The 230,686-nt window shown below is 69.1% G+C and carries 191 protein-coding genes and 5 tRNA genes (1 of these 196 running past the window's edge); 115 read left to right on the plus strand and 81 right to left on the minus strand.

Annotated elements, in window-relative coordinates:
* From ACAM42_RS02690 to ACAM42_RS02710, 5 genes are all read left to right on the plus strand, one after another.
* On the plus strand, positions 1-317 hold the 3' portion of the coding sequence (locus tag ACAM42_RS02690; RefSeq protein WP_062483056.1) for a thiol:disulfide interchange protein DsbA/DsbL. 328 nt of this gene lie to the left of the window's left edge; the window shows 317 of its 645 coding nt (coding positions 329-645); its start codon lies off the left edge, out of view; its stop codon occupies positions 315-317.
* A 121-nt stretch (positions 318-438) separates the two neighbouring features.
* Positions 439-1,158, plus strand: coding sequence for a lipopolysaccharide transport periplasmic protein LptA (gene lptA, locus ACAM42_RS02695; RefSeq protein WP_369631029.1), 720 nt, complete (start codon positions 439-441; stop codon positions 1,156-1,158).
* Positions 1,155-1,949, plus strand: coding sequence for an LPS export ABC transporter ATP-binding protein (gene lptB, locus ACAM42_RS02700; protein ID WP_369631030.1), 795 nt, complete (start codon positions 1,155-1,157; stop codon positions 1,947-1,949). Before lptA ends, lptB begins: the two co-directional genes overlap by 4 nt.
* Before the next feature lie 17 nt (positions 1,950-1,966).
* Positions 1,967-3,556: an RNA polymerase factor sigma-54 gene (rpoN, locus tag ACAM42_RS02705; RefSeq protein ID WP_354347981.1), complete on the plus strand. Its 1,590-nt coding sequence runs from the start codon at positions 1,967-1,969 to the stop codon at positions 3,554-3,556.
* A gap of 10 nt (positions 3,557-3,566) precedes the next feature.
* Positions 3,567-5,183: a phospholipase D family protein gene (locus ACAM42_RS02710; RefSeq protein WP_369631031.1), complete on the plus strand. Its 1,617-nt coding sequence runs from the start codon at positions 3,567-3,569 to the stop codon at positions 5,181-5,183.
* Positions 5,184-5,187: 4 nt separating this feature from the next.
* Here the strand turns inward: ACAM42_RS02710 and ACAM42_RS02715 are convergent, their stop codons facing one another.
* The 5 genes from ACAM42_RS02715 to ACAM42_RS02735 form a co-directional block, all read right to left on the minus strand.
* Positions 5,188-5,835, minus strand: a complete 648-nt coding sequence (locus ACAM42_RS02715; protein ID WP_307587626.1) for a LysE family translocator — start codon at positions 5,833-5,835, stop codon at positions 5,188-5,190.
* A 25-nt stretch (positions 5,836-5,860) separates the two neighbouring features.
* Positions 5,861-6,493: a YceI family protein gene (locus ACAM42_RS02720; RefSeq protein WP_307587789.1), complete on the minus strand. Its 633-nt coding sequence runs from the start codon at positions 6,491-6,493 to the stop codon at positions 5,861-5,863.
* Between the two features lie 38 nt (positions 6,494-6,531).
* Positions 6,532-7,116, minus strand: a complete 585-nt coding sequence (locus ACAM42_RS02725) for a YceI family protein (protein ID WP_095949693.1) — start codon at positions 7,114-7,116, stop codon at positions 6,532-6,534.
* Entirely contained in the window at positions 7,113-7,724 is a 612-nt protein-coding gene (locus ACAM42_RS02730; protein WP_369631032.1) for a cytochrome b, read from the minus strand. The genes ACAM42_RS02725 and ACAM42_RS02730 overlap by 4 nt, the downstream gene beginning before the upstream one ends.
* Positions 7,725-7,816: 92 nt before the next feature.
* A complete protein-coding gene (locus ACAM42_RS02735) occupies positions 7,817-9,643 on the minus strand; it encodes an ATP-binding protein (protein ID WP_369631033.1) in 1,827 nt (608 codons plus the stop codon).
* Positions 9,644-9,724: 81 nt separating this feature from the next.
* Between ACAM42_RS02735 and ACAM42_RS02740 the strand changes: the two genes are divergently transcribed.
* Positions 9,725-10,972 (plus strand): class I SAM-dependent RNA methyltransferase, encoded by a 1,248-nt coding sequence (locus tag ACAM42_RS02740; RefSeq protein ID WP_369631034.1) that lies wholly within the window; start codon positions 9,725-9,727, stop codon positions 10,970-10,972.
* Here the strand turns inward: ACAM42_RS02740 and ACAM42_RS02745 are convergent.
* Both ACAM42_RS02745 and ACAM42_RS02750 read right to left on the minus strand, forming a co-directional pair.
* Positions 10,969-11,283 (minus strand): multidrug efflux SMR transporter, encoded by a 315-nt coding sequence (locus tag ACAM42_RS02745; RefSeq protein WP_062480310.1) that lies wholly within the window; start codon positions 11,281-11,283, stop codon positions 10,969-10,971. The two genes, ACAM42_RS02740 and ACAM42_RS02745, sit on opposite strands and share 4 nt — an antisense overlap.
* 14 nt (positions 11,284-11,297) lie before the next feature.
* The gene (locus ACAM42_RS02750; RefSeq protein ID WP_070063742.1) at positions 11,298-12,230 is read right to left on the minus strand and encodes a DMT family transporter; all 933 of its coding nucleotides are present in this window, start codon (positions 12,228-12,230) and stop codon (positions 11,298-11,300) included.
* 121 nt (positions 12,231-12,351) lie between these two features.
* On the opposite strand from ACAM42_RS02750, the gene ACAM42_RS02755 reads away from it, so the two are divergent.
* Both ACAM42_RS02755 and ACAM42_RS02760 read left to right on the plus strand, forming a co-directional pair.
* Positions 12,352-13,263, plus strand: coding sequence for a LysR family transcriptional regulator (locus tag ACAM42_RS02755; RefSeq protein ID WP_369631035.1), 912 nt, complete (start codon positions 12,352-12,354; stop codon positions 13,261-13,263).
* A gap of 54 nt (positions 13,264-13,317) precedes the next feature.
* Positions 13,318-13,743 (plus strand): putative toxin-antitoxin system toxin component, PIN family, encoded by a 426-nt coding sequence (locus ACAM42_RS02760; protein ID WP_369631036.1) that lies wholly within the window; start codon positions 13,318-13,320, stop codon positions 13,741-13,743.
* A 16-nt stretch (positions 13,744-13,759) separates the two neighbouring features.
* Here the strand turns inward: ACAM42_RS02760 and ACAM42_RS02765 are convergent, their stop codons facing one another.
* Both ACAM42_RS02765 and ACAM42_RS02770 read right to left on the minus strand, forming a co-directional pair.
* On the minus strand, positions 13,760-14,665 hold the full coding sequence (locus ACAM42_RS02765; protein WP_062480302.1) for a hypothetical protein: 906 nt from the start codon (positions 14,663-14,665) through the stop codon (positions 13,760-13,762).
* Complete coding sequence (locus tag ACAM42_RS02770; RefSeq protein ID WP_369631037.1) at positions 14,662-16,362, minus strand: FMN-binding glutamate synthase family protein; 1,701 nt, start codon at positions 16,360-16,362, stop codon at positions 14,662-14,664. The genes ACAM42_RS02765 and ACAM42_RS02770 overlap by 4 nt, the downstream gene beginning before the upstream one ends.
* A gap of 69 nt (positions 16,363-16,431) precedes the next feature.
* Between ACAM42_RS02770 and ACAM42_RS02775 the strand changes: the two genes are divergently transcribed.
* The gene (locus ACAM42_RS02775) at positions 16,432-17,226 is read left to right on the plus strand and encodes a UPF0149 family protein (RefSeq protein ID WP_369631038.1); all 795 of its coding nucleotides are present in this window, start codon (positions 16,432-16,434) and stop codon (positions 17,224-17,226) included.
* A 367-nt stretch (positions 17,227-17,593) separates the two neighbouring features.
* On the plus strand, positions 17,594-18,781 hold the full coding sequence (locus ACAM42_RS02780) for a nitrate/nitrite transporter (protein ID WP_369631039.1): 1,188 nt from the start codon (positions 17,594-17,596) through the stop codon (positions 18,779-18,781).
* Here the strand turns inward: ACAM42_RS02780 and ACAM42_RS02785 are convergent.
* Together ACAM42_RS02785 and ACAM42_RS02790 are read right to left on the minus strand one after the other, a co-directional pair.
* Positions 18,771-19,094: a GNAT family N-acetyltransferase gene (locus ACAM42_RS02785; protein WP_070063748.1), complete on the minus strand. Its 324-nt coding sequence runs from the start codon at positions 19,092-19,094 to the stop codon at positions 18,771-18,773. The two genes, ACAM42_RS02780 and ACAM42_RS02785, sit on opposite strands and share 11 nt — an antisense overlap.
* Entirely contained in the window at positions 19,091-19,588 is a 498-nt protein-coding gene (locus ACAM42_RS02790; RefSeq protein ID WP_369631040.1) for a nuclear transport factor 2 family protein, read from the minus strand. Before ACAM42_RS02790 ends, ACAM42_RS02785 begins: the two co-directional genes overlap by 4 nt.
* Positions 19,589-19,784: 196 nt before the next feature.
* Here ACAM42_RS02790 and ACAM42_RS02795 point away from each other — a divergent pair, with 196 nt between their 5' ends.
* Together ACAM42_RS02795 and ACAM42_RS02800 are read left to right on the plus strand one after the other, a co-directional pair.
* Positions 19,785-20,549 (plus strand): LuxR C-terminal-related transcriptional regulator, encoded by a 765-nt coding sequence (locus tag ACAM42_RS02795; protein WP_369631041.1) that lies wholly within the window; start codon positions 19,785-19,787, stop codon positions 20,547-20,549.
* Positions 20,550-20,670: 121 nt separating this feature from the next.
* A complete protein-coding gene (locus ACAM42_RS02800) occupies positions 20,671-21,864 on the plus strand; it encodes a twin-arginine translocation pathway signal protein (protein ID WP_369631042.1) in 1,194 nt (397 codons plus the stop codon).
* Between the two features lie 15 nt (positions 21,865-21,879).
* On the opposite strand, the gene ACAM42_RS02805 is transcribed toward ACAM42_RS02800, so the two are convergent.
* Positions 21,880-22,407, minus strand: a complete 528-nt coding sequence (locus ACAM42_RS02805) for a CinA family protein (protein ID WP_095747412.1) — start codon at positions 22,405-22,407, stop codon at positions 21,880-21,882.
* Entirely contained in the window at positions 22,401-22,958 is a 558-nt protein-coding gene (locus ACAM42_RS02810) for a phosphatidylglycerophosphatase A (RefSeq protein ID WP_354347969.1), read from the minus strand. Before ACAM42_RS02810 ends, ACAM42_RS02805 begins: the two co-directional genes overlap by 7 nt.
* A gap of 162 nt (positions 22,959-23,120) precedes the next feature.
* Between ACAM42_RS02810 and ACAM42_RS02815 the strand changes: the two genes are divergently transcribed.
* A complete protein-coding gene (locus ACAM42_RS02815) occupies positions 23,121-24,581 on the plus strand; it encodes an MFS transporter (protein WP_369631043.1) in 1,461 nt (486 codons plus the stop codon).
* On the opposite strand, the gene ACAM42_RS02820 is transcribed toward ACAM42_RS02815, so the two are convergent.
* Both ACAM42_RS02820 and ACAM42_RS02825 read right to left on the minus strand, forming a co-directional pair.
* On the minus strand, positions 24,578-26,290 hold the full coding sequence (locus ACAM42_RS02820; protein ID WP_369631044.1) for an FAD-dependent oxidoreductase: 1,713 nt from the start codon (positions 26,288-26,290) through the stop codon (positions 24,578-24,580). The two genes, ACAM42_RS02815 and ACAM42_RS02820, sit on opposite strands and share 4 nt — an antisense overlap.
* 19 nt (positions 26,291-26,309) lie before the next feature.
* Entirely contained in the window at positions 26,310-27,326 is a 1,017-nt protein-coding gene (locus ACAM42_RS02825) for a tripartite tricarboxylate transporter substrate binding protein (RefSeq protein ID WP_095949682.1), read from the minus strand.
* A gap of 99 nt (positions 27,327-27,425) precedes the next feature.
* On the opposite strand from ACAM42_RS02825, the gene ACAM42_RS02830 reads away from it, so the two are divergent.
* On the plus strand, positions 27,426-28,325 hold the full coding sequence (locus ACAM42_RS02830; RefSeq protein WP_062482610.1) for a LysR family transcriptional regulator: 900 nt from the start codon (positions 27,426-27,428) through the stop codon (positions 28,323-28,325).
* A gap of 62 nt (positions 28,326-28,387) precedes the next feature.
* Positions 28,388-29,113, plus strand: a complete 726-nt coding sequence (locus ACAM42_RS02835) for a DUF3053 domain-containing protein (protein WP_369631045.1) — start codon at positions 28,388-28,390, stop codon at positions 29,111-29,113.
* On the opposite strand, the gene thiL is transcribed toward ACAM42_RS02835, so the two are convergent.
* Positions 29,114-30,070: a thiamine-phosphate kinase gene (gene thiL / locus ACAM42_RS02840; RefSeq protein ID WP_369631046.1), complete on the minus strand. Its 957-nt coding sequence runs from the start codon at positions 30,068-30,070 to the stop codon at positions 29,114-29,116.
* A 135-nt stretch (positions 30,071-30,205) separates the two neighbouring features.
* On the opposite strand from thiL, the gene ACAM42_RS02845 reads away from it, so the two are divergent.
* Positions 30,206-31,345, plus strand: a complete 1,140-nt coding sequence (locus tag ACAM42_RS02845; protein WP_369631047.1) for a helix-turn-helix transcriptional regulator — start codon at positions 30,206-30,208, stop codon at positions 31,343-31,345.
* 82 nt (positions 31,346-31,427) lie between these two features.
* Positions 31,428-32,213, plus strand: coding sequence for an SGNH/GDSL hydrolase family protein (locus ACAM42_RS02850; RefSeq protein WP_341889549.1), 786 nt, complete (start codon positions 31,428-31,430; stop codon positions 32,211-32,213).
* A gap of 18 nt (positions 32,214-32,231) precedes the next feature.
* On the opposite strand, the gene ACAM42_RS02855 is transcribed toward ACAM42_RS02850, so the two are convergent.
* Positions 32,232-32,861 (minus strand): isochorismatase family protein, encoded by a 630-nt coding sequence (locus tag ACAM42_RS02855; RefSeq protein WP_369631048.1) that lies wholly within the window; start codon positions 32,859-32,861, stop codon positions 32,232-32,234.
* Positions 32,862-32,966: 105 nt separating this feature from the next.
* Between ACAM42_RS02855 and ACAM42_RS02860 the strand changes: the two genes are divergently transcribed.
* Complete coding sequence (locus tag ACAM42_RS02860) at positions 32,967-33,944, plus strand: GlxA family transcriptional regulator (protein WP_369631049.1); 978 nt, start codon at positions 32,967-32,969, stop codon at positions 33,942-33,944.
* Positions 33,945-33,950: 6 nt separating this feature from the next.
* Here the strand turns inward: ACAM42_RS02860 and ACAM42_RS02865 are convergent, their stop codons facing one another.
* The 4 genes from ACAM42_RS02865 to apaG all read right to left on the minus strand — a co-directional run bounded on the left by ACAM42_RS02865 (position 33,951) and on the right by apaG (position 38,927).
* Positions 33,951-35,171: a YbdK family carboxylate-amine ligase gene (locus tag ACAM42_RS02865; RefSeq protein ID WP_062480995.1), complete on the minus strand. Its 1,221-nt coding sequence runs from the start codon at positions 35,169-35,171 to the stop codon at positions 33,951-33,953.
* The gene (locus ACAM42_RS02870) at positions 35,168-36,439 is read right to left on the minus strand and encodes a cation:proton antiporter (protein ID WP_062480997.1); all 1,272 of its coding nucleotides are present in this window, start codon (positions 36,437-36,439) and stop codon (positions 35,168-35,170) included. The genes ACAM42_RS02865 and ACAM42_RS02870 overlap by 4 nt, the downstream gene beginning before the upstream one ends.
* Entirely contained in the window at positions 36,436-38,409 is a 1,974-nt protein-coding gene (locus ACAM42_RS02875; protein WP_354347960.1) for a site-specific recombinase, read from the minus strand. The genes ACAM42_RS02870 and ACAM42_RS02875 overlap by 4 nt, the downstream gene beginning before the upstream one ends.
* Before the next feature lie 122 nt (positions 38,410-38,531).
* The gene (gene apaG / locus ACAM42_RS02880) at positions 38,532-38,927 is read right to left on the minus strand and encodes a Co2+/Mg2+ efflux protein ApaG (protein ID WP_095949675.1); all 396 of its coding nucleotides are present in this window, start codon (positions 38,925-38,927) and stop codon (positions 38,532-38,534) included.
* A gap of 60 nt (positions 38,928-38,987) precedes the next feature.
* Here apaG and rpe point away from each other — a divergent pair, with 60 nt between their 5' ends.
* The gene (rpe, locus tag ACAM42_RS02885) at positions 38,988-39,683 is read left to right on the plus strand and encodes a ribulose-phosphate 3-epimerase (RefSeq protein ID WP_062480999.1); all 696 of its coding nucleotides are present in this window, start codon (positions 38,988-38,990) and stop codon (positions 39,681-39,683) included.
* On the opposite strand, the gene ACAM42_RS02890 is transcribed toward rpe, so the two are convergent.
* Positions 39,673-39,906 carry a hypothetical protein gene (locus tag ACAM42_RS02890; protein WP_369631050.1) on the minus strand — a complete coding sequence of 78 codons (234 nt, stop codon included), beginning with the start codon at positions 39,904-39,906 and terminating at the stop codon, positions 39,673-39,675. The genes rpe and ACAM42_RS02890 overlap by 11 nt on opposite strands.
* A gap of 163 nt (positions 39,907-40,069) precedes the next feature.
* Between ACAM42_RS02890 and ACAM42_RS02895 the strand changes: the two genes are divergently transcribed.
* The 6 genes from ACAM42_RS02895 to ACAM42_RS02920 all read left to right on the plus strand — a co-directional run bounded on the left by ACAM42_RS02895 (position 40,070) and on the right by ACAM42_RS02920 (position 53,175).
* A complete protein-coding gene (locus ACAM42_RS02895) occupies positions 40,070-41,062 on the plus strand; it encodes a succinylglutamate desuccinylase/aspartoacylase family protein (RefSeq protein WP_307587680.1) in 993 nt (330 codons plus the stop codon).
* Between the two features lie 157 nt (positions 41,063-41,219).
* Positions 41,220-41,378 carry a hypothetical protein gene (locus ACAM42_RS02900; protein ID WP_369631051.1) on the plus strand — a complete coding sequence of 53 codons (159 nt, stop codon included), beginning with the start codon at positions 41,220-41,222 and terminating at the stop codon, positions 41,376-41,378.
* A gap of 29 nt (positions 41,379-41,407) precedes the next feature.
* A complete protein-coding gene (locus ACAM42_RS02905; protein WP_369631052.1) occupies positions 41,408-43,597 on the plus strand; it encodes a catalase in 2,190 nt (729 codons plus the stop codon).
* 226 nt (positions 43,598-43,823) lie between these two features.
* Positions 43,824-45,935 (plus strand): CHAT domain-containing protein, encoded by a 2,112-nt coding sequence (locus ACAM42_RS02910; protein WP_369631053.1) that lies wholly within the window; start codon positions 43,824-43,826, stop codon positions 45,933-45,935.
* 41 nt (positions 45,936-45,976) lie between these two features.
* The gene (locus tag ACAM42_RS02915) at positions 45,977-47,695 is read left to right on the plus strand and encodes a ShlB/FhaC/HecB family hemolysin secretion/activation protein (RefSeq protein ID WP_369631054.1); all 1,719 of its coding nucleotides are present in this window, start codon (positions 45,977-45,979) and stop codon (positions 47,693-47,695) included.
* A gap of 2 nt (positions 47,696-47,697) precedes the next feature.
* Positions 47,698-53,175 carry a filamentous hemagglutinin N-terminal domain-containing protein gene (locus ACAM42_RS02920; RefSeq protein WP_369631055.1) on the plus strand — a complete coding sequence of 1,826 codons (5,478 nt, stop codon included), beginning with the start codon at positions 47,698-47,700 and terminating at the stop codon, positions 53,173-53,175.
* Positions 53,176-53,188: 13 nt separating this feature from the next.
* Here the strand turns inward: ACAM42_RS02920 and ACAM42_RS02925 are convergent, their stop codons facing one another.
* On the minus strand, positions 53,189-54,055 hold the full coding sequence (locus tag ACAM42_RS02925) for a glycosyltransferase family 25 protein (RefSeq protein WP_369631056.1): 867 nt from the start codon (positions 54,053-54,055) through the stop codon (positions 53,189-53,191).
* Positions 54,056-54,102: 47 nt separating this feature from the next.
* Between ACAM42_RS02925 and ACAM42_RS02930 the strand changes: the two genes are divergently transcribed.
* The gene (locus ACAM42_RS02930; RefSeq protein ID WP_369632711.1) at positions 54,103-55,845 is read left to right on the plus strand and encodes a glycosyltransferase family 2 protein; all 1,743 of its coding nucleotides are present in this window, start codon (positions 54,103-54,105) and stop codon (positions 55,843-55,845) included.
* Here ACAM42_RS02930 and ACAM42_RS02935 read toward each other — a convergent pair.
* The 4 genes from ACAM42_RS02935 to ACAM42_RS02950 form a co-directional block, all read right to left on the minus strand.
* Positions 55,803-56,582, minus strand: a complete 780-nt coding sequence (locus ACAM42_RS02935) for a hypothetical protein (protein ID WP_369631057.1) — start codon at positions 56,580-56,582, stop codon at positions 55,803-55,805. The two genes, ACAM42_RS02930 and ACAM42_RS02935, sit on opposite strands and share 43 nt — an antisense overlap.
* A gap of 6 nt (positions 56,583-56,588) precedes the next feature.
* Positions 56,589-58,577, minus strand: coding sequence for an ATP-binding protein (locus ACAM42_RS02940; protein ID WP_235926898.1), 1,989 nt, complete (start codon positions 58,575-58,577; stop codon positions 56,589-56,591).
* Positions 58,574-59,581 (minus strand): ABC transporter substrate binding protein, encoded by a 1,008-nt coding sequence (locus ACAM42_RS02945; RefSeq protein ID WP_369631058.1) that lies wholly within the window; start codon positions 59,579-59,581, stop codon positions 58,574-58,576. The genes ACAM42_RS02940 and ACAM42_RS02945 overlap by 4 nt, the downstream gene beginning before the upstream one ends.
* A 226-nt stretch (positions 59,582-59,807) precedes the next feature.
* Entirely contained in the window at positions 59,808-61,715 is a 1,908-nt protein-coding gene (locus ACAM42_RS02950) for a hybrid sensor histidine kinase/response regulator (RefSeq protein WP_307697131.1), read from the minus strand.
* Between the two features lie 164 nt (positions 61,716-61,879).
* Between ACAM42_RS02950 and phnD (ACAM42_RS02955) the strand changes: the two genes are divergently transcribed.
* From phnD (ACAM42_RS02955) to ACAM42_RS03090, 28 genes are all read left to right on the plus strand, one after another.
* Complete coding sequence (gene phnD / locus ACAM42_RS02955; protein WP_369631059.1) at positions 61,880-62,929, plus strand: phosphate/phosphite/phosphonate ABC transporter substrate-binding protein; 1,050 nt, start codon at positions 61,880-61,882, stop codon at positions 62,927-62,929.
* 11 nt (positions 62,930-62,940) lie between these two features.
* Positions 62,941-63,960: a phosphate/phosphite/phosphonate ABC transporter substrate-binding protein gene (gene phnD, locus ACAM42_RS02960; RefSeq protein WP_369632712.1), complete on the plus strand. Its 1,020-nt coding sequence runs from the start codon at positions 62,941-62,943 to the stop codon at positions 63,958-63,960.
* A gap of 263 nt (positions 63,961-64,223) precedes the next feature.
* Positions 64,224-64,583 carry a DUF2628 domain-containing protein gene (locus ACAM42_RS02965; RefSeq protein ID WP_369631060.1) on the plus strand — a complete coding sequence of 120 codons (360 nt, stop codon included), beginning with the start codon at positions 64,224-64,226 and terminating at the stop codon, positions 64,581-64,583.
* Between the two features lie 11 nt (positions 64,584-64,594).
* Positions 64,595-66,877, plus strand: a complete 2,283-nt coding sequence (locus ACAM42_RS02970; protein ID WP_369631061.1) for a T6SS effector BTH_I2691 family protein — start codon at positions 64,595-64,597, stop codon at positions 66,875-66,877.
* Positions 66,874-67,908 (plus strand): DUF6708 domain-containing protein, encoded by a 1,035-nt coding sequence (locus ACAM42_RS02975; RefSeq protein WP_369631062.1) that lies wholly within the window; start codon positions 66,874-66,876, stop codon positions 67,906-67,908. The genes ACAM42_RS02970 and ACAM42_RS02975 overlap by 4 nt, the downstream gene beginning before the upstream one ends.
* A 182-nt stretch (positions 67,909-68,090) precedes the next feature.
* The gene (locus ACAM42_RS02980) at positions 68,091-69,227 is read left to right on the plus strand and encodes an MFS transporter (RefSeq protein ID WP_369631063.1); all 1,137 of its coding nucleotides are present in this window, start codon (positions 68,091-68,093) and stop codon (positions 69,225-69,227) included.
* Positions 69,228-69,549: 322 nt separating this feature from the next.
* Positions 69,550-70,881, plus strand: a complete 1,332-nt coding sequence (gene tssK / locus ACAM42_RS02985) for a type VI secretion system baseplate subunit TssK (protein WP_159278702.1) — start codon at positions 69,550-69,552, stop codon at positions 70,879-70,881.
* A 124-nt stretch (positions 70,882-71,005) separates the two neighbouring features.
* On the plus strand, positions 71,006-72,343 hold the full coding sequence (locus ACAM42_RS02990; protein ID WP_369631064.1) for a DotU family type VI secretion system protein: 1,338 nt from the start codon (positions 71,006-71,008) through the stop codon (positions 72,341-72,343).
* Positions 72,340-75,942 (plus strand): type VI secretion system membrane subunit TssM, encoded by a 3,603-nt coding sequence (tssM, locus tag ACAM42_RS02995; protein WP_369631065.1) that lies wholly within the window; start codon positions 72,340-72,342, stop codon positions 75,940-75,942. The genes ACAM42_RS02990 and tssM overlap by 4 nt, the downstream gene beginning before the upstream one ends.
* Positions 75,939-76,574, plus strand: a complete 636-nt coding sequence (gene tagF / locus ACAM42_RS03000) for a type VI secretion system-associated protein TagF (RefSeq protein WP_369631066.1) — start codon at positions 75,939-75,941, stop codon at positions 76,572-76,574. Before tssM ends, tagF begins: the two co-directional genes overlap by 4 nt.
* Before the next feature lie 745 nt (positions 76,575-77,319).
* A complete protein-coding gene (locus tag ACAM42_RS03005) occupies positions 77,320-79,230 on the plus strand; it encodes a protein kinase (protein WP_369631067.1) in 1,911 nt (636 codons plus the stop codon).
* Positions 79,231-79,290: 60 nt separating this feature from the next.
* Positions 79,291-80,874, plus strand: coding sequence for a murein transglycosylase A (locus ACAM42_RS03010; RefSeq protein ID WP_369631068.1), 1,584 nt, complete (start codon positions 79,291-79,293; stop codon positions 80,872-80,874).
* A 29-nt stretch (positions 80,875-80,903) separates the two neighbouring features.
* The gene (locus tag ACAM42_RS03015) at positions 80,904-81,653 is read left to right on the plus strand and encodes a hypothetical protein (protein WP_062482983.1); all 750 of its coding nucleotides are present in this window, start codon (positions 80,904-80,906) and stop codon (positions 81,651-81,653) included.
* A 27-nt stretch (positions 81,654-81,680) separates the two neighbouring features.
* The gene (locus ACAM42_RS03020; protein ID WP_369631069.1) at positions 81,681-82,811 is read left to right on the plus strand and encodes a hypothetical protein; all 1,131 of its coding nucleotides are present in this window, start codon (positions 81,681-81,683) and stop codon (positions 82,809-82,811) included.
* On the plus strand, positions 82,808-84,826 hold the full coding sequence (locus ACAM42_RS03025; protein ID WP_369631070.1) for a caspase family protein: 2,019 nt from the start codon (positions 82,808-82,810) through the stop codon (positions 84,824-84,826). Before ACAM42_RS03020 ends, ACAM42_RS03025 begins: the two co-directional genes overlap by 4 nt.
* A gap of 54 nt (positions 84,827-84,880) precedes the next feature.
* Complete coding sequence (locus tag ACAM42_RS03030; RefSeq protein ID WP_056584544.1) at positions 84,881-85,438, plus strand: type VI secretion system tube protein Hcp; 558 nt, start codon at positions 84,881-84,883, stop codon at positions 85,436-85,438.
* Between the two features lie 28 nt (positions 85,439-85,466).
* Positions 85,467-86,306 carry a type VI secretion system accessory protein TagJ gene (locus ACAM42_RS03035; protein ID WP_369631071.1) on the plus strand — a complete coding sequence of 280 codons (840 nt, stop codon included), beginning with the start codon at positions 85,467-85,469 and terminating at the stop codon, positions 86,304-86,306.
* Complete coding sequence (gene tssE, locus ACAM42_RS03040; protein WP_062481207.1) at positions 86,299-86,814, plus strand: type VI secretion system baseplate subunit TssE; 516 nt, start codon at positions 86,299-86,301, stop codon at positions 86,812-86,814. Before ACAM42_RS03035 ends, tssE begins: the two co-directional genes overlap by 8 nt.
* A 6-nt stretch (positions 86,815-86,820) precedes the next feature.
* Positions 86,821-88,713 (plus strand): type VI secretion system baseplate subunit TssF, encoded by a 1,893-nt coding sequence (tssF, locus tag ACAM42_RS03045; protein WP_369631072.1) that lies wholly within the window; start codon positions 86,821-86,823, stop codon positions 88,711-88,713.
* The gene (tssG, locus tag ACAM42_RS03050; protein ID WP_369631073.1) at positions 88,710-89,762 is read left to right on the plus strand and encodes a type VI secretion system baseplate subunit TssG; all 1,053 of its coding nucleotides are present in this window, start codon (positions 88,710-88,712) and stop codon (positions 89,760-89,762) included. The genes tssF and tssG overlap by 4 nt, the downstream gene beginning before the upstream one ends.
* Before the next feature lie 39 nt (positions 89,763-89,801).
* Complete coding sequence (gene tssH / locus ACAM42_RS03055; protein ID WP_369631074.1) at positions 89,802-92,495, plus strand: type VI secretion system ATPase TssH; 2,694 nt, start codon at positions 89,802-89,804, stop codon at positions 92,493-92,495.
* A 41-nt stretch (positions 92,496-92,536) separates the two neighbouring features.
* A complete protein-coding gene (locus ACAM42_RS03060; RefSeq protein ID WP_369631075.1) occupies positions 92,537-96,013 on the plus strand; it encodes a type VI secretion system Vgr family protein in 3,477 nt (1,158 codons plus the stop codon).
* A complete protein-coding gene (locus tag ACAM42_RS03065) occupies positions 96,010-98,631 on the plus strand; it encodes a DUF2169 domain-containing protein (RefSeq protein WP_369631076.1) in 2,622 nt (873 codons plus the stop codon). The genes ACAM42_RS03060 and ACAM42_RS03065 overlap by 4 nt, the downstream gene beginning before the upstream one ends.
* Positions 98,628-99,680, plus strand: a complete 1,053-nt coding sequence (locus ACAM42_RS03070; RefSeq protein ID WP_369631077.1) for a pentapeptide repeat-containing protein — start codon at positions 98,628-98,630, stop codon at positions 99,678-99,680. Before ACAM42_RS03065 ends, ACAM42_RS03070 begins: the two co-directional genes overlap by 4 nt.
* Positions 99,681-99,706: 26 nt before the next feature.
* Positions 99,707-100,366 carry a DUF3540 domain-containing protein gene (locus ACAM42_RS03075; protein WP_369631078.1) on the plus strand — a complete coding sequence of 220 codons (660 nt, stop codon included), beginning with the start codon at positions 99,707-99,709 and terminating at the stop codon, positions 100,364-100,366.
* 25 nt (positions 100,367-100,391) lie between these two features.
* Positions 100,392-100,787 carry a DUF4150 domain-containing protein gene (locus ACAM42_RS03080; RefSeq protein ID WP_369631079.1) on the plus strand — a complete coding sequence of 132 codons (396 nt, stop codon included), beginning with the start codon at positions 100,392-100,394 and terminating at the stop codon, positions 100,785-100,787.
* Between the two features lie 114 nt (positions 100,788-100,901).
* Positions 100,902-102,587, plus strand: coding sequence for a type VI secretion system-associated FHA domain protein TagH (gene tagH / locus ACAM42_RS03085; RefSeq protein WP_369631080.1), 1,686 nt, complete (start codon positions 100,902-100,904; stop codon positions 102,585-102,587).
* Between the two features lie 43 nt (positions 102,588-102,630).
* Complete coding sequence (locus ACAM42_RS03090; RefSeq protein ID WP_369631081.1) at positions 102,631-103,425, plus strand: PP2C family serine/threonine-protein phosphatase; 795 nt, start codon at positions 102,631-102,633, stop codon at positions 103,423-103,425.
* A gap of 71 nt (positions 103,426-103,496) precedes the next feature.
* Here the strand turns inward: ACAM42_RS03090 and ACAM42_RS03095 are convergent, their stop codons facing one another.
* The 5 genes from ACAM42_RS03095 to tssA form a co-directional block, all read right to left on the minus strand.
* Complete coding sequence (locus ACAM42_RS03095) at positions 103,497-103,997, minus strand: peptidoglycan-binding protein (RefSeq protein WP_062482201.1); 501 nt, start codon at positions 103,995-103,997, stop codon at positions 103,497-103,499.
* A gap of 88 nt (positions 103,998-104,085) precedes the next feature.
* Positions 104,086-104,565 carry a type VI secretion system tube protein Hcp gene (locus ACAM42_RS03100; protein ID WP_070063886.1) on the minus strand — a complete coding sequence of 160 codons (480 nt, stop codon included), beginning with the start codon at positions 104,563-104,565 and terminating at the stop codon, positions 104,086-104,088.
* Positions 104,566-104,717: 152 nt separating this feature from the next.
* Entirely contained in the window at positions 104,718-106,211 is a 1,494-nt protein-coding gene (tssC, locus tag ACAM42_RS03105; RefSeq protein WP_062482199.1) for a type VI secretion system contractile sheath large subunit, read from the minus strand.
* A 52-nt stretch (positions 106,212-106,263) separates the two neighbouring features.
* The gene (gene tssB / locus ACAM42_RS03110; protein ID WP_062482197.1) at positions 106,264-106,776 is read right to left on the minus strand and encodes a type VI secretion system contractile sheath small subunit; all 513 of its coding nucleotides are present in this window, start codon (positions 106,774-106,776) and stop codon (positions 106,264-106,266) included.
* A 49-nt stretch (positions 106,777-106,825) separates the two neighbouring features.
* The gene (gene tssA, locus ACAM42_RS03115; protein ID WP_369631082.1) at positions 106,826-107,857 is read right to left on the minus strand and encodes a type VI secretion system protein TssA; all 1,032 of its coding nucleotides are present in this window, start codon (positions 107,855-107,857) and stop codon (positions 106,826-106,828) included.
* 197 nt (positions 107,858-108,054) lie between these two features.
* On the opposite strand from tssA, the gene tssJ reads away from it, so the two are divergent.
* Complete coding sequence (gene tssJ, locus ACAM42_RS03120) at positions 108,055-108,447, plus strand: type VI secretion system lipoprotein TssJ (RefSeq protein ID WP_369631083.1); 393 nt, start codon at positions 108,055-108,057, stop codon at positions 108,445-108,447.
* 19 nt (positions 108,448-108,466) lie between these two features.
* Here the strand turns inward: tssJ and ACAM42_RS03125 are convergent, their stop codons facing one another.
* Together ACAM42_RS03125 and ACAM42_RS03130 are read right to left on the minus strand one after the other, a co-directional pair.
* Positions 108,467-109,582, minus strand: coding sequence for a type VI secretion system protein (locus ACAM42_RS03125; protein WP_139701552.1), 1,116 nt, complete (start codon positions 109,580-109,582; stop codon positions 108,467-108,469).
* A gap of 17 nt (positions 109,583-109,599) precedes the next feature.
* The gene (locus tag ACAM42_RS03130; protein WP_369631084.1) at positions 109,600-110,925 is read right to left on the minus strand and encodes a DotU family type IV/VI secretion system protein; all 1,326 of its coding nucleotides are present in this window, start codon (positions 110,923-110,925) and stop codon (positions 109,600-109,602) included.
* 253 nt (positions 110,926-111,178) lie between these two features.
* Here ACAM42_RS03130 and ACAM42_RS03135 point away from each other — a divergent pair, with 253 nt between their 5' ends.
* Positions 111,179-111,880, plus strand: a complete 702-nt coding sequence (locus tag ACAM42_RS03135; RefSeq protein WP_095743417.1) for a response regulator transcription factor — start codon at positions 111,179-111,181, stop codon at positions 111,878-111,880.
* A 9-nt stretch (positions 111,881-111,889) separates the two neighbouring features.
* Here ACAM42_RS03135 and ACAM42_RS03140 read toward each other — a convergent pair whose 3' ends face one another.
* Positions 111,890-113,122 carry an NUDIX domain-containing protein gene (locus ACAM42_RS03140; protein ID WP_369631085.1) on the minus strand — a complete coding sequence of 411 codons (1,233 nt, stop codon included), beginning with the start codon at positions 113,120-113,122 and terminating at the stop codon, positions 111,890-111,892.
* Between the two features lie 79 nt (positions 113,123-113,201).
* On the opposite strand from ACAM42_RS03140, the gene ACAM42_RS03145 reads away from it, so the two are divergent.
* Positions 113,202-113,879, plus strand: coding sequence for a phosphoglycolate phosphatase (locus ACAM42_RS03145; RefSeq protein ID WP_369631086.1), 678 nt, complete (start codon positions 113,202-113,204; stop codon positions 113,877-113,879).
* 16 nt (positions 113,880-113,895) lie between these two features.
* Here ACAM42_RS03145 and ACAM42_RS03150 read toward each other — a convergent pair whose 3' ends face one another.
* Complete coding sequence (locus ACAM42_RS03150) at positions 113,896-114,501, minus strand: chalcone isomerase family protein (RefSeq protein WP_095743420.1); 606 nt, start codon at positions 114,499-114,501, stop codon at positions 113,896-113,898.
* A gap of 334 nt (positions 114,502-114,835) precedes the next feature.
* On the opposite strand from ACAM42_RS03150, the gene trpE reads away from it, so the two are divergent.
* The 26 genes from trpE to ACAM42_RS03280 all read left to right on the plus strand — a co-directional run bounded on the left by trpE (position 114,836) and on the right by ACAM42_RS03280 (position 141,228).
* Positions 114,836-116,338 (plus strand): anthranilate synthase component I, encoded by a 1,503-nt coding sequence (trpE, locus tag ACAM42_RS03155; protein WP_369631087.1) that lies wholly within the window; start codon positions 114,836-114,838, stop codon positions 116,336-116,338.
* The gene (locus tag ACAM42_RS03160) at positions 116,335-116,727 is read left to right on the plus strand and encodes a GxxExxY protein (RefSeq protein WP_369631088.1); all 393 of its coding nucleotides are present in this window, start codon (positions 116,335-116,337) and stop codon (positions 116,725-116,727) included. The genes trpE and ACAM42_RS03160 overlap by 4 nt, the downstream gene beginning before the upstream one ends.
* Positions 116,724-117,308: an aminodeoxychorismate/anthranilate synthase component II gene (locus ACAM42_RS03165; protein WP_369631089.1), complete on the plus strand. Its 585-nt coding sequence runs from the start codon at positions 116,724-116,726 to the stop codon at positions 117,306-117,308. The genes ACAM42_RS03160 and ACAM42_RS03165 overlap by 4 nt, the downstream gene beginning before the upstream one ends.
* A 6-nt stretch (positions 117,309-117,314) precedes the next feature.
* A complete protein-coding gene (gene ltaE / locus ACAM42_RS03170; RefSeq protein WP_369631090.1) occupies positions 117,315-118,373 on the plus strand; it encodes a low-specificity L-threonine aldolase in 1,059 nt (352 codons plus the stop codon).
* A gap of 197 nt (positions 118,374-118,570) precedes the next feature.
* On the plus strand, positions 118,571-119,593 hold the full coding sequence (gene trpD / locus ACAM42_RS03175; RefSeq protein WP_095950914.1) for an anthranilate phosphoribosyltransferase: 1,023 nt from the start codon (positions 118,571-118,573) through the stop codon (positions 119,591-119,593).
* Between the two features lie 37 nt (positions 119,594-119,630).
* Entirely contained in the window at positions 119,631-120,431 is an 801-nt protein-coding gene (gene trpC / locus ACAM42_RS03180; RefSeq protein WP_369631091.1) for an indole-3-glycerol phosphate synthase TrpC, read from the plus strand.
* Positions 120,428-121,150: a uracil-DNA glycosylase gene (locus ACAM42_RS03185; RefSeq protein WP_095950912.1), complete on the plus strand. Its 723-nt coding sequence runs from the start codon at positions 120,428-120,430 to the stop codon at positions 121,148-121,150. The genes trpC and ACAM42_RS03185 overlap by 4 nt, the downstream gene beginning before the upstream one ends.
* Positions 121,151-121,244: 94 nt before the next feature.
* Positions 121,245-121,330, plus strand: a tRNA-Tyr gene (locus tag ACAM42_RS03190).
* Between the two features lie 65 nt (positions 121,331-121,395).
* Positions 121,396-121,469, plus strand: a tRNA-Gly gene (locus tag ACAM42_RS03195).
* Between the two features lie 42 nt (positions 121,470-121,511).
* A tRNA-Thr gene (locus tag ACAM42_RS03200) sits at positions 121,512-121,586 on the plus strand.
* A 73-nt stretch (positions 121,587-121,659) separates the two neighbouring features.
* A complete protein-coding gene (tuf, locus tag ACAM42_RS03205) occupies positions 121,660-122,853 on the plus strand; it encodes an elongation factor Tu (RefSeq protein ID WP_062478858.1) in 1,194 nt (397 codons plus the stop codon).
* 21 nt (positions 122,854-122,874) lie between these two features.
* Positions 122,875-122,950: transfer RNA gene (locus ACAM42_RS03210), tRNA-Trp, on the plus strand.
* A 101-nt stretch (positions 122,951-123,051) separates the two neighbouring features.
* On the plus strand, positions 123,052-123,435 hold the full coding sequence (gene secE, locus ACAM42_RS03215; protein WP_062479313.1) for a preprotein translocase subunit SecE: 384 nt from the start codon (positions 123,052-123,054) through the stop codon (positions 123,433-123,435).
* Positions 123,435-124,046, plus strand: a complete 612-nt coding sequence (gene nusG / locus ACAM42_RS03220; protein ID WP_062479316.1) for a transcription termination/antitermination protein NusG — start codon at positions 123,435-123,437, stop codon at positions 124,044-124,046. Before secE ends, nusG begins: the two co-directional genes overlap by 1 nt.
* Before the next feature lie 141 nt (positions 124,047-124,187).
* The gene (gene rplK, locus ACAM42_RS03225; RefSeq protein ID WP_056584627.1) at positions 124,188-124,619 is read left to right on the plus strand and encodes a 50S ribosomal protein L11; all 432 of its coding nucleotides are present in this window, start codon (positions 124,188-124,190) and stop codon (positions 124,617-124,619) included.
* The gene (rplA, locus tag ACAM42_RS03230; RefSeq protein WP_062479319.1) at positions 124,620-125,318 is read left to right on the plus strand and encodes a 50S ribosomal protein L1; all 699 of its coding nucleotides are present in this window, start codon (positions 124,620-124,622) and stop codon (positions 125,316-125,318) included.
* Positions 125,319-125,564: 246 nt separating this feature from the next.
* Positions 125,565-126,104 carry a 50S ribosomal protein L10 gene (gene rplJ, locus ACAM42_RS03235; RefSeq protein WP_056584633.1) on the plus strand — a complete coding sequence of 180 codons (540 nt, stop codon included), beginning with the start codon at positions 125,565-125,567 and terminating at the stop codon, positions 126,102-126,104.
* Between the two features lie 47 nt (positions 126,105-126,151).
* Complete coding sequence (gene rplL / locus ACAM42_RS03240; protein WP_070063901.1) at positions 126,152-126,526, plus strand: 50S ribosomal protein L7/L12; 375 nt, start codon at positions 126,152-126,154, stop codon at positions 126,524-126,526.
* 300 nt (positions 126,527-126,826) lie between these two features.
* Positions 126,827-130,951, plus strand: coding sequence for a DNA-directed RNA polymerase subunit beta (gene rpoB / locus ACAM42_RS03245; RefSeq protein ID WP_369631092.1), 4,125 nt, complete (start codon positions 126,827-126,829; stop codon positions 130,949-130,951).
* 21 nt (positions 130,952-130,972) lie between these two features.
* Positions 130,973-135,208: a DNA-directed RNA polymerase subunit beta' gene (rpoC, locus tag ACAM42_RS03250; protein ID WP_062479330.1), complete on the plus strand. Its 4,236-nt coding sequence runs from the start codon at positions 130,973-130,975 to the stop codon at positions 135,206-135,208.
* A gap of 115 nt (positions 135,209-135,323) precedes the next feature.
* Positions 135,324-135,923 (plus strand): lema family protein, encoded by a 600-nt coding sequence (locus tag ACAM42_RS03255; RefSeq protein ID WP_095743427.1) that lies wholly within the window; start codon positions 135,324-135,326, stop codon positions 135,921-135,923.
* Positions 135,924-136,017: 94 nt separating this feature from the next.
* A complete protein-coding gene (gene rsmB / locus ACAM42_RS03260; protein WP_369631093.1) occupies positions 136,018-137,406 on the plus strand; it encodes a 16S rRNA (cytosine(967)-C(5))-methyltransferase RsmB in 1,389 nt (462 codons plus the stop codon).
* Positions 137,407-137,458: 52 nt separating this feature from the next.
* A complete protein-coding gene (locus ACAM42_RS03265; protein WP_369632713.1) occupies positions 137,459-138,028 on the plus strand; it encodes a DUF4390 domain-containing protein in 570 nt (189 codons plus the stop codon).
* Positions 138,025-140,355 carry an ATP-binding protein gene (locus ACAM42_RS03270; protein ID WP_062480362.1) on the plus strand — a complete coding sequence of 777 codons (2,331 nt, stop codon included), beginning with the start codon at positions 138,025-138,027 and terminating at the stop codon, positions 140,353-140,355. Before ACAM42_RS03265 ends, ACAM42_RS03270 begins: the two co-directional genes overlap by 4 nt.
* Before the next feature lie 77 nt (positions 140,356-140,432).
* Complete coding sequence (locus ACAM42_RS03275; protein WP_062480363.1) at positions 140,433-141,134, plus strand: response regulator; 702 nt, start codon at positions 140,433-140,435, stop codon at positions 141,132-141,134.
* Positions 141,135-141,152: 18 nt separating this feature from the next.
* A tRNA-Phe gene (locus ACAM42_RS03280) sits at positions 141,153-141,228 on the plus strand.
* Positions 141,229-141,305: 77 nt separating this feature from the next.
* Here the strand turns inward: ACAM42_RS03280 and ACAM42_RS03285 are convergent.
* Entirely contained in the window at positions 141,306-141,734 is a 429-nt protein-coding gene (locus ACAM42_RS03285) for a low affinity iron permease family protein (protein WP_369631094.1), read from the minus strand.
* A gap of 278 nt (positions 141,735-142,012) precedes the next feature.
* On the opposite strand from ACAM42_RS03285, the gene ACAM42_RS03290 reads away from it, so the two are divergent.
* Positions 142,013-142,504, plus strand: a complete 492-nt coding sequence (locus ACAM42_RS03290) for a PA2169 family four-helix-bundle protein (RefSeq protein ID WP_369631095.1) — start codon at positions 142,013-142,015, stop codon at positions 142,502-142,504.
* 30 nt (positions 142,505-142,534) lie between these two features.
* Positions 142,535-142,861 carry a hypothetical protein gene (locus tag ACAM42_RS03295; protein ID WP_369631096.1) on the plus strand — a complete coding sequence of 109 codons (327 nt, stop codon included), beginning with the start codon at positions 142,535-142,537 and terminating at the stop codon, positions 142,859-142,861.
* On the opposite strand, the gene ACAM42_RS03300 is transcribed toward ACAM42_RS03295, so the two are convergent.
* The gene (locus ACAM42_RS03300; RefSeq protein ID WP_369631097.1) at positions 142,862-143,290 is read right to left on the minus strand and encodes a DUF1810 domain-containing protein; all 429 of its coding nucleotides are present in this window, start codon (positions 143,288-143,290) and stop codon (positions 142,862-142,864) included. It abuts the gene before it with no gap.
* A 4-nt stretch (positions 143,291-143,294) separates the two neighbouring features.
* Complete coding sequence (locus ACAM42_RS03305; RefSeq protein WP_369631098.1) at positions 143,295-145,553, minus strand: hypothetical protein; 2,259 nt, start codon at positions 145,551-145,553, stop codon at positions 143,295-143,297.
* Between the two features lie 148 nt (positions 145,554-145,701).
* Between ACAM42_RS03305 and ACAM42_RS03310 the strand changes: the two genes are divergently transcribed.
* Positions 145,702-146,064 (plus strand): hypothetical protein, encoded by a 363-nt coding sequence (locus ACAM42_RS03310; protein ID WP_369631099.1) that lies wholly within the window; start codon positions 145,702-145,704, stop codon positions 146,062-146,064.
* 129 nt (positions 146,065-146,193) lie between these two features.
* On the opposite strand, the gene ACAM42_RS03315 is transcribed toward ACAM42_RS03310, so the two are convergent.
* The 5 genes from ACAM42_RS03315 to ACAM42_RS03335 form a co-directional block, all read right to left on the minus strand.
* The gene (locus tag ACAM42_RS03315) at positions 146,194-146,949 is read right to left on the minus strand and encodes a winged helix-turn-helix domain-containing protein (RefSeq protein ID WP_095743453.1); all 756 of its coding nucleotides are present in this window, start codon (positions 146,947-146,949) and stop codon (positions 146,194-146,196) included.
* Between the two features lie 208 nt (positions 146,950-147,157).
* Entirely contained in the window at positions 147,158-148,141 is a 984-nt protein-coding gene (locus tag ACAM42_RS03320; RefSeq protein ID WP_369631100.1) for a fimbrial protein, read from the minus strand.
* Complete coding sequence (locus ACAM42_RS03325; RefSeq protein ID WP_369632714.1) at positions 148,138-150,732, minus strand: fimbria/pilus outer membrane usher protein; 2,595 nt, start codon at positions 150,730-150,732, stop codon at positions 148,138-148,140. Before ACAM42_RS03325 ends, ACAM42_RS03320 begins: the two co-directional genes overlap by 4 nt.
* A 98-nt stretch (positions 150,733-150,830) precedes the next feature.
* Positions 150,831-151,616 (minus strand): molecular chaperone, encoded by a 786-nt coding sequence (locus ACAM42_RS03330; protein ID WP_369631101.1) that lies wholly within the window; start codon positions 151,614-151,616, stop codon positions 150,831-150,833.
* 220 nt (positions 151,617-151,836) lie between these two features.
* Positions 151,837-152,394 (minus strand): fimbrial protein, encoded by a 558-nt coding sequence (locus ACAM42_RS03335; RefSeq protein ID WP_095743456.1) that lies wholly within the window; start codon positions 152,392-152,394, stop codon positions 151,837-151,839.
* 576 nt (positions 152,395-152,970) lie between these two features.
* On the opposite strand from ACAM42_RS03335, the gene ACAM42_RS03340 reads away from it, so the two are divergent.
* From ACAM42_RS03340 to ACAM42_RS03360, 5 genes are all read left to right on the plus strand, one after another.
* The gene (locus ACAM42_RS03340; RefSeq protein WP_369631102.1) at positions 152,971-153,507 is read left to right on the plus strand and encodes a fimbrial protein; all 537 of its coding nucleotides are present in this window, start codon (positions 152,971-152,973) and stop codon (positions 153,505-153,507) included.
* 65 nt (positions 153,508-153,572) lie between these two features.
* Positions 153,573-154,343, plus strand: coding sequence for a molecular chaperone (locus ACAM42_RS03345; RefSeq protein ID WP_369631103.1), 771 nt, complete (start codon positions 153,573-153,575; stop codon positions 154,341-154,343).
* 13 nt (positions 154,344-154,356) lie between these two features.
* Positions 154,357-156,969, plus strand: coding sequence for a fimbria/pilus outer membrane usher protein (locus tag ACAM42_RS03350; protein WP_369631104.1), 2,613 nt, complete (start codon positions 154,357-154,359; stop codon positions 156,967-156,969).
* 166 nt (positions 156,970-157,135) lie between these two features.
* Positions 157,136-158,140 carry a fimbrial protein gene (locus tag ACAM42_RS03355; protein WP_172438394.1) on the plus strand — a complete coding sequence of 335 codons (1,005 nt, stop codon included), beginning with the start codon at positions 157,136-157,138 and terminating at the stop codon, positions 158,138-158,140.
* A gap of 200 nt (positions 158,141-158,340) precedes the next feature.
* Positions 158,341-158,796 carry a hypothetical protein gene (locus ACAM42_RS03360; protein ID WP_369631105.1) on the plus strand — a complete coding sequence of 152 codons (456 nt, stop codon included), beginning with the start codon at positions 158,341-158,343 and terminating at the stop codon, positions 158,794-158,796.
* On the opposite strand, the gene ACAM42_RS03365 is transcribed toward ACAM42_RS03360, so the two are convergent.
* The 7 genes from ACAM42_RS03365 to ACAM42_RS03395 all read right to left on the minus strand — a co-directional run bounded on the left by ACAM42_RS03365 (position 158,787) and on the right by ACAM42_RS03395 (position 168,309).
* Positions 158,787-159,830, minus strand: coding sequence for a helix-turn-helix domain-containing protein (locus ACAM42_RS03365; RefSeq protein ID WP_369631106.1), 1,044 nt, complete (start codon positions 159,828-159,830; stop codon positions 158,787-158,789). The two genes, ACAM42_RS03360 and ACAM42_RS03365, sit on opposite strands and share 10 nt — an antisense overlap.
* A 269-nt stretch (positions 159,831-160,099) precedes the next feature.
* Positions 160,100-162,745 (minus strand): ATP-binding protein, encoded by a 2,646-nt coding sequence (locus ACAM42_RS03370; RefSeq protein ID WP_369631107.1) that lies wholly within the window; start codon positions 162,743-162,745, stop codon positions 160,100-160,102.
* Positions 162,746-162,773: 28 nt separating this feature from the next.
* The gene (locus ACAM42_RS03375; protein ID WP_070063911.1) at positions 162,774-163,511 is read right to left on the minus strand and encodes a response regulator; all 738 of its coding nucleotides are present in this window, start codon (positions 163,509-163,511) and stop codon (positions 162,774-162,776) included.
* A 182-nt stretch (positions 163,512-163,693) separates the two neighbouring features.
* On the minus strand, positions 163,694-164,542 hold the full coding sequence (gene nadE, locus ACAM42_RS03380; protein WP_369631108.1) for an ammonia-dependent NAD(+) synthetase: 849 nt from the start codon (positions 164,540-164,542) through the stop codon (positions 163,694-163,696).
* A gap of 28 nt (positions 164,543-164,570) precedes the next feature.
* Complete coding sequence (locus ACAM42_RS03385; protein WP_369631109.1) at positions 164,571-165,761, minus strand: phospholipase A; 1,191 nt, start codon at positions 165,759-165,761, stop codon at positions 164,571-164,573.
* Positions 165,758-166,216 (minus strand): hypothetical protein, encoded by a 459-nt coding sequence (locus ACAM42_RS03390; RefSeq protein WP_369631110.1) that lies wholly within the window; start codon positions 166,214-166,216, stop codon positions 165,758-165,760. Before ACAM42_RS03390 ends, ACAM42_RS03385 begins: the two co-directional genes overlap by 4 nt.
* Entirely contained in the window at positions 166,213-168,309 is a 2,097-nt protein-coding gene (locus ACAM42_RS03395; RefSeq protein WP_062476196.1) for an ATP-dependent helicase, read from the minus strand. Before ACAM42_RS03395 ends, ACAM42_RS03390 begins: the two co-directional genes overlap by 4 nt.
* A 149-nt stretch (positions 168,310-168,458) precedes the next feature.
* Between ACAM42_RS03395 and ACAM42_RS03400 the strand changes: the two genes are divergently transcribed.
* Positions 168,459-169,478 carry an AEC family transporter gene (locus ACAM42_RS03400; protein WP_369631111.1) on the plus strand — a complete coding sequence of 340 codons (1,020 nt, stop codon included), beginning with the start codon at positions 168,459-168,461 and terminating at the stop codon, positions 169,476-169,478.
* Between the two features lie 9 nt (positions 169,479-169,487).
* On the opposite strand, the gene ACAM42_RS03405 is transcribed toward ACAM42_RS03400, so the two are convergent.
* Complete coding sequence (locus tag ACAM42_RS03405; protein WP_223301482.1) at positions 169,488-170,138, minus strand: hypothetical protein; 651 nt, start codon at positions 170,136-170,138, stop codon at positions 169,488-169,490.
* A 276-nt stretch (positions 170,139-170,414) separates the two neighbouring features.
* Here ACAM42_RS03405 and ACAM42_RS03410 point away from each other — a divergent pair, with 276 nt between their 5' ends.
* Together ACAM42_RS03410 and ACAM42_RS03415 are read left to right on the plus strand one after the other, a co-directional pair.
* A complete protein-coding gene (locus ACAM42_RS03410) occupies positions 170,415-170,624 on the plus strand; it encodes a hypothetical protein (RefSeq protein WP_062476199.1) in 210 nt (69 codons plus the stop codon).
* A gap of 106 nt (positions 170,625-170,730) precedes the next feature.
* Positions 170,731-172,377 (plus strand): S41 family peptidase, encoded by a 1,647-nt coding sequence (locus tag ACAM42_RS03415; protein WP_369631112.1) that lies wholly within the window; start codon positions 170,731-170,733, stop codon positions 172,375-172,377.
* A gap of 22 nt (positions 172,378-172,399) precedes the next feature.
* Here ACAM42_RS03415 and priA read toward each other — a convergent pair whose 3' ends face one another.
* Both priA and hemE read right to left on the minus strand, forming a co-directional pair.
* Entirely contained in the window at positions 172,400-174,475 is a 2,076-nt protein-coding gene (priA, locus tag ACAM42_RS03420; RefSeq protein WP_369632715.1) for a primosomal protein N', read from the minus strand.
* 485 nt (positions 174,476-174,960) lie between these two features.
* Positions 174,961-176,070 (minus strand): uroporphyrinogen decarboxylase, encoded by a 1,110-nt coding sequence (gene hemE / locus ACAM42_RS03425; protein ID WP_369631113.1) that lies wholly within the window; start codon positions 176,068-176,070, stop codon positions 174,961-174,963.
* A gap of 142 nt (positions 176,071-176,212) precedes the next feature.
* On the opposite strand from hemE, the gene ACAM42_RS03430 reads away from it, so the two are divergent.
* From ACAM42_RS03430 to ACAM42_RS03475, 10 genes are all read left to right on the plus strand, one after another.
* Positions 176,213-177,814, plus strand: coding sequence for a GMC family oxidoreductase (locus tag ACAM42_RS03430; RefSeq protein ID WP_369631114.1), 1,602 nt, complete (start codon positions 176,213-176,215; stop codon positions 177,812-177,814).
* 70 nt (positions 177,815-177,884) lie between these two features.
* A complete protein-coding gene (locus ACAM42_RS03435) occupies positions 177,885-178,691 on the plus strand; it encodes an SDR family NAD(P)-dependent oxidoreductase (RefSeq protein WP_369631115.1) in 807 nt (268 codons plus the stop codon).
* Positions 178,692-178,706: 15 nt separating this feature from the next.
* Positions 178,707-179,507 carry a MoaF C-terminal domain-containing protein gene (locus ACAM42_RS03440; RefSeq protein WP_369631116.1) on the plus strand — a complete coding sequence of 267 codons (801 nt, stop codon included), beginning with the start codon at positions 178,707-178,709 and terminating at the stop codon, positions 179,505-179,507.
* A gap of 25 nt (positions 179,508-179,532) precedes the next feature.
* Positions 179,533-179,925, plus strand: coding sequence for a nuclear transport factor 2 family protein (locus ACAM42_RS03445; RefSeq protein ID WP_095743473.1), 393 nt, complete (start codon positions 179,533-179,535; stop codon positions 179,923-179,925).
* 46 nt (positions 179,926-179,971) lie between these two features.
* A complete protein-coding gene (locus ACAM42_RS03450; RefSeq protein ID WP_369631117.1) occupies positions 179,972-181,474 on the plus strand; it encodes an aldehyde dehydrogenase in 1,503 nt (500 codons plus the stop codon).
* 43 nt (positions 181,475-181,517) lie between these two features.
* On the plus strand, positions 181,518-182,783 hold the full coding sequence (locus ACAM42_RS03455; protein ID WP_369631118.1) for an ABC transporter substrate-binding protein: 1,266 nt from the start codon (positions 181,518-181,520) through the stop codon (positions 182,781-182,783).
* A 12-nt stretch (positions 182,784-182,795) separates the two neighbouring features.
* Complete coding sequence (locus ACAM42_RS03460) at positions 182,796-183,665, plus strand: branched-chain amino acid ABC transporter permease (RefSeq protein ID WP_369631119.1); 870 nt, start codon at positions 182,796-182,798, stop codon at positions 183,663-183,665.
* The gene (locus ACAM42_RS03465) at positions 183,662-184,732 is read left to right on the plus strand and encodes a branched-chain amino acid ABC transporter permease (protein WP_369631120.1); all 1,071 of its coding nucleotides are present in this window, start codon (positions 183,662-183,664) and stop codon (positions 184,730-184,732) included. The genes ACAM42_RS03460 and ACAM42_RS03465 overlap by 4 nt, the downstream gene beginning before the upstream one ends.
* Positions 184,729-185,436: an ABC transporter ATP-binding protein gene (locus ACAM42_RS03470; RefSeq protein ID WP_369631121.1), complete on the plus strand. Its 708-nt coding sequence runs from the start codon at positions 184,729-184,731 to the stop codon at positions 185,434-185,436. Before ACAM42_RS03465 ends, ACAM42_RS03470 begins: the two co-directional genes overlap by 4 nt.
* Positions 185,437-185,443: 7 nt before the next feature.
* Positions 185,444-186,151, plus strand: a complete 708-nt coding sequence (locus tag ACAM42_RS03475; protein WP_369631122.1) for an ABC transporter ATP-binding protein — start codon at positions 185,444-185,446, stop codon at positions 186,149-186,151.
* Here ACAM42_RS03475 and ACAM42_RS03480 read toward each other — a convergent pair.
* The gene (locus ACAM42_RS03480) at positions 186,148-187,080 is read right to left on the minus strand and encodes a LysR substrate-binding domain-containing protein (RefSeq protein WP_369631123.1); all 933 of its coding nucleotides are present in this window, start codon (positions 187,078-187,080) and stop codon (positions 186,148-186,150) included. The two genes, ACAM42_RS03475 and ACAM42_RS03480, sit on opposite strands and share 4 nt — an antisense overlap.
* A 232-nt stretch (positions 187,081-187,312) precedes the next feature.
* On the opposite strand from ACAM42_RS03480, the gene ACAM42_RS03485 reads away from it, so the two are divergent.
* Complete coding sequence (locus ACAM42_RS03485) at positions 187,313-188,233, plus strand: tripartite tricarboxylate transporter substrate binding protein (protein WP_369632716.1); 921 nt, start codon at positions 187,313-187,315, stop codon at positions 188,231-188,233.
* 4 nt (positions 188,234-188,237) lie between these two features.
* Entirely contained in the window at positions 188,238-189,536 is a 1,299-nt protein-coding gene (locus ACAM42_RS03490; protein WP_369631124.1) for a hypothetical protein, read from the plus strand.
* Between the two features lie 10 nt (positions 189,537-189,546).
* Here the strand turns inward: ACAM42_RS03490 and ACAM42_RS03495 are convergent, their stop codons facing one another.
* From ACAM42_RS03495 to ACAM42_RS03530, 8 genes are all read right to left on the minus strand, one after another.
* Complete coding sequence (locus ACAM42_RS03495) at positions 189,547-190,527, minus strand: helix-turn-helix domain-containing protein (protein ID WP_095743481.1); 981 nt, start codon at positions 190,525-190,527, stop codon at positions 189,547-189,549.
* 147 nt (positions 190,528-190,674) lie between these two features.
* Positions 190,675-191,982: an MFS transporter gene (locus tag ACAM42_RS03500; RefSeq protein WP_369631125.1), complete on the minus strand. Its 1,308-nt coding sequence runs from the start codon at positions 191,980-191,982 to the stop codon at positions 190,675-190,677.
* Positions 191,983-192,129: 147 nt separating this feature from the next.
* Positions 192,130-193,467 carry a type VI immunity family protein gene (locus tag ACAM42_RS03505; protein WP_369631126.1) on the minus strand — a complete coding sequence of 446 codons (1,338 nt, stop codon included), beginning with the start codon at positions 193,465-193,467 and terminating at the stop codon, positions 192,130-192,132.
* Positions 193,468-193,503: 36 nt separating this feature from the next.
* Positions 193,504-194,553, minus strand: coding sequence for a hypothetical protein (locus ACAM42_RS03510; protein WP_369631127.1), 1,050 nt, complete (start codon positions 194,551-194,553; stop codon positions 193,504-193,506).
* 27 nt (positions 194,554-194,580) lie between these two features.
* On the minus strand, positions 194,581-197,259 hold the full coding sequence (locus tag ACAM42_RS03515) for a type VI secretion system Vgr family protein (protein WP_369631128.1): 2,679 nt from the start codon (positions 197,257-197,259) through the stop codon (positions 194,581-194,583).
* Positions 197,260-197,494: 235 nt separating this feature from the next.
* Entirely contained in the window at positions 197,495-198,187 is a 693-nt protein-coding gene (locus tag ACAM42_RS03520; RefSeq protein ID WP_175497060.1) for a redoxin domain-containing protein, read from the minus strand.
* Positions 198,188-198,313: 126 nt separating this feature from the next.
* Positions 198,314-200,485: a protein-disulfide reductase DsbD family protein gene (locus ACAM42_RS03525; RefSeq protein ID WP_369631129.1), complete on the minus strand. Its 2,172-nt coding sequence runs from the start codon at positions 200,483-200,485 to the stop codon at positions 198,314-198,316.
* Positions 200,486-200,603: 118 nt separating this feature from the next.
* A complete protein-coding gene (locus ACAM42_RS03530) occupies positions 200,604-201,377 on the minus strand; it encodes an alanyl-tRNA editing protein (RefSeq protein WP_369631130.1) in 774 nt (257 codons plus the stop codon).
* A gap of 130 nt (positions 201,378-201,507) precedes the next feature.
* Between ACAM42_RS03530 and ACAM42_RS03535 the strand changes: the two genes are divergently transcribed.
* Positions 201,508-202,866 (plus strand): sorbosone dehydrogenase family protein, encoded by a 1,359-nt coding sequence (locus ACAM42_RS03535; RefSeq protein WP_369631131.1) that lies wholly within the window; start codon positions 201,508-201,510, stop codon positions 202,864-202,866.
* Positions 202,867-202,873: 7 nt separating this feature from the next.
* Here the strand turns inward: ACAM42_RS03535 and ACAM42_RS03540 are convergent, their stop codons facing one another.
* A complete protein-coding gene (locus tag ACAM42_RS03540; protein ID WP_369631132.1) occupies positions 202,874-203,914 on the minus strand; it encodes a LacI family DNA-binding transcriptional regulator in 1,041 nt (346 codons plus the stop codon).
* Between the two features lie 147 nt (positions 203,915-204,061).
* Between ACAM42_RS03540 and ACAM42_RS03545 the strand changes: the two genes are divergently transcribed.
* Genes ACAM42_RS03545 through ACAM42_RS03555 form a run of 3 tightly spaced genes read left to right on the plus strand, consistent with a single transcriptional unit; the run spans position 204,062 to position 207,606 of the window.
* Positions 204,062-205,438, plus strand: a complete 1,377-nt coding sequence (locus ACAM42_RS03545) for a uracil-xanthine permease family protein (RefSeq protein WP_369631133.1) — start codon at positions 204,062-204,064, stop codon at positions 205,436-205,438.
* 45 nt (positions 205,439-205,483) lie between these two features.
* Positions 205,484-206,896: an amidohydrolase family protein gene (locus tag ACAM42_RS03550; RefSeq protein WP_369631134.1), complete on the plus strand. Its 1,413-nt coding sequence runs from the start codon at positions 205,484-205,486 to the stop codon at positions 206,894-206,896.
* Positions 206,893-207,606, plus strand: coding sequence for a sulfite exporter TauE/SafE family protein (locus ACAM42_RS03555; RefSeq protein ID WP_369631135.1), 714 nt, complete (start codon positions 206,893-206,895; stop codon positions 207,604-207,606). The genes ACAM42_RS03550 and ACAM42_RS03555 overlap by 4 nt, the downstream gene beginning before the upstream one ends.
* Here ACAM42_RS03555 and ACAM42_RS03560 read toward each other — a convergent pair.
* Positions 207,598-208,191, minus strand: coding sequence for a GNAT family N-acetyltransferase (locus tag ACAM42_RS03560; protein WP_369631136.1), 594 nt, complete (start codon positions 208,189-208,191; stop codon positions 207,598-207,600). The two genes, ACAM42_RS03555 and ACAM42_RS03560, sit on opposite strands and share 9 nt — an antisense overlap.
* Positions 208,192-208,210: 19 nt before the next feature.
* The gene (locus ACAM42_RS03565) at positions 208,211-209,221 is read right to left on the minus strand and encodes a zinc-binding alcohol dehydrogenase family protein (RefSeq protein ID WP_369631137.1); all 1,011 of its coding nucleotides are present in this window, start codon (positions 209,219-209,221) and stop codon (positions 208,211-208,213) included.
* Between the two features lie 89 nt (positions 209,222-209,310).
* Here ACAM42_RS03565 and ACAM42_RS03570 point away from each other — a divergent pair, with 89 nt between their 5' ends.
* Positions 209,311-210,219 carry a LysR family transcriptional regulator gene (locus ACAM42_RS03570; protein WP_369631138.1) on the plus strand — a complete coding sequence of 303 codons (909 nt, stop codon included), beginning with the start codon at positions 209,311-209,313 and terminating at the stop codon, positions 210,217-210,219.
* A gap of 308 nt (positions 210,220-210,527) precedes the next feature.
* Here ACAM42_RS03570 and ACAM42_RS03575 read toward each other — a convergent pair whose 3' ends face one another.
* The 5 genes from ACAM42_RS03575 to pgaA form a co-directional block, all read right to left on the minus strand.
* Positions 210,528-211,325 (minus strand): SDR family oxidoreductase, encoded by a 798-nt coding sequence (locus tag ACAM42_RS03575; RefSeq protein ID WP_139701504.1) that lies wholly within the window; start codon positions 211,323-211,325, stop codon positions 210,528-210,530.
* Between the two features lie 120 nt (positions 211,326-211,445).
* Entirely contained in the window at positions 211,446-212,012 is a 567-nt protein-coding gene (locus ACAM42_RS03580; RefSeq protein ID WP_369631139.1) for a PgaD family protein, read from the minus strand.
* On the minus strand, positions 212,002-213,282 hold the full coding sequence (gene pgaC, locus ACAM42_RS03585; RefSeq protein WP_369631140.1) for a poly-beta-1,6-N-acetyl-D-glucosamine synthase: 1,281 nt from the start codon (positions 213,280-213,282) through the stop codon (positions 212,002-212,004). The genes ACAM42_RS03580 and pgaC overlap by 11 nt, the downstream gene beginning before the upstream one ends.
* Complete coding sequence (gene pgaB, locus ACAM42_RS03590; protein ID WP_369631141.1) at positions 213,279-215,345, minus strand: poly-beta-1,6-N-acetyl-D-glucosamine N-deacetylase PgaB; 2,067 nt, start codon at positions 215,343-215,345, stop codon at positions 213,279-213,281. Before pgaB ends, pgaC begins: the two co-directional genes overlap by 4 nt.
* A gap of 8 nt (positions 215,346-215,353) precedes the next feature.
* The gene (pgaA, locus tag ACAM42_RS03595) at positions 215,354-217,870 is read right to left on the minus strand and encodes a poly-beta-1,6 N-acetyl-D-glucosamine export porin PgaA (RefSeq protein WP_369631142.1); all 2,517 of its coding nucleotides are present in this window, start codon (positions 217,868-217,870) and stop codon (positions 215,354-215,356) included.
* Between the two features lie 337 nt (positions 217,871-218,207).
* On the opposite strand from pgaA, the gene ACAM42_RS03600 reads away from it, so the two are divergent.
* The gene (locus tag ACAM42_RS03600; protein WP_369631143.1) at positions 218,208-219,044 is read left to right on the plus strand and encodes a creatininase family protein; all 837 of its coding nucleotides are present in this window, start codon (positions 218,208-218,210) and stop codon (positions 219,042-219,044) included.
* 7 nt (positions 219,045-219,051) lie between these two features.
* Here ACAM42_RS03600 and ACAM42_RS03605 read toward each other — a convergent pair whose 3' ends face one another.
* From ACAM42_RS03605 to ACAM42_RS03650, 10 genes are read right to left on the minus strand one after another with little or no spacing between them, the layout of a single operon-like run.
* Entirely contained in the window at positions 219,052-220,020 is a 969-nt protein-coding gene (locus tag ACAM42_RS03605) for a threonine dehydratase (protein ID WP_369631144.1), read from the minus strand.
* 18 nt (positions 220,021-220,038) lie between these two features.
* Positions 220,039-220,671: a LysE family translocator gene (locus ACAM42_RS03610; protein ID WP_062480600.1), complete on the minus strand. Its 633-nt coding sequence runs from the start codon at positions 220,669-220,671 to the stop codon at positions 220,039-220,041.
* A 5-nt stretch (positions 220,672-220,676) separates the two neighbouring features.
* Complete coding sequence (locus ACAM42_RS03615) at positions 220,677-221,372, minus strand: VOC family protein (protein WP_369631145.1); 696 nt, start codon at positions 221,370-221,372, stop codon at positions 220,677-220,679.
* A gap of 13 nt (positions 221,373-221,385) precedes the next feature.
* Positions 221,386-222,309: a PhzF family phenazine biosynthesis protein gene (locus ACAM42_RS03620; protein WP_369631146.1), complete on the minus strand. Its 924-nt coding sequence runs from the start codon at positions 222,307-222,309 to the stop codon at positions 221,386-221,388.
* A gap of 5 nt (positions 222,310-222,314) precedes the next feature.
* Entirely contained in the window at positions 222,315-222,956 is a 642-nt protein-coding gene (locus ACAM42_RS03625; protein WP_369631147.1) for a glutathione S-transferase family protein, read from the minus strand.
* Between the two features lie 5 nt (positions 222,957-222,961).
* Positions 222,962-223,597 (minus strand): DJ-1/PfpI family protein, encoded by a 636-nt coding sequence (locus tag ACAM42_RS03630; RefSeq protein WP_369631148.1) that lies wholly within the window; start codon positions 223,595-223,597, stop codon positions 222,962-222,964.
* Positions 223,598-223,611: 14 nt separating this feature from the next.
* A complete protein-coding gene (locus ACAM42_RS03635) occupies positions 223,612-224,799 on the minus strand; it encodes a PLP-dependent aminotransferase family protein (protein ID WP_369631149.1) in 1,188 nt (395 codons plus the stop codon).
* 49 nt (positions 224,800-224,848) lie between these two features.
* Positions 224,849-225,256, minus strand: coding sequence for a VOC family protein (locus ACAM42_RS03640; protein ID WP_062471216.1), 408 nt, complete (start codon positions 225,254-225,256; stop codon positions 224,849-224,851).
* 11 nt (positions 225,257-225,267) lie between these two features.
* Positions 225,268-226,215: a DMT family transporter gene (locus ACAM42_RS03645; RefSeq protein ID WP_369631150.1), complete on the minus strand. Its 948-nt coding sequence runs from the start codon at positions 226,213-226,215 to the stop codon at positions 225,268-225,270.
* Positions 226,212-226,811, minus strand: a complete 600-nt coding sequence (locus tag ACAM42_RS03650) for a LysE family translocator (protein WP_070060269.1) — start codon at positions 226,809-226,811, stop codon at positions 226,212-226,214. The genes ACAM42_RS03645 and ACAM42_RS03650 overlap by 4 nt, the downstream gene beginning before the upstream one ends.
* A 130-nt stretch (positions 226,812-226,941) precedes the next feature.
* On the opposite strand from ACAM42_RS03650, the gene ACAM42_RS03655 reads away from it, so the two are divergent.
* From ACAM42_RS03655 to ACAM42_RS03665, 3 genes are all read left to right on the plus strand, one after another.
* A complete protein-coding gene (locus ACAM42_RS03655) occupies positions 226,942-228,363 on the plus strand; it encodes a PLP-dependent aminotransferase family protein (protein WP_307635988.1) in 1,422 nt (473 codons plus the stop codon).
* A 64-nt stretch (positions 228,364-228,427) separates the two neighbouring features.
* Positions 228,428-229,216 (plus strand): PhaM family polyhydroxyalkanoate granule multifunctional regulatory protein, encoded by a 789-nt coding sequence (locus ACAM42_RS03660; RefSeq protein ID WP_369631151.1) that lies wholly within the window; start codon positions 228,428-228,430, stop codon positions 229,214-229,216.
* A 49-nt stretch (positions 229,217-229,265) separates the two neighbouring features.
* Entirely contained in the window at positions 229,266-230,546 is a 1,281-nt protein-coding gene (locus ACAM42_RS03665) for an FIST C-terminal domain-containing protein (RefSeq protein ID WP_369631152.1), read from the plus strand.
* Positions 230,547-230,686 lie beyond the last annotated feature (140 nt).

Here is a 230,686-nt window from a genome sequence, read left to right on the forward strand (position 1 = left end):
GCAAGCTGGACGAGTACCACTCGAAGGTGTTCGCCGCCATCCACGCGCAGCGCCAGAACCTGAACGGCGACGCCAACATCCAGGCCTGGGCCGAGCGTGCCGGCCTCGACGGCGCCAAGTTCAAGGAAACCTTTGCGTCCTTCGGCGTGGCCAGCAAGGCCCGCCGCGCGGCGCAGCAGACCGAGGCCTACAAGGTCGCCGGCGTGCCGGCCCTGGCCGTGGCGGGCCGCTGGTATGTGGACGGCGAAACCGCCGGCAGCATGTCCAAGGTGCTGCAGGTCGCGACCTTCCTCATCGGCGAAGCCAAGAAGGGCTGACCGACCCGGCGACCTGCTTTTTGGTCGAATGCAAGGCCCGCTTCGGCGGGCTTTTTCATTGGCGGCGGTGGGCAATTGCCATCCCACGCATACAATGTTTCAGAGCAAGTTTCGTGCCTTTATGACATTGCCCTCCATCCCCACATTCCCCACCCTTCGTCGCCTCGGCCGCCTGGCTTTCGGTGCGCTGTTGCTGGCCGGTGCCGCCTCGGGCGCCCTGGCCGAAACCGCCGACCGCACCAAGCCGATGAACATCGAGTCCGACTCGATGCGCTACGACGACCTGAAACAGACCAGCGTGTTCACCGGCAACGTGCTGGTCACGAAGGGCACGATCATCATCCGCGGCGCGCGGCTGGACGTGCGCCAGGACGCCGAGGGCTACCAGTACGGCGTGGTCACGGCGGCGCCCGGCAAGCTGGCCTATTACAAGCAGAAGCGCAACGCCGGCGACGAGTGGATCGAGGGCGAGTCGGAAGTCATCGAGTACGACAGCCGCGCCGACAACGTCAAGTTCATCCGCCGCGCCGTCATGCGCCGGCTGATCGGCGCCACGGCCAACGACGAGAGCAGCGGCGCGCTGATCGTCTACGACCAGAGCAACGACACCTACACCGTCAACGGCTCCCTCGTGCCGCCGAACGCCGGCGTCTCGGCGGGCGGCGGCGGTCGCGTCAAGGCCATCCTCACGCCGAAGGCCACGCCGGCCCCGGCGGCGCCCGGCTCCGCACCCGCGGCCGGTGGCAAGAAGCCCGCGGCCCCGGCACCCACTCCCGCGCCCGGCGCCGGGCTGCGTCCGAGCACCACGCTGGGCGGCCCCGAAGGGGAAGGGCGCAAGTGATCGAAACCGCAGGAACCCAGACCGCCGACGGCATTCCGGGCAGCCGCCTCGTGGCGCGCGGCCTCAAGAAGAGCTACGGCAGCCGCACGGTCGTGAAAGACGTCTCGCTCGACGTGCAAAAGGGCGAGGTCGTCGGACTGCTCGGCCCCAACGGCGCGGGCAAGACCACCTCGTTCTACATGATCGTCGGGCTGGTGCGCGCCGACGCCGGCGAGATCACCATCGACGGCGAGCCCATCGCCCACATGCCCATTCACCGCCGCGCGCGCATGGGCCTGAGCTACCTGCCGCAGGAAGCCTCGATCTTCCGCAAGCTCACGGTCGAGGAAAACGTGCGCGCCGTGCTCGAGCTGCAGCGCGAGCCCGACGCCAACGGCCGCATGGTGCCGTTGTCGAAGCAGGCCACCGAAGAGCGACTGGCCGACCTGCTGTCCGACCTGCGCGTGGACCACCTGCGCGATTCGCCCGCGCTCGCGCTGTCGGGCGGCGAGCGCCGCCGCGTCGAAATCGCGCGTGCGTTGGCCACACAGCCGCGCTTCATCCTGCTGGACGAGCCCTTCGCCGGCATCGACCCGATCGCCGTGATCGAGATCCAGCGGATCATCAGTTTCCTGAAAGAGCGCGGCATCGGCGTGCTCATCACCGACCACAACGTGCGTGAGACGCTGGGCATCTGCGATCACGCGTTCATCATCAGCGACGGGCACGTGCTGGCACAAGGCACACCCTCGGAGATCGTCGACAACGCCGAGGTACGCAGGGTGTACCTGGGCGAGCACTTCCGCATGTAAGGGCGGGGGCGGTTCCTATGAAGCAAGGGCTGTCCCTTCGCGTTTCGCAGCATCTGGCCTTGACGCCTCAGCTGCAGCAGTCGATCCGGCTTCTGCAGCTCTCCACGCTCGAACTGAGCCAGGAGGTGGAGCAGATGCTGGACGAGAACCCGTTCCTCGAGCGCACCGCGGAAGAAGCGGCGCGCGAGGAATTCGGGCTGGACACGGCCGACGCGCCGGTGCCGCGCGACGACGCGGGCGAGGGCGAGGCCGAGTTCACGCCGTCCGCCGCCAGCACGTCCTCCACCTCCAGCGACACCACCACCTCGACCCCCGACACCGACGGCCCCGCCGCCGAGATCGCCGAGCGCGAGCCCGACTGGGAAGGCGACGGCACCGTCGACATGGCGCCCGACGACAGCGAGTGGGGCAGCGACGCGCCCGCGCGCCAGAACAACCTGGGCGACGACGAGCGTGCCGACGCCACCGAACTCGCGCGCAGCCAGGAGTCGCTGCAGTCGTTCCTGCACCGCCAGGCGCTGAGCCTGCGGCTCAATGAAAACGACTGCGCCGCGCTGCGCTTCCTGATCGAGTCGCTCAACGACGACGGCTACCTCGAAGACTCGCTGCCCGCATTGGCCTCGGGCCTGGCGGGCGACGACAACGACCAGTTCGACGACCTCGTGCACCACTTCCAGGTGGCGCTGGGCCTGCTGCAGAGCCTGGAGCCGGTGGGCGTCGGCGCGCGCGACCTCGGCGAATGCCTGAGCATCCAGCTGAAGGCGCTTGCCAGCGAAGACGAGACCGAGGCCGAAGCGCTCATCCGCAAGACCGCCATCGCGATCTGCAAGCAGCCCATGGAGCTGCTCGCGCGGCGCGACTTCAAGCGCCTGGCCACGCTCACGCGCACCAACGAAGACCTGGTGCGCTCGGCGCTGCAGGTCATTGCGCGGCTCGAGCCCAAGCCGGGGCGCCGCTTTGTCGACGTCGAACGCAACATCGTCATTCCCGACGTGATCGTCACCAAGACCGGGCGCGGCACCAACGTGAAGTTCCGCGTCATGCTCAACCCCGAGGTCATGCCGCGCCTGCGCGTGCACGACATTTACGCCGGTGCGCTCAAGTCGCACAAGGGCGAGGGCAGCCAGGCGCTGTCGCAGCGGCTGCAGGAGGCGCGCTGGTTCATCAAGAACATCCAGCAGCGCTTCGACACCATCCTGCGCGTGAGCAACGCCATCGTCGAGCGCCAGAAGAGCTACTTCGTGCACGGCGAGCTGGCCATGCGCCCGCTGGTGCTGCGCGAGATCGCCGACGAGCTGGGCCTGCACGAGTCGACCATCTCGCGCGTGACCACCGCCAAGTACATGGCCACGCCCTTCGGCACGGTCGAGCTGAAGTACTTCTTCGGTTCGGCGCTGGGCACCGAGACCGGTGGCAATGCGTCGAGCACCGCGGTGCGCGCGCTGATCAAGCAGTTCGTGAGTTCCGAGAGCATCAAGAAGCCGCTGTCCGACAGCCAGATCTCCGAGATGCTGAAAGAGCAGGGCATCGAGTGCGCGCGCCGCACCGTCGCCAAGTACCGCGAAGCGCTGCGCATCGCACCGGCCAACCTGCGCAAGGCTCTGTAGAAAGCCCACGATGACCCGTCGCCTGCTGTCGCGCTGGGGGCATTGGGTTCTTGTTGTGGCTGCGGCGCTGCTGTTCGCCGGCTGCGCCACGCTGCCCGACGAGGCACCGCGCCCGCCCACCAAGGCCATCGCCGTCTCGGCCGACACCGCGCTCGGCAAGATCGCGCTGGCCTCGCAGCCCGACCCCGACCTCAGCGGCTTTCGCCTGATGCCTGGCGGCGACTTCGCCTTCGACACGCGGCTGCAGCTGGCGCGCCGCGCGCAGCGCACGCTCGACGTGCAGTACTACCAGATCGAGAACGACGAGACCGGCCGCTACCTGCTGCGCACTCTGCGCGATGCGGCCCAGCGCGGCGTGCGCGTGCGCCTGTTGATGGACGACCTGTACACGTCCGGCGAAGACGAGCTGCTGCTCGGCCTGGCCGCCACGCCGAACGTCGAGCTGCGCCTGTTCAACCCGTTCCCGGCGGGGCGCGGCAGCCTGCTCAAGCGCTTCACCGCGTCGCTGTTCGACTTCAGCCGCGTCAACCGCCGCATGCACAACAAGCTCTTCATCGCCGATGGCGCGATGGCGGTGGCGGGCGGGCGCAACATCGGCAACCAGTACTTCCGCCGCACCACCGGCCCGAACTTCATCGACCTCGACACCTTCGTGACGGGTGCGCTGATCCCGCGCCTGGGCGTGCTGTTCGACCAGTACTGGAACAGCCCGCACGTGCGCCCGATCGGCGCGGTCGTGCACACCGACCTGCCGCGCGAAGAGCTGCAGCGCCGCTTCGACGCCGCCACCGGCCCCGACACCACGCCGCCGCCGCCCAGGCCTGCGCCCAACGACCTGCTCGGCTACAGCCCGGTGGCCGACGACCTCGACGCCGGCAAGCTGGGCCTGATCTGGACCACCGCCGAGGCTTATGCCGATTCGCCCGACCGCGTGATCGGCAAGACCGCGTCGTACGGCGGCGTGCCGCTGCTCGACGTGGACAGCGTGCGCTACAACGTGGTCGAGCAGATGCGCCGCGCGCGCAGCGAGGTGACGCTGGTCTCGCCCTACCTGATCCCGGGCGCGTCGGGGCTGGAGGTGATGCGCGAGATCCGCGGGCGCAACGTGAAGATCAGCGTGGTCACCAACTCGCTCGCCGCCACCGACGAACCGCTGGTGCACACCGCCTACCGCCGCTACCGCGCCGACATGCTCGCGTTGGGCGCCGAGCTGCACGAGCTGAGTTCCGCGCGCACGCGGCGCAGCGTGCGGCTGGGTTTGTTCGGCACGTCGGTGGGGCGGCTGCACGCCAAGTCGGCGGTGATCGACCAGCGCATCCTGTTCGTCGGCTCGATGAATTTCGACCCGCGCTCCGAGATCCACAACACCGAGATCGGCCTGTTCATCCGCAGCCCCGAGATGGCGCAGCAGACACTGAAGCTGCTCGACGTGCTCAAGCAGCAGGGCGCCTACCGGCTGCGCTTTGCCGAAGGCGGTAATGCGGGCGCAGTCGGCTCGCGGCGCATCGAATGGGTCAGCGAGGAAGGCGGCAAGACCACCGTGCTGCACGAAGAGCCCGACTCGGGCTTCTGGGACCGCACCATGCTCGAGCTGCTGTCGCCGCTCACGCCCGAGAGCCTGTTGTAGCGGCTCAGGTGCCGCGCACCGCCGACCACACCAGCCGCAGGCCCAGCAGGCCCATCACGCCACCGGCCGCGCGGTCGATCCAGGTCTTGTAGCGCAGGTAGGCCGCACGCGGCGCGGCCGAGGACAGCGCCAGCGCGACGATCGCGTACCAGCCCGTCTCGATGCAGAAGATCACGGCCGGCACCGCGAGCGCCAGCACCAGCGGCACCTCACGCGGAAGGAAGGCCGCGAAGATGCTCGCATACACCACCGCCGTCTTCGGGTTGCTGATCTGCGTGGCCAGGCCGAGCAGGAAGGTGCGTCCGCTGCGGCCCTGGCTTCGGGGCGAGGCGTCCGTGTCGGGCGTGATCGCGAGCGGCTGCCGCGCGCCGCGCCAGATGCGAAAGCCCAGGTAGATCAGGTAGGCGCCGCCGAAGGCCTTGATCGCGAGGTACAGCCCCGGCACCGCGAGGAAGGCCGCCTGCAGCCCGGCCAGCGCCGCGATCGAGAACGCCAGCCCGCCGGCGCCCATGCCCAGCGCCGCAGCCAGCCCGTCGCTGCGCGAGGCCACGGCCGTGCGCGCCACCATGACGAAGCTCGGGCCCGGGCTCATCGCGCCCACGGCCATGGCGCCGGCGATGCCGAGCAGGGACAGAAGGTGGGCGTCGGTCATGGGAAGGCTCCGGTGGGGAATGGGTTCATTGCACGTTCACGGCTTCGACCTGCACCAGCAGCTTCACCTTGTTCTCGAAGCCGAAGTTCAGGCCCCAGGTGATGCCCCAGTCGCTGCGCTGCACGGTGGCCTCGAAGTCGCCGCCGCAGACCTGGCGGTTGATGAGCGGGTTCAGGTAGCAGTTGAAGCGCACGGCCTTCAGCGTCACCGGCTTGGTCTGGCCCATGAGCGTGAGCGTGCCGGGCACGTCGGTCACCTTGTCGCCGCTGAAGTCGATGCGCTCGGCCACGAAGCGGCCGGTGGGAAATTCGGCCACGTTGAAGAAGTCCTTGCTCTGCACGTGGCGGTTGAGCAGGTCGACGCCGGTGTTGATGGAGCTGATGTCCATCGTGATGTCGACCTTGCCGCTGGCGCCGGTGCCGTCGATCTTCACCGAGCCGTCCTTGGTGCTGAAGCGGCCGCGGTTGGTGGTGGTGCCGTAGTGGCCCATCTCGTACATGACGAAGGTGTGGGTCGGGTCGATCACGTAGCTCGCATTTTTGACCGGCCCGCCCGCGGGCTTGGCGGCCAGCGGCGGCGCGGTGTATTCCTGGGCCGTGGCGGCCAGCGGCAGGGCCGCGCCCGCGCACAGGGCCGCGGCGAAGAAGAGCTTGTTCATGGCAAGGGAAGAAGGATGCATGGGAAATGAAATCGTCGTCACAGCGGCCCGAGGCCCGCGAGCGTCAGCTTGAAGCGCACCTGCACCTCGTTGCCGACCACCGAGGTGTCGGTCCATTCGCCGTCGCCCACCTTGTAGTCGAGCCGCTGGATCGTGAGCGTGCCCGTGGCGACCGAGTAGGCGCCGCCCGACGACACGATGCTCACGGGCACCGTCACGTACTTGCTGACGCCCTTGATGGTGAGCTTGCCGGCCATCTCGAAGCGGCCTTCGCCCAGCGCCTTGATGGCGCTCGAGCGGAAGCTGGCCTGCGGGAAATGCGCGGTGTCGAACCAGGTCGGCTTGGGCAGCTCGGCATCGCTCATGGGCACGCCGAAGCCGGCGCTGGCGGTGTCGATCTGCAGCACGACCGAGCCGCCCTCGGGCTTCTTCGGGTCGAAGGCGACCTGCGCGTCGAAGCGCTTGAAGCTGCCTTCCACCGGCACGCCCATCTGCTTGCTGACGAAGGCGATCTGGCTCTTCTCGGGCACCAGTTTGGCGGTGGTGGCCGGCAGGGGCTCGGCCGCGGCGTGCAGCGCGAGGCCGAAGAGGGCGGCGGTGCCCCACAAAAGACGGGTCGTCATCCGGCGGATTCCTTGCGTGGCGCGGGCCACATGCGTTGCAACAGACCGTCGTGGTCGATCCAGTGGTGCTTGAGCGCCGCCGCCACGTGCAGCAGCGTGACGCCGGCCAGCAGGAAGGCGCTGCGCTGGTGCAGCGGCTTGAGCACGGCCTCGGCGAAGTCCTTGTCGACCGCCACCAGGTCGGGCAGCGGCAGCAGGCTGAACCACACGACCGGCACGCCCATGCCCGAGCTGTAGGCCCAGCCGAACAGCGGGACCGCGAAGAACAGCAGGTACATCAGCGCATGGCTGATGCGGTGGGCGGCCCGCTGCCAGGCCGGCATGGCCGCCAGCACCCGCGCCGACAGCGGCGGCGGGCGGTGCGTGAGGCGCCACAGCAGCCGCAGCGCCGACAGCAGGAGAATGGTGATGCCGGCCCACTTGTGCCAGCTGTAGAGCTTCAGGCGCTGCGGCGAGAAGGGCAGGCCCGTCATGTAGAGCCCGACGCCGAGCGAGCCGACGATCATTGCCGCGAGCAGCCAGTGCAGGGCCATCGCGACCCGCCCGTAGCGGGGCTCGCGCAGGGCGGCGGCGCCAACGGCAGGAGCGGGAAGGGGTTCGACGGGCATCGGGGCAGGGGCGGCGGCGGCCTGTGCGCGGAGCATAGCTCGGAAGCGATGACACCGCAGCGGGGCCGGCCCCCGCCGGGAAGCACCGCGCGCTACGGCGATGACGGCGGTTGTTGCTGTTGCCGCTGCGCCCGCAGCAGCACGCGCCGCAGCGCGTCCGGCTGCACCGGCTTGCGCAGCGCATGCCAGCCGCGCGCGGCGGCCAGCTGCTGCGTGGCTTCGGTGATGTCGGCCGAGATCAGCGCGATCGTCAGCGAGGGCTTGCGCTGCGCCAGCCGCTCGGCCAGCGCAATGCCGTTGAACGCGCCGGGCAGGCGGATGTCGCACAGCGCTGCGTCGAGCGCGTCCAGGTCGGCCAGCGCGAGCGCCTCGGCGGCGCTGGCGTAGATGCGCGGCGCCACGTGCCAGTGCCGCAGCAGCGCCGAGAGGCTGTCGGCCACCACGATGTTGTCCTCGACCACCAGCACGGCGAGGCCGGGGCGCAGCTCGGCGTCGGCATCGGGCTCGTCCATCGTCACGGAGGGCGCGGGGGCCGGCACGGCCGCCGCACCGGGGCGGGCCGCCGGCAGCTCGAAGCTGAAGACCGAGCCCTTGCCCGGCGCCGAACGCAGCGCGACCTCGATGCCCAGCTGCCCCGCCAGCCGCCGCACGATCGCCAGCCCCAGGCCGTGGCCGTGCTGCAGGTTGCGCTCCACGTTGCCGACCTGCTCGAAGTCGTCGAACACGCGCGTCTGCGATTCGGCCGCGATGCCGATGCCGCTGTCGCGCACCTCGACGCGCCATGCGCGCCCGGTGTCGGTGTCGGGCCGGCGGCGCGCCCGCACGGCCAGCAGCACGCGCCCGCGCGGCGTGAACTTGAGGGCGTTGTCCAGCAGGTTGGAGAGCACGCGGCGCAGCGCCACCGCGTCGGTCCAGGCCACCGCCTCGGCCGGGCAGCGCACCGCGACACGGCCTTCGCCGGCCTGGCGTGCCAGCTCGTTCAGCAGCGGCGCCAGCGCCACCGCCGCCGGACGCAGCGGATCGACCGCGGCCTCGATGCGGCCGATCTCGAGCAGCTGGTTGGTCAGGCCCTCGAGCGCCTGCTGTGCGCGCGAGAGCGAGGCCACCGTGTGCTGCACGGCCGCGCTGTCGGTGCCGTGCTGCAGCTGCTGGCGCAGCACCTCGGCCTGCAACCCGATGGCCATCACCGGCTGGCGCAGGTCGTGGTTGGCCGCCGAGAAGAAGCGCAGCCGCTCGGCCTGGGCCTGCTCGGAGGCGCGCAGGCCGGCCAGCGCCTGTTCGCGCAGCGTGCGCTCGTTCAGGCGCAGGCCGATGTTCTCCTCGAGCTGGCGCGAATGGTCGGCCACCAGCTTCCACATCATCGCGGTCAGGCCGATGCCGATCACCGCGACGGCCATCATCACCGGCGCCCCGAGCCACAGGCCCGTGACGATCACCGGCGCCAGCAGCAGCGTGATGGCCAGCTGCGTGGCCGGCGTGTAGAACGACACCGAGAACGCCGACGACAGCGTCATGCCCATGAGGATGAGGCCCAGCAGCAGTTGCAGGTCGGGCCGCTCGGGGTTGAACAGCAGCCCGCCCGCCAGGCCGTGCGCCAGCTCCCAGATGGCCGTGCGCAGCGTGTGCTGGCGCTGCGCGGCGCGCAGGGTGGCGGGGGTGAAGGGCTCGGGCAGGCGCTGAGGAAAGAAGCCGCGCATCACCGTGACGCCGGTAACAAGCGCCAGCCACACCAGCGCGCGCACCGGCGAGAACTGCCAGGCGAAGAGCGCCGCCACGCCGCAGTTGAGCAGGTACTGCACCAGCAGCACCGGCCCGAGCGGGCGGATCGACAAGCGCAGCACTTCGCACTGGATCGCGAAGCGGTGGTCGCCGTCGCGGGCGTCTGCCGGGGGGGCCGCGGAGGCGGGGGTGGGCGTCATGGGCAAATCGACTATATAGAGAAGGCCCCAGCCCCGGCGACAATGGGGGCCCTTAGCGGGCTTCCCGATGGCCGACTTTCCGTGAACGATCTCTCATTTTTCCTGCCTTGCGCCGCCGGCGTCGAGGAATTCCTTGCCCAGGAGGTGCATGCCCTGACCGGCCGTGCCGGGCAGGACCTGCTCACCCTGCGCGGCGGCGTGCGCGTGCGCGCCGACTGGCGCGACGGTCTCAAGCTCAACCTGCACAGCCGGCTCGCGCAGCGCGTGCTGGTCGAACTGGCCCATGGGCCGTACCGCAACGAGAACGACCTGTACGCCATCGCCAACGGCGTGGCCTGGGAGATCTGGTTCACGCCCAAGCAGACCTTCAAGATCGAGACCACGGCCCAGCACAGCCCGCTGCAGAGCCTGAACTTCGCCACCCTGCGCATCAAGGACGCCGTGGCCGACCGCTTCCGCGCCAAGGCCAACGGCGTGCGCCCGAGCATCGAGACCCAGTGGCCCGACTGCCGCATCTTTGCGCACCTGACCACCGACAGCTGCACGCTGTACATCGACACCTCGGGCGAGCCGCTGTTCAAGCGCGGCTGGCGCCAGGACAAGGGCGACGCCCCGCTGAAGGAAACCCTGGCCGCCGCCATGCTGGCCGCCAGCGGCTGGTGGAACCCCGAGACCGGCGAGGTCGCCAAGGCCCCGCTGTACGACCCCTGCTGCGGCAGCGGCACCATCGCCATCGAGGCCGCACAGATCGCCAGCGGCATCGCGGCGGGCTCGCTGCGGCGCTTCGGCTTCGAGAAGCTGCTGCCGTTCCAGGCGCACGTCTGGGCGGCGATCAAGAATGAAGCCGCCAACGCGCAGCATGCGAGCGCCATCGCCGTCTTCGGCTCCGACGTGTCGCACCGCATGGTCGATTTTGCCGAGCGCAACGCCGAACGCGCGGGCGTGGCGGGCGCCATCGAGTTCCGCGGCGGCGACGCCCTGCAGCGCATGCCGCCGGCCGAGGGTGGCGTGATCATGCTCAACCCGCCGTACGGCGAGCGCATCGAGGTCGGTGGCGTGGCCCGCTTCGGCGCCCGCGAGGCCGCCCAGACCCCGGGCGACGGTGAAGGCGGCGACGGCGGCGACTTCTTTCCGCAGCTCGCCACCCACTGGAAGAAGAACTACGCGGGCTGGACCGCCTGGGTGCTCACGCCCGACCTGAAGCTGCCCAAGCAGATGCGCCTGAAGGAGTCGCGCCGCGTGCCGATGTGGAACGGCCCCATCGAATGCCGGCTGTTCCGTTTCGACATGGTGCGGGGCTCGAACCGGGCGGCGGCGCCAGACGCCTAGGACTGCAGCTTCAGGCCTGCAATGCCCAGGAAGATCAGCGCGATGCACACCAGCCGCAGCGGCGCCGCGCTCTCCTGGAAAAAGAAGATGCCGATCAGCGTGACGCCGATGGCGCCGATGCCGGTCCAGATCGCGTAGGCCGTCCCGACCGGCAGCGTCTTCATCGCGGCGGTGAGCAGCACGATGCTCGCCAGCGCGGCGCCCAGGCCCAGCGCACCGGCGCCGGGGCGCTCCCAGCCCGCCGCGGCCTTCAGCGCGAGGGCCATCACGATCTCCACCAGTCCGGCGGCAAGCAGAAGGAACCAGGCCATGGCGTTCGCTCCCTTCACAGCAGCTTGATGATGGCCACGCCGAGCAGCAGCACGGCCACGCCCGCCATGCGCAGGCCCGACACCGGGCGCTGCGGCAGCCGGAACCAGCCGTAGCGGTCGACGAACACCGACGCCACCTGCTGCCCCGCCACCGTCAGCCCGACCGCGGCCGCGGCGCCGATGGCCGGGATCGCCGTGAACACCGTCGTCACATAGGCCGCGCCCGCAAGACCGCCGAGCCAGCCCCACCACGGCATGCCGCGCAGCGCGGTGCCTTGCGGTGCCGTGGCCGCAGGCGCACGCCGGAACAGCGTGACCAGCAGCAGCGCCAGGGCCATCGCCAGCGTCGCCACGAAGAAGCTCACCGCCCCCACCGCGAACGGCGCGCCCAGGTCCTGCCGCAACAGGCCGTTGACCACGCCCTGCACCGGTAGCACCGCGCCGGCCAGCAGCGCCAGCACGATCCAGCCGGCCTTGCCCGCCAGCGCCTGGCGCAGGCTGCCGGCCTGCCCGGCGACGATGGCCCCGGCCCCGAGCAGCACGGCCAGCGTGCCGCCGGCCATGGCCGGTGTCAGCGCCTTCGGGGCCACGCCGAGCAGGCCGAAGGTGTCGAGCGCGAACGAGGCCAGCATCTGCCCCGCGATGAACAGGCCGACCGCCACCACCGCGCCCAGGCGCGGGAACAGCAGGATGGTCGAGACCACGTAGAAGGCGCTGGCCGTGCCGCCGATCACGTGCCACCACGGCACGCCCGGCAGGCCGGCCAGCGCCGTCAGCGTGCCGGTGGCGAGCGCCACCGCCAGCAGGGCCAGCGTGCCGACCGACAGCTGCAAGGTCGTGGCGGTGAAGGGGCTGCCCGTGGCCTTGGAGAGCTGGGCGTTGGCGCCGGCCTGCACCGCGAGCAGGCCTCCGGCGACGAGCGAGGCGGGAATGAAAAACGCGTCCATGGTGGGTCGACCTCCGTGTGGTGTGGATGCGGGGCGGGCGAATCGCGGCCCCTTGCGGACGACTGTAGGATCGGCACGTTTGCAAAGCCATTCGAAAAAATCGCATCCGGGGTATGCATAAATGCAGGACGCAGACTGGGATGACTTTCGCGTGTTCCTGGCCGTCGGCCAGGCCGGCTCGCTTTCCGGCGCCGCGCGCCAGCTGGGCGTGAACCACTCCACCGTGCTGCGGCGCCTGGGCGCGCTCGAAGCGCGCATGGCGGTGCGCCTGTTCGACCGCCTGCCCGCCGGCTACGCGATGACGCTGGCCGGCGAGGCGCTGCGCGAGCGCCTGCAGGGCGTGGGCGAGCAGATCGACGCCGCGCAGCGCCACCTCATGGGGCTCGACCTGCGGCTGACCGGCGTCATCCGCATCACCAGCACCGACACCTTCATGGCCGGGCTGCTCGGGCCGATCCTGGCGGACTTCCGGGCGCTGCACCCGGGCATCGAGCTGCAGGTGGTGATGAACAACCTCTTCCTGAGCCTCACCAAGCGCGAGGCCGACGTGGCGATCCGCCCGACCAACGCCCCGCCGGACCACCTGGTCGGGCGCCGGGCGGGGCGCCTGCAGACGGCGGTGTATGCGTCGAAGGCCTACCTCGCGAAGCACCCGGCGACGACTTCGTTGGCTGCGCACGACTGGGTCGCCCCCGACGAAGGCCTGTCGCACCTGCTGCAGGCGAAGTGGCTGCGCGAGCAGGTGCCGCCGGCGCGGATCGCGGCGCGCGTCGACAGCCTCGTCGGCATGACGCAGCTCGTGAAGCGCGGCCTGGGCCTGGGCATGCTCCTGTGCATGCTGGCCGACGCGGAAGACGAGCTGGTGCAGGTCGAGCCGCCGCGGGAGGCGCTGGACACGCAGGTCTGGGTGCTGACGCATCCCGACCTGAAGGAGGTCACGCGGATCAAGGCCTTCACCGACTTCGCCTACACGCGGCTCGTCGCCGACGCGAAGGTGCTGGCCATGCCCTCAGGGCGGCCGGCGGCCCGCTAGAAGCCCGGGCGCCGCATGGTGCAACATCGGCGATAGACAGATTTCACGCCACCCATGACCTTGCCTGCCTCCGACCTCGTCGTCATCGACACCAGCATCGCGCTGGACCTGCTGGTCTTCGAAGACCCGGCCTGGGCACCGCTGGTCGACGACCTCGCGCGCGGCGCGCTGCGCTGGCTGGCCACGCCCGCGATGCGCAGCGAACTGGAACGCGTGCTGGGCTACCCGCTGATCGCCCGGCGCATGGCGCAGCGGGAGCTGACGATTCCCGTCGTGCTTGCGGATTTCGATGCGCGCGTGCAGCTGGTGACCGAGGTGCCGGCGCGCGCGCCCTGCGTGTGCAGCGATCCGGACGACCAGGTGTTCATCGACCTGTCCGTGGCGCACGGGGCGCAGCTGTTCAGCAAGGACAAGGCGGTGCTGTCGATGAAGAAGCGGCTGGCGCTGCGCGGGGTGGCGGTGCGCTCGGCGCTGGCCTAGGCCACGCCGGTCCGTCTCAGGCCTTGTTCAGCTCGTACCACTGCCCCAGCAGGCGCGCGACGGCCCGCACGCGCTGCGTGTCCCGCCCCCAGCGCCGGCTGGCCGGCAGCTTCTGCGCCCACTTCATGCGCCGCGCCGCATTCGCGATGCGCTCGCGCACTTCCTCGTTCACGCTGCTCAGTGCCGCATGCCAGTGCTGGCCCGCGGCCTGCGGCGCGGCGGCCTCGAGCATCATGGCCGTGGAGTGCAGGTAGCTCAGCCAGTCGCGGGCCTGGCATTCGGCCAGGGTCATGACCTCGGAGGGGTCGTCCTCGAAATCGATGTAGCCGATCACGCCGTCGGGGCACTGCACGAGGTTGCGGTCGAAGGCCTGGCTCAGGTGCTGGCCGCACAGGTGCACGGCGGCGATGGCGGCCAGGCCCTCGCGCCACACGGCGAGCAGGGCGGCCGGGCCGGCGGCGGCCGCCTGGTCGATGCGCTCCTGCAGCACCACGGTGGCACGGCCGCTTTCGCCGAGGTCGGAAATCAGCAACCCGTCGGCCTGCTGCGCCAGCACGATCGGCACGCGCAGGCCCGCGGCGGCCAGTTGCTTGAGGCGCCGTGCCTCGGTGGCGATGGCGGCCTCGCCGCCCGGGTTGGGCACGGGCTTGATCACGTCGAGGCCGGCCAGTCGCGCGGCCAGCGCCATCACGCGGTAGCCCCACTTGCCGTGGCGCGGGCCGGCCTTCTTGAGCCAGACGCGTTCGCTGCCGAAGCGGTGGCTGGCCACGTTCTTGGCCTGCCTGGGCAGGGTGACGCGCAGGAACTCGGCGTAGTCGCCGGGCGCCGAACCCGGGGCGTCGTCGAGCGGCGCGGGCGCCGACGCGGCGCCCCGTTGGCTGTACAGGCGCGTCGCGGCGCCTCCTCGTCTCAGTGGATTCATGCGGCCATGGCGAAGCCCGGCGCCAGCAGCCCGTGCGGGCCCTGCGTCACGGGCTGGAAACTCTGTGCACTGGCCAGCGGCCAGTAGGTGCGGAAAACGGTGTGCTGGTTGTCCAGCGGCCCGAGCAGCGCGCCGGGCTGCACCTGCATCACCAGGTTGCTCAGCAGGCGCACCTCGGTGTCGGAGATGCGGCGCACGATGTGGTGCGCGGTGATCTGCTGCGGATGATCGAGGCCGGCGGCCTGCACCAGCTCCTGCAGCGCGTGCAGCGTGCTGCGATGGAAGTTGCGCACGCGGTCGGCCTTGGTCGGCACCACCAGCGCCTGCTGGCGCACCGGGTCCTGCGTGGTCACGCCCGTGGGGCAGTGGCCGGTGTGGCAGCTCTGGGCCTGGATGCAGCCCAGCGCCATCATGAAACCGCGCGCCGCGTTGCACCAGTCGGCGCCCAGCGCCATCATGCGCGCCACGTCGAAGGCGGTGATCACCTTGGCGGCGCAACCGATCTTGATGCGGTGGCGCAGGTTCACGCCGATCAGCGTGTTGTGCACCAGCAGCAGGCCTTCCTGCAGCGGCGCGCCCACGTGGTCGCTGAACTCGACCGGCGCCGCGCCCGTGCCGCCCTCGGCGCCGTCGACCACGATGAAGTCGGGCGTGATGCCGGTGGCCTGCATCGCCTTGACGATGCCGAACCATTCCCACGGGTGGCCCAGGCAGAATTTGAAGCCGGTCGGCTTGCCGCCCGAGAGCTCGCGCAGCTTCGCCACGAAATGCATCATCTCGGTCGGCGTGGAGAACGCGCTGTGCGACGAGGGCGAGACGCAGTCCACGCCCACCGGCACGCCGCGCGCCGCCGCGATCTCGGGCGTGACCTTGGCCGCCGGCAGCACGCCGCCGTGGCCCGGCTTGGCGCCCTGGCTGAGCTTGATCTCGATCATCTTCACCTGCGGGTCGCGCGCGTTGGCGGTGAAGCGCTCGGCGTTGAAGGTGCCGTCGTCGTTGCGGCAGCCGAAGTAGCCCGAGCCGATTTCCCAGATCAGGTCGCCGCCGTGCACGCGGTGGTGCTGCGAGATCGAGCCCTCGCCGGTGTCGTGCGCAAAGCCGCCCATCTGGGCGCCCTGGTTGAGCGCGAGGATGGCGTTGGCCGACAGCGCGCCGAAGCTCATTGCCGAGATGTTGAACACGCTCGCGCTGTAAGGCTGCGTGCAGACCTGCGCCGGGTTCGCATCGGCCGGCTGTGGCGTGCCACCGATCACGATGCGGAAGTCGTGGTTCGCCAGCTTGGTGGGCTGCATCGAGTGGTTGATCCACTCGTAGCCTGCGGCCGACACGTTCAGCTGCGTGCCGAAGGGCCGGTTGTCGGGCTCGCCCTTGGCGCGCTGGTACACCAGCGAGCGCTGGGCGCGCGAGAAGGGCGCGGCCTCGGCGTCGCTCTCGATGAAGTACTGGCGGATCTCGGGGCGGATGAACTCGAGCAAAAAGCGCAGGTGCCCGATGACCGGGTAGTTGCGCAGGATGGCGTGGCGAGCCTGGCGCAGGTCGTGCACGCCGGTGCCGGTGAGCACCGCGAAAGCGGCCAAGCCGATCCACGCGAGCCACAGGTGCGGCGAGGCCAGAACCAGCGCCAGGCAGGCGACCAGACCCAGCACACACAGGACGAACGCGCTGTAGCGTGCGGGAAACGGAATAATCGTGGGCATAGTCATCAGATGTCGGCTGGAGCCTGCTGCATCATAGAGGGCTGCCCCCAACCTGCCATGACTGCTGCCATGACGACCACACCCGACACCCCCGATACCCCTGACACCGCCCTGGCCGCCTCCTCGCAAGCGCTGGGCCCCGACGATTTCGACGCCCTCGACAGCGCGCTCGACGCCATGCGCGAGCACGACGAGGAAATTCCCCAGTGGGAGTTCTGCGAAGGCTTCATGGCCGCGCTGATCTGCACGCGCCGCCCCATCGACCCCACCGAATACTGGCCCGTGCTGCTGGGCGACCACTTCATGCCGGCCCAGCACATGGAGTTCGTCTGGAACTGGAAGCGCCGCTGGCGCGAGATCGAGGAGGGCCTGGACGCGCCCGTCGAATCGCTCGAGGACGAGCGCAGCTGGCAACCCGAGGTGCTCGACACGCGCGGCGCCATCGCCTCGCTGCCCGAGGAAGAGCGCGCCGAGATGGCCGCCGAAGAGATCCCTTCGTTCGCCCAGGTCTGGGCGCTGGGCTTCATGTATGCGGTCGAGAACTGGCCCGAAGACTGGGCCGCCCCGCGCGACAAGGAAGCCGCGCAGATGCTCGACGACGCGCTCGACAACATCGTCGCGCTGACCGAGGACGACACCGCCAAGCCCACGCTGTCGATGTACGACGAGAACGGCCCGCCCAGCGTGAGCCAGCAGCGCCTGGACGACTTCGGCGCCGCGATCTGGGCGGTGTACGACCTGCGCCAGCTCTGGAAGAGCCTGGGCCCGAAGGTCGAGACGATCCGCAAGGAGGCCACGCCCGGTCGCAACGATCCCTGCCCTTGCGGCAGCGGCAAGAAGTACAAGAAGTGCCACGGTGAGTGACTGGGTTGAGTCCCAGGCGTCCCGGACGGCTTGCCGTTCAGGGCGCGCTCCCGCCGACGGGGTACCTTGCTCCGCGAATGTCCCCCGGCCTTCGGCCTCCTCCTTGATTTCGCTGCGCAAGGCACCCCATCGGCGTGAGCGTTGGGCAGTGCGGTCGTTGATCGGCCGCGAACCAGCGGCGTGCCCTCGTGCGCAGGGCATTGGGTGCTCCCCGCAGCGAAATCAAGGAGGAGCCGAAGGCGGGGGACATTCGCGGAGGGGAGTACCCGATGTCCTGTGCACGCGCCCTGAATCACAGCAAGAACACTGACGCCTCATGAGCCCCACGCCTGCAGCACAGCCCCTGACACCCCGAGCCGCCTGGGTCATGGTCCTCGCCCTCTGCGCAGGGGTTGCGCTCAGCCAGGCCTTCCGCACCGTCGGCGCCATCATGGCGAGCCCGCTGCAGTCGGACTTTCATCTTTCCGCCCAGGCCCTCGGCATCTTCTCGGGCGCCTTCCACTTCGCGTTCGGCGCGATGCAGCTCTTCATGGGCATCGGCATCGACCTGCACGGCGTGCGCCGCACCGTGCTCGTGGCCTTTCCCGTGGCGATCGCGGGTGCGCTGCTGTCGGCCGTGTCGCCGAACTACCTCGTGCTGGTGGCCGGGCAGGCGCTGATCGGCGTCGGCTGCGCGCCGGCCTTCCTCGTGTGCACGGTGTTCATCGCGCGGCACTTTCCGGCCGCGCGTTTCGCCACCGTGTCGGGCCTGGTGCTGGCCATCGGCGGCCTGGGCATGCTGGCCACCGGCACGCCGCTCGCGTGGCTGGTGCAGGCGTACTCGTGGCGCGCAGGCTTCCTGGTGCTCGCGCTGGCGTCTGCCTTGGCCTGGCTCGCGATCTGGCGCTGGGTGCACGAGCCCGCGTCGGCCGTGCCGCAGAAGAAAGAGTCGATTCCCGAAGCCGTGCGCCAGTTCGGCGCGCTGTTCGCCATGCCGCACACGCTGGGCATCATGGTGCTGGGCGCGGTGACGTATGCGGCCTTCATCTCGCTGCGCGGGCTGTGGCTGGGGCCGCTGATGATGGAACGCCACGGCTACTCGCTGGTGCAAAGCGGCAACGTCGCGCTCGCCGTGTCGGTGATCGCGCTCTTCGGTTCGCCGCTGTTCGGCCGCTTCGATCGCGACGGCGCCGCGCGCCGCCGCTGGATCGTGGCTTACGGCCTTCTCTACGCAGGCCTGTTCGCGCTCATCGCCGTGGTGCATTCCGCGTGGCTGGACATCGCGGGCATGGTGCTCATCGGCGTGCTCTCGGGCTTCATCGTCTGGCAGTACGCCGACGTGCGCGTGGCCTACCCGGCCGCGCTCACGGGCCGCGCGATGGCCGTCTTCACCATGGCGATGTTCCTGGGTGTCGCGTTCATGCAGTGGGGCACGGGCGTGGCGGCCTCGGTGGCCGCGGCGCACGGCGGCGATCCGCTGACCGCCGTGCTGGCGGTCATTGCGGCGCTGCTGGTGGTCGGCATCGCGGCCTTCGCGTGGCTGCCCGCGCCGAAGGCGGCCTCCGTCAGATCTTGAAGGCGCGCTGGATGTCCGGCCGGACCAGGTCGGCGTACTCGCGGTGCTTGCGGATGTAGCCCGCGATGAACTGGCACACCGGAATCACATGCCGCCCGGCGGCGCGCGCCTCGTCGAGCACGTGCCTCGCAATGCCCGAGCCCACGCCCTTGCCTTCATGCTCGGGCAGCACCTCGGTGTGCGTGAACATGATCGCGTCGGTCAGCAGGTTGTACTCGGCATAGGCCGCGAGCTTGCCGTCGAGCGCGGCTTCGTAGCGGTGCTGCGCTTCGTTGTTCGTGAAGGTGAGGGCGGTCGAGGAAGAAGTGGTCATGAGGGTTGGCGTGCAAGAAAAGTGGCGAGGTTGGCGGCGGCGGTGGCGCGCACCTTGTTGCGCAGCATCGGCGTCCAGCCCAGCAGCAGGCCCGGCGTGCCCAGCGCCTGCCGCGACCAGGTCCAGAACGGAAAGCTGTCGCGGTGCGTGGCGATCAGGCCGTCGGGCGTGAAGGTGAAGCGCGCGTCGATGCTGTTGTCGACCAGGCGGCCGGTGGCGCTGAAGCGGTAGTGGGCGTCCCAGTGCGCGCTGCCCGTGCGGGCGTCGGCCTGCACGTCGCGCCAGCTCAGGCGCCACACGTCGGCGCCCTTGGCCTTCGTGGCGTCGCAGAGCATGCGCCACATGCCGCCGATCTCGCGCCGGCCGCGCAGCGAAAAGGCCTCGTCGTCGAACACCGCGTCGGGCGCGTAGCAGGCGGCCATGGTGGCGGCGTCGAGTTGCGAGAACGCGCTGTAGAAGCGCTCGATGGTCGGGGCGTGGGTGGCAGCGGTCATGGGGCCTCGGGATGGGTGGTGCCGGATCATCGCCGGGATGCGCCGTGCAAGGAAGTGCATGGGTGATTCCGGGTGTCCCGCATTAACATGCGCCCCGATGCCGGTCCTTGCAGGGCCGGCGCCCTGGCGGTGGGTGCAGAAAAAATAGTCCAACAGTCGCCCCCGCCCCGCGCACACAACCCAAGGGGACGCATCCATGGCCGAGGTGATCAACGACTGGCAGTTCGTCGAGGCCGTCATGGCCGCCCGCACGCTCGAGGAGGTCGCGCAGGTCAACCGCCGCGCGATGCGGGCGATGGGCTTCAACCACGGCGCCTACGTGCTCAAGCGCCCGGTGCCCGCGCCCCGTGCCGACACCCCCGCGCAGGACGCGCTGCTGTTCTTCCACGAGCTGCCCCCCGATTGGGCCCGCAGCCGCTACGAGTCGCTGCGCAGCAGCGCCGGCGAGCAGGCCGACGCCCGCGTGCAGCATGTGCGCGCCGGCATGCCGGCCACCGCGTGGAGCTGGCTCGGGCAGGTCAGCCACACGCGCGCCGACATCGGGCAGCGCGCCCGCGGCCTGCTGCGCAGCGCCGGCGAGCACGGGCTGAAGGCGGGGCTGACCGTGCCGCTGTGGACGCCGGGCATCGACTGGGCCTTCATGACCCTGACCACCGACGCCACCGCCGACCTGCGCGAACTGCGTGCGACGTTGGCGCCGATGAACTACTTCGCCTCCTGCCTGCATTCGACCGTGCGCCGGCTGCAGGGCGACGCGAAGGTGCCGGTGCTGAGCGCGCGCCAGCGCGAGGTGCTGCACTGGGTGGCCGTGGGCAAGTCGACCTGGGAGATCTCCGAGATCCTGCACATCAGCGAGCGCACCGTGTACTTCCACCTCGTGGGCGCCGCCCGCAAGCTCGACACGCAGGGCCGCACCGCCACCTGCGCGCGGGCCCTGGCGCTCGGCCTGCTCACACCCTGAGCCGGCCCACCTACCCCTGTCGGAAACGACAGGGGGCTGCGTGGCGCCGCGCGGCGCGGTGCTGCAATCGGCCACGGGCAGGCCGTGTGTCACGCGCCCGATGCTTCAACCGATCGAGCCCATGAGAGAACGCAGAAATTTCGTGCGCCTGCTGGGCGGCGGCCTCGCGCTGGCGGCGGGCGCCACGGCCCTGGCCACCTGGTGGCTCCACGCCGACGTGCCGGCCGCCGCCTTCGAGATCTGGAACGGCCCGGGCGACGAGCCCGACGTGCGCAAGCGCGCCGTCGCCTATGCCGTCACCGCGCCCACGGCCTACAACGGCCAGCCCTGGCGGGTCGACCTGCGCGAGCCCGACGCCATCGTGCTGCACGCCGACCGTGCCCGCGTGCAGCCCGCCACCGACCCCTTCGGCCGCCAGATGATGATCGGCCACGGCGCGTTCATCGAGCTGCTGGTGATGGCGCTGGTCCAGCAGGGCGTGCAGGCGCGCGTGCAGCTGTGGCCGCAGGGCGAACTGGTGGGTGATGCGCCGCAGCAGTGGCCCGACCTGCCGGTGGCGCGCCTCACGCTGTCGCGCGGCGGCACGCCCGATCCGCTGTTCGCGCAGGTGCTGCGCCGGCGCACGCCCAAGCAGCGCTTCGACACCGGGCGCGCGGTGTCGGCCGACATGCTGCAGGGGCTCACCGCGGCCGTGGCTTCGGCTTCAAGCGGGGGCGTGCAATCGGCGGGCACGGTCGACATGGCCCGCGTGCTGCCGCTGCGCAAGCTGTGTGCGGCGGCGGCGCGCGTGGAGCTGGTCACGCCCCACACCGCGCGCGAGAACCTGCGCCTGCTGCGCATCGGGCCGCAGGAAATCCTGGCGCACCGCGACGGCTTCTCGCTCAACGACCCGGCGCTGCGCATGGCGGTCGCGCTGGGGCGCTTCGACCGCGAGGTGCCGGCCGCCGAAGACAGCCTCTCCTTTCGGCAGACGCTGCGGATGTTCGAGGACCAGGCCCACACGGCGATGGGCTTCGTCTGGATCAGCACCGGCGGCAACAGCCGCAGCGAGCAGATCGCCGCGGGCCGCGCCTACGTGCGCCAGCAGCTGCGCGCCACCGACCTGGGCCTGGGCATGCAGCCGATGAGCCAGCCGCTCGAGGAGTTTGCGGAGATGGCGCCGCACCACGCGGCGGTGCACGACATGCTGATCGGCGCCGCGCCGTCGCGCCATGCGCGCAGCCCGACCGTGCAGATGATGTGCCGCCTGGGCTTTCCGACGGCGCCGGTGCCGCCCGCGCCGCGCCGGCCGGTCGGCGATTTCATGCAGGCCTGAACAGCCCGCGCGCGATCAGCGCGCCAGCAGCTGGACCAGCGTCTGCAGCGCGTAGTGCACCGTCGCCGCACGCACCGTGGCGCGGTCGCCGTCGAAGCGGCGGCGCTCGGTGCGCACCTGCCCGTCGACCGACCAGCCGAACCACACGGTGCCCACCGGCTTGTCGGGAGAGCCACCCGCGGGGCCGGCCACGCCGGTCACGGCCACGGCCGCGCGCGCCGGGGCGCCGCGGGCAATGGCACCCTCGGCCATCGCGCGCGCCACGGGCTCGCTCACGGCGCCGTGGGCCTCGATGAGTGCGGCGTCCACGCCCAGCATCTCGGTCTTGGCGGCGTTCGAGTAGGTGACGAAGCCGCGCTCGAACCACACGCTGGAGCCCGCCAGGTCGGTGCAGGCGCCGGCGATCAGGCCGCCGGTGCAGCTTTCGGCGGTGGCCATCATCCAGCCCCGGGCTTGCAGCCGTTCGGCCAGCGTCGCGACGAGCGCGGGCACATCCTGTTCGGCCAAGGCGGGGGAAGCAGAAGGTTCCATCGGGTTCACCATGCGCGCCACAGCGCAATGACCAGCAGCGTGCAGAAGGCCGCCACGAGGTCGTCCAGAAGAATGCCGAAGCCGGCGCGCCACCACTGCACCCGCGCGGGGTCGCGCGGCTTGAAGGCGGCGTCGGCCCAGCCCACCGGGCCGGGCTTGGCGGCGTCGAAGTAACGGAACAGCGCAAAGGCCACGACCTGTGCCCACAGGCCGGCCGGCGTCACCAGCCAGAGCACGAGCCAGAAGGCGACGACCTCGTCCCACACGATGGCGCCGGGGTCGGACACGTTCATGTTGCGCGCAGCGACCGTGCAGGCCCACCAGCCGATCGGCAGGCCGGCCAGAATGATCCAGCCGATGGTCGCGGGCGTGAACCACAGCTGCATCACCACGAACGCGGCCCAGGCCCACAGCGTGCCCACGGTGCCCGGCGCGAAGGGCGACAGCCCCGAGCCGAAGCCCAGCGCGATGAAGTGCGCGGGGTGCGAGAGCAGGAAACGCAGGGTGGGGCGACGCATCGGGGGACGGGGCAGGGCGCCGGTGGTGGCGGAAGAGGAATCCATCGAGGAAGAAGGGGAAGAAGAAACGGCGTGCATCGGTTTCGAAGTGTCGCGCATCCTGTACGACGGCATCGCGCCGAAGTTTCTATTTATCAAAGCAATAGCTTGTTTAATTGAGAGGCGCCGCCTAGTATCCAGGCTCCTTTGGCGTTCTCCTTCGTTCTCATGTCGTCCTCCTCCTCTTCCCTCGATGCCGCCGCCGTTGGCGCGCCGCCGCCCACCGCCGCCTGGCGCGAGCTGTTCAGCGGGCGCAACGGCTGGCGCGCGCTGGCGCTGACCGGCGGCGTCGCGCTGCACGCGGTCAACGTCCACATCGTGACCACCGTGCTGCCCTCGGTGGTGCGCGAGATCGGCGGGCTCGACTGGTACGCCTGGAGCACGACCCTGTTCGTGGTCGGCTCGATCCTCGGCGCCACGCTGTCGGTGCGGCTCTTGGCCGCGCGCGGGCCGCGCGGCGCCTGCCTCACGGCGCTGGCCGTGTTCACCGCCGGCTCGGTGGGCTGCGCGCTGGCGCCGGCCATGCCGTGGCTGCTCACGGGGCGCACGGTGCAGGGCCTGGGCGGCGGCCTGCTGGCGGCGCTGAGCTACGGGCTGATCCAGCGCGTGTTCGAACCCCGGCTGTGGCCGCGCGCGGTGGCGCTGGTGTCGGGCATGTGGGGCGTGGCCACGCTGTGCGGGCCGGCCGTGGGCGGGCTGTTCGCGCAGGCCGGCCACTGGCGCTGGGCCTTCTGGGCGCTGCTGCCGGTGGCGGCGGCGCAGGCCCTGCTGGTGGCGGTGCAGCTGCGGCCCGCGGCCGGCATCCGGCATGACCGCCCGGCGCAGATGCCGCGCGTGCCGGCGCCGCAGATCGCGCTGCTGGCGCTGTCGGTGCTGGTGATCGCCGCCAGCGGTTTCTGGCCCGGCCTCGCGGGGCAGGCCGTGGGCGTGGCGCTGGGCCTGGCCATCGGCTTCGCCGCCACCCGCATCGACCGCCGCACCGGCGCCGTGCGCCTGCTGCCGACCGGCGCCTACGCCCTCGGCACGCCGCTGGGTGCGATCTACGCGAGCGTCGCGCTGCTGCTGATCGGCACCACCACCGAGATCTTCGTGCCCTACTTCTTGCAGCTGCTGCACGGCCACTCGCCGCTCGCGGCGGGCTACCTCACGGCGGCGATGGCGGGCGGCTGGAGCATCGGCTCGCTGACCTCGTCGGGCCGCACTGGCGCAGGCGCCGACCGCATGCTGCGCGCCGGGCCGGTGGTCTGCACCGCAGGCCTGCTGGCGCTCGCGTGGCTGTTGCCGACGCCGGGTGCGCTGGACGCCAATGTCGAGACCTCGCTCGTGGCCGTGGCGCTGGCCGCGGTCGGCTTCGGCGTGGGCATCGGCTGGCCGCACCTGCTGACGCGCGTGATGGCGCTCGCGCCGCGCGGCGAAGAAGGCTTGGCGTCCGCCTCGATCACGACCGTGCAGCTGTACGGCATGGCCGTCGGCGCGGCCGTGGCCGGGCTGGTGGCGAATGCGGCGGGGCTCACGGTGCCCGGCGGCGTGGACGGTGCGCGCTCGGCCGCGATCTGGTTGTTCACGGTCTTCGCGCTGGCGCCTGCCATCGCCGCGTGGCTGGCGTGGCGCGCGGTGGCGCGGCGCTAAGCCAGTACGCCTTCCCAGGCCAGCGCGCGCCGACGTCCACGTTCGCGGCGCGTTTCGCCGCGCAAGGTGGCGACGAGGTCGTACACATCGGCCGGCAGGTGCGCACCGCGCCACGCGATGTGCTGGTCGGCGCGGCACATCACGAGGCGGTGCGCATAGGCCTTGGGCAGGCTCGCGGTCTCGATGTCGAGCACCGTGAGCGGCATGCGGTACGCGGCGGCCGCGCGCTCCAGCGGACGCACGTCCACGCTGCGGTCGAAGCGCAGCAGCGTGTAGCCCGGGCCGAAGGCGTCGTACAGCGAGCGCCCGTCGGCCAGCCAGAAGTGCGGCGCGCGGCAGCCGGGCACGGTGGAGGGCGTGAACTCGCCCATCGAGTAAGGCGGCGCGCGGTGCTCGCCGTCGGGCACGATGATCGGCGAGCCCGTGTAGAAGTAGCCGAAGTTGAGCCCGCCGCAGCAGAACTGCTGCACGTTGAGCGCGTAGGCCTCGCGGCCGATTTCGGCGCGCTGCGCGTCACCCGCGGGGCCGGGCGCCTCGATGTCGGGCGGCACGGCGCGGCGCGCGCGGATCATCTTTTGCGCATGGTCCATCGCGAACTGCGACACCTGCTCGGTGATCGGCAGCCGCTCGGCCTCGTAGGCGTCGAGGATGGCCTCGTCGCCCCAGCCCTGCACGCAGGCGCCCAGCAGCCACGAGAGGTTGAGCGCGTCGGCGATGCCGGCGTTCATGCCGTAGCCCGCGTAGGGCACCCACAGGTGCGCGGCGTCGCCCGCGAGGAACACGCGGCCGTCGCGAAAGCGCGTGGCCACGAGGCGCCGGCCGATCCAGTCTTCCTTGCTGATGATGTCGTAATGGAAGTCGGGGCCCACGCCCAGGATCTCTCGGATCGAGGTGTCGCGGTCGACCGAGTCGAACTCGGGCTCTTCGGCGTTCAGGTGGTTGTGCACCAGCCAGGTCTCGTGGCCGTCGATGGCGAACATCGTGCCGCAGCGGCGCGGGTTCATCGCGTAGTACGACCACGCGGGCTTGCCTGGAATCATGTCGCGCAGCTGCGGCGCGCGGATGAAGGTCGACTGCACGCGCTGGATGACGGCCGTGCCTTCGAGCTTCGCGCCGATCTGCTTGCGCACCGGCGAGCTGCCGCCGTCGCAGCCGACCATGTAGCGGCAGCGGATGCTGCGCGTGGCGCCGCTGTCCATGTCGGTGGCGATGGCGCTCACGCCGTCGGCGTCCTGTGTGAAGCGCTCGAAGCGCGTGCGGTTGAGCAGCGTCACGCCCGGCAGCGCGGCCGTGTGCTTCAGCAGAATCGGTTCGAGGTAGATCTGGTTGATGCGGTGCGGCGGCTCCGGCGTGGGCCACCACGCGTCGGGGCCCTCGGTCTCGGTGTAGCGGTCGCGCCGGCACGGAATGGGAATGCGCGTGAGCTCGGTGCCCGTCACCGTGGTGCGAAACACCACGTCGTTCGGGTGGTCGGCCGGCAGCCCGGCATCGCGCAGCTGCTGCGCCACGCCCAGGCGGCGGAACTGCTCCATGGTGCGCGAGGCCACGTGGTTGCACTTCACGTTCGGCGGCTCGGCGAAGCGGCGCGTCTCGCACAGGATCACCGAGACGCCGCGCGAGGCCAGGTCCATCGCCAGCGTGAGGCCCACGGGGCCGGCGCCGACGATCAGCACGTCGGCTTGCATCGAGGTGTCGGCGGTCTTCGTCATGTCTCTATCGGCTTGTCGTTCAATCGAGCTTGATGTGGGCGTCCTGGATCACCTGGGCCCACTTCTTCGTCTCGGCGCGGATGTAGCTGTCGAAGGATTCGACCGAGCCCGGCGCCGGCTCCACGCCGAGCGCGCGCATGGCGGTCTTCACCTGCTCGTCGCCGAGCGCGGCGTTGAGCTCGGCATTGAGCCGCGCCACCACCGGCGCGGGCGTGCCGGCCGGCGCGACCACGCCGAACCAGCCGGTCGAGTCGTAGCCCGGCAGGCCGGCCTCGGCCACCGTCGGCACCTCGGGCAGCATCGGCAGGCGCTGCGGGCTGGTCACGGCGAAGGCGATCAGCTTGCCGGCGCGGATCTGCTGCAGCGACGAGGGCAGGTCGACCACCGCCAGCGGAATCTGCCCGCCCAGCACGTCGAGCGCCGCCGGGCCCGAGCCGCGGTAGGGCACCTCGACCAGCCGCGTGCCCGCCATCTGGTTGAACAGCGCCGCCGACAGGTGCATGGCCGTGCCGTTGCCGCCATGGCCGATCGACAGCGTGCCCGGCTTCGCCTTGGCCAGCGCGATGAGTTCGCGCTGCGTCTTCGCGGCCACCGAGGGGTGGCCGACCAGCACGAAGGGAATGGCCGCCAGCATGCCCACGGGCTTGAGGTCTTTCTGCGGATCGAAGGGCATCTGCGGGTACAGGCTCACGTTGGCCGCCAGCGCGCCCGCCGCGCCCACGCCCAGCGTGTAGCCGTCGCCCGGCGCCTTGGCCACCAGCGTCAGCCCCACGTTGCCGCCCGCGCCGGGACGGTTGTCGACCACCACCTGCTGGCCCAGCTTCTCGTTCAGGCGCGGCACCAGCATGCGCACCACGCCGTCGGCGCTGCCGCCGGGCGGGAAGGTCACGACCATGCGGATCGGCTTGGTAGGGAAATCGCCCGCCGGGGCTTGCGCCAGCGCGGTGCCGGCCACCAGCGCGCCGGCCACGGCCCACAGCAGTTGCCTGCGTCGCCCACGAAATGCGTGCATGCCGCGGGCGATGGGTGCTGTCATTCGGGCCTCTCCTTGAATTCGGTGCTTTGATCGGAGATTGAACGATGGCAGCATTCATTCGTAAATCAAGAAATTCCGAATGATTTTTCAAATTTTCTGATGAATACGAACTTCAGTCCTACGATCCGCCAGCTGCGTGCGTTCCTCGCGGTCTACCAGCTGCGCAAGCTGGGCGCCGCGGCCACGCGGCTGTTCGTCACGCAGTCGGCCGTGAGCATGCTGATTCGCCAGCTCGAGGAAGGCCTGGGCACGCGCCTGTTCGACCGCACCACGCGTGCGCTCAAGCCCACGGCCGCAGCCGAACAGATGATTTCCACCGTCGAGCGCGTGCTGCGCGACGTCGATTCGCTGTCGGCCGATTTCCGCGAACTCGCCACGCTGGAACGCGGTCGCGTGACGCTGGCCATCACGCCCACGCTGGCCGGATTTTTATTGCCCGATGCGCTGCGCGCCTTCGGCGAGCAGCACCCGAAAGTTCGCGTGCTGGTGAACGACTGCGCGCCCGACCAGTTCCTGTCGCGCATCCTCGGCGAGCACGTCGACTTCGGCATCGGCACGCCCGAGCGGCCCGGTCCCGAGGTCGAGGTGCAGCGCCTCCTGCGCGACCACCTCGCCGTGGTGTGCCGCACCGACCACCCGCTGGCCAAGGCACGCGTGGTGCGCTGGTCGGACCTGGGCCGCCACCCGGTCATCACCGTGCGCCCCGGCTACGGCGTGCGCCCGCTGATCGACGGCACGGCGGCGGAGGCGGGCGTGACGCTCGACGTGGTGAACGAGGTGTCCTTCCTGTCCACCGCGCTGTGGATGACGGCGGCGGGCATGGGCGCATCGATCATGCCGTCGGCCTTTGCGCGCGCCGAGAAGAACCCGGTGCTCGTGGTGAAGGTGCTCAGTGCGCCGCGCGTGGTGCGCGACATCTCGATCGTCACCAAGCGCGGCCATTCGCTGTCGGCGGCGGCGCGGGCGTTCATCGAGGCGTTGAAGCAGAGCCTGCAGTAGCCGCGGGGGCGGGCCGGTCGTATGCTGGCCGGTCTTTTTCTTTGCGCGAAAGCAGGTGCCCCATGACCACAACCACACGGTCCCGTTTCTCTTCCGCATGGCTGGTCCTGGCATTCGGCCTGATGCTGTCGATGCTGCTCGTGGCCTGCGGCAACAAGGAGGCCGAGCAGCGCAGCGCCTTCATCGCCTACCTGCAGACCCGCGTGCTCGACAAGCCCGGCTTGCGCGTGCCCACGCCCACCGCCGAAGAAAAGGCATCGTTCGGCGACTACGCGCAGCACTACGCGGTGATCACCGATTTCAACGAAGGCATGAACAAGTCGGTGAGCCAGCCGATGACGCAGGTCATGAACAAGGGCGCGCTGCGCTCGTTCGTCGACCTGCCGGCGCGCCGTGACGATCTCAAGGCCGCCAAGGAGGGCCTGGGCGGCCTTCGCACCGCGCTCGATCAGCAGTTGGCCAAGGCCGATGCGGCACGCGCGCAACTCAAGCAGCCCGACGACCTGAAGCAGGTCTATGCCAAGGCCTACGAGAAGACCGTGACCACGCCCGCCACCACGTTCAAGGAGGTGTTCCCTCCGGTCGACGCCGTGATTGACAGTGCGTTGGCCATCGCCGATTTCATGGAGAAGAACAAGTCGAAGCTTCGGGTTTCCGGCGGCATGCTCACCGTGACCGACCCGGCCGTGGGGGACGAACTCAACAAGATGGCGCAGCAAATGGGCAAGCAGTCGGCGGCGATCAACACCGCGCAGGACAAGATGCGCGCGGTGATGCGCGGGTCTTGATCAGACGAAGTGGTCGAAGGAGCCGAAGCGCTGTGACACCGGCGCGCCGCTCGCATCGACGATGCGCAGCCCCGCGTCCGCCTCGATGCGGCCGATGCGCGTCACGCGCGTGGCGCTCGCCTGCCCGGCCTGCTCCACTGCCGCACGCGCCGAGGCCGGCGCGGTGAACACCAGCTCGTAGTCGTCGCCGCCCGAGAGCGCGCAGGTGCGCAGCGCCTCGGCGGGCAGGCCGGCCGTGTCGACCGCGATCAGCGCCGTGGTGGCATCGGCGTCGAGCGTGGCGCCCACGCCGCTGGCCGCGAGGATGTGGCCCAGGTCGCCGATCAGGCCGTCGCTCACGTCCACCGCCGAGGTGGCGATGCCGCGCAGCGCCTGGCCCAGCGCCACGCGCGGCGTGGGTTGTTCCATGCGTGCGCGAGCCTGTGCGAAGGCCTCGGCAGGCAGGCTCAGCGTGCCGCGGAACACCTCGAGCGCCAGCCGCGCATCGCCGAGCGAGCCGCTCACCCACAGGTCGTCGCCCGCGCGCGCGCCCGAGCGCAGCAGCGCGGCGCCGGCCGGCACCTCGCCGAACACGGTGATGCAGATATTGAGCGGGCCGCGCGTGGTGTCGCCGCCCACCAGCTCGCAGCCGTGGGCGTCCGCCAGCGCGAACAGGCCGCGCGAAAAACCTTCGAGCCAGGGCTCGTCCACGCCGGGCAATGCCAGCGCGAGCGTGAAGGCCAGCGGCTTCGCGCCGCAGGCGGCCAGGTCGCTGAGGTTCACGGCCAGCGCCTTGTGGCCCAGCCGGGCCGGCTCCACGGTCGAGAGAAAGTGCCGCCCCTCCACCAGCATGTCGGAGGACACGGCGAGCTGCATGCCCGCGGCCGGCGCGAGCAAGGCGCAGTCGTCGCCCACGCCCAGCGGCGAGCGCGTGGCGGGGCGTTTGAAATAGCGTGTGATCAGGTCGAATTCACCCATGGGTGCGAGAGCATAACGACCTGGCGCGGGGCCGCCCGCCGCGGCGCCCACGGGAAAGGGGGCTGACACTGGAAGCATTTTGTAATACCGTCATGCAAGCGGATACACCGAAAGTCCAAACAGGAGGAGGCCGCCATGACAGCCATCGTGCAGGGAGGCGTGTCCGCCGAGGCAGACACCGACCGGATCGTTGCCTTGCTGTACGACGGGATCACCTGTCCCGGCGACTGGTACGACGCGCTCGATGCCATGCGCGAGGTGCTCGGCGCCGCCTGCTTTCACACGCTCACGGTGCGCCGCGCCGACTGCTCGGTGGTGGGCGCGGGGCTCGCCAACCTGGAGAGCCCGCCCGACAAGGTACGCGAGTACGAGCAGCACCTGGCGCGCGACGACATCCGCATGCAGATGCCGGTCAACGCCCCGCTGGGCACGCCGGTGACCGACCACGCCTACTTCGGCGCGCGCACACTGTCGCGCAGCCCGATCTATGTCGACTGGCTCGCGCCGCTCGGCCTGCGCCACACGCTCGCCATGGGGCTGCGCGCCGACGACGACACGCGCGAAGTGCTCGGCTTCATCCGCCCCCGGGCCGAGGCGCCCTACGGTCCTGAGAGCGAGGCCTTCTGCCGGCGCCTGTCGCCGCACCTGGTGCGTGCCAGCGAGCTGCGCGCCCGCATGGCGCAGCTGGGCGAGCATGCGGCGACCGGGCTGTCGGCGCTCGACGCACTGCCGCAGGGCATCGCCGTGGTCGACGAGGCCTGCCGCATCGACCACCTGAACGCGCGCGCGGCGGCCTGCGCGGGCCGCGGCGGCCTGTTCGACAGCGCGCAGGGGCGATTGCGGCTCGCGTCGTCCGCGCTGCAGTCGGCCTTCGAGCAGCGGGTGCGCGAGGCCTGCGCCCCGGCCGGCGGCGCGCGGGCCGGCGTGCTGCACCTGCCCGTGGCCGGCAGCGTGGTCCGCATCACGGTGCTGCCGCTCAAACCTTCGCACCCACTGGCCGTGCTGCGCCAGCGCCACCGCGCGCTCGTGGTCTTCGCCCATCCGGCCGAGGCGGCGCCCGTGGAGCCGCGGCAGCTGGAAAGCCTGCTCGGCCTGAGCCCGACCGAAGCGCGGCTCGCGCTGCTGCTGGCGAGCGGCAAGACCGTCAAGGACTTCGCCGCCGCGCAGCACTGCTCCGAACACACGGCGCGCAGCCACCTGCGCAACGTGATGCGCAAGACCGACTGCCACCGGCAGGCGGAGCTGGTGCTGCTGGTGCAGTCGCTGCGGGACTGAGCAGCAGGTTCTACTGCGAACGGGGGATGGCGCCGCGCGGCGGTTGCGAGAACCATGGCGCCCTCTACACGAGGAGTTCGCCATGGCTGTCTACTGGGACGAGACCAAGATGCAGATGGGCCCGCACGGCACCGCGACCATCCTCGCCTTCGGCGATTCGTGGTTCTGGTACCCGCTGCCGGGCGGCAGCCTGCTGAACTTCCTGGGCGACGTGGTCGGCGCGCGCGGCCACGTGATCCTGGCCAAGGGCATGAACGGCGCGGAAGCCCAGGACTACGTCGAAGGCAAGTACCGCAACGCCGTGCGCGAGTCGCTGCGCCTGTACGGGCCGACGCTGTCGGCGGTGTTCATCAGCGGCGGCGGCAACGACTTCGCGGGCTTCAACGACCTGCGCCCGCTGCTCAAGTCCGATTGCACGGGCGAGACGCAGGCCGCGCAGTGCTTTCGCAACGGCAAGGGCGGCTTCGACCAGTTCCTTGTCGACATGGACGAGCAGTACCGCGCGCTCATCGGCCTCATCTACACCCGCACCAGCGTGGACTGCCACATCGTCATGCACAGCTACGACTACGCGCCGCCCACCGGCAAGGCGCTGTTCGGGCGCGAAGGCTGGCTGCGCCCGGCGCTGGTCGACGCGGGCGTGGCGCCCGAGCTGTTCAAGCCCTGCGTCGACCACCTGATCGACGGCTTCCACGGCATGCTGCAGAACATCGCCGCGGGCGACCCGCAGCACCTGCACGTGGTGGACAGCCGGGGCACGCTGGGCCCGACCGACTGGGCCAACGAGCTGCATCCCAACGGCCGCGGCTTCAAGAAGATCGCCGTGGAGCGCTGGAAGCCGCTGCTGCAGCCGTTGAGCCTGGCCTGACCTGAGTTCCGGTGAGGGTCAGACGCCGCGCGCGCGGCGGTTGGACATGACCACGTTGTCCTTCTCGATCGCGGTACCGCTCTTCAGTGCAGCGACCCACACGTCGGTCGTCGCCACGGCCGCGAAGTTGCTGTGGAACACGACGCTGAAGACGCGGTGGATCTCTTCGGCGCTCACGCGGCCCGCCGCGTTCTCGTAAGGCAGCGCGCCGGTGGCGTCCGACAGGAACTCCACGTTCAGCCCGCGGTGCATGGCTTCGAACACGGTGGAAGCGTCGCAGTTCTGCGTCATGTAGCCGGTCACGCTCAGCGTGTCGATCTCGTGGCGCGCGAGCCAGTCGGCGAAGTCGGTGCCGGTGAAGACGCTCGGGAAGGCCTTGGTGATGAGGTGGTCGCGCGGGCGCTGGGCGATCTCGGGGTGCAGCTGGCCGTGGAAGTTGTCGGCCTGGAAGACCGGCGCACCCTTCGGCGCGTGGTGCTGCACGACCACCACCGGCACGCCGGCCGCGCGCGCCGCGTCCATGGCCTGCGCGATCTTCGGCAGCGAGCTCTCGACCGGCGGGTATTCGATCGGCAGGCCGCCGCCTTCGAAGTATTCGTTCTGCACGTCGATGACGACGAGGGCGCGGCGCGGTGCGGTTTGGCTCATGGGTATCTCCTTCGGTGGTTGTGTGTGTCTGGAATGGCTCGATTCTTCGCGCACCACGGGTTTTGCGACAGTGGCCCGAAAGCCATTCATCGATAAGATCGGGCCATGCGCCCCTCTGCTGTTGAAACCATTGCCGTCGTGGCCTTCGACGGCATCAGCCCCTTCCACCTCTCCGTGCCCTGCATGGTGTTCGGCGAAGACCGCACCGACACCGGCGCGCCGCGTTTTCGCGTGCAGGTCTGTGCGCCCGAGCCCGGGCCGCTGGCCACCAACGCGGGCTTCACGCTCGTGGTGCCGCACGGCCTGGAGGCGATCCGCCGCGCGCAGATCGTGGTGGTGCCGTCCTGGCGCGACGACGGCCGGCCCGCGCCGCCCGCGCTCATCCGTGCGCTGCAGGCGGCGCACCGGCGCGGCGCCACCGTGGTCGGGCTGTGCCTGGGTGCTTTCGTGCTGGCCGAGGCGGGCCTGCTCGACGGCCGGCCCGCCACCACGCACTGGCACCTGGCCGCAGCCTTCGCCAAGCAATATCCGCAAGTCGTGCTGCAGCCCGAGGTGCTGTACGTGGACGACGGCGACGTGCTCACTTCGGCGGGCACGGCCGCCGGCATCGACTGCTGCCTGCACCTGCTGCGCGTGCGCTACGGCGCCGACACCGCGAACCGCGCCGCGCGGCGCATGGTCGTTGCGCCGCACCGGCAGGGCGGGCAGGCGCAGTACATCCAGCAGCCCGTGCCGGCGGCGGCCGAACGCGACCGGCTCACGCCGCTGCTCGAATGGCTGGGGCGGCATCTGCAGGTGCCGCACGAACTCGACGACCTCGCCCGGCGCGCGCTCATGAGCCGGCGCACCTTCACGCGGCGTTTTCGCGAATCGACGGGCACGACGGTCGGCCAGTGGCTGCAGAACCAGCGGCTGGCGCTGGCGCAGCGGCTGCTCGAAACGACCAACCGCTCCGTGGAGCGCGTGGCGGCCGATGCGGGCTTCGGCTCGGCGGTGCTGCTGCGCAAGCACTTCGCCACGGCGTTCAAGGTGTCGCCGACGGTGTACCGCCGGCAGTTCTCCCAGGAGGCCGTGGCGGCCTGAACAACGTCAGGCCGCGCCGCGAAAGCGCAGCGAGGCTTGTCGCACGACCTCGGCCAGCAGCCGCTCCTTGCCCTGCTTCTCGCGCAGCCAGCGCGCGTCGTTGCGGTTGGCCTCGACGCTGGTGCGCAGCTCGCCCAGTGCCTGCGTGGCGTTGAGCGCCTCGCTGTGCCATTCGAGCTGGGTCATGGTCATCAGGATGTGGTCGCGCAGCGGCATGTGCTGGCCGCTGGCCGGGTCGACGTACACCGCGTCCAGGCCGAAGCGGCAGGCCTGGAAGCGGTTGTAGGTGTAGACGAGGTAGTCGTCCTCGCTCGGCTCGAAGGGCTGCTCTTGCAGGAACCACGCGGCCAGCGACTGCACGTAGCCCGCGAGCGCGGCGGCGCGCTCGATGGTGAGCGGCGTGTCGAACACGCGGATCTCGATGGTGCCGAACTCGGGCTTGGGACGGATGTCCCAATAAAAGTCTTTCATGCTGCGCACGACGCCGGTGCGGGTCATGCGCTCGAAGTAGGCCTCGAACTCCTTCCAGCTCGTGGTGAAGGGCGCACGGCCCGAGAGCGGGAACGCGAACACGGAATTGAGCCGTGCCGAGTCGAACTGCGTGTCCTGCCCCTGCACGAACGGCGACGAGGCCGACAGCGCGATGAAGTGCGGGATGTAGCGCGACATGCGGTGCAGCATCAGCAGCGCCGAATCGGCGTCGGGGCAGCCGATGTGGACGTGCTGGCCGAAGATGGTGAACTGCTTGCTCAGGTAGCCGTACAGCTCCGACAGCTCGCGAAAGCGCGGCTTGTCGTAGATGCGCCGTTCGTGCCATTGCTGGAAGGCATGCGTGCCGCCGCCGACCACCGCGATGTTGAGCTTGTCGGCGTTCTTGATCAGCGCCTCTCGGATCGGCGACAGCTGCGTGATCACGTCCTGCGCCGAGTGGCAGATGTCGGTCGAGATCTCGATCATGCTCGAGGTCATCTCGGGCACCACGCTGCCGGGCAGCGGCGTCTGGGCCATCAGGCGCAGCATGTCTTCGGCATACGGCGCGAGGTCGTAGTCGTGCGTGTTCACGAGCTGCAGCTCGAGCTCCACGCCGAGCGACAGCGCTTCCGACTTGTTGAAGGGCTCGAGCTTGACGGCGCGGCTGGCCGGATCGGCAGGCAGCGGCGCAGAGCGGACGTCGTCGCTGTCCGGGTCGATCGGGAGGACGGAGGTGGGGTTGCTGTTGCTGCTCATCGCTGCGTGTCTTCCGTGGTGCTGAAGGCCTGCGGCGTCCAGGGGACCGAACTCTCGCCCACGGCGTGGATCGCCACGGTGGCGAGCACGGCGCCCATCACTTCCATCAGCAGGATCGAGGGCAGGGCGACCTGCGTGATCATGGTGCCCAGAAGCGGCGAGGCCGAGGCGAAATTGGAGGCGATCAGCAGGGCGATGGACGACAGCGGCGTCATCGCGCAGCCGACCCAGAAGGCCTGCTTCCAGCTGGCGCCGCTGCCCGGGTTGGCAATGGCCACGCCCGAGATCTTGGTGACCAGGCGCACGCCGATCACGGCCAGCACCACGCTGGCCACGGGCAGGGTCCAGTCGGCCTGCGCCGCCACCATCGACACCAGCACGAACATCAGCATGGTCAGCAGCGACGAGGCGGTGCCGAGCTGGCGCTGCCAGGCCCAGGGCTTGGGGTTGAGCGTCTTGAGCAGCACGCCGCCGATGAGCGCCGCCAGCGGCGCCGAGCCGCCGATGTGGGCCGTGAGCGCCGCGCCCGCCGCGATGATCGCCAGCAGCAGGATCGAGGTGTTCTCGCTGTTCGGGCTCATCACGCGCAGCGCCGAGCGCAGCGCCAGCGCCATGATCGCGCCGACCACGAACGACATGCCCAGCACCACCGCGACCGGGTAGAGCTTGAGCATCAGCGACTGCGGCGCGCGCTCGATCAGGCCGGCCTGCGCGTAGCCCAGCGTGAGGGCGTAGAAGGTGTTGAGCGTGGCCAGCGTCATGGCGCGCTCGGTCACCGGGCCGGCGGCGCGGGTGTCCATGATCACGCGGCTGAGCACGGCCGGCGAGGCGACGATCGCCATCAGTGCGATGGGGTTGGCCACCGGCTCGGGCAGGCCCAGAAGAATCAATATCCAGTACACGCCGAAGTAGGTCAGCCCCGCCTCCAGCAGGCTTTGCACCAGCACCATCGGGTTGTGGCGGAACCAGCGCAGCGGCAGCCGCCCGCCGGCCTCGAACAGCACCACGGCCGCGCCCAGCTCCAGCAGGAAGAGGCTGATGCCGCGCAGCGGCCAGATCGCGCCCTCGAAACCGGCAAAGCCCACCACCGCGCCCACCACCGAATAGCCGATGACCTTGGGCATCCCCAGGTAGCGCTGCACCAGGTGGCCGGAGGCCGCGGCGGCGGCCACCAGCAGGGCCCAGAGCACGGTGGGCAGGCCGGCCGAGGGGCGCGCCCATTCGGCCCAGAAGCCCTGGAGTTCGGCGAGGAGTGCGGTCAGGTTCATGTAGGCAGGAAGAAGCTCACCGGCCGGCTGCGCCAGCGGGCCCAGATCGCGCTGCGGATGCGGGCGCGGTCACCGAGGCTCACGCTGTGCGCGCGCAGCGCCAGACGGAAAGCGAAGTAGAAACTCACGCTCACATTGAGCGCGCCGATCACCGGGATCGCCGCAACCGCCCACCACAGGGCCGGCTGGTGCAGTGCCGGCAGGCCGATGGATGCCGCCGCGGCCGCGATCTGGCCGGCCGACAGCGTGACATGGCGCACATCCAGCCCGAGCCCGAAGAAGCCCGCGAACGCGGGCAGCAGTCCGAGCATGAGTCCCAGCGAGATGTTGGAGGCGAAGCCTGAGATGTGTGTGCGCATGAAGGCGGCCCAGCGACGGGCCCGGGCGGCACCGAGAAAGGCGCCGATGCGAGGGTTGTAACGCATGGCGGAGTCCAGGCGATGCAGGACAAAGGCGTTTTCTGTCCAGCCGGCGATGATGCTGGACGAAAACAGCAGGATGCCGGTGATTGCCGCGAAAAGCACGGTCGGTCCGAGCAGCGACAGCGAATGCAGCGTCGAGGCCGCATGCGCCGCGTCCAGCAGCGGCCGGCCCAGCGCGGCCTGCCAGCCCAGCACCAGCAGGCCCACCGCCGGCACCACCAGCAGCACGTTGCCCAGCACGGCCGCCACCTGCGAGCGCACGAGGTTGGCCACCTCGTCGACGAACTGGTCCACGGCGTCGTCCGACTTGATGTCGCGCAGCCGCGCCGCCATGGCGGGCGCGGTCATGGCCGGCTGCTTGGTGGCCAGCGTGAGGTGCAGCAGCTGGATCGCCACGAAGCTGGCCGCATACATGAGGCCCGCGGCCAGCCCGCTCCAGAAGGCCGACAGGGCCAGCGCGTAGATGCCGAACTTGGCCAGCACCGTCAGCGCCGTGAAGGCGCCGCCGCCGGCGGCCTTCTTCACCATCTGCAGGTAGCTGCGGCGGTCGCGGGTGATGTAGTGCTCGCCCGTCTCGGCGCTGCGCTCGGTCACCTTGGCCGCGAGCATCGACGAATTGGAGGCGATCAGCGCGCGGATGCTGTTGCGCTCGCCGCCCGCCAGCACCAGCTTGCCGACCAGCCGCGCCATGCTGGGCCCCGGCACGGGCGACATCAGGCAGTCGAGCAGCTCGCGGATGCGCAGCACGCGCTCGCGCAGCTGGCGCAGCCGGAACACCAGGCCGACGGAGATGCCGTTGTCTTCCAGGTGCGTGTAGACCGACGAGGCGCTGGAGCGGCAGGCGTCGAGCCGGTCGCGGAAGGCCACGAAGGCGGCCTGCAGGGATTCTTCGTCGCGCGGCAGGGCGAACATCTGCTCGCGCAGCGCGTCCAGGTCGGCCATGAGGGCGTGGAAGGGGCGCGCCTCGCCCGCTTCGGGGCTGATGCGCAGCCGCAGCTCGGGCGAAAAGCCCGTCGCCACCACCTGGCTGCAGCAGTAGGTGACGGCGTCCATCACCGTGTGGCGCCAGCGCGCCGAGCCGTCGGGCATGGGCGCCGCGTCGGCCAGCAGCGCGCCGATGCGCGCGAGCTGGGTGTCGTCGAGCAACGCGATCCAGCCGGCGTCGAACACGCCGGGCAGCACCAGCCGGAACAGGTCCGAGGCGTCGGTGGTCTCGGGCGTGCCCGGCAATATCTTGCGGCGCATGCGTTCGCCGAACTCGCTCAGGAAGGCGGTGCGCGGCGCAAAGCCGTAGTCGGCCAGCAGCGCCGTGAGGTCGACCGACTGCGTGAACGCGCGCCACCAGGCGCGCAGCCGCTCGCACAGCTCGGGCCGTGCCTCGACGGCGTCGAGCAGCAGCTGCACGCGGCCGATGGCGGCCTGCGGCGAGGCGCGGTCGCCGCGCAGCCAGTCGAAGAGGTTGATGAGCCAGATGTGGCGCTGCGCCACATCGGCCGTGGGGTCGAGGCCGGCAAGCAGCCCCTGCAAGTCGCGAGATGCAGCAGCCATGATGAATTCGTAACGGATCAGTGCGGGGAACACCGCGGAACCGGCTCAGCCGGGCCGCTGGTGTTGCCCCCGGCGAGGGGGAAGGAGAAGCGACACGAAGTGCGCGAAGCCTGGGGGAGTACCTAGTGAAGCACCCGGGACACCGGGGTTCCGCCAACGTCGGCTTCGAGCACGAACATGGGAACGGGCACGTCGAAGCGCTCGCCTTCTTCGGTCACCACGAAGAAGCTGCCGTGCATGGTGCCGCTGGCCGCCTGCAGGCGGCAGCCGCTGGTGTAGCGGAACGATTCGCCGGGCGCCAGCAGCGGCTGCTGGCCGATCACGCCGAGGCCCTTGACCTCCTGCGCATGGCCCGAGGCGTCGTTGATGAGCCAGTGGCGCGCGATCAATTGCGCGCCCACCGTGCCCACATTGGTGACGGTGATCGTGTAGGAGAAGGTGTAGACGTTGTCCTTGGGCGAGGACTGGTCGGCCAGGTAACGCGGTTCGACCTGTACGCTGAAGGGGCTGTGTGACATGGGGCGCATGGTAACGGAGGCCTTTCCTCGGACTTCCGACGGCTGCGAGAATCCGGGGTTATGAGCAGCACCCCGTTCCGCATTGCGCCCTCCATTCTTTCCGCCGACTTCGCGCACCTCGGCCAGGAACTGACCGACGTGATCGCGGCCGGCGCCGACTGGATCCACTTCGACGTGATGGACAACCATTACGTGCCGAACCTGACCTTCGGCCCCATGATCTGCCAGGCCCTCAAGCCCTACGCCAAGACCGCCGACGGCACGCCCGTGCCCATCGACGTGCACCTGATGATCCAGCCGGTCGACGCGCTGGCCGCGTCTTTTGCGCAAGCGGGCGCTGACTACATCAGCTTTCACCCCGACGCCTCGACCCATGTGCACCGCAGCATCCAGGCCATCAAGGCCGCCGGCTGCAAGCCCGGCCTGGTGTTCAACCCGGGCGCCGGCCTCGAGGCGCTGGACTGGGCCATCGACGACATCGACCTGATCCTCATCATGAGCGTCAACCCCGGCTTCGGTGGCCAGAGCTTCATCGACTCGGCGCTGCGCAAGATCGAGCAGGCGCGCAAGCGCATCGAGCAGAGCGGGCGCGACATCCGCCTCGAGGTGGACGGCGGCATCAAGGCCGACAACATCGCGCGCGTGGCCTCGGCCGGCGCCGACACCTTCGTGGCGGGCAGCGCGATCTTCAACGCCAAGGACTACGGCGCGGTGATCGGCGACATGCGCCAGCAGCTGGCCACCGTCAAGGCCTGACCTTGCCGTCGGGCGTGCGCTCGGGCGTCAGCCCGCGGTCGGTGTCGACCACGCCGCGTTCCACGTCCTCGTAGCCGCGCCGGCCCTTCTCGGGCGGCTGGCCGTCCTGCATCACCTGGCTGTCCGACGACTGGTCGCGCTCGTGCGGCAGGCGCGGCGCCGATTCGCCGTCCTGTGCGACGCGGGTGGTGTCCTTCTTGTCCTTGCGCGGTTGCTGGGCCATCGTGTGCTCCTTCAAAGTTCGGGTCTGGCGCCAGCTTGCGCGGCGCCCCGCCACGGGGCGGTAGGACAGGCCAGGGCGCGGCTGTAGGTTCGCGCTGCGCGCCCGCCAAGCCACAGGGTCTTGCCTTTTGCGCGGCCACAGTCGCCTCCGCATAATCGCCCGCATGTCCACCCCGCTTTTCGACGACGCCGCGACCGCCACCGACAGCCTGCGCCTGCATGCGTTCGCGTCGCTGAACCCCGGCCCGCGCCTGCTCGTGATCGGCGGGGTGCACGGCGACGAGACCTGCGGCACCGAGGGCATCGCGCGCGTGCTGGCCGAGTTCGATGCCGGCGACTTGCGCCTGCTGCGTGGCGAACTCACGCTCGTGCCCGTGGCCAACCCGCTCGCGCGGCGCCGCCTGCAGCGCGAGGGCCAGCGCAACCTCAACCGCCTGTTCCGCCCGAGCGAGACACCGGCCGACTACGAGGCCCGCATCACCAACCGGCTGGCGCCCGTCATCGCGCGCCACGACGTGCTGCTCGACCTGCACTCCTTCCAGAGCGAGGGCGAGGCCTTCGCCATGATCGGCCCGCGCGACAACAGCGGCAGCCTCGAACCCTTCGCGCGCGCGCAGGAAGAAGGCCGGCTCGCGCTGCACATCGGCACGCCCATCGTGGTCGAGGGCTGGCTCGACATCTACGCCGCCGGCCTCGCGCAGCGCGGCGCGGCGGTCGACGAGGCCGCCATCGACTTCGGCCGCGGCACCAACGAGTACATCCGCAGCTGCGGCGGCTACGGCGTCACGCTCGAATGCGGCCAGCACCAGGACCCGCAGGCGCCGCAGGTGGCGTGGGCGGCCATCCGCCGCACGCTCGCGCTGCTGGGCATGGCGGCGCTGCCGCCGGGCCTGTCGGCCGCGCCCCCGCAGCCGCCCCAGCTGCTGCGCCTGGCCAGCGTGACCGACCGCCTGCACGAGGACGACAGCTTCGTGCGCGACTGGGCCACCTTCGACCCCGTGCAGCGCGGCGAGCCCGTGGGCATGCGGCACGACGGCACGCTGGTCAGCGCGCCCGACGACGGCTTCATCGTGTTCCCGAACGCGATGGCGCTGCCGGGCGCCGAGTGGTTCTACTTCGCGCGGCCCAGCGAACGCGTGCTCGACCCGACCGCCTGAGGCTCGCGCCTGTCGGCGCCCTCCTACCGGTGACGCCCACCTTCTCCCACAGACGGGGAGGGGCGGCCACTACGGCCCGCGCACCGGGCCCCACCTAAGCTTCCTCTTTGCGGATTTGCCGGCTTGCGGCCCCGCTTCTCTCGGAGGGAAAAACATCATGGAAATCTCGGCACTGTTCGATTCGCTCATGGGCACCTGGGGCGACGACATCCTGATCTGGGCGGTGGCTGCCGTGACCGCCTGCATCGGCCTGATCGCCGTGGTGAACGTGCTCGACATCTTCGTCGGCAGCGGCAACAGCAACGAGGCCGGCTGAGCCGACCCGCATCGATGCCCAGAACCCCGATGTCCCCCCAGAACAAGGCCGCCGCAGGCCGCCGCGCCAGCACCGCCAAGACCGGTGACGGCGCCAACGCCAAGCAGCTGCAGCTCGAGGGTTTCACCACCGAGCACCCCCCGCACCTGACGACCAACCAGGGCCTGCAGGTTCCGGACAACCACAACTCGCTCAAGGCGGGCGTGCGCGGGCCGACGCTGCTCGAAGACTTCATCCTGCGCGAGAAGATCACGCACTTCGACCACGAGCGCATTCCCGAGCGCGCCGTGCACGCGCGCGGCTCGGCGGCGCATGGCTACTTCCAGGTCTACCAGTCGATGTCGCAGTACACCTGCGCCGACTTCCTGCAGGACCCCGATGCGAAGACGCCCGTGTTCGTGCGCTTTTCCACCGTGGCCGGCTCGCGCGGCTCGGCCGACACCGTGCGCGACGTGCGCGGCTTCGCCGTCAAGTTCTACACGCGCGAGGGCAACTACGACCTCGTGGGCAACAACATCCCCGTGTTCTTCATCCAGGACGCGATGAAGTTCCCCGACCTCATCCACGCCGTGAAGCCCGAGCCGCACCACGAGATGCCGCAGGCCGCGAGCGCGCACGACACCTTCTGGGACTTCGCTTCGCTCATGCCCGAGAGCACCCACATGCTGATGTGGGCCATGAGCGACCGCGCCATTCCGCGCAGCCTGCGCATGATGGAAGGCTTCGGCGTCCACACCTTCCGCTTCGTCAACGCGCGCGGCGAGAGCCACTTCGTGAAGTTCCACTGGAAGCCCAAGCTCGGTGTGCACGGCCTCGTGTGGGACGAGGCACAGAAGATCGCCGGCAAGGACCCCGACTTCCACCGTCGCGACCTCTGGGAGGCCATCGAGCAGGGCCATTTCCCCGAGTGGGAACTCGGCGTGCAGCTCATTGCGCCCGACAAGGCCGAATCGCTGGGCTTCGACCTGCTCGACCCGACCAAGCTGATCCCCGAAGAGATGGTGCCCGTGCAGCGCATCGGCAAGCTGGTGCTCAACCGCAACCCCGACAACTTCTTTGCCGAGACCGAGCAGGTGGCCTTCCACCCGGGCCACGTCGTGCCCGGCATCGACTTCAGCAACGACCCGCTGCTGCAGGGGCGCCTGTTCAGCTACACCGACACGCAGATCTCGCGCCTGGGCGGCGCCAACTTCCACGAGCTGCCGATCAACAAGGCCGTGTGCCCGTTCCACAACATGCAGCGCGACGGCATGCATCGCCAGACCATCGCGCGCGGCCAGGTCGCCTACGAGCCCAACACGCTGGGCAGCGGCACCGAGTTCCGCGTGGACGGCGGCAGCCACGGCTTCCAGTCGTTCCCCGAAGAGATCGAGTCGCCGAAGGTGCGGCGCCGCAGCCCCTCGTTCGACGACCACTTCACGCAGGCGCGCCTGTTCTTCAACAGCCAGAGCATGGCCGAGAAGGAGCACATCGTCGCGGCCTTCCGCTTCGAACTCTCGAAGCTCGAAGTGCCCGCCATCCGCCAGCGCATGGTCGACAACCTCGCGCACGTGGACGAGAAACTCGCACGCCGCGTGGCCGAGCCGCTGGGCATCGGCGAGCCCGACGCGAAAGCGGCCGCAGGGTACTCGGGCTTTCGCGAACACCGCATCGAACTGCCCATCGACGAATCGCCCGCGCTGCGCATGAGCGACGGCAGCGCCGACGGCGTGGTGCGCACGCGCAAGGTCGCGATCCTCGTGGCCGACGGCGTCGACTCGGCCTCGCTGAAGCCCATTCGCGACGCGCTCGAACAGGTGGGCGTGCTGTGCAAGGTGGTGGGCCCGAAGCTCGGCACCGTGGCCAGCGCGTCGAAGCGCCAGATCGACGTCGACATGACCTTCACCAACACCGCCTCGGTGTTGTTCGACGCCGTGCTCGTGCCGGCGGGCGCCGAGGGCGCCGCCGCGCTTGCGGCGCAGGGCGATGCCGTGCACTTCGTGCTCGAGGCCTACAAGCACTGCAAGGCGATCTGCGCGGTGGGCGAGGGCGTGCAGTTGCTGGCCACGCTGGGCGTCACGCCCGAGGGCGAGGCACCGGCCGGCGTGGTGGTGGCCGAAACGCCTGTCACGAACCTGGGCGACGCCACGGCGGCGACGCAGATTGCGCACGACTTCATCGCGGCGATTGCGAAGCACCGGCATTGGGATCGACTCAACATCGACAGCGTGCCCGCGTAGCGTGAGCAGGCTCTACGCCATTTGCGCTAGACCGTATTGCGAATAGGCGAGGTGAACACCCGCTCCTAGACTTTCCCACGAGGCCTGAACGGCGCGCACTCCCGCGGCGTCGAGCGTTCGCGGCAGCGAGTGCATGGGTCGAGGGGGTTCAATGGCGTGGTTTTCGAGATGGGGATGTGCGCATCCGGCGCGTCGCCGTGCCGGTCTTGCCGGTGCGGTCGGCCTGATGGGTGTGCTGCTTCTGGGCCCCGGCGGTCCTTCGGCGCTGGCACAACGTCCGGCGCCACCACCTGCAACTCCCGCCGCTGCGGCGGGCGGCCCGAATGCCGAGGCCGCGGCCGACCGGATGGCGCAGGCGCGGCTGGCCGACACCGACACGCTGCTGGCCCTGACCAGCGAAGGCGCGGTGCTCTACGGCCAGGACGCGGTCAAGCTCTCGGGCTATCAGTACTGCAGCCAGGCGGTCGCCTTGGCCGAGGCGGGCGAGTTTCGCCAGAGCGTGCGCGCCGCGAGCAAGGCGCTGCATCTGGCCAACGCCACCAGCGACCCGAACCTGCGCGCCGTGGCCAACCGCGACCTGGCGATCGTCTACAGCTACTCGGGCCAGCTCGAGAAGGCCGAGGAGTTCGCGCGCGAAGCGCTGCGCCACACCGCGCGCGACCCCAAGCTGGTGGTCGGCCCGGTGCAGAAGGTGATCGGCGACGTGCGCACGCGGCGCGGCGACTTCGCCGGCGCGGTGCTCAGCTACGACGAAGCACTGGCCAACAGCTCGCCGCGCTATGCACCGCTGGTGCAGGCCTCGCTGGTCAACGCGCTCATCGAATCGGGTGACGCGGCACGCGCGCGCCAGGTGCTCGGCGACATGGCCGAGCCGCGCGAGGCGCCGCTGGCCGCACAGCTCGAACGCACGCGCGCCCGTCTGCTGCTGGCCGAGAACAAGCCGGCCGAGGCACGCGACAAGTACCGTGCGCTCACCACGCGCCAGGTCGGCACCGACACCGCCTACTACCGGCTCTGGGCCTGGGACGGCGTGGCGCGCAGCGAACTCGCGCTGGGCCAGAAGCAGGCCGCCGCCGAGGCCGCGGGCCGCGCGCTCGCCGACGTCGACCAGGTGCGCGCGCGCTTTCGCAGCGAAGAAGTGAAGATGGGCCTGTTCTCCGACCTGCAGTCGGTGTTCGAACGCGGCGTGGCGGTGTACAGCGAGGCCGGCGATCCGCAGCGCGCCTTCGAGGTCAGCGAGCACAGCCGATCGCGCGCGCTGCTCGATGCGGTGCGCGGTCGCGCCAAGCTCAGTGAATCGTCGGCCGGCACGGTCGGCGTGGCCGCGCTGCAGCGCACGCTGGCGGCCGACGAGCGCGTGGTGCAGTACCACGCGCTGCCCGACCGCCTGATGGTCTGGGTCGTGGGGCCGGACAGCATTGTCGAAAAGCGCATCGCGGTGAAGCGCGACGAACTCACCGAACTCGTCGAGACTTTCCGCAACTCGATCGTGCGCGGTCGCCGCGCGGCCATCACCAACGCCGACAAGCTCGGCGCCGCGCTGCTGGGCCCGCTGGGCCTGACGCCGGGCCAGCGCGTGGTGGTGGTGCCGCACGGGCCGCTGCACTACCTGCCGTTCCAGGCGCTGCGCCTGGACGGGCGCTACCTCATCGAGACGCACCCGGTGTCGGTGGCGCCGTCGATCAGCATCGCGGTGCAGCTGGCGCAGCGCACGCCGCGCGTGAACGCGTCGCTCACGGCCTTCGGAAATCCGCGCATCGAGGACAAGTACGACCTGCCCGGCGCCGAGACCGAGGTCAAGCAGCTCGCGCAGCTCTTCCCGCGCAACACGGTGTACATGGGCGCGGCCGCCACCAAGACGCAGTTCCGCGACGTGGCCTCGCGCTCGCCGCTGATGCACGTGGCGGCGCACGCCGAGGCCGACGAGGTCGATCCGCTGTACTCGCGCATCCTGCTGGCCAACGAAGGCGGCAAGCAGAACTTTCTCGAGGCGCACGAGATCCTGGCACTGCCGATGGACGGCACGGCGCTGGTCACGCTGTCGGCCTGCGAGTCGGGCCTGGGGCGCATCGCGCAGGGCGACGAGGTGCTGGGTTTCACGCGCTCGTTCCTCTCGGCCGGCAGCTCCAGCCTCATCGCCTCGCTGTGGCCCGTGTCGGACGACGCCACCGCCGTGCTCATGGGCACGCTCTATGGCGAGCTCGCCAAGGGCCGCGACATCCAGAAGGCCATGCAGGCCGGACAACTGGCCGTGCTGAAGGACCCCAAGATGTCCCACCCCTTCTTCTGGGCGCCGTTCAACCTCATCGGCAACTGGCGCCTCACGGTGGGGAGCTGACCATGTCTTCGCCACGCTCCCTCCTGCAAAGAAGCACTGCCATGGCCCCTGCGATCCGCCTTCGTCCTCGGCCGACGCCGATCGCCATTGCGGCGACTGCACTCGTCGGCGCCACGCTGTGGGTCGCCATGCCCCGCGCCCATGCGCAGGAAGCCACCACGTTGTTGCCCACCAAGGACCCGTGCGGCAGCTGCGACCGCCCCGTGGCGCAGGCCACCGGCGCCGTCGCCCCGCAAACCCTGCCCGCGCCGCCACAGCGCGCCGCCGCGGGCAGCTTCAAGCTCACCGACCTGCGCCTGAACGGCGTGAAGGCGCTGAGCAACGAAGAGCTGCAGACCATCACCGCGCCCTACATCGGCCGCGACGTCACGCTCGGCGACCTCGAAGGCCTCGCGCAGGCCATCACCACGCGCTACAAGGAGCGCGGCTACTTCCTCGCGCAGGCGGTGGTGCCGGTGCAGACCGTGCGCGACGGCATCGTCGAGATCAGCATCATCGAAGGCCGGCTCGGCAAGGTCGACGTGCTGGTCGCGCCCGAGGCGCCGATCAGCGAGGCGCGCGTGCGCGGCTTCCTGGCGGCGCTGCAGCCGGGCGAGGCGGTGAACGCGCCGGCCTACGAGCGCGCCATGCTGCTGCTGTCGGACCAGCCCGGCCTCAAGGTGTCGTCCAGCCTGCAGGAAGGCGCGCAGGCCGGCACCACCGACCTGTCGGTGGAGGTCGAGGCCGGCGCGCGCTGGGCCTTCTCGGCCGAGGCCGACAACCACGGCACCAAGGAGGCGGGGCGCTACCGCGTGGGCGGCACGGCGCGCTGGCTCAGCCCCTTCGGCATCGGCGACAACCTCGATGCGCGCCTGCTGCTGTCCAACAGCAACGCGCTGCAGTACGGCCGCGTGGCCTACGAGGCGCCGCTGGGCACCAGCGGCCTGCGCGCGGGCATCGGCATCTCGCGCGTGAGCTACGACCTGGGCGGCAAGTTCGTCGACCTCGACGCGCGCGGGCGCGCCGACGTGCTCGACGTGTCGCTCAACTACCCGCTGATCCGCCAGCGCCAGCAGAACCTGTTCCTGCGCCTCACGGCCGACGTGAAGGACCTCACCGACGAACTGCGCGGCGTCGACTTCACGGCGAAGAAGCGCGTGCAGGGCTTCGGCATCGGTTGGGCCTGGGAGCGGCGCGACGAGGTGCTGGGCGGCGGCTACTGGGCCAGCTCGGGCACGCTGTACCACGGCGACCTGTCGATCCGCGACGCACAGAGCTTCCAGTCCGACCAGCAGTTCGGCGGGCGCCACACCGAAGGCGGCTTCACGAAGCTGAGCTTCCAGGTGTCGCGGCTGCAGGCCATCGTGCCGCGCCACTCGCTGTACTTCTCGGTCGGTGGGCAGTGGGCCAGCAAGAACCTCGACGCCTCCGAAAAGCTCGCGCTCGGCGGCGCGCGCGCGGTGCGCGCCTACCCCTCGGGCGAGCTGCTGGTGGACCAGGGCCTGATCGGCACCTTCGAATACCGCTGGGCCGCCACCGACGAGATCACGCCCTACCTGTTCTACGACGCGGCACGCGGAAAGATCGCGCGCCATCCCTCGCCCTTCGACGGCGAGAACACCCACAGCCTGCGCGGCTACGGCATCGGCCTGAGCTGGTCGCGCCCGGGCAACTTCTCGATCAACGCCACGCTCGCCTGGCGCGCCGGCACACCGCCCGCGCAGACCGACGGCGGCGGGCGCAACCCGCGGCTGTACGTGCAGCTGCAGAAGGCGTTCTGACCATGAAGCCCCGCACCACCTTCCAACCCCGGCATCCGCTGCGTCCGCTGGCGCTTTCGATTGCCTGCATGGGCCTGGCCCCGGCGCTGGCACAAACCATCCTGCCGAGCTTCGGCCCGAACGGCTATACCACGCAGGGCGGCGTGACCGTGGGCACCACCACGTCGGCTACCAGTGTGGGCGGACAGGCGCTGGGCATCTCGCAGTCGTCGCTGCGCGCGATCATCAACTGGAACAGCTTCTCGATTGGTGCCAAGGACGCGGTCAACATCAATCAGGCGATGGGTGCGTCCAGCATCCTGCTCAACCGCGTGACGGGCGGCGAGCTCTCGACCATCGCCGGCCAGCTCACGGCCAACGGGCGCGTGTTCCTCATCAACCCGAGCGGCGTGGTGTTCAGCCAGGGCGCGACGGTCAACGTGGGCGGTCTCGTGGCCTCCACGCTGGCACTGAACACCCCCGACGTCGACTTCCTCGCCGGTACCAGCACCAAGCTCGATTTCCTGCGCGACGACGCCAACGCCAAGGTGGTGAGCAACGCCGGCGTGCTCACCGCCACCGGTGGCCCCGTGGTGCTGATGGGCGCCGAGGTGACCAACACCGGCAGCATCACCGCCAACCGCGGCACCGTCGCACTGGCCTCGGGCCGCAGGATCAGCTTCGACCTGGGCAACGACGGGCTCACCAACCTCGTGGTCGCAGCCGACGCCATGGCCACCAGCGCCAAGGTGGTGAACGCCGCGGGCGCCACCTTGCAGGCCGACGGCGGGCGCGTGATGCTCATCGGCAGTTCCACCACGGCGGGCGAGCTGGTGGTGAACCAGTCGGGCACGGTGCGCGCGCGCACGCTGGAGAACGTCAACGGCGAGATCGTGCTCGGCGCCGGCAGCAACAACCGCATCGAGATGAACGGCGGCACGCTCGATGCCACCGGCATGGGCGCGGGGCAGCACGGCGGCACCATCCGCATCGCGGCGGGGCAGGTGCGCATCGAAGGCACGGGCGGTGGCGACCAGCGCGCGGTGATCGACGCCAGCGGGCAGGCCGGCGGCGGCAGCGTATCGGTGCGTGGCTACGACGTGGCGCTGTCGTCCACCTCGGTGCTGCGCGCCGACGCCACCACGGGCGGCGCCGGCGGCACCGTCACCACGGCCAGTGCCCAGGGCCAGACCCTGGTCGGCGAGGCCGACCCGGCGCCCGAGCGCGAGTCGCGGCTGCAGGCCTACGGCGAGATGACCGCGCGCGGCGCGGGCGACGGCAAGGGCGGTGCGATCTCGAACGAGGCCGATGCGGTGCGCGTGCAGGCCGTGCGCGTCGACGCGGGCGGCGGCGCGCAGGGCGGCGCCAACGGCAGCTGGACGGTGAACGCGAAACAGTCGGACCTGGGCATCGTCGAGGCCGCCAACGTGCCGGCATATGACAGCAAATTGCCGGCCTTCACCGGCGGCTCCGTGAGCGCCGGCAGTGTCGGCGACACGCTGGGCCGTGGCACCGACGTGACGCTGGCGAGCGGGCGCACCGGCCTCGGCGCGGGCGTGACCTTCGCGCCCGGCGTGCAGGTCGTCAAGAGCGAAGGCGGCACGGCGCGGCTGCGCGTCGATTCGGCCGGCAGCATCGTGATGAACGAGGGCTCGGCCATCACGTCGCAGCAAGGCGCGCTGCACGTCGACTTCAACGCCGACGCGACCGGCCGCGTCGCCACCAACGCGAAGAACATCAACAACAGCAGCGGCAACCCTTCTGCGGAGACCGACTATGCCGGCGCCATCGTGCTGACCGGCGCGACCATCGCGGCCAACGGCGGCGACGTGCGCTTCTTCGGCCAGGGCGACGCGCAGAACGGCCGCGCCATCGGCGGCATCGTCCCGCTCGGTGGCGACACCGGCGATTTCGTGTGGCGCGACGGCGTGACGCTGGCCGGCAGCCAGGTCACCACCCGCGGCGAAGGCCGCGTGACGATGCGCGGCCAGGGCCGCACCTGGATCGACGACCAGGACACCGGCGACTTCATCTTCCGCGGCAGCAACGGCGTGTCGATCACGGGCGGCACGGTCGAAGCCGGCGCCGGCGGCCTGCAGCTCGACGGCCTCGCGGGCTACGGGCGCAGCGGCGTGGCCATCGGCAGCGGTGCGGTGCTGAAGTCGGTGGGCGACATCGGCATCAAGGGCCAGGGCCCGACGTGGACTTCCAACATCGGCGGCGCCACGGTGGGCGCCAGCACGGCGGTCGTCATCGACGACGCCACCGTGGCCGGCGAGCGCGACGTGCGCATCGAAGGCCAGGGCGCGAACCTCGACGGCCTGCGCACCGACACGGGCTTTGCGGCGGGGAACATGTCGGCCGGCGGCGGCAACGGCGTCGCCATCCGGGGCGCGGTCTCGGCCGGCGCGGGCCGGCGCATCGACGTGATCGGCCACGCGGGCAGCGAGGGCTTCAGCGCCACGCTCGGCAGCCCTGACATCATCATCACGCCGTCCACCACGCCCACCTACGGCGTGGCCGTCACGGCCGACGCCGACCATCCGACGGCGCTGCGCACCGACGGCGGAACCATCGCCATCGACGCCCAGGGCACCGACATCTCGATGCGCATGGTCACCTTCATCTCCGGCGTGGGCACCAGCGTCGGCACGCTGGCCTCGGTGGCCAGCGACAGCGGCAAGGGCGGCAGCATCTCGGTGCAAGGGCGCAACGTGCTCATCGACGGCGCCACGAACTCCGACGGCTCGCCCGCGGTGGCGCGCCTGGACGCCAGCGGCGCGACCGGCGGCGGCAGCATCGACATCGCGGCCACCAACGCCATCGCCATCGGCGGCAACACGCGCCTGGAAGCCAACGCGGGCACGGGCGCAGGCAACGGCGGCAGCATCAAGGTGGTGGCGACCGAGTCGCTGCGCGCGCACGGCCAGCTCTCGGCGCGCGGCGGCGCGGCCGGCGGCGACGGCGGGCGCATCGAGACCTCGGCCGGGCGCTTCGACCTGCGCGGCGCGCGCGTCGACGCGTCGGCACCGGTGGGCGCGGCGGGGCAGTGGTTCATCGACCCCTTCGACCTCACCATCGCCCATGGCACGGCCGCGGGCACGCTGCCGACCAACCCTTACGACGCGGTCGCCAACTCGACCATCCAGGACGGCGACATCAACACCGCGCTCAACGGCGGCACCAGCGTGAAGATCACGACGGGCACCGGCACGGGCGGTGGCGGCGTCATCACGCTCGATGCCGACGTCGACATCAACTACACCGGCTCCAAGGGCCCGCTCACGCTGCAGCTGGACGCCGCCAGCGGCATCCAGACGCGCACGCCCGGCACCACCATCCGCGCGACCGGCGGCGACGACCTGAACGTGGTGATGAACGCGGGCGTCAACCCCGACGGCACGCCCTCGGGCAACAGCGGCTTCATCGACTTCGGGGGCAACATCCTCACGCAGGGCGGCAGCGTGACGATGAACGCGGTGGGCACGGGCACGCCCGGCAGCGGCTTCATCCGCCTGAACGGCGGGCAGGTCGTCACCGACGGCGGCAACGTGTCGCTGCTCAGCGGCCAGCCCGGCGCGCCCACCGGCACCGTGGTGCTCACGCAGGACGTGCAGGTCGACACGCGCGTCGGCCAGAGCGACGCGGGCGCGGGCGGCAACGTGCGCATCGAGGGCGGCGACGTGCTGCTGCAGGGCGCGCGCATCGCCACCGCCACCGGCAACGTGGACATCCGCGGCACCTCGACCACATGGGACAGCGGTGTGGTCATCACCAGCGGCCAGATCGGGCCGAGCACCATCAGCACCACCAGCGGCAACGTCACGGTGCAGGGCGTGGCGCGGCGCCAGGCCTCGTCCACTTTCGCGGCGGCGCACGGCGTGCTCATCAACGGCGGCAGTTCCATCACCACCGGCAGCGGCAACATCGCGGTGCGCGGCTACAACTTCAACAACGACCCCTCGGCGCCGGGCGTGACCGAAGACAGCGGCGTGCGGCTGGAGAACGGCGCGCAGCTCGTCACCACGGGCGGCGGCAACATCGAGGTCACGGGCCGTTCGCAGAACGGCGGGCGCGGCGTCGTGTTGCAGGCCGGTGGTGCGCCGACCGCACCGGGCGCGCTGCCGGGCATCCGCAGCAGCGGCAACGTGCTGCTGCGCGCGAGCAACGACGGCAGCGGCGATTCGATCGTCATCGAGGCGCCGGTGGTCGCGGCCGGCACCATCGACCTGCGCCCGGGCGGGGTCGATGTCAACATGGTCGCATCGGACGACACGGCCACGCCCATCGTGCTGGGCGGGCCGACGGTCAACGGCTTCTCGGTGTCGGGCGCGGAGTTCGCGCAGCTGTCGGCGCCGACCATCGTCGCGGGCAGCACCACGCACGCGGGCGCCATCACGGTGGCGGGCGCGCTCACGACATCCGGCGCGCTCACCCTGCAGAACGAAGGCGGTGGCGGCGGCATCGCGCTCAACGCGCCGGTCTCGGCCGCGACGCTGGGGCTGCTGTCGGGCGGCAACGTGAGCCAGTCGGGCGCGGGCACGATCACGGCGGGCACGCTGCTCGCGCGCTCGCGCAACGGCAGCGTCGATCTGCGCAACCCGGGCAACGACGTGGCCACGGTGGGCGGCGGCGCGGCCGGCGGCTTTGCCTACGTGGACGCGAACGCGGTCACCATCGGGCCGGTGTCGGTCACGGGCTTCGATGCGGCGGGCAACCTGCCGCAGGTCACTTCGGCCGACTCGATGGCCGCGAACACCGTGTTCGTGCGCACGCTGAGCGGCGACCTCACACTCGGCGCGCCGGTCAGCAGCAGCAACGGCACCGACCTCGTGGCGGCGGCGCGCTTCCAGAACCCGGGCGGCCATGGCATCTCGGGTGCGCTGTGGCGCGTGTGGGCCGACACCTGGGTCGGCGAAACGCGCGGCGGCCTGGCCGGCTCGGGCCCGTTGCCCAACTTCTATCACTGCGCCTACCTGGGCCTGTGCACCGTGACCGTGACGCCGGGCGACAACCACTTCATCTACGCGCAGCAGCCGACCGCGACCATCGTGATCGCCGACGCGTCGCGCACCGTGGGCGCGCCCAACCCCTTCTTCATCTACAGCATCACGGGGCTGATCCTGGGCGACACCGGCGCGGGCTTCAGCGGCTCGATGTTCTCGCCGGCGCTGCCGGGCAGCCCGACGGGCCTGTACCCGATCAACGGCAGCTTCACCTCGGCCGAGGGCTATGCGGTGCGCGTGGTGCCGGGCCAGCTGCGCGTGAGCGGCCTGCCGCTCTTGCCTTCGGTGGACGTGGTGCGCGAGCCGCTGACCTCGTACCTGTATGACCGGAACATCGGCCAGGCGCCGATCTGCCTGGCCACCGGGCCGCTGGACGGCGACCGCGCGCAGCAGGGCGCCGACGTGCTGGCGCGCGAATGGTCGCGCGTGCGCTCGCGGCCCAACCTGCTGAGCTGCGTGAACACCGAGCGGCGCAACGGCTGTTCGGATTTCTGAGACCGCACGCGTGTCAGCGCGGCGCGTGATCGCGGGCCGTGAGCACGAAGAGCTGCGCCATCAGGTCCGCGAGCAGGCGCAGTTGCGGGTCGTCGGTGAGCGGGGCGTGCCGCCACGGCGCGGCATGGGCCTCGAGGCCGTCGAGCGGGCCGGCGAAAAACAGGCGCCGCAACGCACCGCCGAGCACGTCGTGCGCTGCCGATCCCGCGGGGCTGCCGAGGGTGCTGTCGGCGTGGCTGCCGGAGGCGGGCGTGGCGAGGAAGGGCGAGAGCACCACGCCTTGCAAGCGGCCGTCTCGCAGGAAGCTGCCCAGCGTCAGGTCGTACGGTTGCAACGGCCCGTGCGCGAGCGCTTCCTGCAGCAGCGCGGGCAGCACGCGCAGGCCCTTCGGCGTGACGACGTAGGCGACCGCGCCCCAGTTGTAGAGCGTGCGCGCGTCGAGAAAGTCGATGCCGGTCAGTGCATGGCGCGGCGCGCCACTTCCTTGCGGCGGCAGGCGCCGTTGCAGGCTGTGCCAGAGCGCAAGCAGGTGCTGCGTCGAGGTCACGGGCTGGCATTCGAGGAACGCGATGTCGCAGCCTTCGGCTTCCAGTTGCGCGAGCGCGCCGCTGCGCAGCACGGCCGGCAGGGCCTCGCTGAGCTGCGCGTCGTCTTCGAGCACCAGCAGCGCTTCGTCGGGGTTCGCGCGGGTGAGGGCTTCGGTGTGCGAGAGAAAACAGGCGCGCTCGCCGGGCGTGATTGCCGTGTTGTCGGGCGCGAGTGCCTGCGCATCGATGGCTGCGTGCCGCCTGACATTCGTCAGCCCGAGCCGCTGCAACTGCGCGTCCATCGCGGCGCGGCGCTCGGTGCTTCGCTCGAGGTTGATGTAGCAGCCTTGCATGGGCATCTCCGGTGCGTCATCGCTGAAGGAGCGATGCAGTGAACATCATGACGTCGGACGGTCAGGCGGCGGGCACGAACCGTCCGTGGCTCAGCGTCGTGCTGCCTTTCTACCGCAAGCTTGCCGAGTTCGAACGCGTGCTGCCGATGAATGCCGGGTATTGGGCGCGGCCCGGCATCGAGGTTGTGCTCGCACTCGACGAACCCGGCGAAGAAGCCGGCGTGCTCGCGCTGGTCGAACGCTTTCCGCAGATCCGTTGGAAGGTGCTCGTCAACGACGTCGCACATGCATGGCGCCCGCCCTGCAAGGCCATCAACGCCGGCGTGCGTTGCAGCGCGGGGCGCTTCGTGCTGGTCCATTCGCCCGAGTCCGCCTACGCCGGCGATGCGCCGGCCCTGCTGTTGCACGCCGCGATGGGGCACGCGCGCGGCGTGGCGGTCGGCCGTGTCGGCTTTGCGCGCTTCGACGAACTCACGGACACGCTCGACACCGTCTTCGCGCGCCAGGTGCCGCCCGAGCTGCTGCTGCAGACCTTCTACGGTTCGCTGTGCTGCGCGCGCGAGGCCTTCGAGGCGGTGCACGGCTACGACGAATCGTTCGAAGAATGGGGTGGCGACGACGACAACCTGCGCGTGCGCCTGGAGATGGCGGGCTGGCAGCTGCTGGCCTGCCCGGACGCGCACCTGCTGCACCTGTCGGACGAGACGCGCACGGGCGGCGAGCAGTTCGACCGCGACGTCGACTGGATCAAATGCACGCCGCACGAGGCGCGCGCGGGCGATGCCGTATGGGGCCGCGATTTCGACCGCATCGCACGCGACGACAGCGCGGGCACATGGCCCGCCGAAGCACCGACCTGGCTCGCCACCGCACCCGTGGTGCCGATGGGTTCGCGCCGCCAGTGCGAGGTCTGCGCGCGCCTGCTGCACCACGAGCCCAGCGCCTTTCATTGCCCGCGGTGCGCGCACCCGCCGATCGCACCGCGTCTCACGTCGCGACTGCGCATCGTCTGCGTGCTGCAGCTGCGCAACGAGGTGCGCTGTCTGCCGGGCTGCCTCGACCACCTGCGCGGCCACGTGGACGGCATCGTCGCGCTCGACGACGGTTCGACCGACGGCACCGCCGACATCCTGCGGCGCGAACCGATGCTGCTGGAGCTGCTGTCGAACCCGCCGCGCGACGATGGCGCGCACGTGTGGCGCGAGAACGAGAACAAGCGCCGCCTGCTCGAAGCCGCGCGCCGTCACGGCGCGGGCTGGGTGCTGGTGTGCGATGCCGACGAGCGCTACGAAGCGCTGTTCCTGCGCCACCTGCACGCCACCGTCGATTCGCTGCCCGACAACCAGCTCGCCAGCCTGTCGCTCGTGTCCTGCGAGCTCTGGAACTCGCCCGACGCCTGGCGCAGCGACGGCCCGTGGGGGCGCAAGTCGCGCGCGCGGCTGTTCCGTTTGCCGCAGCAGATCTCGTTCGAACTGAGCGCCGAACTGCACGGCCCCTGGCTGCCCGACGACGCGCAGCGCCGGGGCCTGATGTTCTACAGCCGCTACCGGCTCTACCACCTGAAGAGCATCCGTCACGCCGACCGCGTGGCGCGGCGCGACCTGTACACGCGGCTCGATCCAGCGCGGCAGTTCCAGGCGATCGGCTACGACTACCTCGCGGAGGAAGGGCCAAGGCTGCAGCTGATGCGCATCGAGGCCGACCGCGACTACGACCGCAACACCTTGCCGCCTGACCTGCAAGCGGCTCAGCCGCCCAGCCCCAGCGTTCTCGCGAAGTCGCCGCGGTAGGTGCGCAGGCCCTGGTGCGAAAGCCGCGAGCGCGTGTCGACATGCACGCGCCCGCCGATCGACTGCCAGCGGCGGCAGAAGCCGTAGTCCTCGCTGAGGTAGCGCCCGTTGCCCGGTTCGGCGAACACGTCGAAGAAGCGGTAGTGCGGCCGCGCCGCGGCGACCGGGTCGTCCATGCGGTCGGGCGTGTAGCGCAGCTCGGGCAGCGCCTGCGCCATCTGCTCGAGCACGTGGCGCGCGATCAGCATGAAGCCGGTGGGGGCGTCCAGCACTTCGAGGAAACCGTCGGCGTCGACGCGCGCGCCCGCGTCGTTCACGTTGACCGGAAACGCCGCATGCAGCGCCTCGAAGTCGGCGCGCGTGGTGCCGGCCGGCAGCGGCGCGCGCAGGCCGCCGTCGGGCCAGCCGTCGCTCTTGTGCGGGTACACGCCGGCCACCACGTCGCGGCCCGCGCCCAGCAGCCGCAGCGCGGCTTCGGGCTCGAAGCCGATGTCGGCGTCGATCCAGAACAGGTGCGTCCAACGCGTGTCGGCCAGGAACTCGGCGGCCAGCCGGTTGCGCGCGCGCGTGACGAGGCTGTCGCCGTCGAGAAAGCGCGTCTGCATCGCGAAGCCGTGGGTCCACGCGAGGTTGACGAGGCCGAGCAGGCTGCGCACGCACTCGGTGCCGACCGCGCCGCCGTGGCAGGGCGTGGCGACGAAGGGGCGGATGTCTTTCAGGTCGATGGCGGTGGGCATGCGGGGTCAGGCGCCGGGCGCGTGGCGCCGCGTGGTGAGCAGTGCGCGCAGCTTGGCCGGCGCCACCGGTTTGGTCAACAGCGTCACGCCGCCGTGGCGCAGCCGCTGCAGCACCTCGGGCCCGGTGGCGCCCGACACCAGCACGGCGAGCGCGCCGGGCTGCAGGCGGCGCGCGGCATCGATCACTTCCACGCCGTCGGCGTCGCCGGCCAGTTGCAGGTCGCACAGCACGGCGTCGTAGACGATGTCGCCGGTGCCCAGCCGCGCCAGCGCCTCGGCGCCGGTGGTGACGCATTCGACCTCGCAGCCCCACTGCGTGAGCAGCGCGTGCGTGCCGTCGAGGATGGCGGGGTCGTCGTCCACCACCAGGCAGCGCAGGCCCGCCAGCGGCGCCGGTGCCACCGGTGCGGGCTCGGGCGGCGCGACGTCGGCCTTGCGTGCGGGCGGCAGCGTGAACGCGAAGGTGCTGCCGGCCTGCAGCGCCGAGCGGACGGTGATGCGGGTGCCCAGCAGGGTGGCGATGCGCGCGCAGATCGCCAGCCCCAGGCCGAAGCCGCGGCGGCGGTCGCGCTCGGTGTTGGCCACCTGGTAGAACTCTTCGAAGATGCGGCCCTGGTGGATGGGCGCGATGCCCACGCCGTTGTCGCGCACCTCGATGCGCACGCCGGCCCGGCTGCGCCGCGCGGCCACCAGCACGGTGCCGCCTTCGGGCGCGTGGCGCAGCGCGTTGGCCACCAGGTTGCCGACGATGCGCTGCACCATGGCCGCGTCGCTGCGCACCGCCAGCCCGCGGTCGCGCCAGTGCAGCCGCACCTGCGCCGCGCTGGCGGCGGGCGCGTGCTGCGCGTCGAGCTGGTCGAACAGCGCGGCCAGCGAGACGCGCGTGATGGCGGGCGTGAGCACCTGCGCATCGAGCCGCGAAATTTCGAGCAGGTCGTCCAGCAGCACGCCCATGAAGCCGGTGCTCTCCTGCAGCCGCAGCACGGCGGGGCGCTGCGCCTCGGTGGCGCTGGGCAGGAGGCCGTCGATGAAGAGGCCCATGGCATGCAGCGGCTGGCGCAGGTCGTGGCTCGCGGCGGCCAGGAAGCGCGCGCGCGACAGGGCGGCCTGCTCGGCCTCGGCCATGCGCTGCAGCGCGACGGCGGTGGCTTCGCGCACGCGCTCCTCGCTCACCTGGCGGTTGTATTGCAGGCGTTCGGCGAGGCGGTCGATGTCGTGCGCGAGCACCGCCAGCTCGTGCGTGCCGCGCGTGCCGCCTTCGACCACGTCGCAGCGCACCTCGAAGTGGCCGGCCTCCAGCGCCGCCACGGTGCGCGACACGCGCCGCAGCGGCCGCGCCACCGTGCGCGCCATGTGGCGCACCGAGGCCCAGGCCGCCAGCAGCGCGACCAGCGCGATGCCGATGCCGGCGATGAGCGAGCGGCTGCGCTCGTGCGTGTAGGCGGTGGTGTCGCGGAAGGTCTGCACCAGCCCGATGGGCGTGTCGCCCGCCGCGGTGGAGCCGGCCGGCGCGAAGGCGCTGGCGCGCGAGGCCTCGCGCAAGGTGACGGGCGCGCTGAACATGCGCAGCTGCGCGAGCGATTCGTTCTTCGGCCCGGCCGTGACGTACACGCCCGCGCTGTTGCTGATCTCCACCCGCGTCACCTGCCCGCCGCGCAACGCGGCCGAGGCCACGTTCTGCAGGGCCGGCAGGTCGCCCGCGTACAGGCTCAGGTCGGACATCGCCGCCACCTGCTTGGCGACGGCCTGGCCTTCGGCGTCGAAGGCGGCTTCGAGCGTCTGCAGCCGGTTGTGCGTGAACCAGCCGGTGAGCGCCAGCGCCACCGCGGCGCAGGGCACGACGCCCAGGCGGAACAGGTCGCGCTGCAGGTTGCCGCGCACGACGAGCGAGGCAGCGGCTGGAGGTGGGGGCGGCGGTGGCGATTCGGTCGCCGTGGCTGCTCCCGCCGCCGTCGGACGGGACAGCGGGCCTGGGGGGACCGGCGTGGTGCTCATCGCGGGGCTGCGAGTCGTTCGGTGAGCTCCCGTTCCTCCGGCGGACGCAGGCCGAGCCCGCGTGCCACGGTCGCGTTGATCCGCACGGTGGCCGGCGTGGCCGCCTCCACCAGCGGGCCGCTGCCGGTGCTGCCGGCGCTGGCCACCTTCTGTCCGAGCTGGCGCGCCTGTTGCGCGAGCTGGCCGGGCGTGGAGACCGCCGCCGCCAGGCCGCCCGAGCGCACCAGCCCCTCGCTGGCACCGAACACCGGCAGGCCCGCGCCGGCACCGGCATGCAGCACCGAGAGCGTGGCGGCCTGGCTGTCGCCGATGAGGTCGGGCAGCACCATGAGGGCGTCGCTGCGCGGCACCAGCGCGCGCAGCGCGGCAGCGAGCGAGCGCGCGTCGGGCGCGATCTCGACCTGCAGGTCCCAGGCCGGGTTGGCGTTCTGCGCGGCGCGCTGTAGTTCGCGCACCAGCGGTTCGGATTCGGGCGTGGCGATGACGCCCAGGCGGCGCTTCTGCGGCAGCACGGCGTTCACCAGCGCGAGCTGGTCGGCCATGGCCGGGTCGCGCAGCAGCACGCCCACGCGCCGGTCGCTGCGCCGCAGGGCGGCGGGGCTGGCGGTCTTGAGGGTCTCGTAGTCGAGCCGGCTCAGCATCGCGAGCACCAGCGGCTCGGCGCCGGGGCGTTCGAGGGCGGCGCGCGCAGCGGCGGTGCCCACCGCCACGGTGAGGCCCGCGTCGCTCGCGGTGCGCAGGCTGCGCGTGCGCACGCCGGTGTTGGCGGCGGGCTCGGTGTCGGTGCTGGCCGGCTCCGCGGCCGGGGCGCCCGGTCCGATGCGCACGAGTTCGAACTTGCCGGAGGCCGACTGGCCGGTGCGCAATTGCTGCACGAACTCGGCCGACGCGGCCTGGTCGTCGCCGACGAGCACCGTCAGCGTGGCCGCCGATGCCACGCGCGGCGCGGCGGCCAGGCACAGCACGAGGCCGAAGGCCAGCAGCGCGTGGACAGCACGGTGCACTCTTCCGGAGAAAAGCGGAATGGGAGGGTTCACAGCGACGGACATGGACTGCTTTGTGCAGCGAGAGGCAATGGTCCAATGTAAGGACGCGCCCTGTTTCCCGCGATAAGGCGGAGGGCTTATGCCCGCATGCGCGAGGGCCTGCGCGTGTGAGGAAGATCACACCGCGGCGGCTGCTTGGTCTATGTCCGACGGACTACCCGGCGCCTACCGGGAAGGTACCGTGTCAGAGGCCCGCTGCAATCACCAGCGCGGCCGCGCGCTGCGCCTGGATCGCCTGGCGCAGCACGCGCGGCGACACCGGCTTGTAGAGCACGGCGATGCCGGCGGCGGCCACCTCGCGCAGCCGGTCGGGCTTGGTCTCGCCGGTGACCAGCAGGCGCGCGGTGCCGGCGCCGATGCCGTTGGGGTGGCGCTCGAGCGCGGCGATCACATCGAGGCCGTTGTCGCCGCCCTGCAGCAGCAGGTCGCTCACCACCACGTCGGGCGGCGTGTCCCAGTGGTCGGCCAGCGCCAGCGCCTCGGCGCGCGTCTGCGCGGCCAGCACGGTGGCGCCCCAGTTGGACAGCACCACGCTCAGGCCTTCGAGGATCGTGCGCTCGTCGTCGATGACAAGGATGCGCAGGTCCGCCAGGCTGTCGCCGTTGCTCTCGTCGTCGGCGCTGGCCGCCGCGGGCGCCGGTGCCACCGGCGCCGGCAGCGCGGCGGGCGCGGCGCGCACCTGCACGCGCACGCAGGTGCCCTTGTTCAGGCGCGAGCTGAGCTCGACGCGCGTGTTCAGCAGCTCGGCCAGCCGCTGCACCGTGGCCAACCCCAGGCCCATGCCGCGCGCGCCGCCGGGCGCGTTGCTGCGACTGGCCGGCTCGACCTGGTAGAACTCCTCGAACACCCGCGCCTGGTGGTGCGCGGCAATGCCCACGCCGGTGTCGACCACGTCGATGCGCACGCCCTTGCCGCGTGCGCGCGCACCGATCAGCACGCCGCCCTCGACCGTGTGGCGCAGCGAGTTCGACACCAGGTTGTTCAGGATGCGCGAGAGCATCACGTAGTCGCAGCGCACCCACAGCTCGGTCTTGCGCACCACCAGCCGCAGGCCCTGCTGCTCGGCCACGGGGCGGAAGTTGCGGCTGATCTCGTCGAACAGACGGTCGAGCGGAAAGTCGGCCCACTGCGGCTGCAGCACGCCGGCGTCGAGCTGCGACAGGTTCAGCAGCTCCGAGAACAGCCGGTCGAGCGAATCCACGCACTCGCGGATGTGGCCGATGCGTTGCAGCTTCACCGGGTCGGTCTCGCCATTGGCCAGCCCGTCGGAGAACAACGTGAGCGCATGCAGCGGCTGGCGCAGGTCGTGGCTGGCGGCGGCCAGCAGCCGCGTCTTGGCCTGGCTGGCCACTTCGAGCAACTGGTTCTTGCGCGCCAGCTCGGCCGTCGCCTCGTTGATGCGGCTTTGCAGCAGCCGGTGGCTTTCGGCGAGCGCGCGCGCCGCCTGGTTGAAGCCGTGCTGCAGGTGGCGCACCTCGGAGGTGCCTTCGATCGCCACGCTGGCGGCCTCGCCCGCGCCGAGCCGGTCGACCGCCTCGCCCAGCGCACGGATCGGCTCGCTGATGCGGCGCGCCGCCCACCAGCCCGCCAGCCCCACGCCCAGCAGGCTCATGGCCAGCACCAGCGCCACGTTGAGCCAGACCGAGCGGCGCGCGCTCTGCACCGCGTCCAGACCGATCTCGACCATCACCTTGCCGTTGTGGCGCCCGTCGTCGCTGACGATCGGCACCACCACCTGCAGGCCCTCGCCGCGCCGGCGGTCGACGGTTTCGGAGTTGGCGACGATCTCGCCGTCTTCCGTCCAGATCTGCACCTGCTGCACGTGCGGCTGGTAGGTGCCCGTCTGCGCGGTGCGCGCCAGCGCGCGGCGGTCCATGCGCGCCAGCGGCGCCTGCGCCACCGTGGCCACCTGCAGCGCCACCGTCTGCGCGTTGGCGCGCATCAGCTCGGTGAGGTTGCCCAGGTGCTGGCGCGTGAGCACCGCAATGGCCACCAGCGTGGCCGCCGTGGCCGGCACCAGCGCCAGCAGGATCAGCTGCTGGGCGAAGGTGAGGCGGGCCAGCCCGCGCAGGAGGCGGAAGTTCCAGTTCATGAAGGCCTTGAACGCATGGGGCGCGAGCTTAGGGCCACGGCCCCGAACAGGGAAGACCGGAAAAACATCACGAGAAAGACTCGCATTTGGGATGTAATGGCGTCCGCGTCGCCCATGTTAGACCCCGCCGGCTCGCCGCGGGCCCCGTGTCTTCCGCTCCTTCCATGCACGCCTTCTTGCGTCGTTTCGGCAGTTTCCCCGGCACCGGCCGCCGTGCGGCCCTGGCGCTGGCCATGGGGCTTTTGCTGCTGCCGTTGCCGGCGGCGGCGCAGGCTGCGGCACCCGCCGCGGATGCGCCGGTGCGCTTCGGCATCCTGCCGCTGGGCGGTGCCTTCGAGTCGCGCAGCGACTGGGACCCGCTGCTGGCCGAACTCAGCCGCGCCATCCAGAGGCCGGTGAGCGTGCTCTCGGTCAATTCGTACGAGGCGCTGGAGCAGGCCATCCAGCGCGGCGAAGTCGACATGGCGTTCCTGTCGGGAAAGATGGCGCTCGACGCCGTGAGCCAGAAGCGCATGAAGGTCGTGGCCCAGGTCGTGCGGCACGACGGCCTGCCCGGCTACCGCGGGCTGCTGCTCACGCGCAAGGCGCCGCCCTTCAACACGCTGAAAAACCTCGTCGACCAGCCCGAGCGCTGGCGGCTGGCGCGCGGCGAGCGGCAGTCGGTGTCGGGCTTCATCGTGCCGCAGCTGCAGTTCTTTCTGCCGAACCACATCGTCATGGAGACGCGCTTCCTGAGCGAGGTCGTCGGCACGCACCAGGCCAATGCGTTGGCCGTGGCCAACAACGAGGCCGACGTGGCCACCAACAACTCGGCCGATTTCGAGCGCTTCAAGCTGCGCTTTCCGGCCGAGGCGCAGCGGCTGCAGGTACTGTGGGAGTCGGAGCTGATCCCGCACGCGCAGATCGTCGTGCGCCGCGAGTACCCGCCCGAGCTGCGCCTGCGCGTGCAGGCCTTCCTGGTCGCCTACGGCCGCGGCAAGGGAGCGCGCGGCGACGCCGAGCGCGTGGTGCTCAAGTCGCTGCACGACCTGGCGGGCTTCGTCGCTGCCGACAACAGCTCGCTGCTGCCCGCCGCCAAGCTCGCCTACCAGCTCGCCATGCAGAACGCGAAGACCGCGCAGTGGGTCAACGATGCGGCGCGCCAGGCGCGGCTGCAGCGCCTGGAGAGCGGCTACGCCGAGCAGCTCGCCGTGCTGAAGGATGTGAGCCCTTGAACCGTCGCACGATGCTCGCGCTGGCCGTGTCGTCGCTGATGGCGCCATGGCCGGCGGGCGCGCAGCCTGCGCCAGTGCCCTCCGCGAAGGGCCCGCTGGTGATCAAGGAAGTGCGCTTCGGCGTGCTGCCGCTGGGCGGCACCGTCGAGTCGCGCGCCTTGTGGACGCCGCTCATGGCCGACATGAGCCGCGCGCTGGGCCTGCCCGTCAGCGCGTACTCGGTGCCGTCGTACGAAGAGCTCGACCGCGCCATCGGGCGCGACGAGATCGACATGGCCTTTCTCTCGGCCAAGATGGCGCTGGACGCCGTCATGCAGCGGCGCATGAAGGTGGTGGCGCAGATCGCGCGGCGCGACGGCATGCCCGAGCACCGCGCCGTGCTGCTGGCGCGCAAGACCGGGCCGCTCAACACGCTCGAAGGCCTGCTGGCCCAGCCCGAACGCTGGCGGCTCGCGCGCGGCGACAGCCGCTCGGTCACCGGCTTCATCGTGCCGCAGAGCCAGCTCTTCCTGCCGAACCAGATCGAGATGGAAACCCGCTTTCGCAGCGAGTTCGTCGGCACCCACCAGGCCACCGCGCTGGCCGTGGCCAACGGCGATGCCGACGTGGCCACCAACAACACCACCGACTTCGAGCGCTTCCGCCAGCAGTTCCCGGTCGAGGCCGCGCGGCTGCAGGTGATCTGGGAATCCGAACCACCGCCCGGCGCGCCGATGGTGGTGCGCCGCGACTACCCGCCCGAGTTCCAGGCGAAGCTGCAGGCCTTCCTCGTCGGCTACGGCAAGGGCAAGGGTCCACGCGCCGACGCCGAGCGCGAGGTGCTGAAGAACCTGCGCGCGGCGTACGGCTACGTCGCGGCGGACGACAGCGCGCTGCTGCCGGAAGCCAAGCTGGAATACCAGCTGGGGCGCCAGCGCGCGTTGTCAGCCGCGTGGGTCAACGATGCGGCGCGGGAGCATCGGCTGCAGCGGATCGAGAAGGCGTATGCGGCGCAGGTGGAGGCGCTGAAGGCGTCGAGCGCTTCGCGCTGAGGCACGGCCCGCGCAGGCCGCGCCCATGACAAATCACGCGCTTTGCGCGGGTATCCGAAGACACGCCGCGGCGGGCGACCATTGTTGTCAATGCAAACGCGTGGTGGCTTCCACACTGCGCGACCTCTTTCCGGGTGAAGGCTGTTGTCGTCGAAGGCGTTCTTGCGAACGGCTTTGTGCGGTGTGCGTTGCGCGTCGGAGAGAGGACGGGGCGAGAGCCCGCATCCGACAACAACGATCTCTATCGGGAAGGCAGTCACGCAATGAAGACCTACAAGATATTCAAGGACCCCCTCGGCAGTGTGCAGGCCATCAAGGACGGCTGGAGCTGGCCGGGGTTTTTCTTCGGGGCGTTCTGGGCCCTTTTCCATCGCATGTGGTGGGTGGGGCTGGGCCTTATGGGCTTGGCGATGCTCATCATCCTCGGAGAAGACACCATAGGAACGGCAGCCACGGACGGGTTGCTCAACGTGCTTTCTGTCATCGTGTCGGTGGGGTTCGGTATGGGTGGGAACGCCTTGCGCGTGGGACAACAGATTCGCAGGGGCTATGAGGAGATTGCGGTGGTGCAAGCCGCCAATGTGGAGAACTGCCAATCAGGATTGCAGAATGGGCTGCTCTGAACGATGAGGCGATGCTGGCGGGCCTCAATGAACAGCTCTATGGAGTGATGGGTATTGAAACTGTGGAGCAGGGTCATGGCGAAGGACAAGTCCCGATCTACGTCAATGCTGCCCTAAAGCAGAGTCGCACCGATCCCCCTTCCGGGGATATTTTCAGCGCAGACAATCCGTGGGGGCATTGGCGAAGGACTGAGCGCATGGGGCCGGGCACATTGCCATCCTACGCCGACGTGCATCGAGAGCGTCTCCAAGAGATCGCCAGAGTGTTGGCCGGAGATCCTTCCGATCGGAAGAAGCCCCTGGGCGTGGTTGCGGCATGCCCAGATGCCATCGGGATTGCTCAGGAAATGAATCACTGGCGCAACAAGCCCTACCGAGATTTGATCATTTGGGGTGACGTGGTGGACAACGCGGTAGGCGCTCCCACTGTGACCGGGTCCGGCGCGCCGCCGCCGGGCAACAAGCAGTCTCGCAAGACGCGCTTCGAGATTGCGGACGGATGGAAAAGAATGGAGGTGCTTTTCAAGCAGCGTCGCATTGCGTACATGTCGCGCGAGATCGAAGCAAGCGAAAGGGCGACCCGGGACCCTGTTTTTCTCGAGGACAAGCCGACGAAGTTGGTCGGCGCTGCGCGCTCGAACGCTCGCGTATTCGATTCGCGTGCTGATTACATCGCCTATCTGAAGAGGATCGAGAACGCGAAGGAGAACTCTGCCAAAAGTGTGAATTCCCGATGGGATGAATACGCCTTGGGGATCAATCCGGATGCCATGGAGAAAGTTCAGGCCGACTACGTAGAGAAGGCAAAAGCCTTCGAGGGTGTTGCCCATGAACGCGCACCAGATTCGTTGGCCTGGCTGAACTGCGGTGAACTTCAACGAGCACTGGCCTTGTACAACGGCAAGGGACGCAGCGATATCGAACAAGGCGCCAAGTGTGCTGCGCAGATCAATGGAATTCTCGAAGGCCTCAACGGTGGCGGAGCACTTTGTGAACAGCGACTCATGGCGTGGGCCAAGGACCATTCGGACGAGCCAAAAAATCTTCTGTGGCGCGGGTACTTGATGAATCAGGAGGATGCGCAAGAAAGCTTCAGGGCCGCCATGGCGGCTGCACAGGCCCCCGCTACTTCTGTTGCAAGCATGGTTCAGTCCTTCAAGGACCAGCTCGACAAGTTCGCGAAGTTCAACGACCTTATCGCAGGAAAAAACGACGCCAGCATACGCATCTGCAGAGCCATACCGATATTCGGGTTCAGTCCTATCCTCAATCTGATTGGCCATGCGGTCTTCAAGGCGGGAAGTGGAACAATCGAGTTGGAAAAGAGGCTGGCTCGATCGCTCATGATGAGCCTGGTTGCGGGCACTGGAAGCCCCGCTGCTATCGAATTGCATGCGCGCTATCGACGGGCTTTGAAGGACATAGAGCCGGAGAAATTCAGAATCGTTGCCGACTACCAGTTCAAATGGAGTCAGCAACAACTGAAGGCCGAAAGCCATGCAGCGGTCAAAAAGATCATGGCAGAAGGAAGAGGCGGAGACTTCTTCAAGATGCGATTAACTGGTGTCATGACTCTTGTTGAAGGCATTCTTCTAAGTTTCAAGGCAAAGCAGTTGGCAGACGCCAAAGACGTAGATTCGGCGCAAAAGGCAGCTTGGGAGCTCAGTGCCGCAGCCTTGACAACCACATCTGCGGGATTGGAAGTTGGAGCCATGACACAAGAGTGGTTGATAGCGAAGAGTGCTCCCTACGGCGGCACTCTGGCCATGGCCGCAATTCGGCTCGGTGGTTTCAAGCTGGCAGGGAATGCGTTGGCGGGAATTGCAGGGATTGTGTCGGCCTGTCTGGACTACGGAGACGGAAAAAAATCCAGAAAAGAGGAAAAATATGCACTGACTTGGCTGTTCTTTGGACGCGGTGCTGCTCACAGCGTCAACTTCACTGTTGGGCTAGCTCTGGGGTTTTCGTATACCGGTCCACTCATGGAGCATTTGGCAAGAAGCGTGGGGTTCGAGTCGTTGCGAGGTAGAGCGCTGCAGGTCCTTGCCGCCCGAGCCGCTGCGCTTGCGCTTGGAAGGACCGCTCTATTGGCCGCCAATTTGTGGGTCACGCTGACGATCCTGGCCGTTACATGGATCATCGGACAGCTCGGTGACAACGAAATTCAAAAGTGGATCAAGCGGTCGAGCTTTCGGTTGCCGCCAAAACCTGGAAACCAGTCCGAACCGCTTTATGAAAAGGCCGGTGAAGAGCTGACGGCCCTGTACATCGCTTTCAAGGTGACAGAGGAATGATGTACTGGTTCGAAAAAATCGACTATGAAGCAGCGAAAGAACTGGCCTCGGAAGAGCTTCGATTGGGGCGCAGACATACCCCTGATGAAACGATCAACAAGGCAAAAAAGGGAGGACTCCTGCTCACTCGACAGCAACTCGAGAGCACTCAAGCCTACGATCGGCACGAACGAATCGTGGAGCGGGCAGACGACCAAGGCTTGCTGCATGCCCGGAACGACAAATGGCTTGAGGTAAGGACTTGGAGCAACGACATCCGGGGCATCACCACGTTGTTTGGGGGGGGGGGCTACTGGATGGCGTGGAGTTTTGTCGCCAGTGGATGGTTGGACGTCATCTTTCTGTACTCGACCGGGCATCGTGCGGATGGAACGGTGCTGGTTAGAACCACGGCACTGGTCGCGCTGCTCAATGCCATTGGATTCACGTTGTTCGCGACTGGCTTTACTTGGGCAATGCAGCGCTATTTTTTCCGCTACGAGTTGCTCACCCAACGCTGGATCCGCCTTCGATTCAATCGGGAAACCCAGAAGGTTTACTTGCTTCGCCCAAAGTACGCGGGTGGCTTGATGGTGTTCGACTGGTCTGATACTGACCCAAGCTTGAGCAAGAGCACTGACGCCAATGCCGTTCTGATGCATTGGCCTGTGCTGATCTGGGGAAGTGAGACGGAGCTGGGCAAGGTCGGTGCGATGCAGTTCATCGGGCGACGGACCAGTTTCAAGACAGTGGGCGATTGGATGGCATTCTGGGAGTACATCCGTCGATATATGGAGGAGGGACCCGATGCGGTACCCAAACCGAAGACAGTCATTGGTTACCGACCCAGCATCAAGGAAGCGTGGCTCAGCGTGACTCAGTGGTATCCAGCATTTCAGCAAGAAGGGTTCATCGGGAAGATCAGTGATGGCATCTCACTGCTGATCCTTCCGCTGATCGTCTTGATTTTCATCGGCAACTTCCTCGGGCAGTGCCTGACATGGCAGGCACGGTTTCCAGAGGAAATTGAAAGTGCCGCAGATGCCTCCTAGCTGCGCTCTGTCGCAATTGCGGCTGAGTAGGGCTGCCACATCTCTTCACAGGAGGTTCAGCCGCATGCTCGCGATCCTCTGTTTTCGTTCCGCGCTTCAGGGCTTCGAAATCCGTAGGGCCTAGATTCCATGAAGATCCAGTTGGCCAACGTTGTTGCCGGCTTGGCTCAGGAGCTCATGTCGTGTTTATCTTTGAGGCTGCGTTTCAGCATGAAAAACGAAGCGGAGGTATTCATTCGGCATTGAAATATCACGCGGATGTTGCCGGGGAAACGCGACTCTATGGTCCGAAAGAGGGGGCAGCTCGGCGAGAAGAAGGCTCTCGCAAACCAACGAGAAAAGAGCGGAATGAGCAGGAGGCCTTCGCGCGACCGAGCTTCTCATCAATGCGCGCAGTATTCGATTTCAATGAGCATTTCATCGAGCTGAGCAATCCAGGAGGGATGGCACGTTCCTTGGCGTTGATGCTGTTCGTGGTGGCAATCGTTCCTGGCATCTCTCTCATCTACTTGCTTGTAGGTGACGCCTTCGGAATCCTTCAGGGCGCCTTGCAGTTGACGCGCGATCGACTGATTGGCATGGGCATGGGCATAGGGTTCGGATTCTTGATCTTCTCCCTGACGGTGTTCTATTTTCTTTGGGGCTCAATTTTTGCCCCTGCATTTTTTACGTCCCTGCGCGCTCGCTATCGCTTCAACCGAACGAAGCGAACGGTCTATGTGCTGCGTCCCAAGAGGTACGGTGGCAATGCCGTTCTGGATTGGGACCGAGTGCAAGCGCATGTGAACTGGGTGCCACCCAGTTCCTGGACACCCTCCCAGATCGCGAACGATCCGGTAGCGCGAGAAGCGAGATCGCTGGAAGGGCGTCGGACGCGATACCTTCTGCTGTACTGGCCGCCGCTGGATGCCAACGACCCCGAGCGCAAAGGCGAAGACATCATCTGGGTCGGCGACGAAGGTGCCGGTGAATCGCTGTGGCAGTACATCCGGACCTACATGGAGGAAGGCATGAGCAGTGTGCCCTGGCCCGGTGCGGACCACTGGCTGCGAAAGGGATTCAGTGGCGCAAGCGAACACTTGGAAGAAACGGTGATGCACCGGTCGCATGCGAATGACGATCTTGCAGGTGGAGGGACATCGACGGGAATCTACGTCAACTATGCCGCCAACATGCCTTGGGCGCCGTTGAACAGTCTGGCCGAGCGGCTGTGCTATTGGCCAACTTTTCCCGAAGAGTGGAACAGCGACTGCGGCCAGAAACGAAGAGAAAGCGGCATCGGGCCGGAGGAGCCGATGCGATGGGCTGTGAAGCCATGAGTCGCTGCGAGGACAGACGGTGGCTGATCTTTCGCAGGGGTTCATGATGAACGAGTCCAACCTGCGTTCCGATACCGGTCGGAACTTGCGAACGGGCTCGTCGCCCCAGTTCTGAACGGGTGAGCCGACAGCGCGCTTCCTGGCCGCATCCCGCCAGAGCGCCCACCCCGTACGGCCCCGCATCTACTCCCTTCGCCGTACCCCCTCCCGCCCCACCTAGGCCATTAGCTAGGCCTTAAGGCGGATTTGCCTCCGCTCCCCCGCGCCGGAAACTTCGTGTTTCTTCTTTCTTCCCGGCACCCTTGCCGTTGACGGAGTGCGGATGAGTTGGCGAACCAAAGTGGTCTGGAGCGAGGGGATGCTGTTGCAGCCTCAGCACCTGCAGCAGAGCGAGCGCCATGCCGATCATGCGCGGCATGTGCTGTTGCGCACCACCACGCCCTACGCCTGGGGTTTCGCCGAAGTCGAGATCGACGCGGCGGCGCTCACGCTGGGCAAGCTGGCGCTGGTGCGGGCGGTGGGCATCTTCGGCGACGGCACGGTGTTCGACATGCCGGCGGTCGATCCGCTGCCCGAGCCCATCGACATTCCGGCGTCCATGCGCGACGAGGCCGTGGTGCTGGCACTCCCGCTGCGCCGCGCCGGGGCGCGCGAGGCCGACGCTGAAGAATATGAAGAGCTGGTGCGCCACCGCGTGCTGGAGTCGGACGTGCCCGACTCCAACACGGCCGGCGAGCGCACCGCGATGCTGCAACTCGGCCAGCTCCACACGCGCCTGATGCGCGCCAGCGAAGCCACCGACGCGTGGGCGACCTTGGGCGTGGCCCGCGTGGTCGAGCGCCGGGTCGACAACCAGGTGCAGCTCGACCGCGGCATGCTGCCGCCGCTGCTCGACGTGGCCGGCCATGCGGTGATCCGCGCCTGGCTCGACGAGCTGCTGGGCCTGCTGCGCCAGCGCGGCGAGGCGCTGGCCGGGCGCATGACGCAAGGCGGCACCGGCGGCGTGGCCGAGATCGCCGACTTCATGCTGCTGCAGGCCGTGAACCGCAACGAGGCGATCTTTGCGCACCTCGCCAAGAGCGCGATGCTGCATCCGCAGCATTTCTTCGAGCACGCGCTCGGGCTGGCCGGCGACCTCGCGAGTTTCCGCGACACGCGCCGCGTGACGCGCTTCGGGCCCTACATCCATGACGACCTGGCGCTGAGCTTCCGCCCGGTGATGGACGACCTGCGCCGCAGCCTGTCGATGGTGTTCGAGCAGTCGGCGATCCGCATCGACCTGCACGACCGCAAGCACGGCGTGCGCGTGGCGGTGGTGACCGACGTCGAGCTGCAGCGCAAGGCGACCTTCGTGCTGGCGGTGAGCGCGAACATGCCGAGCGAGGCGCTGCGCGCGCGCTTCCCCACGCAGGTGAAGATCGGACCGGTCGAGCGCATCCGCGACCTCGTGAACCTGGCGCTGCCGGGCGTCACGTTGACGCCGATGCCGGTCGCGCCGCGCCAGATTCCTTTCCACACGGGCGCCAACTACTTCGAACTCGAAACGCGCAACAGCGACCTGTGGCGGCAGCTCGAGCAATCGGGCGGCATCGCGATGCACATCGCGGGCGATTTCCCCGGCTTGGACCTCGCGTTCTGGGCCATCAGATCATGACCACCCCCAGGCTTCGCGCACTTCGTGTCGCTTCGCCAACCCCCTCACCGGGGGCGACACCAGCGGCCCGGCAAAGCCGGTTCCGCGGTGTCTCCCGAAGGGACGTCACCCGCGTGGAGTTCTCATGAGCACCCCTCCCGACCCCTTTGCCGCCTTCGAGTCCGAGCGCACGGTCATCAAGCCCAAGCCGCGCACGCCGGGCGGCGCGCCGCCGGCCGCTGCTGCGCCCGCGCCGTTCTTCGGCGGCGCCGATCCGACGCCCGTGGCCGAGGTGGGCGAGATCGGCCTGCTCAATCCGCTGGTCTCGGCTGCGGGCAAGCTGCTGGTGCTGATCGGCAAGCTGCGCAACCTCGCGCAGCCGCCGAACGTGCCGGCGCTGCGCGCGTCCACCGCCGATGCGGTGAACCAGTTCGATGCCGCGGCGCGCCGCGCGGGCGTGGGCAACGAGTCGGTGCTGGCCGCGCGCTACGTGCTGTGCACCGCACTCGACGAGGCGGTGGCCAACACGCCCTGGGGCGTGCAGGCCGGCTGGAACAAGCAGAGCCTGCTGGTGCAGTTCCACAACGAGACCTGGGGCGGCGAAAAGGTGTTCCAGCTGCTGGCCAAGCTCGCGCAGGACGTGCCCACGCACCGCCAGCTGCTGGAGCTGATCTACAGCGTGCTCGCCCTCGGCTTCGAGGGCCGCTACCGCGTGGTCGACAACGGCCGTGCGCAGCTCGACTCGGTGCGCCAGCGCCTGGCCGATCTGATCGCGAAAGACCGTCCGGCCGTCGAACCCGAGCTGTCGCCGCACTGGCGCGGGCAGGGCGCGGGCACGGTGCGGCTGCGCGAGTCGCTGCCGCTGTGGGTGTTCGCGGCCGGCTTCGCGCTGCTGCTGGCGCTGGCGTGGTTCGGCCTGCGGCTCACGCTCAATCACCGCTCGGACACCACCTACGCGGCCGTGTCGAGCCTGCGCGTGCCCAACATCCAGATCGCGCCACCCGCCGCGCCGGCCAAGTCGCCGCGGCTCGCGCGTTTTCTCGAGCCTGAGATCAAGCAGGGCCTGGTCACGGTGACCGACGAGGCCGACCGCAGCGTGGTGCGGCTGCGCGGCGATTCGTTCTTCGGCTCGGGCAGCGCCGAGCCGATGGCGGCCTCGCTGCCGGTGCTGCGCCGCATCGGCCAGGCGCTGGCCGAGGTGAAGGGCGAAGTGCTCATCACCGGTCACTCCGACAACCAGCCGATCCGCTCGCTGCGCTATCCGTCGAACTGGCACCTCTCGGCCGCGCGCGCCGACGCGGTGAAGGGCGCGCTCTCTACGCTGGTCGAGCCCGCGCGCATGCGTTCCGACGGCAAGGCCGACGCCGAACCCGTGGTGGCGAACGACACGCCGGCCAACCGCGCGCGCAATCGCCGTGTCGACATCGTGCTGCTCACCGAACCCGAACGGCTCGCTGCCGCAGCCCCGGGAGCGACGAAATGATCAAGAAAATCTTCGGCTTCCTGTTCAGCCCGCTGCTGCTGACGCTGCTCGCGCTGATCGTCGTCGCGCTGCTGATCTGGTGGATCGGCCCGCTGGTGAAGATCGGTTCGCTCGCGCCACTCGAAGGCGAGATGACGCGCGCCATCGTCATCGGCGTCATCGTGCTCATCGTGGTGCTGCGCGCGCTGTACCGCCGCTGGCGCGCGCGCCGCGCGAGCCAGCACCTGACCGACGGCCTCATGAAGGCGCCGGCCGCCAAGACCGGTGCACCGGTCGACGGCGAACAGAAGATCCTCGACACGCGCTTCAGCGAAGCCGTCGCCACGCTCAAGCAGATGCGCCTGCATGCCGCCGGCAAGAAGCCGGGCTGGCGCGACTGGCTGTCGATCTCGGGCGGCAGCTACCTGTACGACCTGCCGTGGTACGTCTTCATCGGCGCTCCGGGCGCGGGCAAGACCACGGCGCTCGTCAATTCGGGCCTCTCGTTCCCGCTGGCCGAGAAGTTCGGCCCCGGCGCGATCCGCGGCGTGGGCGGCACGCGCAACTGCGACTGGTGGTTCACCGACGAAGCCGTGCTCATCGACACGGCCGGGCGCTACACCACGCAGGACAGCCACCAGTCGGAAGACAAGAGCGCCTGGGAAGGCTTCCTGGGCTTGCTGAAGAAGGCGCGCCCGCGCCGCCCGCTGAATGGCGTGTTCCTCACCGTGAGCGTGGGCGATCTGCTGAGCCAGGGCCCCGAGGCGCGCACGCAGCTCGCGGCGTCGATCCGCGCGCGGCTGCTCGAGCTCGACAGCAAACTCACCACGCGCCTGCCGGTGTACGTGCTTGTGACGAAGAGCGACTTGCTCTACGGCTTCACCGATTACTTCGACGACCTCGGCAAGGAGCAGCGCGCGCAGGTCTTCGGCTTCACGCTGCCGGCGGACGAGAACGTGCAGCTTGAAGAGAAGGGCCTGTCGGCCGCCTTCCAGCGCGAGTTCGCCTTGCTGCACAACCGCGTCAACGACGGCCTCATCGCGCGCATGCAGCGCGAGACCGACGGCACGCGCCGCGCGGCGATCTTCGGTTTTCCGGCGCAGTTCGGCTCGGTCGGCCCGCTCCTCTCCGACCTGCTCGAACAGGTGTTCACCGGCTCGCGCTTTGCGCAGCCGCCGTGGGTGCGCGGCGTGTACTTCACCAGCGGCACGCAAGAGGGCAGCCCGATCGACCGCGTGATGGGCAGCCTGGCGCGCAGCTTCGGCATCGAGCGCGCCATGCTCGCGCCGCAGAAGTCGAGCGGACGCAGCTACTTTCTCACCGCGCTGTTGCGCGAGGTGGTGTTCCCCGAACAGCGCCTGGCCGGTGCCGACGTGAAGCTGGAGCGCCGCCGCAACACGCTGCGCCTGGCGGGCGTGGCTGCGATGACGCTGCTCACCGTCGGGCTGCTCGCGGCCTGGGGCTACAGCACCTGGCAGAACAACAACTACCTGAAGTCGGTCGAGGCCCGTGTCGAGCCCGCGCAGAAGACATTGGCCGCGCTGCCGACGCGCGTGCAGAACCTGGTCGAGGTCGCGCCCGTGCTGCAGGGCCTGCGCGACATCTGGAAGACGCCCGACAACCGCCAGGGCGACGAGCCGCTGTCGATGACGCTGGGCCTGTACCAGGGCGACAAGCTCGATGCCGCCGCCATGCTCACGCACCAGCGCGCGCTCAACGACGCCTTCCTGCCGCAGATCGCCAAGCGCATTGAGGACCAGCTGCGCACCGCGCAGAAGGACAACCTCGAGTTCACGTATGAAGCGCTCAAGAGCTACCTGATGCTCTACCAGCCCGAGCGCTTCGACCCCGAGGCGCTGAAGGCCTGGATCACGCTCGACTGGGCGCGCAACCTCGACCGCGGCATTCCCGAAGACCAGCGCAAGGCGCTCGAGGACCAACTCGACGTGCTCATCGCCCAGGGCCCGCCGCGCTCGCCGCTGAAGATGGACGAGAACCTGGTACGCAGCGTGCGCGCCGTGCTCGCGAGCTATCCGCTGGAGCAGCGCGTGTTCAGCCGCCTGAAGCGCCAGCGCGCCACCAAGGACATCCCGGGCTTCAGCGTGGCGCAGGCCACCGGCCCGTCGGGTCCACTGGTGTTCGAGCGCATCAGCGGCAAGCCGCTGAGCGAGGGCGTGCCGGGCATGTTCACCTACGACGGGTACCACAAGCGCTTCCAGAACGAGGTCGTGGTGCTCACCGGCCTGCTGGCCGCCGAAGACCCGTGGGTGCTCGGCCAGGACCGCAACGCCAGCGAGCGCCTGCGCGACGCCGCGGCGCTCGGCGCGCTCACCGACCGCGTGCGGCGCCTGTACCTCGAGGAGTACGTCAAGCAGTGGGAGGCGCTGCTGGCCGACGTGCGACTGATCCGCGTCAGCGGCCTGGAGAAGAACATCGAGACCGCGCGGATTCTCTCGGGCGTCGATTCGCCGCTCGCGAACTTCCTGCGCGCGGTGGTCAAGCAGACCACGCTGATTCCTGCGGCCGATGCCAACAAGGACGTCGTCAGCAAGGCCACCGAGACCGTGCGCAACACGCGCAAGGGCCTGGAAGACCTGTTCGGCAGCGACCCCGGCAAGCAGGTGGCGCCGGGCAAGCGCATCGAGAGCATCGTGGACGACCGCTTCGAGTCGCTGCGCCGTCTGGTCACCGCGGGCGGTCCGAACCAGCCGGCGCCGATCGACGATGCGCTCAAGCTCTTCAACGAGGTGTACGTGTACCTCAACGCCGTCGACACGGCCGTGAAGGGCCGCACCTCGCCGCCGCCCGGCGACGTGGCCGGCAAGCTCAAGTCGGACGCGGGCCGCCTGCCCGAGCCGGTGCGCAGCATGATCGAGAACCTGAGCCAGACCGGCGCCGCGCAGGCGCAGGTGGCCGAGCGCGGCAACCTGAGCCAGGACCTTCGCCCCGTGACCGAGTTCTGCAACCGCGCCATCGCGGGCCGCTACCCCTTCGTGCAAAGCAGCAAGCGCGACGTGCTGCCCGAGGACTTCGGCCAGATGTTCGGCGCCGGCGGCCTGATGGACGACTTCTTCCAGAAGCGCCTGGCCGCGCTGGTCGACACCAGCACCCGGCCGTGGCGCTACAAGCCCGTGGCCGAGCGCGGCGCGATCACCACGCAGGCGTTGGCGCAGTTCGAGCGCGCGGCGCGCATCAAGGACATCTTCTTCCGCGGCGGCGGGCGCGGGCCGTCGATGCGGTTGGACTTCAAGCCGGTGGAGATGGACGCGGGCATCACGCAGTTCATCCTCGACGTGGACGGGCAGCTGGTGAAGTACGCGCACGGGCCGGTGGTGCCGATGGCGGTGCAGTGGCCGGGGCCGAAGGGGAGCAACCAGGTGCGCGTTCAGGTGAGTCCGCCGTCGACGACGGGGAGTTCGGGGTCGGCGATGGATGGGCCTTGGGCTTTGTTCCGTACGTTGGATGACGGGCAGCTGGAAGCGGGGGATGCGCCGGAGAAGTTCTTCATCACGTTCCAGGTGGGGGCGCGGAAGACGCGGTTCGAGGTGACGACGAACAGCGTGCAGCATCCGATTCGGTTGAAGGAGTTGCGGGAGTTTTCTTGTCCGGAGGGGTTGTGAGTCTGGCCTCTTCTTCTTCTCTCTTCGTCTCCTCTGAGTTGCCGGGGTGGTTTGGCAAGCTGCCGGGGATGGGGGACTTTGCGCATCGGCGGTTGCCGGAGTCGTTTCGCTCTGTCTGGGACCCGTGGTTGCAACGTGGGTTGGCACGGCTGCGGGATCGGCATGCGGATTGGACTGCTCACTACCTGGAGGCGCCGGTGTGGTGCTTTGTGCTGGGGGCGCAGGTGGTGGGGGAGCGGGGGTGGATGGGGGTGTTGATGCCTTCGGTGGATGGGGTGGGGCGGTACTTTCCGTTCACTCTCGCCGTTGAATTGGATGAAGGCGTACCTGGTGCGCTGCATGGAGAGGCGCTTGTTGCTGCGCTTCGGTGGTGGGCGTTGGGGACGCAGGCTGTGCTTGAAGGGCTTGAGGGTGATTTGGATGCGCTGCGGTTTGATGCGGTGCTGAGTCAGTTGTTTGTGACTTCTGCTGCCGATGAGGCCGCTGTTGAGGTCCGATCGCTCGAGCTGCCTTTGGCTGGAACCTCGCTTTGGATGGAGACGCCTGGTTTGGAAGGCGGGGTTCGGATGTTGGCTACTGGGCTTCCTCGGGATTTGCAGTTTGAGGCTTTGTTTCTTGGGGGTGGGGAATGAGGGCGGTGCTTTCTTTTCCTTTCCGAGGCCGGGAGTTCCGCCCGGCGGCGGACTTACTTTCTTTTGCTTCGCCAAAAGAAAGTAAGCAAAGAAAAGGCGACCCCACTGTCTGCGTCCCTCCGCTTCGCTACGGGCAACCTGCGGTGCTCGCGTTTCGCGGGGTCTCGCAGAACTCGCCTTCGGCTCAAACAGCTGCGAGCCCTGATCCGCGAAACGCTGCGCTCCTCGGCGCAGCCAGAGGGGAGGGGGAACTTCGGGCCTTTGCTTCGCTCGGCCCGGGAACTTCCAACAGTCTGATGCCACGGGTTTGCTCGCACTCGCACTCGCACTCGCACTCGCACTCGCACTCGCACTCGCACTCGTACATGTGTCTGCGCCTGCACCCTGCCCAGTGCAACGCCACGTCCTATGCGAGCTGCAGCAGGCGCGAAGCGCCTGCTGCAGCCTACTGGCCGAGCAAAGCGATGGCCCGTTGGTATCCAAACCCCTTCTGTATGCGCCGAGGAGCGGAGCGTTTCGCGGATCAGGGCTCGCAGCTGTTTGAGCGAAGCGAGTTCTGCGAGACCCCGCGAAACGTGAGCACCGCAGGTTGCCCGCAGCGAAGCGGAGGGACGCAGACAGCAGGGTCGCCTTTCTTTTGCCTACGTTTCTTTGGCGAAGCAAAGAAAAGTAGGTCGCCCGCCGGGGCGAGACCCGGCCTCGGAAAGCAAACCCAAAACGGCGTTCACCTAGCAGGAGCAGGTCAATGACCGACAACGCCCTTCCCCCGGAAGACGACCGCACCCGAGTCGTCTCACGCACGCCCACAACCGAAGCTGACACAGGCGGAGCCACAGTCATCACAGCCGGCGGCTTCACCACAGCCTCAGGCACCCCGGTAACAAGTCCCGCCACAGCCACCCACGACGCAGGCCTCCTCCCCGTAGGCAGCCGCCTAGCCGAATTCGAAGTCACCCGAGTCGTAGGCCAAGGCGGCTTCGGCGTCGTCTACGAGGCCTGGGACCACACCCTGGAACGCGTAGTAGCCATCAAGGAATACCTCCCAACCTCGCTATCCACAAGACAGCAAGACGGCACCGTAGTCCCCTTGTCAGAAAGACACAGAGAAACCTTCGACCTAGGCATGCGCAGCTTCATCAACGAAGCCCGCCTCCTCGCCCAGTTCGACCACCCCTCGCTCCTCAAGGTCTACCGCTTCTGGCAAGAAAAGGGCACCACCTACATGGTCATGCCCTTCTACAAGGGCGACACTTTGCGCGAGGCACTCGTAGCCATCCCCGCAGGCGTCGACGAAGCCTGGCTCACCCGCATCATGGACGGCGTCACGCAAGCCCTCGCCGTGATGCACAACGCCCACTGCTACCACCGCGACATCGCCCCCGACAACATCATCCTGCTCGAAGGCTCCGGCCGCCCCGTCGTGCTCGACTTCGGTGCCGCGCGCCGCGTGATCACCGACAAGACGCAGGCGATCACCGTCATCCTCAAGCCCGGCTACGCGCCCATCGAGCAGTACGCCGAGATGCCCGACATGTCGCAGGGCGCGTGGACCGACGTCTACGCGCTCGCCGCCGTGATGCACGTCGCCGTGTGCGGCCGCGCACCGCCGCCCTCGGTGGCGCGGCTGCTGTCCGACAGCTACGTGCCGCTCGCGGGCAACGACATCCTGCGCCAGCGCTACAGCGACCGGCTGCTCGCGGCGATCGATGCGGGCCTGGGCGTGCGACCCGAAGCACGGCCGCAGTCGATGGCCGAGCTGCGCGCTGCGCTGGGCCTGGAGGTCGGCCACAGCATCGCGCCGACGCCGCGCACCGTGCCGCCGTCGGGTGCGCGAAGCAGTCAGTCGGGTGCCGATGCACCCACCGTGATCGGCACGGCCCACATGCCGAAGCCGATCGCCGCCAAGGCACCTGTTGCGAACGACAACAAGAGTGGTGGCAGCAGCAAGGCCGTCCTCGGCGCCGTCGCCGCCGCCGTGTTGGTCGCCGCAGCGGGTGGTGGCTGGTGGTTCCTCGGCCGCTCGGGCAGCGAAGGCGATGCGGGCAAGACGGCGCAAACCGCCACGCCCGCGCCCCCACCCGACACCCCCACCCAGGTCGCCGAGGCCCCACCGCCACCGCCACCCCCGCCGCCTCCCAAGCCACGCACCCCCGCCGAATCCCTGCAATCGCTCGCAGCCGGCGCCGCCCCGGGCTTCGAAGTCACGGCCACGCCGAAGAAGGCCGAGGTCGCCATCGGCAAGGACAAGCTGGCCTTCGAGGTGCGCAGCAAGCGCGACGGTTTCGTCTACGTGTTCCTGCTGTCCAGCGGCGGCGAGATGTTCCTGCTGTTCCCGAACCTGCTCGACAAGTACAACAAGATCACCGCCAACGCCGCGCTGGCGCTGCCGCGCGCCTCCTGGCCGATGGACGCCGGCGGGCCGGCCGGCACCAACCAGTTCGCGGTGCTCGTGAGCGAGCACGAGCGCGACTTCGGCGCCTCGGGCGTGCAGAACGAAGGCGTGTTCCCGCAGTTCCCGCTGCCGGTGCTCGCGGCACTCGAAGCCACACGCGGCACCGGGCCGTCGCCGCTGTTGGGCAAACCGGTCTGCGCGCCGGGCGCCCCGCCGTGCAACGACGTCTATGGCGTCGCGAATTTCAAAATCGTCGAGAAGTAATCGTCTGTAGAGCGTCGGCCGCCTTCGGCCCCCTTTCCACGACACGACCAGGAGACTTTCATGCACACGTCACCGTCGCCGCACTTCGCGCTTCCCCTTTGCCGAACGGCCGCCGTGGTCGCGCTGGTGCTGCTGGCCGCCTGCGCCAACACGCCGCCGACCGCCACGGGCACGGCCACCACCGCGCCCACCACGGCCGACCCCGCGACCGCACCGGCCCGCCCCACCGGCGGCAGCGTCGCCGGGCAGGCGCGCACCTTCTCGACCCAGCTCGCCACCTACACCTCGGTCGGCTTCGACGCCGTGCCGGGCTGGGCGCGCGACGACTTCTCGGAAAGCTGGCCGGCCTTCCTGGGCAGCTGCAAGGTGCTCAACGGCCGCGGCGCCGAGTGGAAAGAGGTGTGCGAGCGCGCGCTGAAGGTCGACGGCAAGAGCACGCAGGCGATCCGCGGCTTCTTCGAGAGTGAGTTCTCCGCTTATCAGATCCGCGACGACGACCGCAAGCCCGACGGCGTGGTCACCGGCTACTTCGAGCCCGAGATCGCGGGCAGCCGCACCTACGTCGCGCCGTTCATCTACCCGGTCTACGGCCAGCCCGAGGACATGCTGTTCGTCGATGCGCGCAAGCTCCCGGCCGGCAGCGGCACGGTGGCCGCGAAGGTCGAAGGCCGCAATGTGATCGTGCAGACCGGCCTGAACACGCGCGACATGGGTGCACCGGGCTTGTATGCGCTCGACCTCTCGGCCATCACCCGCGACACGCTCGACCGCAAGGTGCGCCTGCGCATCGACGGCAAGCGCCTGCTGCCGTACTACACGCGCGAAGAGATCGAGACCAAGGGCGCGCCCAACGCCAAGGTGCTGGCCTTCGTGAGCAGCGCCACGGCGCTGTACGAGATGCAGATCCAGGGTTCGGGCCGCATCAAGCTGCCCAGCGGCGAAGTCGTGCGCGTGGCCTACGCCGAGCAGAACGGCCAGCCCTTCCGCCCGACCATCGCGCAGGCCGCCAACGGCAAGCCGCGCAGCGCCGTGAAGGTGCGCGGCGGCTCGCTCGAGCTGACGCTGGACGACGGCGACGACGAAGACACGGGCGCCATCGACAACAGCGTGATCCGCACGCGCGGCTTCACGCTGGCGCGGCCCACGGCCAGCGGCGCGGTGGTGGTGCCGGGCCGGCGCACGGCCGGCGCGGTGACCGGCTCCGGCATCAAGGACCCGAGCTACGTGTTCTTCAAGGAATCGACCTCGCCCGCGGGCGGCCCGGTGGGCGCCTTCGGCGTGCCGCTGTCGGCCGGCCGCTCGATCGCGGTCGATCCGCGCAGCACGCCGCTGGGCTACCCGGTGTTCGTGTCGACGCGCACGCCCGGCAGCGGCGCGCCCATGCAGCGCCTGACCATCGCGCAGGACACTGGCGGCGCGATCCGCGGCGCGGTGCGGGCCGACTACTTCTTCGGCAACGGCCAGCAGGCCGCCACCAACGCGCGTCGCATGAAGGAGCGCGGGCAGCTGTGGATTCTTCTGCCGCGCGGCCTGGCCGTGGCGCAGGCGGCGGTGTCGGGTGCGATCCGCACGCGCGGCGGCCCGGTCGGCGCCAATCTTCCGCAGTGCCTGGTGCCCACGGAAGGCGTCTGCGTCGACGACTGACCTCTTTTCTTTCGAGCCCTTGGCCCTTCATGCAGGAAACCCTCTCGTCCGCGGAAAGCTCTGAACTCGTCCGCCTCTGGCGGCGCCGGCAGACGCTGTCCTCGGACGACATGGGCACCATGTACCGCATCGTGGGCGATGCGCTCGTGGCCTGCAATCCGCCCGAGCTGCAGGTGCTGGGCGAGGGGCGGCAGGAGCTGGTGGCGCAGTTCATCTACGTGAAGGTGCTGCGGCTCGATGCCGACCCCGACGAGTCGGAAGAGCGCGCCGGCCACAGCGCGCCGTCCACCGCCTTCGCGCTGTGCGCGTACTTCCGCCGCTACCTCATCGACTGCACGCGCGCCAGTTCGTTTCGCCGCAAGGTCTCCATCGGCGACCAGATCACCGAGGCCCAGCTCGAAGACGAACTCGGCCCGGGCGAAGACCTTGACGGCTGCCTGGCCGAGCATGGCCTGAGCGCGCAGGCCGTGCAGCTGGCGGCGCGCGCCTTCATCGCCGGGCTGCCCGAGCCCGAGCGCATCCTGCTGTGCGAGGGCTTCGGGCAGGAGGCCGAGGGCGGGCTGTCGGGCGTGGCCTCGCGCCACGCCATCGCCTCGTACCACTACCGCGCCGGCCGGCTGGGCCTCGTGCACAAGCGCGAAGGGCTGGGCGCCGGCTATGCGCAGACCCGCATCGGCAGCTGGATCGGCCAGACCCTGGGCATCGCCATCGAGGCCGACAACATGGCGGCGATCCTGCAGGTTTTCAAAATCCTCGGGGCTGAAGCGTCTTATGTCTGAAGACATAGCCATTCAGGAACAGACGCCATGACCACCGACCTCTGGCCCCCGCTCAGCGTGATCCGCCATGCGTTCGAAACCGGCGCGCCGCCCGGCGATGCCGCGCCGGACGCCGCACCCGTCGCGATGCCGCACGGCAGCGGCGCGGGCGCGGGCACGCCGGTGGTGTCGGACCTGCTGCTCCCTTTGACCGAATTGGCCCGGCGCCGCGAGGCTGTCGCCCGGCGCGCCTTCACCGCGCGCTGGGCGCCGGGCCGCCTCGTGAGCGTGGTGCACGACGGGCGCCTGCTCGGCGTGCTGCTCGACCGCTGCATCCACGGCGACCTCTGGCAGGGCTGGATGGCCGCCGGCGAGCCCGACTGGGCCGGCCCCTTCGACGTGCTGCTGGAGCCCGACGACGAGCCCTTCGAGCCGATGTTCGGCGTGGTCCAGGCCTGGAACGTGCTCACGCTCGAACCCAGCCCGCAGCTGGCCGCGCGCGTGCTCGGCGAGGTGTCGGCCACGCGGCTTGCCGCGATCCGCGCGGTGCACGACGAATGGGCCGCGCACGCGGCGCCCGACATCGCGCCCGAGCCCGGGCGCATCGCGCTGCGCGGCGTGGCCGGCGCGTTCTCGGTGCTCTCGGGCACGCCGCTCGGGCCGCAGGACCCGCGCACCGACTACCAGGCGCTGTACCGCGATGCCGGCCTGCAACTGGGCCGTGCGCTGGCGCAACCGCAGGACGAAGCCCCCGCCGCGCCGCCGCCATCGCCCGCCCGGCCGCTGCCGCGGCCGGAGGACGGCTGGTGGGGCAGCATCCGCCGCTGGTTCGGCGCCGAAGGCTGGGCGCGCCCGGCCTTCGCGGCGGTGGCGCTGTTCGCGGTGATCCAGAACGTGGGGCTCATCGGCGGGCGCGGCGCCGAAGACGACGACGTGCGCTTTCGCTCGGTGCCCACGGCGCCGGTCGCGGCGCAGGCCAACCTGGTCGTGCGCTGGAACGAGGGCGTTCGCATCGACGAGGCAGATCGCCTGCTGCGCACGATGTCGGCCGAAGTGGTCGGCGGGCCGGGGCCCAATGGCGTGTGGCGTCTGCGCGTGGCCGATCCGGTCGGTGCTTTGTCGGTGCTCGCGACTTCGCCGCTGGTTGCGTCGGCTGGACCGGCTTCGGAGCCGCCATGAACCTGCGCGCGTGCAGCCTGCGGTTCCTGCTCGCGCTGGTGGTGTGGGGCGCGGGCGGTGTCGCCGCGCAGGCCGCGCAGCGCGCGCTGCTCGTCGGTGTCTCCGAACTCGTCAACCAACCGCAGGCCCTGTGGCTGCAGGCGCCGCGCAACGACGTGATGCTCATGCGCGATGCCTTGCTGAAGCAGGGCTTCACCGCGCCCGACATCGCCGTGCTCGCCGACGGCGTGCCGGGCGCTGCGCTGCCCGAATCGCAGGCCATCCACGACGCCCTGGCGCGACTGCTCGCGCAGTCGGCCAGCGGCGACTTCGTGCTGCTGTACTTCTCCGGCCACGGCACGCGCCTGCGCGACGTGGCCAAGCGCTACCAGGAGCCCGACGGCCTGTCCGAGAACTTTCTCGCGCGCGACGTGCGCGGCACGCTCGGCGCCGATGCCGCGCTCAGCGGCGACCTGCGCGACGTCGACTTCGATGCCTGGATCCAGGCCTTCCTGGCGAAGAACGTGTTCGTCGCCTCGGTGTTCGACACCTGCTCCGCCAACTCCATGACGCGCGGCACGGGCGATGCGCCCGCGACGGCCGAGGGCCCGGCCGACGACGAGGTGCGCTGGCGCGGCCTGCGCACGACGCAGCTCATGGGCGGTGCGTCGCCCGCACGGTCCCTGGCTCCGCCGGCCGCGACCGACGCCGTGCCGCGCGCCCGCTACGTGGCGCTGTTCGCGTCCGAGAGCCACCAGATCACGCCCGAGCTGCGCCTGCCGCGCAAGGCGCGCAGCGCCCGGCCGCAGGGCCTCCTGACCTGGGCCGTGGTCGAGTCGCTGGCGCGCAAGCCTGCCACCTGGCGCGACCTGTTCGACGGCGTGCTCGCGCTGTACCCGCCGGTCATCGACGAGCTCGCGCAGCGCTTTCCCACGCGCGAGCTGCCGTCGCCCGTGGCCGAGGGCAACCTCGATGCGCCGCTGTTCGCCAACAGCGGCGCGCCCGCGTCCACGCGCCCGGTGTGGGGCGCGCAGCGCAGCGGCGACAGCCTGGCCGTCAAGGCCGGCCTGCTCGACGGCCTGGCGCCGCAGCAGGAGGTGCGCGTGCTCGCCACGCTCGACGACGGCACCGTGCGCCGTGCACCGGCCGCCATCGCGCAGATCAAGCTCGGCGGCGCCTGGCTCGCCGTGCCCGCGGCGTTGAAAGACCTGCCGGGCAGCGCGTTCTGGAGCGTCACGCCCATTGCCGAGCCGGCCGCGACAGCGCTGCGCGTGCGCGCCGACAAGCCGTTGCCCGCCGGCCTGAGCCTCGACTACCCGGCTGCGATCCGCCTGGCCGACGACCCCGCGAGCGCCGACGTGCGCTGGACCGACCTCGGCCCCGCCGGTCATCGCCTCGAAGCGCTCGCGCCCGTGTTCGGCACCGCCGCCTCGACCGTCGTGGTGCCCGACGTGGCCGCGCTGCGCCGCCGCCTGCAGGCGCTGGCGCAGCTCAAGTGGCTGGCCCAGCTGCAGGCCCATGCCAAGGGTGGCCAGCTCGACGGTTTCGATGCCGCGCTCGAAGTCTGGAGCGCCGACCGGCTGTTGCGCAGCGTGCCCGTCGCCGAGGCCGCGAGCGTGCTGCCTGCACTGCGGACGGGCGAGCGCGTGCGCCTGAACGTGCGCAACACCAGCGGCCGTTCGCTCGACCTCGTCATCACCGGCATCGACGCGCGCGGCGCGCTGCAGGCGGTGTACCCCGACGGGGCTGGCGAAACCAACCGCTTCAAGCGCGGCACGCCCGAGCAGCCGGCGGTCAAGCGTTTCGACCTGCCCTGGCTCGATGCGGCCGGCGAGGCGCGCCTGCTCGTCATGGCGGTGCCCGCCGCGCCCCACAGCGCGCCGCGCCTGTTCGGCGTGGCCACCGCGGCGCAGGCCGACGTGTCGGAGGTGCGCGTGCGCGGCGGCCAGCCGCCGGCCGCCGGCGGCGAGCGCCAGGTGTTCGCGGCCTTGCTGCGCAGGAGCGCTGGCACGCCAGACGGTGGTGCGCGGCCATGAGGCAGGTGCGCGTGGTCCCGGTCCAGTTTTCTTTGTCCGAATCCGGAGGTTGACATGGCATTTCTCGAAGACGGCTCCTGGAGCCCCGAAGACGCACGGCAGTTCTATGAACTGATCGGCACCGGCTCGGCCGAGACCGACCTGGTCATGATGATCGAGAGCAAGGGCTCGCCCGTCGAGGGCGAACTCGAACGCGTCTTCGACGACGGCAAGGCGCGCCTGAACATCGGCGGCTACTACTGGTCGGTGCAGGTGCCCGAGTCGTCCGCGCAGAACCAGGTCGTGCCCCACAACCTGGTCGTCGCGCGCCGCAGCGACGCGGCCACGGCCACGCTCGCCAGCCTGCTGCGCGCGCAGGAAAAAGACCTGAAGGTGGTCATCAGCGCTTACAAGGCCGGCGGCGATCCGCAATCGCCCGAGGCGCAGGCGACCTTCGAGATCTCGCTGGAGAACGCGCGCATCTGCCGGCTGGTGCTCAACTCCGGCGGCCACTGGGGCGTGCCCTCGGAGCTGGTCTCCATCAGCTACCGCACGGTGAAGATCAAGTCGGCGCCGCAGAAGACCAGCGGCGCGCGCGGCGCGGTGCGCGAATGCCAGTTCACCCGGACCTGAATCCGAACGCCTCCAGGAGCACCCCGCCATGACGACGACCGCCGCAGACTTCCTCAAGGCCGCCGACCCGGTGGCCGCCCTCAAGGCCCTGAGCGACGACGTGCGCGCCAAGCCTTCCGACCCGAAGCACCGCGTCTTCATGGCGCAGCTCTTGTGCGTGCTCGGGCAGTGGGAGCGCGCGCTCAACCAGCTCACCGTCGCGGCCGAGCTCGATGCGCTCGCCGTGCCCATGAAGCAGGTGTACGGCGAGGCCGTGCGCTGCGAAGGCCTACGCGCCGACGTGTTCGCCGGCACGCGCACGCCGATGATCTTCGGCCAGCCCGATGAATGGCTGGCACTGCTCATCGAATCGCTGCTGCGGCAAGGCCGCGGCGAGAGCGGGCTGGCCGAAGACCTGCGCCAGCGCGCCTTCGACGGCGCGCCCGCCATCGCCGGCACCATCGACGGCGTGCCCTTCGAGTGGCTGGCCGACGCCGACATGCGCCTGGGCCCGGTGCTCGAGGCCTTCGTCAACGGCAAGTACTACTGGATTCCCTACGCGCGCCTGGCGCACATCAAGATCGAGCCGCCCGAAGACCTGCGCGACTGCGTCTGGATGCCCGCGCACCTGCAGTTCGAGAACGGCGGCGAAACGCTGGCGCTCATTCCCACGCGCTACGAAGGCACCGAGGCGCAGGACGACGGCGAGCTGCGCCTGGCGCGCAAGACCGAGTGGCGCGAGCTGCGCCCCGAGGTCTGGGCCGGCTACGGCCAGCGCGTGCTCGGCAGCGACGCCGGCGAGTACGCGCTGATGGACGTGCGCGAGATCCTCTTCACGCCCGCCGCCGCCGATGCGGCCGAAGGCGGCGAAAGCAGCGGCGGTGGCTGAGCTCACCGCGCAGGAGCGGCTGCAGCCTTCGCTGCTCGATCGCCTCGTCGACCACGCGCCCGACGAGAAGCGCGAGGGCGACGACAAGCGCACGCTCACCAAGCAGGCGCTGCGCCAGGCCGTGCTGCGCGACCTCGGCTGGCTCTTCAATGCCACGGGGCACGGTCTGTCGATGGACGACAAGCAGCACCCGAATGCCGCGCGCTCCGTCATCAACTACGGATTGCCTATGCTGTCTGGCCAGTTCACCTCGTCGGTGCAGCGTGTCAGCATGGAACAGGCTTTGAAGAACGCAATCCTGCAGTTCGAGCCGCGCATTTTGTCCCGCACACTCGAAGTCGAACTCGTCATGGAAGGCCCGGCCCTGGAGTCCCACAACAGCATCGGCCTGCAGATCCGCGGCATGCTGTGGGCGCAGCCCGTGCCGCTCGAGTTCCTCATGCGAAGCCGCGTCGATCTGGAAGAGGGCCGCATAGAGATCGTGGACATGGCGCAAAACCCAAGGTAAGTCCACATGGACCCTCGGCTGCTGAGCCTGTACGAGCAGGAGCTGCGCTACTTCCGCGAAAGCGCCTCGGAGTTCGCCCGTGCGTTCCCGAAGATCGCGCACCGGCTGGGCATCGAGGGCCAGGAAGTCGCCGACCCGTACGTGGAGCGGCTGATCGAGGCCACGGCTTTCCTTTCGGCGCGCGTGGGCCTGAAGCTCGACGCCGAATACCCGCGCTTCACGGGCCACCTGCTGGACATCGTCTACCCGCACTTCCTGGCGCCCACGCCGGCGATGACGGTGGTGTCGTTCGTGCCCGACCCGGAAGACGCCAACCTCGCGGTCGGTCCCACGTTGCCGCGCGGCGCCGGCCTGCGCGCGCGTCAGGCCGTGGGGCAGAACACGCACTGCGAGTTCCGCACCGCCGCCGCGCTGCGCATCTGGCCGATCGAGGTGCAGCGCGCCCAGTACTTCACCTACGCGCCCGACCTGCCGCTGAACACCCACCCGCAGTCGCGCGCCATCCGCGGTGGCCTGCGCATCGCGTTGCGCGCCACGGCGGGGCTGGACTTCAGCCAGATCGCGCTCGACGACCTGGTGCTGCACTTCGGCGGCGCGGAAGACGTGGCCTGGCAGCTGCACGAATGCGCGCTCGGCCAGCCCGTGGGCGTGTGGGTGCGCCCGCTCACGGCCGGCGGCGCCTTGCAGGGCGCGGTGCGCAGCCTGCCGGGCAGTGCCATCGGCGCGGTCGGCTTCGGGGACGACGAGGCGCTGCTGCCCGTCACGGCCACGGGCTTCTCGGGCTTTCGGCTGCTGCAGGAGTACTTCGCGTTCCCGCAGCGCTTCCAGTTCGTGCGCATCGGCGGGCTGCAGGCGCTGCTCGCGACGATGCCGGTGACCGAGCTGGAGATCGTGCTGCTGTTCTCGCGCGGCGATGCGGCGCTCGAGAAGCTGGTGAGCGCCGAGAACGTGCAGCTGCACTGCGTGCCCGCCGTCAACCTGTTCACCAAGCGGCTCGACCGCGTGCCCGTGACCGAGGGCGTGAGCCAGTTCCACCTGGTGCCCGACCGCACGCGCCCGCAGGACTTCGAGGTGCACACCGTCACCGAGGTCATCGGCCACGGCGCGCCGGGGGCCGACGCCGCGGTGGCCGAGCAGCCGTTCCGGCCGTTCTACTCGGCCTTCCACGGCAGCCGCAACAGCCACCCGGCCTACTTCACGACCACGCGCGAGCCGCGCATGCTCTCGGTGCGCCAGCGCACCGAAGGCCACCGCAGCAGCCACATCGGCTCCGAGGTCTACATGCAGATCGTCGACCCGCAGCAGGCGCCGTACGCCGCCACGCTGCGCCAGCTCGCCGTGACCGCGCTGTGCACCAACCGCGACCTGCCGCTTCTGATGCCGCTGGGACGCGACAACGATTTCGACTGCGTCGACTCCTTTCCCGTGCAGCGCGTGCGCATGGTGCGCGGGCCGTCGCGGCCGGTGTCGCCGGTGGTGAGCCAGGGGCTGGGCTGGCGCGTCATCGATCACCTGGCGCTCAATTACCTGTCGCTGTCCGACAGCACGCCGGAGCAGGGCGCCGCCGCGCTGCGCGAGACGCTCATGCTCTACGCCGTGCATGCCGACGAGATGCGCCAGGGCCAGGTGCGCGGGCTGCTGTCGGTCAAGAGCAAACCCGTGGCGCGGCGCCTGCCGCTCGCGGGCCCGATCGCCTTCGGGCGCGGGCTCGAGGTGACGCTGGAGGTCGACAAGGACGCCTTCCACGGCCACAGTGCCTTCCTGTTCGGCGCCGTGCTGGCGCAGTTTCTGGCGCGCCATGTCGAGGTGAACCACTTCGTCGAGACCGTGCTGCGCGTCGCGGGCAAGGGCGAAGCCATGCGCTGGAGGCCGCTGTGCGGGACACGCCAGATTCTGTGAGCACGCGGGTGGACCAGGCGCTGCGCGGGTGGTCGGCGCAGCCGTGGGACTTCGACTACTTCGCCGTGATGCGGCGCATCGAGTCCGTCGCGAAGACCACGCCGCGCTGGGGCCGCGCCCTGCTGCCCAGCGCCGAGCCGGTGCGCGTGGGGCAGGAGCCGTCGCTGTCGTTCGCGCCCGCCAGCTTCAGCCGCTTCGAGCCGGCCACCGCGCATTCGCCGCCGCGCCTGCGCCAGCACTTCTTCGGCTACATCGGCCCGAACGGCCCACTGCCGGTGCACCTGAGCGACTTCATCCGCGAGCGCAGCCTGAACCACGGCGACCCGACCTGGCTGGCCTTTCTCGACACCTTCTCGCACCGCTTCTCGCTGCACTTCTATCGCGCGTGGGCGCAGTCGCGGCCGGCCGTGGCGCTCGACCGGCCGGGCGAAGACCGCTTCCGCCTGCAGGTGGGTGCGCTGGTCGGCATCGGCACGCCGGGGCGCATCGACCGCGACGAGATCCACGACGACGCGCGCCTGCACTTCTCGGGCTGGCTCGCGCGCCGCGTGCACAACGCGGAAAGCGTGGAGTCGGTGCTGTGCAGTTATTTCGGCGTGCCGGTGAAGCTGGAGCGCTGGGTCGGTCACTGGATGCGCGTGCCCACGGACGAGGTCACGCGGCTGGGGCAGGGCGAGAGTTCGCGCGCGATGGGCATGGGCGCGATGCTCGGCACGCGCGCGTGGGACCGCCAGCACCGCGTGCGCCTGCACCTGGGGCCGCTCACGGTCGACCAGTACCGCATGTTCCTGCCCACCGGCGACGCGCAACCCGTGCTGCAGCGCTGGATGCAGCAGCTGCTCGGCGACACCCTCGAATGGGACGCGCAGTTGGTGCTCGAGAAAGTACAGGTGCCGCCCACGCGCCTGGGCCAGGCCCGGGGCAACGGCCCGCGCCTGGGCTGGGTCTCGTGGCTCGGCGAACGCCCGCGCACGCGCGATGCGGCCGACGTGCGCATTGCCAGCCAGCCGTCGAGGGCGCGCCAGCCGCAGCCCGCCTCTTTTCAATAAACCCATCTTCATTCGTTCAGAAGAGATACGGAGTCCTCCATGAGTGAAATCAGCCGCACCGCCCTCTTCGGCAAACTCAACTCGCTGGCCTACAAGGCCATCGAGGGCGCCACCGTCTTCTGCAAGATGCGCGGCAATCCGTACGTGGAGCTGGAGCACTGGTTCGCCCAGCTGCTGCAGGCGCAGGATTCCGACCTGCACCGCGTGATCCAGCACTACGGCCTCGACGTGTCGGTGATCGCCAAGGACATGACGGCCGCGCTCGACCGCCTGCCGCGCGGCGCCACCGCCATCAGCGATTTTTCGCCGCACATCGAGAACGCCATCGAGCGCGCCTGGACCTACGCCACGCTGCAGTTCGGCGAGGCGCAGGTGCGCACCGGCTACATCCTGGTGGGCATGCTCAAGACGCAGAGCCTGCGCAACCCGTTGTTCGGCTTGTCGAAGCAGTTCGAGAAGATCAAGGTCGAAGACCTGGCCGACAACTTCCCCAAGATTTGCGACGCCTCGCCCGAAGCGCAGATGCGTGCCCAGGACGGCACCGGCATGGGCAGCGGTGCACCCGGCGAAGACTCGGGCGCCATGGCGCCGGCCGCCATGGGCAAGGGCGATGCCCTCAAGAAATTTGCTGTCGACCTCACGGAGAAAGCCAAGAAGGGAGAGATGGATCCGGTGACCGGGCGGGACGAGGAAATCCGCCAGATCGTCGACATCCTCATGCGCCGCCGCCAGAACAACCCGCTGCTGACGGGTGAGGCGGGTGTGGGCAAGACCGCGGTGGTGGAAGGCTTCGCGCAGCGCCTGGCGCGCGGCGACGTGCCGCCGCAGCTGAAGGACGTGAAGCTGCTCACGCTCGACATCGGCCTCTTGCAGGCCGGCGCGAGCATGAAGGGCGAGTTCGAGCAGCGCCTGCGCCAGGTGATCGACGAGGTGCAAAGCTCGCCCACGCCGATCATTTTGTTCATCGACGAGATCCACACGCTGGTCGGCGCGGGCGGCGCGGCCGGCACCGGCGACGCGGCCAACCTGCTCAAGCCGGCGCTGGCGCGCGGCAACCTGCGCACCATCGGCGCCACTACCTGGGCCGAGTACAAGAAATACATCGAGAAAGACCCGGCGCTCACGCGGCGCTTCCAGGTCGTGCAGGTGCCCGAGCCCGACGAGACCAAGGCGATCTTGATGCTGCGCGGCGTGGCCAGCGTGCTCGAGAAGCACCACCGCGTGCAGCTGCTCGACGAGGCCATCGAGGCGGCCGTGAAGTTGAGCCACCGCTACATTCCCGCGCGCCAGCTGCCCGACAAGGCCGTGAGCCTGCTCGACACGGCCTGCGCGCGCGTGGCCGTGTCGCAGCACGCGACGCCGCCCGAAGTCGAAGACTGCATGCGCCGCATCGAAGGCCTCACGGTCGAGCAGGAGATCATCGGCCGCGAAGAAGCCATCGGCATCGACGTGACCAAGCGCGCTGCGCTCGTGGCCACGCTGCTGGCCGAATCGAAGGTGCAGCTCGAAGCGCTGAATGCGCGCTGGCAGGAAGAGAAAGGGCTGGTCGATCGCCTGCTCGAGTTGCGCAGCAAGCTGCGCGCGGGCAACAAGCCGGTCGATGAACCGGCAGCCGGTGAAGCGGCAGCAGAGGCCGGCCCCGACCGCGCCACGCTGCTGGCCGAGCTGCACGAACTGCAGACGAAGATCCACGCGGTGCAGGGCGAGTCGCCGCTCATCCTGCCCTCGGTCGACGAGCAGGCCGTGGCCTCGGTGGTCGCCGACTGGACCGGCATTCCCGTCGGCCGCATGGTCAAGAACGAAGTCGAAGCGGTGCTCAAGCTCGCCGACACGCTCAACCAGCGCGTCATCGGCCAGAAGCACGGCCTGGAGATGATCGCGCGCCGCATCCAGACCTCGCGGGCACGGCTGGACAACCCGCAGAAACCCATCGGCGTCTTCATGCTCTGCGGCACCTCGGGCGTCGGCAAGACCGAGACCGCGCTGGCGCTGGCCGAGGCGCTGTACGGCGGCGAGCAGAACATCATCACCATCAACATGAGCGAGTTCCAGGAGGCGCACACCGTCTCCACGCTCAAGGGCGCGCCCCCGGGCTACGTGGGCTACGGCGAGGGCGGCATCCTGACCGAGGCCGTGCGCCGCCGCCCCTACAGCGTGGTGCTGCTCGACGAAGTGGAAAAGGCCCACCCCGACGTGCACGAGATCTTCTTCCAGGTCTTCGACAAGGGCTGGATGGAAGACGGCGAGGGCCGCATGATCGATTTCAAGAACACGATCATCCTGCTGACCACCAACGCCGGCAGCGAGCTCGTGATGAGCATGTGCCGCGACCCCGAGCTGCTGCCCGATTCGAACGCGCTGGCCGACGCGCTGAAGGCGCCGCTCATGAAGGTGTTCCCGCCCGCGCTCTTGGGCCGCATCGTCACCATTCCCTACTACCCGCTGTCGCCCGAGATGATGAAGAAGATCGTGCGGCTGCAGCTGGGCCGCATCAAGAAGCGCGTGGAAACCAACCACGGCGTGCCCTTCGAGTACAGCGACGCGGTGGTCGACCAGGTGGTCGCGCGCTGCCAGGACCCGGAGTCGGGCGGGCGCGTGATCGACGCGATCCTCACCAACACCGTGCTGCCCACCATTTCGGTCGAGTACCTGCAACGCCTGGCCTCGGGCGGCGAGATCCGCCGCGTGGCGCTGGACGTGAAGGACGCCGACTTCACCTACGCGTTCGACTGACCGACCCCGCAGCGCGACGCCCCACTTCCGAGAGACCCAAGATGGCCGACCACGAGTTCCGCATCGAGAGCGATTCGCCCGCCAAGGACGACCTGATGTTCTGGCGCATCGTCGGGCACGAGGCGCTGGCGCGCCCGGCGGCCTACGAGCTCACCGTGTTGTCGAAGAACAAGGACCTCGCCGCCAAGGACATCCTGGGCCACGCCTTCGACGTCGTCATCGAGTTCAAGGACGCCGACGGCGGCGCGCACGAGCGGCATTGCCAGGGCCATGCGGTGCGCTTCGTGCGCGCGGGCCACATCGGGCGGCACTACGAGTACCGCATCGCGCTGCGCTCGTGGTTCTGGCTGCTCACCAAGCGCGCCAACTCGCGCATCCACCAGGAAAAGAAAGTGCTCGAGGTGCTCGACGCGGTGTTCGAGGACAGCCCGATCAAGCGCTTCAAGAAGACCAAGGCCACCAACGTCATCGGCACGCACAACCCGCGCCGCTACTGCGTGCAGCACCAGGAGAGCGACTACCAGTTCCTGTCGCGCCTGCTGGAGGACGAGGGCATCTACTACTGGTTCGACGCGCACGACGCGCCCGGCACCATGCACCTGTCGGACGCCAGCGACCTGGCGCACGACAAGCTGCCCGCGGCCGACACGCTGCGCCACATGGCGGTCCACGCGGCCGAGCCGCGCTTCAACGAGATTTCGCGCTGGGTCAGCGCGCGGCAGTTCGACACCGGCAAGCATTCGTCGCGCGACAGCGACTTCAAGGCCATCAAGAAAAAGCTGGGCGCCGACATCGACAGCTCCGACCAGCATGAGCTCGCCGAGTTCGAGATGTTCGAGTTCCCCGGCGGCTACTTCAGCGGTGACGACGCCGAGACGCGCGCCAAGCTGCGCGGCGACGAACTCAACGCGCGCCGCGACCGCCACTGGGCGCTCACGCCGTGGCCCGACGTGGCGGCCGGGCGCAGCTTCAAGTTCGAGGACGACCCCGATGGCACGCGCAACGGCGACTACGTGATCGCCGCTTGCACCTTCATCGCCAGCCACCGCGGCTACGAGGGCGTGAGCGCCAGCGCGCCGGCCCAGCCCGTGCAGCGCGCGCTGGCCGAGGTGCTGCGCGACGACGCCGTGAACGCCGACACCCTGCCGGTGCTGGAAGAGCTCATCGCCGCCACGCCCGCGCTGGCCGCCGCGCAGACCGGCAGCAGCCTGTTCCTGCTCACCGTGATGCCGGTCGACCGGCCGTTCCGCGCGCCGCGCCTCACGCCGCGCGTGACCATGCCCGGCCCGCAGACCGCGATCGTGGTCGGCCCCAAGGGCGACGAGCTGCACGTGGACGACCACGGCCGTGTGAAGGTGCACTTTCACTGGGACCGCTACGACGAGAGCAACGAGAAGTCGACCTGCTGGGTGCGCGTGTCGCAGCCCTGGGGCGGCAAGGGCTGGGGCGGCTACTTCGCACCGCGCATCGGCCAGGAGGTGATCGTCGACTTCCTCAACGGCGACCCCGACCGGCCGGTGATCGTGGGCCGCGTCTACAACGACGACCAGCCGATTCCGTACAAGTCCGCCACGCAAAGCGGCTTCAAGACCCGCTCCACGCCCGGCGGCGGTCCTGCGAACTACAACGAGATCATGTTCGAGGACAAGAAGGGCGAGGAGAACATCAACATCCACGCCGAGCTCGACATGAGCCGCAGCGTGGAGCGCGATGACTCCACCACCATCGACCGCGACCAGACCATCACCGTCAAGCGCGACCAGACCAGCCTGGTGGACCGCGACCGCAAGAGCACCGTGACGCGCAACGACACCAACATGGTGGTGGTGGACCAGAAGAACACGGTCAAGGGCAAGCAGAACAACCAGGTGGTGGGCAACCGCGAGACCTTCGTCGACAGCAACGACACGCTGGCCGTCACGGGCACCCACAAGACCGATGTGACCGGCGCGCGCACCGACATCTCGCGCGCGGGCGAAACCCGCAACGTGATCGGCAACCAGACCACCACCGTGAGCGGCAAGGTGACGTTCAAGGCCGCGACGATGAGCTTCGAGGCCGGCCACATCGACTGGCTGGTGACCGGCTCGAGTTCGAAGTACATCACGGTGCCTACCGGTCCGCTGGCACTGATGGCCAACAAGATCAAGCTGATGAGCAACACCGGTATCGAGATGATGGCGGTGGGCAACATCGACGCCACCTCGGTCGGCGCCAACACGACCATCCTGGGGCCGAACACCAGCGGCTACATCGGCACCAACAGCGAGGCCAACCTGGGCATGGCGCGCTCGACCTTCATGGGCATCAGCATCGAGAACGCGCTGGCGCTGGCGATGTCCAACTTCGTCGGGGTGTCGATCGAAAACTCGCTGGGCGTGAAGCTCGTCAACGGCGCGGCGCCCGAAATCAAGTCGTTCGCGATCGACCTGGACCAGGCCGGACTGCACGTCTTCAAGCCCGGCGTCGGCGCAGGCGGTGCCGACGCCGCGGTGGTCGCAGGGCTCCTGGCGGCCGTGGCCGGCGCCGCCAGTGCGGACGCCGACATTGCCGCCACGCTCAAGCAGTACGCCGACGCAGCCGTGGCGCTGGAGACGGCGGCCAAGGAGGCGCATGCGGCCGGGATGCACGGCCTGGAAGACCGGCTGCGCGCGCTCAAGGGCTCGGCGCTGGAGCGTCACGCGCAGGGCGTGAGGGGCTTTACCAGTTTCAGCGACGCCCTCGATGCGGGCCTGCACGAAACCGGCGAAGCGCTGTTCGGCGACGGCACGTCTGCGGAGAAGCTCGCCGCCGACCAGTCGCGCCTGGCCGACGGCTCGGCGGCACCGCCGCCCCCGCCGCCCGATGACATCGGCCCGATGGACCCGTGGCAACCCTCCTCGGGGCCCGCCACGGGCGGTGCAGACGGCGGTGGCGCAGGCGGAGGTGCGCCGGCCGGCGGTGGCGCGGGCGGTGCGGGCGGGGGGAGCGGCGCGCAAGGTGGCAGCGGTTCGGACAGCGCGGGCGGCGGTGCCGGCGGGGGCAGCGGAAGCGGCGCCGGTGGGGGTTCGGGCGGCTCGGAAGGCGCAGGCGGTGCAGGAGGCGCCGATGGCGGCAGTGCGGGCGGCAGCGGTTCCGGCGGCGGGGGCGGTGCGGGAGGTGCGGGCGGCAGCGCGGGCGGCGTTGACTCCGATGCCTCCGGCGTGCCGGACAGCGCGGGGGGCGGCAGTGGCGGTGCCGGTGGCGCAGGCGGTGGCACCGGTGGCGGGGAAGGCGCCGACGGCGGCACCATGCAGTCCCAATGGGGCGGCGGTTCGGGCGGCAGCGGTGGTGGGGCCGGTGGCGGCCCCGGCAGCGGCGGCGCGGGCGGAGCCGAAGGCGGCAGCGGCTCGAGCGGTGCCGGAGGTGGCGGTGGCGGTGGCGGTGGCGGCAGCGCAGGTGGCACGGGGGGCGCCGAAGGCGGCGATGGCTCGGGCGGCGCCGGCGGTGGCGGCGGAAGCGGTGGGGGCGCAGGCGGTGGCAGGGGCAGCGGCGCATGACGGACACAGCGCGGTCGCACGGCATGCAGGTCCTCAAACCCCAGGCGCTCGGCCTTTCCACGCGGCCGATCGAATTTCGCAAGCGCTTCGGATTGAGCATCAGCGCCTGCCTGCACCTGCCGTTCGCGCAGGGGGAGCGCGGCACGCTGTGGGCCGAGCAATCGATGTGGGCCTTCCTGTCGAAGGAGATGGCGCAGCCGTTCATCGACGAGGGCGTGGCCAAGCTCACGCCCGAGTTCCTCGTGCATGGCCAGGCCTTTGCACCGCCCGAGCGGCCCGACGCCTGCGCGGTGCGCGCGCGTTTCGCCGGCTGCGAAAAAACCCTGCTGGTCTTCGGCGAGCGCTACTGGGATGCGGGGCGCGCGAGCCCGCCGCAGCCCTTCGATTCGCTGCCGATCAGCTGGTCGCGCGCGTACGGCGGCGCGGACTTTCCCGGCAACCCCGCCGGCCGCGGTCGGCAGCCCGAGGGCGGCGGTGCGACCTGGCTGCCCAACGTCGAGCTGCCGGGCGAGCGCCTGCTGCGGCCCGGCCAGGCCGTCACGCCGGCCGGCTTCGGCCCGCTCGACCTGATGCATCCGCAGCGCGCGCAGTACCGCGGCACCTACGACGCCGACTATCTCAAGCAGCACGCGCCCGGGTTCGCCCCCGACACCGACTGGCGCTACTTCAACCTCGCGCCGGCCGACCAGTGGGTGGGCGGTGCGCTGGCCGGCGACGAGCCCTTCGCCTTCGAGAACATGCACCCGACCCGGCGCCTCATCGAAGGGCGGCTGCCCGGCATGCGCCCGCGCGTGTTCGTCGGCTATCGCATGGCACAGGGCGAGCCCAAGATCCGCGAGGTGCCGCTGCGGCTGACCACGGTCTGGTTCTTTCCGCATGCCGAGCGCTGCATCGCCATCTTCCAGGGGCTGGCCGAGGTCGGCACCGACGACGCGTCCGACATCGTGAGCCTCATGGGCGCCGTCGAGCGCAACGGCGAAGCCCGCCCCGACCAGCACTATCTCGACGCCGCAGCCCGGCGCGAAGACCCGCACATGGGCGCGATCTACGGGCTCGTCGAGTCCGACCTGCTGCCGCCGGGCGTGAGCACCGCCGACCCCGACGTCGAGGCCGCCCAGGCGCCGTTCGCGATGGCGGGGCTGCAGAGCGAGGCGCAGTACCGGCGCGCGCAGGTCGATGTGCGCATCGCGCGCCAGAAGGTGCGCGAGATGGGCAAGGACCCCGACGCGCTGGGCATCCGCATGCCGCCGCGCGAAAAGGTGCCCACGGGCGACGCGCTGCCGCCCTACCTCGAACAGAAGATGAAGGAAATGCAGGCCCAGCAGTGGGCGATGGTCGAAGACGCCGTCACCGCCCTGGAGCGTGCCTTCGCCCTCCCGCCCGAGAAGATCGACCGCAGCCAGCTGCAGCACCGCGGCCCGCCTGCCTACCGCGCCAAGACGCACCTGGCCGAGATGCAGCGCATGGCCGCGGCGGGCACGCGCCAGCTCGACTTCGCGCCCCTGCTGCCCAAGCTCTATCAGCTGGAAGACGTGCACCGCCGCGACTACCTCCAGGGCGCCCACCTGCAGCCGCCGGCCTACGCGATGCCCGCGGACGCGGCGCGCTCGCTGCGCGGCGAGATGGCGCGCGCGGTGCCCGCGGGCATGCGCTACTTCGCGGGGCTGGACTTCACCGGCGCCGACTTCTCCGGGCTCGACCTGCGCGACGTGAATTTCCAGGGCGCCTGGCTGGAGAGTGTCGACCTGCGTCGGGCGAACCTCTCGGGCGCCGACCTGTCGGGTGCGGTGCTGGCACATGCCAACCTCGAGGGCGCGATCGCCATCGGCACGAAGTTCGGCAAGGCCAACCTCGGCAAGGCCCGGCTCGCGGGCGGCGTGTTCGACGACGCGGACTTCGGCAACGCCACGCTCATGGGCTGCCACTTCGCCGGCACGCAGATGCGGCGTGCCGGCTTCATCGGCGCCAACCTGCTGGAGACCACCTGGGGCGAGGCCGACTGGCAGGGCGCCACGCTCGCGGGGCAGACCTTCTACCAGCTCGACCTGCGCGGCATGCGCCTGGCTGAGGCCGACCTGTCGGCCTGCAACTTTCTCAGCGCCGACCTGTCGGGCGTCGAGCTGCACGGTGCCAACCTGGCGCACGCCACTTTCGCCACCTGCAAGCTCGACGGCGCCAACTTCCAGCGCGCGCGCTGCGCCGGCGCCGTGACCGTCAAGGACTGCACCATGGGCGGCGTCGACATGAGCGGCGCCGACCTGCGCCAGTTCAACTTCGGCGCCTGCGACCTGCGCGGCGCCAAGCTGGTGCGTGCGGTGCTCGACGGCGCCAACCTCAGCGAGGTGTGCCTGGAAGACGCCGACCTGCGCCTGGCCAGCGCCAAGGGCGTGCTGATGCGCATGGCGGCCTGCCGCGGCGCGCTGCTGTCTGGGGTGAACTTCAGCGACGCCGTGATGCAGAAGGCCGACCTGCGCGGCGCCGACCTGCGGCGCAGCAACCTCTTTGCGGCCGACCTGAGCCGCGTGCGCCTGGACGGTTCGACGAATCTCGAAGGCGCGCTGCTGACACGCGCGCGCACCTGGCCCCGCCTCACCCCCGAACAGCAGGCCGCCGCATGACCCCGAAACTGCTCATGCTGGCCGTTCACCTCGGCGAAACGATCGAGAAGCGCGACCTGTCCGCCGGCCCCTACGCCGGGCTGTCGCTGGGCGGCGGCGTGTTCACGCTCGTGCGGCTGGCCCAGGCGGATCTGCGCGGCGCCGACCTGCGCGAGAGCGTCTTCGACCGCTGCGACCTGCGTGGCCTCATGGCCTCGGGGGCCAACCTGCGCCGCGCCGTGTTCAACCGCTGCCTGCTCGACCACGCCGACCTGCGCGAGGCCAACCTGCACGGCGCCGTGTTCACCGAGTGCGACATGCAGCACGCGCAGCTCGCGCAGGCCACGATGACCATGGCGACGCTGTCGAAGTGCCGGCTTGACCATGCCAACCTGCGCGGCGCGCCCCTGGGCTCGGCGGTATTCACGCAGTCGGTGCTGCTGGACGTGTGCGCCGACGACACGCAGTGGCCGTACACCACGGTCAACGAGTGCGACCTCTCGCACCTGAGCTGGACGGGCGCGCAGATGCAGCGCAACGTGTTCTTCAAGACCTCGCTCAAGGGCATGTCGTTCGCCGGCCTGTCGCTCGACGGGTGCCAGTTCTCGTCGACCGACCTGAGCGGCGCCGACTTCAGCGGCATCGTGCTGCAGCAGTGCAACTTCCAGGGCTCGACGCTCGACGGCGCGCGCTTCGTCAAGGCCGTGGCGCCGTCGACGATCTTCTGCGCAGCCTCCGGGCAGGGCGTGGATTTCTCCGGGGCGCGACTGCGGCAGGCGCTGTTCACCGGCGCCTCGCTGCCGGGCGCGCGCTTTGCCGGCTGCGACCTGTACCAGACCCACTTCGCGGGCGCCAGCCTGGCCGGCGCCGACTTCCGCGATGCCGAGCTGACCTACGCCGACTTCCGCCACGCCAACCTCGAGGCGGCCGAGATGCGCGGCGCCACGATGAAGCGCACCGTGCTGCACGGTGCGCGCACCGAGAACGCGCAGATGAGCGACCGCGCCAGCGCCATCGAGTCCGACCCCGACCTGGCCGCCGCCGAGCGCTGGCAGCCGCTGGCCGCATGAACGCACCGCAAGCAAAGGAACACCCCATGACCACCGCAACGACCCCCACCCGCGCCCCCAGCCGCCGCAGCCGCACCCTGGGCGCCAGGCCCCTCACCGGCGAATGGTGTGTCGGCGTGCTCGACAGCGGACCGGCCGGCGAGCCGGTCGTCGCCAGCGGCGGCCTGCGGCTGCGCGCTGCGCGTGCCGCCAGCTGCCTGCTCGAACCCGCTGCAGGCGACAGCGTGGCCTGCCTGCGCATCGCACCCGATGAGGTCTGGATCATGGCCGTGCTGCAGCGCGAGGAAGGCACCGCCAACGTCGTCAGCTGCCCGGGCGGCCTGCGCATCGCCGCGCCCGACGGCGCGCTCGAACTCGACGCCGCGCGCATCGGCCTGCGCGCGCAGGACTGCGAGGTGTCCGCGCAGCGGCTGCGCGTGGGCGTCGACACGGCTGACGTCGTGGGCCGGCAGCTCGGCGTGGCGGCCACCGGCCTGAAGCTCGTGGGCTCGCTCCTGTCCTCGGTGATGGACCGTGTCCAGCACTACAGCAAGAACTACCTGCGCACCACCGACGGCATCGACCGCGTGGCCGCCACGCACCTCGAGTGCGAGGCCACGCAGCTGCTGCGCCTGGAGGGCGAGCACACGCTGGTGAACGGCCGCGAGCTCATCAAGGCGCGCGGCGCGCAGATCCATTTCGGCTGAAGCCGGCACACGAAGGAGGCACGCGATGTTTGCCAACTGCCAGCTGATGGGCACCGACATGGGCTTTCCCGATGTCTGCATCACGCCCGCCGCGCCGTCGCCGATTCCGGTGCCGTACCCCAACATCGCGATGGGGCCGATGGCCATTCCCAACTGTCCGACGATCCTGGTGATGGGCGCGCCGGCGCACAACCTGGGCACCACCATCCCGATGACCAACGGCGACAACCCCGGCGTGCTGCTGGGCGTGGCCTCGGGCACCGTGATGGGGCCGAGTCGGCATCTCACGGGCGCCTTCACCGTGCTGTGGATGGGCATGCCGGCCACGCGGCTCACCAGCAACTCGCTGCAGAACAGCACCAACTGCCCGGGCGTGCGCGCGGTGCCGAGCCAGTCGCTCGTGCTGCTGCTGGCGCCGTGAGGCCGCGAAGGCGCGCATGCGGCATACCTCTTAAGGCGAGATTGCCAACCGGCCCCACGGAATGAATACTCCTTGCGAGATTGCACGGGCGCAGCCGCCATCGGGGGCCGATTCATGATCCATATCGCTGTCATCACCCGGCAAGGCATGCCGGCCGGACCGTCCATCGCCGCGGACTTCGGACCCGGCGGCGGCACCATCGGCCGCGCCGACACCAACGCGCTGGTGCTCGACGACCCCGACCGCACCGTCTCGCGCGTGCACGCGCAGGTGCTGTGCCGCGACGGGCAGTACTTCATCGTCGATCGCGGCAGCAACGCGATGCAATGCAATGGCGTGTCGCTGGGCGCGGGCAAGGAAGCGGCGCTGACCGACGGCGCACGGCTCGTCATCGGCAGCTTCGAACTCTCGGTGCGCGTGATGGCGGCTGCGGCGGCACCCCGCGCGCCGGTCATCCCCAACACCGTGATGTCGGCGCCGGCCGCCGCGCCCGCCGCCAGCAGCGACGATCCGTTCGCCGACCTGCTTGCGGGACTGGGGTCGCCGGCCGCTCCCGCGCCGGCGCCTGCTGCGGCCCGCGCCGCCGCCGCGCCCGCCGAGTCGCTGCTCTTTCCCGACCCCATGGCCAGTGGCTCGCGCAATGCGCAGGCCGACCAGGTCGACCCGTTCGCGAACCTGCTCGGCCCCACGCCCTCGGCCGCGCCCTCTGCCGGACTCGGCGCGCTCGACGATTTTTCCGACCTGGGCGCGCCGCCCGCGCACGGCAAGGCCGCGAGCATCGACGATCTGTTCGGCGGTTCGCCGGGCGCCGGCGGCATCGGCGGCGATCCGCTCGCGCTGTCGCCGCTGGCCGATCCGCTGCTGCAGCCCAACACCGCGTCGGACGCCGACCCGCTGGCTGCGTTGCAGCGCGCGGCGCCCGCCACGCCGGTGCCGCGTTCCGATCACCTGCCGATCGACCAGTTCGGCTTCGAGCCGCCGAAGGCCATCACGCCGCCACCGCCGCCGCCTCCTGCGCCTGCGCCCGCGCCCGCGCCCGTGGCCCCGCTTGCGAAGTTCGACGACGTGACCGGCCAGCCGATCCGCATCAGCGGGCCCGAGAACGCCGGCCGCGTCGCCGAGCCGCCGCCCCCTCCGCCACCGCCGCCGCCCGTGTACGTCGCGCCGCCGGCAGCCACCGCAGCAGCCTCGCCCCCGCGCGCCGCCTCCGACGACGAGCTGCTCGTCGCCTTCCTGCGCGGCCTGGCCAGCACGCACCAGCCGCCCGAGATGCTCACGCCCGGCCTCATGGAGCGCATCGGCGCGATGCTGCGTACGTCCACCGAAGGCACGCTGCAGCTGCTGCTCACGCGCCAGGAGTTCAAGCGCGAGGTGCGCGCCGAGGTCACGATGATCGCGTCGCAAGCCAACAACCCGCTGAAGTTCTCGCCCACGGTCGAGGTCGCGCTGGCGCACCTGCTGGGCCCCGGCGTGCGCGGCTTCATGCCGCCCGAGGCCGCGATGCGCGACGCCTTCGACGACCTGCGCGCGCACCAGTTCGGCGTGATGGTGGGCATGCGCGCGGCGCTGGCCCATGTCATCGGGCGCTTCGAGCCGGCCGAGCTCGAGAAGAAGATCAGCGCAAAGACCGCGCTCGACGCGCTCTTTGCCGCCAACCGCAAGGCCAAGCTCTGGGACCAGTTCGTGGCGCTGTACGGCGGCATCGCGAGCGAGGCCGAGGACGACTTCCACAGCCTCTTCGGCAAGGCCTTCCTCGCGGCCTACGAAGAGCAGATGGCGCGCCTGAAGTCCGACACCTGAAAAGACAACCAGAACAACCCCCAGCACTCGCGAGGCACCCCGCTTGGAAATCGAAATCGTCACGCTCTCCCGGCAGGGCGGGCGCACCTACAACGAGGACGTGCACGGCCACTGGCACGACGAGCGCTACGTCGCCTGCCTGGTGGCCGACGGCGCGGGTGGCCACGGCGGCGGCGACGTGGCGGCGGCCACGGTGCGCGCCAGCGTGCTCGGCGGCTTCTCGGGGGCGCCGTCGCTGGACGAGGCCGCGCTGCGCGCGCTGATCGAGCGCGCCAACCTGGACGTGGTGGCGCGCCAGGCCGAAGGCGGCAAGCTCGCCGGCATGCGCTCTACGGTGGTGTTCGCGGTGATCGACCTGGAGCGCGAGGTGCTGGCCTGGGTGCACAGCGGCGACAGCCGCGCCTACCTGTTCCGCGGCGGCGCCATCGTGGCGCGCACCACCGACCACAGCCTGGTGCAGCAGATGGTCGCGAGCGGCATGCTCGACGAGGAGGGCGCGCGCCTGCATCCGCAGCGCAACATGCTGCTGTCGGCGCTCGGTTCGATCGAGGAGGCGCCCGACATCGCGGTGTCCGACCGCATGCGCCTCTTGCCCGGCGACGTGCTGCTCTTGTGCAGCGACGGCGTGTGGGAGCCGCTGGGCGACGAGTGCCTGGTCGACACGCTGCACGCGTCGCGCACGCCCAGCCAGTGGACCGAGCTGCTCGACGCGCAGATCAAGGCCAACGCCAAGCCGGGCCACGACAACTACACGGCGCTCACGCTGTGGGTGATCGAGGACGCCGACGACGACATGACGCGGCTGCTGCCCGAGAACGTCGCGTCGACAGACCCCTGAGCGTGGCGCCATCCTTCAAGCAAAACGCCCATCCGATGGATGGGCGTTTTGCTTGGGGCCGCTGAGGCTGTTCAGCTGTACTTGCTGGCCTTCTTCTTGACTTTCTTCAGCGCGCTGCGCAGCAACGCGGGCATGTCTTCCCGGTTCGGCAGGTTGCTGTAGTTGTCGATGTTCTGCTCTTCGCAGCTGTTGGCGCAGCCGTTGTTCAGCAGGTCGAGCGCGTAGCGCGTCTTGCTGATCGTGCTGGACGCACCGGGCTCGCGGAACGGATCGAAGATGCCGTCCGGCAGGACCTTGCGCCCGCGTGCGATCGCCTGTTCCTGGAAGTGCGTGATGTGCTTCTGCGTGACCGGCCCGTAGTAGCCGTCCACCACGATCACCTCGGTCGCGCCGGGGGGCGGGTCGAAGTCGTGGTTGAAGCCGAGCAGCTCGTAGTAGAAGATCTTGAACAGGGCCTGCACCAGCATCACGTCTTCACGCGTGTTGGAGCCGATCCGTCCGACCGACCAATCGGAGTTGTAGGTCGTGTGCAGCTTGCCGCTGGTACCGATGAGTGTGGTGCTGAATGCCATGGCATTGCTCCGGTGAGGACACGGGCAGGGACCGGCCCCGGCACCGTGGGGTGCCAGGGGCGGACTGGGCTGACGAGTCCGTCGCCCGTCAGCGGGTTTCGGTGGTGGCCACGTTCCAGCCGAACTTCACCTCGCCGCCGCCGGCGCCCTTGTCGTCCTGGCCCTTGTAGGCGAACTCGATGTCCTTGAAGCTGCAGGACACCTGCTCGTGCACGTCGCCGCCCTGTGCGCCGCCGGGGCCCACGCTGGAGATGAAGACTTCCTTGAGCGTGACCTTCAGGTACTCCTGCTGGCCTTCGCCCGACTTGCGGCAGGTCATGACCATGTCCTTGAAGTGCTTGCCGCTCACGCAGTTCTTGGCGAGCACGGGCGATGCCTTGTCGTAGACGTGCGTGAAGTTGAATTCACCCGGCGTGGCCTTGCCCTTGCCCGAACCGCCGCCCGATCCCGCGCCCGATGCGTTGCTCACGTTCCAGGACCACGACGAAATCTCGATCTCGTCCTTGTGGTCCTTGTGAGAAGACTCGCCCTTGACGCCGTCGAGCTTGATGTGAAAGTCAGATGACATGTTCCTACTCCTTGGAACCCGATTGCATTCGGGCGGTTGATGATCGAAACGAAAAAAATGGCTGCCGGCGGTGGGAGAAAAGTTCCGATGCCCGGCAGCTACTCATAGAACGAAACGGAACCCGGAATTCAAGAAGAATCCGCAGATTTTTTTCAACCGGCCCCCTTGGCCGTCGGCAGCTTGGACACCAGCCGCAGCGAGACCGTGAGGCCTTCGAGCTGGTAGTGCGGGCGCAGGAAGAACTTGGACGTGTAGTAGCCCGGATTGCCCTCGACTTCCTCCACGATCACCTCGGCGGCGGCCAGCGGCTTCTGGGCCTTGGTGGTTTCCGACGAGTTGGCGGGGTCGCCGTCCACGTAGTTCATGATCCATTTGTTGAGCCAGCGCTGCATGTCCTCGCGCTCCTTGAAGCTGCCGACCTTGTCGCGCACGATGCACTTCAGGTAGTGCGCAAAGCGGTTGCAGGCAAAGAGGTAAGGCAGGCGCGCCGCCAGGTTGGCGTTGGCCGTGGCGTCGGGGTCGTCGTACTCGGCCGGCTTGTTCAGCGACTGGGCGCCGATGAAGGCCGCGAAGTCGGAGTTCTTGCGGTGGATCATCGACAGCAGGCCGGCCTTCGAGAGCTCGGCCTCGCGCCGGTCGCTGATGGCGATCTCGGTGGGGCACTTCTGGTCCACGCCGCCGTCGTCGCTGGGGAAGGTGTGCAGCGGCAGGTTTTCCACCGCGCCGCCCGACTCGATGCCGCGGATGCGCGAACCCCAGCCGTACAGCTTGTACGAGCGGTTGATGTTGGTCGCCATCGCATACGCGGCGTTGGCCCAGGCGTACTTGCTGTGGTCGGCGCCGGCGGTGTCTTCCTCGAAGTCGAACTCTTCCACCGGGTTGGTGTTGGCGCCGTAGGGCGTGCGCGCCAGAAAGCGCGGCATGCACATGCCCAGGTACTTGGAGTCGTCCGACTCGCGCAGCGAGCGCCAGCCGGCGTACTCGGGCGTGGAGAAGATCTTGGTCAGGTCGCGCGGGTTGGCCAGCTCCTGCCACGACTCCATCTGCATGAGGTTGGGGCTCGCGCCGGTGATGAAGGGCGCGTGCGCCGAGGCGGCGATCTTGGCCATCTCGCCGAGCATCTCGACGTCGGGCGGGCTCTGGTCGAAGTGGTAGTCGCCCACCAGCGCGCCGAAGGGCTCGCCGCCGAACTGGCCGTACTCTTCCTCGTAGATCTTCTTGAACATCGGGCTCTGGTCCCAGGCCGCGCCCTTGAACTTCTTGAGGTTCTTGGCCAGCTCCTGCTTGGAGATGTCCATCACCCGGATCTTCAGGTTCTCGTCGGTCTCGGTGTTGTTCACCATGTAGTGCAGGCCGCGCCACGCACTCTCAAGCTTCTGGTAGTCGGGGTGGTGGATGATCTTGTTCACCTGGTCGGTGAGCTTGGCGTCGATCGCGGCGATCATGGCCTGGATCGACTTGGTCACGTCCTTGCCGATGACGGTGCTGTTGCTCAGCGCCTGCTGCGCCAGCGTGAGCACGGCGGCTTCGACGGCGCTCTTGGCTTCGTCGCTGCGCGGCTTGAATTCTTTCTGCAGCAGCGACGAAAAGTCGCTTCCCGCGTACGCAACGTCTTTCAGTGCGCTCTGCTCGAGTGCGTCGGCCATGATGGTTTCTCCTCGTGTACCGGTGTGTGTCTGTCAGGAATCGGGGGCGGTCTCAGGCGGCGGCTTCGCCGTCCCCGGGCTTCTTGCTGGCGGCCAGCGTCTGCAGCAGGGCGGGGTCTTCGAGCACCTTGGCCAGCAGGTCTTCGGCGCCGCCCTTGCCGTCCATGTAGGTCACGAGGTTCGACAGCTGCGTGCGCGCTTCGAGCAGCTTGTTCAGCGCGCCCACCTTGCGGGCCACGGCGGCGGGCGAGAAGTCGTCCATGCTGTCGAAGGTGAGCTCGACCTTGAGGTCGCCCTCGCCGGTGAGCGAGTTCTCCACCGCGAAGGCGGCGCGCGGCTTCATGGCCTTCATGCGGGCGTCGAAGTTGTCGACGTCGAACTCGAGGAACTTGCGGTCGACCACGGGCGCGAGCGGGTCGGCGGGCTTGCCCGACAGGTCGGCCAGCACGCCCATCACGAAGGGCAGCTGGATCTTTTTCTCGGCGCCGTAGAGCTCCACGTCGTATTCGATCTGGACCCGGGGCGCGCGGTTGCGTGCGATGAATTTCTGACTGCTCTTGGCCATGGCGATGCTCCTTGCGGGAATGAAAGGGGACGGGTGGAAACGGCGGCGGTCATTCGGACTGGCGTTTGCCCGTCACGGTCTCGATGGTGTCCATCGCGTTGGGCGCGAGGTTGGCCATGATGTCCAGGAAGCTCACGCCGATGAGCTTCTTGGCGCGTTCGATCAGGAGCGGCGCGGGGTTGCCGGGCTCGGCCTGTTCGAGGTAGCGGATGACGCGGTCGAGCATCTGCACCGCGTCCTGGCGGTTCTGGATCTCGCCGCGCGGCGCGGCCGGACGGGCTGCGTTGCCGGAGGGGGCGTCGCTGTCGGCGGTTGCACCCTCGTCGGCAGATGCTTCCGGCGCGCCGGCGGCCGCCGTGCAGGCCTTGGCGACCGCGCGCGACACGGTGCGCAGCGTGCCCAGGTCCACCGCATCGGTGCGTCCGGTGCGCTCGCCCAGCAGCTTCTGCAGGCGGTCGAGCTGTGCAGGCAGGCCGATGGCGGCCTGCAGCTGTTCGGGGTGCGCCGCGTGCAGGGCCTCGAGCCCTCCATGCACCTGCGCGGGCGAATACGAAGCTTCGCCGCCGACGGCGTTGAGCACGCCGTGCGCAATGGCGATGTCGCGCACGCGGATCGGGCCCACGCCCGGCGCGTTGCCCACCGCGGCGTCGTACAGGTCGCGCGGCACCATGCTGTCGTCGCTCAGCGGCGCGAGCGCGTTCAGGCGCATGGTGGGGTCGTTGTCGTCGTCCGCATCCAGCTTTGGATGTATGCCGTCCCAGAAGGTGTCGAGCAGCGAGGTGAGCAATTGCAGGCCCGCCGTGAAGCCGGCCACGCCCTGCAGGCGCGTCGCGGCGCGCAGCAGCAGCACGGCGGCGCGCACGTCCTTGCTGCGGCGCAGCTGCGCATCGGCGCGTTCGGCCACGTCGCGCCAGTCGGGTTCGACGGCGGGGATCACGGTGTCGCCGAACTGCTGTTCGGCCTTGCCTTGCGCCGCCGTCGTGAGGGCCATGAAGTCCGCGTCGTACTCCAGGTCGTCCCCGCAAGGCGAGGCCTCGCCGATGGGCGTGAGCAGTGCGTCGACGAGTTGGGGAGTCAGCATGTTGCCTGTTCGAGTTCGCTGGTGATAATCAAAGATGCGTCAGGACCGGTCAATGCAACGAAGGGAATAGCATGCGCACGCTGGGTACACACCATTCGTCCTATGAGGGCCTCCTTGCTGTCGCATCGCGACGCCGTATCGCAGCCCTTGGCCTTGCTGCAGCGGGTCTTCTGATGGCGGGCTGCGCGAGCAAACCGATGGTCACGCCGGTGTCGATCACGCTCACGGCCGGCGCCGATGCCAACCCCGATGCGCGGGGGCGCGCCTCGCCGCTCACGGTGCGCGTCTATGCGCTCAAGACGCCGGGGCCCTTCGAAGGCGCCGACTTCTTCTCGCTGTTCGAGAAAGACCAGGCCACGCTCGGCGCCGAACTGGTGCAGCGCGAAGAAATGCTGCTGCGCCCCGGCGAGAGCAAAAAGCTCGACCTCACCCTGCCGGCCGATGCCAAGGCCATCGGCGTGATGGCCGCGTTCCGCGACCTCGACCGCGCGCGCTGGCGCGAGGTGCGTGCGGTCGTGCCGGGCCAGGCGCAGGTGCTCAACGTGACCTTCGGCGCGCGCCAGATCCGCGTCGACGCTGCCGCCAAGTAACGCCAGCTGCACGGCGGCCTCAGCGCAGTTCCGCCGGCACCGTGGGCGCGAAGCGTCCCGGCCGCACCAGCGGCTGGTCCGCCGGCAGGAAGCGGCCGAACAGGTCGCTCACGAACGCGGCGCCCGTGCCGTTCTCCGACGCCGTCGCCGTGAGGTACAGCCCGCGCCAGCGCGGCGCGCGCACCCCTTTGCCGTGCCCCTCGAACAGCCCCTGCGCCACCTGCCGCAAGGCCGGCTGCAAGGTGCGCACGCTTTCCACGAAGCCATGCAGCGCGAGCCGCCCCGCGGGACCCGGCTGCTCGCGCAGCAGGGCCATGCGCAGGCCGTGCAGCTGCGCCACGAGCGGATCGAACAGCGCATCGAGCCGGTCGGCGGCGCGCGCCGCGTGCGCCGCGAACGGGTGCTCCACGCGGTGGCCGAGCGCCTGCGCGAGCACCTCGGGCGGCAGCGCGGCGCGCAGCGTGGCGTAACCCTTCAGGCCCTCGAGGCCCGTCACGACGAGGTAGACCGGCAGCTGCAGGCGCAGCGTGTCGCTGGCCTCGTCGAGCAGGCGGCGCATGTTCGCGGTGGCGCGCTTGCGCAGCGCCGGATCGCCGTACAGCAGGTCGCCGGCCGCCACGCACACCACCACGCCGTGCAGCGGCAGGCGTTCGCGCCGCTCGGCAAGCGCCAGCAGCGACTGCAGCCAGAGCCCGCGTGCGGGCGCCGTGCCGGCCTGGTCGCCGATGGCGTCGGGATGCAGCTCGATGGCCGTCAGCGCGCCGGTGGTCCACCAGCGCCACCAGGGGGTGCCGGGTGCCTCGTTCGCGGGCGGCGCCACGCATTCGGCGCGGGCGGCCGAGAGCAGCCCCGGCAGCCCGGTGGCCGGGCCGCCGATGAAGAGGAACCACGGCGCCGTCGCGCGCGTGCGCGGCGCCTGCCGCAGCGAGGTGCGCGCCTGGGCCATGGCCTCCTTCAGCGCGTCGACGGCGGCGTGGTCGGCGGGCGCACCGAGGGCGTCGACGCGCCGCAGCAGGCCGCGTCGCCGCGCGCCGCGGCCTGCGTCGCGCACGGCGGCGTACAGCAGCGCCAGGCCAGCGAGGCAGACCGCGAGCAGCGGCCAGAAGAGGTGCACGGGTGACAGCGTGTCGAACATGGTGGGGAAGGGCGAGGTCAGCGCGCCACGGTTTCGAGGGAGATGAAGTCGGCGATCAGCCGTTCGCTGTTCCTGCTGGCCGCCAGCGCCTCGCGCAGGCGCAGCAGGTAGGCCGAGGCCATCTCGTACGGCGGGCGGTCGGAGGTTTCGCTGAACGGCATCGGCGCCGACAGCACGGTGATCAGCACGTTGCCGAAGGGCGGGCTCACGAGCCAGCTCGAGGGGATGTCGGACCCGAGTTCCAGCGACTCGCCCGCGCGCAGCCGCGTCGGGGCCGGCCCGGTGTTCAGGTGCATCACGGAGCCATCGGCGGTGTAGTAGTCGACCCAGATGTAGCTCTCGTGGCGCGGCGCCACCACCTGCACGCGCACCGCGTCGCCCTCGCGCAGCCGGCCGTCGCGCGCGGACGGCGCGCTCACGCTCAGCCCGTGGTTCTTCTGGCGGTTGCGCGCCTGCGAGGGCTTGAGGATGGCGAACACCTCGCAGTGCGGCCACACGCGCAGCCCGATGTCGAACTGCGGCGCGCGCACGCCGGGAATGGCCGCGACGTCCTCCGCCACCTTGAGCAGGTCGTCGCGCTGCGAGACGAAGCCGGTCACGCGCGGGCGGCCGTCGGGGTCGATCGAGGCCTCGAGGTCGGCGCAGGCGTAGCTGGCGAGCTGCCGGTCGATGCGCTGCGTGAGCGCCGTGCCGGCGGCCGGCGGCCCCGCCAGCCAGTGCCACAAAAGGAAGAGCGCGGGCACGAGCACGGCCAGCGCGGTGCCGGTGCGCAGCACGGTGCGGTCGCGCCGGCGCATGTCGGCCGGGCCGCGCGGGTCGGGTACGCCGTAGGGCTGGGGCGTGATGTGGTCCTGCGCGAGGCTGCCGAGTTCGAGCGGCGGCGGTTGCAGCTGCCGGCCGTGCAGGTCCTTCAGCTTGCCGAGCTCGCCCTCGTCGCCCGACTCGAAGTAGTACTGGCCCTTGAAGCCGTGCGCCAGCGCGTGCCAGTAGACCTCGCGCACCGCGTGGTCCTGCGCGCCGAGCGCCGAGAGGTGGTGAAAGAACTCGCTGTGCGCGTTGTTGGAGTTGAACAGCTGCACCTGCAGCGGCGCGGCGCCGTCCACGGCGTCGGGGTGGCGCGCCAGGATCTCGTCGAGCCACGCGACCATGGCAAAGGCGGCCGATTCGATCTGCGTGGCGGTGGCGCCCGCCACGTCGGCGTCGGCGCGTGCGATGTCCAGCAGGCGCAGGGCCTCGCGCTGGGCGTCGCCGTGGGTGAGGGTGGGGCGGCCGGCCGCGATCGACGCGTCCAGGCCGAGACCGAAGGCAATGAAGGGCGAGAAGCAGTCGAGCAGGCGGGCCATGAGGGATGCCCGCTTCTCAAGCGTGCATTGCGAAGCATGCCTTGCACCGGCGTCTGCAGCGATCGCACATGCCCATGTCCCCGGTCGTTGGAGTGGGCGTTCATTTTTTCAATGGGCCCACGGGGCCGCCATACCGCTTGGGGTCTATGCCGTTGGTAGGGCGCGGCGGCCTTGCTGGACGGGGCAATCGCCGTTATCTTCGCAGTCGCAGAAGAATCCAATGCACATTGACGTTGGGACACTGGGGTATGCCATGAAAATTCTGATCGCCGACGACCACCGGCTCGTCATCGAGGCGGTCAAAGCCAAGTTGTCGGAGCTGGGAGCTGGCATCGAGTTCGTCCTGGCGCTGAGCGTCGACGAACTGCTTGCCGGCGCGACCGACGATCTCGACCTGGCCCTGATCGACCTCAACATGCCCGGCGCGGACGGGCAGGCCCACATCGACGAGATCCGGCGACGACACCCGGCCGTGCCCGTGATCGTGCTGTCGGGCTACGAAGACCCGTCCATCATGCGCAGCGCGCTCGAACGCGGCGTGCTCGGCTTCATTCCCAAGGCCTACTCGCCCGACGTCATGCTGTCGGCGGTGCGCCTGGTGCTGGCGGGCGGCGTGTACGTGCCGCCGATGATGCTCACGGCGCTGCCGCCGGGCATCGTGGCCGGCGTGTCGCCCTCGTCGGCCGCGGCGGGCGAACCCTTTGCGCGCGGCGGCAACGGCGGTGGTGGCACCCAGACCCTCGAACACCTGCGCAGCGTGCTCACCGAGCGGCAGGTCGAGGTGCTGCAACTGCTGTCGCAAGGCAAGCCGAACAAGCTGATCGGGCGCAGCCTTGGCATCAGCGAAGGCACGGTGAAGATCCACCTGGCAGCCATCTTCCGGGCACTCAACGTGCGCAACCGCACCGAAGCGGTGGTGGCGGCGCAGGCGCTGACGGAAGCGCAGCAGGCCTGAAGACGAGGCTCAGTCGGCGAGCGCCGACGCCGGGCGGCGCATGAAGCCGCGCGCGGGCACGATCCATTCGACGCGGTAATCCGTCTCGACGGCGGTGGTCGTCGCGTCCTCCGTGAACAGCATGCGCTCCTCGGCCAGCAGGAAGCGCTGTGCCCCCAGCACCTGGAGCGTGGCGCCGCCGAGGTCCAGGGCCTGCGGCGCAGCGTCCGCCGACAACACCCATCGCACCGGTCCGGGCGCCGCCGCCCGCAGCGCGGCTTCGTGCGCCGCATCGCCGGGCACGCGGCTGATCAGCGCCCAGCCTTCGGTGCCGCCGATTACGAAACTGTTGAGGCCGCTGTCGTGCACGACGCGCACCACGCGCGCGGACAGCGGTGTGACCAGGCCCGCTTCGAGCGCATAGCGGCCGCCGCCCTGGCCGTCGGGATCGAGGTGCCCGATCTCGTCGTAGGCGGGCTCTTCCATGTTCACCGGGCGTCGGCCCTTGGGACCGTCGGCCAGGCGCGGCATGGTCAGCGGGATGCGGCGCAGCGCGCGCGCATGGGCCATGAAGTCGTCGACGCGGGCGAAGGTGGCCAGGTGCTCGAGCACGCGCCGCGTCACGTTCAGCAACTTGAGGCCGCGTTCGGGGCTGACCGCGTCGGCGGGCTTGAGCCACAGGTGTTCGACGGTTTCGCGGCCGTCGGGGCGCACGTCCTGCCCGGCGGGCATCGCGGCCGCGAAGAAGCGCGTGTCGAAGCGGCGCGGCATGCCGGGCGGGGTCAGCCAGTGGCTGAAGTACGCGATGCGGTCGACGGCGAGGCACCAGCCGCGCTCGGCGCACAGGGCGAGCAGGGCGTCGGTGCTGCGTTCGGCGGCGGCGCGCATGGCGTCGAGCTCGCCCGACGTGAGCGCGAGCAGCTCGACCGGCCGGCCCTGCGCATCGTTCGCGAGCAACAGCCCGGCCTCTTCGAAGCATTCGCGGATCGCCGCTGCGTGGAAGTCGAGCCCGCCTTCGGGCAGGCCCAGCCGCGCGCTCGCGGCGGCGTCGTCCAGGCCCGCGCACAGCGGGTGCAGCAGGCGGTCGTGCGCATCGACCATGCCACCCGGGAAGACGCTGGCGCCGCTGTTCTGGTCGTTGGCCTTTTCTGCCCGCCGCAGCATCAGCACTTCGAGGCCTTCGGGGCCGTCGCGCAGGACGACGAGCGTGGCGGCGGTGCGGATGGGGCGAGGGGCGGAGGGCGGGGGCGTCGTGGGGGTCATGGGCGCCTATTTTGCGGCCGGGGGACAATGCGTGCCTCGCGCATCCACCACCCACTTCGCTCCCTGGGAGCCGCCTGTCTTGGACACTCTTCGCACCGATCTCTCCCGCTTCGACGCCGCCATCGTCGACCTCGACGGCACCATGGTCGACACGCTCGGCGACTTTGCCGAGGCCCTGAACCGCATGCTGCGCGACCTCGAGCTGCCGCCGGTGGCGCCCACCGCCATCGAGCGGATGGTGGGCAAGGGGTCGGAGCACCTGATCCTGTCGGCGCTGGCGCACGTGGGCGCGCCGGCCCCGGCGGCGCTGTTCGATCGCGCGTGGGAGCGCTACCAGCACCACTACCTCGAGATCAACGGCCGGTACTCGGCCGCCTACCCCGGCGTGGTCGAGGGCCTGAAGGCGCTGCGCGCGCGCGGGCTGCGGCTGGCCTGCCTCACGAACAAGCCGACCTCCTTCGCCAAGCCGCTGCTGGCCGCGAAGGGGCTCGACGGCTTCTTCGAGCAGGTGTTCGGCGGCGACGCCTTCGAGCGCAAGAAGCCGGATCCGCTGCCGCTGCTGAAGACCTGCGAGGCGCTGGGCACGGTGCCTGCGCGCACGCTGATGGTGGGCGATTCGAGCAACGACGCGCGTGCCGCGCGCGCCGCCGGCTGCCCCGTGGTGCTCGTGACCTACGGCTACAACCACGGCGAGCCGGTGCGCGGCGTGGATGCGGACGGGTTCGTGGAATCGCTGGCCGACCTCGCGGCGGCCTGACGGGCCGCCCGGCTACTTACTGCTTTCCGAGCAGCGCGTCCTTCAGCTTCCAGTCGGCCGGGTTCGGGCCGAGCCAGATGCGCATCAGCGCATTGAAGAACGCCACTTCCTTCACCGGGTCGGGCTGCGGCACGCCGCGCACCGTGATCAGCGTGCCCGTGCCGGGCACCCAGTCGATGGTGAAGGTGTCGCCGGCCTTGAGCTGCTTCTGGTCCGCGAACATCTGGCCCATGCGCAGCAGCCCGGGGATCAGATTGACCATTTCGCTCTTGGGCGAGTTGTCTTCCACGCCCTTCACGAAGAGCTTGCCGAGCTCGTTGGCGTCGATGTCGCGCAGCATCGTGATCGCCACGCGCTTGGGGCCCGGCACGGCCAGCGCCTCTTCGGTGGTCGAGGCCTTCTTGCCCAGGTACAGGCCGGCCGTGTAGACCTTGATGATGGTCTTGTAGCGGATGCCCGCGCCGTTGAGCACCAGCGGGGCGCCGCGCAGGTCCATCTGGTCGTCGAGCTTGACGCCCGCCACCTCGACCTGCGCCGCGAAGGCACTGCCGCAGAGCGCGGCCGACAGGACAGCGAGCGCCGCGAGGCGGGAGAACACGGCCGGGAGCAGGGGTGCGAGCAAGTGAGTCTCCTTGAATTTGCGAACGGTCGTGCGAATGTATCTTTTCGTTTTATCCCGCAGGCTCCGGGGGAACCCTGAAGCCTGCGGTTGCACAAGGCCTGGTTTTCGTGGGCTAAACTCGGCGCTCCATGTTCGTTCATCACATCATTCAAACAGGTGAAGGCAGCCGGGGAGCCTGGCCCTGGCGTCGCCATACATCGCTGACTGTTTGATTGCGCGGCGCACGCCGTGCGCCCGCGGTTCCGAGCCGGCACGCATGCCGGCACCGGGCCACTCTCGTGAATGACCTTGCCACCGGCCAAAGGAGCGTCGGCAGGCAACTGGAGAACGATCCGTGATCACCGAACTTGAATTCAAGAGCCTCAGCGCCCAGGGCTACAACCGCATCCCGCTGATGGCCGAGGCCTTTGCCGACCTCGAAACCCCGCTTTCCCTGTACCTCAAGCTCGCCCATTCGCAGGGCGGCGGCAAGCACAGCTTCCTGCTCGAATCGGTGGTGGGCGGCGAGCGCTTCGGGCGCTACAGCTTCATCGGCCTGCCGGCGCGCACCTTGCTGCGCGCCAGCGGCTTCGGCGACGAGGCCGTCACCGAAGTCGTGACCGACGGCCAGGTCGTCGAGGCCGCCAAGGGCAATCCGCTGGACTTCGTGGCCGACTACCAGAAGCGCTTCAAGGTCGCGCTGCGGCCCGGCCTGCCGCGCTTCTGTGGCGGCCTGGCCGGCTACTTCGGCTACGACACCGTGCGCCACATCGAGCGCAAGCTCGAAAAGAGCTGCCCGCCCGACGCGCTGGGCTGCCCCGACATCCTGCTGCTGCAGTGCGAAGAACTCGCGGTCATCGACAACCTGTCGGGCAAGCTCTACCTCATCGTCTATGCCGATCCGAAGCAGCCCGAGGCCTACGCCGTGGGCAAGCGCCGCCTGCGCGAGCTGAAGGACAAGCTCAAGTACTCGGTGAGCGCGCCCGTCGTGAAGCCCACGCAGGCGCACCCGCCCGAGCGCAGCTTCGCCAAGGCCGACTACCTTGCGGCCGTGGAGCGCGCCAAGGAGATGATCGCCGCCGGCGACTTCATGCAGGTGCAGGTGGGCCAGCGCATCAGCAAGCGCTACACCGAGTCGCCGCTGTCGCTGTACCGCGCGCTGCGTTCGCTGAACCCGTCGCCCTACATGTACTACTACAACCTGGGCGACTTCCACGTGGTGGGCGCCTCGCCCGAGATCCTGGTGCGCCAGGAGAACACGGGCGACGGCGAGCAGAAGATCACCATCCGCCCGCTGGCCGGCACGCGTCCGCGCGGCGCGTCGATCGAGCTCGACAAGGCGGCCGAGGTGGAGCTCATCAACGACCCGAAGGAGCGCGCCGAGCACGTGATGCTGATCGACCTGGCGCGCAACGACATCGGCCGCATCGCCAAGACCGGCACCGTGAAGGTGACCGAGGCCTTCGCGGTGGAGCGCTACAGCCACGTGATGCACATCGTGAGCAACGTCGAAGGCACGCTGAAGGACGGCATGACCGCCATCGACGTGCTCAAGGCCACGTTCCCCGCCGGCACGCTGACCGGCGCGCCCAAGGTGCACGCGATGGAACTCATCGACCAGCTCGAGCCCACCAAGCGCGGCCTGTACGGCGGCGCCTGCGGCTACATCAGCTACGCGGGCGACATGGACGTGGCCATCGCGATCCGCACCGGCATCGTGAAGGACCAGATGCTGCACGTGCAGGCCGCGGCCGGCGTGGTGGCCGACTCGGTGCCCGAGCTGGAGTGGAAGGAAACAGAAGCCAAGGCGCGCGCACTCCTGCGTGCCGCCGAACTGGTCGAGGAAGGCCTGGAATGAGCAACGTACCCGACATCCAGAACGACTTCTCGCACGAGATCATCGGCGCCGCCGTCGAGGTGCAGCGCGTGCTCGGCACGGGGCTCGACGAAGGGGCCTATGCCGCAGCGCTGGCCATCGAACTCGCCGAGCGCGAGATCGGCTTCACGCGCGACGTGGCGCTGTCGGCCAGCTACAAGGGCCGGTCGCTCGGCGAGGTGTACCGCGCGGGCTTCGTGATCGAGCAGTCGGTCATCGTCGAACTGCGCGCCGTCGACGTGCTGACCGACCTGCACCGCGCGCAGGTGCTCGCCGCACTGCGCTTGTCGGGCCTCAAGCTGGGCCTCCTCATCAACTTCAACGTGTTCCCCGTCGTCAAGGGCGTGCACCGGATTGTGAGCAAGCCATGAAACTGCTGATGATCGACAACTACGATTCGTTCACCTACAACATCGTCCAGTACTTCGGCGAGCTGGGAGCGGACGTGCAGGTGCACCGCAACGACGAGATCACCGTCGAGCAGATCGGCGCGCTGATCGCCTCGGGCGTGACGCGGCTGGTGGTGTCGCCGGGTCCGTGTTCGCCGGCAGAGGCGGGCGTTTCGGTGGCGGCAATCAAGGAATTCGCGGGCAAGCTGCCGATTCTTGGCGTGTGCCTGGGCCACCAGGCCATCGGCGCGGCCTTCGGCGGCAAGATCGTGCGCGCGCAGCAGCTCATGCACGGCAAGACCAGCGAGATCACGACCACGCAAGAGGGCGTGTTCGCGGGGCTGCCGCAGAAGTTCATCGTCAACCGGTACCACTCGCTTTCGATCGAGCGCGAGAGCTGCCCGAAAGAACTGGCTGTCACCGCGTGGACCGACGACGGGGAGATCATGGGCGTGCGGCACACCGGCTTTGCGCACGACGTGCGCATCGAAGGCGTGCAGTTCCATCCTGAATCGATCCTCACCGAGCACGGCCACGCCATGCTCAAGAACTTTCTGGACTGACCCACCATGACCGAACGCACTCCCATCGTCGACCTGCGCAGCGACACCGTCACGCAGCCCACGCCCGCGATGCGCGAGGCCATGGCGGCTGCGCCGCTGGGCGACGACGTCTTCGGCACCGACCCGAGCGTCAATGCGCTGCAGGAGAAGATCGCCGCGCTGCTGGGCTTCGAGGCGGCGCTGTTCGTGCCCACCGGCACGCAGAGCAACCTGTGCGCGATCCTGTCGCACTGCGGCCGCGGCGACGAGTACATCGTCGGCCAGCAGGCGCACGCCTACCGCTGGGAAGGCGGCGGCGCCGCGGTGTTCGGCAGCGTGCAGCCGCAGCCGCTGGACCACGCGCCCGACGGCACGCTGCCGCTCGCGCAGATCGAGGCGGCCGTCAAGCCCGATGACGCGCACTTTGCGCGCACGAAGCTGCTGGCGCTGGAGAACACGCTGGGCGGCAAGCTGCTGCCCTTCGAGTACGTGCAGGCCGCGACCGACCTGGCGAAAAGCAAGGGGCTGCAGCGGCACCTGGATGGCGCGCGGCTTTTCAATGCCGCCACCGCACAGGCTGCGCTGAACAAGCGAACCGACATCCGCGCCGAAGCCCGCCGCATCGCGCAGTGCTTCGACAGCGTGTCGGTGTGCTTCAGCAAGGGCCTGGGCGCACCGATCGGCTCGACGCTGGTCGGCTCGCGCGAGTTCATTGCGCGCGCCCACCGCATCCGCAAGATGGCGGGCGGCGGCATGCGGCAGGCCGGCCTGCTGGCGGCGGCGGCCTCGCATGCGCTCGACCACCACATCGACCGCCTGGCCGATGACCATGCGCTGGCGCAGCGCCTCGCACAGGGGCTCAAGGGCATTGAAGGCCTGAAGGTCGAGGCGCCGCACACGAACATCGTGTTCGTCGATCTCACGGGGGCAGCGCAGGCGCGCTCTGCGGAGCTGCTCGCCAGCCTCAACCAACAGGGCATCCTCGCGACCGGGCTGTACCGCCTGCGCTTCGTGACGCACCTGGATGTCGACGCCGCGGGCGTCGACCGCGCCGTCGCGGCGATCCGCGGCTTCTTCAAGGCTTGAGAAGGTGTGAACGAACCCGCCATGTCCGCTCATCCCGCCCAGACACGCCCCCTCTGCGTTGCAAATGCTCGCCATAGCTCGAGCTATGGCTGCGCTTTGCGCCTTGAGGGGGCGTGTCTGGGCGGGCTGCTCGGCCACGCCGGATTCATTCACACCTTCTGAAGCCTGGCTACACGCACACACCGAGGAGACCCTTCATGATCACCCCCCAGGAAGCGCTGCAGCGCACCATCGAACACCGCGAAGTCTTCCACGACGAGATGCTGCACATCGTGCGGCTCATCATGAGCGGCGAGTGTTCGCCCGTGATGATGGCCGCGCTGATCACCGGCCTGCGCGTGAAGAAGGAAACCATCGGCGAGATCACCGCCGCCGCGCAGGTGATGCGCGAGGTGTCGACCAAGGTGCCCGTGGCCGACACCACGAACCTCGTGGACATCGTGGGCACCGGTGGCGACGGCTCGCACACCTTCAACATTTCGACCTGCTCGATGTTCGTGGCGGCCGCGGCCGGCGCCAAGGTGAGCAAGCATGGCGGTCGCAGCGTGTCGAGCAAGTCGGGCAGTGCCGACGTGCTGGAGTCGCTGGGCGTCAACATCAACCTCAAGCCCGAGCAGATCGCGCAGTGCATCGCGCAGGTCGGCATCGGCTTCATGTTCGCGCCGAACCACCATCCCGCGATGAAGAACGTCGCGCCGGTGCGCAAGGAACTCGGCATCAAGACGATCTTCAACATCCTCGGCCCGCTGACCAACCCGGCCGGCGCGCCGAACATCCTGATGGGCGTGTTCCACCCCGACCTCGTGGGCATCCAGGTGCGCGCGCTGCAGCGCCTCGGTGCCGAGCATGCGGTGGTGGTCTACGGCCGCGACGGCATGGACGAGATCTCGCTGGGCGCGGCCACCATGATCGGCGAGCTCAAGGACGGCGAGATACGCGAGTACGAGCTGCACCCCGAAGACTTCGGCTTCCAGATGGCGAGCAACCGTTCGCTGCGCGTCGAGACGCCCGAGCAATCGAAGGCCATGCTGATCGGCGTGCTGGACAACCAGGCCGGCCCGGCGCTGGACATCGTGCTCCTCAACGCGGGCGCGGCGCTGTACGCGGCCAACGTGGTCGACTCGGTGCCGGCGGGCGTGGAGCGCTCGCGCCAGGCCATCGCGTCGGGTGCGGCCAGGGCCAAGCTCGACGAGCTGGTCAAGGCCTCCACCTCCTTCTGAGAATCAGGCCGTCGTGCCACCGAAAGCAGAGCAAGCCATGTCAGACATTCTCGACAAGATCGTCGCCGTCAAACGCCAGGAAGTCGCCGCCGCGCTGAAGCGCGCCCCGCTCGAAGCCGTGCGCTTCGACGCCGAAAGCCGCGTGCTCACGCGCGACTTCGAGGCCGCCTTGCGCGCCAAGATCGCGGCCGGCCAGGCGGCGGTGATCGCCGAGGTCAAGAAGGCCAGCCCGAGCAAGGGCGTGCTGCGCGAAGACTTCATTCCGGCCGACATCGCGCAAAGCTATGCCGAGGGCGACGGCGTGGTGAGCGCGGCCTGCCTCTCGGTGCTGACCGACAAGCAGTTCTTCCAGGGCGGCGTCGACTACCTGAAGCAGGCGCGCGCCTCGTGCGACCTGCCCGTGCTGCGCAAGGATTTCATCGTCGACGCCTACCAGGTGTACGAATCGCGCGCGATGGGCGCCGACGCGATCCTGCTGATCGCCGCCTGCCTCGACGACGCGCAGATGAAGGACTACGAGGCCATCGCGCGCGGGCTGGGCATGGCGGTGCTGGTCGAAGTGCACGACGCGGCTGAACTCGAGCGCGCGCTGAAGCTCAAGACGGCGCTCATCGGCGTCAACAACCGCAACCTGCGCAACTTCGAGGTGTCGATCCAGGCCACCATCGATCTGCTGCCCAGGCTGCCGGCGGACCGCCTGCCGGTGACCGAATCGGGCATTGCCACGCGCGAGGACGTCGCCACGCTGCGCGCTGCGGGCGTCAACGCCTTCCTGGTCGGCGAAGCCTTCATGCGCGCCAAGGAACCCGGCGAGGCGCTCGCCGCATTGTTCAAATGACGCGGCCGGACCAGCTGTCCAGCAGCGATCCTGCCGACTGGCCGGTGGCGCCGGGCTGGCAGCCGCTGGTCGACGATTTCTTCGCCAGCGCGGTCGGGCAGAAGCTGCAGGGTTTCCTGCGCGAGCGCCTCGACGCCGGGGCGGTGATCTTTCCGCCGCAGCCGCTGCGGGCGCTGGAGCTCACGCCGCCGGAAGACGTGCGGGTGGTGATCCTGGGCCAGGACCCGTACCACGGGCGCGGGCAAGCCGAGGGCCTGGCCTTCTCGGTGGCGTCGGGCGTGGCGCTGCCGCCGTCGCTGCGCAACATCTTCAAGGAGCTCCAGCGCGACCTGGGCACGCCGCCGCCGGCATTTCCGAACCCGGGCGGCAGTCTCGTGAAGTGGGCGACGCACGGCGTGCTGCTGCTCAACACCTGCCTCACGGTCGAAGAAGCCCAGCCGGCCAGCCATGCAGGCCGCGGCTGGGAGGTGCTGACCGACGCCGTGATTCGCCATGTGGCGCAGGGCGAACGACCTGTTGTTTTTATGCTATGGGGCTCGCACGCGCAAAGTAAGCGTGCGTTGATCGACGTTGGGCGCCATAAGGTGCTGATGTCGAATCATCCCTCGCCGCTTTCTGCGCTTCGGCCGCCGGTTCCGTTCATCGGCTGCGGTCATTTTGGTCAAGCCCGTGCATGGCGTGAGGCGCAGCAGTCGGGAGGCTCCGAACTTCGCTCATAATCAGAGGCTTCACACCTCGAGCAGGTTTCCACGCTTCATCTTTTGCTGGGAATCCTGTGTAGTCACAAAATCGTGCTATATTTCGAGGTTCGCCGGAGAGGTGGCCGAGTGGTTAATGGCAGCAGACTGTAAATCTGCCCTCTTACGAGTACGCTGGTTCGAATCCAGCCCTCTCCACCAGCGATGAATTTGGTTTCTAAGAGCGATTGGATCTAGCGCTTTGGGTGCCTTGAAGTGCCCCCGATGCGGGAGTAGTTCAATGGTAGAACCCCAGCCTTCCAAGCTGATGACGCGGGTTCGATTCCCGTCTCCCGCTCCAGAGACCCGGTTCGGCGCCGGAAGCGATTTGGTTAGAACAAAAGCCCTTTTGGCTCAGTGGTAGAGCACTCCCTTGGTAAGGGAGAGGTCGCGGGTCCGATTCCCGCAAAGGGCACCAGTTTTCTGGGGTTGCAACGACAGGCTTGCGACCCATCTGCATGCGTTGAAATCGTTTTTTTCGGAGTCGAAAAATGGCAAAAGGTAAATTCACCCGCACCAAGCCGCACGTGAACGTGGGCACGATCGGTCACGTTGACCACGGCAAGACCACGCTGACGGCGGCGATCGCCACCGTGCTGTCGGCCAAGTTCGGCGGCGAAGCCAAGGCTTACGACCAGATCGACGCAGCGCCTGAAGAAAAGGCCCGCGGCATCACGATCAACACCGCGCACGTCGAGTACGAAACGGCCAACCGCCACTACGCACACGTGGACTGCCCCGGCCACGCCGACTACGTGAAGAACATGATCACCGGCGCTGCCCAGATGGACGGCGCCATCCTGGTGTGCTCGGCCGCTGACGGCCCGATGCCCCAGACCCGTGAGCACATCCTGCTGGCTCGCCAGGTGGGCGTGGGCTACATCATCGTGTTCCTGAACAAGTGCGACATGGTCGACGACAAGGAGCTGCTCGAGCTGGTCGAAATGGAAGTTCGCGAACTCCTCGACAAGTACGAATTCCCCGGCGACGACACCCCCATCATCCACGGCTCGGCCAAGCTCGCCCTGGAAGGCGACAAGGGTGATCTGGGCGAAGGCGCCATCATGAAGCTGGCAGAAGCGCTGGACACGTACATCCCCACGCCCGAGCGCGCTGTGGACGGCACGTTCCTGATGCCCGTGGAAGACGTGTTCTCGATCTCGGGTCGCGGCACCGTGGTGACCGGCGCTGTCGAGCGCGGCGTGATCAAGGTCGGCGAAGAAATCGAAATCGTCGGTATCCGCCCCACCGTCAAGACCACCTGCACCGGCGTGGAAATGTTCCGCAAGCTGCTGGACCAAGGTCAAGCTGGCGACAACGTCGGCGTGCTGCTGCGCGGCACGAAGCGCGAAGAAGTCGAACGCGGCCAAGTTCTGTGCAAGCCCGGCTCGATCAAGCCGCACGTGCACTTCACCGCCGAGGTGTATGTCCTGTCCAAGGACGAAGGCGGCCGTCACACGCCGTTCTTCAACAACTACCGTCCGCAGTTCTACTTCCGCACGACGGACGTGACCGGCGCGATCGAGCTGCCCGCGGACAAGGAAATGGTCATGCCCGGCGACAACGTCAGCATCACCGTGAAGCTGATCAACCCGATCGCGATGGAAGAAGGCCTGCGCTTCGCCATCCGTGAAGGCGGCCGTACCGTGGGTTCGGGCGTCGTGGCCAAGATCCTCGACATCTAAGCCGAGCGTAAAGAGTACCGGAGGGGTATAGCTCAATTGGCAGAGCGTCGGTCTCCAAAACCGAAGGTTGTAGGTTCGATTCCTACTGCCCCTGCCACCTAGGTGGCACCCCGACAAGCCCATCGCGATCCGATGGGCTTCGGCGTCTCAAGAGACGCATTGAATTGAAGGCCGCGAGGCCACAGGAAATCAGCCGACATGGCCACTTCTCAAATCGAAACCGTGAGCACGGGTGCCGACAAAGCCAAGCTGGCTGCGGCGGTGGTGCTGGCAGTGGGCGCCATCGTGGCGTTCTACCTGCTGTCGCGCCAAGGCTCGCTGGTGCAATGGGCTGCGCTGCTGGTCGGCCTGGCTGCGGCCGTGGGCGCCTTCGGCAGCTCCGAGAATGGCCGTCAGCTGTGGGCTTTCGGTCGTGACTCGTGGCGCGAGGTCAAGAAGGTCGTGTGGCCGACCCGCAAGGAATCGATGCAGATGACGGCCTATGTGTTCGCCTTCGTGGCGATCATGTCCGTCTTCCTCTGGCTCACCGACAAGACGCTCGAATGGGTGTTCTTTGACCTCATTCTGGGCTGGAGAAAATAATGACCGACGACGCAGTTGAAACCACGCAGAGCACGCCGGAAGAGGAGCAGAACCCTCTCCTGACCCCCGCTGCCAACCCTGATCTGCGTTGGTACGTGGTGCATGCCTACTCGGGCATGGAAAAGGCTGTCGAGCGCAACATCACCGAGCGCATCACCCGCGCTGGCATGCAGGACAAGTTCGGCCGCATCCTGGTTCCGACCGAAGAAGTGGTCGAGATCAAGAACGGCCAGAAGCGCACCACCGAGCGCCGTTTCTTCCCGGGCTACGTGCTGGTCGAAATGATCATGGACGATGAGAGCTGGCACCTGGTGAAGCACACCAACAAGGTGACGGGTTTCGTGGGCGGCGCCAAGAACCGTCCGGCCCCGATCTCGCAGAAAGAGGTCGAGGACATCGTCAACCAGATGCAGCAGGGCACCGAGAAGCCGCGCCACAAGGTCGAGTTCACCGTGGGTGAGTTCGTGCGCGTCAAGGAAGGTCCGTTCACCGACTTCAACGGCACGGTGGAAGACGTCAACTACGAGAAGAGCAAGGTCAGCGTGTCGGTCATGATTTTCGGCCGCGCCACCCCTGTGGAGCTCGAATTCGGTCAGGTCGAGAAGACCTGATCCCGCGGCCTGCCTTCGGGCGGGCCTGCCAGTTTCCGGCTGCGCGTTGTCCGACTCGGCGCGCGGCCTTGATCGAAGAGTCGTTTAACCCCGGGGAGCCGCGGCGAGAGCCAAGGCGATATCACCCGCAAGGAGCAAAGCATGGCGAAAAAAATCGTCGGCTTCATTAAGCTGCAAGTGCCAGCTGGTAAGGCCAACCCGTCCCCGCCGATCGGTCCCGCACTGGGTCAGCGCGGTCTGAACATCATGGAGTTCTGCAAGGCGTTCAACGCGCAAACCCAAGGCGTCGAGCCGGGTCTGCCGCTGCCGGTGGTCATCACCGCGTTCGCTGACAAGAGCTTCACCTTCATCATCAAGACGCCCCCGGCGATCACCTTGATCAAGAAGGCCATCAAGCTGGACAAGGGCTCGGCCCGTCCGCACACCGACAAGGTCGGCAAGATCACGCGCGCTCAGCTCGAAGAAATCGCCAAGGCCAAGATGAAGGACCTGACTGCCGCCGACCTCGACGCAGCAGTTCGCACCATCGCCGGCTCGGCCCGCTCGATGGGCGTGAATGTGGAGGGCGTGTAAATGTCCAAGATCACCAAGAAGCAAAAGTCGCTGCAAGGCAAGGTCGACAGCAACAAGCTGTACCCCCTGGCTGACGCCATCGTCATCGTCAAGGATGCCGCCACCGCCAAGTTCGACGAATCGATCGACGTGGCCGTGCAACTGGGCATCGACGCGAAGAAGTCGGACCAGGTGGTTCGCGGTGCTGTCGTGCTGCCGAACGGCACCGGCAAGACCAAGCGCGTCGCCGTGTTCGCCCAAGGCGCCAAGGCTGAAGAAGCCAAGGCCGCCGGCGCCGACATCGTCGGCATGGACGACCTGGCTGCGATGGTCAAGGCTGGCGACATGCCTTTCGACGTCGTGATCGCTGCCCCCGATGCCATGCGCGTCGTCGGTACGCTCGGTCAGATCCTCGGCCCGCGTGGCCTGATGCCCAACCCCAAGGTTGGCACCGTGACGCCTGACGTCGCCACCGCTGTCAAGAACGCCAAGGCTGGCCAGGTCCAGTTCCGCGTTGACAAGGCCGGCATCATCCACGGCACGATCGGCCGTCGCTCGTTCGACAACGACAAGCTGCAAGGCAACCTCGCTGCGCTGATCGACGCTCTGGTCAAGGCCAAGCCGGCGACCAGCAAGGGCGTGTACCTGCGCAAGGTGGCTGTGTCGTCGACCATGGGTCTGGGTGTCCGCGTGGACACGCAAACCATCTCGGCGAGCTAAAGAGATTTGCCCGATCCCGCAAGGAGAGGGCAGATGTGGTGGGTCGCGGCAGCTTCGGTTGCCGCGAGCCATCCAAGACCGCTGGTGTGCAGGGCGCTGCACTTAATGGCCGGATCGATCCTTCCGGTATCCAGCGCAGATGGCGACCCCACTGCAAGGAATTTGATTTTTGTTCCGAAACAGTTGGTCGCTGCATGAAGCGCGATCCGAGGCCCCGGCCGAAGGTCGCATTAAAAGGAGTAGACCTTGAGTCTGAATCGCAGTGAGAAAGAAGCGGTCATCAGTGATGTGACCAGCCTCGCCGCAAAAGCTCAAACGCTCGTGATGGCGGAATACCGTGGCATCACGGTGGCCGATATGACCAAACTGCGCAGCGAAGCGCGCAGCAACGGTGTGACCCTGAGTGTTCTGAAGAACACGCTGGCTCGCCGTGCTGTCGCTGGCAGCCCGTTTGAGATCGTCGGCGACCAGATGACCGGTCCGCTGATCTATGGCTTCTCCGAAGACGCTGTGGCTGCCGCAAAGGTGGTGGCCAATTTCGCGAAGACCAACGACAAGTTGGTGATTCGCGGTGGCGCATTCGGTGGCAAGGCCCTGGACGTCGAAGGCGTGAAGCAACTGGCCAACATCCCTTCCAAGGAAGTGCTGCTGGCGCAACTGCTGGGCTTGATGCAATCCCCGATTTCTCGTACCGCCCGCGTGCTCGCGGCGCTGGCCGAGAAGCGTGGTGGTGGCGAAGCTGCACCCGTCGCCGATGCACCGGCAGAAGAAGCGCAGGCCGCCTGAGCGCGCCCTCGTTTTTGAATATTCAACCCAATTGTTAGGAAACAAAAATGGCATTCGATAAAGACGCATTTCTGACCGCGCTCGACGCAATGACGGTCCTGGAACTCAACGACCTGGTGAAGGCCATCGAAGAGAAGTTTGGCGTGAGCGCCGCAGCCATGTCGGCACCCGCTGCCGGCGGTGGCGCTGCTGCTGCAGTCGCTGAAGAGCAAACCGAATTCAACGTCATGCTGATGGATGCTGGCGCGAACAAGGTGTCGGCGATCAAGGCCGTGCGCGAAATCACCGGCCTGGGCCTCAAGGAAGCCAAGGACCTGGTGGAAGCCGCTCCCAAGGCTGTCAAGGAAGGCCTGTCGAAGGCTGACGCTGAAGCCGCCAAGAAGAAGCTGGAAGATGCCGGCGCCAAGGTGGAACTGAAGTAATTCAGACCCCCTAGAGGGCTGGAGGTGCCTGAAAAGGCCCTCCAGCCTTTGCCGCTTTCAGAGCGCACCCAAAAGCCGGCTTGGCGCCGGTTTTCTCAGAGACTGAAAGGTCGATGAAAAAGCAAAAGCCAAGACGTTTTTGAGTGTCTTCTGAACCCGACTGCAGAAGACCCCTTGGTTCGGGCGATGTGCAATGCATCGCCGTCCGCCAACGGCTGGTAGTGGCCAGCCGCCAAGCAGTGGTGCCGTTCGCCCGGCACTGCTGACAAGTCGCTGAAGATCTCAAGCACCGGAGCTCTCATGGCCCAATCGTCCGCGTACAGTTACACCGAACGCAAGCGCATCCGAAAAAGTTTCGGTAACCGCGACAGCGTCGTCGAAATCCCTTACCTGCTGCAGATGCAGAAAGACGCGTACACCGCGTTCCTGCAAGCCGGCATCGCCCCCAAACAACGCACCGTCGAAGGCCTGCAGGCCGCGTTCGACGCCGCCTTCCCGATCGTCTCGCACAACGGTTTCGTCGAGATGAAGTTCCTCGAGTACAACCTGGCGAAGCCGGCGTTCGATGTGCGTGAGTGCCAGACCCGTGGTCTGACCTTCGCCTCGGCCGTGCGCGCCAAGGTGCAGCTCATCATCTATGACCGCGAGTCGTCGACCTCGCAGTCGAAGGTGGTCAAGGAAGTGAAGGAACAAGAGGTCTACATGGGCGAAGTGCCGCTCATGACCGACAAGGGTTCGTTCATCATCAACGGCACCGAGCGCGTGATCGTCTCGCAGCTGCACCGTTCGCCCGGCGTGTTCTTCGAACACGACAAGGGCAAGACGCACAGCTCGGGCAAGCTGCTGTTCTCGGCCCGCGTGATTCCCTACCGCGGCTCGTGGCTCGACTTCGAGTTCGACCCGAAGGACATGCTGTACTTCCGCGTGGACCGTCGCCGCAAGATGCCGGTCACGATCCTGCTGAAGGCCATCGGCCTGAACCCGGAATCGATCCTCGCGAACTTCTTCGTGAACGACAACTTCCGCCTGATGGACAGCGGCGCGCAGATGGAGTTCGTCTCCGAGCGCCTGCGCGGCGAAGTCGCGCGCTTCGACATCACCGACAAGTCGGGCAAGGTCGTGGTCGCCAAGGACAAGCGCGTCACCGCGCGTCACACGCGTGAGCTCGAGCAGGGCGGCACCACGCACATCAGCGTGCCGGAAGACTTCCTGGTTGGCCGCGTCATCGCCCGCAACATCGTCGACGCCGACTCCGGCGAAATCCTGGCCAAGGCCAACGACGAGCTGACCGAAGCGCTGCTCAAGAAGCTGCGCACGGCCGGCGTGCAGGACATCCAGGTCATCTACACGAACGAACTGGACCAGGGCGCGTACATCTCGCAGACGCTGCGCATCGACGAAACGGTGGACGAGTTCGCCGCGCGCGTGGCCATCTACCGCATGATGCGCCCCGGCGAGCCGCCGACGGAAGACGCGGTGCAGGCCCTGTTCCAGCGCCTGTTCTACAACCCGGACACGTACGACCTGTCGCGCGTGGGCCGCATGAAGTTCAACGCCAAGGTCGGCCGCGACGAATCGACCGGCCCGATGGTGCTGACCAACGAAGACATCCTGGCCGTGGTCAAGATCCTCGTGGACCTGCGCAACGGCAACGGCGAAGTCGACGACATCGACCACCTGGGCAACCGCCGCGTGCGTTGCGTGGGCGAACTGGCCGAAAACCAGTACCGCACCGGCCTGGCACGTATCGAGAAGGCCGTGAAGGAACGTCTGGGTCAGGCCGAGCAAGAGCCGCTGATGCCGCACGACCTGATCAACAGCAAGCCGATCTCGGCCGCGCTGAAGGAATTCTTCGGTGCGTCGCAGCTGTCGCAGTTCATGGACCAGACGAACCCGCTGTCCGAAATCACCCACAAGCGCCGCGTGTCGGCCCTTGGCCCGGGCGGTCTGACGCGTGAACGTGCAGGCTTCGAAGTGCGCGACGTGCACGTGACCCACTACGGCCGCGTATGCCCGATCGAAACGCCTGAAGGCCCGAACATCGGTCTGATCAACTCGCTGGCCCTGTACGCCCGCCTGAACGAATACGGCTTCATCGAGACGCCGTACCGCCGCGTGGTCGACAGCAAGGTCACGATGGACATCGACTACCTGTCGGCCATCGAAGAAGGCAAGTACGTCATCGCCCAGGCCAACGCGGTCCTGGACAAGGACGGCAAGCTGACTGGCGATCTGGTCTCCGCGCGTGAAGCCGGCGAATCGATCCTGGTCGGTGCCGAGCGCATCCAGTACATGGACGTGTCGCCCGCGCAGATCGTGTCGGTGGCTGCCTCGCTCGTGCCGTTCCTGGAGCACGACGATGCGAACCGCGCGTTGATGGGCGCCAACATGCAGCGTCAGGCCGTGCCTGTGCTGCGCCCCGAAAAGCCGATGGTCGGTACCGGCATCGAGCGCGTCTCCGCGGTCGACTCGGGCACCGTGGTCACGGCCACCCGCGGCGGTATCGTCGACTACGTCGATGCGACCCGTGTCGTGGTGCGCGTGAACGACGCCGAAGCGGCTGCCGGTGAAGTCGGTGTGGACATCTACAACCTGATCAAGTATCAGCGTTCGAACCAGAACACCAACATCCACCAGCGTCCGATCGTCAAGCGCGGCGACAAGATCGCCAAGGGCGACGTGGTGGCCGACGGCGCATCGACCGACCTCGGCGAACTGGCCCTGGGCCAGAACATGCTGATCGCGTTCATGCCCTGGAACGGCTACAACTTCGAAGACTCGATCCTGATCTCGGAACGCGTCGTCGCCGAAGACCGCTACACCTCGATCCACATCGAGGAACTGGTGGTGATGGCTCGCGACACGAAGCTGGGCGCCGAAGAAATCACGCGCGACATCCCGAACCTGGCCGAGCAGCAGCTCAACCGCCTCGACGAATCCGGCATCATCTATGTCGGCGCCGAAGTGCAGCCGGGCGACACGCTGGTGGGCAAGGTCACGCCGAAGGGCGAGACCACGCTGACGCCGGAAGAGAAGCTGCTTCGCGCCATCTTCGGCGAGAAGGCTTCGGACGTGAAGGACACCTCGCTGCGCGTGGACCAGGGCTCGCAAGGCACCGTGATCGACGTGCAGGTATTCACCCGCGAAGGCATCCAGCGCGACAAGCGCGCCCAGCAGATCATCGACGATGAACTCAAGCGCTTCCGTCTCGACCTGAACGACCAGCTGCGCATCGTTGAAGCCGACGCGTTCGACCGTATCGAGAAGCTCTTGACCGGCAAGGTCGCCAACGGCGGCCCGAACAAGCTGGCCAAGGGCACCAAGCTCGACAAGGCCTACCTGTCGTCGGTCGAGAAGTTCCACTGGTTCGACATCCGCCCGGCGGAAGACGACGTGGCCTCGCAACTCGAGTCGATCAAGAACTCGCTCGAGCAGACGCGCCACAGTTTCGACCTCGCGTTCGAAGAAAAGCGCAAGAAGCTCACGCAGGGCGACGAGCTGCCCGCGGGCGTGCTCAAGATGGTCAAGGTCTACCTGGCCGTCAAGCGCCGCCTGCAACCCGGCGACAAGATGGCCGGCCGTCACGGCAACAAGGGTGTGGTGTCCAAGATCGTTCCGGTCGAAGACATGCCCCACATGGCCGACGGTACGCCGTGCGACATCTGCCTGAACCCGCTGGGCGTGCCCTCGCGGATGAACGTGGGCCAGGTGCTCGAAGTGCATCTGGGCTGGGCCGGCAAGGGCATCGGCCAGCGCATCGGTGACCTGCTGCAGCAAGAGGCCAAGGTGGCCGAGCTGCGCAAGTTCATGGAACAGCTGTACAACGGCTCGGGCCGCAAGGAAGAGCTCGACCAGCTGAGCGACACCGAGCTGCTCGCCATGGCGGCCAACCTGCAAAGCGGCGCGACGTTTGCCACGCCGGTGTTCGACGGCGCCTCGGAAGAAGAAATCCGCGGCATGCTGAAGCTCGCCTACCCGGACGACATCGCCAAGCTCAAGGGCCTGACCGAGACGCGCACGCAGGCTTACCTGTACGACGGCCGCACCGGCGACCAGTTCGAGCGTCCCGTCACCGTCGGCTACATGCACTTCTTGAAGCTGCACCACCTGGTGGACGACAAGATGCACGCCCGTTCGACCGGCCCGTACTCGCTCGTCACGCAGCAACCGCTGGGTGGCAAGGCGCAGTTCGGCGGCCAGCGTTTCGGTGAAATGGAAGTGTGGGCGCTGGAAGCTTACGGCGCCGCCTACGTCCTGCAGGAAATGCTGACCGTGAAGTCCGACGACGTGCAAGGCCGTACCAAGGTGTACGAAAGCATCGTCAAGGGCGAGCACTCGATCGAAGCCGGCATGCCGGAATCGTTCAACGTGCTGGTCAAGGAAATTCGTTCGCTGGGTCTCGACATCGAGCTCGAGCGTTCCTAAGTTGAAAAGGGAAAGAGTCTTATGAAATCGCTACTCGACCTGTTCAAGCAATTCACGCCCGATGAGCATTTCGATGCCATCAAGATCGGCATGGCTTCGCCCGAGAAGATCCGTTCGTGGTCTTTCGGCGAGGTGAAGAAGCCTGAGACGATCAACTACCGCACGTTCAAGCCCGAGCGCGACGGTCTGTTCTGCGCCAAGATCTTCGGCCCCATCAAGGACTACGAGTGCCTGTGCGGCAAGTACAAGCGCCTGAAGCACCGCGGCGTGATCTGCGAGAAGTGCGGCGTTGAAGTCACGCAGACCAAGGTGCGTCGCGAGCGCATGGGTCACATCGACCTGGCCGCGCCCTGCGCCCACATCTGGTTCCTGAAGTCGCTGCCGTCGCGCCTGGGCCTCGTGCTCGACATGACGCTGCGCGACATCGAACGCGTGCTGTACTTCGAAGCGTACGTGATCACCGACCCCGGCATGACCCCGCTGAAGAAGTTCGGCATCATGTCCGAGGACGACTACGACGCCAAACGCAAGGAATACGGTGACGAGTTCATCGCCAAGATGGGCGCCGAAGGCATCAAGGACCTGCTCGAAGGCATCGAACTCGACAGCGAGATCGAACGCCTGCGCGGCGACTTGACCGGCTCCGAAGTCAAGGTCAAGAAGAACTCCAAGCGCCTGAAGGTGCTCGAGGCCTTCCGCAAGTCGGGCATCAAGCCCCAGTGGATGGTGCTCGAAGTGCTGCCCGTGCTGCCGCCGGACCTGCGTCCGCTGGTGCCGCTGGACGGCGGCCGCTTCGCGACCTCCGACCTGAACGACCTGTACCGCCGCGTCATCAACCGCAACTCGCGTCTGCGCCGCCTGCTGGAGCTGAAGGCTCCGGAAATCATCGCGCGCAACGAAAAGCGGATGCTGCAAGAGGCGGTCGACTCGCTGCTGGACAACGGCCGCCGTGGCAAGGCCATGACGGGCGCCAACAAGCGCGCGCTGAAGTCGCTGGCCGACATGATCAAGGGCAAGAGCGGTCGTTTCCGCCAGAACTTGCTGGGCAAGCGCGTGGACTACTCGGGCCGTTCGGTCATCGTGGTGGGCCCGACGCTCAAGCTGCACCAGTGCGGCCTGCCCAAGCTGATGGCGCTCGAGCTGTTCAAGCCCTTCATCTTCTCGCGCCTGGAAGCCATGGGCATCGCGACGACGATCAAGGCTGCCAAGAAGGAAGTCGAATCGGGCACGCCGGTGGTCTGGGACATCCTGGAAGAAGTGATCAAGGAACACCCGGTCATGCTGAACCGTGCGCCTACGCTGCACCGTTTGGGCATCCAGGCGTTCGAGCCGATCCTGATCGAAGGCAAGGCCATCCAGCTGCACCCGCTCGTTTGCGCGGCCTTCAACGCCGACTTCGACGGCGACCAGATGGCTGTCCACGTGCCGCTGTCGGTGGAAGCGCAGATGGAAGCCCGCACGCTGATGCTGGCCTCCAACAACGTGCTGTTCCCGGCTTCGGGCGAACCGTCGATCGTTCCTTCGCAGGACGTGGTGCTGGGTCTGTACTACACGACCCGCGACCGCATCAACGGCAAGGGCGAGGGCCTGATCTTCTCCGACATCGGTGAAGTGCAGCGCGCGCTGGACGCCAACGAAGTCGAACTCACCGCCAAGGTCGCGGTGCGTATCACGGAGTACACCAAGGACAAGGAAACCGGCGTGTTCACGCCGTCGACCTCGCTCGTGGACACCACCGTGGGCCGTGCCCTGCTGTCCGAGATCCTGCCGAAGGGCTTGCCGTTCTCGAACATCAACAAGGCGCTGAAGAAGAAGGAAATCTCCAAGCTCATCAACGTCTCGTTCCGCAAGTGCGGCCTGAAAGAGACCGTCGTGTTCGCCGACAAGCTGCTGCAAAACGGCTTCCGTCTGGCGACCAAGGCCGGCATCTCGATCGCGATCGACGACATGCTGGTGCCCGCTGAGAAGCACGGCATCATCGAGCGCTCGGCCAAGGAAGTGAAGGAGATCGAACAGCAGTACGTCTCCGGTCTCGTGACCTCCGGCGAGCGCTACAACAAGGTGGTGGACATCTGGGGCAAGGCCGGCGACGAAGTGTCGAAGGTCATGATGGCCAAGCTGTCCAAGCAGAAGGTCATCGACCGCCACGGCAAGGAAGTCGAGCAGGAGTCGTTCAACTCCATCTACATGATGGCCGACTCCGGCGCCCGCGGTTCCGCAGCGCAGATTCGCCAGGTGGCCGGTATGCGGGGCCTGATGGCCAAGCCGGACGGCTCGATCATCGAGACGCCCATTACCGCGAACTTCCGCGAAGGTCTGAACGTGTTGGAGTACTTCATCTCCACCCACGGTGCCCGTAAGGGTCTGGCCGACACGGCGCTGAAGACGGCGAACTCGGGTTACCTGACCCGTCGTCTGGTCGACGTGACGCAAGACTTGGTCGTGACCGAGCAGGACTGCGGCACGCACGGCGGCTACCTGATGCGCGCCATCGTCGAAGGCGGTGAAGTGATCGAGTCGCTGCGCGACCGTATCCTGGGCCGCTCGGCGGCGGACGACGTGCTGCACCCGGAAAACCGTTCGGTGCTGCTCAAGGCCGGCGAGATGTTCGACGAAGACAACATCGAAGCACTGGAAGCCCAGGGCGTCGACGAAGTCAAGGTCCGCACCGCGCTGACCTGCGAAACGCGTTTCGGCATCTGCGCGACCTGCTACGGCCGCGACCTGGGCCGTGGCGGCCTGATCAACATCGGCGAAGCCGTCGGTGTGATCGCTGCCCAGTCCATCGGCGAACCCGGCACGCAGCTGACGATGCGTACCTTCCACATCGGTGGTGCCGCTTCGCGCGCCGCCATCGCCTCGAGCGTGGAAGCCAAGTCGAACGGCTCGATCGGCTTCAACGCCACGATGCGCTACGTGACCAACAGCAAGGGCGAGCTGGTCGTGATTTCGCGTTCGGGCGAGATCGTCATCCATGACGAGCACGGCCGTGAGCGCGAGCGTCACAAGGTGCCGTACGGCGCCACGCTGACGGTCAAGGCCGACCAGCAGATCAAGGCCGGCCACGTGCTCGCCAACTGGGACCCGCTGACCCGCCCGATCATTACCGAGTTCGCCGGCAAGGCGCAGTTCGAGAACGTCGAGGAAGGCCTGACGGTCGCCAAGCAGGTGGACGAAGTGACCGGTCTGTCGACCCTGGTCGTGATCGACCCGAAGCGCCGCGGCGCTGCCAAGGTCGTGCGTCCGCAGGTCAAGCTGATCGACGCCCAAGGCCTCGAAGTGAAGATCCCCGGCACCGACCACTCGGTGACGATCGGCTTCCCGATCGGCGCCCTGGTGCAGATCCGCGACGGCCAGGACGTGGGCCCCGGCGAAGTGCTGGCACGCATCCCGGTCGAAGGCCAGAAGACCCGAGACATCACCGGCGGTCTGCCGCGCGTGGCCGAGCTGTTCGAAGCCCGTTCGCCGAAGGACAAGGGCATGCTGGCCGAAATGACCGGTACCGTGTCGTTCGGTAAAGAGACCAAGGGCAAGATCCGCCTGCAGATCACCGATCCCGAAGGCGGCGTCTACGAAGACCTCGTGCCGAAGGAAAAGAACATCCTGGTGCACGAAGGCCAGGTGGTGAACAAGGGCGAAAGCGTGGTCGACGGTCCGGCGGACCCGCAGGACATCCTGCGCCTGCTGGGTTCGGAAGAACTCGCGCGCTACATCGTGGACGAAGTGCAGGACGTGTACCGTTTGCAGGGTGTGAAGATCAACGACAAGCACATCGAGGTGATCGTTCGCCAGATGCTGCGCCGCGTCGTGGTCGACAACATCGGCGACACGAGCTACATCTCCGGCGAACAGGTCGAACGCAGCGAAATGCTCAACACCAACGACGCCCTGCGCGCCGAAGGCAAGATCCCCGCGACGTTCACCAACCTGCTGCTGGGTATCACGAAGGCGTCGCTGTCGACCGACTCGTTCATCTCGGCCGCTTCGTTCCAGGAAACGACGCGCGTGCTGACCGAAGCCGCGATCATGGGCAAGCGCGACGAGCTGCGCGGTCTGAAGGAAAACGTCATCGTCGGTCGCCTGATTCCCGCAGGCACCGGCATGGCGTACCACCAGGCCCGCAAGGTCAAGGACGCCATGGACGAGGCCGAGCGCCGCGCCATCGCCGAGTCGGAAGCTGCCGAACTGGCCGGCTCCGGCGACAGCGATGCAGCGACCAGCACGGTGGACGCCAACGAAGGCGCTGCGACCGAATAACTGGTTAGCATCACCGGCATGACCGGTTGCCCACGCCCTCCGACCGCTCCGGTCGGGGGGCGTTTTTCTTTGTGTTCGCAGGGTTCCGACCGATGACCAAGAGGTTCTGTTTCCGATGAGCGTCCTGCCCGATTCGCTGGCCGGCTGGCTCGTTGCCGCACTGCTGCTGTTCTGGTTCGTGGGCGCCTACAACCGGCTGGTGCGTTTGCGCGCGGCCGTGCTCCAGGCCTACGCCGTGCTCGATGTGGCGCTGCGCAAGCAGCTCGATTTCGTCCAGGCCAGCATCACCGCCGCGCCCCGGCCCGAGTCGCCGCCCGAAGGCGCGCCGACGGTGGCGCCGCTGCAGGCCGCCACGACGCAGCTCGCGACCCTGCTCGGCGCGACGCGGGTGCGCCCGCTCGACCCGGGCAGCATGGCGGCGCTGGCCACCGCGCTGCAGGTGCTCATTGCGGCATGGCGGCGCCAGTACCCGGGCGCGGTCACGGTGTTCGACGCGGACGGCACGCTGTCGCGGCCTGCGCCGCTGATGCCCGGCCTGGGCGGCGCGTCCGATCCGGCTGCGCCCATCGCTTGGCCCGAGCCGTCGGCGGCGGCGGAAATCGCACGCGGCCAGTTCAACCAGGCCGTGGCGCAGTACAACGCGGGCATCGCCCAGTTCCCGGCGCTGCTGGTGGCCTGGATCGTGCGACTGCGGCCTGCGGCGCCCTTGCTCTGACCTGCCTCGACCCGACGACAGGCGGGTAACGCCTTCGTTTCCATTCCCACCGCGCGGCGTGCTGTCTTTCTCGCCCGTTACCATCGGCTCCAACTTGCCAGCAGATCTTTCCTCCGACCCCTCTTCGGGCAGCGCCTCCTCGGCGCCGCAACAACCGCCGCTCTGGCGCCAACTGCAACTGACCGCAGGGGCGCTGGCGTCGATTCGCGCCGGCACCTCGGGCACCGTCGCGTTCGAGGCCGTCGAGCCCGCGCTGCGCCCCGGCGTGCAGGCGCTCGGCTTCCAGGTGCTGCGCTGGCTCGGTCGTGCCGAGGCGCTGCGCCGCCACCTGGCCAAGCGCACGCCGCCGCCGTTGCCCGACGCCTTGCTGTGCACCGCGCTCGCGCTGGCCTGGCACAGCGACCACGCCCCTTACGAACCCTTCACGCTGGTCGACCAGGCCGTGGAAGCCGCCAAGCGCAACCCGGCGACGCGGGCACAGGCCAGCTTCATCAACGCCTGCCTGCGCCGCTTCCTGCGCGAGCGCGACGAGCTCGTGGCCGCCACCGACACCGAACCGGTCGCGCAGTGGAACCACCCGCGCTGGTGGATCGAACGCCTCAAGCGCGACCACCCGCGCGACTGGCAGCGCGTGCTGTCGGCCGACAACGCCCAGGCGCCGATGACCTTGCGTGTCAACGCGCTGCAATCGACGCCGGCCGCCTACCTGCTGGAACTGGAAGCGGTGGGCCTCGCGGCCACGCGCGTCGGCGCTGACGGCCTGCAGCTCGCGCGCGCCCGCCCGGTGCAGCAGCTGCCCGGTTTCGCCGACGGCGCCTGCTCGGTGCAGGACGCCGCCGCGCAGCTCGCGGCGCCGCTGCTGCTCGACGGCCTGCTGCCGGCCAAGCCCGGCGCCGCGCCGCTGCGCGTGCTGGACGCCTGCGCCGCCCCCGGCGGCAAGACCGCGCACCTGATCGAACGCGCCGGCCCCGGCGCCGTCGAGGTGACCGCGCTGGAGGTCGATGCCGTGCGCAGCCGCCGCATCGACGAGACGCTCGCCCGCCTCGGCCTGAAGGCCAAGGTGGTGGTGGCCGATGCCGGCCGCCCCGCCGACTGGTGGGATGGCGCGCCGTTCGACGCCATCCTGCTGGACGCGCCGTGCACCGCCTCGGGCATCGTGCGGCGCCATCCCGATGTGCGCTGGCTGCGCCGCGAGAGCGACACCGCCCAGCTGGCGACCCAGCAGGCGACGCTGCTGGCGGCGCTCTGGCCGCTCGTGCGGCCCGGCGGCCGGCTGCTTTACTGCACCTGTTCCGTGTTCCGCGAAGAAGGCTCGCAGCAAATTGATGCGTTTCTTGTACGCAACACCGATGCCCGATTGCTGCCGTCCCCGGGACACTTGCTGCCTCAAAGTGGGGCGAATGCCCGTGGCGTCCCGGACAATCCCTCTGGTGACCACGACGGCTTCTTCTACGCCCTGCTTGAAAAACCCGCGCCGCACTGACGGCCGCCGGTCGATCCTGCTGGCCGGCCTGTGGCTGGCCTGGGCCCTGTGGATGGCCCTGTTCCCGGCCGTCGCCACCGCCCAGGGCAGGCCCGGCGGCGCCACCATCACCCAGATGCGCCTGGAGCAGGCCGACGACGGCGTCTACCTGAGCGCGGCCGTGCAGTTCGAGCTGCCCACGCTGGTGGAAGACGTGCTCGACAAGGGCATCGCCATCTATTTCGTGGCCGAGGCCGAGGTCTTCCAGGAGCGCTGGTACTGGACCGACCGCAAGGTCGCCCAGGTGGCGCGCCACATGCGGCTGGCCTACCAGCCCCTCACGCGCCGCTGGCGGCTGAATGTGTCGCCGGTGCCGATCACCGGCGCCGCCGGCTTCGGCATCTCGCTGAACCAGAACTTCGACAGCCTCGGCGACGCGCTCGAGGCCATCAAGCGCATCGGCCGGCTGCGGCTGGGCGACGCCGCCGAGATCGGCGACGAGCCGCTGCACCAGGTCACCTTCCGTTTCCGGCTCGACACCTCGCAGCTGCCGCGTCCTTTCCAGATCGGCATGGTCGGGCAGGCCGAGTGGAACATCGCCGCCGAGCGCACCGCCCGGCTGCCGCTGGAGAAGCAGCGGTGAGCAGCAAGCCGCGCAGCGGCGCCGCGGCCACGCCTGCCGCCCGCCGCTCGCGCGCGCTGCGCTGGGCCGTGGGCGTCGGCGCCGCGATGGTCACCGCCATCGGCCTCGTGCTGATGTTCCTGCTCGCGCAGGCTACCAACAACCGCGCGCTGTACGAGCGCTACTACGTGCGCCTGTTCGGCATCAACGTGGTGGTGGCCGTGCTGCTGGTGCTGGTGATCGGCTGGGTCGCATTCCGCCTGTTACGCCGGCTACGGCAGGGCAAGTTCGGCAGCCGATTGCTGATCAAGCTCGCCGCCATCTTCGCGCTCGTCGGGGTGGTGCCCGGGGCGCTGGTCTACGTGGTGTCCTACCAGTTCGTCGCGCGCTCGATCGAGAGCTGGTTCGACGTCAAGGTCGAGGGCGCGCTCGATGCCGGCCTGAACCTGGGCCGGGCCACGCTCGATTCGCTGTCCGACGACCTCGCCGCCAAGACCCGCACCGCCAGCGCCCAGTTGTCGCAGGTGCCCGACGCGAGCGCGGGGCTGCTGCTGGAGCGCATCCGCGACCAGCTCGAAGCCAGTGACGTGATCCTCTGGACCGGCTCGGGCCAGCTGGTGGCCAGCGCTGGCGCGTCGCGCTTCCAGCTCAACCCCGAGCGGCCGACGGCGCAGCAGTTCCGCCAGGTGCGGCCCGACCGCGCCGTCGCACATGTCGAGGGCCTGGAAGAAACCGCCTTGCCCAGCGCCACGCCGTCGAGTGCCAGCGTGCGCGCGCTGGCCATGGTGCAGCGCCCGGGCTTCGATTTCGACACCGCGCCGCGCTACCTGCAGGTCACGCGGCCGCTGCCGCCGGCCGTGGTCGCCAACGCGCTGGCCGTGCAGGAAGCCAACCGCGAGTACCAGGAGCGGGCCCTGGCGCGCGAGGGCCTGCGGCGCATGTACATCGGCACGCTCACGCTGAGCCTGTTCCTCGCCGTGTTCGGTGCGGTGCTGCTGGCCGTGCTGTTCGGCAACCAGCTCGCACGGCCGCTGCTCGTGCTGGCCGACGGCGTGCGCCAGGTGGCCGCCGGCGACCTGCGGCCCACCGCCGTGCTGCAAGGCAAGGACGAGCTGGGCGGCCTCACGCGCTCGTTCGCCGTCATGACCCAGCAGCTGGCCGACGCGCGCGGCGCCGTCGAGAAGACCATGGACCAGCTCGACGCCGCCCGCGGCAACCTGCAGACCATCCTGGACAACCTGACCTCGGGCGTGATCGTGCTCGACGCCAAGGGCACCGTGCTGTCTACCAACCCGGGCGCCACCCGCGTGCTGCGCGCGCCGCTCGCCGCCTATGAAGGCAAGGCGCTGGTCGATGTGCCGGGGCTGGCCGATTTCGGTGCCAAGGTGCAGCAGCAGTTCGACGAGTTCCTGGTCGAGCGCATGCAGCACGGCCTGGACCATTGGCAGCACGCCTTCGAGCTGCACGCCACCGGCAACGACCTGCCGCAGCAGGACGACGCCATCAACATCGTCGCGCGCGGCGCCGAGCTGCCGGGCGACGCGCGGCTGCTGGTGTTCGACGACATCTCCGAAATCGTCTCGGCCCAGCGTGCGCAGGCCTGGGGCGAGGTGGCGCGCCGCCTCGCGCACGAGATCAAGAACCCGCTCACGCCGATCCAGCTGTCGGCCGAGCGGCTCGAGATGAAACTCTCGGGCAAGGTCGAGCCGCCCGAGCAGGCCATCTTGGTGAAGTCGGTCAAGACCATCGTCGACCAGGTCGATGCGATGAAGCGGCTGGTGAACGAATTCCGCGACTACGCCCGGCTGCCCGCGGCCGACCTCAAGCCGGTCGACCTCAATGCTTTGCTGGCCGACGTGCTGCAGCTGTATCACGCCGAGAACCTGCCGATCACGCTGCGCTCGGAGCTCGACGAGCGCTGCCCGCCCGTGCGCGGCGACGAACAGCAGATCCGCCAGGTCGTGCACAACCTGTTGCAGAACGCACAGGACGCCGCCGAGGCCGCCGCCAGCGGCACGGGCCGGGTGGGCGAGGTCGTCATCCGCACCCGGCTGGGCGATTCGGGCCAGCGCGTGCGCCTCACCGTGCAGGACAGCGGGCCCGGCTTTGCCGAAAATATTCTCAAGCGCGCCTTCGAACCCTACGTCACGACGAAAACAAAAGGTACCGGTTTGGGCCTGGCCGTCGTCAAGAAGATCGCCGACGAACACGGCGCGCGCATCGAGCTTTCCAACCGTGTCGTCGACGGGGCTGTGGCGGGGGCGCAAGTCTCGCTATCATTCGCGCTGGCAGGCGAACCGCGGGCAGCGGTCGCTCACACCGAAGATTCGAAATCTTCGTCCGCCTGAGTACCGGCGAATCCAGCGCATAGGGGCTGGATCGGGAGCGGATCAATACACACCAGCGCATACAACAAGCAGCACTCATGGCAAACATTCTCGTGGTCGATGACGAGCTGGGCATCAGGGACCTGCTCTTCGAAATTCTCAATGACGAAGGCCACAACGTGGAGCTCGCGGAAAACGCCGCCGAAGCCCGCGCGGCCCGACAACGCGCCCGGCCCGATCTCGTGCTGCTCGACATCTGGATGCCGGACACCGACGGCGTCACCTTGCTCAAGGAGTGGTCCACCGCGGGCCTGCTGAGCATGCCGGTCATCATGATGAGCGGCCACGCCACCATCGACACCGCGGTCGATGCCACGCGCATCGGCGCCTTCGCGTTCCTCGAAAAACCCATCACGCTGCAGAAGCTGCTCAAGGCGGTGGAGCAGGGGCTGGCGCGCGAGAGCGCCCGCCGCACCGCCGCCGGCGTGGTGCCGCCGCCCACGGGCGCCCACCAGGCCGCCGCCATCACGACCACGGGCGACAGCCTGCTGATGGCGTCGCTGGCGGCCGTGCCGGTGGCCGACGCGGGTCCGCAGTCGACCCAGAGCTTCGACCTCGACCGCCCGCTGCGCGACGCGCGCGACGGTTTCGAGAAGGCCTACTTCGAGTTCCACCTCGCGATGGAGAACGGTTCGATGACCCGCGTGGCCGAGAAAACCGGCCTCGAGCGCACCCACCTGTACAGAAAACTCAAACAATTGGGTGTGGATCTTTCCCGAGGCCGCAGAAGCGCTGTATAATTTAAGGCTGCACACAATGGCCCGGTAGCTCAGTTGGTAGAGCAGCGGATTGAAAATCCGCGTGTCGGTGGTTCGATTCCGCCCCAGGCCACCAAATTCAGTCAAAAAGCCCGACCTTCCGAGGTTGGGCTTTTTGCATTCTGGCGCCGTGTTTGGGGAATCTCACTCCCGCTACCCGGCCCGATCCCCGTTGATGTCGTCATGCCCGCGGCGCCTGCGTTCGGCCCGCGTCTTCGCCAGCGTGGCCTGGCTCTGCTTGGCCGCCGCCTCGCAGCGCGCGTGCAGCGCGATCAGCTCCTTGTCCGTGAGCCGCTCGATGCCGATGAAGTCGTCCTCCGCGTCGGAGGTGCGGATCAGTTCGTCGAGCTTGGTCTGCAGGGCGACGCTGTCGCGGTTCTGCGTGTTCTGGATCAGGAACACCATGAGGAAGGTGACGATGGTGGTGCCCGTGTTGATCACCAGCTGCCACGTTTCCGAAAAGCCGAAGAACGGCCCCGCGACTGCCCAGGCCACGACGACGACCACGCAGACCAGGAAGGCCGCCGGGCTGCCCGTCCAGCGTGCGACGGCGTTGGCGAAGGAATCAAAGAGTCGCTCCATGCGCGTGTTCTCCAGTCGGGGCGATGCTGCCGCGGCGGTGCGCGCGAGCGCGTCAGCGGAGGCCCGCCTCGCATGGCATCGCAATTCCCCTGAGGCTGTCGGCGCATGGCGGCGCGCGGCCGTGGCCTCGGACACGGCTTACACGCGTCGTCGGGTCGAGACGACAGGGCGCTTCCCGCACCGTGTCGACCATGAAGGCTCATTGCAGTCTTTCTTTCAGTCTTTCTTTCTCAACCCGGCCCTCGCTTTGGCGACCGGCCTTCAAGGAGCAACCACCCATGGCCAACGATACCCAGGTAACCACCGCGGACGCGGTGTCCAACGATCAGGTGATCGACGTTCTGAACGACCTTCTGGAGAACACGCGCGACGGCGAGTACGGCTTTCGCGCCTGCGCGAAGGAAGTCGACTCGGCGCAACTGAAGCCGGTGTTCGAAAGCCGCGCCTCGCAATGCGCCAGCGCGGCATCCGAACTCGTCGCACTCATCCGCCAGCTCGGCGGCAAACCCGACGACGGCGGCACGGTCAGCGGTGCGATGCATCGCGGCTGGGTGCATGTGAAGGGCGCGGTCGGCGCGAACAGCCCGCTGTCGATGCTCGAGGAATGCGAGCGCGGCGAAGACGCGGCACTCGCGCGTTACCGCAAGGCCCTCAAGACCGACCTGCCGGCCGAGGTGCGCATGCTGGTGCAGCGCCAGGCCGACGGCGCGCAGGCCAACCACGACCAGATCAAGGGCCTGCGCGATCAATTCCGCAGCGCCAAGGGCTGACCGGCCTGCACCCTAGGGATGCCTCCCACCATGACCGGTGACAGCCGCGCGCCCGCCATGCCCAGTGCACCGTCCGCGACGGAAGTTGCGGACGGCGTCGGCGAGCGCCTTCTCACTTTCAGCTACCTCGGCTGGTGGTTTTCGTGCGCCGCGCAGCGAGTGGACGATCAGACCTTCAGGCCCGTGGTCTTCTGCCGCGCCTCTGGGGGCGGCGACGTCGAAGGCGCGGAGCAGCGCTTGCCGCCCGACACGGACAACGTCGCGTACGGCAGCGAAGCCGAGGCGCTGCGCCACGCCGAGCAGCAAGCCATTCGCTGGGCGCATGACCGCACAGGCGACGGCCAGGGCCGGTTCTGATCACGCAGCTCGGACGAGTGCGATCGTCGCGTCGTCCCGCGCGCCGTTGAAGTACTGCACGAGCACGTCGCCGAACACGGGGGCTTCAGGCGCCACGATCTCGAACAGCGTCATGCAGGAGCGCAGCTTGAGATCGTCCGGTGAGCCGAAGACCTGGTGCGCATCGCTGTCGGGCAGGGCGCGCACCAGCTCCGCGCAGTGGCGCAGTCGCTCACCGAGCACGGCGTGCTGCCAGTACGCCGCCGCCTCGGCGATACCGTCGAGGCCGAAGAACTGCGCGGTCGCACTGCGGCCCAGCGCCTTCAGTTGCGGAAACACGAACCACATCCAGTGCGTGCGCTTGCGTCCCGCCGCGAGTTCCGCGCAGACCTGGGCGTAGACGGGCTCTTGCGCCGCCACGAAGCGTTCGAGGTGCCAGTCGATGGTCATGTGTTCACGCGCCCGGTGTGGTTGCAGTTGCCCGATCATGCTGCAACCGCGGCGGCAACCGAGGGTCGAGCCAGTCCATGCGCCACGCCAGCAGCAGCACCGCGCCGACCACGCAGGTGACGGCCAGCGCGCCCGCGAGGCCGTGCCGCTGGCGGTACGGATCGGGCGCGATGCGCTGGGCGCCCGGCGGCACGCGTGCCGTCTGCGACAGCATGCCGCCCAGGCGCACGTTGACCTTCATGCGGCCGTTGATGGCCCATCCGCTCGCATCGAGGATCGGGCCCAGGCTGCGCTGGCGCAGCTTGAGCCACGCGATCAGCATGCTCGGTCCCGAGATCGCGATCACGATGCCGACGAGCGCCACCGGAATCCATTGCCCCAGGTCGACGAACTTGCCGAAGATGCCGACCAGCACGGCACTGATGCTGCCCAGTGCCACGCCGATGGCGGCCACGGTGCCCACGTCGATGCGGCTGGAGGTGGGCAGGATCGGTCCCGGCTTGGCCGGCGTCTTCGTTGACGAGGCCGCTGCGTCGGTCGGTTGGTCTGCGGTGGCGACGCGTCCGGCCAGCGTCTGCAACGCGCTCTGCGAGCCGGCCTCGCTGGCCGCCGCGCGCTTGGCGACCTGCTCCTCGATCAGCCGCACGAACTTCTTGTACGGCGCGAAGAAGGCCTGCGCCACGCTCGTGGGGTTCTCGATCAGCTTGGTGACGGTGGCGTCCCAGTCGCGGCCCTGGCGGTCGTAGAACACGCCGTTGCGTCCGGCGAAAAGGAAGTCGACGTCGCCGGCGGTGAAGGCGGAGACGATGCTCATCTTTTCTCCCTGGCGCGTGCAGTCGCAGTACGCGAGGCAGGTCTTGGCCAGGCCGGCCAGCGCGGCGTGGCGCGCGGTGTCCTGCACCTGCACCGTGAGCTCGCAGCTGCGCCCGTCGAGGTAGAGCGTGCCCGCCTGGAAGATCGCGCCCTCGCGCCGGTAGAACGCCTTGAACGACACGAAGTTGTGCAGCAGCACGCGCAGGTCGCGCTGCAGCCGCAGCAGCTTTTCGAGGTCGGTCAGCAGGCGGTTGTGGTGCTCGGCGGCCTCGTCTTCGGCAATGAGTGCGAGCAACGCGTCGCGTGTCGCGAGCAGGGCATCGATGCGTTCACGCGGCAGGCCCGCGAGCGCGTTGTCAGGGCGCGCGGCGATCCACGCGTCGCAAGGCGCGAGCCGCTCGCGCAGCACTTGCCACTGGGCTTCTTCGAGCGTGTCGCGTTCGCCGAGCAACGGCGCCACCGCGTCGCGCGCGAACGCGCCCATGGCCTCGGCCCAGGCGGGATTGAGGCTCGCACCGCCCAGCGGCAATGCGCGATGGGGCGTCACCGGCGCCAGCGGCAACTCGGCCACCGGCTGCACGCTCGCATCGAAGGTGTGTCCCGCGAGCGCGTCGTAGGCTTCGGGCGAGGGGTTGAGCGCCGCCACCGCCTGCACGTCGTAGGCGGCCACGCGGCAGCGCGCGAAGAAGTCGTCGACCTTGGCCGCGACCGCGCGCAGGGCCTCGGCTGCGGCCAGCGTGCGTGCGCCCATCGGCAGCAGCGCCTCTGCGTCGCCCTGCGCATGCCAGTCGCGAACAGCCTGTGCCTCGGCCACGAAGGCCTCGGCACGTGCGCGATCGAGGCCGGGCGTCTGTTCGTGCCGGTCGGGCGTGCTGCCGTGGGTGCGCATCGCTTGTTCGATGGTGGCGCGCAGCGCGTCGTCGGTGCCGGCCGTGGCCGGCGTGACCACGCCGTCGCCGTTGAAGCGCATCGCGGCCAGCCATTCGCCGCGGTCGGCGATGTCGGCGAGGGTCAGCGTGTGCGTGTCCTGCTTGCCGAGCAGGTCGAGGATGCGTCGGCCTTCCTTCGCGAGGTCGGCGCCCGGCGCACGCGTGTCGTCGAGGTCGTCCAGCGACAGCGTGCCGCCGCCCGCGAGCAGCACGTCGGCGCTGCGCAGCCGCTCGCAGGCCCACTGGCAGGCGGCGATGACCTCGGGCGGTCGCACGCGGCCGTCGCCGTCGGTGTCGATGAGGTCGAGCGTGCGCGCATCGAAGTCGATGCCGCGCGTGGGGCAGGCGAGTGCGACCCACAGTTTCTGGTCGAGCTCGGCGATGCGTGCGATGTCCTCGCCGCTGCGGAACACCACCTGGTCCACGCCGCCGGCACGGATGAACTGCCAGCGGTGCGGCTTCGGGCCTGGCGTGTGGGTGCCGGGAAGGACGGCGGGAACGGGGGCGGTGGCGGTCGTCAACGGGTTGATGTCCTTGGGATGGTCGTGCGGGATCGGGAGTGTTTGAAGAGAGGGCTGCGTGGGTCATGCACGACGCAGCGCCTTCAATTCGTGGGCGTCAGCCTAGATCGCGCGACGCGGCGGTCATGAGGACAGACGGCGCGCGGCGATGTCGGTCGACGCCGACATCGCGACCGACGACCGCGGCATCCCACCCATGGCCAGCAGGGTCAATGCCAGGGTATTGAGCGGATGCGCCGCGCCGACTTATCCTGCGGTCGCCATGACCGCCACACGCATCGATCTCGATCTGCCTGACGGGTGGAGTTGCTGGCTCGAACTGCAGCAATCCGCCGAAGGCGCCTGTTCGGGCAAGGCGGAACTTCGCGAGGGCAACGAGCCGCGGTGCGTGTTGGTCATTGCGCAGCAGCCGACCCGCGAAGCCGTGATCGAGCGGTTGAAGTTTCGCGCCGACTACTTCGTCGGGGAGTGGCGCATGCGGCAGCGCGAGGGTGGGGCACCGCGGTCCTGAGCCTTTGGGTCTTGCGATCTTCTGCGCGGATCTCGGGCTCGCAAGAAGTCGCCCCCCAAAAAGAAAAAGCGACCGTCTGAAGCGGTCGCTTTTCTTTGGATGCGCGAGGGTGCCGTCGCACCCCGGATCTCACATGCGATACGACGGCGCCGGCGAGGAGACAGGCACCAGCTGGTAGCCCTGTCCGTAGACCGCGCGCAGCACGTACCCGTTTTCGCGCTGCAGCGACAGCTTGCGCCGCACGTTCGTGGCGCAGGCGTCGAGCGAGCGCGTGACGGGGCGTTCGGGCGGGAGCTTCCACACCGAACTCATGAGCCAGGAGCGCGTCAGCACGTTGCCGAGGTTGCGGAACAGCTCGAGTGCGAAGGAGAACTGCCGCGGCTGGAGCGCGATCTCGCGGTCGCGGTGCAGCACGGTGTTGTTGCCGTCGACGAAGCGGTACTCGCCCCAGGTCCAGCGGTCCGTGGAGGGGGCCTGGCGCGTGGCGGCGCTCGTGTCCTGCTCCGTGTAGAGCGTGTGCATGTGTTGCACCAGCGCCTCGTTCGAGATGCGGCGCAGGTCGAAATTGGTACCGCTGCCCAGCATGGGCATGTCGTCGAAATAGGAAGGCAGCGCGACGACGTCGGGTTCGCCCTGCGCGGTGATGGGCAGCGCGGGCATGCCCAGCACCCAGCACACGGTGAGCAGGCTCTCGCTGCCCATGGCATCGGGCGCGGCCAGCAGCAGGTCGAAGCGGCTGCCGCGGCTCAAGGTGGACAGCAACTCTCCGATGGTGCTGAACATCACGGGCCGGTGACCCATGGTGCGCAGGCGCTCCTGGAGCAAGGTGCTGCGCGAGCTGCTGTTGTCCAGCAGGGCCAGGGACAGTTTTCCCTCGAGGGTCATGGGATGGGTCGATTCCAAAAGACGGCGGTAACTCACAGCGGAATCAGCCAGCGACCTTGAACCTGCTTGCAAGGCGCCGAAGCTGCCTCCGCGGTGCGCGAAGAATCTTGATTCTGGTCAGGGGGTGTGCTTTTCTTGATCCGATCCTGCCGCTGGGTGATCCTTCCTTGCCCGCTTCTTGGTACGGAGCGAGCCTCTCCATGGGCTCCTACTTGTATTCGATGCTGAACGTGGCGGTGCCGTCGGCGCGGCCCGGCGTCACCTGGTTGCCGGTCTGGAAGTAGCGCGCGGTGTAGTTCAGCACGTAGTCGCCGTTCATCGAGGTGCCGACCAGCGTTTCTTCCCCGAACTTCACGGGCACGTTCTTCTCGTCGATCACCTGGATGCCCACGCCGGTCGCCAGGTTCGGCGTGCCTCGCGTGGGTCGCAGCACGCCGGGTTCGTTCGACGGGTCTTGTGGCGCGTCCATGCGCAGGTACACCGTGTTCTGCGCGTTCTGTCCCGCCTTGCAGTTGAGCTTGATGCTGAACTTGCGTTCGGCCGTGGTGCTGCCGCGGCCCTTGAAGCCGTCCTTGGGCACCTTGCCGAATTGCACCAGGATGTTGCGCGAGCCCAGGTCGACCGAACACGAGGGCGTGATGATGGTGATGCCTTCGCCCAGCAGGTTCGTCGTGAGAACCGACGGCGTGTCGGCGACGCTGTAGGTACCCTGTGCGAGCGGGCCGTTGCCGGTGACGGGCGCGGTCTTGAACAGTTCCACCTGAAAGCGGGACGCCGCGTTGAAATCGCCGAAGTCGTCGGTGGTCGAGCGCTCGTGCGGGTAGTAGGAGACCGAGCTTTGGTCGAAGTAGCGCGACAGGCGGATGCCCACCCCGGGGACGCTGGTGGTGAACACGTGGTCGTAGCCCGGCACGGGGGTGCCCTGCAGCATCACGCCTTTCACGACGCCGCCTTTCTTGCAGGTCCATGGCTTGTCGGTCGTGCCGGAAAGGGGCAGGGGAAAGAACTGCTGCTTGAACACCGTGCCCACAGTGGCGTCGTTGGGAATGACGACGCGGCCGATGTTCATGTTGACGATTTTTTCCACGTAGCCCTTGGTCACGTAGCACTCGGCTAGCACTGGCGAGGCGCACAGCAGCAGGCCCAGGGCCGAGGCGACTGTGCGTGCATTCAACAGGATGGGTCTGCTCATTTCATTCCCTTCGGTGGCGCGCTGTCCGGCGCCTGGCATTGCGCGGCCAGCTCGCGGATGGGCGGTGGGCTGGGGTCGACCGGCAGGCGGTAGGGCACCTCGCACTGGTCCGCCGCGTCCTGGCCCCAGCGCACGGTGAGCCGGCCGCTGTCGCCCGCGCCCGTGACGAAGGCCTGGCCGTCTGGTCCGACGACGCCGACGTCCTGGCCGCTCTCGTTCTCGATCCGCGCGCCCAGCGGCAGTGCGCGTCCCTTGCCGTTGGTCAGCGTGATCAGCAGCCGGTAGCCCACCGAGGTCTCGAACCGCGCGGCCACCACGGCGCCGCGCGTGGGCACCACGTCCATGGCCGCGTTCTTGACTTCCACGGTGTCACCCAGGTCGCCGGTACGAAGCGCGATGCGGTTGAGCCGGTACGGGCTGAGATTGGGAATGACGGCGTCGCCCGCCCGGTCGGTGCTCACGCCCGGACGCGATTCGAGGCCGACGCCCTGCGCCTTCGGTGCCTGCACCAAGGCCACGGTCTCGCCCAGCGGTTGCGACAGCGTCACGCCGCCGGCATGTGCCAGCAGGCCACCGGCCACGCCGACCGTGGTCTGGCCGTAGCCCGGGCCGCGCGAATGCCCGAGGTCGAAGCGGCCCACGGGCGAGAGGTAGCTGGCGCTTGCGCTGCCGCTGCTGTCGCCACCCTGGTTGGCGTGCGCCGCGGTCAGGTTGTAGGTCAGGCGGCTGTCGTCGAACGCCGCACCGTAGAGGCTCGCCTGCTGCACCAGCCGGCCACCGATCTCCCGCGTGGCGGCGTACTGCGCGTGGGCGCGCGTGTCGCCCAGGGGAATGGTCAGCGTGAACATGATCTGCCGGTTCGGCGCGCGGTTCAGGCTGGTGCTGTGGTTGTAGAAGAGGCTGTAGCCGAACTGCCTGTAGCTGCCCGAGTAGCCGACCTGCACCAGCCGGTCCTGGGCGGAGGTGCCCCAGTAGCTCTGCTGGCGCGCCGAGGCGTACACGGATCCCCACTCGCCGAGCTGCTGCGACAGCTCGAAGCGCAGCTCGTTGCGCCGGCTGTGGAACGACTCCTGCGGCTGCAGGTCCTGCATCTGCACCGCCTCCTGGAAGGTGCGGTAGCCGCTCGTGGAGTAGCGGTAGCCCGCCACGCGAAAGCTGGTGCCGGCGTCCAGGAAGGATTTCGAATACAGGAAGCGCAGCGACTGCCCGTTGTAAACCGACGCGCCGTTCAGGGGCGTGCGATCGGTGGTCCGCGCGTGCGTCAGGTCGACCGAGACGGCGCCGAAATCACGCAGGTTCTTGCCAACCCCGACGAGCAGCGACTGGTACATGTTCGCCCCCATCAGCCCGCCGTACAGCGAGAGCTCGTTGCCCAGCCCGCGCGCCAGCGTGGCCTGCAGAAAGGCCGGTCGTGCCGCCGCGGGCGTGGTCGGCGAGGTCTCCACGCCTTCGCCATTGCGGTACCTGCCGACGGCGGCCGAGAAGCGCCACGTGCCTTCGCGCAGCAGTGTGGGCACGGCTGAGAAGGCCTGCGTGTAGCGCGTCTGCCGGCCGTCGGCCTCGGCGATGCTCACTTCGAGGTCGCCGCTCGACGAGGTAGGGTAGAGGTCGTCGATGACGAACGGGCCGGGCGCGACGTAGGTGCTGTAGATGATGTAGCCGTTCTGGCGCACCGTGACCCGCGCGTTGGTCTGGGCGACGCCGCGGATGGTGGGGGCGTAGCCCTGCTGGCTGTCGGGCAGCATCGCGTCGTCGGAGGCCAGCTGCACGCCCCGGAATGGCAGGCTGTCGAAGAAGTTGCCGGGCGTGTTGCCGTCGCCGATGCGCAGGTAGGCGTTGATCGATGCCAGGTCGCGTTGCGCGTACGTGCTCACGCTTTGCCAGCGGCTATGGCCGTCGAGGCCGCGGTTGTAGGTCGAGAAATGGCGAAAGCGCCAGTCGCCGACATTGAAACCCGCGCGCAGTCCCGCGAAGAGCGTGTTGCGCTGCGGCCTGCGCGCGCTGTCGGCAAACGGATTGCCGTCGAAGATGTTCTGCGGCGCCGTCGACATCGGCGCGGTGTCGCGCGTGCTGTTGCCGCTGTAGCGTGCGACGTTCAGCTGGTAGTCCAGCATCGCGGCGGTGATGCCGCGGTCCCACTTTTCGGGGCCGACGGCCCCGCGTGCCGACCGCTTCAAGGCCGCTTGCGGGATGCTGAGCGTCAGGCGCTGCTTGCTGCCGTCGTAGGTGACGGCGGATTCGGGAATGGCGGAGGCCAGGTCGACGCAGGCGTCGTCCGGCAGGCTCGCCAGGCCGGGAAACACCGGCACGTTCAGGCCCCATGTGTCGAACATGCCGCGTGTGAGGCAAGGGGTGGCGTCGAGTTGGCCTTCCACCGCGGTGAAGCGGATGTCGGTCTGGCCGGTGCTGCGCTCGTTGAGCGAGACATCGACGAGGTACGTCCCTGGCAGCACGCGATTGCCCGTGGAGAACAGGGACAGGTCCGCATGCGGCTGGTCGCCGCCGATGCTGAGAAATTCCGCATTGAAGTCGGCACTGCCCGACGGCGGCCGTGGCGCTGGTTGTTGTGCGAGGGCGGGCACGCTCAGCATGCCGAGTGCACCCAGCATCGCGGCGTGGAGTGCCGATCGGGCCGGTGCGCTAAAGACGCAGGAGTGACGCATGGCGATTCGTCCCGGGGGCGGCGTCGTCACTGCTTGCTGCCGTCCGCCGGGGCGACGGACGGCGGCAGCAGCTCAGCCTTCACCGCTACGGGCGTGGTGCCTTGGGGAACGCGGACCTGCTCGCCGGGCGTCTCGCCGCCGTAGTCGTTGAGCGTGGTGAAGCTGACCCGGATCGCTTCGGGCATCTTCACGGCGGTCAGCGGGTAGCTGGCTTCGCCGAAGGGCGGCACCATGTCCGCGTTGATCTTCTGCTGGCCGTCGTTGATGTCCAGCGCCGTGAACGTCACGTGGTAGGCCGACGGATTGGCGACCCGCAGCACCGCACCGCGCCCCTCGGGGCCGGGGCTCACCACCCACTGCAATTGCGCGCGCGACTCTTCCGGCTTGCCCGCCAGCCGCGCCGGCCGGTAGAACAGCTTGATGCGGCTGCGCACCGCGATCTGGAGCACGTTCTCCTCCTTCGAGCGCTCGGGGATCTCCTTGACGTTGAGCCAGAACACCGACTCGCGGTCGGCCGGCAGGTCGCCGGCCACGCGCATGATGCGCAGGATGTTCTCCATGCCCGGATCGAGCCGCGACAGCGGCGGCGTGACGAGCAGCGGAGTCTTGTTCTGGCCTTCGCCGGCGTCGATCCAGGTCTGGACCACGTAGGGCGAGGTGCTGGTGTTCTTCACCGGGATGGAGGCTTCGCGGTCCTTCTCGCCCAGGATCACGCGCGTGCCGCTGAGCGTGATGCCCGCACCGGCCGGCCACGGAAGGCACAGCGCCAGCAGGACGGCCAAGGTCCATCGGAAGCGGTTCTTGCTGAACATAGAAAAAATTCCTCGGCGCGTTTCCGACACATGAACCGCGCGCACCCGACCGTGCCGGCGCACCACGCAGTGCGCCCGGCGTGCGGGCAAGAAATGAAAACGGGAGGTGGCACCTGCCGCCGTGTGTCGATCGGGCGGTGGTGCCGTGAGGCCGGGGCGGTATCGCGCCGACGCGATGCGAAGGGCTTCGGTCGGCGTGCGAAGACCGCGGATGCGGCGATTACTTGTAGGCGATCGTGAACTGCGCGACCGAGTTGGCCGGACCCGCCGTGACGGCCGAGCGGGTGGCGACGTACGCAGCCTGGAACTTGAGTGCGTTGTCGCCCTGGCCCAGGATGTAGACCGCCGACGGCGAGCCCAGCGGGAGCTTGGTGCCGGCGGAATCGCCGAGTTCGATGGCGACACCGCTGGCGGCACCGACGCCCACCTGCCCGGCGTTGGCCAGGCGCAGGTTGCTGGCGTCATCGAGGTCGGCGGTGCCGCTGAAGGTCACGGTCGCGCCCTTGGCGGTGGCGCCGCAACCCAGCAGGTCGATGTTGAACCTGGCGGGCGTGGCCTTCTTGCCGACGACCGCGGTGCCGGCGGTGGCGCCGTCGAACACGGTGCGCGACACCTTGCCCAGCGGCACGGTCAGGTTCTGGCTGCTCGGTGCGATCGAGCACAGCGTGTCGACGATCTCGCCGGTGAAGTTCACGGTGCCGTCGGCGGCCAGCGCGCCTTGCGAGAGAACCACGGTGACCGCGACTGCCGCAGCCTTGAAAAAACTACCCTTTTGCATTTTATTTCCCTGAATCTTTAAGAATGAATAACGCTTGCCTTTGTAAGGCGGGCGGAGTCTATTTCTTAAATCTTCTGGATGAAATGTGAAATTTTCAGTAATTAACTTTGGTTGTGTTTGGTTGTTTTTCTTGTGAAGAAATGGTGACATATTTCATGTGAAATGCAGGCGGATGGGTTTGAAAAACTCACTGCATATAGACGCATGAATATGGCGATTCAAAGGAGGATTGCCGATTAAGGGTTGTCGGTGCTCAAAAAATTGCGTCCAAATCGTTAACTGAAGATGCAGATCGCCTCACGGAAAAAGCCTTTGCAAAGGCTCGTTCGATCCGGCCCAGCAACCGAAGTCTTGGGATGAACAGTTAATTTTCGAGTGATTTAGTTCGCCTTTGGCTGTCCGCAGGTCACCGGAGTATCACGCGGTTCCAAACGCGTATGCCTGCGGGACACACGCCGTTCATAAATTGGCCTGACTCCCACGCGACCGGCGCAGGAGCACCGGCGTGACAGGGCCTCCGAAGACGAACCCCGCGCGCACAACATCCAAACCCACGTCTTCAGGAGTTCACTCGATATGCGTACCCATTTCATTGCTGCCGTTACTTTCGCTGGCGCACTCGCCCTCTCGCAATCTGCCTCGGCGGCGGACGGGAACATCTCTTTCAACGGCGAGATCACGGGCCAGACCTGCGTGATCAACGGGGGCAACAAAGACATCGTCGTGACCTTGCCGACCGTCGCCGCCAGCACGCTCAGCGCGACCGGCAAGACGGCCGGCAAGACGCCGTTCAGCATCGACCTGACCGGCTGCGCCGCCACACCCGCCAAGGTGCAGGTCCAGTTCGAACCGGGTGCCACCGTGGACAGCACGACCGGCCGTCTCATTCCCTCCCCGGGTGGAGCCACCAATGTGCAGGTCGGCCTGAGCAACGCAGACGACGCCAGCCCCATCAAGCTTGGCCTGGCGCTGTCGGCGCAGAGCTCCAAGGCCGCCGACATCGTCAACGGCGCGGCCTCGCTGCGCTACACCGCCGAGTACGTCGCCAGCGGCGGTGCCGCCACCGTCGGCAAGGTCACGACGAGCGTCGTGTATTCGATCGCCTACCAGTGACGGGTTGCGCGGGCGGCCGCAGCCAGCGGTCGCCCGTGTCCGGAATGACCGCTTCGGGAGAACCCATGAAGACTGCGCATGCATCGGCTGCGATGCGGATCGTGACGGCGGCCGTCGGCGCGCTCGTCCTGTGTGGCGGGGTGCAGGCGGCCGTGGTGATGGCCGCCACCCGCGTCATCTATCCCGCGAAAGAAACCGAGGTGACGCTGAGGCTCTCGAACGAGGGGGCGTCGCCCGCCCTGGTGCAGGTCTGGACCGACGACGGCAACGCCGAAGCCGGTCCCGCCGCGAAGGGCGCGCCGTTCCTGGTCACGCCGCCGGTGTCCCGCATCGATCCCACGCGCAGCCAGACCCTGCGCATCGCCTACACGGGTGAGCCGCTGCCTTCCGACCGCGAGTCGGTGTTCTGGCTCAACATGCTCGAAGTGCCGCCCCGTCCCGAAGGGGCCATGGCCGAGGCGAACAAGCTGCAGCTGGCGTTCCGTTCGCGGATCAAGCTGTTCTTCCGTCCGCCCGGGCTGGCAGGCAAGGCCGAAGGGGCTCCGGCCCAGGCGGTCTGGCGGCTGGTCGGGCGCGAGGGCGCGCCGGCGATCGAGGTGCGCAACCCGACGCCCTATCACCTGAACCTCGTCTCGGTGGAACTCGAGAGCGAAGGCAAGCGCGCAGGGTTCGACGATGGCGTGATGGTGGCGCCGGGCGAAACTAGGGAGCTCCCGCTGAAGGGTTCGCTCGATGGCCGTGCGGCCGCAGACCTCCAGCTTCGCTATCAGACGCTGAACGACTACGGCGGCGCCGTGCCAGGCAACGCCGTGCTCCCCAAGGGCGCCGCACGCTAGCGGATGGCGATGCATGAAGGCCTCGAAGAACGCCGTGCGGACCGTGCGGCGGTTGTCCCCCTGCGCGGTGGCGGCGCTTCTGGCGATGGCGGCCGGCACGCAGGCCAGGGCCGACACGCCGGCCGCCGCAACGCAGCCTGCGGAAGTGCGTTTCAACGAAGACTTCCTGCGGCTGGGCAACGGCGTACCGCTGGACCTGAGCCGCTACAACAAGGGCAACCCCGCTGAGGCGGGGCGCTATCGCGCCGACCTCTACGTCAACCAGGTCTGGCTCGGGCGCAGCACCGTCACGCTGAAAGCCGTGGGCGCGCGCAGCGGCGATGTTGCGACCTGCTTCGACCGCGATCTGCTCGAGCGTGTCGGTGTCGATCTGCAGCGCCTGTCGCCCGAGGCAACAGCCCTGCTGCCGGGCGCAGCGCCATCGCCATCGAAACGAGACTGCGTGACGCTGGCCCAGTTGGTGCCCGACGCGACCGCGTTCTTCGACAACGGCGAACAGCGGCTCGACATCGGCGTGCCGCAGGCGGCGCTTCGGCGCCAGGCGCGCGGCCATGTGGACCCGAGCCAATGGGACGACGGCGTGCCCGCCGCCTTGCTGCAGTACGACGCCAACTACTACCGCTCGAAGACCGCAGGACGCTCGGACAGCCAGGGCTACGTGGGCCTGGTGGCGGGCGGCAACATCGGCCCCTGGCGGCTGCGGCACCACGGCAGCCTCACGACCGGCTCGGCGCGCGGCACCCACTACCAGGGCACGCAAACCTACGTGCAGCGCGCCATCGAGCCCTGGGGCAGTCAGCTGGTGGTGGGCGATGCCTTCACCGAAGGCGCGCTGTTCGACAGCTTCGGCTTTCGCGGCGTGCAGCTGGCCACCGACGACCGCATGGTGCCGGAGTCCCAGCGCGGCTATGCGCCCCGCATCACGGGCATCGCCAGGGGCAATGCGGTGGTGCGCGTGAGGCAGAACGGCAACCTGCTGCGCGAGACCACGGTGGCGGCCGGTGCCTTCGTGATCGACGACCTGTACCCCACGGGCTACGGCGGCGACCTCGACGTCGAAGTCACCGAAGCCGACGGCAGCGTGCAGGTGTCGAAAGTGCCTTATGCGGCCGCGGTGAACGCGCTGCGTCCCGGCATCACGCGCTACCGCGTGACGGCGGGCCAATTGCGCGATTCACAGCTGCACAGCCGGCGCGCGTTGTTCCAGGGTACGGTGCAGCATGGCTTCACGAACATGCTCACGGGCTACGGGGGCGTGCTGCTTGCACGCGGCTATCGCGCCCTGGTGGGTGGGGCTGCGCTCAACACCAGCTGGGGTGCCTTTGGCGTCGACCTGACCGGCACCGCGGCCAGCCTGCCCGGGCAGGAGCGCCGAAGCGGCCACAGCGTGCGGCTGGCCTACACCAAGATCCTGGCGCCCACCGACACCCACGTCACGCTTGCGGCCTACCGCTATTCGAGCAAGGGCTACCTGGGCCTGCGCGAAGCTGTGGCGCTGGGCGAGGCCCCGGGGCCCTCGCGCGGCGACGGCAGCGGCCTGCCGGGCGGACACCTGCGCGGCCGCCTTCAGCTCATGCTCAACCAGAACCTGCCGGGCGACATGGGGTCCTTCTACCTGAGCGGCTCGACCCAGGACTACTGGAACCGCGAGGGCCGGGACACGCAGTTCCAGGCCGGCTACAGCAAGAGCTTCGCCCGCGTGAACCTCGGGCTCTCGGCCGCCCGGCAGTTCGACCCCTTGCGCAAGCGCTGGAACAACACGGTCATGCTGACCTTCGGCATTCCGCTGGACGCCGGGTCGCGTGAGGTCTACACCACGTCGAGCGTGCAGCGCGATTCCAGCGGCGCGATCGACATGCGCACCTCCGCAGGCGGCGTGTTCGGCGAAGACAACGCGTGGAGCTACAGCCTCAACGCGAGCCACAGCCGCGGGGGCGACGGGGTGTCGACGTCGTCACGCACCGGCGGCGGCGCCACGGTGGCCCATGTCTCGCCCGTCGCCACCTGGCGCGGCAGCGCGTCGGCCGGCGAAGGCTATTCGCAGCTGGGCGTGGGCGTGTCGGGCGGTGTGGTGGCCCACGGCGGTGGCGTGGTGTTCGCGCCTGCGATGGGCGAAACACTCGCCATCGTCGAGGCGACGGGCGCGAACGGCGCGCGCGTCGCCAATGCAAGCGGGTTGCGTGTCGGGTCAGGAGGGCAGGCCGTGGTGTCGAACCTCGCGCCCTTTGCGAGCAACGAAGTCGAGCTCGATCCCAAGGGCCTGCCGATGAGCGTGGAGCTGAAGTCGAGCACGCAGCGCGTCGCACCCACGGCGGGCGCCGTGGTCAAGCTGAAGTTCGAGACCTCGGGCGGCGGGCGCTCGGTGCTCGTGCGCGTCACCCTGGCCGACGGCACGCCGGTGCCGTTCGGTGCGCGGGTGACGGACGCGGCGGGGCAGGAGGTCGGCACGGTGGCGCAGGACGGGCGGCTCTTGCTGCGCAGCGTGATCGCCGACGCCGCGCAGTACGAGCTGGCGTGGGGCGAAGAGAAGGGGCAGCGATGCAGCTTGCCGCTTCTGTCGGGCGCGGCGCCGACCGATGCCCCTGCGTCGCCGTGGCAGGTGGTGGACGCTCAGTGCGCCCAGTGAGGGGCGAGCCTGCCTCAAGACAACGGACACACAAGGACACGCGATGAACTGCAAGGGATGGCTATCGAGATCGGGCAGTCGCATCATGCGCGCGGCACTGGTGTGTCTCGTCATGTGCTTGCTGGGGGTGCCTTCGATGACCCTTGCGCAAACGAAATGTGCTCCGATGGCCAATCAGATACTTGCTGTGCCAGCCACGATCGCTGTGCCTCGTGACCTGCCGGTTGGCGGGATCCTGATGGATTGGCGAGGCCTGTCTTCAGCGACGACTTCCATGTATGAGTGCACCGGGAATGCCGTTTTCGGCGCAGCAATCAGGGTCGCAGGACTGTCCAAGTCAGGCATTCAGACCAGTTACTCGGGGGCAGCGGTCAGTGTCTTCGAAACCAATGTTCCAGGGGTCGGCGTCGCATTTGCCATCGGCCTTTCAGTGCAAGGGCTTGCTTGCATGAGTGGTGTACTGGATCCCGGTGGATTGCCTTCGGCAGGCGTTGCAGGAACGGTCCAGTCGGCGCCTGAATACGGCGTCTGGTTCCAGTGCGGGCTGGCGTCGTCGACCAAGACCACGCTGGGGATTGGCCTGCGCATGCAGTATGTGAAAACCGGCCCGATCAGCGGTGGCACCGTCACTCCCTCCGCGTCGATGCTGGAATCGAGGTACAGCATCAATGGCGTTCTCAGCAAGGGAGCATGGGGAGTGACCGTGGGACCCACTGTCATCCAAGGCCCTCCGACCTGCACTGTGCAGGATGTGGCCGTTGCCCTGGGATCACACAAGAGCTCGGCCTTCAGCAGGATTGGAGCCACGGGGCCCGCGAAGGCGTTCGCGATCACGGTCACGTGCCCTTCGGGCATGCTGGTCACCGTCGGCGGCATCTCACGGCCGCTGAACATCGGATATCAATTTGCCGCGCCCGCTGGTGTGTTGGTGCCATCCAACGGTGTGATCGCGTTGTCTCCGGGGGCGACCGCCTCGGGGATCGGCGTGCAACTGAAGGATGCCGCGTCCGCAGTCCTACAGTTCGGAAAGAACTATCCTCTGACGGGCTACAACGTTACTTCGGGTAGCACCCATTCCGTCAAGCTGCAGGCCGCCTACTACCAGACCGGAGCAGTGGTCGGGCCCGGTACTGCCAATGCCGTGATGACATTCACGTTGAACTACCAGTAGCACGCCCTTAACGCGCCCCTTGCGCATCCGGTCCGCACGCCCTCGGCACAACCCGCCATCTTGCACGCAGACAGCGCCGTCAGGTGGAGTGAATGCACTGAGAAACGCGTCACATTGCACGCTTAACATGGCTCCTTCGCCTTGCCCAAGGCGCTCTTGAACGTGCCGCTTCGGCGGCAGATGGCAAGGAGGGAGCACCCATGGAACGACGCACGGTTTCTCTTCGTCGGCTGGCCGCGATGGTTGGCATTTCCTGGCTGGGCGGGCTGGCGCTTGGCAGCCACGCCGGGGACGGCACCATTCATTTCACCGGCGCCATCGTCGCCGCGCCCTACCAGGTGGCCCTGGTGCAACCCCAGCAACATCAACGACAACAGCCGCAGCGGATGAAGGCGACATCGACGGGCGAACGCCAGGCCGAACTGGCCTTTTCCCGTGAAACCGTGGACCGGCCCAGCGCGCGAATGAAGGTCGAGATGGCGCGCACGCAGGCGGTGTCGGCGCGCTTCGTGGACAGCCGGGGGCGCACGCAGGCCATCGATCCCGCGCAGTGGCATGCGATTGGCCAGCAGGGCGGCACGCTGTCACTGCTTGCGTTGGCGCAGCCGCAAGCGGGCGGCCCATCGGCCGCACTGGTGACGCTCGCCTACGACTGACGCTGCGATGTCGCGACGCTGGCGTGAACCGTGTCGGTGGCGGCCATCGCACCAACGCTGACGCCCGCCATGTCGAGCCGCGAGATCGGCAGCGTCTGGCTCTGGCTGTGGCGCATGGCCATCCGCAGGCGGAACTCCTTGGGCGTCATGCCCTTGATCTCCAGGAAGCGTCGGTTGAAGTTGGCGATGTTGTTGTACCCGGCGGCGTAGCAGATGCTCGAGATTTGCTGGTCGCTTTCCATCAGCAGCTGGCACGCCTTGCCGACGCGCAGCCGGTTCACGAAATCGGTGAACGGCACGCCCGTGGCCTGGCTGAACAGCCGCGAAAAACTGCCCTGGCTCAGGCCTGTCTGCGCGCAGACCTCCGAGAGTGACAGCGGCTGGTCGAGGTGCTGCCGGATGTACGCGACGGCCTTGCCAATGCCAGCGACCGTCTCCGCGTTGCCCTTGATCGGCAGCCAGCCCGACGAGAGCACGCGATGCTGCCTGCAGCGCGTGAGCAGGCTCAGCAGACCGAGAAACTCGGAGAACCGTTCGGGCCCTTCGCTGCGCTGCAGGCGCTCGAGGTGCTCGCGCACGTCGTCGCTGATGCCGAAGAACTCGACCCCGTAGCGGGCCATTTCGAGCAGCGGGGCTGCCTCCTGGAGCTCGGCGAACACCTGCATGCCCTGGCGCAGCGGTGCGTCCGGAAACTGCAAGGCGAGGCTGCGAAGTTCCACGCCTTCGGACGGCAGGTTGAGCGACACCCAGTTGTGCGGCAAGCGCGGCCCGGTGAGCACCAGGTGGCCGGGCTCGAAGCGCTCGACGTGGTCGCCGACGAAGGCCCAGCCTCGCGTGTCGGCGATCAGGTGCAGCTCGTACGCGTCGTGGCAGTGCCAGCGCTCCTGCGGTGACGGGCTGCCGTGCTGCAGGCTGTGCAGGAAGCCGCGCTGGCCCGAAGGCACCGGACCGGTCTGCGGATGGTGCATGAAGCTGTGCTCGATCTCCGGCGCGGGGTTGCGGCGCACGCCTTGCGGCTTGATGGCGCTCCTCATCGCGGATGCGGCGCGGCGGCGCCCCGTGCGGTCTTCCTGCGTGTCCCTCGTCCTGGCATCGAGCACTCCCCTTTGTCTGTGTCTTGTGGCGGTTGCCGGGCCGTCCGGATTCGCGGCAGGCGAACGGTCGGCGCTCAAGACCTATTGGGGCGTAGCTCTGTAAATAAAAAGTAAACAATTCAAAAGCGCAAAGAAACACGCGCAATGCAAACAAGTGTTCTGCGCATGCGGAGGCCCGCGGCCCGGGGGCGCCCGCTCAGGTAACTCGGTCAGGCCGCGTGGGCCGTGGTCGCTGGTGCGTCGGTGCGGTGGTGGGCCAGGGCCTGCGCAATGGCCCTCACCAGGTCGGCCGTGAGGAAGGGCTTGCGCAGGATCCGCGTGCGCGGCGGCACGGCGTAGCGGTGCGCGAGCAGGTCGGAGGGAAGTCCCGAGATCAACACCACGGCAGTGCGCGGGTAGAGGCGCTGCACGTCGCGCATCAGCTGCAGGCCGTCGCCGCCGGGCCCCAGGCTGACGTCCGACAGCACCAGGTCGAAGGCCTGGCGTTCGAGCGCGGCGGTGGCGTCGGTGGCCGACGCCACCGCCTGCACCCGCGCACCGTGCTCCTTGAGGAACTCGAAGGTGGCGTCGCGCACGTCGGTGTCGTCGTCCACCAGCAGCACCTGCAAGGCGTCGAGCGACAGCGCGGGCGGTGGCGGTGCGCAGGCCGGCGCAGCCGACGGTGCGGCCTCGGGCAGCACCAGCGTGAACGCGGTGCCCTGGCCGACGGTGCTGCGCACACGCAGGTCGCCGCCCGACTGCTTGACGAAGCCGTAGACGATGCTCAGGCCCAGCCCGCTGCCTTCGTTCTCCTTGGTCGAGAAGAAGGGTTCGAAGATGTGCTCCAGCACGTGCGGCGGCATGCCGTGGCCTGTGTCGCTGATGCGGATCTCGACCACCGGGCCAGGGCTGCCATGCGCGCCGTTCACGCCATGTGCCGCCATGCCGGCCGCCGCCGCATGCCACGCGCTGTGCAGGGTGAGCACGCCGCCGCGCGGCATCGCCGCGCCCCCGTTCAGCGCCAGGTTGAGGATCGCGTTCTCGAGCTGTCCGCCGTCGGCCAGCACGCACGCCCCGTCGGCCTGCAGGTCGAGCTCGACGCGGATGCCTTGGCCGAGCGAATACTCGATGAGGTCCTGCAGTCCAGCCAGCATCTGGTCGACATCGATCACTTCGGCGCGCAGCGTCTGCCGGCGGGCAAAGGCCAGCAGGCGCGTCGTGAGCACGGCGCCACGCTCCGAGGCCCGGAACGCCCGGTCCACGATCCGGCGCATGTCGGGCGACAGGTCGTCGCGCGATTGCAGCAGCTGCAGGTTGCTGAAGATCGCCGCCAGCAGGTTGTTGAAGTCGTGCGCGACGCCGCCCGTGAGCTGGCCCAGCACTTCCATCTTCTGCGCCTGCCGCACCTGCCGTTCGAGCGCGCGGCTCTCGCTCTGGTCGCTGTACAGCGTGACGAAGCCGCCGGCCGGCATGGGGTGGTTGCGCACGGCCAGCACCTGGCCGTTGTCGAGCAGGTAGTCGTCGCGCCGCCGCTGTGCATCGGGCGGCCCCAGCAGGTCGACGGCGGGGCGGCCGTCGGCCAGCGCCGGCAGCGCCGCGCGCAGCGTGTCGAGCGTCGCGCCGGTATGGATCGCCTGCGCGGGCAGGCGCAGCAGCACGGCGAAGCGCGGGTTCCAGGCCACCAGGCGGCCTTCGGCGTCGAACGCGCCCAGGCCGTCGTCGATGCTGTCGAGCACCGTGCGCAGCAGGCGCCGTTGCTCCGAAATGTCCGCACCCATCCGCCGCATCGACAGCGTGTTGTCGCGGAACACGTTGAATGCACCGACGAGCGCACCGACCTCGTCGTCGCGCCGTGAGACATCGGGCGGCGCGCTGGCATTGCCGTGCGACAGCTCGGTGATGGCGGAGGTGACCCGCGTGAGGTCGCGCAGCGATTCGCGCAGGCTCCAGTACCCGAGCACCAGCGCGGCGGCTGCGACCAGCAGCGCGAGCGTGACCGCGATCAGCCCCGAGCGCACGATCAGGCCCACCGAATGTTCGCGCGAGGACACCTCGGCGCTGAGCGCCGCCACATGGCGGTCGACCGAGCGCGTGAGCTCTTCCGAGAGCACGCGCGTGGAGGTCAGCAGCAGGGTCTTGCGATCGCGCAGCGCGAGGTGCTGCCTGCGCAGCGCGAAGATGCTGTCGGCCTGCGCGGCGATCTGGGCGCGGATCGCCGCATCGATGCGCAAGGCGTTGGCTGAGCCGGCGTAGGCGAGATAGACCCGCTCGGCCTCGTCCAGGTCGAGCGTGTTGTGGGCGTACAAGGCAACCCGCAGCAGATGCAGCGTGTGGTCTGCAACGAACCTGGAACGCTCGGGCAGATCGGCGATGCGGTGCTCCATCTGGCTCAGCGCGTGAATGCGCCCGCGGCCTTCTTCCCGCAGCGCGAGGTCCAGGCGCTTGAACTCGATCAGATCGTCCAGCACCACCTGCATGGCGCTCAGCACCTTCGGCACACCGGTGGCTGCGCCGCTCGCCGGTGGCAGTTGCGCCGCGAGCACGCGCACCTCCTCCTGTCGCTTCAGCAGATCGGCCTTTTCCTGGTTGAGCCGCGCCGATATCGACATTTCCGCCACGTACGGCGCTGCCGCCGCCAGGTGCGTGACGCGCTCCGACAGCGCGAGCGACTTCGCCACCGACGGCAGGATGCGCTCGTCGAACCCCTGGATCGCGGCCTTGGCGTTGAACAGCGCCACCATCGCCACGGCGGCCAGCACCAGCGTGGTGATGGCCAGTACCGCGAACGCGGAGAGCCATCGCCCGCGCAGGCTGCACGAGCGCTTGCGCCCGCGCGCAGGCGCGTTCGCGTTCGAGGAGGTGCGGGGGCCTTGCATGGGGCGGGCGGGTGCGGGCGCTGCTGCCTCAGCAGCGCACCACGTTCGCTGCAAAGCGGTAGCCCGCGCCGCGTTCCGTGCAGATGAAGCGCGGATGGTCCGGGTCTTCTTCGATCTTGCGGCGCAGGCGCGACACCAGCACGTCGATCGTGCGGCTCACCGCGTCCGACTGGGCGCTGCGCGTCTTGAGCAGCAGCTGCTCGCGGTCGATGACGCGGTTTGCATGCAGCACGAAGACCTCGAGCAGGGCGAACTCGCCGTGCGTCAGGTCGCAGGGCGTGCCGTCGCCGTGCAGCAGCTCGCGCGCGGTGATGTTGAGGGTCCAGGGGCCGAACAGGTAGCGCTCGTGGCTCAGGCGGTCGGTGCGCAGCGAGCGCGGCATGCCGGTCTCGGCCGAGCGGCGCAGCAGCGCGCGGATGCGTGCGACCAGCTCGCGGTTGTCGAAGGGCTTGGCGATGAAATCGTCGACGGCGGTTTCCAGGCCCAGGATGCGGTCGGCGGCCGTGCCCTGGCCGGTGAGGATGATGATCGGGATGCGCGAGCGCGTGCGCAGCTGGCGCGCGAGCTCGATGCCGTCTTCCTTCTTCAGCCGCAGGTCGATGATCACGAGCGAGAAGGCGCGCTGGTCGAGGCGGGCCGCCATGGCCAGGCCGTCCGGCACGGCCTGTGCGCGAAAGCCCGACGACTCCAGCAGGTCGACCAGCGTCTCGCAGACTTCGGGATCGTCGTCGACCACCAGGATTTCGGGTTTCACTACGTCAAGCATGAGGTTCCAGAAGGCCGGACTGTGTGTCCGGTCGTCCAAAATTCTTGCAGACAAAAGCGCACCAATTGATACCTAAAGGTTAACTAAGTCCCTCTCAGGCTGGTATTTCGCGACTTTTTTCGTCCGATGCTTTACACATGCATCGAAGCATCCCTTTCGGGGACTTCAATGTGATCCGTTTGTTACCCAAGTACGGGCGGTTCGACCGGCAGCGCCCGCTTGTGGGCGCTCTTGCGGTGCGTCGACAGGATCACCGCGCGCGCTGCGGCCGACACCGGCTTGCCCTCGAGGAAATCGTCGATCTGCTCGTAGCTCACGCCGAAGGCGTCTTCGTCGGGCTTGCCCGGCACCAGCGACTCGAGGTCGGCCGTGGGCACCTTGTAGACCAGCGCATCGGGCGCGCCCAGCAGCTGCGCCACGGCGCGCACGCGGCGCTTGTTGAGGCCGGTGAGCGGCGTGATGTCGGCCGCGCCGTCGCCGAACTTGGTGAAGAACCCCATGAGCGCTTCGGCCGCGTGGTCGGTGCCGATCACGAGGCCGTCGTGCGCACCGGCCACCGCGAACTGCGCAATCATGCGCTGGCGTGCCTTGATGTTGCCGAGCACGAAGTCTTCGTGCGCCGCATCGCGAAAGGCCTGCCCGCCGGCGTGCAGCGCGGCCAGCATCGCATCGGCGGCGGGGCGGATGTCCACCGTCAGCAGGCGGTCGGGGCGGATCACCGCCAGCCCGGCCTGCGCCTCGGCCTCGTCGCGCTGCACGCCGTAGGGCAGGCGCATCGCGATGAAGGTGGCGTCGCAGCCTTCGGCGCGCAGCTTCTCGACCGCGCGCTGCGCGAGGCAGCCGGCGGTCAGCGAATCGACGCCGCCGCTGATGCCCAGCACCAGCGTCTTCAGGCCGGTGCTGCGCAGGTAGTCGGCGAGGAAGTCGGTGCGCCGCGCGAGTTCGGCGGCGGCATCGAAGACGGGCGCCACGTGCAGGGCCGCGATGATCTCGCGCTGCGTGGCATCGACGGGGGTGAGGTCTGCACTCATCTGTGGGGCCTGGATGTGAGGATGAAGATCAGAAATCGACGAGGCTGAGGCCGATGCTGAGCACCGTGCGTTTGCGGTTGTAGTCCACCAGCGTGTCGCCATAGCCATGGAACAGCTGCGTGTGGAAGCGCAGGTTGCTCTTGGTCGGGTCGCCGATGGCCTTCAGCCATTCGAGGCGCACCGAGCCGCGGCCGCTGTCGCGCAGGTTGTTGCGCACCGTGATGCCCAGTTGGTTGTCGCGGTTGAGGTTCCAGCGGCCCGTGACTTCGGCGCGGCCGATGTAGTCGGCGATGTCGGGGTTGTCGTCCTTCGCGGCGCTTTCGGACATGCGCTGCCAGACGCGGCCCGTGACGGTGAAGCGGTCGTCGAGCTCGGCGCCGCCCATCAGGTACACGCGGTTCCAGCTGCGCGACAGCGGCAGGCTCTGGCCGTTCGACTGGTGCACGATGCCCACGCCTGCATAGCGCCAGCGCCAGCCGCCGGGCAGGTGGACGTCGGTCGGGTAGACATACATCAGCTCGGGTTCGTGGTCGGTGGTGCGGAAGGGCCGCGAGATCGAGCCGTTGAACAGCTGCCAGGTCGACTGCTGCGAGTACGCGAACCACAGCGAGTCCTTCTTGATCGGGTCGTTCTGCGTGAGCATGCCCTGCGCGAGCTTGGTGCGCACCGACAGGCCGATGCGCATCTCGTTGGCCTGGTAGGCCACGGGCTCGGCCGTGTGGCCGGCCGACGGCGAGGTCGGCGGCTGGGGCTTGTCGGTGGCGGCCGAGGCCGACACCGTGAGCGGGCGGTAGCCGCGGAAGCCGAAGGTGCCGCAGTCGGTGGCGTTCTCGAGTTCCCAGAAGCGCGACAGCGTCGAGTACTGGCGGTCGCGGCAGCCTTCGGTGGTGGCGACCGAGACCACGCGCGTGGCCGGAATCGCGCCGTCCACCGGCGGTTGCGTGCTCGCGAGCACCGGCGGCGCCACGGGCACCGACACCGAGGGCAGTGTCTGCTGCTGCGACCAGCGGTCGTAGCAGGCCAGGCGCGCTTCGTTGTTCGCGCCGAGCGCGGCGCACTGCTGCCAGGTGAGTTGCGCGTCGGCCAGCGGACTGGCCGGCTTGTCGACGGCCTGGGCCTGCGCACCTGTCACGCCGGCCACGGCGCCGAGGCATGCGGCCACGGCGGCGACGGTGCGCAAATCGAAGAGTGAAGCAGGGTGTCGTCGTGTCGTCTTCATGGCTTTCCTTCCTGTGCGACGGTCTTGCGCAGCACGAACGGGTGCGTGCGCTCGGTCGCGGCATCGCGCCACGTGCCGCGAAACTCGCGGCCGCAGGCGCCGGGCTGCAAGGTGCCCGACCAGACGCCGCTGATGGCGCGCCCGTCCAGCGATTCGTCGATGGACAGCGCGCCCTCGTCGTCGACATCGCCCGCGAGCTGCGCGACGGTGGTCTTCGTCGAGGCATCGGCGCGGCGCGTGATGGTGCCGCGCACGCCGGCGTATTCGGGGTGCTTGCCCAGCTGCACGACGGCCGTGCCGGGCAGGTCGTCGAAGCGGGCGTCCCACTGGCCGTACAGCGCCTGCAGCGGCAGCTCGCGCGCGTCGGCGGGGCAGTTGGGGTCGCGGGGCGTTGCGCAACCGGCCGCGAGGGCGGCGGCGAGCAGCGCGACCGCGACCGTCGCCGTCGTCCTCATGGCGTGGCGGCGGCCTTGGCCGCGCTGTCCAGCGCCTTGCGCGCGAACTCGGCGCGCAGCGCCTTCAGCTTTTCGCGCGGGTCTTCCTTGGTCGTGGCCTTGTCCAGGCCCATCTCGGCGATGAAGCGGCTGGGCATGCAGGGCACCATGTCGCGGCCCTGCTTGCGCTTCTTGGTCCAGCTCACGGCCAGGCTGCGCTGGGCGCGGGTGATGCCCACGTACATCAGGCGGCGCTCTTCCTGCAGGCGCTGCGTGGTCTCGTCGCTCACCACCTTCTGGCGGCCGTTGTCGTCGTCGAGCTTGAAGGGCAGCAAGCCCTCGGTCACGCCGATGAGCATCACGTGCGGCCACTCCAGGCCCTTGGACGCATGCAGCGTCGAGAGCGTGACCACGTTCTGGTCCTGCTCGCGCTCGCTGATGGTCGACAGCAGCGAGATGGTCTGCGCCACTTCGAGCAGGCTCTTGTGCTCGTTCGGGTTGGTGTCGTCGGCGCCCGAGGCGTCGTCGAGCGAACCGCCGGCGCGCTGCGACATCCAGTCGACGAACTCCAGCACGTTGGTCCAGCGCGTGGCGGCCGCGGCCTCGCTGTCTTCGCCTTCGTACAGATGGCGCTCGTAGTCGATCTCCTTGAGCCACTCGAGCATGAAGGCCCGCGAGGCTTCCGCGCCCATGGTGCGGCGCGCGCGGTATTCCAGGTCGTTGATGTAGCGGCCGAACTCGTGCACGCCGTCGAGCGTGCGCTTGGGGATCACGCTCGGCAGCGAGGGGCTGAACAGCGCCGCGAACAGGCTCAGCTTGTACTGGCTCGCGAAGCTGCCCAGGCTGGCCAGCGTGGTGTGGCCGATGCCGCGCTTGGGCGTGGTGATGGCGCGCAGGAACGCCGGGTCATCGTCGTTGTTGACCCACAGGCGGAACCAGCCGCACAGGTCCTTGATCTCGGCGCGGTCGAAGAAGCTCTGGCCGCCCGACACCTTGTAGGGAATCTGCGCCTTGCGCAGCGCCTGCTCGAAGATGCGGGCCTGGTGGTTGGCGCGGTACAGGATCGCGAAGTCGCGGAACTCCTTGTACTGCTTGCCCTGCGACACCGTGTCGCCTGCGCGCAGGCTGATGATGCGCGCCACCGTGCGCTCGGCCTCGTGCAGCTCGGTGTCGGCATCGACGATGCGCACCGGCTCGCCTTCGCCGAGTTCGGAGAACAGCGTCTTCGGAAACAGCTTGGGGTTGGGTCCGATCACGTTGTTGGCTGCGCGAAGAATGGCGCTGGTGGAGCGGTAGTTCTGCTCCAGCTTGATGACCTTGAGCGTCGGGTAGTCGACCGGCAGCTTCTTCAGGTTGTCCAGCGTGGCGCCGCGCCAGCCGTAGATCGACTGGTCGTCGTCGCCCACCGCCGTGAACTGGCCGCGCTCGCCGGCCAGTGCCTTGAGCACTTCGTACTGCGTGGCGTTGGTGTCCTGGTACTCGTCGACGAGGATGTGGCCCAGCATGGCCTGCCACTTCGCGCGCACCTCGGGGAACTCGTACAGCAGCTTCAGCGGCATGCCGATGAGGTCGTCGAAGTCCACGCTCTGGTAGGCCTGCAGCCGCTCTTCGTACTGGACCATGATTTCGGCCGTGATGCGCTCGTTGTCGTCCACCGCGGCGGCCGCGGCCTGCGCAGCGTTCAGGCCCATGTTCTTCCACTTGCTGATCGTCCACTGCCAGATGCGGGCGGTGGCGATGTCGACGGTGCCGCCGCAGTCTTTCAATATCTTGGTGACGTCGTCGGCGTCCAGGATGCTGAAGGCCTTCTTCAGGCCCAGCACGTGGCCGTCCTCGCGCATCATGCGCACGCCCAGTGCGTGGAAGGTGCACACCACCACCTTGCGCGCGTCGCGCCCGATCAGGTCCTTGGCGCGCTCGCGCATTTCGGCGGCCGCCTTGTTCGTGAAGGTGATGGCCGCGATGCGCTCGGGCTTCAGGCCCGACTGGATCAGCCGGCCGATCTTGTGCGTGATCACGCGCGTCTTGCCCGAGCCCGCACCCGCGAGCACCAGACAGGGACCGTGCATGTAGTTGACCGCTTCTTGCTGGGCGAGATTGAGACCGTGGGACATGGGGGAGGGGGAACCGGGAAAGCGGGAACGCGAAAAAGGCAGGAGGGGCCGCAGGGCGCGGCCGTCGCAAAGCGGGCAATGATACGGGCCCGGCTCCAGCCGTCCGTGTCAGCGGGCATCGCGCGACGAAGGAGGACGACAATGCCGGCGTGCAGCCTGTTTTTCTTGTTACTTTTCCTTTCTTCGCCCTGATCGCGGCCGGCTACGCCGCCGCCCGCACCCGCATCCTGCCGCTGGATGCGATCCCGGGGCTCAACACCTTCGTGCTGTATTTCGCGCTGCCCTGCATGCTGCTGCGCTTCGGCGCCGGCACGCCCATCGCACAGCTGCTGGACGGCAGCGTTGCACTGATTTGGGGCATCTGCGCGCTGGCCGTGGTGGCGGGCGTGGTGCTGTTCACGCGCAATGCGCGCATCGGCTGGAACGACGCGGCCTTCGGCGCGCTGGTGGCGGCCTTTCCGAACACCGGCTTCATGGGCGTGCCGCTGCTGGTGGCGCTGCTGGGCGCGCAGGCGGCCGGGCCGATCATCATCACCATCGCGTTCGACCTGGTCGTGACCTCGTCGTTGTGCATCGCGTTGTCGCGGCTCGACGGGGCCGGCAGCGCGGGCCGGCACGGCGCCACGCTGGCCGCGCGCAAAGCGCTGCGCGGCATCCTCGTGAACCCGATGCCCTGGTCGATCCTGCTGGGCGTGCTGCTGTCGGCGATGCGCTGGCAGCTGCCCGGGCCGGTGGAGCGCACCATCGCCATGCTGGCCGACGCGGCCTCGCCGGTGGCGCTCTTCACCATCGGCGCGGTGCTCGCGCGCTCGGCGCTGCTGGCGCGCGAGCACGGCGCCAGCGCCATGGTGGCGGCGGCGATGGGCACCGGCGCCGGGCCCACGCCGAAAGCGCCGCTGGCCGATGTGCTGCCCGTGGTGCTCGTGAAGCTGGTGCTGCATCCGCTGGCGGTCTGGGCGCTGGGGCGCGGTGCCATCGCGCTCGGGCTGCCGCTGGCGCCCTCGGCGCTGGCCGTGATCGTGCTGGTCGCGGCGCTGCCGAGCGCGAGCAACGTGTCGATGCTGGCCGAGCGCTTCGGCGCCGACAACGGCCGCATCGCACGCATCATCCTGTGGACGACGGTGGCGGCGTTCTTCACCTTCCCGGTGGCGGTCGGCGCGCTGCGCTGACCGGGGGCGTTACTCGGTCAGCACGCCGAGCTTGTACGGATCGGCGTCGGAGAGCCGCTCGCACTTCGAGAAGTCGCGGCCCTGCGTGCCGTCGCAGTAGTAGGTGTTGTAGATACGGCCGAACAGCGTCGGGCTGGCCGTGAAGAGCACGCCGTGGTCCGGCTGCCAGTTGTCCTTGGGGGCGGGCGCGGTGGCTTCCATCGGGCGGGCCGCGTCGGTGGCGCCGGGGGCGGGCGTGAAATCGGCCAGCGTCTTGCGGGCTTCCTCGCCGCGCCAGCGCACCGCCAGCTCGGCCGCCGTGGGGCGGGTCGCCACCGGCACCAGGATGCCGTTGACCTGCAGGCCGTGCCCGAAGCGGTGCGTCTTGCCGGCCAGGAAGGCGTAGGCGCAGGCCGCCATGCAATGGCCGCGCACCTCGGTCTGCACGCCGCTCTCGCGGATCGCGTCGGCGTACGCGCCGGCCGCTTCGGCGGTGCCGCCGAACGAGTCTTCGAAGACCACGGTGCGCACCGTGCCGCTGCTCAGGAGTTCGGTGAAGGCCTTGACCTTGCTGCCGTCGAGCGTGCCCGACACCACCAGCCGCCGACCCTGCAGTTCAAGCTCCGCCGCGCCCGCGGACCCTGCAGCGGCCAGGTACGAGAGCGACACGGCGACAGCCACAGCAACCCCAGCCAGAAGAGACGACGATTTCACGGCGACCTTTGCATCAAGCGAGCGGGCACGAAATACCGCGGACCCAGCGATGGAACCGCACAGGCACAGCTTGTGCAAGGGCGGGGGTACCGTCAACTCTTTTTGCAGATTATTTCGGGGTAATCCCAGGGCATGTCTAAAGGCATACCGTGCGTTATCTCTTCAGATGAATGCTTGCGTATGCAGTTGCACTGCTACAGTGGTTCCGAGTCCAAGGTGTGAAGGGTCCAAGTGGGGCGCGCGATGGCAATACTGGTTCGCATCCTGATGTGGTTGGCCTGGCTCGCTGCGGTGGGCTGGTTCTGGCATGCCGGCACGATCGGCACGGGCGCCGCGCTCGCGCTGGCCGCGCTGAGCCTCGTCGTGTTCGCCTGGCCGAACAGCATTGCGCGGCGACGGCACAACGAGCTGCGCTATGTCGACATGGGCAAGGAGCCCACCGGCTACCACTGACGATCGACACGGCGCGTTCGGGCCGCGCCTAGGACTTTGGTCCAATGCGCAACGACGCAGAGCTTCCTAGGATGGCGGCGCCTTACCGCCCTCCAGGAATCTCGCCGTGTCTCCTTTCCCTCTGCGTTTTCGTTTCGCCCGTCTTCTGCTGCTGGCCGTTCCGACGGCCGTGCTCGTCGCCTGCGGTGGCGGGGGGGACGGCGGCTCGGGCGTCGGCTTCCTGCCGAACAGCGGCACGGGCACCACGCCGCCCGTCACCACCACCCCACCCACGGCACCGCCCGATGCGCCCGACGACGGCGATGCCTTGCGCAACGCGCCGTGGGTCGAGGGCGTGTTCCGGACCGCGAGCCTCTACAAGGACCGCTGCGCGGCACCGCGCACCGGCACCGACCCCGACGGCAAGCCCTTCGCCGACAAGACCGGCCGCACGCTCGACGAGAACAACTGGCTGCGGTCGTGGACCAACGACACCTACCTCTGGTACGACGAGGTCCCGGACCTGGACCCCGCGCGCTACGCCACGGCCGACTATTTCGATCTGCTCAAGACCTACGCCGTGACGCCGTCGGGCAGGGACAAGGACCAGTTCCATTTCACCTACACCACCGAGGAGTGGAATGCGCTCTCGGGCGCCGGCTCGTCCATCGGATACGGCGCGCAGTGGGCTTTCTTTGCCCTCTCCCCGCCGCGCGATCTGCGCGTGGCGTACGTGGAGCCCGGCTCTCCCGCGGCCACGACGGGCGCCGGCCTGCCGCGCGGCGCCCGGGTGCTCGGGGTCAACGGCGTCGATTTCGTGAACGACCCCACGCAGGAAGGCGTCGATGTCATCAACGCGGCGCTCTTTGGCGCTGCACCGGGGACGTCCACGCGGTTCACCGTCGTCGACGCGGGCAGCAACACCCCGCGCGACATCACGCTGACGGCGGCGCCGGTGATCTCGACCCCCGTCCAGAACGTCAAGACGCTCCCGAACGCGGGCCGCACGGTTGGCTACCTGCAATTCAACGACCACATCGGCACGGCGGAACTGCAACTGAAGGCCGCCATGGAGTGGCTGCGCGCGCAGCGGGTCACCGAGCTGGTCGTCGACCTGCGCTACAACGGCGGCGGCTATCTGGACCTGGCCAGCCAACTGGGCTTCATGGTCGCCGGCGAGACGCAGACGCGCGGCAAGACCTTCGAGACCGTGCGGTTCAACAACAAGCACACCGAGCGCGATCCGGTGACTGGCAACACGCTCGCGCCCACGCCGTTCTGGGCCACCACCCTGGGCTTTCTTTCTCCCATCGACCCGCCCCTTCCGCTGCCCAGCCTCGATCTGCGACGCGTCTACGTGCTCACGGGCCCCGACACCTGCTCGGCCAGCGAGGCGTTCATCAACGGCCTGCGCGGCATCGACATCGACGTGGTCCAGATCGGCGACACCACCTGCGGCAAGCCCTACGGCTTCTATCCCGAGGACAACTGCGGCACCACCTACTTCAGCGTGCAGTTCCAGGGCGTGAACGCCAAGGGCTTCGGTGACTACCCCGACGGCATTACGCCCACCTGCTTCGTGCCCGACGATTTCAGCCGTGCGCTCGGCGATCCGCAGGAGGCGCGCCTGGCCGCCGCACTGGCGCACCAGGTCTCGGGGGCCTGCCCCGCCGCACCGGCCGGACGCCTCGCCAAGCGTGCCGTCGCCGGCCCCGCCGCGCCCTTGTTGCACAAGCCCGAAGGCCTGCGCAACCGCATCCTGCGTCCGCGCTGAAGCAGGCGTCCGCGCGCCGCGCTCAGATGCTGTGCGGGTCCACGTCCACCAGCCAGCGGATCACGCCCTTGCCCTCGGGCGTGCGCCGCAGTTCGTGAAGCAGCGGCTGCCAGGCGGCCAGCAGGCGCTGCAGCGCGGCGCGTGAGGGGCTTTCGATGAGCATCTGCGCGCGCTCCACGTTCGCCACGCGCTGGATCGCCAGCGGCACCGCCGGGTAGCGCGTGACCAGGTCCGCACCGGGCAGCGCCTCGGCCTGGTCGGCCGCGAGGTTCAGGAAGCCCTGCGCCACCGCCTGCTCGCGCGCGTCGGCGCGCACCAGCGCCTGGAACGCGAAGGGCGGCATGGCGGCGGCCTGGCGTTCTTCGAGCTGCTGCTTGGCGAAGGCCTCGTAGTCGTGCCGGCGCAGCGCCGCGAACAGCGGGTGCGGCGCGTGGTGCGTCTGGATCCACATCTCGGCCTTGGCGCCTTGCGCCGCGAGGTAGGCGGCATCGCGGCCCGCGCGGCCGGCCGACTGCATCAACAGGCTGAACAGCCGCTCGGGCGCGCGGAAGTCGCTGGAGAACAGCGCGCCGTCGGGGTTCACCGCGGCCACCAGCGTGATGCGGCGGAAGTCGTGGCCCTTGGCGATCATCTGCGTGCCGACGAGCACGTCGACCTCGCCCGCGTGCACGGCGGCGAGCTGCGATTCGAGCGCGCCTTGCTTCTTCGTGCTGTCGGCGTCGATGCGCGCGATGCGCACCGCGCTGCCATCCGCATGCTTCACGCCGGCGAACAGCTCGGCCAGGTGCTCTTCGAGCCGCTCGGTGCCGCGGCCCACGGGCGCGATGTCGGGGTTGCCGCAGGCCGGGCAGGCGCGCGGCACGCGCTCGGTGAAGCCGCAGTGGTGGCAGCGCAGCGTGCGGTCGATCTTGTGGAACACGCGGTAGGCGCTGCAGTGCGGGCATTCGCTCTTCCAGCCGCAGTCGCCGCAGGCCAGCACCGGCGCATAGCCGCGCCGGTTCAGGAAGATCATGCTCTGCTCGCCGCGCGCGATGCGCTGGCCGATGGCGTCGAGCAGCGCGCCCGAGATCACCGTCTTCGGCGGCTGCAGGTTCATGTCCACCAGCCGCACGGCCGGCAGCGCGCCCGCGCCGATGCGCGAAGGCATGGCCAGCCGCACGTAGCGCCCGCCCGGGTCGTCGCCCTCGGGCGGCCGGCTCTGGTGCCAGCTCTCGAGCGAGGGCGTGGCCGAGCCCAGGATCACCTTGGCCTTTTCGCGCTGGCCGCGCCACACGGCGAGGTCGCGCGCCGAGTAGCGCGCACCTTCCTGCTGCTTGTAGCTCGGGTCGTGCTCCTCGTCGACGACGATGAGCTTCAGCCCTGGGATCGACGCGAACACCGCCATGCGCGTGCCCAGCACGATGCGCGCAGCGCCGCCGTGCGCCGCCAGCCAGCTCGCCAGCCGCTGCGGGTTGGTCATGCCGCTGTGCAGCGACACCACGGCCTCGTCGCCGAAGCGGGCCTTGAAGCGGGCCTCGAGCTGCGGCGTGAGGTTGATCTCGGGCACCATCACCAGCGCCTGCGCCTCGGGGTCGCGCGCCAGCAGGTCGGCCACGCAGCGCAGGTAGACCTCGGTCTTGCCGCTGCCCGTGCTGCCCACCAGCAGGAAGGTGCCGGTGCCGGCCTCGATGCGGGCCAGCGCGGCCGACTGTTCGTCGGAGAGGGCGATCAGGTTCGCGGATTCGGCGGTTTCGGCCACCGGCCCGGCCGTGGTCTTGCGCTTGAGGCGGCGCGCCAGCTGGGTGGTCGTCAGGTCGCGCAGCTGCGGCGGCAGGGCGGCCAGCGCGATCTCGCCGATCGAGCGCTGGTAGTAGCGCCCGGCAAACGCCACCAGGTCGCGCCAGGCCTCGCCCAGCGGCGCCAGCGCGTCGAGCGCCGCGCCCACGGGCTTCAGCGCCATGTCGGGCTCGGCGCCCTCCAGCGAGGTCGGCTCGTTCCAGACCACCCCCAGCACCTCGCGCTTGCCCAGCGGCACCCGCACCAGCGTGCCCGGCACCAGCGGCTCGGCGCCGGCGTAGCTCAGCAGGTCACCCAGCGCCGCATGCGCGGGCGTCTGCACCGCGATGTCGAGTCGCCAGGGGCAGGAGACGTTTGTGGCGGATGTGACCGTCGGCGCGCCGGCTTCGGGCGGCGATTCGGTGGAGGGGCTGGGCGTCCTTTTTGGCAAGGTTTGTTAATGCGTTTTGGAGCAAGACCGCTTAAGTTGTTGATTTCACAGCGCTTTGGCGGTCATCCAGAGTTTCTGTGGATAACTTTGTTGACAAGACGGCTGGATAGTCGCCGAAGCCTTGATTTTCAAGGCTTCCGCTGGAATGCCTGTAAAAAAAGCAAAAATCAAAACCTATATAAATCAACCACTTAGCGTCGCTATTGGTTTAGGAGCAGAACCAATGCCCCCTCAGATAATCTTGCGCAGTGCAACACGCGTTTTGTGCATAAGTCGGGCGTCCGGGGCCGTTTTAGGGCTTGACAAACGCCGGGCGACTGGCTTTCAGGGGGCGCTGAGTCTGCCAACCGGGCGGTCGGCAGTTCACATTTGTTAGCTCAAGTGCGCAGCGCGCGCGACTGGTCGTGCACCGCCTGGACCAGCGCCGCGACGTGGTCGGGCGGCGTGAACTGGCTGATGCCGTGGCCCAGGTTGAAGATGTGCGTCGGGCCCGCGGTGGTGCGGTCGGTGTGGGGCTTGCCGAAGGCCTGCAGCACCTTGCCGACCTCGGCCTCGATGGCCGCGGGCGGGGCGAACAGCACGTTCGGATCGATGTTGCCCTGGATCGCCTTGGCCTTGTCCTCGGTGCCTTCGGCCACGAGGCGGCGCGCGGCGGCGAGGTTCACGGTCCAGTCGACGCCGAGCACTTCGCAGTCGAGCGCACGCATGGCGCCGAGCCACAGGCCGCCGCCCTTGGTGAAGACGATGCGCGGCACCGGCTGGCCGTCGGGGCCGTGGCGCTTCAGGCCGGCGAGCACGCGCGCGGTGTAGGCCAGGCTGAATTCGTGGAACGCGCCGTCGGCCAGCACGCCGCCCCAGCTGTCGAAGATCATCACGGCCTGCGCGCCGGCGTCGATCTGCGCATTGAGGTACGCGGCCACCGAATCGGCATTGACCGCGAGGATGCGGTGCATCAGGTCGGGGCGGCCGTACAGCATGCTTTTCACGAGGCGGTAGTCGCTCGAGCCCGCGCCTTCGACCATGTAGCAGGCCAGCGTCCACGGGCTGCCCGAGAAGCCGATCAGCGGCACGCGGCCGTTCAGCGCCTTGCGGATCGAGCCCACGGCGTCGAACACGTAGCGCAGCTTGTCCAGGTCGGGCACTTCGAGCGCGGCCACGGCCGCTTCGTCGCGCACCGGGCGCGCAAAGCGCGGGCCTTCGCCGGCCTCGAACGACAGGCCCAGGCCCATCGCGTCGGGCACCGTGAGGATGTCCGAGAACAGGATGGCGGCGTCGAGCGGGTAGCGCGCCAGCGGCTGCAGCGTGACCTCGGTGGCGTAGTCGGTGTTGGTGGCCAGCCCCATGAAGCTGCCGGCCTTGGCGCGCGTGGCAACGTATTCAGGCAGGTAGCGGCCGGCCTGGCGCATGAGCCAGACGGGCGTGTGATCGGTGGCCTGGCGCCAGCAGGCCCGCAGGAAGGTGTCGTTTTGCAAAGGGGCGAAAGGCATGGCCCGATTGTCGCAGGGCCCCCCGCGTTCCCCGTCAGTTGACCGACAGCGCACTTTGCGTTGCATCAACCCGCCCCGATGCGCCACGGCGCGCGCCAGCCGCGAGCATCCGTTCCCGACACAACTTCGGTCTGGAACGGACATGGCGCAGCAGGTTTTCGATGTGGTGGTGGTGGGCGCCGGCTCGGCCGGCTGCGTGCTGGCGCACCGGCTGGTGCGCGCCGGGCGCCGCGTGCTGCTGCTGGAGGCGGGCCCGCCCGACGACGACCGCTTCATCCACATGCCCGCCACCTTCGTGCGCGTGATCGGCACCGAGCGCACCTGGGCCTACGAAAGCGAGCCGCAGCCCGCCGCCGCCGGCCGCAAGATGTTCGTGCCGCAAGGCCGCACGCTGGGCGGCGGCAGCTCGGTCAATGCCATGGTCTACGTGCGCGGCACGCCGGCCGACTACGACGGCTGGGAGGCGCAGGGCTGCGAGGGCTGGGGCTGGCGCGACGTGCTGCCGTGGTTCCGCAAGGCCGAGGGCAACGCGCGCTTCGCCTGCGAGCTGCACGGTACGAACGGGCCGCTGAAGGTGAGCGACACGCGCTTTCGCCATCCGCTGAGCCTGGCCTTCCTGCGCGCCGCGCAGCAAAGCGGACTGGCCTACAACGACGACTTCAACGGCGCCGCCCAGGCCGGCGTGGGCTTCTACCAGACCACCACCTTCGAAGGCCGGCGCGCGAGCACCGCCGCCACCTACCTCGCGGCCGTGCGCGACGACCCGAAGCTCACCGTGGTGACGGGCGCGCACGTGCTGCGCGTGCTCACGCAGGACGGCGCGGCCACCGGCGTGGTCTACCGCACGGGCCGCAACGGCAGCGGCGAAGAGGTGGTCGCCACCGCGCGCGATGAAGTGATCCTCTCGGCCGGCGCGCTCGCCTCGCCCAAGCTGCTGCTGCTCTCGGGCATCGGCCCCGGCGCGCAGCTGCAGGCGCTGGGCCTGCCGGTGGTGAAAAACCTGCCCGGCGTGGGCGAGAACTTCCAGGACCACCTGGAGGTGTCGGTCTACGGCCGCACGCGCGAGCCCGTGAGCCTGCTGGGCAATGACCGCGGCCTGGCGGCGCTGAAGCACGGCCTGCAATGGATGCTGTTCGGCTCCGGCCTGCTCACATCGAACGTGGTCGAGAGCGGCGGCTTCGTCGACACCACCGGCGAGGGCCGGCCCGACCTGCAGTTCCATGTGCTGCCCGTGCTCGTGGGCGACGTCGACCGCGAACCGCTGGCCGGCCACGGCCTGTCGATCAACCCCTGCTTCCTGCGCCCGCAGTCGCGCGGGCGCGTGGCGCTGCGCAGCGCCGACCCGATGGCGCCGATCCTGTTCGACGGCGGCTACCTGCAGGCGCAGGCCGACGTCGACACGCTGGTGCGCGGCGTGAAGTTGGCGCGCCGCATCCTGCGCGCGCCGGCGCTGCGCGAGGTGGTGTCCGAAGAGCTGGCGCCGTCAGCCGCCGACGACATGTCCGACGAGGCCCTCGAGGCCTACGTGCGCGAGCGCGCCAAGACCGTCTACCACCCGAGCGGCACCTGCCGCATGGGCCGCGACGCCATGGCCGTGGTCGATGCGCGCATGCGCGTGCACGGCGTGGCGAAGCTGCGCGTGTGCGACGCCTCGGTGATGCCTTCGCTCGTCAGCGGCAACACCAACGCGCCGACCGTGATGCTGGCCGAGCGCTGCGCGGACTTCGCGCTGTCAGGCAACTGAGATTGCACGGTCGGTCAATCGCCGAAGCGCACTGAAACCTAGAGTCCTTTCCAACCAGGAGACACAGCGAATGAGTTCCCCGAATTCCATGGCCGGCAAGGTCGCCTTCATCACCGGCGGCGGCACCGGCATCGGTGCGGCGGTGGCCGCACAGTTCGTCGCGGCGGGCGGCCGCGTGGTGCTGATGGGGCGCCGCCTCGCGCAGCTCGAAGCGGTGGCGTCGAAGCTCGGCGGGCTCGCGGTGGCGGGCGATGCGGCGAACACTGCCGACGTGCAGCGCGCCCTGGCCGCCGCGCGCGAACGCTTCGGCGGTGTCGACGTGCTGGTCGCCAACGCGGGCGGCCACGGCGTGGGCGATGCGCTTTCGACCGACGACGCCTCGTGGGCGCTGTCCACGCGCCTGAACCTCGACACCGCCTTCGTCTGCGCACGCGAGCTGCTGCCCGAGCTCATCGCGCGGCGCGGCAACATCGTCGTGCTCTCGTCGCTCGCGGGCCACTTCGCGGGGCCGGGCGTGGTCGGCTACGTGACCATGAAGCACGCGCTCATCGGCCTCGTGCGTTCGCTGGCGCGCGACTACGGCCAGCAGGGCGTGCGCGTGAACGCCGTGTGCCCCGGCTGGGTGCGCACCGAGATGGCCGACGAGCAGATGCAGGTGCTCGTCGACAAATACCGCCTGCCCGATGCCGACGCCGCCTACGCCCTCGTCACGCGCGACGTGCCCATGGGCCGCGCCGCCAGCCCCGATGACGTGGCGAACGCCGTGCTGTTCCTCGCCTCGCCGCTGGCCGCGATGGTCAGCGGCAGTTCGCTGATGGTCGATGGCGGTGCGTCCGCGGTCGACCTGCCCACCATCGCCTTCGCGCACGACGCCTGAAGAAGGAAAGACGCCATGAGCACCGACACCACGAAACCCGCCGACTGGAAGACCTACGACCAGTTCGCCCTCGGCATCGCAACCAACCGCCTGCCCGCCACCGACGCACTCGCCGGCCAGACGCTGCGGCTCGCGCTGCCCGGCTTCCAGCTCACGCTGCAGCCGCGCGCGCAGCACACGCTCGACTGGCACGAAGACGGCGCACGCGGGGGCGAAGGCAAGGGCGACTGGTACGAGGCCATCGAGGTCGCGCCCGACACCTTCTTTCTCGACATCACGCAGGCCAGCCGTCCGAGCGAGGCGCTGACCGTGGTCCTCAACACGCGCACGCGCCGCGTGCTCGCCATCCGCTGCCGCATCATCGGCGCCGACGAGGCCGCGGGCCAGCCGCGCGTGCCGCAGGACTTCTGGCCCGGCACGCTCGAAGGCGGCGCCGCCACCGGCGTCGCGCCGCACGCCACGCGCGATCTCATCGGCCTGCGCACCTGGCAGACCTACAGCCCCAACCACACCTACGAGCACACCTACTTGAGCGCCGAGCGCTACGCGTGGCAGTGCCTCGTGGGCGTGCAGCGCGGCCACGGCGACGTGGACCTCGCGAGCTACTGGAAGTTCGACGACGACCAGTACGTCTTCACCTTCCGCGAGTTCCTGATTCCGGTCGCCTCGGTGTTCTTCTTCGACTTCGCGAACGGCCGCTCGACCGGCAAGTTCCTCGGGCTCACCGGCACTGGCGCGATCGCCAACAACCCCGCGGGCGCCTTCATGCGCAAGGCCTCGCAGACCTTCTACCCGCCCGAGTTCGGGCCCGTCTGACCTCACCGTTGTCCAGGATTTTGTCATGCGCACCCCTTACCAGATCGTGGCCGACCACTACGCCGCCTCCGACCGCCACGACCTCGCCGCGATGTTCGCCGACGTGGCCAACGACGTGCAGTGGACCGAGATGGCCGGATTTCCCTGTGCCGGCACGCACGTCGGCCCCGCGCAGGTGGTCGAGAAGGTCTTCCAGGTGCTCGGCGCCGAGTGGGAGGGCTACCGCTTCGTGCTCGAACGGCTGGTCGACGGCGGCGACACCGTGGTCGGCATCGGCGACTACCACGCGCGCCACCGCACCACGGGCAAGCCGATGCAGGCCCGCGTCACGCACGTGTGGCAGGTGCAGGGCGGAAAGGTGCAGCGCTTCGAGCAGTTCACCGACACGCTGCTCGTCGCGCGCGCCATGCAGCCGTGACACCGCTTTCTTTCGCATCCCTCGCATCCCTTCCCGGAGCCCGCCCATGAATCTGCGCGACCTGTCGATCGAACACCTCGGCCAGGTGGGCCTGCTGGCGCAGCGCCGCCGCGGCAACCACATCGACGGCCACGAGGTCGTGCCCCGCAACGGGCAGTACCTGCCGGTGGTCGACCCGGCCACCGAGATGACCGTGGCCGAGGCGCCCGACAGCGACGCGGACGACGTGCACGCCGCCGTCGCCGGCGCGCGCCGCACCTTCGAGAGCGCCGTGTGGAAGTCGCTGCGCCCGGCCGACCGCGAGCGCATGCTGTACACGCTCTCGACGCTCATCGAATCGCACGCCGACGAACTCAGCGCGCTCGAAACCTTGCAAAGCGGCAAGCTGCGCGGCATCGCGCGCATGGTCGACGTGGGCGCGGGCGCGGAGTTCGTGCGCTACATGGCGGGCTGGGCCACCAAGCTCGAAGGCCAGACGCTCGACAACTCCATCGGCATTCCCGGCGCGCAGTGGGTCACGTACACGCGGCGCGAGCCGGTGGGCGTGGTCGCGGCCATCGTGCCGTGGAACTTTCCGCTCGCCATCGCGCTGTGGAAGGTGGCGCCGGCGCTCGCGGCCGGCTGCACCGTGGTGCTCAAGCCGTCCGAAGAAACGCCGCTCACCGCGCTGCGGCTGGCCGAGCTGGCGCTGGAGGCGGGCTTTCCGCCGGGCGCGCTCAACGTGGTGTGCGGGCGCGGCGCCACGGCCGGTGCGGCGCTGGCCGCGCACCCGGACGTCCGCAAGATCAGCTTCACCGGCTCGACGGCCGTGGGCCGGCACATCGGCCACGCGGCCGTCGACAGCATGGCGCGCTTCACGCTGGAGCTGGGCGGCAAGTCGCCGCTCATCGTGCTCGGCGACGCCGACCCGGCGGCGGCGGCGCAGGGCGCGGCCAACGGCATCTTCTTTCACCAGGGCCAGGTGTGCACCGCGGGCTCACGCGTGTACGTGCAGCGCGGCCTGTTCGACGAGGTGGTGCGCCGGCTTGCGCAAGCGGCCGAGGGCCTGCACATCGGCTCGGGCTTCGACCCGAAGGCGCAGTTCGGGCCGCTCGTGTCCAAGCGCCACCTGGCGCGCGTGATGGCGCACATCGACGGCGCCGTGGCCGAAGGCGCCACGCTGGTCACGGGCGGGCGCCAGGCCTTCGACGGTGGTTGCTTCGTGCAGCCCACCGTGTTCGTCGACGCGCAGCCGTCGATGCGCATCGCGCGCGAGGAAGTGTTCGGCCCGGTCGCGACGGTCGTGCCCTTCGACGACGTGGACGACGCGGTGCGCCTGGCCAACGACAGCGCCTACGGCCTGGCGGCCAGCGTCTGGTCGAACGACCTTTCGGCTGTGCACCGCATCGTGCCGCGCCTGCAGGCGGGCGTGGTCTGGGTCAACGCGCACAACGTGCTCGACAACGCGCTGCCGCTGGGCGGCGTGAAGCAGTCGGGCAGCGGGCGCGACCTGGGGCGTGCGGCGGTGGAGAGCTTCACCGAACTCAAGAGCGTGTGCATGGCGGTGTAGCCCCGCCCCCGGTTTCGATCACCCAGAAAGAAGGAGACACCTCATGCAAAGCAAAAGACGAATCGCGCTGTCGGCCGTTGCGGGCGCGCTGGGCCTGGCCGGCTTCAGCGGCGCCTGGGCGCAGGCGGGCCCCGACTGCGGCCTCAACACCGGCAAGCCTGCCACGGGCGAGCCCATTCCCATCGGCGCGGTGGTCGGCAAGACCGGCCCCGACGACTTCAGCGCCTCGGGCCAGGCGGCGGCCGCGTACTTCAAGTGCGTCAACGCCAACGGCGGCATCCATGGCCGGCCGGTCGACTACCTCGTGCTCGACGACCAGTGGAACCCCGAGACGGCCGCGCAGGTCGCCTCCAAGCTCGTGAAGGACCGCAAGGTGGTCGCGCTCGTGGGCAGCACCAGCTTCGTGGAGTGCGGCGCCAACGCCAAGATGTACGCCGACGAGGGCGTGATGGTCATCGCCGGCACCGGCGTGCCGCGCGAGTGCTTCAACGCGCGCAACTACGTGCCGGTGAACGCCGGGCCGCGCGTGTCGGCCACCATCGCCGCGATGTACGCTGCGCAGAAGTACAAGGCGAAGAAGATGGTCTGCATCATTCCGAACATCCCGAGCCTGGGCAACTGGGCCTGCGAAGGGCCGAAGGAATGGGGCAGGAAGAACGGCGTGACGGTCGAGACCCTCACCATCGACCCCGGCTCGGCCGACGCCACCTCGACCATGCTGCAGGCCGCCGCGAAGAAGCCCGACACCATCATCATGAACGTGCCCAAGGGCATCCTCGTGCCGATGCTGGCCGCGGCCGAGCAGCAGAACCTGGGCAAGAAGATCCACTTCGTGTCGGCCGCGCCGGCCTACAACGTCGACGTGCCCAAGGCCATCGGGCCGTACTGGAAGGGCAACTTCGACGTCAACCTCGAGTTCAACCCGCTCGAATCGGCCGGGCCCGACAACAAGAACTGGCTGGCCGTGATGGACAAGCATGGTGCCAAGAGCGACCCGCGCGACACCTTCTCGCAGGCCGGCTACCTGGCCGCGCGCCTGGCCACGCAGGCGATGCTGAAGATGGACCCGAAGAAGATAGACCGCGCCGGCGTGACCGATGCGCTGCGCAAGGTGAGCGACTTCCGCAGCGACATCCTGTGCAAGCCCTTCTACGTGGGCAACGGCAACCGCCACAACGCGAACAACAGCGGGCCCATGGCCAGCCCGGACGGCAATGGCTGGCGCTTTGCGCCCGGCGGCTGCCTCACGGCGGACGACCCCGAGCTGGTCGACATCCGTGCCGACGAGCAGAAGATGGGCCTGAAGTAAGCGCGCCGGGCCATGGAGGACTACCTGCCTTTCGTCATCTCGGGCCTGGGCCTGGGCGCGGTCTACGCGCTCTCGGGCGTGGGGCTGGTGGTGCTCTATCGCTCGTCGGGCGTGCTGAACTTCGCCTTCGGCGCCATCGGCGCGCTCGGCGCGTATGTGGCCTGGACGCTGTTCGAAGCCGACTGGCCGCAGGGCCTGGCGTGGTGCGCGGCGGTGCTCGCGGCCATGGCGCTGTCGCTGGCCTACGGGCGGCTGCTGGCGCCGCGCCTGTCGCACCGCGACCCGACCATCCGCAGCATCGCGACCCTGGGCTTCGCGCTCGTGGTGGTGGGTTTCACCGAATGGACCTGGGGCGAGCAGCCGCGCCGCCTCGTGCTGCCGACCGACGGCGGCGCGCTCGAATTCGTGCTGGGCGAGGTCGAGGTGCGGCTCACGCACACGCGCGCACTCGGCCTGGCGCTGGCGGTGCTGATGATGGGCGGCGTCGGCCTGCTGCTGTCGAAGACGCGCGTGGGCCTGAAGATGCGCGCGCTGGCCAACGACCGCGACCTGAGCGCGCTGCTCGGCATCCGCGTGCTCGGCGTCGACACGGTGGCGTGGATATTGAGCGGCGCCTTCGCGGGCGTGTGCGGGCTGCTGCTGGCCAACATCGTGCGGCTGCAGGCCACGCTGCTGACCTTTCTCGTGATTCCGGCGTTTGCCGCCGCGATCATCGGCCGGCTGCATTCGCTGCCGGCGACCGTGGCGGGTGGCATCGCCATCGGCGTGCTGGAGGCGCTGGCGATCACGGTGCCGGGCTTCGCGGCCTTTCGCACGGCCACGCCGTTCCTCATCGCGCTGGCGATGATCGTGTTCTACCGCGCGGGGACGCGGTCGGCATGAACGCGTCGATCCTCGAAGGCGCCATGCCCGCGTCCGACGCCGCACCCGCAGCGCTGGCGCTGGCCACGCGCCGCGCCCGCCGCTCGCTCGTGTTCATGGTGGCCTGCGTGCTGCTGATCGGCTGGGCCGTGCCGTGGTTCGCCAATGCGTACTGGATCAAGACGCTCACGTCGTCGCTCGCGCTATCGGTCGCGGCGGCGGGCGTGGCGCTGCTGTATGGCCAGCTCGGGCTGGTGTCGCTGTGCCAGTACGCGCTGCTCGGCGCGGGCGGCTGGGTCGCGCTGCGCGCGGGGCACGGGCTGGGCTGGCCCTTCGAGCTGTCGGTGCTCGCGGGCGGGTTGCTGTCGTGCGTCGTGGGCATGCTCGCGGGGCTGCCGGCATTGCGGCTCAAGGGGCTGTACCTGGCGCTCGTCACGATGATGATGGCGGGCGGCTTCCAGGTGGTCGTCAACGTGACGGGCTTTCCCGACGGCGGCGCGGGCTGGCTGGGTCGCGTGTTCGGCAGCGAGCGGCTGATGATGCCCAGGCCCGCGCTGGCGCTGTCGGATGCCGCGTACTTCCGCTACGTCGCCGTGTGGCTGGCGGCGGTGCTGGCGCTGATCGAGCTGCACCGGCGCACGCGCGCGGGCCGCTCGTGGGCCCTGATCCGGCGCGGCGAGGCGGCGGCCGTGGCGGCCGGCGTGAACATCCTGCGCTACCAGACCTGGGCCTTCGGGCTCGCGGGCTTCTGCGCGGGCGTGGCCGGTGCGCTGCTCGCGGGCGGCGTGGGGCAGCTCGACGGGCGCGCCTTCACGGCCGGCGAATCGGTGATGCTGTTCGCGCTCACGGTGGTGGGCGGCGTGTACCACTGGGCCGGCGCGCTCATTGCGGGGCTGCTGCTGCGCGCGGTGCCGGCGCTGCTGACCGACTTCGGCGTCAACGGCTACCTCGCGATGATCTTCTTCGGCGTGGCGCTGCTGCATGCGCTCATCACCGCGCCGAGCGGCATCGCGGGGCAGCTGATGGGTGTGTTCGATGCGGTGCGCCAACGCTTCGCCGCACCGAAGGACAAGGATGCCGCGCCATGATCCGCATCGACGATCTCACCGTCACCTTCGGCGGCGTCAAGGCCATCGACGCGCTCTCGGCGCAGCTCGACGCGCCCGTGTGCGGCCTGATCGGGCCGAACGGCGCGGGCAAGACCACGCTGGTCAACGTGCTCAGCGGCCTCGTGTCGCCCAGCGCCGGCCGCGTGGCGGTGGACGGCGCCGACCTGCTGGGCCTGAAGCCCATCGCGCGCGTGCGCTTCGGCCTGCGCCGCTCGTTCCAGACCGAGCAGGTGGTGGAAGACCTCAGCGTGTGGGACAACGTGCGCGCGCTGCTCGACCACGTGCCGCACGCGCGCGGCGAGGCCGCGTCGCAGGTGGCGCGTGCGCTGTCGCACACGGGCCTGCTCGACGTGGCGACCGTCATGGGGCACCGCCTCAACCTGTTCCAGCGCCGCATGCTGGAGCTCGCGAAGTCGCTGGTCGGTGCACCCAAGCTGCTGCTGCTCGACGAGCCCGGCGCCGGCCTCACCGAGCAGGAGGCCGGCGTGCTGCGCCGCACGATCGGCGCGGTGCATGCCTTCTGCGGCGCGCAGGTGCTGCTGATCGACCACGACGTAGACCTGATCGCCGCGACCTGCACGCAGACCCTGGTGCTCGATTTCGGCCGCCGCCTCGCGCTCGGCCCGACGCGCGAAGTGCTCGACGACCCGGCCGTGCGCAAGGCCTACCTGGGAACGGAGTGAGAACCCCATGCTGAACGTGACCGATCTGCGCCTGCAGCGCGGCGGCAAGGCCGTGCTGCACGGCATCGACCTGCAGGTGCCGCCGGGCGAGGTGACGGCGCTGCTGGGCGCCAACGGCGCAGGCAAGTCGAGCACCGTGATGGCCATCGGCGGCGTGCTGCCGCTCACGGGCGGGCGCATCGAGGTCGAGGGCCTCGCACTGCACAGCCAGCGGCCCGAGCGCGTGCGTGCGCTGGGCGTGGCGGTGGTGCCCGAGGGGCATCGCGTGCTCGGCGAGCTGTCGGTGCTCGACAACCTGCGCGCCGCTGCCACCGCACTGCCCGCGGCCGGCGTGGCCGATGCGGTCGAGCGCGTGCTCGGCGTGTTCCCCGAGCTGCGCGTGAAGCTCGCGCTGCCCGCGCGTTCGCTGTCGGGCGGACAGAAGCAGATGGTCTGCATCGCGCAGGCGCTCATCGGAAAACCGCGCTACCTTGCGATCGACGAGCTCTCGCTGGGGCTCGCGCCCGCGGTGGTCAAGCGGCTGGTCGAGGTGGTGCAGCAGGTCGCGGGCGAGGGCGTGGGCGTGCTGCTGATCGAGCAGTTCACGACGGTGGCGTTGGCCGTGTCCAGCCGCGCCTACGTGCTGGAGCGCGGGCGCATGGCCTTTGCGGGCTCGTCGGAAGAACTGCGCCGCCGGCCGGAGATCCTGCACAGCAGCTACCTCGCCGCGGCCTAGGCGCGCTCCTTCTGCGCCTTCCGTGCGGTGGGCATCACGAAGGCCTGGAAATAGTCGCGCAGCCGCGCGGTGAACTCCTCGGCGATGGCCGAAGGCGCCGACTGCGGCGAGAAGGCCATCGACACCTCGACGGGGCAGCGCGGCGACAGCGGCAGGATCTTCAGGTCGCGCGCGAACACGGAAGCCACGTAGGGGTTGACGATGCCGACGCCGGTGCCCTGCGCCGCCATCATGCAGATGGTGACCGAGTAGGTCGTCTCGACCGTGGCGGCGCATTCGATGCGGTGCTGCTGCAGCGTGCGCTGGAACTGCTGGTGGATCTCGTCGTCGGCATTCAGCGTGAGCAGCACCTGCTGCTTCAGGTCGCGCACGTGGACGGCGTCGCGGTGCGCCAGCGCATGCCCGGGATGCACGACGCACACCGCGCTGGCCTTGTGCAGGCTGACCGCGTCGAGCTGCGGGTCGTGGAAGGCGGCGGTGCTGAGCGCGACGTCGTACAGGCCGTAGAGCAGGCCTTCGCGCAAGGCGTGCGTGCCGACGGTCTGCAGGTTGACGTGCACTTCGGGGTGCAGCCGCGAGAAGGCATGGATCACCTGCGGCATCACACCGAGCCCGAGCGCCGGCGTGCAGCCCACGCGCAGCGAGCCCGCGCCCGACTTGCGCAGCACCGCCACGCTCTGCTCGATGCGGTCCAGGCCCAGGAAGTGGCGCTGCACCGTGTCGAACAGCTGGCGCGCCTCGTGCGTGGGGCGCAGCCGCCCCTTGTGGATGTCGAACAGCTTGAGCCCGGTGGCATGCTGGATCTGCGAGAGCAGGCGGCTCACGGACGGCTGCGTGGTGTGCAGCAGCGCCGCCGCGGCGGTGGTGGTGCCGGTCTGCATCACGGCGCGGAAGGCCTCGATCTGGCGGAAGTTCAACGGTCGCGACATGCGGGGGCTCCTGGGGCTGCACGGTGCAAGGCAGAAAGCATGGCATATCTTTTCTGCATAGCCCGTGAATGAAAATGAATTTTTCAGAATGATGCTGCGTTCCTAGACTGCGCCCTATCCACCCTCTCCATCGCGCCGTCGCGGCGCACAGCAAGGAAGACGCATGACACAGCAATGGCCCCGCAGGGCCGCCGGCCTCGGCCTTTTCGCACTGGCCCTGGGCGTCGCTTCGATGTCGCAGGCATCGCAGCCGCAGGCCTACCCCGACCGGATGATCCGGCTCGTGGTGCCCTTCACCGCCGGCGGCAGCTCCGACGTGCAGGCCCGCATGCTGGCCGACCGGCTGGGCAAGCTGTACAAGCAGTCGGTGGTGGTCGACAACAAGCCCGGTGCCGGCGGGCACATCGGCGGCAAGTTCGTGGCCGACGCACCGGCCGACGGCTACACGCTGCTGCTCGGCTCGATCGGGCTGCACGCGACCTACGGCGTGTTCAAGAAGCTGAGCTACGACCCCGCGACCGACCTGAAGGTGGTCACGGTGCTGGCCGAGATGCCGCACGTCGTGGTCGCCAACCCCGCGCTGCCCGCCAACGACCTGAAGCAGCTGGTGGCGCTGGCGCGCAAGCAGCCGGACACGGTCAACTTCGGTTCGGCCGGCGTGGGCTCGTCGGTGCACATGATCGGCGAGCTGTTCAAGCTCACGGCGAACGCACCGATCGTGCACGTGCCCTACAAGGGCAGCACGGCCGCGCTGAACGACCTGCTGGCCGGGCAGATCCAGCTGATGTTCGAGAACCCGCCGACCACGCTGGCCCACATCCGCGGCGGCAAGCTCAAGGCGCTGGCCGTGACCGGCAAGACCCGCCTGCCGGCGCTGCCCGAAGTGCCGACCGCGATCGAGTCGGGCTTCCCGGCCTTCGAGGCCACCTCGTGGACCACGGTGGCGGTGAGCGCCAAGGTGCCCGACGCCATCGCCGACAAGCTCAATGCCGACATCCGAAAGATCGTCGCCGCGCCGGAGTTCCGCCAGGGCCTGTCGGAGCAGGGCATGACCCCGGTGGCCAACACGCGCGACGCCGCGACGCGCTTCATCGCCGCCGAGAAGCTGCGTTGGGACAAGGTGATCCAGCAAGGCCGCATCGCCGCGGAGTGAGCCCATGTCGTCGAACCCACTTCTTGAGCAACCCCGCCTGGCGCCGGCACCCTGCCGCCGCGTGGGCGATGGCGCGCAGCACCATTTCTTCGGCTACTACAACAAGAGCGCCTGGGACCGCAGCGGGCGCTACCTGCTGGCGCAGCAGGTGCCCTGGATGGACGCCGAACTCACGCCGACGGCGGCAGCACGCATCGGCTACTTCGACCTGCAGGACAACGACCGCTTCCATGCGGTGGGCGACACCACCGCATGGAACTGGCAGATGGGCAGCCAGCTGCAGTGGCTCGACGGCGCGCCGGGCCGCCAGTTGATCTACAACAGCCGCACCGGCGATGCCGATGCGTTCTACCCCGGCTTCGGCGCCACGGTGCTCGATGTCGACACCGGCGCCAAGCGCCTGCTGCCCTTGCCGATCTACGTGGTGGCGCCCGACAGCCGCTGGGCCTTGAGCGTGGACTACCGGCGCTTGTACATCACGCACCGGACCATCGGCTACAGCGAAGCCGGCGGGCCGTTCGAGCTGCCGCTGGCGCCGGCCGACGACGGCATCCACGCGACCGACCTGGCCACCGGCACGGCGCGGCTGCTGCTGAGCTACGAGGACCTGCGCCGGTTTCATCCGCGCGCGTCGATGGACAAGGCGATCCACTGGGTGAGCCACATCGAGGTCAACCCGTCGTCGTCGCGCGTGCTGTTCCTGCACCGCTGGACCGAGCGCGTCGAGGACGAGACCTGCTTCCTGCACCGCTTGCTCACGATGAACCCCGACGGCTCCGACCTGCGCCTGCTGGAGTGCTCCGACCATCCGCTGCCGCAGCTGGCGGATGACTTCGACCCGACGGCCGTGGGCACCTTCGACTACGAGAAGTCGGAGTACCAGATCTCGCACCCGCTGTGGCAGGACGACGAGCACATCATCGTGTGGGGCCCGCACGCCGGAAAGATCCACTACCACCTGTACCACGACCGCGTGGGCGGGGAGGTCCGCGTGATCGGCGATGGCGTGCTGGTGGAGAACGGCCACATGACCTTCTCGCCGGTCAACACGCGCTGGCTGCTGAGCGACACCTACCCCGACGCACGCACGCACGAGCGCGTGCTGTTCCTGTTCGACATGGCCACCGGCCGTCGCCACGACCTGGGCAGCTTCTACGCCACGCCGGACCTGAGCAAGGAGAACCGGTGCGACCTGCACCCGCGCTGGCGCCGCGACGGGCTGCAGGTGTGCATCGACTCGGTGCACGAATCGCAGCGGCAGATGTACATCGTCGACGTGTCGGGGATCGTGGGCAGCCCCTGAAAGGCGTTGCCTAGTGTGTGAGCGCCGGCGACATCGCCCGCTGCGCCTCGCGCCGCTGGAACTCGCGCGGCGACACGCCGTACTGCGCCTTGAACACGCGGCAGAAATGCGCGCTGCTGTTGAAGCCCCAGGCGAAGGCGATCTCGGACACCGAGGCGCGGCCGCCCGCGGCCTGGCGCAGCGCCTCGCTGCAGCGCTCCAGGCGCATCTGCCAGATGAAGCGGTCGAGCGTCTGGTCTTCGTCCTCGAACACGCGGTGCAGGTAGCGCTTGGAGCAGCGCAGCTGCTGCGCGATGAGGTCCAGCGACAGGGCCGGGTCGGCCAGGTGCGCGTGCACGAACTGCTTCACGCGGGCCTTCAGCACGCCCGGCAGCGGCTGCGCGCCGAACTGTTCGTCGGCGTGCGTGGCGAGCGTGGAGGCCAGCAGGCCCAGCACGGTGTCGCTGACCGAGCGGCCGACGGCGTTGGGCAGCGAAGGCAGCTGGTCGGCCAGCGAGGTGAGGAACGAACCAAGCACCGCGTACAGCCCCTGCATGGCCGGCGTGTGGGCCTCGCAGGTGTGCAGGTCGGGCATCTTCATGCCCTTGAACTGCTGGCGCGGGATCGTGATGGCCAGCAGGCGCGAGCGCTCGGGGTTGGTGATGGCATAGGGCACGCGCGGGTCGTACAGGCTCCAGTCGCCCGGATGCAGGTGGAACTCGCGGTCGCGCTGCGAGATGTGGCCGTGGCCTTCGAGCTGCAGCACCAGTTTGTAGTGCTCGTCGAGCGCGATCTCGCGGTGCGTGTCGGGCCGCGCCACGCGGTGCGAGGGCGCTTCGATCATGAACATGCCCAGCGGCCCGAGCTCGTAGGCGTCCATGCGCGCGTCGAACGGGCCGGGGTCGAGGCACTGCACGCGCAGCGCGCCGAAGTACGACTCGTTGATGCGGCCCCAGCAGGCCTGCCGGTCGGCCGGGTGTTCGAGCCGGGTGCTGAAGTGGTGTGCGTTCATGCCGTGGTTCCCAGGGGGCGCCGGAAGCGCTGGTGCAGGATAGGCAGGTCGGCGCGCGCCATCATCGGTACTTCCACCCGGGGCGGCAGGGGCGGTGCGCTCCCGGTCAATGGCCGGTGCGCGCTGGGTCAATGCAAGCGCCGCGGTTCAGACGGCGGGCACGCGGCCCGCGTCGGCCGGGTCGACGTTGCGGCGGTACAGCACCAGCGTCGCGATCAGCCCGCAGGCCGCGGCAGCCGTCATCCACAGGCCGGGCGCGCCCTTGTCGCCGGTCATCTCGATCAGGCCCGTGGCAATGGCCGGCGTGAAGCCGCCGAACAGCGCCGTCGCAAGGCTGTAGGCCAGCGAGAAGCCGGCGGTGCGCACGCTGACCGGCATCACCTCGGTGAGCGCCACCACCATCGCGCCGTTGTAGCTGGCGTACAGGAACGACAGCCACAGCTCCACCTCGAGCATGCGCGCGAAGCTCGGTGCGCCGACCAGCCACTTGAGCGACGGGTAGGCCGTGAGGATGGTCAGCACGGTGAACAGCACCAGCAGCGGCTTGCGCCCCACGCGGTCCGACAGCGAGCCCATGACCGGCAGCCAGAAGAAGTTGGAAATGGCCACGCACAGCGTGACGATGAGCGCGTCGGTCGTGCTCAGGTGCAGCACGGCCTTGCCGAAGGTGGGCGTGTAGACGGTGATCAGGTAGAACGACACGGTGGTCATCGACACCAGCATCATCCCGGCGACCACGAGGCCCCAGTTGGCCACCATCGAGCGGAAGATCTCGCGCGCGTCGGGGCGGTGCTTGCGCGCCATGAACTCCTCGGTCTCCTGCAGCGAGCGGCGGATGATGAACAGCACCGGCACGATCAGGCAGCCGACGAAGAAGGGAATGCGCCAGTAGAAGTCGCCGATCTCCTGCGGCGTGAAGGTCACGTTGAGCCAGTAGCCGAGCGCGGCGGCGACGACGATCGCCACCTGCTGGCTGGCCGACTGCCAGCTCACGTAGAAGCCCTTGCGCCCCGGCGTGGCCATCTCCGACAGGTACACCGACACCCCGCCCAGCTCTACGCCGGCCGAGAAACCTTGCAGCAGCCGTCCGACCAGCACCAGCAGCGGCGCGATGACGCCGATGGTCGCGTAGCTCGGCACGCAGGCGATGAGCAGCGTGCCGACGGCCATCAGCGCGAGCGTGACGATCAGCCCCTGGCGGCGGCCGACGCGGTCGACATACGCACCGAGAAAGATGGCGCCCAGCGGCCGCATCAGGAAGCCCGCGCCGAAGGTCATGAAGGTCAGCATCAGCGACGCGAACTCGTTGCTCGCGGGGAAGAAGGCCTTCGAGATCTGCGTGGCGTAGAAGCCGAACAGGAAGAAGTCGAACATCTCCATGAAGTTGCCGCCGGTCACGCGCAGGACGGTGGCGAATTTCGAGGAGGAATGCGCGTTGGCAGGCGCGGAAGTCATGGTGTGTCCCCTGGGGCGGTGTTGTGGGCCCAAGGGTAGGTCGGGGTTCCCGACCGGGACCTGACGGGGGGAGTCAGGTAGCTGTCAATGCGCACTGTCGTGGCCAGCCTGCTGGGGCCGGCGTGCACGGTGCGTTCGAGTTGCCGCTCAGTCGACCAGTAGATACCAGATGACAGACCCGATGTCTGTGCTCGTGGGCCCCGGCATCGATTGGCCGCGCTCGACGTGCTCGATGCGGTTGTTCAGGCGAGGGGCTTGCCAGTTGCCAGTCTGCGGGCACGTTTTCCCGGCGTGGGCACTTCGTGGCGAGGCGGAAGGCGCTGGCGTGGAGCTGCCTTGCGGTCTCGGGGGCTCGCCATGAACGAGTCCACCCCAGTCACTGTCGGAGTCGAAGCGCCGCAACCAGCGGGCCGATGATTCGGGCGTGAAGATATCGTCGCGAGGGACGTTGGGCGGGTAGCTCACCATCCAGAGCCGCTGCAGGCGTGCGGGCTTCAAAGCTTCGGCCAAAGCGCGTAGATGTACGGGAACCCCTTCTTCGACAGGGTACAGCGCAGGAGCGTCGCCGGCTTCGATCCAAAGGCCATCACCGTCCATGCAAGGGCGCATGTGAATACCGGGAACATTCTGCAGTTTGAGGTGCAAGGCAGCTATGCCGCCCAGCAACCGCGCGTAGTCGCCGTAAACCAGAACGCCGTAACCGGGCGTACGCATGCCGCATTCGAGGTTCATGCCGTTAGGTCGATTGGAGCGGGGGAAAAAGGGCTTGTCGACATCGAGGCCGAGAAACCGGTTGGCCAAAGCAAACTCAGCTGGTTGTTGAAAGGGATACCGTTCCAGCACGGGTGGAAGGCCAATCCCCAGCCCCATATAGGCTTGAACGGGCTTGAGTCGGTCGAGTGCGCTCAGCCACCAGGTGCGCAGTTCCTCCTTGCGCGACTGCCAGAAGCTTGGTGGGAAGTTGAGTGTCAGGTAGTCAAGCCCGATGACTGTTTCGGCGAATTTGATTTCGCGACCGATGATGGGTTTGTCGACGCATGGACGAAACACGGGCTTGGCCAGCTGTGCGTGACGAAACTGCGCGATGGTCAGAAGCAAGAAGCGCGATGAGCTTTCCCTTGTCGGTGCATCGAATCCCTCCAGGGATGCAATGTCATCAGAGTTCGTTTGAAAGTGCGCTTCAATAGATTCTTGCGAGTGTGGCTGGCGCGCGATCGAACCTGATTTGAAGGCCATGTATCTCAATAGGGCATGCCCTGTGAGCTGCTGGAATTCGCGATGCAGTTCTGGAATGACTTTCACCAACCGGTGCACGTCGTCTATGGTCAGTACATAGAAGTACGCTGTGGCCTGTATGCCAAGGTGCCATGTCGCTGGCTCTTGCATTGCGCTGAAGGGGCTTGAAGGCAGGGCGGTTACGGCGGCTTCAGAATCGTTGCGAAGGGCTTCGATCCAGCTTTCAAGATCTGGGGCGGGCAGCTGCATGGTTGGCTTCGTGAGTGTGGGTGGGAACTCGGGGAATCAATGCGCAGGGACTGGACGTGGTCCCTGGCCAGGCAGACGGCCTCCCTTACGACCTCTGCTAAGCAGTAGCATCAGGATTGCCATGAGGACCTTCACCCAGTCCGGTTGTTTCGCCTCTTCGGGTTCGCCGGCTTGGCAGTCCGCTGGGAAATAGAGGACGTAGAAGCGTTCTTTCCCGAACATGTTGGTGTAGTTTTGGCCTTGATCGAACCCCACTGAATCCTCCCCGAACTTCATGTCGACCACATGTGTCACGTTCGCCTCGTCTGGTGCCTGATGACGCTGCCTAACAACGACGACATCTGGTGAAATGCTCCCCTTCGGTTTGCGCCAGTAGCAGTTTCCCTTCCGTTCCGGTCGTTGGGCCGGGCTGCCCATATAGGCTTTGCCGCTTGCGTCGTAGTTGGCTTCCGACTTGAAGTGGGCCTTCCAGTGACCGACCTGGTAGTCGCAGGCGTCGAGCAAGGTTGCGAATGTGCGCTGCATGTCTTCGCGAACCTTCGGCTTGTCGTCTCCGCCGGCGTAGAGGATCGATTCCTCCCCAGGAAGCGCCTCGTAGCGACGTGCGTCACCGCGCACCGGGAATGCCAGGGCGAAGGCGCCGAGGGCACAGTACAGCGGCCGGAATGGCAGCGGCCTTCCCCAACTGCTGTGGGGCTTGCTTGTGTTTTGCATGCTCGCGCTCTGGTGCGGTGCGATGTTGTCTGTGAACTCGGGCCGGGTACGCATGACCACGCGGTCGATGCTGTACCAACCGGCGTACTGCAGCAATTGGGTGAGCAGGTCGATGGCCTTGCGCAAGCCCGTCTCGTGCGCTTTCAGGTCTGGGTAGATTTGAAGACTCGATTCGAGATCTTGCGCGAGCAGTTCGCTGACCGGCTGGCTGGGCGCTTGGGCTGCGCACAGTATCTTGCTCAGGCGATAGACCAGAACGCTCATTGACCACCGCAGGCTGTCGATGCCCCCGGGACCCAAATCGTTCAATGTCTCTAGTGCCTTGCCAATATGCCTGTCGTAGGGGAGGATGGGTATGGGATTGGTTGTCATGGGGTGATGCGGTCGGAGCGGTCGTGCTCAGATCAAGGTGCTGCGAGACAGGTCGTCCATGTCCACCGGAAATTCGGCAACCCAGGCCTTCACCAGCCTCATGCCCGATGTCTGCACGAGGTTTGCCCAGCCATCCAGATCGGTGATGCCGGTGTGAACGGCGCCGTCTTCCTCCCGCAATTCGTAGCGATGCTGCGCGAGCCGTAGACCTGTGTGGCGATCCGCAAATTGGTACTTGACGCTGTAGTCCGATGGCTGCACAGGTAGCTCTGGCAGTGCAGGCGCCTTGTTCATGGGGCCGACCTGCGCATGCAGTGCCGCATGCTCCTGCCAAGTGCCGGCCGTGCCGTGCTTGATGCCGCTCTCGCTCCACTCCGAGTAGCTGCCCCCGCCGATGATCACGACCTTCTTCTTGGCGGTGATGTGCAACTCGCCCTCCACGCTCTTGATGACCACGTCCTTGTGCGCAACCAGAATCAGCTCGTCGCGATGCGCCTGAATTTCTATCGGGTCTTCGCTCGCGATGAGCTTGATGCCCTTCTTGTGCGTGAACGCACGGATGCCCTCGGCTGCGCTGGCCAGCCATCGCTTGGCGGTGCTGATGGAGGTGTGTCCCTGGCTTGTGAAGGCCGCGTGCTCTCCGGTGTGCAGGTGGATGGTGCCCGGCGTGCTGGCCTCGATGCCCGCAGGGCTGGCGAGCACGAGATGTGGTTCGTTCAGTTCAGGGAAGCGGCCATCCTCGCCCTGTCCCTCCTTGCCCTGGATGGCGTCGTTCTGCGCCTTCAAGGCCTTCTGCACGGTGTCTTGATCGGAGCCTTGCTCTTGCGCCTTGTGCACCTGCGCTGCTTCGGCCAGCGCGTCGTGCTGATCCTGCGCTGCTTTTAGTCGCTGAGTGGTCTCGCCCATGTCCTTGGCATGGTTCGCAGCATTGCCTCTTGCTTCCGTCGTGATGAGCATGCCGTCCTGTGCCCTGAGCACGCCGTGGGCATCAGTGCGCAGCTCGAAGCCCTCGCCCCTGGGGTCCTTTCTGCCCGCGTTGTCCTCGATGCGCGTGATCGCCCCCAGGCTCAGGCTGCTGGATTGGTGATCGCTCTTGAGCTGCGCCTGGATTTTTTCGGCCGTGTCATCCAGGATCAGGTGGTTCGACCTGCCCGCCGCACTGTTGCCTCCGCCCTCGGTCAGCTCCCGGCTCCTGAACCCGCTCAATGCGCTCTGGCCAGGGAGTTGCCACGGCGGCAGGTTCACCTGGTTGTGCACCCTGCCCATGCAGATCGGCAGGTCCGCATCTCCCGCGATGAAGCCCACGATGACTTCCTGCCCGATGCGCGGGATCTGGATGCCCCCGAGCTGGTTGCCCGCCCAGGGCGAGCTCACCCGCACCCAGCAGCTGCTGTGCTGGTTCTTCTGTCCCTGCCGGTCCCAGGGGAACTGCACCTTGATGCGCCCCAGCTCGTCCGTCCACAGGTTCTGGCCTTCGGGGCCCACCACCAGCGCCACCTGCGGGCCGACCATGGCGGGCTTGGGCTGGGTCGGCTCGGGTCGCAGGGGCTCTGTGACCGGGTGGGCTGTGAAGTCCACCTGCACGCGCCATTGCTGCTTGCGGTCAGGACTGGCTTCGCGGTTCTGGCTGTCTTCAGCCACGTCCTCGATGAGCAAGCGGGTGTCCAGGATCAGGTACTCGGCGTTGGCCGACTCCCTCGGGTGTTTCTTCAGCTGGAAGGTGCATCCGGGCACCATGCCTCTGAGGTTGCCACTGGCCTGGGCGCGGGCTCCGTGGGTGCGCAGTGCCTGCATGCGCAGCAGGGAGAGCAAGTGGCCTTCGCTGTGAGGATCAGTGCTTGCATCAGTTCCCGCATTGGGCTGGGCGTAGTGACTGCCCCCCGCTCCCGAGGCATGCCACTGGTAGACCTCGCCCTCGGCCTGCCCGGGCGGGCGTGGGTCGCTTCGAGAAACACTCAGATCAGCCCTGGGCCGGGTGTAGTCGTAGTCCCGGGTGGCGTACTTCCCACTGGTGAGCTGGTGCTGGGGAACGAAGCTGTGGATGTACTCGGCATCGATCTTCCAGCCCGGGGCGTGGTATTCCACATGCTCGTACAGCGGATCGCCAGCCGCATAGGCGCCCATGGCGTCCGAGAGCACCAGGCGGTGCTTACCGTCCGAATGTTCGAAGTGGTAGCTGATGCCCCATTCCTGGCACAGGCGGGCAAGGAAGGCGAAGTCGCTCTCGTTGAACTGGGTCTGGTAGTCGCGCACGGGGTAGTGCTCGATCAGGCGTTTGTCCACGGGGAAGGCGTAGCCGCCCAGGAGTTCGTCCAGGATCTGGACGACGCTGAGGTTCTGGAAGATCCTGCAGTCGGTGCGCAGGGTGGCCAGGTGCAGCCAGGGGCGCAGGGTGAGCTTGTACTGGGCGTGGCGCCCTTCCTCGCCCCACAGGGCCGCGTCAGTGATCAGGGCGTTGAGCTGGCGAGGCGAAGAGCCATCGAGTTCGATCTCGCAGCTGATCTCCTGGCCGATGAAGGCATCCAGGTCGAAGTCGGCGCCGGAGGAGACGCCGGACAGAGCCAGGGCATCCGGGGTCTTGAGAAAGAGTTCGTAGGCAAAGAGGCTGTTGACCCCCTCATGCCCTGACAGCCGCACAGGCGACAGCGCAGCCTGACCAAGAACAACAGGGATCGCAGCAGAAGAAACAGACAGCGTGCGCGGCATCGACGACTTCCTTGGGAGGAAAACAGGTCGCGCAGTTTGCGAGTCGCCTCGCGATCACACTGATAACAATCGTCAAACTCCACGCACCGCATTCACCAGGCGTGGGATTTGTCATTCGTCGTGAAGAAGGATGAGCCTGTTCCAGGCCGGGAAACAGCGCCTCATCAAAGACGCAAGAAAGGAATGCTGCGCTCTGCCTTGAGCGGGATTCCCAGCGGGCACAGCGCCCGCACGCTCAACTCTTGTACTTGATCGAACACCCGTACGGCCGTGTGCTCGCCATCGACACCGGTTTTCCGCCGGTCACTTCGCCCAGCGCCTGGTTCACGTAGTTGGTGGCGGTCTTGATGTCGTCCACGCGGGCCGAGGCGATGCTGTCGATGCCGCCGGCATACACCAGCGTGCCCTTGGGGTCGATGATGAAGATGTGGGGCGTGGTGCGCGCGCCGTAGACCTGGCCAATCACGCCGTCTTCGTCCATCAGCACGGCGGTGGGCGCGGCCTTTTGCGACTTCATCCAGGCGTCGAGCGCGTCGGCCTTCAGGTAGTCGCTGGCGGCGCGTTCGGTGGAGTTGATCGCGAGCCAGACCACGCCCTTGTCGGTGGCCGCCTTCTGCGTGGCCGGCATGTTGCCGCTGCCGTAGTGCTTGCGCACGAAGGGGCAGCCGGGGTTGGTCCATTCGAGCACCACGAACTTGCCCGCGAAGTCCGAGAGCTTGTGCTTGGCGCCGCTGGTGTCGACGGCCACGAAGTCGGGCGCCTGCTGGCCCACGGCGGGCGCGGCGAAGGCGTTGGTGCCCATGAGGAAGGTGGCGCCCAGCGCGACGGCGGCGGCCACGACGGCGCGGCGGGAAGCGCGGCTGAGGGCGGCGCGTGCCTGGCGCGCGGCGCGAAGGGAGCGTGAGTCGACAGTGGGCGAGAGCGTCATGGCCAGCTTGAACTCCAAAAAACAAAATTCCAAACAACAACTGCAGCTTAGAACGGTTTCTTCAAGTGCGTGTGACAACCCATGACAGCGGCGTTGTCATCTTGTTTCAATTCACCGCATCGGCGCTCAAAGCGCTGCCAACGCGGCGCGCACCTCGTCCTTGCTGAGGATTTCGGTCAGCACCACGGGCGCCTTGCCCGGCGCCTGCAGCACGTACACCGGCACGCCACTGCGGCCCAGCGCGGTGAGCGCGGCGGTGATGGCGGGGTCGCGGCGGGTCCAGTCGGCGCGCAGCATGGCGACCTGCTTCGTGTCGAAGTCGGCGAGCACCTCGGCGTCGGCCAGCGTGCTCTTCTTGTTGTACTGGCAGGTCACGCACCAGGCGGCGGTGAAGTCGATGAACACCGGCCGGCCCGCGGCCGCCATGTCGCTCACGCGCTGGGCCGACCACGGCTGCCAGCGCTCGCCGTCGTTCGGTGCTGCCGAGGCCAGCTTCGCAGTCGGTTCAGGCACCTGCACGATGTTGCGGCCGATGGTGCCGGCCAGCACGGCGGTGAAGGCGATCATCACGGTGGCGATGACGACGCGCGCGCGTCCGGTCAGCGTGAGCGCCCAGACCACGGCGGCCAGGCACACCAGCAGCGCGAGCAGCGTGCCCGCGCCGTCGATGCCGCTTTGCTGGCCCAGCACCCAGACCAGCCAGGCCACGGTCGCGAACATCGGGAAGGCGAGCAGGCGGCGCAGCGTGTGCATCCACGGGCCCGGCTTGGGCAGCAGGCGCGCCACGGCCGGCACGAAGCCCGCCACCAGGTAGGGCAGCGCCAGGCCCAGGCCCAGCGCGGCGAACAGCAGCAGCGCCTGGGCCGCCGGCAGGCCGATGGCAAAGCCCAGCGAGGCGCCCATGAACGGCGCGGTGCAGGGCGAGGCGATCACCACGGCGAGCACGCCGGACAGGAAGTCGTTGGCCAGTGGGTGCTTGGCCTGCGCGCTGCACACCGACTGCGGCGCCGCGCGGCCGAACTCGAACACGCCGGCCAGGTTCAGCCCGAGCAGGGTGAAGAGCGCCGCCAGCGCCGCCACCACGCCGGGCGACTGCAGCTGGAAACCCCAGCCGAGCTGCGCGCCGGCTGCGCGCAGCGCCAGCATGGCGCCGCCCAGCGCGAGGAACGACAGCATCACGCCGCCCGTGTAGGCCAGCCCGGCCTTGCGGTGCGCGCTGGCGTTGCCGGCCTGCCGCGCGAAGCCCAGCACCTTGATCGCGAGGATCGGGAACACGCAGGGCATGAGGTTGAGCAGCAGGCCGCCGAGCAGCGCGCCGAGCAGGGCGACGATGAAGGTGCCGGCGGGCTGGGCCTGCGCAGCGGCAGCAGGGGCCGCCGCCTGGGCCGCGTTGGCGGCCAGCGCCGCCTGCAGCGCGGGCGACACCTCGGCGGCGCGCGGTGCGGCGGTGGCGGCGGGCCAGGTGCCCGACACTGGCGCCTCGGCGCGCCAGGCCACGGGCTGGCCGGCCTGGCGGTCGGCCTCGGCCAGCGCCACCACCACGGGCATGGCGGTGGGGCTTTCGCTGCGCTGGTCGGCCAGCGGCACGGTGGCGGTCCAGGTCGCGCCGTCCCAGGCCTGCGTCCAGTCCTTGCCGGAGACGGCCGCGGTGCGGATCACCTCGGGCGTTTCGGGGAAGAACTCGAGCGTCTTGCCGCGCACGGCGGCGGGCAGGCCTTCGAGGCGCACCTTCAGCTGCTGGCCCTCGACGGCGATCGCGCCGGGCGTGCCCAGCGGCTGCGGCTGCGCGGCCTGCGCGGTGTCGAAGGCCGCCTTGTTCAGCGCGGTCGAGCCGCGCGTGGGCAGCGAGAGCGTGAACTCGCCCTCTTCAGGAATGCATTCCTTGCGGCAGACCAGCCAGGAGGCCTGCAGCTTGATGTCCATGGCCGGCGAGCCGCCGGTGAGCGCCACGTCGGGCTTGTAGAGCGTCGAGACCTCGAGCGGCACCGGCAGCAGCACGGTGTTCTCGTAGCCGTAGTTGGCGAGCGTGCCGACCGGGATCTTCTTGGGCACCGGCCAGGCGATCTCGCCGGTCGAGACACCGGCGGGCAGCGTCCACTTCAGCTCGGTGGGCAGGCCGGAATCGCCGGCGTTCTTCCAGTAGGTGTGCCACTCGGGCTGGTGGGTGATCTGCAGCCCGACCCAGACCGGCGCGCTGGGCGCCACGCCCTGGGGCGCATGGGCGACCAGTTCGGCGCGCACATGGGGGGTGGTGACCACGGCCCCGGTCTTCGGGGCCAGCTGGGCCGCAGCCGGCATGCAGGCTGCGGCGGTAGCTATCAGAAAAGTAGCGAAAGAGATGCGCGAAAAGGTCATGCCGGTCAGTCGGAGCCAGAGGGCGGGGCGAAGTTCCTGGGGGCCGGGTCTTTCCGGAGGCTCAGGCCGCGGAGGCCGCGGGCCAGCCCAGCACCACGCGCCGGGTGGTCGCGCTCTTCTTCTCGATCTTGGTGACGACCATGGCGCCGATTTCCGCCGTGTTGGCCACGTGCGTGCCGCCGCAGGGCTGGAAATCGATCGACGGCGCGCTGCCGTCTTCGCCCGTGCCGCCGATGCGGATGGTGCGCACCGTGCCCGTGCCGCGCGGCGGCTGCACGCTCATGCTCTTGACCAGCGCGGGGTTGGCGTCGAGCTCGGCGTCGCTGATGGCGCCCACGGTCAGCGGGTGGGCGGCCTCGACCAGCTTGGCAAGGCCCGCGGTGAGCGTTTCCTTGTCGAGCGGGTCGGTGATGTGGAAGTCGATGCGCGCGTACTCGGGCGTGATCGAGCAGCCGTTCACCGGCACCGGCACGAGGTGGCACAGCAGGTGGCTGGCGGTGTGAAAGCGCATCAGCCGGTGGCGGCGCTCCCAGTCGAGGCGGGCGGTGACGGTGTCGCCGGGCGCCAGCGCGGCCAGCAGATCGGCCTGGTCGGGCGCGGGCACGTGGACGAATTCGGCGGTCGGCTGGCCTTCGGCGTCCTTGGCCTTGCGGGTGTCGGCGATGGCGACTTCGCGGCCGTCGGCGAGCACCAGCACGCCGGCGTCGCCGGCCTGCCCGCCGCCCAGCGGATAGAACACGGTGCGGTCCAGCACGATGCCGGTGTCGTCGATGCGCAGGATGCGGGCTTCACAGGTGCGCAGGTAGGCGTCGGCGCGGAACAGGTCGTCGGTCATGCGGCGATGGTAGCGACGATGCGCGAAGGAGGTGCGCGCACGCCGGAAAGCGCCCACGACCGACACGCCCGCGCCGCGCGATTGCGCATGATCCGGCGGTCTGCGGCCGCCTGCCGCGCAAGGAATCCGCATGAACGCATCGCCGCACCTTCCCGTCCGCCTCGCCTTGTCCGCAGCGGCCGTGGCCGCCGTGCTGCTCGTCGCCGGCTGCGGCGAGACCGCCAAGCTCGCGCCCGAGCTCACGACCGGCCCCCGGCCCCAGCTGGCCGATCCGAACAAGACGCTGATCCCCACCGTCAACGTGGCGCCCGCCGTCGGCTGGACCGACACCGCCGGGCCCACGCCCGCCGAGGGCCTGCGCGTGACGGCGCTGGCGCGCGGGCTGGACCACCCGCGCTGGGTCTACACCCTGCCCAACGGCGACGTGCTGGTGGCCGAGAGCAACAAGCCGCCCAAGCCCGAAGGCAGCGGCGCCGGCGGCCCGGTCGCCAAGGTGCGCAACTGGGTCATGGGCAAGGTCATGGGCCGCGCGGGCGCCGGCGTGCCCAGCGCCAACCGCATCACCTTGCTGCGCGACGCTGATGGCGACGGCCTGGCCGAGGTGAAGCAGGTGTTCCTGGCGAACCTGACATCGCCCTACGGCATGGCGCTGGTCGGCAACGAGCTCTTCATCGCCAACGCCGACGCGCTCGTGAAGGTGCCCTACACCGAGGGCCAGACCTCGGTCAGCGCCACGCCCACCGTGGTGACGGCGCTGCCCGCCGGCCTCAACCACCACTGGACCAAGAACGTCATCGCCAGCGCCGACGGCAGCAAGCTGTACGTCACGGTCGGCTCCAACAGCAACATCGGCGAGAACGGCATGGCGGCCGAAGAGGGCCGCGCCGCGATCTGGGAGGTCGATGCGAAGAGCGGCGAGAAGCGCCTGTTCGCCAGCGGCCTGCGCAACCCCAACGGCCTGGGCTGGGAGCCCGAGACCAACGTGCTGTGGACCGTGGTGAACGAGCGCGACGAAATCGGCAGCGACCTGGTGCCCGACTACCTCACCTCGGTGAAAGAGGGCGCCTTCTACGGCTGGCCCTGGAGCTACTGGGGCGGCGTGGTCGATGCGCGCGTCACGCCGCAACAGCCCGAGCGGGTGGCCAAGGCGCTGGCGCCCGACTACGCGCTGGGCGCGCATGTCGCGCCGCTGGGGCTGGTGTTCTCGCACGCGCGCGGCATGCCGCCCGAGTTCGCGAGCGGCGCCTTCATCGGCGAGCACGGATCGTGGAACCGCAAGCCCAAGTCGGGCTACAAGGTGGTGTTCGTGCCCTTCATCGGCGGCAAGCCGAGCGGGCCGCCGGTCGACGTCCTCACGGGCTTTTTGAGCGCCGACGAAAAGGCGCACGGCCGGCCGGTGGGCGTGGCGCTGGACAAGGGCGGCGCGCTGCTGGTGGCGGACGACGTGGGCAACGCGGTGTGGCGCGTGTCGCGCAGCAAGCCGAACTGAGGCGCGGTCAGCCCCTGCGTGCCGAGGACAGCCGTGGCACCAATTGGGCCGCCGGCCCGTCGACGCGGCGCCGGCTGGTGTCGCCGCGCAGGTGGTCGAACAGCAGCGCAATCGCCTGCTGCGCCACCTCGTCCAGGTGCAGGTCGACGGCCGTGAGCGGCGGCACGCAGGTGCGCGCGCGCAGGCCGTCGTAGCGCGTGGCGACCATCACGTCCTCGGGAATGCGTCGGCCCGATTCGCGCACGGCCGTCACCGCGCCGGAGGCGAATGCGTCGACCGGCACGCAGAAGGCGTCGATGTCGGGGTGCGCCGCCAGCAGCGCCAGCGCGGCCTGCCGGCCGCCGTTCTCGCCCTCGGCCTCGTCGACCAGCGACAGCAGCGGTGCCTGCCCGCGCGCGGCGGCGAAGGCCTGGTAGGCCGCCTGGCCTTCCACATAGGAATTGCGCGCGGCCGAGCCGAGGATCATCGCGACCTTGCGCGCGCCCTGGTCGTGCAGGTGCTCGAGCAGCAGGCGCGTCGTCCGGCCCGAGTGGATGTCGACATAGGGCGGCATCGCCGGCCCGTCGACCGCTTCCTCGGCCGGCTTGCCGATGGCCACCACCGGCAGGCCGCGCCGCAGCAGGTACGCCAGGTTGGGGTCGCCCGCCGAAGGCTCGATGACCAGCGCGCCGTCCACGTCGAGCAGCTCCATGGGCACGCGCCCGGTTTCCATCGGCGGCGCCAGCACCAGCGCCAGGCGGCGGTCGAGCGCCGCGGCGGCCGCCACGGCCGCCACCTCCATCAGGAAGCCCAGGCGCGACGGGCCACCGGCCACCGCGAACGGCATCGACGACAGCAGCACGATCATGTGCGCCTCGCCCGTGCGCAGCCGCTGCGCATTGCGGTTGGGCCGGTAGCCCAGTTTCAGCGCCGCCTGCTCGACGCGCGCGCGCGTTTCCGCGTCGACCTGGCCCCGGGCGTTGAGCGCGTGCGAGACCGTGGTCGGCGACACGCCCGCTTCGCGCGCCACGTCCTTGATGTTTGCCCGCGGCGATGGGTTGGTGCTCATCCCGTTGACCTTTTCGAAAAGCGGTGATTCAATTCCCAAATCGTTTTGGGGCGCCATGCCTCGGAATGTACTTCACCCGCTTCGGCGGCTTTTTTTGCCAGTGCGCCCAAATCGATTTGGGTGTGGTCCCGGTTCAAGGATTCCATGATGTCCCGTGTGCCCAATGCCTCTGCTGTGCCCCCGGTCGTGCCTGTCGGCGCGCCTTCCGCCATCGCCCCGGTCGATGCGGTGCTGCCCCTGTCGCAACTGCTGCTGTTCGGCCTGCAGCACGTGCTGGTGATGGCGGCCGTACCGATCACCTCGGTGTTCCTCGTGGCCAAGGCGTTGGGGCTGGAGTCCGCGCTCACGGTCAACCTGATCAGCGCCACCTTCCTGCTGTGCGGCGTGGGAACCTTGCTGCAGTCGTTCGGGCCGTGGAAGTTCGGCGCGCGCCTGCCCTTCGTGATGGTGCCGGGCGGCGCGCCCATCGTGATGTTCGTGACCATCGCCCAGCAGCGCGACCTGCAGACGGCCTCGGGCGCGGTGATCCTCACGGCGCTCTTCTACTTCCTGGTGCTGCCGGTGTTCGCGCGCTGCCTGCGCTACTTTCCGAAGATCGTCATCGGCACCTTGCTGCTGCTGGTGTCGATCAACCTCGTGAAGGTGTACGGCGGCATCATCGCGGGCAAGGCCGGCACGTCCACCTTTGCCGACCCGGTGAACATCGGACTGGCGCTGGCGACCATCGGCTTCACGGTGCTGTTCGCGCGCGTGTTCAAGGGCACGCTCGGCCAGCTCGCGGTGCTGCTGGGCCTCTTGGCCGGCACGGTGCTGGCCGCGGCGTGCGGGCTGATGGACTTCAGCGGCGTGGCGGCCGGACCTTTCTGGAGCGCCCCGACGCTGCTGCCTTTCGGCATGCCGCGCTTCGACCTCGTGGCGGCCGTGCCGCTGCTGATTTTCAGCATCATCTCGATGGTCGAGGCCACCGGGCAGACTGTGGCGGTGGCCGACGTGGTGGGCCGCAAGATCGACCCGCGCGACGTGGTGCCGCGCACCATCCGCGGCGACGCGCTGGTGTCGCTGGCGGGTGGCTTCTTCGGCACCTCGATGATCATCACCAGCGGCGAGAACATCGGCATCGTGCGCGCCACCAACGTGCGCTCGCGCTACGTGACGGCGGCCGCCGGCGTGATCCTGATCCTCATTGCGCTGTCGGCGCCGCTGGGCCGGCTGGCCAGCGCCATTCCTTCGGCCGTGGTCGGCGGCACCGCGATGGTGGTGTTCGCGATCATCGGCACCATGGGCATCGACATGCTGCGTAAGGTCGACCTGCATGAGCGCGGCAACATGTTCGTGCTGGCCGGCGCGCTGACCATGGGCCTGCTGCCCATCGTCGTGCCGGGCCTGTACAGCCGCTTCCCCGACACGCTGCAGTTGGTGCTGGGCAACGGCCTGGCCATGGGCTCGCTCACGGCGGTGGTGCTCAACCTGGTGTTCAACCGCGTGCAGGCCGACAGCCCGGCCATCGCACCGGCGCCGCAATGAGCGACGCGCGCCTCTCCCTTTCTTTTCCTGTTCTCTCTTCTCACCATGTCTCCTGAACTCGATGCCGCGCTCTTCGCGGCCGACGAGCTGCTGCTCGTTCCCGACCACCTGATGCTGCGCGACGGCCCCGCCACCGGCCATGCCGTGCGCATCGAAGGCGGGCGCTTTCGCGAGGTCGGCCTCGCCGACGCGCTCATCGCCCGCCACCCGCAGCTCACGCCGCTGCACCTGCCCGGCAAGCTGCTGATGCCCGGCATGATCGATGCGCACCACCACCTCACGCAGTCCTTCGGCAAGTCGCTGGCCTATGGCGAGCCGTCGGAAATCTTCCGGCGCGTGTGGGTGCCGCTCGAGTCGAGCCTGGACGACGAGTTCGTCTACATGGCCTCCAAGCTCGCGGCGCTCGAATCGCTGCGTGGCGGCTTCACCACCGTGTGCGACGCGGGCACGCGCGCGCCGGGCGACATTGGCGCCGTGGCCGCCGCCGTGCAGGAGGCCGGGCTGCGCTGCGTGCTGGGCCTGATCTGTAACGACGGCGGCAACGACAGCAGCGCCGCCGAACGGCAGGCCATCCAGTCGCATGCCGCACAGTTCCTGCAGCAGTGGTCGGACGCGCCGCTGGTGCATCCCTCGCTCGCCATCTCGGTGCCCGAGGCGGCGTCCGACGAGATGCTGGTCGCCGTGTCGGCCCTGTGCGCCGAGGCGCGCACGGTGTTCCAGACGCACGTCAACGAACACCTGGCCTCGGTCGAGCGCTCGGTCGTGCAGCGCGGCAAGCGGCCGCTGGAGCTGCTGGCGCACCTGGGCGCGCTCGGTCCGCAGGTGCTCATTGCGCACGGCACGCTGGTCACGCCGTCGGAACTCATGGTGCTGCGCGACACCGACACCGCCGTGAGCTACAACCCCGTCGCCAGCCAGTGGAAGGGCAACGCCGTGGCGCCCGCGAACCTGATGGCCGCGCTGGGCATCCGCTTCGGCCTGGGCACCGACGCCACGCGCAGCGACGCCTTCCGCCTGATGGACGCGGCCGAGGCCGCGCAGAAGCTGGCCTTCGGCATGGCTATCGGCGATGCGTCCAGCGGCGGCGGCTGGACCTGGTTCGACCACGCCACGCACGAAGGCGCGCGTGCCGTCGGCCTGGGCCACCTCACGGGCGAGATCGCCGTGGGCAAGGCGGCCGACTTCCTCATCGTCGATGTCGACACGCCCGAGATGTGCACCTCGGTCGACCTCACGTGGGACCTCGTGCGCCTGGGCAACCGCGACCAGATCGTGGCCGTGTTCGTCGACGGGCGCCTGCGCCTGTGGGAGGGCTGGCCGCCCGACTGGGATGCGCGCGCGCTGCAGCGGCAGCTGGCGCGCGTCGCCCACGCGGCCATGGACCGCGCGCCCATCGTGCGGCTGCATCCCCCGGCCGCCGCGCACCGCCGCCTGGCCTCGGAGCGGCACTCGCAGTGAGCGCGCAGCACCTTGTCCTCGTCTCGCTCGCCGTGCTGTTCGCCGCCTTCGTGCAGGGCGCGACCGGCGTCGGCTTTGCGCTCATCGTCGCCCCGGTGATCGGCATCGTGCGCCCCGACCTGCTGCCCGTGTGCGTGCTGGTGCTGATGCTGCCGCTGAACTTCTACGTGATGTGGCGCGAGCGCGGCGCCATCGACCGCACCGGCGCCAGCTGGATCACCGGCGGGCGCCTGCTCGGCACCGTCGGCGGCCTGTGGGTGCTGGCGGCGCTGAGCGCGAGCCACCTGTCGCTGTTCGTCGGTGCCTCGACCATCGCGGCGGCCCTGGTCACCTTGATGATGCCGGCCTTCTCGCCGGGCCGCACCGCGTTCGTGGCGGCGGGGCTCGTGACCGGCGTCACCGAAACCGCGACCGGCATCGGCGGGCCGCCGCTGGCGCTGGTCTACCAGCACCAGCCGGCGCCCACCATGCGCTCGACCATCGCGCTGTGCTTCCTGGTCGGCGAGCTGGTGTCGCTGGCCACGCTGATGGCGGCGGGCCGCATCGACGGCTCACAGCTCTACGCCGCGGCCCTGCTGTTGCCCGCGCTGGTCGTGGGCGCGGTGCTCAGCCGCGTGGTGCATCGCCGCATCAACGGCCGCGTGCTGCGCATCTTCGTGCAGGTCTTCGCGATCGTGTCGGGCGCCGCCCTGCTGCTGCATTCATTCTGAGGCGCGCTGCGCGGCCTGCCATGCCGCACGGTCGATGCGAAACAGCCGGTGGCCGCGCAGCGCATCGCCTTCGGGCACCGCCGGATGCTCGAAGGCGCCGGCCACGTCCTCGTGCATGCCCAGGCGCGCCATCACGGCGGCCGAGCGCAGGTTGCCGTTGGCGGTGAACGCCACGATCTCTTCGAGCCCGAGCCGTTCGAAACCGACCTGCAGCGCGCCGCGCGCGGCCTCCGTCGCGAAGCCCTGGCCCCAGCTGGCGCGCGACAGGCGCCAGCCGATCTCCACGCAGGGCGAGAAAGGCAGCGCGGCCATCGGCACGTTCAGGCCGGTGAAGCCGATGAACTCGCGCGTGTCCTTGCGCTCGACGGCCCAGAAGCCCCAGCCCTTCTGCGCGATGAGCGCGCGGGCACGGTTCGCCGCTGCGTCGCTTTCGGCGCGCGTGGGCAAGGGCAGCAGGAACTCCATCACCTGCGGGTCGCAGGCCAGCGCGAAAAATGGCGCGAGATCGCTCTCGCGCCATTGGCGCACCCGCAGGCGCGGGGTCTCGAATTCGATGAGGGGCGGATGTGTGCTTTCTTCGGTCATGCGACCGATTGTGCGCAAATCAGAACCCGGCCAGCACCACCTTGCCCTGCGCCTTGCCGCTCTCGATGAGCGCGTGCGCCTTGCGCAGGTTCGCGGCGTTGATGGTGCCGAAGCTCGCATTCGCCGTGGTGCGGATGCGGCCCGCGTCGACCAGCGCGGCCACTTCGGCCAGCAGCTTGCCCTGCTCGGCGATGTCGGGCGTGGTGAAGCGCGAGCGCGTGAACATCATTTCCCAGTGCAGCGAGATGCACTTGGTCTTCAGCGGCATCGCGTCGAGCACCTTCATGTCGTCGATCACCGCGAGCTGGCCCTGGGGCTTGAGGCTTTCGATGAGCTGCGCGTAGTGCTGGTCGGTCTGCGTGAGGCTGGCGACCATGTCGACTTCATCGATGCCGGCGGCCTTCAGTTCGGCGGCGAGCGGCTTCGAATGGTCGATGACGACGTGCGCGCCCAGTGCCAGGCACCAGGCGCGCGTTTCGGCGCGCGAGGCGGTGGCGACGACGCGCAGCTTCGTGAGCTGGCTCGCGAGCTGGATGAGGATGGAGCCCACGCCGCCGGCGCCGCCGGTGATCAGCAGCGTCTGGCCTTCGCCGCCGTCCTTGGGCACCTGCAGGCGGTCGAACAGCAGTTCGTAGGCGGTGATGGTGGTCAGCGGCAATGCGGCGGCCTGCGCGTCGTCGAGGCTCTTCGGGGCGAGGGCGGCGATGCGCTCGTCGACCGCGTGCAACTCCGAATTGGCGCCGGGGCGAATGATGGAGCCGGCGTAGTACACGCGGTCGCCGACCTTGAAGTTTTGCACGCCGCTGCCGATGGCTTCGACGGTGCCGACCGCGTCCCAGCCCAGCACCTTGGCCTGGCCGGCTTCGGGGGCGGCGTTCTTGCGGACCTTGGTGTCGACGGGGTTGACCGACACGGCCTTCACGCGCACGAGCAGGTCGCGCGCGCCGGGCACGGGGGCGGGGAGCTCGATGTCCTGCAGCGATTCGGGGTGGTCGATGGGGAGAGGCTGGTGGTAGCCGACGGCTTTCATGGGAAGAGACCTTCTTTCTGGAACGATGGCTGGACTGTAGGATGACAACGTCTGTTTGATAAGGTGGCCTGAATCACCAACACTTTCAAATGAAGATTGAAAATATATCGGACCTGCAGGTGCTCGTGCAGACGGCGCGTGGCGGCACGTTGACGGCGGCGGGGCATGCGCTGGGGATCACGCCCGCCGCGGCCAGTGCGACGTTGAAGCGGCTGGAGGCGCAGTTGGGGGCGCGGCTGTTCGAGCGGTCGACGCGGGCGATGCGGCTGACGCCGCAGGGGCAGACGCTGCTTGACTATGCGGTGCGTGCTTTTGAACTGTTGGACGAAGGGGAGTCGCTGGTCACTGCGGATCGCGGCGAACTCGTCGGCACCTTGCGGGTGGCCTCGCCGTCGGACCTCACGCGCAGCACGCTGCTGCCGTGGTTCGACGAGTTTCTGGCGCTGCATCCGGGGGTGCAGTTGTCGCTGTCTGTCGGGGACCGGCCGCTGGACGTGATGCGCGACGAAGTGGATGTGGCGTTGCGCTATGGGGCGCTGGCCGATTCGCGGCTGGTGGCGCGGGCGTTTGCGCTGACGAATCCGGTGCTGACGGCTTCACCTGACTATCTGCGTCGGCATCCCTTGCCTCGGGTTCCGCAGGATCTGCTGCAGCACAACTGCCTGACGTTCAACCGCAGTGGGCGGCGGCACCGGGTGTGGCGGTTTGCGCAGTTGGGGCAGTGGACGGAGGTGCGGGTGAATGGGGATCGGAGTGTGGATGATGCTTCGCTGGCGCGGGAGTGGACTGTGGCGGGGTATGGCATCTCTCTGAAGTCCGCTTTGGATGTGCGTAATGACATTCGGGAAGGCCGTCTGGTGCGGCTGCTGCCTGACTGGGAGACGGAGCCTTATCCGTTGCATGCGCTGTTGCCTAGTGGGCGGTTTGTGCCGGCTCGGGTTCGGGGGGTTGTGGATTTCCTGGCGTTGAAGTTCGAGGGGTTGTTGGCTGTGGGGTGATTTCTTGAGGCTGCTGGCCGGGTCTCGCCCCGGCGGGCGACTCACTTTCTTTTGCTTCGCCAAAAGAAAGTAAGCAAAGAAAAGGCGACCCCACTGTCCGCGTCCCTCCGCTTCGCTGCGGGCAACCTGCGGTGCTCGCGTTTCGCGGGGTCTCGCCCAAACTCGCTTCGCTCAAACAAGGGCGAGCCCTGATCCGCGAAACGCTGCGCTCCTCGGCGCGGCCAGAGGGGAGGGGGAGCACTCGGGCCATCGCTTCGCTCGGCCTGGGGGATCGCATCACTGCGTTCGCTCCCCCCTGCTGTCCCTTGTCAGATCATCGGTGTTACTGCGCCATCCATCGCCACGATCGCGCCTGTCACATAGCTTGCCTTCGGCGACGCCAGGAAGAGCACGGTGTTGGCGACTTCCTCGGGCGTCGCGATGCGGCCCAGCGGCAGGCGTGCGGTGGCGCGCTCCAGCGCTTCGTCGGTGTCGATGCCCTGCAGTTTCGCGTCAGCCTTCATCCCCTCCTGCAACCGCGCGGTCAGCGTGAGGCCGGGGTTCACGGCGTTCACGCGCACGCCTTTGGCGGCGTAGGCGGCGGCCATGCCGGCGCTCACGAGCATGAGCGCGGCATTGGCGGCGCCTCCGGCCATGTGCACGGGGCTGGCGACCTTGCCGCCCTGGCCGATGACGTTGACGATGGCGCCGCGGCCACGCGTGCCCATGCGCTTCACGACCGGGTCGATCATGTGGATGTAGGTGAAGTACTTGGCGTCCATCGCGTCGTGCCACGCAGCGGGCGTGAGTTCGTCGGGTGGGGTGCGGCGCGCGGCGCCTGCCGAGTTGACGAGCACGTCGACGGGGCCGAAGGCCTGTTCGGCGGCGTCGAGGGCGGCGACGGCGCTGGCGGGGTTCTTGAGGTCGGCGGCGTGCAGGCTGACGCGGCCTTCGGCTTGCGGGAACGCGGCGATCAGCGACTGCTGGCCCTGCTGCAGGTTCTGCAGGTCGCGCGAGACCAGGCTCACGCGCGCGCCTTCGCGCAGGAAGCCCAGCGCGCAGGCCAGGCCGATGCCCTTGCTGCCGCCGGTGATGAGAACGTGCTGGTCCTGGAGCTGGAGGTCCATGTCGGGGGTCCTTGGAAGAAGGTGAATCTGCCTGCGGCGCTGCCGCCGCGCGATTGAATCACCGCCCCGAAACCCCTGCAGCGACGCGGCCGAAAAGGCCGCGCCGGTTGCCTCTGCGCGTCAGGCCTTGCGGCGCTTCGCTGGTGCTTCTTCTTCCAGCGCGGCCGGCGCGGTGTCGGTGGCGTCGCGCAGCTGGCCGTGGTGGTCGTGGTGCGCCAGCAGCTGGCGCGTGCGCTGCCAGGTCGACAGGCGCGCGGGCGCGACTTCGATGTACGACGCCAGCGCGAACAGCGACGACTGCTCCTTTTCCGGCGGCGTCTCGCTGCGGTGCTGGCGGCGGCGCAGCGGGCCCATGACCAGCATCGAGGCGAGGATCACGCCGATGACGATGGCGTACAGGCCCAGCAGCTGAAGCACCTCGGGCTGGGAGCGCGCGCCCATCACGTAGGGCCAGGCGTACCAGATGGCGCAGAACCAGATCGCGACGGTGATCGCGGGACGCAGCACGCGCAGCCACAGGTACATGGCCAGGGTGCGCGCCGGCGAACGGCCGTTGCCGAAGGCGTGCAGCGGGATGCGCGCGGCGTCGATGATGGGTTCGTCCACCGCGGGTTGGCCCCACGAACGGGTGCGGGGCGGCGGGGCTTCGTGGACCGTCGGCGAAGAAATCGGGTGTTCAGGATGCATCAGAAGAAACTCCTCGGTCAGGGCTCGTCCACACCGCGCGCTTGCCGCGACGACGCATCAGAGCGTTGGGAAGGGCGACCACCGTGGTGGCCATCGTGATCGTCCAGAACGCGATCGGGTACCAGATCGTTCCGGCGAAATAGCGCATGAGGTCGCGGTCGTAGCGACGGTCGATCCACAGGCTCAGCAGCATCTGCAGGATGCAGGTCATGGCCAGCAGCGTGCCCTGCCAGTGCGGTAGGAGCGCCGAATGCCAGGCCGACTCGTGCGGCAAAAAGGGACGGATGAAGCTGATCAGCAGCACCAGCGCCATCGCATAGGCCCACACCACGCTCACCATGTACTCGCTGTAGATGAGCCACAGGCGCCAGCTGCGCAGGCGCAGGATGGACGGCGTGATGCGCAGCATGGTCTGAATGCCGCCGACGGCCCAGCGCAGGCGCTGCTTCCACAGGCCGCGCAGGGTCTCGGGCATGAGGATCCAGCACAGCGCGCGCGGTTCGAAGCGCAGGCGCCAGCCGGCGAGCTGGAGCTTCCAGCTCATGTCGATGTCCTCGGTGAGCACGTCGGGGCTCCAGAAGCCCACCTCGAGCACGGCGCGGCGGCGGAACATGGCCAGCACGCCCGACACCGTGAAGAGCGTGCCGATGAGCTGCTGCGAACGCTTGATGAGACCGATGATCGACGAGAACTCGCCCACCTGCATGCGCCCCAGCAGCGTGGTGCGCGTGCGGATGCGCGGGTTGCCGGTGACGGCGCCGATGCGATCCGAGGCCAGCATGCGCTTGAGCATCCAGGCGATGGCGTTGGGGTCGACCAGCGCGTCGCCGTCGATGCCCAGGATGTACTCGCCGCGCGCCAGCTGGCAGGCGGTGTTCAGGCCCACGGCCTTGCCCTGGTTGCTGGCGTTGTGGATCACGCGCAGGCGGCTGAACTCGAGCGTCATCTGGTCGAGCAGCTCGCCGGTGCCGTCGGTGCTGCCGTCGTTGACGGCGATCACCTCGTAGTTCGGGTAGCGCGTGCGCATGAGCTGCTCGATCACTTCGCGCAGGTGCGGCGCCTCGTTGAAGCAGGGCACCACGACGGTCACGAGCGGCTGCGAGGGCAGCAGCGGCAGCGGGTCGATCTCGACGTCGCGCTTGCGCTCGAACGACCACGCGTGCGAGAGGCCGCCCGCGATCCACACCCACGCCATGAAGAACGGGTAGTAGAAGACGAAGCCGAAGAGCACCGGTGGAATCAGGTCCACCAGCATCTGGAGCGTGTTCATCGGGGCTTCCCTCCTTCAGGCGGCAGCGTGGCGGCGTCGTGGTTGCGCCGGGGGGCGCGCGACAGCAGCGAACGCACCGAGATCGCGCGACGCACGGTCTCCAGCGAGGGCTGGTTGTTCAGGAAGTCGTCGGGGTAGTAGCCCAGGTGGCGCACGCCGGCGCGCTGCAGCAGGGTCCACTGGCGCGTGAGCTCGGCGTCGGCCACGGGTTTTCCGGTGCGCCAGTCGCGCGCCTGCAGCTCGAACACGGTGCGGTCCAGGCCGTGCGGCGTGGCGGCCGCGCGCTGGGCCAGGCGGCCCAGCCACGCGTCGCTGTCGGCCGGGGTGCGGGCCTCCTGCTCCATGCGCGGCATGGCCATCAGGCCGACGTAGTCGTAGGCAGCAAGCGAGGCTTCATAGTTTTGGGCAAACCACTGCTCGGCCTGCGGCTCCAGCACCGGCCGCGCATAGAGGTTGCGCGCCGTTTCCAGCGCGGGGCGCCAGGTGCCCACGCGCGCCGCGAGTTCGTGCGTGAAGTCGATCAGGTAGCGGGTCTTGGCGGCGGTCCAGCGCGCCATGAGCGCGGGGTCGGCGCGCAGCGCGGCCACGTCGGCCGGCAGGCCCCAGCGGCGGTAGGTGTCGAGCGCGGCGGGGCTGGCGTCCTCGTCGTCCGAGAGCATGGCGTCGTCGTGGAACAGCAGGCCCTCGAAGAAGGTGTGGCGACCCAGGTCTTCGTACAGGTCGCCGACCAGCGTGCGCACGGCCGGGTCGAAGGGCGAGAGCCGGTGGTAGCGGTCGGCCGGCGCGTCGCCCTTGAGCGTGCGCACCGTGTGCGTGGCCAGCGGGTTCGACGCCGGCAGCCGGTAGGCGGTGACGGGCATCCACGCATAGACCTTCACGCCGGTGCGGCTGCGCAACTGCCAGGCGGCGCGGGCGAACAGGTCGGCGCGCATCGGCAGGTGGCGGTTGGGAAAGTACAGCGCGTCGGCCACGCCGTCGCCGTCGGGGTCGGCATAGGCCTGCAGGAACACCGAGCGCGGACGCACGGCGGCCACGCGCTCGATCAGCGCCGAGAGGTTGCGCTCCTGCTGGGCCGGGTCGGCGTCGTACACGTAGTCCAGGTCGACGTGCATCACACGGTTGATCGGGCGCACCTCGCCGCCCACCGGGCTGCGCAGCATCTGCACGTAGTCGGGCGCCTCGTTGTCGTAGGCAGCCAGCGCGCGGCGGATGCGGCTGAGCGGAATCTCCCTGGTGTTCGCGCCGTCGTCGAGCGTGAAGGTGATCGGCATGCCCACGCGCGCCGAGGCTTCCAGCGCGGGCGTGTTGTAGGCGCCGTAGGGCCACACGGTGGCGCGCACCTTGGCGCCGGTGCGCTTCTCGATCAGCTCGCGGCTGCGGCGCAGGTCGGTCTCGATGCGGCGCAGGTAGGCGGCGTCGTCCTCGTAGCGGCCGGTCGTCGGGTCGTAGCGGTGCGTGGCCGCGGCGGGCAGCATGTTGCCCTGCGGGTTGGCCCGGATGCCGGTGTGCATCGCGTCGGTGTGGCTGGCGAACTCGACCAGCGGCGAGCGCGCCATCTCGGCGGCTTCGCGCCACAGCAGGAAGTTCTCGCGCGGCGCGGGCTTGTCGCCCCAGTGCACGGGCTGGCCTTCGGGCACCTCGAGCCAGCTCGTCACGAGCGCGAACAGCGCGGGGTAGTTGAAGCGCTGCAGCAGCGGGAACACGTGCGTGTAGGCACTGCGGTAGCCGTCGTCGAAGGTCAGCAGCACAGGCTGCGAGGGCAGCGGCTTGCCGCCGTTGCGCGCATCGATGATCTGCTGCAGGCTGACCGGGTGGTAGCCGCTGTGGCGCAGCCAGGCGAACACTTCGGCGAGCGTGCGCTCGTCGATGGCGGTTTCGTCGGGCGAGGTCTCGAAGCTGGCGCGCACGTTGGGGCGCACGTCGTGGAACGAGATCACGCGGAAGTCGACGCCGTTGTCGGGGTCGGCGGGCAGCACCGGCGCCGCCAGTGCAGGCAACGCCGCCGCCAGCAGCAGCCCGAGCAGGGCCGCGCGCAGCCGGAGGAAGAAGGTGGGGGCTTGCATCACGGACATCACTGCAGGGGCATCGAAAGGTTCAGGAACACGCCGCGCTGTTTTTCGCGCACGCCGTCGTAGGGGTGGCTGCCGAAGGTCAGGCCGTAGCGCAGCGTGAGCTTCTGGCCCAGGGCCCAGCGGTGCTCGTAGCGCACGTTCCACAGCGGGCCGCTGCCGAAGCCGGCCTGCTGGTAGCTGCCGCCGCCGAGTTCCAGCACCTGGAAGAACTGGCGGTCGTCGCTTTTCCAGGTGAGCCACTGGCCGCGCACCGACAGCTGCGCGCTGGCGTCGCGCGAGGGGCTGAAGTAGCGCACGTCCTGCAGGCGGCTGCGGCTGGCATCGACGCCCAGCCGCGTTTCGACCTGGAAGCGCGGCGTGCTGACCCAGCGCTCGCGCCAGCCGAAGTCGAGGCCGTCGCGCAGGTTGCTGTCGCTGAAGTCGAGGCGGCGCCATTGCAGGTCGAAGCGGCGCGATTCGTTGACGACGTAGGCCGCGCTGGCGCCGAACTCGCGCGCGCCGATGGCCTGCGCGCCGAAGGGCACGGCGCGGGCTTTCCAGGGCAGCTCCTTGCTGTCGCCGTCGTAGGTGGCCGACAGGCGCCAGGCATCGCTGGCGCGGTAGTCGACGCGGCCGGCCACGCTGTTGCGGTAGCGGCCGCTGTTCGCATGTTGCAGCACGCCTTCGGCCAGCCAGCGGCCTTGTCGCCAGCTCGCGCCGAGGCCGCCGCGCGCCCACTGGGCCGTGCCTTCGGAGGTGTAGCCGCGGCCCAGCGTCTGCGCGTAGAACACGCGCCATGCGTCGCCGATGAGGCCGGAGCTGAGCCGGCTGTCGACGCGCCATTCGCGGCTGGCCAGCGTGCCGCCGCCGCGCGAACCTTCGGCGTCGATCTCGAGCTGCGGGCCGACCAGCGAGCGGCGCTTGCGTGCCATCTCGCGCACCTCGGCGGCGTCGGGCGCATCGGCCTCGAGCGCTTCGGCGCGCAGCCGCGCGGCGCGGAATTCGTCGGCGTCGAGCAGCGCCTCGACATGGCCGGTGCGCACGCTCAGGTCGTCGGGGTGGTCGGCGCTCAGCGCCTCGAAGCGCGCCACGGCCGCCTCGGGGTGCTCGCGCAGCCGCTCGGTGAGCGCGGCGCCGTAGGCGTAGCCCGCGTTGAGCGGGGCTTCCTGCGTGAGCGTGTTGAAGCGCGGCTGCGCGATCTTCGGGCGGTCGCCGTACAACTGCAGCAGCGCACCCAGGCCGCTCACCTCGGAGAACTGGTCGTTCGGGCGGCCGGCTTCCGGCGCCAGCCGCATCAGCACGGGCGTGGCGCTTTCGATGCGCTGGAGCAGCGCCTCGGCCTCGTCGAAGCGGCCGGTGTCCAGGTAGGCATAGACCAGGCCGAAGTGCAGGCTGTCGGGCATCGGCAGGTCGACGACCGCTTTCTCGAACAGCGGCACGGCATCGGCCGAGCGGCGCTCCTGCGCCAGCGCGCGGGCGGCGGTGCCCAGCGCGTAGGGCGGCAGCGCGGTGCCGTCGGCACGCAGGCTGTCGTACAGCGCGATGGTGTCGGCGGGACGGCCGCGCTCCAGCAGCGCCATCATGCGGTCGGACTGCAGCCGCGTGCGCAGCGTGCGCCAGGTGTCGGCGTCTTGCGGGGCGGGCTGCGCGAGCGCGGCGTCGATCCGGGCCAGCGCGGCATTCTGGGCGGCCAGCACCTTGTCGAGGTCGGTGACGCGCGCCGCGCCCAGGCGCTGGTCGCGCGCCTTCACGGCCCAGCGCAGCTGCTGCGCCAGCGCCTGCTGTTCGAGCAGCGCGAGCGTCAGCGGCGCGAGGCTGCCGGGCTGCTTGCGTTCGGCCGCCTGCGCGTCCTCGAACGCGGCGGTGGCGCCACCGTACTCGGCCAGCAGGAAGTCGGCGTCGCGCTGTGCATCGCGGCGCTGGGGCTGCAGCGCGGTGATCTCGCCGTAGGCCGTGAGCGCCTGGAACGGCTGACCCTGCGCACGCGCCAGCGCGGCGCGCAGGTCGAGCAGCGCGACGCGGTCGGCGACCTCGGTGGGCGCGGGCTGTGCGAGTGCGCGGTAGAGGGTTTGCGCGCCCGCCGTGTCGCCGCTGGCCAGCCGCCAGAAGGCTTCGTGGATGCGCGGTTCGCGGGCCGCCGGCTGGCGCGCGCGCCAGACCTTGACGGTGTCGCCTTGCAGGGCGATGTCGCCCGTGCGCCGCGCGGCGCCGGCCAGCGGGCCGAGCGCGTAATCGCCCAGCTCGCCGGGCGGCACCTGGCGGCCCACGGCCACCGCGTCGGCGAAGCGGCCGTCGGCCACCGCGATCGCGATGGCGTCGGACGCCACGCGCCGGCGCTGCTCATCGGCCAGGGGCGCCGCCAGCCATTGACGCAGCTGCTGCAGGGCTTGGGCCGGCGCGATGCGGCCGGCGCGGCGCGCGACGATGAGGGCGTCGTGCTGCGAGGCGTCATACGCCAGCGCGCTGCCCAGGGGGGCGGTCGGCGAGGGCGCGACAGTGGACTCCGCGTACGCGGTGCTGCTTCCGAAGACCAGCACGCACACGATCGGCGGCAAACCCCGCACGGCTCGTGCGAGATGGTGAGGCAATGCCTTGAAGGGCGCGACTTTGCGCCCGGCAACGACGGTGCCTCCATTTTTTTGTGGATGGATGGACACGCTACTCCCTTTTGCGTGAACTCTCCTGGGCCGTGACAAGCCGTGGCGGAAAGTTCGTGAAAAGGGACTCTAGGCCAATTTGTAAACAATAGGACCGAACATCGGGAAAGATGAGAACTAATCGTGAACAGATTCGCGATCAATTCATCCGATGTTGGCAAGTTGTATGCAAGTGTTGCCCCATGCGCCGCCCATGGCCCCGTCCTAAGATCGCGGCATGAACGCACTTCCGGTCTCTTCGCCCCGTTGGCCCCGTTTCTGGTCCCAGTTGACGACGCGCGACTTCGCCGCGCTCGACGCGGCGACCACGGTGGCGGTGCTGCCGCTGGGCGCCACCGAGCAGCACGGCCCGCACCTGCCGCTGGGCGTGGACACCGTGCTGGCCGACGGCATCGTGGCCGCCGCGCTGCCGCTGCTGCCGCCGGAACTGCCGGCGCTGTTCCTGCCGACCCAGCAGATCGGCCTGAGCCCCGAGCACGCGCGCTTCGCGGGCACGCTCACCTTCTCGGCCGAGACGCTGATCCGCATGTGGAGCGAGATCGGCGCGGGCGTGGCGCGCGCCGGCGTGAAGAAGCTGGTGCTGTTCAACGCCCACGGCGGCCATGTGGGCGCGATGGACATCGTGGCGCGCGAGCTGCGCGCCGCGCACGGCCTGATCGTCTACAGCGTGAGCTGGTTCAACCTGCCGCTGGGCGATGCGAACGCGCAGTTCAGCGCCCGGGAGCACCGCTTCGGCGTGCATGCGGGCGAGATCGAGACCTCGATGATGCTGGCGCTGACGCCCGCACTGGTGCGCATGGGCGAGGCGAAGGATTTCAGCTCCACCTCGGAGCAGCGCGCGGCCGACTGCGCGATCCTCGGCAACGGCAAGAGCGCCAAGCTCGGCTGGGCCATGGAGGACTACAACGCGCAGGGGGCGGCCGGCAATGCCGCAGCGGCCACGGCCGCGAAGGGTCAGGCGGTGATCGATGCGGCCGCGCAGCAGTTGGCGCTGCTGCTGGCCGAGGTGTCCCAGCTGCCGTTGAGCACGGCGAACACAGGGCCGCTGCCCTGAGAGCGGATCAGGCGCTGCGCCCCAGCACGCCGGCGAACATGTCGGCATCGACATTGCCGCCGCTCAACGCGACGCCCACCGTCTGCCCGCGCCAGCGTTCCTTCTGTTGAAGCGCCCCCGCCAAGGCGGCAGCGCCCGCGCCTTCGGCCACGTTGTGCGTGTCGCTGAAAAGCACGCGCATGGCCTCCGCCACTTCATCGTCGGTCACGGTGATCACGTCGTCGGCCTCGCGCAGGATCACCTCCAGCGATTCGGGCACCGGCGTGCGGCAGGCCATGCCGTCGGCCAGCCGCGTGGTGGCGGGCGACTCGACCGCACGGCGCGCGCGGAAGGAATCGCGGTAGGCCGTGGCATGCGCCGACACCACGCCGATGAGCTTCGTCGACACGCCGCAATGCGCGCGCGCCGCCGCCGCGCCGGCGAAGCCGGAGCCCAGGCCGATGGGCACGAACAGCACGTCGGGCGGTGAAGCTTTCAGTGCGCTGAAGAACTCGACGTACGCGGTCGACACGCCGCGCACCAGCTCGCGATGGAACGAGGGCGCGCGGTGCAGCGCGTCGCGTTCCGCCAGCACCGCCGCGTGTTCGGCGGCCGCTTGAAAGTCGTCGCCATGTTCGACCAGCGTCACGCCGAGCGCGCGCATCGCCGCGTTCTTCTCGCGCGAGTTGCCGTGCGGCACCACGATGGTCGCGGCCAGCCCGTGGCGTTGCGAGGCGAAGCCGACCGACTGGCCGTGGTTGCCGCGCGTGGCGCTGATCACATGGCGCACGGCGGGCTGCTCGCGCGCGAGGGTCTCGAAGTAGGTCAGGCCGCCGCGGATCTTGAAGGCGCCGACCGGCGTGTGGTTCTCGTGCTTGGCCCAGACCGTGGCGCCCAGGCGCTGCGACAGCTGCGGCCAGGTGTACTGGGGCGTGGGCGGCATGGCCGCATGCACGGTGCGCTGCGCGGCTTCGATCTCTTCGCGGGTGAATCGCATCGACGTCCTTCTTGTTGCTTACTTGCGTTCGGTGAGCGCCACGCGCACGGCCAGCGCGGCCAGCACGCTGCCCATGATGTAGCGCTGCGCGCGCAGCCAGCCCGCGCTTTGCGACAGCACGGCCGTGATGCTCGCGGCGCCGACGATCATCACGGTGTTGACCAGCGCGCTGCTCGCCATCTGCGCCATGCCCAGCTGCAGGCTCTGCAGCAGTACCGAGCCGCGCTCGGGATGGATGAACTGCGGAAAGAACGACAGGTAGAACATCGCCACCTTCGGGTTCAGCAGGTTCGTGAGAAAGCCCATGCGGAACAGCTTGGCCGGCGGATCGGCCGGCAGCGCGCGGGCCTCGAAGGGCGCGTTGCCGCCGGGCTTGACTGCCTGCCACGCGAGCCACATCAGGTAGGCCGCGCCGGCGAAACGGATCGCGTCGAACGCGACCGGCACCGCCAGCAGCAACGCCGTGAGGCCCAGCGCCGCGGCGAACAGGTGCACCAGGAAGGCCATCAGCACGCCGCCCAGCGAGATGAGCCCCGCGCGGCGGCCCTGGATCAGCGTGCGCGACACGCAATAGATCATGTTCGGCCCCGGCGTGAGCGCCAGCAGCAGCGAGGCGAGGGCGAACCAGGCGATTTCGGTTAGGGTGAGCATGAGAGTCAGAGTCCTTGCGATTCGAGGGTGACGGGGCCGCGCGGCGTGTCGAGCACGGCGACGAGGTTGGGCGGGCCGGCATCGACCGGCAGGCTGCCCATGCCGATGGCCGTGAGCGCGGCCGACAGCGCCGGCGCGCGCGGATGCGCCACGCGCAGCGAACGCAGCGCCAGGCCCGAGGCGGGCATGGCGTCGGTGGGGTGCACCGCGCCCCACTGGATCAGCGTGGGCAGCGCGCCGTAGAACAGGCGCTGGCCGTCGTCGCGCACCGTGATCTGCCATTCGAGCCGGCCGGCCGGCGTGTCGCGCGAGGCTTCGAGCAGGTGGCCGCGGTCGATGTGCGCATGCTCCTCGCGCGCGAGCGCCTGCGTGGCGGCATGCGCATCGGGCACGCGCGCCACGAAGTGGATGAGCCGCGGGCCGCGCTGCGCGAGCGCGGCCTGCAGCGCGGCGTCGTCCAGGTCGAACCAGCGGCGCGTCTTCGGCCGCGACGGCGCCTTGCCGGGCTCGATGGCGATGATCTCGGCATAGGCGCGCGGGAACGCGGCGCTCGCGATGTTCAGCAGCCGGTTGTGCGTGCCCATGAGCGGGTGCACGCCGCCGGGCGCGGGCGTGACGCCGAGCGTGGCCTCGCACCATGCCACGCCCTCGGCCAGCGAGGCGGCGGCGATCACCAGGTGGTCGATTTCGGCGGGGGCCATGGCGTGCCTTTGTTCAGAGGGTGACGTGGCCGTCGACGCAGGTCACGGCATCGCCGCCGACCCAGATCGTGCCGTCGCTGTCGCGCTCGATGTGCACGCGGCCCGCGCGGCCCAGGCACTGGCCTTGCGCGGCCAGGTAGCGCTCGGGCATGTGGCCGTCGGCGATCAGCCATTCGGCCAGGCTGGCGTTGAGGCTGCCGGTGACCGGGTCTTCCTGCACGCCGATGGGCTCGGCGAAGGCGCGCACCTCGAGGTCGATCTTCGCGCCGTCGTCGTTCGGCGTGGCGGGGCGGTTGCCGAAGGCGCGTGCCTCGCGGTTCGAGCGGCCGATGAGCAGCGAGGTGTCGTGCGCCGAGGGCACGCCGGCCACGCCGGCCTTCACGCCCAGTTCCTTCAGCGCGCGGTGGTCGGGCTGCAGCGCCAGCACGGCGTCGGCGTCGTTCAGCAGCAGGCCGAACCACACCGGGCCGTTGTCGAGCACCTGCGCCGCGATGACCTGCTGCGCCTTCAGGCCCAGCGCGCCGGCCACCTTGGCCAGCAGCGCGGGGCTCGGGGCGCTGCGCTTGAGCGGCGGCGCGGCAAAGGCCAGGCGCTCGCCGTCGCGCCGCAGCGGCACGAGGCCGGCGCCGCACTGCTGCACCACGCGGCCCGCCACCTTGGGCTTGCCGCTGGCCTGCAGCCAGGCATGGCAGCTGCCGATGGTCGGGTGGCCGGCAAAGGGCAGCTCGCCGCCGGGCGTGAAGATGCGCACGCGGTAGTCGGCGCCCGGGTCGGTCGGCGGCAGCAGGAAGGTGGTCTCCGACAGGTTGGTCCACTGCGCGAAGCGCTGCATGGCGGCGTCGTCCAGGTCCTGGCCGTCGATCACCACCGCGAGCGGGTTGCCGTAGTAGGCGGTGGCGGTGAAGACGTCGACTTGCTTGAAGGGGCGGGATTTCATCAGGGTCATTCGAGGGAAAGGTCGAGCACGCCGCGCGTGCCCGGGCGGGAAAGCAGGTCGGCGTACCAGCGCTCGACGTTGGGCCAGGCGGGCCGGCGGTACTCGGCGCCGGGCAGGCCGAACCAGCGGTGCGCCTCGCAGCCGATCGGGATGTCGGCCATGGTGAAGCGCTCGCCGGCCATGTAGGGGCGCTGCGCGAGGTGCGCGTCGAGCATGGCGAACAGCGCCTCGCTCTCGCGCACCGACGCGGCGATCAGCGCGGGCTGGCGCTCCGAGGGCGCCGTGCGCACCCATTGCACGAAGGCGTCGCGGCTGGCGCGGTTGAGCGTGGTCTGCTGCCAGTCCATCCAGCGCTCGGCGTCGAAGCGCGCGGGCAGCTCGCTCGGGTAGAGCGTGCCGTGCGAGTAGCGGGCGCACAGGTAGCGCACGATGACGTTCGACTCCCACAGCGTGACGCGCTCGGCGCCTTCGCCGTCGTCGATGGTGGGCACCATGGCGTTCGGGTTGAGCGCGCGGTATTCGGGCGTCTGCACCACGCCGAACTTGCCGCCGGCCTCGGTGCGCTGGAAGTCGAGCCCAAGCTCCTGCGCGCACCACACGACCTTGCGCACGTTGATCGAACTGATGCGGCCCCAGATGTTGAGCATGGTGTTCAGTGTCCTTGTGCGGAAAGGGTGTCGGCCGTGGCCTGCAGATATGGCTCGATGTTGCGCAGCGCGCGCGCCACGTAGTCGTCTTTTTCACCGACCGGCGCGACATAGTGCAGCGCGCTCTTCGCGGCCTCCAGGCCTTCGGTGCGCGCGATGAGCCAGGCCGCGAGGTAGGGCGCCGAGAAGCAGCCGCCCGCGGTCGCCACGTTGCCCTGCGCGAAGAAGGGCTGGTTGAGCACTTCGACGCCGGCTTCCTGCACCCACGGCTTGGTCGTGAGGTCGGTGCAGGCCGGCACCGTGCCCAGCAGGCCGAGCTTGGCCAGCAGCAGCGTGCCCGAGCACTGCGCGCCGATGAGCTGGCGCGACGGGTCGAGCCCGCGCAGCACGCCCATCAGGCCCGCGTCGGCGGCGATCTCGCGCGTGCGGATGCCGCTGCCGACGATCACAGCGCCCGCTTCGCAGGCCGCTTCGAGCGTCGCGGTGGCGTGCACCGTGACGCCGTTCATCGAGGTCACGGTGGCGCTGGGCGAGGCCAGCGTCACGCGCCAGCCGGGCTTCTTCACGCGGTTGAGCACGCCGAGCGCGACCAGCGAGTCGAGCTCGTTGAAGCCGTCGAAGGTGAGGATCGCGATGTGCATCGTCGTCGGCCTTGTCAGGCGTGGGCGGGGGCCAGCAGCGCCAGTTCTTCGCGCAGCGTGACGGCGAGCGCGGCGATGGCGGTGTCGATCTCCTCGACGCTGGCGGTCACGAACGACAGGCGCAGCGTGCGCGGATCGCCTTCGCCGGCGTAGAACGGCGCGCCGGGCACGAAGGCCACGTTGCGCTCCACGGCCTTGGGCAGCAGGGTCACGGTGTCGATGCCCTCGGGCAGGCGCGCCCACAGGAACATGCCGCCCTTGGGAGCGTTGAACTTCACGTCGAGGCCGGCCATCTCGCGCGTGAGCGCGGCCATCATGGCGTCGCGTTGGCGCTTGTACAGCGCGCGGATGGTGGGCACGTGGCGGTCGAGGAAGCCGTCCTTCATCACGGCCGAGACCATGCGCTGCGTGAAGATCGGCGTGTGCAGGTCGACCGCCTGCTTGGCCTGCAGCAGCTTGGGGAAGATGGCCTTCGGCGCCACCAGGAAGCCCAGGCGCAGGCCCGGGGCCAGCACCTTGGAGAACGAGCCCAGGTAGATCACGCCTTCGGGGTTGCGCGCGGCCAGCGGCAGCGGCGGGGCTTCGTCGAACCAGAGCTCGCCGTAGGGGTTGTCCTCGACGATCGGCAGGTTCGCGGCGGCTGCGGCAGCGGAGACGGCGGCGCGGCGCGCCTCGGTCATGGTGCGGCCGGTGGGGTTCTGGAAGTTGGGCAGCAGGTAGACGAAGCGCGCGTCGGCCGCCTTGCTCACGAGGTCGTCGACGATCACGCCCTCGTCGTCGCTGGCCACGCCCACGGGGTGCGGCTCCATCGGGCCGAAGGCCTGCAGCGCGCCCAGGTAGGTGGGCGTTTCGACGAGCACCTTGCTGCCCGGGTCGATCAGCACCTTGGCCACGAGGTCGAGGCCCTGCTGCGAGCCGGTGGTGATGAGCACCTGCGAGGCGTCGACGTCCCAGGGCAGCATGTCGGCCACGGCCTGGCGCAGCGGCGCATAGCCTTCGCTGGCGGCGTACTGCAGCGCGGCCTGGCCGTCGTTGTGCAGCACTTCGGCGCAGGCGTCGGCGAATTCCTGGATCGGGAAGGTCTTGGGCGAAGGCAGGCCGCCGGCCAGGCTGATGATGCCGGGGCGCTCGGTGACCTTGAGGATTTCACGCAGCACCGAAGGATTCATCTTGGCGGCGCGGGCGGCGAGTTTCCAGTTCATGGGAGGCTTTCTTCTTTCTGGCGAATGAGAGGTGAGTCTGAGTGTGTCGTCAGGATGGCGGGATGTCGCCACGGTGCACGACATGGATTTTGTTGCCGTCCGGGTCGCGCAGGTAGGCGCCGTAATAGCCCTGCCCGTAGCGGGGGCGGGGCCCGGGCGCGCCTTCGTCGCGGCCACCGTGGCGCAGGGCCGCCTCGTGGGCGGCATGAACGGCCTGCGGCGAGGGCGCGCAGAACGCGACCATGCTGCCGTTGCCGGCGCTGGCGGGTTCGCCGTCCAGCGGGATGTACACGTAAAAGCGCGGCAGCGTCTGGCCCGGCGCGATCCAGCAGGCGGCGTCGGGGCCGCCATCGGGCGTCACGGGGCGGCGGATGAGGCCGAGCGGGGCCAGCACCGCGTCGTAGAAGGCTGCGGCGCGCGGCAGGTCGGTGCAGCCGACGGTGACATGGCTGAACAGTGTCATGGTGGTCAGCTCCTGGCTTGCGGCTCGGCGCCGCGTGGAACGGCAGGCGCCGCCGGTTGCGACAGCCGCTTGCCCGCGACCACCGTAGCGACCACGGCGGCGGCGAAGCCCAGCGTCACCAGGTCGAGCGGCTCGCCCAGCAGCGGGATCGACGCGAGGATCGACAAAAAGGGCTGCAGCAGCTGCGTCTGGCTCACGCGCAGCGCGCCGCCCAGGGCCAGGCCGCGGTACCAGGCGAAGAAGCCGATCCACATCGAGAACATGCCCACGTAGGTGAAGCCGACCCAGGCCGAGGCGGCCACGGGCTGCTGCGGCCACAGGGCGATGGTGGCGGGCAGCGTCACGGGCAGCGCCATCACGCAGACCCAGCAGATCACGCGCTCGGCGCCCAGCGACGGCGTGACCTGCGCGCCGTAGATGTAGCCGACCGAGGCCGCGACGACCGCGCCGACCAGCAGCAGGTCGGCCCATTCGAAACCGAAGCCGTGGCCGCTCTGCTGCGCGCGCAGCACCGAGAACACCACCACCAGCAGGCTGCCCGCGATGGCGCAGAGCCAGAAGCCCAACCGCGCGCGCTGGTGCAGCACCCAGGCCGCGACCGCGGCGGTGACCAGCGGCAGCAGCGCCGTCACCACCGCCGCATGGCTGGCCGTGACCACGCGCAGCGCAAAGGCCAGCAAGAGCGGAAAGCCGATCGCGTTGCCCAGCACCGCCATGCCCAGCGGCTTCCACTGGTGCGCCGCCGGGCGCGGCGAGCGCGTGACCAGCAGGAAGACGGCCGACAGCACGCCCGCCAGCGCCGCGCGCCCGAGCGTGACGAACCACGGCGACAGCTGCGGCGCCTCTTGCGTGCCCGTGGCCAGCCGCGTCATCGGCAGCGTGATGGCGAACAGCGCCACGCCGACCACCCCGAGCCACATGCCCAGCGTTTCGTCCTTGAGGGCGAGCTTCATACGCCCACCATCCACCAGGCCGTCAAGACCAGGATCAGGCCCATCGCGCGGTTGAACCACAGCAGGCGCCGGCCCTTGGCCAGCCACTCGCGCAGCAGCGCGCCGACCAGCGCATAGGCGAAGTTGCTCGTGAAGGCATAGGTCAGCATCACGGGCGCGACGATGGCGAAGCGCGCGAGCGCGTCGGGCTGGCCGGCGATCCAGCCCGCCACCAGCGTGAGCGCCAGCAGCCAGGCCTTGATGTTCACGAACTGCAGCATCACGCCTTGCCCGAAGCCGACCGAGAGGCGGGCGCTGTCGGCCTTGCCGAGCTGGGCGCTGCCGCTGAGCTTGTAGGCCAGCCACAGCAGGTAGGCGATGCCCAGGCCCTTGATCGCCAGGCGCAGCGGCGGCATGGCCACCACCAGCGCGCCGAGGCCGGCCGCGCAGATGGCGAGTAGCAAGGTCCAGCCCACCGGCACCGCGACCACGAAGCGCATGGCACGCGGCAGGCCGCCGTTGGCCGCCAGGGCGGTGGAGAGCGTGGTGTTGGGGCCGGGCGAGAAGCTCATCGCCGTGGCCAGCACCAGCAGCGCGGTGAATTCTTGCCAGTTCATGTCACAGACTCTAAACTTTGGACCATTACAGTTCCAGTACAGATGATCGAACAAATCTGAAATCTGTATTGGTCATTCCTTCGACACACGCCGCCCTTTTCTTGCTCTCTGTGCGATGCAGTCCGACCCGATGCTGACCCGAACCTCCACCCAGTCCCTGACCGGGCAGCTGGCCGACCGCCTCGCCGAGCGCATCCGCAACCGGCTGCTGGCCCCCGGCGCGCGCCTGCCCTCGGTGCGCGAATGTGCGCGTCAGCAGGGCGTGAGCCCGTACACCGTGGTCGCCGCCTACGACCAGCTGCTCGCGCAGGGCCTGGTCGAGGCGCGCCGCCAGCGCGGCTTCTACGTGCGCGACGCGGCGCCGGCGCCCGAGGGGTCGCGCAACCCGGCGCATGCCGTGCCCGAGGTCTCGCCGATGATGGCCTCGCGCGTGCCGGCCGACGCCAGCTCGCTGATCCGCAGCATGTTCCACCGCCCGAGCGACAAGCCGCAGCCGGGCATGGGCGTGTTCCCGCCCGACTGGATGGCCTCGACCTTCCTGGCGACCGCGGTGCGCCGCGTGACGACCACCTCGGCGCTGCAGGAGCTGTCGCTGCAGTACGGCGAGCCTTCGGGCGACCTCGCGCTGCGCCGCAGCCTGTCGCAGAAGCTGGTGCGCATCAACGTGCCGGCCGGGCCGGACCAGATCGTGACTACCATCGGCGCCACGCACGCGCTGGACATCGTGAGCCGCACGCTGCTGCGCGCGGGCGATCCGGTGATGGTCGAGGAGCCCGGCTGGGCACTGGAGTTCGCGCGGCTCGAAGCGCTGGGCATGCGTATCCTGCCCGTGCCGCGCCGCGCCGACGGGCCCGACCTCGACGTGATGGCGCAGTACTGCAAGCTGCACAGCCCCAAGCTCTTCGTCAGCGTGAGCGTGCTGCACAACCCGACCGGCTACAGCCTCACGCCGGGCAGCGCGCACCGCGTGCTCAAGCTGGCCAACGAGCACGACTTCCACATCGTCGAGGACGACACCTACAGCCACCTCGCGCCCGAGCACGCCACGCGCCTGAGCGCGCTCGACGGGCTGCAGCGCACCATCTACGTCAGCGGCTTCGCGAAGATCCTGGCGCCCAACTGGCGCATCGGCTTCCTGGCCGCCTCGCCCGCGCTGAAAGAGCGGCTGCTCGAGACCAAGCTGCTGGCCACGCTGACCTCGCCCACGCTGTTCGAGCGGGCGCTGTCGTGGTGCATCGACCAGGGCCAGCTGCGCCGCCATTCGGAGCGCGTGCGCATCCGCCTGGACGGCGCGCGCGGCCGCGCGGTGAAGCTCGCCATGTCGCACGGCTGCACCTTCGCCTCGGAGCCCGCGGGGCTGTTCGGCTGGGTCGACACGGGCGTGGACACCGACGCGCTCACGCAACGCATGCTCGACCAGGGCTACCTGCTGGCGCCGGGCTCGCTGTTCCATGCGCGCCGCCCGCCGAGCACGATGATGCGGATCAACTTCGCGACCTCGCAGGACGCGAATTTCTGGAAGGTTTTCAGCCGGGTCAGGGACGAGCTCTGATTCGCTTGCAAAGGGCTTGGAGTAAGCTGGCAGCACAAGAAAACCCAGCCAGGAGACCTCCCGCATGAGCAACGCCAGCAAACCCTTCGACTTCAGCCAGTTCGTCCCCGGATTCGACTTCCTGAAGAACCTCGCCGGCGGTGCCGCCGCGGGCTCCGGCTCGGTGCCCGGCATCCCCAGCCTCGCCAGCTGGGTCGCGCCCACCATGAGCGTCGAAGAGGTCGACAAGCGCATCCAGGAACTCAAGACCGTCCAGTACTGGCTCGAACAGAACGGCCACGCGCTCAAGGCGACCATCCAGGCGCTCGAGGTGCAGAAGATGACGCTGTCGACCCTGCGCGGCATGAACGTGCGGATGGAAGACATCGCCAGCGCGTTCACCAAGCAGGCTGCGGCGATGGCGCCGGCGCCTGCACCGGCCCCTGCTGCCCCGGCACCCCGGCCTGCGCCGGAGCCTGTCGAGGAAGAGGAAGAAGAGTTCGACGAGGCCGAGGAAGAAGCGGAAGAAGAGGAAACCCCGGCGCCGAAGAAGACCTCGCGCGCCAAGCCCGCAGCGTCCAACGGCGCCGCCGGCGTGGTCGACCCGATGCAATGGTGGGGCTCGCTCACCGAGCAGTTCCAGCAGATCGCGAGCACGGCGCTGCAGGATGCGGCGCAGCTCAAGGTGCCGGCCATGGCGCAGCCGCTGGCCGACGCCGTGGGGCAGGTCATCGGCAAGGCAACGGCGGCGCGCAAGCCGGCCGCCAAGACTGCTCCGAAGAAAGCTGCCGCCAAAAAAGCCGCGCCGGCACCCGCCGCGCGCAAGAAAACCACGTCCACCGCCGCGCGCAAGCGAACCTCCGGCCGGCGCTGACGTCTCACAGTCACCTTTCCAGACGACGACGCACGGGTCGGTACGCACCATGAAACTGTTTCCCACCGGCCATGCCACCCACCCGCAATGGCGCATGGCCGCCGGCCTCGTGCTGGCCCAGTTGCGCGCGCAGATGGCGCTGCCCGATTACGCGTCGAACCCGACGCTCGGGCTGCTCTACATCACCGACCACTACGCGGCCGAGGCGCAGGAGATCCTCGATCACCTGAGCGCCGAGCTGCCCGAGGTCACCGACTGGTCGGGCACGGTCGGCATCGGCGTGTCGGCCAACAACGCCGAGTACTTCGACGAGCCCGGCCTGAGCCTGATGCTGTGCGCGCTGCCCAGCGACCAGTACCGCGTGTTCTCGGGCGTGGCGCCGCTGGGCAGCTCCGAAATGAGCGGCTTCGAGGCGCACACCGCGCTCGTGCACGCCGACCCGGCCACGCCCGACCTGGGCGAGCTCATCGGCGAGATGGCGGGGCGCACCGACACCGGCTACCTGTTCGGCGGGCTCTCGTCCGGCCGCGGCGGGGCGCTGCAGTTCGCGGTTGGCGGCAACGGCAACATCCGCGGCCACGGCGCGGCGGGCGGCGTGTTCTCGGGCGGCTTGTCGGGCGTGGTGTTCGGCGAGGGCGTGCGGCTGGTGTCGCGCGTCACGCAGGGCTGCCAGCCGCTGCGCACCGGCGGCGCGCGCGAGCGCGAGATCACCGAGGCCGACGGCAACCTGCTGCTGGCGCTCGACGGCGAACCGGCGCTCGACGTGCTGCTGGCCGACCTGCAGGTGTCGCTCGACCGGCCGCAGGAGGCCATCGACGCCGTGCGCAACACGCTGGTCGGCCTGGCCGACGCGGGCAGCGACGGCATCCGCCGCACCGGCGACCTGGGCGCCGACGTGCTGGTGCGCCACATCATCGGCCTGGACCCGACGCGGCGCGGCATCGCCATTGCCGACAACGCCGAGGCCGGCATGCGGCTGAGCTTCTGCCGCCGCAACGCGCAGGCGGCGCGCGCCGACCTGATGCGCATCTGCGCCGAGATCCGCGAAGAGCTCGAGCCCGAAGAACAGACGCTGGCCACCGCGCGCGCCGTGGCGGCCGGCGAGGCCGAGGCCGCGCCGCATCCGGCGCGGCGCATCGCAGGCGCGGTGTACGTGAGCTGCTCGGGGCGCGGCGGCCCGCACTTCGGTGCGCCGGGCGCCGAATTGCAGATCGTGCGGCATGCGCTGGGCGACGTGCCGCTGGTCGGCTTCTTCGCCGCCGGCGAGATCGCGCGCCATCACCTGTACGGCTACACCGGCGTGCTGACGGTGTTCACTGCGCCGGACTGACTGACTGGCTGACTGACGGGAAAAAACGACGCGCGCGCCTGCGCGTTGTTTTCGCAGGCGCTTCGCGTCGCTAGAATCCGCCCGCTTTCTTGAATCTCTGCTGCTGCAAGAAAGAGTGATCCGCGCGCCCCGAGGCACGC

Origin of the sequence: Variovorax sp. V35, from assembly GCF_041154465.1 — a bacterium.
Classification (GTDB): domain Bacteria; phylum Pseudomonadota; class Gammaproteobacteria; order Burkholderiales; family Burkholderiaceae_C; genus Variovorax; species Variovorax boronicumulans.

Coding starts and splice junctions, on each gene's coding strand:
- tssH (WP_369631074.1), top strand. CDS start 89,802: ATGAGTGAAATCAGCCGCACCGCCCTCTTCGGCAAACTCAACTCGCTG.
- ACAM42_RS03495 (WP_095743481.1), bottom strand. CDS start 190,527: ATGAACGCACACCACTTCAGCACCCGGCTCGAACACCCGGCCGACCGG.
- thiL (WP_369631046.1), bottom strand. CDS start 30,070: ATGGGTGAATTCGACCTGATCACACGCTATTTCAAACGCCCCGCCACG.
- nusG (WP_062479316.1), top strand. CDS start 123,435: ATGACCGACGACGCAGTTGAAACCACGCAGAGCACGCCGGAAGAGGAG.
- ACAM42_RS02775 (WP_369631038.1), top strand. CDS start 16,432: ATGACGACCACACCCGACACCCCCGATACCCCTGACACCGCCCTGGCC.
- ACAM42_RS03445 (WP_095743473.1), top strand. CDS start 179,533: ATGCGCACCCCTTACCAGATCGTGGCCGACCACTACGCCGCCTCCGAC.
- ACAM42_RS03655 (WP_307635988.1), top strand. CDS start 226,942: ATGCTGACCCGAACCTCCACCCAGTCCCTGACCGGGCAGCTGGCCGAC.
- ACAM42_RS03435 (WP_369631115.1), top strand. CDS start 177,885: ATGAGTTCCCCGAATTCCATGGCCGGCAAGGTCGCCTTCATCACCGGC.
- ACAM42_RS02910 (WP_369631053.1), top strand. CDS start 43,824: ATGGGTGTGCTGCTTCTGGGCCCCGGCGGTCCTTCGGCGCTGGCACAA.
- ACAM42_RS03320 (WP_369631100.1), bottom strand. CDS start 148,141: ATGAGCAGACCCATCCTGTTGAATGCACGCACAGTCGCCTCGGCCCTG.
- ACAM42_RS02940 (WP_235926898.1), bottom strand. CDS start 58,577: ATGAGCACCACGCCGGTCCCCCCAGGCCCGCTGTCCCGTCCGACGGCG.
- pgaB (WP_369631141.1), bottom strand. CDS start 215,345: ATGCAAGCCCCCACCTTCTTCCTCCGGCTGCGCGCGGCCCTGCTCGGG.
- ACAM42_RS03645 (WP_369631150.1), bottom strand. CDS start 226,215: ATGAAGCTCGCCCTCAAGGACGAAACGCTGGGCATGTGGCTCGGGGTG.
- ACAM42_RS02870 (WP_062480997.1), bottom strand. CDS start 36,439: ATGAACCTGACCGCACTCCTCGCCGAACTCCAGGGCTTCTGGGCCGAA.
- lptA (WP_369631029.1), top strand. CDS start 439: ATGACATTGCCCTCCATCCCCACATTCCCCACCCTTCGTCGCCTCGGC.
- ACAM42_RS03255 (WP_095743427.1), top strand. CDS start 135,324: ATGAGCGTCCTGCCCGATTCGCTGGCCGGCTGGCTCGTTGCCGCACTG.
- ACAM42_RS03615 (WP_369631145.1), bottom strand. CDS start 221,372: ATGGCCCCCGCCGAAATCGACCACCTGGTGATCGCCGCCGCCTCGCTG.
- ACAM42_RS03650 (WP_070060269.1), bottom strand. CDS start 226,811: ATGAACTGGCAAGAATTCACCGCGCTGCTGGTGCTGGCCACGGCGATG.
- ACAM42_RS03070 (WP_369631077.1), top strand. CDS start 98,628: ATGACCCCGAAACTGCTCATGCTGGCCGTTCACCTCGGCGAAACGATC.
- ACAM42_RS03475 (WP_369631122.1), top strand. CDS start 185,444: ATGCTGAACGTGACCGATCTGCGCCTGCAGCGCGGCGGCAAGGCCGTG.
- ACAM42_RS03160 (WP_369631088.1), top strand. CDS start 116,335: ATGAGCAACGTACCCGACATCCAGAACGACTTCTCGCACGAGATCATC.
- ACAM42_RS02735 (WP_369631033.1), bottom strand. CDS start 9,643: ATGACGCCCACCCCCGCCTCCGCGGCCCCCCCGGCAGACGCCCGCGAC.
- trpD (WP_095950914.1), top strand. CDS start 118,571: ATGATCACCCCCCAGGAAGCGCTGCAGCGCACCATCGAACACCGCGAA.
- ACAM42_RS03480 (WP_369631123.1), bottom strand. CDS start 187,080: ATGTCGCGACCGTTGAACTTCCGCCAGATCGAGGCCTTCCGCGCCGTG.
- ACAM42_RS03080 (WP_369631079.1), top strand. CDS start 100,392: ATGTTTGCCAACTGCCAGCTGATGGGCACCGACATGGGCTTTCCCGAT.
- ACAM42_RS03275 (WP_062480363.1), top strand. CDS start 140,433: ATGGCAAACATTCTCGTGGTCGATGACGAGCTGGGCATCAGGGACCTG.
- ACAM42_RS03605 (WP_369631144.1), bottom strand. CDS start 220,020: ATGCGATTCACCCGCGAAGAGATCGAAGCCGCGCAGCGCACCGTGCAT.
- ACAM42_RS02730 (WP_369631032.1), bottom strand. CDS start 7,724: ATGCCCGTCGAACCCCTTCCCGCTCCTGCCGTTGGCGCCGCCGCCCTG.
- ACAM42_RS03530 (WP_369631130.1), bottom strand. CDS start 201,377: ATGACCGACGACCTGTTCCGCGCCGACGCCTACCTGCGCACCTGTGAA.
- rplA (WP_062479319.1), top strand. CDS start 124,620: ATGTCCAAGATCACCAAGAAGCAAAAGTCGCTGCAAGGCAAGGTCGAC.
- ACAM42_RS03140 (WP_369631085.1), bottom strand. CDS start 113,122: ATGACCCCCACGACGCCCCCGCCCTCCGCCCCTCGCCCCATCCGCACC.
- ACAM42_RS03395 (WP_062476196.1), bottom strand. CDS start 168,309: ATGTCCCACGGTCTCAATCTCGCCCAGCAAGAAGCGGTCAACTACATG.
- ACAM42_RS03345 (WP_369631103.1), top strand. CDS start 153,573: ATGAAGACTGCGCATGCATCGGCTGCGATGCGGATCGTGACGGCGGCC.
- ACAM42_RS03060 (WP_369631075.1), top strand. CDS start 92,537: ATGGCCGACCACGAGTTCCGCATCGAGAGCGATTCGCCCGCCAAGGAC.
- ACAM42_RS02720 (WP_307587789.1), bottom strand. CDS start 6,493: ATGAACAAGCTCTTCTTCGCCGCGGCCCTGTGCGCGGGCGCGGCCCTG.
- ACAM42_RS03020 (WP_369631069.1), top strand. CDS start 81,681: ATGACCACCGACCTCTGGCCCCCGCTCAGCGTGATCCGCCATGCGTTC.
- ACAM42_RS02760 (WP_369631036.1), top strand. CDS start 13,318: ATGACCTTGCCTGCCTCCGACCTCGTCGTCATCGACACCAGCATCGCG.
- apaG (WP_095949675.1), bottom strand. CDS start 38,927: ATGTCACACAGCCCCTTCAGCGTACAGGTCGAACCGCGTTACCTGGCC.
- rpoC (WP_062479330.1), top strand. CDS start 130,973: ATGAAATCGCTACTCGACCTGTTCAAGCAATTCACGCCCGATGAGCAT.
- ACAM42_RS02810 (WP_354347969.1), bottom strand. CDS start 22,958: ATGGATTCCTCTTCCGCCACCACCGGCGCCCTGCCCCGTCCCCCGATG.
- ACAM42_RS03500 (WP_369631125.1), bottom strand. CDS start 191,982: ATGACTTCCGCGCCTGCCAACGCGCATTCCTCCTCGAAATTCGCCACC.
- tagH (WP_369631080.1), top strand. CDS start 100,902: ATGATCCATATCGCTGTCATCACCCGGCAAGGCATGCCGGCCGGACCG.
- ACAM42_RS03505 (WP_369631126.1), bottom strand. CDS start 193,467: ATGCAGCTGCCCGCCCCAGATCTTGAAAGCTGGATCGAAGCCCTTCGC.
- ACAM42_RS03125 (WP_139701552.1), bottom strand. CDS start 109,582: ATGTTCGACACGCTGTCACCCGTGCACCTCTTCTGGCCGCTGCTCGCG.
- ACAM42_RS02800 (WP_369631042.1), top strand. CDS start 20,671: ATGAGAGAACGCAGAAATTTCGTGCGCCTGCTGGGCGGCGGCCTCGCG.
- ACAM42_RS02975 (WP_369631062.1), top strand. CDS start 66,874: ATGATGTACTGGTTCGAAAAAATCGACTATGAAGCAGCGAAAGAACTG.
- ACAM42_RS02725 (WP_095949693.1), bottom strand. CDS start 7,116: ATGACGACCCGTCTTTTGTGGGGCACCGCCGCCCTCTTCGGCCTCGCG.
- ACAM42_RS03540 (WP_369631132.1), bottom strand. CDS start 203,914: ATGAGCACCAACCCATCGCCGCGGGCAAACATCAAGGACGTGGCGCGC.
- ACAM42_RS03385 (WP_369631109.1), bottom strand. CDS start 165,761: ATGAAGACGACACGACGACACCCTGCTTCACTCTTCGATTTGCGCACC.
- rplK (WP_056584627.1), top strand. CDS start 124,188: ATGGCGAAAAAAATCGTCGGCTTCATTAAGCTGCAAGTGCCAGCTGGT.
- hemE (WP_369631113.1), bottom strand. CDS start 176,070: ATGCCTTTCGCCCCTTTGCAAAACGACACCTTCCTGCGGGCCTGCTGG.
- ACAM42_RS03550 (WP_369631134.1), top strand. CDS start 205,484: ATGTCTCCTGAACTCGATGCCGCGCTCTTCGCGGCCGACGAGCTGCTG.
- tuf (WP_062478858.1), top strand. CDS start 121,660: ATGGCAAAAGGTAAATTCACCCGCACCAAGCCGCACGTGAACGTGGGC.
- ACAM42_RS03580 (WP_369631139.1), bottom strand. CDS start 212,012: ATGCATCCTGAACACCCGATTTCTTCGCCGACGGTCCACGAAGCCCCG.
- phnD (WP_369632712.1), top strand. CDS start 62,941: ATGCTCGCGCTGGCCGTGTCGTCGCTGATGGCGCCATGGCCGGCGGGC.
- ACAM42_RS03340 (WP_369631102.1), top strand. CDS start 152,971: ATGCGTACCCATTTCATTGCTGCCGTTACTTTCGCTGGCGCACTCGCC.
- ACAM42_RS02780 (WP_369631039.1), top strand. CDS start 17,594: ATGGTCCTCGCCCTCTGCGCAGGGGTTGCGCTCAGCCAGGCCTTCCGC.
- ACAM42_RS03485 (WP_369632716.1), top strand. CDS start 187,313: ATGTCGCAGGCATCGCAGCCGCAGGCCTACCCCGACCGGATGATCCGG.
- ACAM42_RS03440 (WP_369631116.1), top strand. CDS start 178,707: ATGAGCACCGACACCACGAAACCCGCCGACTGGAAGACCTACGACCAG.
- ACAM42_RS03135 (WP_095743417.1), top strand. CDS start 111,179: ATGAAAATTCTGATCGCCGACGACCACCGGCTCGTCATCGAGGCGGTC.
- ACAM42_RS03015 (WP_062482983.1), top strand. CDS start 80,904: ATGCAGGAAACCCTCTCGTCCGCGGAAAGCTCTGAACTCGTCCGCCTC.
- ACAM42_RS02950 (WP_307697131.1), bottom strand. CDS start 61,715: ATGAACTGGAACTTCCGCCTCCTGCGCGGGCTGGCCCGCCTCACCTTC.
- ACAM42_RS03095 (WP_062482201.1), bottom strand. CDS start 103,997: ATGGCATTCAGCACCACACTCATCGGTACCAGCGGCAAGCTGCACACG.
- tssB (WP_062482197.1), bottom strand. CDS start 106,776: ATGGCCAAGAGCAGTCAGAAATTCATCGCACGCAACCGCGCGCCCCGG.
- ACAM42_RS02835 (WP_369631045.1), top strand. CDS start 28,388: ATGACCACAACCACACGGTCCCGTTTCTCTTCCGCATGGCTGGTCCTG.
- ACAM42_RS03455 (WP_369631118.1), top strand. CDS start 181,518: ATGCAAAGCAAAAGACGAATCGCGCTGTCGGCCGTTGCGGGCGCGCTG.
- ACAM42_RS03450 (WP_369631117.1), top strand. CDS start 179,972: ATGAATCTGCGCGACCTGTCGATCGAACACCTCGGCCAGGTGGGCCTG.
- ACAM42_RS03295 (WP_369631096.1), top strand. CDS start 142,535: ATGACCGGTGACAGCCGCGCGCCCGCCATGCCCAGTGCACCGTCCGCG.
- ACAM42_RS03130 (WP_369631084.1), bottom strand. CDS start 110,925: ATGGCCCGCCTGCTCGACTGCTTCTCGCCCTTCATTGCCTTCGGTCTC.
- ACAM42_RS02905 (WP_369631052.1), top strand. CDS start 41,408: ATGTCCCCCCAGAACAAGGCCGCCGCAGGCCGCCGCGCCAGCACCGCC.
- ACAM42_RS03610 (WP_062480600.1), bottom strand. CDS start 220,671: ATGCTCACCCTAACCGAAATCGCCTGGTTCGCCCTCGCCTCGCTGCTG.
- ACAM42_RS03660 (WP_369631151.1), top strand. CDS start 228,428: ATGAGCAACGCCAGCAAACCCTTCGACTTCAGCCAGTTCGTCCCCGGA.
- tssK (WP_159278702.1), top strand. CDS start 69,550: ATGAGTTGGCGAACCAAAGTGGTCTGGAGCGAGGGGATGCTGTTGCAG.
- ACAM42_RS03390 (WP_369631110.1), bottom strand. CDS start 166,216: ATGAGGACGACGGCGACGGTCGCGGTCGCGCTGCTCGCCGCCGCCCTC.
- ACAM42_RS02865 (WP_062480995.1), bottom strand. CDS start 35,171: ATGAGCAGCAACAGCAACCCCACCTCCGTCCTCCCGATCGACCCGGAC.
- ACAM42_RS03350 (WP_369631104.1), top strand. CDS start 154,357: ATGAAGGCCTCGAAGAACGCCGTGCGGACCGTGCGGCGGTTGTCCCCC.
- ACAM42_RS03560 (WP_369631136.1), bottom strand. CDS start 208,191: ATGACCGAAGAAAGCACACATCCGCCCCTCATCGAATTCGAGACCCCG.
- ACAM42_RS02895 (WP_307587680.1), top strand. CDS start 40,070: ATGTCCACCCCGCTTTTCGACGACGCCGCGACCGCCACCGACAGCCTG.
- rpe (WP_062480999.1), top strand. CDS start 38,988: ATGAGCAGCACCCCGTTCCGCATTGCGCCCTCCATTCTTTCCGCCGAC.
- ACAM42_RS02815 (WP_369631043.1), top strand. CDS start 23,121: ATGTCGTCCTCCTCCTCTTCCCTCGATGCCGCCGCCGTTGGCGCGCCG.
- ACAM42_RS02755 (WP_369631035.1), top strand. CDS start 12,352: ATGCAGGACGCAGACTGGGATGACTTTCGCGTGTTCCTGGCCGTCGGC.
- ACAM42_RS02770 (WP_369631037.1), bottom strand. CDS start 16,362: ATGCCCACGATTATTCCGTTTCCCGCACGCTACAGCGCGTTCGTCCTG.
- ACAM42_RS02820 (WP_369631044.1), bottom strand. CDS start 26,290: ATGACGAAGACCGCCGACACCTCGATGCAAGCCGACGTGCTGATCGTC.
- phnD (WP_369631059.1), top strand. CDS start 61,880: ATGCACGCCTTCTTGCGTCGTTTCGGCAGTTTCCCCGGCACCGGCCGC.
- ACAM42_RS03290 (WP_369631095.1), top strand. CDS start 142,013: ATGGCCAACGATACCCAGGTAACCACCGCGGACGCGGTGTCCAACGAT.
- ACAM42_RS03300 (WP_369631097.1), bottom strand. CDS start 143,290: ATGACCATCGACTGGCACCTCGAACGCTTCGTGGCGGCGCAAGAGCCC.
- ACAM42_RS03635 (WP_369631149.1), bottom strand. CDS start 224,799: ATGAACTGGAAACTCGCCGCCCGCGCCGCCAAGATGAATCCTTCGGTG.
- ltaE (WP_369631090.1), top strand. CDS start 117,315: ATGACCGAACGCACTCCCATCGTCGACCTGCGCAGCGACACCGTCACG.
- ACAM42_RS03545 (WP_369631133.1), top strand. CDS start 204,062: ATGTCCCGTGTGCCCAATGCCTCTGCTGTGCCCCCGGTCGTGCCTGTC.
- ACAM42_RS02785 (WP_070063748.1), bottom strand. CDS start 19,094: ATGACCACTTCTTCCTCGACCGCCCTCACCTTCACGAACAACGAAGCG.
- ACAM42_RS02845 (WP_369631047.1), top strand. CDS start 30,206: ATGACAGCCATCGTGCAGGGAGGCGTGTCCGCCGAGGCAGACACCGAC.
- secE (WP_062479313.1), top strand. CDS start 123,052: ATGGCCACTTCTCAAATCGAAACCGTGAGCACGGGTGCCGACAAAGCC.
- rpoN (WP_354347981.1), top strand. CDS start 1,967: ATGAAGCAAGGGCTGTCCCTTCGCGTTTCGCAGCATCTGGCCTTGACG.
- ACAM42_RS02915 (WP_369631054.1), top strand. CDS start 45,977: ATGGCCCCTGCGATCCGCCTTCGTCCTCGGCCGACGCCGATCGCCATT.
- ACAM42_RS02805 (WP_095747412.1), bottom strand. CDS start 22,407: ATGGTGAACCCGATGGAACCTTCTGCTTCCCCCGCCTTGGCCGAACAG.
- ACAM42_RS03520 (WP_175497060.1), bottom strand. CDS start 198,187: ATGACGCTCTCGCCCACTGTCGACTCACGCTCCCTTCGCGCCGCGCGC.
- ACAM42_RS02850 (WP_341889549.1), top strand. CDS start 31,428: ATGGCTGTCTACTGGGACGAGACCAAGATGCAGATGGGCCCGCACGGC.
- pgaC (WP_369631140.1), bottom strand. CDS start 213,282: ATGAACACGCTCCAGATGCTGGTGGACCTGATTCCACCGGTGCTCTTC.
- ACAM42_RS02930 (WP_369632711.1), top strand. CDS start 54,103: ATGACGTCGGACGGTCAGGCGGCGGGCACGAACCGTCCGTGGCTCAGC.
- ACAM42_RS03525 (WP_369631129.1), bottom strand. CDS start 200,485: ATGCCGGCTGCGGCCCAGCTGGCCCCGAAGACCGGGGCCGTGGTCACC.
- ACAM42_RS03570 (WP_369631138.1), top strand. CDS start 209,311: ATGAAGATTGAAAATATATCGGACCTGCAGGTGCTCGTGCAGACGGCG.
- ACAM42_RS03565 (WP_369631137.1), bottom strand. CDS start 209,221: ATGAAAGCCGTCGGCTACCACCAGCCTCTCCCCATCGACCACCCCGAA.
- ACAM42_RS03035 (WP_369631071.1), top strand. CDS start 85,467: ATGACGACGACCGCCGCAGACTTCCTCAAGGCCGCCGACCCGGTGGCC.
- ACAM42_RS03375 (WP_070063911.1), bottom strand. CDS start 163,511: ATGCTTGACGTAGTGAAACCCGAAATCCTGGTGGTCGACGACGATCCC.
- ACAM42_RS02935 (WP_369631057.1), bottom strand. CDS start 56,582: ATGCCCACCGCCATCGACCTGAAAGACATCCGCCCCTTCGTCGCCACG.
- ACAM42_RS03075 (WP_369631078.1), top strand. CDS start 99,707: ATGACCACCGCAACGACCCCCACCCGCGCCCCCAGCCGCCGCAGCCGC.
- ACAM42_RS03600 (WP_369631143.1), top strand. CDS start 218,208: ATGAACGCACTTCCGGTCTCTTCGCCCCGTTGGCCCCGTTTCTGGTCC.
- ACAM42_RS03325 (WP_369632714.1), bottom strand. CDS start 150,732: ATGCTGAGCGTGCCCGCCCTCGCACAACAACCAGCGCCACGGCCGCCG.
- ACAM42_RS03025 (WP_369631070.1), top strand. CDS start 82,808: ATGAACCTGCGCGCGTGCAGCCTGCGGTTCCTGCTCGCGCTGGTGGTG.
- ACAM42_RS03515 (WP_369631128.1), bottom strand. CDS start 197,259: ATGCCGCGCACGCTGTCTGTTTCTTCTGCTGCGATCCCTGTTGTTCTT.
- ACAM42_RS02860 (WP_369631049.1), top strand. CDS start 32,967: ATGCGCCCCTCTGCTGTTGAAACCATTGCCGTCGTGGCCTTCGACGGC.
- ACAM42_RS02965 (WP_369631060.1), top strand. CDS start 64,224: ATGAAGACCTACAAGATATTCAAGGACCCCCTCGGCAGTGTGCAGGCC.
- ACAM42_RS03630 (WP_369631148.1), bottom strand. CDS start 223,597: ATGCACATCGCGATCCTCACCTTCGACGGCTTCAACGAGCTCGACTCG.
- ACAM42_RS02745 (WP_062480310.1), bottom strand. CDS start 11,283: ATGGCCTGGTTCCTTCTGCTTGCCGCCGGACTGGTGGAGATCGTGATG.
- ACAM42_RS03100 (WP_070063886.1), bottom strand. CDS start 104,565: ATGTCATCTGACTTTCACATCAAGCTCGACGGCGTCAAGGGCGAGTCT.
- ACAM42_RS03030 (WP_056584544.1), top strand. CDS start 84,881: ATGGCATTTCTCGAAGACGGCTCCTGGAGCCCCGAAGACGCACGGCAG.
- ACAM42_RS03620 (WP_369631146.1), bottom strand. CDS start 222,309: ATGAAATCCCGCCCCTTCAAGCAAGTCGACGTCTTCACCGCCACCGCC.
- tssJ (WP_369631083.1), top strand. CDS start 108,055: ATGGTCACGCCGGTGTCGATCACGCTCACGGCCGGCGCCGATGCCAAC.
- ACAM42_RS03430 (WP_369631114.1), top strand. CDS start 176,213: ATGGCGCAGCAGGTTTTCGATGTGGTGGTGGTGGGCGCCGGCTCGGCC.
- ACAM42_RS03370 (WP_369631107.1), bottom strand. CDS start 162,745: ATGCAAGGCCCCCGCACCTCCTCGAACGCGAACGCGCCTGCGCGCGGG.
- ACAM42_RS03490 (WP_369631124.1), top strand. CDS start 188,238: ATGTCGTCGAACCCACTTCTTGAGCAACCCCGCCTGGCGCCGGCACCC.
- rplL (WP_070063901.1), top strand. CDS start 126,152: ATGGCATTCGATAAAGACGCATTTCTGACCGCGCTCGACGCAATGACG.
- ACAM42_RS03265 (WP_369632713.1), top strand. CDS start 137,459: ATGGCCCTGTTCCCGGCCGTCGCCACCGCCCAGGGCAGGCCCGGCGGC.
- ACAM42_RS02890 (WP_369631050.1), bottom strand. CDS start 39,906: ATGGCCCAGCAACCGCGCAAGGACAAGAAGGACACCACCCGCGTCGCA.
- ACAM42_RS03335 (WP_095743456.1), bottom strand. CDS start 152,394: ATGCAAAAGGGTAGTTTTTTCAAGGCTGCGGCAGTCGCGGTCACCGTG.
- ACAM42_RS02825 (WP_095949682.1), bottom strand. CDS start 27,326: ATGACAGCACCCATCGCCCGCGGCATGCACGCATTTCGTGGGCGACGC.
- ACAM42_RS03010 (WP_369631068.1), top strand. CDS start 79,291: ATGCACACGTCACCGTCGCCGCACTTCGCGCTTCCCCTTTGCCGAACG.
- ACAM42_RS03360 (WP_369631105.1), top strand. CDS start 158,341: ATGGAACGACGCACGGTTTCTCTTCGTCGGCTGGCCGCGATGGTTGGC.
- ACAM42_RS02970 (WP_369631061.1), top strand. CDS start 64,595: ATGCTGGCGGGCCTCAATGAACAGCTCTATGGAGTGATGGGTATTGAA.
- ACAM42_RS03465 (WP_369631120.1), top strand. CDS start 183,662: ATGAACGCGTCGATCCTCGAAGGCGCCATGCCCGCGTCCGACGCCGCA.
- ACAM42_RS03310 (WP_369631099.1), top strand. CDS start 145,702: ATGTCGGTCGACGCCGACATCGCGACCGACGACCGCGGCATCCCACCC.
- ACAM42_RS03470 (WP_369631121.1), top strand. CDS start 184,729: ATGATCCGCATCGACGATCTCACCGTCACCTTCGGCGGCGTCAAGGCC.
- ACAM42_RS02710 (WP_369631031.1), top strand. CDS start 3,567: ATGACCCGTCGCCTGCTGTCGCGCTGGGGGCATTGGGTTCTTGTTGTG.
- trpC (WP_369631091.1), top strand. CDS start 119,631: ATGTCAGACATTCTCGACAAGATCGTCGCCGTCAAACGCCAGGAAGTC.
- ACAM42_RS03355 (WP_172438394.1), top strand. CDS start 157,136: ATGGCCAATCAGATACTTGCTGTGCCAGCCACGATCGCTGTGCCTCGT.
- ACAM42_RS02900 (WP_369631051.1), top strand. CDS start 41,220: ATGGAAATCTCGGCACTGTTCGATTCGCTCATGGGCACCTGGGGCGAC.
- ACAM42_RS02925 (WP_369631056.1), bottom strand. CDS start 54,055: ATGCAAGGCTGCTACATCAACCTCGAGCGAAGCACCGAGCGCCGCGCC.
- ACAM42_RS02795 (WP_369631041.1), top strand. CDS start 19,785: ATGGCCGAGGTGATCAACGACTGGCAGTTCGTCGAGGCCGTCATGGCC.
- rpoB (WP_369631092.1), top strand. CDS start 126,827: ATGGCCCAATCGTCCGCGTACAGTTACACCGAACGCAAGCGCATCCGA.
- tssF (WP_369631072.1), top strand. CDS start 86,821: ATGGACCCTCGGCTGCTGAGCCTGTACGAGCAGGAGCTGCGCTACTTC.
- ACAM42_RS03535 (WP_369631131.1), top strand. CDS start 201,508: ATGAACGCATCGCCGCACCTTCCCGTCCGCCTCGCCTTGTCCGCAGCG.
- ACAM42_RS02750 (WP_070063742.1), bottom strand. CDS start 12,230: ATGGACGCGTTTTTCATTCCCGCCTCGCTCGTCGCCGGAGGCCTGCTC.
- ACAM42_RS02830 (WP_062482610.1), top strand. CDS start 27,426: ATGAATACGAACTTCAGTCCTACGATCCGCCAGCTGCGTGCGTTCCTC.
- nadE (WP_369631108.1), bottom strand. CDS start 164,542: ATGAGTGCAGACCTCACCCCCGTCGATGCCACGCAGCGCGAGATCATC.
- ACAM42_RS02855 (WP_369631048.1), bottom strand. CDS start 32,861: ATGAGCCAAACCGCACCGCGCCGCGCCCTCGTCGTCATCGACGTGCAG.
- ACAM42_RS03575 (WP_139701504.1), bottom strand. CDS start 211,325: ATGGACCTCCAGCTCCAGGACCAGCACGTTCTCATCACCGGCGGCAGC.
- ACAM42_RS03410 (WP_062476199.1), top strand. CDS start 170,415: ATGGCAATACTGGTTCGCATCCTGATGTGGTTGGCCTGGCTCGCTGCG.
- tssA (WP_369631082.1), bottom strand. CDS start 107,857: ATGCTGACTCCCCAACTCGTCGACGCACTGCTCACGCCCATCGGCGAG.
- ACAM42_RS02920 (WP_369631055.1), top strand. CDS start 47,698: ATGAAGCCCCGCACCACCTTCCAACCCCGGCATCCGCTGCGTCCGCTG.
- ACAM42_RS03165 (WP_369631089.1), top strand. CDS start 116,724: ATGAAACTGCTGATGATCGACAACTACGATTCGTTCACCTACAACATC.
- ACAM42_RS03460 (WP_369631119.1), top strand. CDS start 182,796: ATGGAGGACTACCTGCCTTTCGTCATCTCGGGCCTGGGCCTGGGCGCG.
- ACAM42_RS03510 (WP_369631127.1), bottom strand. CDS start 194,553: ATGACAACCAATCCCATACCCATCCTCCCCTACGACAGGCATATTGGC.
- ACAM42_RS03665 (WP_369631152.1), top strand. CDS start 229,266: ATGAAACTGTTTCCCACCGGCCATGCCACCCACCCGCAATGGCGCATG.
- ACAM42_RS02990 (WP_369631064.1), top strand. CDS start 71,006: ATGAGCACCCCTCCCGACCCCTTTGCCGCCTTCGAGTCCGAGCGCACG.
- tssC (WP_062482199.1), bottom strand. CDS start 106,211: ATGGCCGACGCACTCGAGCAGAGCGCACTGAAAGACGTTGCGTACGCG.
- ACAM42_RS02875 (WP_354347960.1), bottom strand. CDS start 38,409: ATGGCTGCTGCATCTCGCGACTTGCAGGGGCTGCTTGCCGGCCTCGAC.
- ACAM42_RS03365 (WP_369631106.1), bottom strand. CDS start 159,830: ATGAGGAGCGCCATCAAGCCGCAAGGCGTGCGCCGCAACCCCGCGCCG.
- ACAM42_RS03285 (WP_369631094.1), bottom strand. CDS start 141,734: ATGGAGCGACTCTTTGATTCCTTCGCCAACGCCGTCGCACGCTGGACG.
- ACAM42_RS03330 (WP_369631101.1), bottom strand. CDS start 151,616: ATGTTCAGCAAGAACCGCTTCCGATGGACCTTGGCCGTCCTGCTGGCG.
- ACAM42_RS03005 (WP_369631067.1), top strand. CDS start 77,320: ATGACCGACAACGCCCTTCCCCCGGAAGACGACCGCACCCGAGTCGTC.
- ACAM42_RS02715 (WP_307587626.1), bottom strand. CDS start 5,835: ATGACCGACGCCCACCTTCTGTCCCTGCTCGGCATCGCCGGCGCCATG.
- ACAM42_RS03315 (WP_095743453.1), bottom strand. CDS start 146,949: ATGACCCTCGAGGGAAAACTGTCCCTGGCCCTGCTGGACAACAGCAGC.
- tssM (WP_369631065.1), top strand. CDS start 72,340: ATGATCAAGAAAATCTTCGGCTTCCTGTTCAGCCCGCTGCTGCTGACG.
- ACAM42_RS03185 (WP_095950912.1), top strand. CDS start 120,428: ATGACGCGGCCGGACCAGCTGTCCAGCAGCGATCCTGCCGACTGGCCG.
- ACAM42_RS02790 (WP_369631040.1), bottom strand. CDS start 19,588: ATGACCGCTGCCACCCACGCCCCGACCATCGAGCGCTTCTACAGCGCG.
- ACAM42_RS03065 (WP_369631076.1), top strand. CDS start 96,010: ATGACGGACACAGCGCGGTCGCACGGCATGCAGGTCCTCAAACCCCAG.
- ACAM42_RS03625 (WP_369631147.1), bottom strand. CDS start 222,956: ATGCTCAACATCTGGGGCCGCATCAGTTCGATCAACGTGCGCAAGGTC.
- ACAM42_RS02765 (WP_062480302.1), bottom strand. CDS start 14,665: ATGAATCCACTGAGACGAGGAGGCGCCGCGACGCGCCTGTACAGCCAA.